Annotated in this window: 197 protein-coding genes and 34 pseudogenes (2 of these 231 only partly in view); 125 read left to right on the top strand and 106 right to left on the bottom strand. The window is 61.9% G+C overall.

What is annotated here, in order from left to right; genetic code table 11:
- Positions 1 to 282, top strand: partial view of an MFS transporter gene (locus tag OKW44_RS06740; RefSeq protein WP_018420881.1) — the final stretch only. It extends 1,041 nt beyond the left edge of the window; only the last 282 of its 1,323 coding nucleotides appear in the window; the start codon falls outside the window, past its left edge; its stop codon occupies positions 280 to 282.
- 25 nt (positions 283 to 307) lie between these two features.
- Here the strand turns inward: OKW44_RS06740 and OKW44_RS06735 are convergent, their stop codons facing one another.
- The 7 genes from OKW44_RS06735 to OKW44_RS06705 all read right to left on the bottom strand — a co-directional run bounded on the left by OKW44_RS06735 (position 308) and on the right by OKW44_RS06705 (position 6,771).
- Complete coding sequence (locus OKW44_RS06735) at positions 308 to 964, bottom strand: amino acid ABC transporter permease (protein WP_026225876.1); 657 nt, start codon at positions 962 to 964, stop codon at positions 308 to 310.
- A gap of 2 nt (positions 965 to 966) precedes the next feature.
- Positions 967 to 1,731 carry an amino acid ABC transporter permease gene (locus OKW44_RS06730; protein ID WP_018420883.1) on the bottom strand — a complete coding sequence of 255 codons (765 nt, stop codon included), beginning with the start codon at positions 1,729 to 1,731 and terminating at the stop codon, positions 967 to 969.
- A 62-nt stretch (positions 1,732 to 1,793) separates the two neighbouring features.
- Positions 1,794 to 2,615, bottom strand: a complete 822-nt coding sequence (locus OKW44_RS06725; protein WP_018420884.1) for a transporter substrate-binding domain-containing protein — start codon at positions 2,613 to 2,615, stop codon at positions 1,794 to 1,796.
- Positions 2,616 to 2,677: 62 nt separating this feature from the next.
- Entirely contained in the window at positions 2,678 to 3,772 is a 1,095-nt protein-coding gene (locus OKW44_RS06720) for an ABC transporter ATP-binding protein (RefSeq protein ID WP_018420885.1), read from the bottom strand.
- A 25-nt stretch (positions 3,773 to 3,797) separates the two neighbouring features.
- On the bottom strand, positions 3,798 to 4,691 hold the full coding sequence (locus tag OKW44_RS06715; RefSeq protein WP_018420886.1) for an ABC transporter permease: 894 nt from the start codon (positions 4,689 to 4,691) through the stop codon (positions 3,798 to 3,800).
- Positions 4,688 to 5,671, bottom strand: a complete 984-nt coding sequence (locus OKW44_RS06710; RefSeq protein ID WP_018420887.1) for an ABC transporter permease — start codon at positions 5,669 to 5,671, stop codon at positions 4,688 to 4,690. Before OKW44_RS06710 ends, OKW44_RS06715 begins: the two co-directional genes overlap by 4 nt.
- A gap of 5 nt (positions 5,672 to 5,676) precedes the next feature.
- The gene (locus OKW44_RS06705; RefSeq protein WP_018420888.1) at positions 5,677 to 6,771 is read right to left on the bottom strand and encodes an ABC transporter substrate-binding protein; all 1,095 of its coding nucleotides are present in this window, start codon (positions 6,769 to 6,771) and stop codon (positions 5,677 to 5,679) included.
- 492 nt (positions 6,772 to 7,263) lie between these two features.
- Between OKW44_RS06705 and OKW44_RS06700 the strand changes: the two genes are divergently transcribed.
- Positions 7,264 to 8,157, top strand: a complete 894-nt coding sequence (locus tag OKW44_RS06700) for a LysR substrate-binding domain-containing protein (RefSeq protein ID WP_018420889.1) — start codon at positions 7,264 to 7,266, stop codon at positions 8,155 to 8,157.
- Positions 8,158 to 8,192: 35 nt separating this feature from the next.
- Here OKW44_RS06700 and OKW44_RS06695 read toward each other — a convergent pair whose 3' ends face one another.
- Together OKW44_RS06695 and OKW44_RS06690 are read right to left on the bottom strand one after the other, a co-directional pair.
- A complete protein-coding gene (locus OKW44_RS06695; protein WP_018420890.1) occupies positions 8,193 to 9,275 on the bottom strand; it encodes a calcium:cation antiporter in 1,083 nt (360 codons plus the stop codon).
- A 318-nt stretch (positions 9,276 to 9,593) separates the two neighbouring features.
- Complete coding sequence (locus OKW44_RS06690; protein ID WP_018420891.1) at positions 9,594 to 9,953, bottom strand: BON domain-containing protein; 360 nt, start codon at positions 9,951 to 9,953, stop codon at positions 9,594 to 9,596.
- A gap of 368 nt (positions 9,954 to 10,321) precedes the next feature.
- Between OKW44_RS06690 and OKW44_RS06685 the strand changes: the two genes are divergently transcribed.
- Positions 10,322 to 10,951 (top strand): DNA-3-methyladenine glycosylase, encoded by a 630-nt coding sequence (locus tag OKW44_RS06685; RefSeq protein ID WP_018420892.1) that lies wholly within the window; start codon positions 10,322 to 10,324, stop codon positions 10,949 to 10,951.
- Positions 10,952 to 11,253: 302 nt separating this feature from the next.
- Positions 11,254 to 11,595: a DUF4148 domain-containing protein gene (locus tag OKW44_RS06680; protein ID WP_018420893.1), complete on the top strand. Its 342-nt coding sequence runs from the start codon at positions 11,254 to 11,256 to the stop codon at positions 11,593 to 11,595.
- Between the two features lie 254 nt (positions 11,596 to 11,849).
- On the opposite strand, the gene OKW44_RS06675 is transcribed toward OKW44_RS06680, so the two are convergent.
- Entirely contained in the window at positions 11,850 to 12,293 is a 444-nt protein-coding gene (locus tag OKW44_RS06675) for a CBS domain-containing protein (protein WP_018420894.1), read from the bottom strand.
- 338 nt (positions 12,294 to 12,631) lie between these two features.
- Between OKW44_RS06675 and ribA the strand changes: the two genes are divergently transcribed.
- From ribA to OKW44_RS06660, 3 genes are all read left to right on the top strand, one after another.
- Positions 12,632 to 13,282 (top strand): GTP cyclohydrolase II, encoded by a 651-nt coding sequence (gene ribA, locus OKW44_RS06670; protein WP_018420895.1) that lies wholly within the window; start codon positions 12,632 to 12,634, stop codon positions 13,280 to 13,282.
- Positions 13,283 to 13,503: 221 nt separating this feature from the next.
- Positions 13,504 to 14,778: a tyrosine-type recombinase/integrase gene (locus OKW44_RS06665; protein ID WP_018420896.1), complete on the top strand. Its 1,275-nt coding sequence runs from the start codon at positions 13,504 to 13,506 to the stop codon at positions 14,776 to 14,778.
- A gap of 553 nt (positions 14,779 to 15,331) precedes the next feature.
- Positions 15,332 to 15,565, top strand: coding sequence for a helix-turn-helix transcriptional regulator (locus OKW44_RS06660; RefSeq protein WP_018420897.1), 234 nt, complete (start codon positions 15,332 to 15,334; stop codon positions 15,563 to 15,565).
- A gap of 759 nt (positions 15,566 to 16,324) precedes the next feature.
- On the opposite strand, the gene OKW44_RS06655 is transcribed toward OKW44_RS06660, so the two are convergent.
- Entirely contained in the window at positions 16,325 to 16,738 is a 414-nt protein-coding gene (locus OKW44_RS06655) for an ArsR/SmtB family transcription factor (RefSeq protein WP_018420898.1), read from the bottom strand.
- Positions 16,739 to 16,740: 2 nt separating this feature from the next.
- Positions 16,741 to 17,385, bottom strand: a complete 645-nt coding sequence (locus OKW44_RS06650; protein ID WP_035470947.1) for a peroxiredoxin — start codon at positions 17,383 to 17,385, stop codon at positions 16,741 to 16,743.
- Between the two features lie 126 nt (positions 17,386 to 17,511).
- Between OKW44_RS06650 and OKW44_RS06645 the strand changes: the two genes are divergently transcribed.
- The 3 genes from OKW44_RS06645 to OKW44_RS06635 all read left to right on the top strand — a co-directional run bounded on the left by OKW44_RS06645 (position 17,512) and on the right by OKW44_RS06635 (position 21,061).
- Complete coding sequence (locus OKW44_RS06645; protein WP_026225878.1) at positions 17,512 to 18,453, top strand: MBL fold metallo-hydrolase; 942 nt, start codon at positions 17,512 to 17,514, stop codon at positions 18,451 to 18,453.
- Between the two features lie 100 nt (positions 18,454 to 18,553).
- Positions 18,554 to 20,221: a bifunctional protein tyrosine phosphatase family protein/NAD(P)/FAD-dependent oxidoreductase gene (locus OKW44_RS06640; protein ID WP_018420901.1), complete on the top strand. Its 1,668-nt coding sequence runs from the start codon at positions 18,554 to 18,556 to the stop codon at positions 20,219 to 20,221.
- A 33-nt stretch (positions 20,222 to 20,254) separates the two neighbouring features.
- Positions 20,255 to 21,061 (top strand): sulfite exporter TauE/SafE family protein, encoded by an 807-nt coding sequence (locus tag OKW44_RS06635; RefSeq protein WP_018420902.1) that lies wholly within the window; start codon positions 20,255 to 20,257, stop codon positions 21,059 to 21,061.
- A 47-nt stretch (positions 21,062 to 21,108) separates the two neighbouring features.
- On the opposite strand, the pseudogene OKW44_RS06630 reads toward OKW44_RS06635, so the two are convergent.
- From OKW44_RS06630 to OKW44_RS06615, 4 genes and pseudogenes are all read right to left on the bottom strand, one after another.
- Positions 21,109 to 21,189 (bottom strand): annotated as a pseudogene (locus OKW44_RS06630) (transcriptional regulator); the annotation flags it as partial.
- A gap of 61 nt (positions 21,190 to 21,250) precedes the next feature.
- Positions 21,251 to 21,970, bottom strand: coding sequence for an IS6 family transposase (locus OKW44_RS06625; RefSeq protein WP_018420903.1), 720 nt, complete (start codon positions 21,968 to 21,970; stop codon positions 21,251 to 21,253).
- A 50-nt stretch (positions 21,971 to 22,020) separates the two neighbouring features.
- The gene (locus tag OKW44_RS06620; protein ID WP_113061934.1) at positions 22,021 to 23,271 is read right to left on the bottom strand and encodes an OpgC domain-containing protein; all 1,251 of its coding nucleotides are present in this window, start codon (positions 23,269 to 23,271) and stop codon (positions 22,021 to 22,023) included.
- A gap of 195 nt (positions 23,272 to 23,466) precedes the next feature.
- Positions 23,467 to 24,090, bottom strand: coding sequence for a heme-binding beta-barrel domain-containing protein (locus OKW44_RS06615; RefSeq protein ID WP_018420905.1), 624 nt, complete (start codon positions 24,088 to 24,090; stop codon positions 23,467 to 23,469).
- 228 nt (positions 24,091 to 24,318) lie between these two features.
- Between OKW44_RS06615 and OKW44_RS06610 the strand changes: the two genes are divergently transcribed.
- Entirely contained in the window at positions 24,319 to 24,543 is a 225-nt protein-coding gene (locus OKW44_RS06610) for a response regulator (protein ID WP_084754107.1), read from the top strand.
- Between the two features lie 259 nt (positions 24,544 to 24,802).
- Here OKW44_RS06610 and OKW44_RS06605 read toward each other — a convergent pair.
- Both OKW44_RS06605 and OKW44_RS06600 read right to left on the bottom strand, forming a co-directional pair.
- Positions 24,803 to 25,821 (bottom strand): annotated as a pseudogene (locus OKW44_RS06605) (IS91 family transposase); the annotation flags it as partial.
- Positions 25,822 to 25,962: 141 nt separating this feature from the next.
- Positions 25,963 to 26,085: pseudogene (locus OKW44_RS06600) on the bottom strand (IS110 family RNA-guided transposase); the annotation flags it as partial.
- A gap of 185 nt (positions 26,086 to 26,270) precedes the next feature.
- On the opposite strand from OKW44_RS06600, the gene OKW44_RS06595 reads away from it, so the two are divergent.
- Both OKW44_RS06595 and OKW44_RS06590 read left to right on the top strand, forming a co-directional pair.
- The gene (locus OKW44_RS06595) at positions 26,271 to 27,530 is read left to right on the top strand and encodes a site-specific integrase (RefSeq protein WP_084754109.1); all 1,260 of its coding nucleotides are present in this window, start codon (positions 26,271 to 26,273) and stop codon (positions 27,528 to 27,530) included.
- Entirely contained in the window at positions 27,527 to 28,402 is an 876-nt protein-coding gene (locus OKW44_RS06590) for a tyrosine-type recombinase/integrase (RefSeq protein ID WP_162633970.1), read from the top strand. Before OKW44_RS06595 ends, OKW44_RS06590 begins: the two co-directional genes overlap by 4 nt.
- On the opposite strand, the gene OKW44_RS06585 is transcribed toward OKW44_RS06590, so the two are convergent.
- The 3 genes from OKW44_RS06585 to OKW44_RS06575 are packed head-to-tail and all read right to left on the bottom strand — an operon-like array spanning position 28,377 to position 31,545.
- Complete coding sequence (locus tag OKW44_RS06585; RefSeq protein ID WP_018420910.1) at positions 28,377 to 29,375, bottom strand: tyrosine-type recombinase/integrase; 999 nt, start codon at positions 29,373 to 29,375, stop codon at positions 28,377 to 28,379. The genes OKW44_RS06590 and OKW44_RS06585 overlap by 26 nt on opposite strands.
- The gene (locus OKW44_RS06580) at positions 29,372 to 30,307 is read right to left on the bottom strand and encodes a tyrosine-type recombinase/integrase (protein WP_018420911.1); all 936 of its coding nucleotides are present in this window, start codon (positions 30,305 to 30,307) and stop codon (positions 29,372 to 29,374) included. The genes OKW44_RS06585 and OKW44_RS06580 overlap by 4 nt, the downstream gene beginning before the upstream one ends.
- Complete coding sequence (locus OKW44_RS06575) at positions 30,304 to 31,545, bottom strand: tyrosine-type recombinase/integrase (RefSeq protein WP_018420912.1); 1,242 nt, start codon at positions 31,543 to 31,545, stop codon at positions 30,304 to 30,306. The genes OKW44_RS06580 and OKW44_RS06575 overlap by 4 nt, the downstream gene beginning before the upstream one ends.
- 245 nt (positions 31,546 to 31,790) lie before the next feature.
- Between OKW44_RS06575 and OKW44_RS06570 the strand changes: the two genes are divergently transcribed.
- Positions 31,791 to 32,756 (top strand): tyrosine-type recombinase/integrase, encoded by a 966-nt coding sequence (locus OKW44_RS06570; RefSeq protein WP_051103794.1) that lies wholly within the window; start codon positions 31,791 to 31,793, stop codon positions 32,754 to 32,756.
- A gap of 90 nt (positions 32,757 to 32,846) precedes the next feature.
- On the opposite strand, the gene OKW44_RS06565 is transcribed toward OKW44_RS06570, so the two are convergent.
- Positions 32,847 to 33,089, bottom strand: a complete 243-nt coding sequence (locus OKW44_RS06565) for a hypothetical protein (protein ID WP_018420915.1) — start codon at positions 33,087 to 33,089, stop codon at positions 32,847 to 32,849.
- A gap of 285 nt (positions 33,090 to 33,374) precedes the next feature.
- On the opposite strand from OKW44_RS06565, the pseudogene OKW44_RS06560 reads away from it, so the two are divergent.
- Positions 33,375 to 34,046, top strand: a pseudogene (locus OKW44_RS06560) (IS6 family transposase); the annotation flags it as partial.
- A 171-nt stretch (positions 34,047 to 34,217) separates the two neighbouring features.
- On the opposite strand, the gene OKW44_RS06555 reads toward OKW44_RS06560, so the two are convergent.
- Positions 34,218 to 35,102, bottom strand: a complete 885-nt coding sequence (locus tag OKW44_RS06555; protein WP_239499118.1) for a sensor histidine kinase — start codon at positions 35,100 to 35,102, stop codon at positions 34,218 to 34,220.
- 30 nt (positions 35,103 to 35,132) lie between these two features.
- On the opposite strand from OKW44_RS06555, the gene OKW44_RS06550 reads away from it, so the two are divergent.
- Together OKW44_RS06550 and OKW44_RS06545 are read left to right on the top strand one after the other, a co-directional pair.
- The gene (locus OKW44_RS06550; protein ID WP_275426083.1) at positions 35,133 to 35,264 is read left to right on the top strand and encodes a hypothetical protein; all 132 of its coding nucleotides are present in this window, start codon (positions 35,133 to 35,135) and stop codon (positions 35,262 to 35,264) included.
- Positions 35,265 to 35,321: 57 nt separating this feature from the next.
- Entirely contained in the window at positions 35,322 to 35,516 is a 195-nt protein-coding gene (locus OKW44_RS06545) for a hypothetical protein (RefSeq protein ID WP_239499119.1), read from the top strand.
- 68 nt (positions 35,517 to 35,584) lie between these two features.
- On the opposite strand, the pseudogene OKW44_RS06540 reads toward OKW44_RS06545, so the two are convergent.
- From OKW44_RS06540 to OKW44_RS06525, 4 genes and pseudogenes are all read right to left on the bottom strand, one after another.
- Positions 35,585 to 35,695, bottom strand: a pseudogene (locus OKW44_RS06540) (winged helix-turn-helix domain-containing protein); the annotation flags it as partial.
- A gap of 61 nt (positions 35,696 to 35,756) precedes the next feature.
- Positions 35,757 to 36,506, bottom strand: a pseudogene (locus tag OKW44_RS06535) (IS6 family transposase).
- Between the two features lie 102 nt (positions 36,507 to 36,608).
- A pseudogene (locus OKW44_RS06530) lies at positions 36,609 to 36,852 on the bottom strand (hypothetical protein).
- 210 nt (positions 36,853 to 37,062) lie between these two features.
- Entirely contained in the window at positions 37,063 to 37,800 is a 738-nt protein-coding gene (locus OKW44_RS06525) for an IS6 family transposase (RefSeq protein WP_018420919.1), read from the bottom strand.
- A gap of 753 nt (positions 37,801 to 38,553) precedes the next feature.
- Here OKW44_RS06525 and OKW44_RS06520 point away from each other — a divergent pair.
- Together OKW44_RS06520 and OKW44_RS06515 are read left to right on the top strand one after the other, a co-directional pair.
- Positions 38,554 to 38,981 (top strand): annotated as a pseudogene (locus tag OKW44_RS06520) (transposase); the annotation flags it as partial.
- A 183-nt stretch (positions 38,982 to 39,164) separates the two neighbouring features.
- A complete protein-coding gene (locus OKW44_RS06515) occupies positions 39,165 to 39,821 on the top strand; it encodes a TetR/AcrR family transcriptional regulator (protein WP_035470951.1) in 657 nt (218 codons plus the stop codon).
- A gap of 100 nt (positions 39,822 to 39,921) precedes the next feature.
- On the opposite strand, the gene OKW44_RS06510 is transcribed toward OKW44_RS06515, so the two are convergent.
- The 12 genes and pseudogenes from OKW44_RS06510 to OKW44_RS06455 form a co-directional block, all read right to left on the bottom strand.
- Positions 39,922 to 40,203, bottom strand: a complete 282-nt coding sequence (locus OKW44_RS06510; RefSeq protein ID WP_162633971.1) for a transposase — start codon at positions 40,201 to 40,203, stop codon at positions 39,922 to 39,924.
- Positions 40,204 to 40,255: 52 nt separating this feature from the next.
- Positions 40,256 to 40,660, bottom strand: a complete 405-nt coding sequence (locus tag OKW44_RS06505; RefSeq protein ID WP_239499120.1) for a hypothetical protein — start codon at positions 40,658 to 40,660, stop codon at positions 40,256 to 40,258.
- A gap of 387 nt (positions 40,661 to 41,047) precedes the next feature.
- Positions 41,048 to 41,275 (bottom strand): annotated as a pseudogene (locus OKW44_RS06500) (IS6 family transposase); the annotation flags it as partial.
- Positions 41,276 to 41,719: 444 nt separating this feature from the next.
- Positions 41,720 to 42,871 (bottom strand): IS110 family RNA-guided transposase, encoded by a 1,152-nt coding sequence (locus OKW44_RS06495; RefSeq protein WP_018420924.1) that lies wholly within the window; start codon positions 42,869 to 42,871, stop codon positions 41,720 to 41,722.
- A gap of 79 nt (positions 42,872 to 42,950) precedes the next feature.
- Positions 42,951 to 43,573: pseudogene (locus OKW44_RS06490) on the bottom strand (IS6 family transposase); the annotation flags it as partial.
- A 372-nt stretch (positions 43,574 to 43,945) separates the two neighbouring features.
- The gene (locus tag OKW44_RS06485) at positions 43,946 to 44,938 is read right to left on the bottom strand and encodes an IS5 family transposase (RefSeq protein WP_280785295.1); all 993 of its coding nucleotides are present in this window, start codon (positions 44,936 to 44,938) and stop codon (positions 43,946 to 43,948) included.
- Positions 44,939 to 45,138: 200 nt separating this feature from the next.
- Positions 45,139 to 45,747 carry a hypothetical protein gene (locus tag OKW44_RS06480; RefSeq protein WP_162633972.1) on the bottom strand — a complete coding sequence of 203 codons (609 nt, stop codon included), beginning with the start codon at positions 45,745 to 45,747 and terminating at the stop codon, positions 45,139 to 45,141.
- Between the two features lie 329 nt (positions 45,748 to 46,076).
- Positions 46,077 to 47,546 carry an NAD-dependent succinate-semialdehyde dehydrogenase gene (locus tag OKW44_RS06475; protein ID WP_018420929.1) on the bottom strand — a complete coding sequence of 490 codons (1,470 nt, stop codon included), beginning with the start codon at positions 47,544 to 47,546 and terminating at the stop codon, positions 46,077 to 46,079.
- Entirely contained in the window at positions 47,543 to 48,580 is a 1,038-nt protein-coding gene (locus tag OKW44_RS06470) for a dihydrodipicolinate synthase family protein (protein ID WP_429409689.1), read from the bottom strand. Before OKW44_RS06470 ends, OKW44_RS06475 begins: the two co-directional genes overlap by 4 nt.
- A 35-nt stretch (positions 48,581 to 48,615) precedes the next feature.
- Positions 48,616 to 49,626, bottom strand: coding sequence for an ornithine cyclodeaminase family protein (locus tag OKW44_RS06465; RefSeq protein WP_026225881.1), 1,011 nt, complete (start codon positions 49,624 to 49,626; stop codon positions 48,616 to 48,618).
- 104 nt (positions 49,627 to 49,730) lie between these two features.
- Entirely contained in the window at positions 49,731 to 50,696 is a 966-nt protein-coding gene (locus tag OKW44_RS06460; protein ID WP_018420932.1) for a LysR substrate-binding domain-containing protein, read from the bottom strand.
- Positions 50,693 to 51,616, bottom strand: coding sequence for a LysR family transcriptional regulator (locus tag OKW44_RS06455; RefSeq protein WP_018420933.1), 924 nt, complete (start codon positions 51,614 to 51,616; stop codon positions 50,693 to 50,695). The genes OKW44_RS06460 and OKW44_RS06455 overlap by 4 nt, the downstream gene beginning before the upstream one ends.
- 344 nt (positions 51,617 to 51,960) lie before the next feature.
- Between OKW44_RS06455 and OKW44_RS06450 the strand changes: the two genes are divergently transcribed.
- The 10 genes and pseudogenes from OKW44_RS06450 to OKW44_RS06405 all read left to right on the top strand — a co-directional run bounded on the left by OKW44_RS06450 (position 51,961) and on the right by OKW44_RS06405 (position 61,275).
- A complete protein-coding gene (locus tag OKW44_RS06450; RefSeq protein ID WP_018420934.1) occupies positions 51,961 to 52,851 on the top strand; it encodes a SphA family protein in 891 nt (296 codons plus the stop codon).
- A 19-nt stretch (positions 52,852 to 52,870) separates the two neighbouring features.
- Positions 52,871 to 54,031, top strand: coding sequence for an alpha/beta hydrolase family protein (locus OKW44_RS06445; protein WP_018420935.1), 1,161 nt, complete (start codon positions 52,871 to 52,873; stop codon positions 54,029 to 54,031).
- Positions 54,032 to 54,058: 27 nt separating this feature from the next.
- The gene (locus OKW44_RS06440; protein WP_018420936.1) at positions 54,059 to 55,012 is read left to right on the top strand and encodes a VOC family protein; all 954 of its coding nucleotides are present in this window, start codon (positions 54,059 to 54,061) and stop codon (positions 55,010 to 55,012) included.
- Between the two features lie 13 nt (positions 55,013 to 55,025).
- Entirely contained in the window at positions 55,026 to 55,430 is a 405-nt protein-coding gene (locus OKW44_RS06435) for a Rieske (2Fe-2S) protein (RefSeq protein ID WP_018420937.1), read from the top strand.
- A gap of 141 nt (positions 55,431 to 55,571) precedes the next feature.
- Positions 55,572 to 56,699 (top strand): FAD-dependent oxidoreductase, encoded by a 1,128-nt coding sequence (locus tag OKW44_RS06430; protein WP_051103795.1) that lies wholly within the window; start codon positions 55,572 to 55,574, stop codon positions 56,697 to 56,699.
- A 34-nt stretch (positions 56,700 to 56,733) separates the two neighbouring features.
- A pseudogene (locus OKW44_RS06425) lies at positions 56,734 to 57,937 on the top strand (MFS transporter).
- The gene (locus OKW44_RS06420; protein ID WP_018420941.1) at positions 57,934 to 58,737 is read left to right on the top strand and encodes a cyclase family protein; all 804 of its coding nucleotides are present in this window, start codon (positions 57,934 to 57,936) and stop codon (positions 58,735 to 58,737) included. The pseudogene OKW44_RS06425 and the gene OKW44_RS06420 overlap by 4 nt, the downstream one beginning before the upstream one ends.
- A complete protein-coding gene (locus OKW44_RS06415; protein ID WP_018420942.1) occupies positions 58,734 to 59,327 on the top strand; it encodes a cupin domain-containing protein in 594 nt (197 codons plus the stop codon). The genes OKW44_RS06420 and OKW44_RS06415 overlap by 4 nt, the downstream gene beginning before the upstream one ends.
- On the top strand, positions 59,324 to 60,328 hold the full coding sequence (locus OKW44_RS06410) for a fumarylacetoacetate hydrolase family protein (protein ID WP_018420943.1): 1,005 nt from the start codon (positions 59,324 to 59,326) through the stop codon (positions 60,326 to 60,328). Before OKW44_RS06415 ends, OKW44_RS06410 begins: the two co-directional genes overlap by 4 nt.
- Positions 60,325 to 61,275 (top strand): NAD-dependent epimerase/dehydratase family protein, encoded by a 951-nt coding sequence (locus OKW44_RS06405; RefSeq protein ID WP_018420944.1) that lies wholly within the window; start codon positions 60,325 to 60,327, stop codon positions 61,273 to 61,275. The genes OKW44_RS06410 and OKW44_RS06405 overlap by 4 nt, the downstream gene beginning before the upstream one ends.
- Before the next feature lie 820 nt (positions 61,276 to 62,095).
- On the opposite strand, the gene OKW44_RS06400 is transcribed toward OKW44_RS06405, so the two are convergent.
- Entirely contained in the window at positions 62,096 to 67,510 is a 5,415-nt protein-coding gene (locus OKW44_RS06400; protein WP_018420946.1) for an AAA family ATPase, read from the bottom strand.
- 263 nt (positions 67,511 to 67,773) lie between these two features.
- Positions 67,774 to 68,530: pseudogene (locus OKW44_RS06395) on the bottom strand (site-specific integrase); the annotation flags it as partial.
- Positions 68,531 to 68,678: 148 nt separating this feature from the next.
- On the opposite strand from OKW44_RS06395, the gene OKW44_RS36975 reads away from it, so the two are divergent.
- Positions 68,679 to 69,221: a reverse transcriptase domain-containing protein gene (locus OKW44_RS36975; protein WP_503129139.1), complete on the top strand. Its 543-nt coding sequence runs from the start codon at positions 68,679 to 68,681 to the stop codon at positions 69,219 to 69,221.
- 430 nt (positions 69,222 to 69,651) lie between these two features.
- Here OKW44_RS36975 and OKW44_RS06385 read toward each other — a convergent pair.
- Positions 69,652 to 69,915: pseudogene (locus OKW44_RS06385) on the bottom strand (DUF4148 domain-containing protein); the annotation flags it as partial.
- Positions 69,916 to 69,993: 78 nt separating this feature from the next.
- Between OKW44_RS06385 and OKW44_RS06380 the strand changes: the two are divergent.
- Positions 69,994 to 70,710: pseudogene (locus OKW44_RS06380) on the top strand (IS6 family transposase).
- A 104-nt stretch (positions 70,711 to 70,814) separates the two neighbouring features.
- Here OKW44_RS06380 and OKW44_RS06375 read toward each other — a convergent pair.
- The 10 genes and pseudogenes from OKW44_RS06375 to OKW44_RS06330 all read right to left on the bottom strand — a co-directional run bounded on the left by OKW44_RS06375 (position 70,815) and on the right by OKW44_RS06330 (position 81,183).
- The gene (locus OKW44_RS06375) at positions 70,815 to 72,644 is read right to left on the bottom strand and encodes an ABC transporter ATP-binding protein/permease (RefSeq protein ID WP_018420949.1); all 1,830 of its coding nucleotides are present in this window, start codon (positions 72,642 to 72,644) and stop codon (positions 70,815 to 70,817) included.
- A gap of 5 nt (positions 72,645 to 72,649) precedes the next feature.
- Entirely contained in the window at positions 72,650 to 73,540 is an 891-nt protein-coding gene (locus OKW44_RS06370) for an extracellular solute-binding protein (protein WP_018420950.1), read from the bottom strand.
- A gap of 360 nt (positions 73,541 to 73,900) precedes the next feature.
- Positions 73,901 to 76,147, bottom strand: a complete 2,247-nt coding sequence (locus OKW44_RS06365) for a xanthine dehydrogenase family protein molybdopterin-binding subunit (RefSeq protein WP_018420952.1) — start codon at positions 76,145 to 76,147, stop codon at positions 73,901 to 73,903.
- Positions 76,148 to 76,618 carry a (2Fe-2S)-binding protein gene (locus tag OKW44_RS06360; protein ID WP_018420953.1) on the bottom strand — a complete coding sequence of 157 codons (471 nt, stop codon included), beginning with the start codon at positions 76,616 to 76,618 and terminating at the stop codon, positions 76,148 to 76,150.
- Positions 76,615 to 77,868 (bottom strand): c-type cytochrome, encoded by a 1,254-nt coding sequence (locus tag OKW44_RS06355; protein WP_429409682.1) that lies wholly within the window; start codon positions 77,866 to 77,868, stop codon positions 76,615 to 76,617. The genes OKW44_RS06360 and OKW44_RS06355 overlap by 4 nt, the downstream gene beginning before the upstream one ends.
- 37 nt (positions 77,869 to 77,905) lie before the next feature.
- Positions 77,906 to 78,289: pseudogene (locus tag OKW44_RS06350) on the bottom strand (glutathione binding-like protein); the annotation flags it as partial.
- Positions 78,205 to 78,645: a heme-binding beta-barrel domain-containing protein gene (locus tag OKW44_RS06345; protein WP_018420956.1), complete on the bottom strand. Its 441-nt coding sequence runs from the start codon at positions 78,643 to 78,645 to the stop codon at positions 78,205 to 78,207. The pseudogene OKW44_RS06350 and the gene OKW44_RS06345, both read right to left, overlap by 85 nt.
- On the bottom strand, positions 78,576 to 78,920 hold the full coding sequence (locus tag OKW44_RS06340) for a hypothetical protein (protein WP_239499121.1): 345 nt from the start codon (positions 78,918 to 78,920) through the stop codon (positions 78,576 to 78,578). Before OKW44_RS06340 ends, OKW44_RS06345 begins: the two co-directional genes overlap by 70 nt.
- A gap of 666 nt (positions 78,921 to 79,586) precedes the next feature.
- Positions 79,587 to 80,657: an SDR family NAD(P)-dependent oxidoreductase gene (locus OKW44_RS06335; RefSeq protein ID WP_085952341.1), complete on the bottom strand. Its 1,071-nt coding sequence runs from the start codon at positions 80,655 to 80,657 to the stop codon at positions 79,587 to 79,589.
- A 205-nt stretch (positions 80,658 to 80,862) separates the two neighbouring features.
- Complete coding sequence (locus tag OKW44_RS06330) at positions 80,863 to 81,183, bottom strand: hypothetical protein (protein WP_026225891.1); 321 nt, start codon at positions 81,181 to 81,183, stop codon at positions 80,863 to 80,865.
- A gap of 292 nt (positions 81,184 to 81,475) precedes the next feature.
- Here OKW44_RS06330 and OKW44_RS06325 point away from each other — a divergent pair, with 292 nt between their 5' ends.
- Positions 81,476 to 81,670, top strand: coding sequence for a transposase (locus OKW44_RS06325; protein WP_162633973.1), 195 nt, complete (start codon positions 81,476 to 81,478; stop codon positions 81,668 to 81,670).
- 81 nt (positions 81,671 to 81,751) lie between these two features.
- Here the strand turns inward: OKW44_RS06325 and OKW44_RS06320 are convergent.
- A pseudogene (locus OKW44_RS06320) lies at positions 81,752 to 81,949 on the bottom strand (IS6 family transposase); the annotation flags it as partial.
- A gap of 39 nt (positions 81,950 to 81,988) precedes the next feature.
- On the opposite strand from OKW44_RS06320, the pseudogene OKW44_RS06315 reads away from it, so the two are divergent.
- A pseudogene (locus tag OKW44_RS06315) lies at positions 81,989 to 82,174 on the top strand (IS6 family transposase); the annotation flags it as partial.
- A 64-nt stretch (positions 82,175 to 82,238) separates the two neighbouring features.
- On the opposite strand, the pseudogene OKW44_RS06310 reads toward OKW44_RS06315, so the two are convergent.
- The 6 genes and pseudogenes from OKW44_RS06310 to OKW44_RS06285 all read right to left on the bottom strand — a co-directional run.
- A pseudogene (locus OKW44_RS06310) lies at positions 82,239 to 82,361 on the bottom strand (IS6 family transposase); the annotation flags it as partial.
- Positions 82,362 to 82,422: 61 nt separating this feature from the next.
- A pseudogene (locus OKW44_RS06305) lies at positions 82,423 to 82,512 on the bottom strand (VIT1/CCC1 transporter family protein); the annotation flags it as partial.
- 49 nt (positions 82,513 to 82,561) lie between these two features.
- Positions 82,562 to 83,131, bottom strand: a pseudogene (locus tag OKW44_RS06300) (cytochrome b); the annotation flags it as partial.
- 531 nt (positions 83,132 to 83,662) lie between these two features.
- Positions 83,663 to 83,849: pseudogene (locus tag OKW44_RS06295) on the bottom strand (IS110 family transposase); the annotation flags it as partial.
- A gap of 71 nt (positions 83,850 to 83,920) precedes the next feature.
- Complete coding sequence (locus OKW44_RS06290; RefSeq protein ID WP_239499122.1) at positions 83,921 to 84,304, bottom strand: hypothetical protein; 384 nt, start codon at positions 84,302 to 84,304, stop codon at positions 83,921 to 83,923.
- A 72-nt stretch (positions 84,305 to 84,376) separates the two neighbouring features.
- Positions 84,377 to 84,733, bottom strand: coding sequence for a DUF4148 domain-containing protein (locus OKW44_RS06285; RefSeq protein WP_084754120.1), 357 nt, complete (start codon positions 84,731 to 84,733; stop codon positions 84,377 to 84,379).
- A 298-nt stretch (positions 84,734 to 85,031) separates the two neighbouring features.
- Between OKW44_RS06285 and OKW44_RS06280 the strand changes: the two are divergent.
- The 3 genes and pseudogenes from OKW44_RS06280 to OKW44_RS06270 all read left to right on the top strand — a co-directional run.
- Positions 85,032 to 85,588: pseudogene (locus OKW44_RS06280) on the top strand (IS6 family transposase).
- 385 nt (positions 85,589 to 85,973) lie between these two features.
- Positions 85,974 to 86,993, top strand: a complete 1,020-nt coding sequence (locus tag OKW44_RS06275; RefSeq protein ID WP_018420966.1) for an IS110 family RNA-guided transposase — start codon at positions 85,974 to 85,976, stop codon at positions 86,991 to 86,993.
- Between the two features lie 292 nt (positions 86,994 to 87,285).
- Positions 87,286 to 87,706 (top strand): annotated as a pseudogene (locus OKW44_RS06270) (IS6 family transposase); the annotation flags it as partial.
- Between the two features lie 95 nt (positions 87,707 to 87,801).
- Here the strand turns inward: OKW44_RS06270 and OKW44_RS06265 are convergent.
- Entirely contained in the window at positions 87,802 to 88,068 is a 267-nt protein-coding gene (locus OKW44_RS06265) for a DUF4148 domain-containing protein (protein ID WP_018420968.1), read from the bottom strand.
- Positions 88,069 to 88,218: 150 nt separating this feature from the next.
- Here OKW44_RS06265 and OKW44_RS06260 point away from each other — a divergent pair, with 150 nt between their 5' ends.
- Positions 88,219 to 88,428, top strand: coding sequence for a hypothetical protein (locus OKW44_RS06260; protein WP_063713719.1), 210 nt, complete (start codon positions 88,219 to 88,221; stop codon positions 88,426 to 88,428).
- 361 nt (positions 88,429 to 88,789) lie between these two features.
- Here the strand turns inward: OKW44_RS06260 and OKW44_RS06255 are convergent, their stop codons facing one another.
- The 5 genes from OKW44_RS06255 to OKW44_RS06235 all read right to left on the bottom strand — a co-directional run bounded on the left by OKW44_RS06255 (position 88,790) and on the right by OKW44_RS06235 (position 94,357).
- On the bottom strand, positions 88,790 to 89,431 hold the full coding sequence (locus tag OKW44_RS06255) for an ANTAR domain-containing response regulator (RefSeq protein WP_018420969.1): 642 nt from the start codon (positions 89,429 to 89,431) through the stop codon (positions 88,790 to 88,792).
- 16 nt (positions 89,432 to 89,447) lie between these two features.
- Positions 89,448 to 90,584 carry a transporter substrate-binding domain-containing protein gene (locus OKW44_RS06250; RefSeq protein ID WP_026225893.1) on the bottom strand — a complete coding sequence of 379 codons (1,137 nt, stop codon included), beginning with the start codon at positions 90,582 to 90,584 and terminating at the stop codon, positions 89,448 to 89,450.
- Between the two features lie 116 nt (positions 90,585 to 90,700).
- Positions 90,701 to 92,434 carry a nitric oxide reductase activation protein NorD gene (locus OKW44_RS06245; protein WP_162633974.1) on the bottom strand — a complete coding sequence of 578 codons (1,734 nt, stop codon included), beginning with the start codon at positions 92,432 to 92,434 and terminating at the stop codon, positions 90,701 to 90,703.
- Positions 92,435 to 92,439: 5 nt separating this feature from the next.
- Entirely contained in the window at positions 92,440 to 93,249 is an 810-nt protein-coding gene (locus tag OKW44_RS06240; RefSeq protein ID WP_026225895.1) for a CbbQ/NirQ/NorQ/GpvN family protein, read from the bottom strand.
- Positions 93,250 to 93,319: 70 nt separating this feature from the next.
- Entirely contained in the window at positions 93,320 to 94,357 is a 1,038-nt protein-coding gene (locus OKW44_RS06235) for an aliphatic amidase (protein ID WP_018420973.1), read from the bottom strand.
- A gap of 668 nt (positions 94,358 to 95,025) precedes the next feature.
- Here OKW44_RS06235 and OKW44_RS06230 point away from each other — a divergent pair.
- From OKW44_RS06230 to OKW44_RS06130, 21 genes and pseudogenes are all read left to right on the top strand, one after another.
- A complete protein-coding gene (locus OKW44_RS06230; protein ID WP_018420974.1) occupies positions 95,026 to 96,354 on the top strand; it encodes a purine-cytosine permease family protein in 1,329 nt (442 codons plus the stop codon).
- Positions 96,355 to 96,435: 81 nt separating this feature from the next.
- Positions 96,436 to 97,452 carry an alpha/beta fold hydrolase gene (locus OKW44_RS06225; RefSeq protein WP_018420975.1) on the top strand — a complete coding sequence of 339 codons (1,017 nt, stop codon included), beginning with the start codon at positions 96,436 to 96,438 and terminating at the stop codon, positions 97,450 to 97,452.
- A 123-nt stretch (positions 97,453 to 97,575) separates the two neighbouring features.
- Positions 97,576 to 98,733, top strand: coding sequence for a porin (locus OKW44_RS06220; RefSeq protein WP_035470954.1), 1,158 nt, complete (start codon positions 97,576 to 97,578; stop codon positions 98,731 to 98,733).
- A 305-nt stretch (positions 98,734 to 99,038) separates the two neighbouring features.
- Positions 99,039 to 99,131: pseudogene (locus OKW44_RS06215) on the top strand (IS6 family transposase); the annotation flags it as partial.
- Positions 99,130 to 99,531 (top strand): response regulator, encoded by a 402-nt coding sequence (locus OKW44_RS06210; RefSeq protein ID WP_348524892.1) that lies wholly within the window; start codon positions 99,130 to 99,132, stop codon positions 99,529 to 99,531. The pseudogene OKW44_RS06215 and the gene OKW44_RS06210, both read left to right, overlap by 2 nt.
- A 1,157-nt stretch (positions 99,532 to 100,688) precedes the next feature.
- A complete protein-coding gene (locus OKW44_RS06205) occupies positions 100,689 to 101,726 on the top strand; it encodes an IS110 family RNA-guided transposase (RefSeq protein WP_018420977.1) in 1,038 nt (345 codons plus the stop codon).
- Positions 101,727 to 102,733: 1,007 nt separating this feature from the next.
- Positions 102,734 to 103,882, top strand: a complete 1,149-nt coding sequence (locus OKW44_RS06200) for a porin (protein WP_026225898.1) — start codon at positions 102,734 to 102,736, stop codon at positions 103,880 to 103,882.
- A gap of 1,400 nt (positions 103,883 to 105,282) precedes the next feature.
- Complete coding sequence (locus OKW44_RS06195; RefSeq protein WP_051103796.1) at positions 105,283 to 105,957, top strand: TetR/AcrR family transcriptional regulator; 675 nt, start codon at positions 105,283 to 105,285, stop codon at positions 105,955 to 105,957.
- 471 nt (positions 105,958 to 106,428) lie between these two features.
- Positions 106,429 to 107,760: an extracellular solute-binding protein gene (locus OKW44_RS06190; protein ID WP_018420980.1), complete on the top strand. Its 1,332-nt coding sequence runs from the start codon at positions 106,429 to 106,431 to the stop codon at positions 107,758 to 107,760.
- Between the two features lie 7 nt (positions 107,761 to 107,767).
- Positions 107,768 to 108,682 (top strand): carbohydrate ABC transporter permease, encoded by a 915-nt coding sequence (locus tag OKW44_RS06185; protein WP_026225899.1) that lies wholly within the window; start codon positions 107,768 to 107,770, stop codon positions 108,680 to 108,682.
- Between the two features lie 2 nt (positions 108,683 to 108,684).
- Complete coding sequence (locus OKW44_RS06180) at positions 108,685 to 109,566, top strand: carbohydrate ABC transporter permease (RefSeq protein ID WP_018420982.1); 882 nt, start codon at positions 108,685 to 108,687, stop codon at positions 109,564 to 109,566.
- A 12-nt stretch (positions 109,567 to 109,578) separates the two neighbouring features.
- Positions 109,579 to 110,673: an ABC transporter ATP-binding protein gene (locus tag OKW44_RS06175; protein WP_018420983.1), complete on the top strand. Its 1,095-nt coding sequence runs from the start codon at positions 109,579 to 109,581 to the stop codon at positions 110,671 to 110,673.
- Positions 110,674 to 110,677: 4 nt separating this feature from the next.
- The gene (locus OKW44_RS06170) at positions 110,678 to 111,550 is read left to right on the top strand and encodes an FAD binding domain-containing protein (protein ID WP_018420984.1); all 873 of its coding nucleotides are present in this window, start codon (positions 110,678 to 110,680) and stop codon (positions 111,548 to 111,550) included.
- Between the two features lie 7 nt (positions 111,551 to 111,557).
- Positions 111,558 to 112,046: a (2Fe-2S)-binding protein gene (locus tag OKW44_RS06165; RefSeq protein WP_018420985.1), complete on the top strand. Its 489-nt coding sequence runs from the start codon at positions 111,558 to 111,560 to the stop codon at positions 112,044 to 112,046.
- On the top strand, positions 112,039 to 114,390 hold the full coding sequence (locus OKW44_RS06160; protein WP_018420986.1) for a xanthine dehydrogenase family protein molybdopterin-binding subunit: 2,352 nt from the start codon (positions 112,039 to 112,041) through the stop codon (positions 114,388 to 114,390). The genes OKW44_RS06165 and OKW44_RS06160 overlap by 8 nt, the downstream gene beginning before the upstream one ends.
- Entirely contained in the window at positions 114,381 to 115,298 is a 918-nt protein-coding gene (locus OKW44_RS06155) for an NAD(P)-dependent oxidoreductase (protein WP_239499130.1), read from the top strand. Before OKW44_RS06160 ends, OKW44_RS06155 begins: the two co-directional genes overlap by 10 nt.
- Positions 115,295 to 115,933, top strand: a complete 639-nt coding sequence (locus tag OKW44_RS06150; protein WP_018420988.1) for an SRPBCC family protein — start codon at positions 115,295 to 115,297, stop codon at positions 115,931 to 115,933. Before OKW44_RS06155 ends, OKW44_RS06150 begins: the two co-directional genes overlap by 4 nt.
- A 99-nt stretch (positions 115,934 to 116,032) precedes the next feature.
- Positions 116,033 to 117,175 carry a porin gene (locus OKW44_RS06145; protein ID WP_026225900.1) on the top strand — a complete coding sequence of 381 codons (1,143 nt, stop codon included), beginning with the start codon at positions 116,033 to 116,035 and terminating at the stop codon, positions 117,173 to 117,175.
- A gap of 95 nt (positions 117,176 to 117,270) precedes the next feature.
- Positions 117,271 to 117,630 carry an NIPSNAP family protein gene (locus OKW44_RS06140; RefSeq protein ID WP_018420990.1) on the top strand — a complete coding sequence of 120 codons (360 nt, stop codon included), beginning with the start codon at positions 117,271 to 117,273 and terminating at the stop codon, positions 117,628 to 117,630.
- Complete coding sequence (locus OKW44_RS06135; protein ID WP_018420991.1) at positions 117,627 to 118,775, top strand: M20 aminoacylase family protein; 1,149 nt, start codon at positions 117,627 to 117,629, stop codon at positions 118,773 to 118,775. Before OKW44_RS06140 ends, OKW44_RS06135 begins: the two co-directional genes overlap by 4 nt.
- Positions 118,776 to 119,513: 738 nt before the next feature.
- Positions 119,514 to 119,921 carry a hypothetical protein gene (locus OKW44_RS06130; protein WP_018420992.1) on the top strand — a complete coding sequence of 136 codons (408 nt, stop codon included), beginning with the start codon at positions 119,514 to 119,516 and terminating at the stop codon, positions 119,919 to 119,921.
- Here the strand turns inward: OKW44_RS06130 and OKW44_RS06125 are convergent, their stop codons facing one another.
- The gene (locus OKW44_RS06125) at positions 119,922 to 120,860 is read right to left on the bottom strand and encodes a LysR substrate-binding domain-containing protein (RefSeq protein WP_026225901.1); all 939 of its coding nucleotides are present in this window, start codon (positions 120,858 to 120,860) and stop codon (positions 119,922 to 119,924) included.
- 95 nt (positions 120,861 to 120,955) lie between these two features.
- On the opposite strand from OKW44_RS06125, the gene dsdA reads away from it, so the two are divergent.
- The 3 genes from dsdA (at position 120,956) to OKW44_RS06110 (ending at position 125,259) form a co-directional block, all read left to right on the top strand.
- Complete coding sequence (dsdA, locus tag OKW44_RS06120) at positions 120,956 to 122,293, top strand: D-serine ammonia-lyase (RefSeq protein ID WP_429409671.1); 1,338 nt, start codon at positions 120,956 to 120,958, stop codon at positions 122,291 to 122,293.
- 83 nt (positions 122,294 to 122,376) lie between these two features.
- Positions 122,377 to 123,699: an MFS transporter gene (locus OKW44_RS06115; RefSeq protein ID WP_018420995.1), complete on the top strand. Its 1,323-nt coding sequence runs from the start codon at positions 122,377 to 122,379 to the stop codon at positions 123,697 to 123,699.
- A gap of 36 nt (positions 123,700 to 123,735) precedes the next feature.
- Positions 123,736 to 125,259: a M81 family metallopeptidase gene (locus tag OKW44_RS06110; RefSeq protein WP_018420996.1), complete on the top strand. Its 1,524-nt coding sequence runs from the start codon at positions 123,736 to 123,738 to the stop codon at positions 125,257 to 125,259.
- 22 nt (positions 125,260 to 125,281) lie between these two features.
- Here OKW44_RS06110 and OKW44_RS06105 read toward each other — a convergent pair.
- Positions 125,282 to 125,490 (bottom strand): annotated as a pseudogene (locus tag OKW44_RS06105) (IS6 family transposase); the annotation flags it as partial.
- Between the two features lie 206 nt (positions 125,491 to 125,696).
- Between OKW44_RS06105 and OKW44_RS06100 the strand changes: the two are divergent.
- Positions 125,697 to 125,828, top strand: a pseudogene (locus OKW44_RS06100) (IS6 family transposase); the annotation flags it as partial.
- A gap of 43 nt (positions 125,829 to 125,871) precedes the next feature.
- Complete coding sequence (locus tag OKW44_RS06095; RefSeq protein WP_204357131.1) at positions 125,872 to 126,036, top strand: hypothetical protein; 165 nt, start codon at positions 125,872 to 125,874, stop codon at positions 126,034 to 126,036.
- A 100-nt stretch (positions 126,037 to 126,136) separates the two neighbouring features.
- Here the strand turns inward: OKW44_RS06095 and OKW44_RS06090 are convergent, their stop codons facing one another.
- Positions 126,137 to 127,144, bottom strand: a complete 1,008-nt coding sequence (locus OKW44_RS06090; protein WP_026225904.1) for an asparaginase — start codon at positions 127,142 to 127,144, stop codon at positions 126,137 to 126,139.
- Positions 127,145 to 127,691: 547 nt separating this feature from the next.
- Between OKW44_RS06090 and OKW44_RS06085 the strand changes: the two genes are divergently transcribed.
- From OKW44_RS06085 to OKW44_RS06030, 12 genes are all read left to right on the top strand, one after another.
- Entirely contained in the window at positions 127,692 to 129,272 is a 1,581-nt protein-coding gene (locus tag OKW44_RS06085) for an ABC transporter substrate-binding protein (RefSeq protein ID WP_018421000.1), read from the top strand.
- A gap of 96 nt (positions 129,273 to 129,368) precedes the next feature.
- Positions 129,369 to 130,310: an ABC transporter permease gene (locus OKW44_RS06080; RefSeq protein ID WP_018421001.1), complete on the top strand. Its 942-nt coding sequence runs from the start codon at positions 129,369 to 129,371 to the stop codon at positions 130,308 to 130,310.
- Positions 130,311 to 130,328: 18 nt separating this feature from the next.
- Entirely contained in the window at positions 130,329 to 131,291 is a 963-nt protein-coding gene (locus OKW44_RS06075) for an ABC transporter permease (protein WP_018421002.1), read from the top strand.
- Positions 131,292 to 131,295: 4 nt separating this feature from the next.
- Positions 131,296 to 132,954: a dipeptide ABC transporter ATP-binding protein gene (locus tag OKW44_RS06070; protein WP_018421003.1), complete on the top strand. Its 1,659-nt coding sequence runs from the start codon at positions 131,296 to 131,298 to the stop codon at positions 132,952 to 132,954.
- Positions 132,955 to 133,195: 241 nt separating this feature from the next.
- Positions 133,196 to 134,209 carry an alpha/beta fold hydrolase gene (locus OKW44_RS06065; protein WP_018421004.1) on the top strand — a complete coding sequence of 338 codons (1,014 nt, stop codon included), beginning with the start codon at positions 133,196 to 133,198 and terminating at the stop codon, positions 134,207 to 134,209.
- An 851-nt stretch (positions 134,210 to 135,060) separates the two neighbouring features.
- A complete protein-coding gene (gene oxlT / locus OKW44_RS06060) occupies positions 135,061 to 136,347 on the top strand; it encodes an oxalate/formate MFS antiporter (protein ID WP_026225905.1) in 1,287 nt (428 codons plus the stop codon).
- Between the two features lie 126 nt (positions 136,348 to 136,473).
- Complete coding sequence (locus OKW44_RS06055) at positions 136,474 to 137,625, top strand: M20 aminoacylase family protein (protein WP_018421006.1); 1,152 nt, start codon at positions 136,474 to 136,476, stop codon at positions 137,623 to 137,625.
- 9 nt (positions 137,626 to 137,634) lie between these two features.
- Positions 137,635 to 138,696 carry a serine hydrolase domain-containing protein gene (locus OKW44_RS06050; protein ID WP_018421007.1) on the top strand — a complete coding sequence of 354 codons (1,062 nt, stop codon included), beginning with the start codon at positions 137,635 to 137,637 and terminating at the stop codon, positions 138,694 to 138,696.
- Between the two features lie 208 nt (positions 138,697 to 138,904).
- Entirely contained in the window at positions 138,905 to 139,390 is a 486-nt protein-coding gene (locus tag OKW44_RS06045) for a MarR family winged helix-turn-helix transcriptional regulator (RefSeq protein ID WP_018421008.1), read from the top strand.
- Positions 139,391 to 140,522: 1,132 nt separating this feature from the next.
- Positions 140,523 to 140,987, top strand: a complete 465-nt coding sequence (locus OKW44_RS06040; protein WP_018421009.1) for a hypothetical protein — start codon at positions 140,523 to 140,525, stop codon at positions 140,985 to 140,987.
- 9 nt (positions 140,988 to 140,996) lie between these two features.
- Entirely contained in the window at positions 140,997 to 141,689 is a 693-nt protein-coding gene (locus OKW44_RS06035) for a nucleotide-binding protein (RefSeq protein WP_018421010.1), read from the top strand.
- Positions 141,682 to 142,455, top strand: coding sequence for a hypothetical protein (locus tag OKW44_RS06030; RefSeq protein ID WP_026225907.1), 774 nt, complete (start codon positions 141,682 to 141,684; stop codon positions 142,453 to 142,455). Before OKW44_RS06035 ends, OKW44_RS06030 begins: the two co-directional genes overlap by 8 nt.
- Here the strand turns inward: OKW44_RS06030 and OKW44_RS06025 are convergent.
- From OKW44_RS06025 to OKW44_RS06010, 4 genes are all read right to left on the bottom strand, one after another.
- A complete protein-coding gene (locus OKW44_RS06025) occupies positions 142,356 to 142,601 on the bottom strand; it encodes a hypothetical protein (RefSeq protein ID WP_084754124.1) in 246 nt (81 codons plus the stop codon). The two genes, OKW44_RS06030 and OKW44_RS06025, sit on opposite strands and share 100 nt — an antisense overlap.
- A gap of 85 nt (positions 142,602 to 142,686) precedes the next feature.
- Complete coding sequence (locus OKW44_RS06020; RefSeq protein WP_429409664.1) at positions 142,687 to 143,034, bottom strand: hypothetical protein; 348 nt, start codon at positions 143,032 to 143,034, stop codon at positions 142,687 to 142,689.
- Between the two features lie 125 nt (positions 143,035 to 143,159).
- Entirely contained in the window at positions 143,160 to 144,614 is a 1,455-nt protein-coding gene (locus OKW44_RS06015; RefSeq protein WP_429409662.1) for a hypothetical protein, read from the bottom strand.
- Positions 144,551 to 144,928: a ParB/Srx family N-terminal domain-containing protein gene (locus OKW44_RS06010; RefSeq protein WP_429409660.1), complete on the bottom strand. Its 378-nt coding sequence runs from the start codon at positions 144,926 to 144,928 to the stop codon at positions 144,551 to 144,553. Before OKW44_RS06010 ends, OKW44_RS06015 begins: the two co-directional genes overlap by 64 nt.
- A 50-nt stretch (positions 144,929 to 144,978) precedes the next feature.
- Between OKW44_RS06010 and OKW44_RS06005 the strand changes: the two genes are divergently transcribed.
- Both OKW44_RS06005 and OKW44_RS06000 read left to right on the top strand, forming a co-directional pair.
- Positions 144,979 to 145,263, top strand: a complete 285-nt coding sequence (locus OKW44_RS06005; RefSeq protein WP_429410824.1) for an FAD binding domain-containing protein — start codon at positions 144,979 to 144,981, stop codon at positions 145,261 to 145,263.
- A 49-nt stretch (positions 145,264 to 145,312) separates the two neighbouring features.
- Positions 145,313 to 147,535 carry a xanthine dehydrogenase family protein molybdopterin-binding subunit gene (locus OKW44_RS06000; protein WP_018421013.1) on the top strand — a complete coding sequence of 741 codons (2,223 nt, stop codon included), beginning with the start codon at positions 145,313 to 145,315 and terminating at the stop codon, positions 147,533 to 147,535.
- 687 nt (positions 147,536 to 148,222) lie between these two features.
- Here the strand turns inward: OKW44_RS06000 and OKW44_RS05995 are convergent.
- Positions 148,223 to 148,549 carry a hypothetical protein gene (locus OKW44_RS05995; protein WP_162633975.1) on the bottom strand — a complete coding sequence of 109 codons (327 nt, stop codon included), beginning with the start codon at positions 148,547 to 148,549 and terminating at the stop codon, positions 148,223 to 148,225.
- Between the two features lie 537 nt (positions 148,550 to 149,086).
- Between OKW44_RS05995 and OKW44_RS05990 the strand changes: the two genes are divergently transcribed.
- Together OKW44_RS05990 and OKW44_RS05985 are read left to right on the top strand one after the other, a co-directional pair.
- The gene (locus OKW44_RS05990; protein WP_018421015.1) at positions 149,087 to 149,575 is read left to right on the top strand and encodes a cache domain-containing protein; all 489 of its coding nucleotides are present in this window, start codon (positions 149,087 to 149,089) and stop codon (positions 149,573 to 149,575) included.
- A gap of 626 nt (positions 149,576 to 150,201) precedes the next feature.
- On the top strand, positions 150,202 to 150,741 hold the full coding sequence (locus OKW44_RS05985; protein ID WP_018421018.1) for a DUF4142 domain-containing protein: 540 nt from the start codon (positions 150,202 to 150,204) through the stop codon (positions 150,739 to 150,741).
- Between the two features lie 257 nt (positions 150,742 to 150,998).
- Here the strand turns inward: OKW44_RS05985 and OKW44_RS05980 are convergent, their stop codons facing one another.
- Both OKW44_RS05980 and OKW44_RS05975 read right to left on the bottom strand, forming a co-directional pair.
- Complete coding sequence (locus tag OKW44_RS05980; RefSeq protein ID WP_026225909.1) at positions 150,999 to 152,429, bottom strand: IS1182 family transposase; 1,431 nt, start codon at positions 152,427 to 152,429, stop codon at positions 150,999 to 151,001.
- A gap of 194 nt (positions 152,430 to 152,623) precedes the next feature.
- Positions 152,624 to 152,905, bottom strand: a pseudogene (locus OKW44_RS05975) (oxidoreductase); the annotation flags it as partial.
- Between the two features lie 442 nt (positions 152,906 to 153,347).
- On the opposite strand from OKW44_RS05975, the gene OKW44_RS05970 reads away from it, so the two are divergent.
- Positions 153,348 to 154,700 (top strand): sigma 54-interacting transcriptional regulator, encoded by a 1,353-nt coding sequence (locus tag OKW44_RS05970; RefSeq protein ID WP_035470999.1) that lies wholly within the window; start codon positions 153,348 to 153,350, stop codon positions 154,698 to 154,700.
- Here the strand turns inward: OKW44_RS05970 and OKW44_RS05965 are convergent.
- The 7 genes from OKW44_RS05965 to OKW44_RS05935 form a co-directional block, all read right to left on the bottom strand.
- The gene (locus OKW44_RS05965) at positions 154,662 to 155,444 is read right to left on the bottom strand and encodes an amidohydrolase family protein (protein WP_018421023.1); all 783 of its coding nucleotides are present in this window, start codon (positions 155,442 to 155,444) and stop codon (positions 154,662 to 154,664) included. The genes OKW44_RS05970 and OKW44_RS05965 overlap by 39 nt on opposite strands.
- Positions 155,441 to 156,217, bottom strand: a complete 777-nt coding sequence (locus tag OKW44_RS05960) for a GIY-YIG nuclease family protein (RefSeq protein ID WP_018421024.1) — start codon at positions 156,215 to 156,217, stop codon at positions 155,441 to 155,443. The genes OKW44_RS05965 and OKW44_RS05960 overlap by 4 nt, the downstream gene beginning before the upstream one ends.
- Positions 156,210 to 157,349, bottom strand: a complete 1,140-nt coding sequence (locus OKW44_RS05955) for an aminotransferase class I/II-fold pyridoxal phosphate-dependent enzyme (protein WP_018421025.1) — start codon at positions 157,347 to 157,349, stop codon at positions 156,210 to 156,212. The genes OKW44_RS05960 and OKW44_RS05955 overlap by 8 nt, the downstream gene beginning before the upstream one ends.
- Before the next feature lie 31 nt (positions 157,350 to 157,380).
- Entirely contained in the window at positions 157,381 to 159,492 is a 2,112-nt protein-coding gene (locus tag OKW44_RS05950) for a hypothetical protein (protein ID WP_051103797.1), read from the bottom strand.
- 20 nt (positions 159,493 to 159,512) lie between these two features.
- The gene (locus tag OKW44_RS05945; RefSeq protein WP_018421026.1) at positions 159,513 to 160,829 is read right to left on the bottom strand and encodes a hypothetical protein; all 1,317 of its coding nucleotides are present in this window, start codon (positions 160,827 to 160,829) and stop codon (positions 159,513 to 159,515) included.
- A gap of 30 nt (positions 160,830 to 160,859) precedes the next feature.
- On the bottom strand, positions 160,860 to 161,867 hold the full coding sequence (locus tag OKW44_RS05940) for a hypothetical protein (RefSeq protein ID WP_018421027.1): 1,008 nt from the start codon (positions 161,865 to 161,867) through the stop codon (positions 160,860 to 160,862).
- A gap of 365 nt (positions 161,868 to 162,232) precedes the next feature.
- On the bottom strand, positions 162,233 to 162,490 hold the full coding sequence (locus tag OKW44_RS05935; protein WP_018421029.1) for a hypothetical protein: 258 nt from the start codon (positions 162,488 to 162,490) through the stop codon (positions 162,233 to 162,235).
- 9 nt (positions 162,491 to 162,499) lie between these two features.
- Here OKW44_RS05935 and OKW44_RS05930 point away from each other — a divergent pair.
- Positions 162,500 to 162,598 (top strand): annotated as a pseudogene (locus OKW44_RS05930) (IS3 family transposase); the annotation flags it as partial.
- A 252-nt stretch (positions 162,599 to 162,850) separates the two neighbouring features.
- Here the strand turns inward: OKW44_RS05930 and OKW44_RS05925 are convergent.
- On the bottom strand, positions 162,851 to 164,509 hold the full coding sequence (locus tag OKW44_RS05925) for a methyl-accepting chemotaxis protein (protein ID WP_018421030.1): 1,659 nt from the start codon (positions 164,507 to 164,509) through the stop codon (positions 162,851 to 162,853).
- 458 nt (positions 164,510 to 164,967) lie between these two features.
- Between OKW44_RS05925 and OKW44_RS05920 the strand changes: the two genes are divergently transcribed.
- The 18 genes and pseudogenes from OKW44_RS05920 to OKW44_RS05835 all read left to right on the top strand — a co-directional run bounded on the left by OKW44_RS05920 (position 164,968) and on the right by OKW44_RS05835 (position 181,775).
- Positions 164,968 to 166,317, top strand: a complete 1,350-nt coding sequence (locus tag OKW44_RS05920) for a GDSL-type esterase/lipase family protein (protein ID WP_026225912.1) — start codon at positions 164,968 to 164,970, stop codon at positions 166,315 to 166,317.
- Positions 166,318 to 167,109: 792 nt separating this feature from the next.
- The gene (locus OKW44_RS05915; RefSeq protein ID WP_018421032.1) at positions 167,110 to 167,805 is read left to right on the top strand and encodes an NADPH-dependent F420 reductase; all 696 of its coding nucleotides are present in this window, start codon (positions 167,110 to 167,112) and stop codon (positions 167,803 to 167,805) included.
- 189 nt (positions 167,806 to 167,994) lie between these two features.
- Positions 167,995 to 168,622 (top strand): annotated as a pseudogene (locus OKW44_RS05910) (tyrosine-type recombinase/integrase).
- A gap of 102 nt (positions 168,623 to 168,724) precedes the next feature.
- Positions 168,725 to 169,297 carry a GNAT family N-acetyltransferase gene (locus OKW44_RS05905; RefSeq protein ID WP_018421033.1) on the top strand — a complete coding sequence of 191 codons (573 nt, stop codon included), beginning with the start codon at positions 168,725 to 168,727 and terminating at the stop codon, positions 169,295 to 169,297.
- Positions 169,298 to 169,397: 100 nt separating this feature from the next.
- Positions 169,398 to 169,907 carry a GNAT family N-acetyltransferase gene (locus tag OKW44_RS05900; RefSeq protein WP_018421034.1) on the top strand — a complete coding sequence of 170 codons (510 nt, stop codon included), beginning with the start codon at positions 169,398 to 169,400 and terminating at the stop codon, positions 169,905 to 169,907.
- A gap of 241 nt (positions 169,908 to 170,148) precedes the next feature.
- Positions 170,149 to 170,658, top strand: coding sequence for a GNAT family N-acetyltransferase (locus OKW44_RS05895; protein WP_018421035.1), 510 nt, complete (start codon positions 170,149 to 170,151; stop codon positions 170,656 to 170,658).
- Positions 170,659 to 170,786: 128 nt separating this feature from the next.
- Positions 170,787 to 171,137 (top strand): VOC family protein, encoded by a 351-nt coding sequence (locus tag OKW44_RS05890; protein ID WP_018421036.1) that lies wholly within the window; start codon positions 170,787 to 170,789, stop codon positions 171,135 to 171,137.
- Positions 171,138 to 171,927: 790 nt separating this feature from the next.
- Positions 171,928 to 173,163 carry an urea ABC transporter substrate-binding protein gene (locus OKW44_RS05885; RefSeq protein WP_018421037.1) on the top strand — a complete coding sequence of 412 codons (1,236 nt, stop codon included), beginning with the start codon at positions 171,928 to 171,930 and terminating at the stop codon, positions 173,161 to 173,163.
- A gap of 68 nt (positions 173,164 to 173,231) precedes the next feature.
- Positions 173,232 to 174,101, top strand: a complete 870-nt coding sequence (locus OKW44_RS05880) for an ABC transporter permease subunit (protein WP_018421038.1) — start codon at positions 173,232 to 173,234, stop codon at positions 174,099 to 174,101.
- Between the two features lie 9 nt (positions 174,102 to 174,110).
- Positions 174,111 to 175,193 (top strand): ABC transporter permease subunit, encoded by a 1,083-nt coding sequence (locus tag OKW44_RS05875; protein ID WP_018421039.1) that lies wholly within the window; start codon positions 174,111 to 174,113, stop codon positions 175,191 to 175,193.
- Positions 175,190 to 175,900, top strand: a complete 711-nt coding sequence (locus OKW44_RS05870; protein ID WP_018421040.1) for an ABC transporter ATP-binding protein — start codon at positions 175,190 to 175,192, stop codon at positions 175,898 to 175,900. Before OKW44_RS05875 ends, OKW44_RS05870 begins: the two co-directional genes overlap by 4 nt.
- Positions 175,897 to 176,604 carry an ABC transporter ATP-binding protein gene (locus OKW44_RS05865; protein ID WP_018421041.1) on the top strand — a complete coding sequence of 236 codons (708 nt, stop codon included), beginning with the start codon at positions 175,897 to 175,899 and terminating at the stop codon, positions 176,602 to 176,604. The genes OKW44_RS05870 and OKW44_RS05865 overlap by 4 nt, the downstream gene beginning before the upstream one ends.
- Before the next feature lie 13 nt (positions 176,605 to 176,617).
- Positions 176,618 to 177,610, top strand: a complete 993-nt coding sequence (locus OKW44_RS05860; RefSeq protein ID WP_429409649.1) for an acetamidase/formamidase family protein — start codon at positions 176,618 to 176,620, stop codon at positions 177,608 to 177,610.
- A gap of 79 nt (positions 177,611 to 177,689) precedes the next feature.
- A complete protein-coding gene (locus OKW44_RS05855; RefSeq protein WP_026225914.1) occupies positions 177,690 to 178,844 on the top strand; it encodes a transporter substrate-binding domain-containing protein in 1,155 nt (384 codons plus the stop codon).
- A 1-nt stretch (position 178,845) separates the two neighbouring features.
- Entirely contained in the window at positions 178,846 to 179,496 is a 651-nt protein-coding gene (locus OKW44_RS05850; RefSeq protein ID WP_018421044.1) for an ANTAR domain-containing response regulator, read from the top strand.
- A 125-nt stretch (positions 179,497 to 179,621) separates the two neighbouring features.
- Positions 179,622 to 179,837, top strand: a pseudogene (locus OKW44_RS05845) (hypothetical protein); the annotation flags it as partial.
- An 89-nt stretch (positions 179,838 to 179,926) separates the two neighbouring features.
- Positions 179,927 to 180,193 carry an SDR family oxidoreductase gene (locus OKW44_RS05840; protein WP_275426088.1) on the top strand — a complete coding sequence of 89 codons (267 nt, stop codon included), beginning with the start codon at positions 179,927 to 179,929 and terminating at the stop codon, positions 180,191 to 180,193.
- Positions 180,194 to 180,230: 37 nt separating this feature from the next.
- A complete protein-coding gene (locus OKW44_RS05835; protein ID WP_018421046.1) occupies positions 180,231 to 181,775 on the top strand; it encodes an amidase in 1,545 nt (514 codons plus the stop codon).
- A 362-nt stretch (positions 181,776 to 182,137) separates the two neighbouring features.
- Here OKW44_RS05835 and OKW44_RS05830 read toward each other — a convergent pair.
- Positions 182,138 to 182,472 (bottom strand): annotated as a pseudogene (locus OKW44_RS05830) (SET domain-containing protein); the annotation flags it as partial.
- 373 nt (positions 182,473 to 182,845) lie between these two features.
- Between OKW44_RS05830 and OKW44_RS05825 the strand changes: the two are divergent.
- Genes OKW44_RS05825 through OKW44_RS05815 form a run of 3 tightly spaced genes read left to right on the top strand, consistent with a single transcriptional unit; the run spans position 182,846 to position 184,210 of the window.
- The gene (locus OKW44_RS05825) at positions 182,846 to 183,112 is read left to right on the top strand and encodes a hypothetical protein (RefSeq protein ID WP_429409646.1); all 267 of its coding nucleotides are present in this window, start codon (positions 182,846 to 182,848) and stop codon (positions 183,110 to 183,112) included.
- 13 nt (positions 183,113 to 183,125) lie between these two features.
- Positions 183,126 to 183,578, top strand: coding sequence for an integrase catalytic domain-containing protein (locus OKW44_RS05820; protein ID WP_429409644.1), 453 nt, complete (start codon positions 183,126 to 183,128; stop codon positions 183,576 to 183,578).
- Positions 183,533 to 184,210, top strand: coding sequence for a hypothetical protein (locus OKW44_RS05815; RefSeq protein WP_429409642.1), 678 nt, complete (start codon positions 183,533 to 183,535; stop codon positions 184,208 to 184,210). The genes OKW44_RS05820 and OKW44_RS05815 overlap by 46 nt, the downstream gene beginning before the upstream one ends.
- A gap of 403 nt (positions 184,211 to 184,613) precedes the next feature.
- On the opposite strand, the gene OKW44_RS05810 is transcribed toward OKW44_RS05815, so the two are convergent.
- A complete protein-coding gene (locus tag OKW44_RS05810) occupies positions 184,614 to 184,892 on the bottom strand; it encodes a DUF1488 family protein (RefSeq protein ID WP_084754144.1) in 279 nt (92 codons plus the stop codon).
- Here OKW44_RS05810 and OKW44_RS05805 point away from each other — a divergent pair.
- The 3 genes from OKW44_RS05805 (at position 184,809) to OKW44_RS05795 (ending at position 186,640) form a co-directional block, all read left to right on the top strand.
- Positions 184,809 to 185,168: a diguanylate cyclase domain-containing protein gene (locus OKW44_RS05805; RefSeq protein ID WP_084754146.1), complete on the top strand. Its 360-nt coding sequence runs from the start codon at positions 184,809 to 184,811 to the stop codon at positions 185,166 to 185,168. The genes OKW44_RS05810 and OKW44_RS05805 overlap by 84 nt on opposite strands.
- A gap of 92 nt (positions 185,169 to 185,260) precedes the next feature.
- Positions 185,261 to 185,584 carry a DUF4148 domain-containing protein gene (locus OKW44_RS05800; protein WP_026225916.1) on the top strand — a complete coding sequence of 108 codons (324 nt, stop codon included), beginning with the start codon at positions 185,261 to 185,263 and terminating at the stop codon, positions 185,582 to 185,584.
- A gap of 174 nt (positions 185,585 to 185,758) precedes the next feature.
- Positions 185,759 to 186,640: a sulfurtransferase gene (locus tag OKW44_RS05795; RefSeq protein WP_162633976.1), complete on the top strand. Its 882-nt coding sequence runs from the start codon at positions 185,759 to 185,761 to the stop codon at positions 186,638 to 186,640.
- A gap of 299 nt (positions 186,641 to 186,939) precedes the next feature.
- Here OKW44_RS05795 and OKW44_RS05790 read toward each other — a convergent pair whose 3' ends face one another.
- Positions 186,940 to 187,212, bottom strand: a complete 273-nt coding sequence (locus OKW44_RS05790) for a hypothetical protein (protein ID WP_084754130.1) — start codon at positions 187,210 to 187,212, stop codon at positions 186,940 to 186,942.
- A gap of 382 nt (positions 187,213 to 187,594) precedes the next feature.
- Between OKW44_RS05790 and OKW44_RS05785 the strand changes: the two genes are divergently transcribed.
- Positions 187,595 to 187,825 (top strand): hypothetical protein, encoded by a 231-nt coding sequence (locus tag OKW44_RS05785; protein ID WP_018421048.1) that lies wholly within the window; start codon positions 187,595 to 187,597, stop codon positions 187,823 to 187,825.
- 777 nt (positions 187,826 to 188,602) lie between these two features.
- Here OKW44_RS05785 and OKW44_RS05780 read toward each other — a convergent pair.
- The 8 genes from OKW44_RS05780 to OKW44_RS05745 all read right to left on the bottom strand — a co-directional run bounded on the left by OKW44_RS05780 (position 188,603) and on the right by OKW44_RS05745 (position 197,157).
- Positions 188,603 to 189,421 (bottom strand): IS3 family transposase, encoded by an 819-nt coding sequence (locus tag OKW44_RS05780; RefSeq protein ID WP_018421050.1) that lies wholly within the window; start codon positions 189,419 to 189,421, stop codon positions 188,603 to 188,605.
- Complete coding sequence (locus OKW44_RS05775; protein ID WP_239499126.1) at positions 189,418 to 189,690, bottom strand: hypothetical protein; 273 nt, start codon at positions 189,688 to 189,690, stop codon at positions 189,418 to 189,420. The genes OKW44_RS05780 and OKW44_RS05775 overlap by 4 nt, the downstream gene beginning before the upstream one ends.
- Before the next feature lie 69 nt (positions 189,691 to 189,759).
- The gene (locus tag OKW44_RS05770) at positions 189,760 to 190,206 is read right to left on the bottom strand and encodes a transposase (protein WP_051103799.1); all 447 of its coding nucleotides are present in this window, start codon (positions 190,204 to 190,206) and stop codon (positions 189,760 to 189,762) included.
- Positions 190,207 to 190,370: 164 nt separating this feature from the next.
- A complete protein-coding gene (locus tag OKW44_RS05765; protein ID WP_280785294.1) occupies positions 190,371 to 193,070 on the bottom strand; it encodes a CoA-binding protein in 2,700 nt (899 codons plus the stop codon).
- Between the two features lie 10 nt (positions 193,071 to 193,080).
- Entirely contained in the window at positions 193,081 to 194,379 is a 1,299-nt protein-coding gene (locus OKW44_RS05760; RefSeq protein WP_280785282.1) for an ATP citrate lyase citrate-binding domain-containing protein, read from the bottom strand.
- 1,448 nt (positions 194,380 to 195,827) lie between these two features.
- The gene (locus OKW44_RS05755) at positions 195,828 to 196,226 is read right to left on the bottom strand and encodes a response regulator (RefSeq protein ID WP_018421055.1); all 399 of its coding nucleotides are present in this window, start codon (positions 196,224 to 196,226) and stop codon (positions 195,828 to 195,830) included.
- Between the two features lie 377 nt (positions 196,227 to 196,603).
- Positions 196,604 to 196,996: a DUF3579 domain-containing protein gene (locus tag OKW44_RS05750; protein ID WP_018421056.1), complete on the bottom strand. Its 393-nt coding sequence runs from the start codon at positions 196,994 to 196,996 to the stop codon at positions 196,604 to 196,606.
- Positions 196,993 to 197,157 carry a hypothetical protein gene (locus OKW44_RS05745; RefSeq protein WP_018421057.1) on the bottom strand — a complete coding sequence of 55 codons (165 nt, stop codon included), beginning with the start codon at positions 197,155 to 197,157 and terminating at the stop codon, positions 196,993 to 196,995. Before OKW44_RS05745 ends, OKW44_RS05750 begins: the two co-directional genes overlap by 4 nt.
- A 286-nt stretch (positions 197,158 to 197,443) precedes the next feature.
- Here OKW44_RS05745 and OKW44_RS05740 point away from each other — a divergent pair, with 286 nt between their 5' ends.
- The 8 genes and pseudogenes from OKW44_RS05740 to OKW44_RS05705 all read left to right on the top strand — a co-directional run bounded on the left by OKW44_RS05740 (position 197,444) and on the right by OKW44_RS05705 (position 205,738).
- Entirely contained in the window at positions 197,444 to 198,457 is a 1,014-nt protein-coding gene (locus tag OKW44_RS05740; RefSeq protein ID WP_018421058.1) for an ABC transporter substrate-binding protein, read from the top strand.
- 93 nt (positions 198,458 to 198,550) lie between these two features.
- Entirely contained in the window at positions 198,551 to 199,348 is a 798-nt protein-coding gene (locus tag OKW44_RS05735; RefSeq protein ID WP_018421059.1) for an ABC transporter ATP-binding protein, read from the top strand.
- A gap of 44 nt (positions 199,349 to 199,392) precedes the next feature.
- Positions 199,393 to 200,235 (top strand): ABC transporter permease, encoded by an 843-nt coding sequence (locus OKW44_RS05730; protein ID WP_018421060.1) that lies wholly within the window; start codon positions 199,393 to 199,395, stop codon positions 200,233 to 200,235.
- A gap of 101 nt (positions 200,236 to 200,336) precedes the next feature.
- Positions 200,337 to 201,707: a sensor histidine kinase gene (locus OKW44_RS05725; RefSeq protein WP_026225918.1), complete on the top strand. Its 1,371-nt coding sequence runs from the start codon at positions 200,337 to 200,339 to the stop codon at positions 201,705 to 201,707.
- A gap of 10 nt (positions 201,708 to 201,717) precedes the next feature.
- On the top strand, positions 201,718 to 202,392 hold the full coding sequence (locus OKW44_RS05720; RefSeq protein ID WP_026225919.1) for a response regulator: 675 nt from the start codon (positions 201,718 to 201,720) through the stop codon (positions 202,390 to 202,392).
- A gap of 193 nt (positions 202,393 to 202,585) precedes the next feature.
- The gene (locus OKW44_RS05715; protein ID WP_018421063.1) at positions 202,586 to 203,713 is read left to right on the top strand and encodes a porin; all 1,128 of its coding nucleotides are present in this window, start codon (positions 202,586 to 202,588) and stop codon (positions 203,711 to 203,713) included.
- A gap of 122 nt (positions 203,714 to 203,835) precedes the next feature.
- Positions 203,836 to 204,954, top strand: a pseudogene (locus OKW44_RS05710) (Tar ligand binding domain-containing protein); the annotation flags it as partial.
- 16 nt (positions 204,955 to 204,970) lie between these two features.
- Positions 204,971 to 205,738 (top strand): methyl-accepting chemotaxis protein, encoded by a 768-nt coding sequence (locus OKW44_RS05705; RefSeq protein ID WP_429409634.1) that lies wholly within the window; start codon positions 204,971 to 204,973, stop codon positions 205,736 to 205,738.
- Between the two features lie 326 nt (positions 205,739 to 206,064).
- Here OKW44_RS05705 and OKW44_RS05700 read toward each other — a convergent pair.
- The 3 genes and pseudogenes from OKW44_RS05700 to OKW44_RS05690 form a co-directional block, all read right to left on the bottom strand.
- Positions 206,065 to 206,289 (bottom strand): annotated as a pseudogene (locus tag OKW44_RS05700) (IS6 family transposase); the annotation flags it as partial.
- A gap of 444 nt (positions 206,290 to 206,733) precedes the next feature.
- On the bottom strand, positions 206,734 to 207,885 hold the full coding sequence (locus OKW44_RS05695; protein WP_018421064.1) for an IS110 family RNA-guided transposase: 1,152 nt from the start codon (positions 207,883 to 207,885) through the stop codon (positions 206,734 to 206,736).
- 43 nt (positions 207,886 to 207,928) lie between these two features.
- Positions 207,929 to 208,480, bottom strand: coding sequence for an IS6 family transposase (locus OKW44_RS05690; RefSeq protein ID WP_018421065.1), 552 nt, complete (start codon positions 208,478 to 208,480; stop codon positions 207,929 to 207,931).
- A gap of 56 nt (positions 208,481 to 208,536) precedes the next feature.
- Here OKW44_RS05690 and OKW44_RS05685 point away from each other — a divergent pair.
- Positions 208,537 to 209,037, top strand: a pseudogene (locus tag OKW44_RS05685) (ATP-binding cassette domain-containing protein); the annotation flags it as partial.
- A gap of 82 nt (positions 209,038 to 209,119) precedes the next feature.
- Positions 209,120 to 209,434 (top strand): L-rhamnose mutarotase, encoded by a 315-nt coding sequence (locus OKW44_RS05680; protein WP_018421067.1) that lies wholly within the window; start codon positions 209,120 to 209,122, stop codon positions 209,432 to 209,434.
- 1,265 nt (positions 209,435 to 210,699) lie between these two features.
- Here the strand turns inward: OKW44_RS05680 and OKW44_RS05675 are convergent.
- A complete protein-coding gene (locus OKW44_RS05675) occupies positions 210,700 to 210,954 on the bottom strand; it encodes a hypothetical protein (protein WP_162633967.1) in 255 nt (84 codons plus the stop codon).
- 5 nt (positions 210,955 to 210,959) lie between these two features.
- Positions 210,960 to 211,865, bottom strand: a complete 906-nt coding sequence (locus tag OKW44_RS05670; protein WP_018421069.1) for an NmrA family NAD(P)-binding protein — start codon at positions 211,863 to 211,865, stop codon at positions 210,960 to 210,962.
- 238 nt (positions 211,866 to 212,103) lie between these two features.
- On the opposite strand from OKW44_RS05670, the gene OKW44_RS05665 reads away from it, so the two are divergent.
- Complete coding sequence (locus tag OKW44_RS05665; protein WP_026225921.1) at positions 212,104 to 213,015, top strand: AraC family transcriptional regulator; 912 nt, start codon at positions 212,104 to 212,106, stop codon at positions 213,013 to 213,015.
- 21 nt (positions 213,016 to 213,036) lie between these two features.
- On the opposite strand, the gene OKW44_RS05660 is transcribed toward OKW44_RS05665, so the two are convergent.
- The 3 genes from OKW44_RS05660 to OKW44_RS05650 form a co-directional block, all read right to left on the bottom strand.
- Positions 213,037 to 213,888: an anti-sigma factor family protein gene (locus OKW44_RS05660; protein ID WP_026225922.1), complete on the bottom strand. Its 852-nt coding sequence runs from the start codon at positions 213,886 to 213,888 to the stop codon at positions 213,037 to 213,039.
- The gene (locus tag OKW44_RS05655) at positions 213,885 to 214,403 is read right to left on the bottom strand and encodes a sigma-70 family RNA polymerase sigma factor (protein WP_018421072.1); all 519 of its coding nucleotides are present in this window, start codon (positions 214,401 to 214,403) and stop codon (positions 213,885 to 213,887) included. The genes OKW44_RS05660 and OKW44_RS05655 overlap by 4 nt, the downstream gene beginning before the upstream one ends.
- Before the next feature lie 158 nt (positions 214,404 to 214,561).
- The gene (locus OKW44_RS05650) at positions 214,562 to 215,287 is read right to left on the bottom strand and encodes an anti-sigma factor family protein (protein ID WP_018421073.1); all 726 of its coding nucleotides are present in this window, start codon (positions 215,285 to 215,287) and stop codon (positions 214,562 to 214,564) included.
- Positions 215,288 to 215,453: 166 nt separating this feature from the next.
- On the opposite strand from OKW44_RS05650, the gene OKW44_RS05645 reads away from it, so the two are divergent.
- The 8 genes from OKW44_RS05645 (at position 215,454) to OKW44_RS05610 (ending at position 227,671) form a co-directional block, all read left to right on the top strand.
- Positions 215,454 to 215,726: a DUF4148 domain-containing protein gene (locus OKW44_RS05645; protein WP_018421074.1), complete on the top strand. Its 273-nt coding sequence runs from the start codon at positions 215,454 to 215,456 to the stop codon at positions 215,724 to 215,726.
- 140 nt (positions 215,727 to 215,866) lie between these two features.
- Positions 215,867 to 216,976 carry a catalase family peroxidase gene (locus OKW44_RS05640; protein WP_026225923.1) on the top strand — a complete coding sequence of 370 codons (1,110 nt, stop codon included), beginning with the start codon at positions 215,867 to 215,869 and terminating at the stop codon, positions 216,974 to 216,976.
- Positions 216,973 to 217,512 (top strand): cytochrome b, encoded by a 540-nt coding sequence (locus OKW44_RS05635; protein ID WP_018421076.1) that lies wholly within the window; start codon positions 216,973 to 216,975, stop codon positions 217,510 to 217,512. Before OKW44_RS05640 ends, OKW44_RS05635 begins: the two co-directional genes overlap by 4 nt.
- Before the next feature lie 199 nt (positions 217,513 to 217,711).
- Entirely contained in the window at positions 217,712 to 221,236 is a 3,525-nt protein-coding gene (locus OKW44_RS05630) for a DEAD/DEAH box helicase (RefSeq protein WP_018421077.1), read from the top strand.
- A 1,036-nt stretch (positions 221,237 to 222,272) separates the two neighbouring features.
- Complete coding sequence (locus OKW44_RS05625) at positions 222,273 to 223,013, top strand: response regulator transcription factor (RefSeq protein WP_018421078.1); 741 nt, start codon at positions 222,273 to 222,275, stop codon at positions 223,011 to 223,013.
- Positions 223,010 to 224,461 (top strand): FecR domain-containing protein, encoded by a 1,452-nt coding sequence (locus OKW44_RS05620; RefSeq protein WP_018421079.1) that lies wholly within the window; start codon positions 223,010 to 223,012, stop codon positions 224,459 to 224,461. Before OKW44_RS05625 ends, OKW44_RS05620 begins: the two co-directional genes overlap by 4 nt.
- Positions 224,462 to 224,527: 66 nt before the next feature.
- Positions 224,528 to 227,014, top strand: coding sequence for a CHASE2 domain-containing protein (locus OKW44_RS05615; RefSeq protein WP_018421080.1), 2,487 nt, complete (start codon positions 224,528 to 224,530; stop codon positions 227,012 to 227,014).
- 42 nt (positions 227,015 to 227,056) lie between these two features.
- The gene (locus OKW44_RS05610; RefSeq protein WP_018421081.1) at positions 227,057 to 227,671 is read left to right on the top strand and encodes a DUF4136 domain-containing protein; all 615 of its coding nucleotides are present in this window, start codon (positions 227,057 to 227,059) and stop codon (positions 227,669 to 227,671) included.
- A gap of 36 nt (positions 227,672 to 227,707) precedes the next feature.
- Here OKW44_RS05610 and bluB read toward each other — a convergent pair whose 3' ends face one another.
- The 4 genes in view from bluB to OKW44_RS05590 are tightly spaced (at most 3 nt apart) and all read right to left on the bottom strand, a layout consistent with a single transcriptional unit that may run on beyond the window.
- Positions 227,708 to 228,367, bottom strand: coding sequence for a 5,6-dimethylbenzimidazole synthase (gene bluB / locus OKW44_RS05605; protein WP_018421082.1), 660 nt, complete (start codon positions 228,365 to 228,367; stop codon positions 227,708 to 227,710).
- On the bottom strand, positions 228,351 to 229,703 hold the full coding sequence (locus tag OKW44_RS05600; protein ID WP_018421083.1) for a cobyrinic acid a,c-diamide synthase CobB: 1,353 nt from the start codon (positions 229,701 to 229,703) through the stop codon (positions 228,351 to 228,353). Before OKW44_RS05600 ends, bluB begins: the two co-directional genes overlap by 17 nt.
- A 3-nt stretch (positions 229,704 to 229,706) precedes the next feature.
- Positions 229,707 to 230,309 carry a cob(I)yrinic acid a,c-diamide adenosyltransferase gene (gene cobO / locus OKW44_RS05595; RefSeq protein ID WP_018421084.1) on the bottom strand — a complete coding sequence of 201 codons (603 nt, stop codon included), beginning with the start codon at positions 230,307 to 230,309 and terminating at the stop codon, positions 229,707 to 229,709.
- Positions 230,306 to 230,686: the 3' portion of a cobalamin biosynthesis protein gene (locus OKW44_RS05590; protein WP_348524891.1), read on the bottom strand. Its footprint extends 54 nt past the window's final position; 381 of the gene's 435 nt are visible here — the last part of the coding sequence; its start codon lies off the right edge, out of view — the gene reads right to left on this strand; the stop codon is at positions 230,306 to 230,308. The genes cobO and OKW44_RS05590 overlap by 4 nt, the downstream gene beginning before the upstream one ends.

Below are 230,686 nucleotides of genomic sequence, written 5' to 3'. Positions count from 1 at the left end.
TACGGAACCTATCAAGCCGTCGACTGGGCACTCGCGCTGCAAGTGTTGCCAGACAATGCGTCCAGCGGCAAGGACATGGGCATCTGGCAAGTGTCGATGGTGCTACCGCAGATCCTCGGCCCTGCCGCGACCGGGTGGATGCTGTCATGGGTCAAGGCGTTTGCCGGTGCCGGACCAGCCTATGTCGTCGCATTCGTCGTCGCAGCGGGGTGGTTCGTGCTCGCGGCGTGGTTCGTCTCGCGCATCAAGATTGCTTCCCGGCAGCACGTATCCGTGACTTGAACTACAGACCGCGAATCGCCTCACCTCACCGATGCTGTCCCACCTTCTGCCGCTTTTCGAGCACGCGAGCATACCAGGTCAGCGGAAAACACATCGCGAAGTAGATCATCGCGACCATGCCGTAGATCGGAAACGGCCGGAACGCGGCATTCGTGATCATCGTGCCGGTCTTCGTCAGTTCGGCGAAGCCGATGATCGACGCGAGCGCGGTGCTCTTGACCACTTGGACGAGAAAACCGACGCTAGGCGCGACCGCGATCTTCAGCGCCTGCGGCCACACGATATAGCGCAACTGCTGGCCGAACGTCATGCCGAGGCTCGCACCGGCGGCCCACTGACCACGCGGCACCGCTTCGACGCAGCCGCGCCAGATGTCGACCAGATACGCGCTCGTATAGAGCGTCAGCGTGACGGTCGCGGCGGCCCACGGCGACACGTCGATGCCGACGAGCGGCAAGCCGAAGAACGCGAGAAAAAGCTGCATCAAGAGCGGCGTGCCCTGAAACACCTCGACGTACAGCACGACGAGGCGGCGCAGCCACGCGATCGGCGACACGCGCATCGCGAGCAGCACTAGCCCGACTATCCCGCCACCGACGAACGCGATCAGCGACAGCAGCACGGTCCAGCGTGCGGCGAGCAGCAGGTTGCGGGCGATGTCCCACAGCGTGAATTCGACCATGATCAGCGCTCCGTCGGCAGGGTGCGCGCGCCGCGCCACATCAGGCGGCTGCGCCAGTCGCGCGGCAAGCCGTCGTTGCCGCTACGGCTGTTGTTACCTCGTGCCGCGCGGCCCGCGAACAGCCCGCGGCCGAAGCGGTTCAACAGCTGCCGCAACACGATCGACATCAGCAGATAGGCCGCCGTGATGATCACGTAGCTCTCGAACGAGCGGAAGTTGCGCGACTGGATGAAGTTCGCCGCATAGGTCAGGTCGGGCACCGAGATCTGCGACACGACGGCCGAGCCGAGCATCACGATCAGCACCTGGCCGAGCAGCGCGGGAAACACGTTGGCGAGCGCCTGCGGCAGCACGACGTAGCGGAACACCTGGCGTCCATGCAGGCCGAGCGCCTGGGCGGCCTGTACCTGGCCGCGCGAAATCGAATCGATGCCGGCGCGCACGATCTCGATTGCGTACGCGCCGAGATTGACGGTCATCGCGAGAATCGCGGCCTGGATCTCGTCGATATGAATGCCGAGGCTCGGCAGGCCGAAAAACACGAAGAACAACTGCACCAGAAACGGCGTGTTGCGGATCAGTTCGACGTAGCTCGCGACCAGCCAGCGCGCCCACTTCGGCCCGGCCGCCGCGACGCTCGCGCCGGCGATCCCCACCAGCCCACCCGCCAGGGTCGACACGGCCGTGAGGCCCAGCGTCACGGCGGCGCCGCGCGCGAGCATCCCCGCATACAGGCCGAAGCCGCTGAAATCGAACGCGTAAGTCATGGCCTCGTGCCCATCGTAGGATCAGATTGCGGCGCGGCCTTCACGGCGCCACGCCACAGGTTTCAAAGATCGGCCGGCAGCGGCGCGCGCAGCCACTTCTGCGAGATCGCGTTCATCGTGCCGTCCTTGCGGGCCTTGGCAATCGTTTCGTCGACCTTCGCCTTCAGGCGCGGCTCGTTCTTGTTCAGACCGACGTGATCGGGCGAGCTGAACAGCGCGAACTTCTGCTCCGGATCGTTCGCCGGATGCCGCGCGAGAATCGTCGCGCCGACGTCGTTGCCGACCACCATCAACTGTACCTGACCAGAAAGAAACGCCGAAATAGCACCGTTCGGATCGTCGAAACGTTTGATGTTCGCCGATGGCGGCGCGATCTTCGTCACGCTCAGGTCTTCGAGCGTGCCGCGCGCGACCGAGATCGACTTGCCGCCGAGGTCAGCGGCGTTTTTCACCGGCAGCGACTTCGGGCCGAACACCGCGAGGTAGTACGGCGCGTAGGGTTGCGAGAAGTCGATCACTTTTTCGCGCTCGGGCGTCTGGCCGACCGACAGCAACATGTCGGCCTTGTGGTCGGCGAGGAAGGCCATGCGGTTGTCGCCGGTGACGGGCACCAGTTCGACCTTCGCGTTGAGCGCCTTGCCGATCAGATTGGCGACGTCGATGTCGTAGCCGACCGGTTTCATGTCCGGACCGATCGAGCCGAACGGCGGATAGTCCTCGAATACGCCGATGCGCACGGTGCCGGACTTCGCGATGTCGTCGAGCGCGTCGGCATGCGCGGCCGACGGCAGTGCGCACAGCGCGCCGAGCGCGGTCATCGCGAGCGTCGCGGCGAGCGTCGCGAACACGCGGCGGGTCGATTGGAGAGCGGGGCGCTGGTTCATGATGTGTTCCTCTGTCGTAATACGGTAGTTATTCAGGCAAAGCCGTGTGATGGGTTCGGGTATCAGGCGGCGCGCGCGGCGATCAGTTTGCACGCGTGCGGCGGCAGCTCGGCGAGCACCGGCATGCCGAGCGCGAGCCCGGGCGTTTCGCGCGGCGTGGTCGCGGCGGTCAGCGTGAAGCCCGCGCAATCGATCGTCGCTTCGAGCGAGGCGCCGACGTCGCGAATGAACGTGACGGTACCGGGCAGCCGGTTCGGGTTCGGTGCTTCTGTGGCCGCCTTCACGCAGATGTCCTCGGGGCGAATCAGCAGGCGGATCGCGTTGCCGGCCGCACCCGGCTGCCGCGCATCGGCGAGCGGCGCGCTCGGGTGCGGCGTCACCGCGATGCGCCGTCCGCCCGGCAGGCTCACGACGCCCGCGCCGTCGTACCGCACCGGCAGAATGTTGCCGAGCCCGATGAAGTCGGCGACGAACTCGCTGACCGGATCGCGGTAGATATCGAGCGGCTTGCCGACCTGCGCGATGCGGCCTTTCTCCATCACGACGATCTCGTCGGCCATCGTCATCGCTTCGCGCTGGTCGTGCGTGACCATGATCGTCGTGATGCCGAGGCGTTGCTGCAGCAGGCGGATTTCGACCTGCATCGCTTCGCGCAGCTTCGCGTCGAGCGCGGACAGCGGTTCGTCGAGCAGCAGCAGTTGCGGCTCCGAAGCGATCGCGCGCGCGATCGCGACGCGTTGGCGTTGCCCGCCCGACAGTTGCGTGACCGGCCGGTTCGCCATGTGCGGCAGCTGGATCAGTTCGAGCAGCTCGGCGACGCGGCGCGTTTGCCGGTCTTTCGCGACCTTGCGCAGCTTCAGCGGATACGCGACGTTCTGCGCGACCGTCATATGCGGAAACAGCGTGAGCGACTGGAACACCATCCCAAAGTCGCGCCGATTGGCCGGCAGTCGCGTGATGTCGCGGCCGGCGAAATGGATGCTGCCCTCGGTCGGCGTTTCGAGGCCTGCGATCATCCGCAGCAGCGTGGTCTTGCCGCAGCCGGACGGGCCGAGAAAGCACACCAGCTTGCCGTCGGGCACGCTCAGGTCGACGTCGTCGACGGCATGCACGGCGCCGAAGCGCCGCGTGACGGCTTGCAAGGTCAGATGGGTCATCGTAAGCTCCAGCAAGGTGACGGGTTCACAGCGCGACGCCTTCGTCGCCGATCAGCTTTTCGAGCAGCCAGATCAGCGCGAAGTCGATCGCGACGATGACCACCGCGAAACAGAACACGGTCGGATCGAGCGACGACACCGTGCGGCTATAGAGCCATACCGGCAGCGTCATCGTGTCGATGCTGTACAGGAAGAACGTCACCGTGAACTCGTTGAACGACACGATGAAGGCGAACAGCATGCCGGCGAGAATGCCGGGGCGCATCAGCGGCAGCACCACGTCGATGAGCGCGCGGCCGGGGCTCGCGCCCATCACGAGCGCGGCTTCCTCGAACTCGGGGCCGATCGACGCGACCGACGCCGCGCAGTTCTTCACCGTGAACGGCAGCGCCAGGATCACATGCGCGATGATCAGCCGGCCGACGCCCAGCTCGACCGGCAGCACGTTGAACACCAGCAGCAGCGACAGGCCGAGCATTACGAGCGGATAGACGAGCGGCAGCGCGACCAGTTGCTCGACCATCGGCTTGCCGCGAAAACGGTAGCGCGACAGCGCGTACGCAGCGGGCACGGAGACCAACGTCGCGATCAGCATCGTCGCTAACGCGACGACGAGGCTCGTGGTCAGCGCGGCGCCCATCGACAGCGTATCGGTCGCGTCCGGTGACACGAAGCTGTGCCACGCCGCGCGGTACCAGTGCAGGCTGTACGCGTGCGGCGGGAATTCGAGCGTGTCGGCCGCGCTGAACGACATCGCGATCATCGTGAGGATCGGCAGCGCGGCGAGAAACAGCACGATGCCCGCGACGAGCGCGGTCGCGCGGCCGAGCTGGCCGGGCATCGTCTGAGGCAGGCGCGGGAAGCGCGGCAAACGAGGTTCGGTGCGCGGCAGGCGCGAGGTCGGCAGCGGCGTGCTCATGCGTGAGGCTCCCCGGTCAGACGTTGGGTGCGGCGCACGAGCCGTTGCGACAGCGCCATCACGGCGAGCGTCGCGATCATCAGCACCACGCCGGAAGCGGAGGCGGCCGGCCAGTTCAAGAGCGGCGCGACCTGATCGTGCACCAGCACCGCGAGCATCGGCACACGCCGGCCGCCGAGCAGCAGCGGCACCGCGAACGCGCTCGCGTTGTACGCGAATACCAGCAGCGCGCCCGATACGAGGCCCGGCATCGCGAGCGGCAGCAGCACGTGACGCAGCGTTTGCCAACGAGTCGCGCCGAGCGTCGCGGCGGCTTCCTCGTACGAGATCGACACCGCGCGCATCGCGCTGGACAGCGGCAGCACGGCGAGCGGAAACGCGGTCTGGATCAGCCCGAGCAGCACGCCATGCTCGCGATACAGCCACATTACCGGACGCTCGACGAGTCCGCTCGCGAGCAGCGCGTGATTGAGCAAACCCGCCGGGCCGAGGATCACGAGCCAGCCATAGCCTTGCAGCAGCAGATTGACGAGCAGCGGCAGCAGCACACCCGCGAGCAGCAGCCGGCGCGCGAGCCGCGATGTCGTGCGCGCCATCGCCAGCGCGACCGGAATCGCGAGCACGACCGCGCACAGCATGCTCTGGAACGCGAGCCGCATCGTCAGCCACAACGACTTCAGGAAGTAGCCATCGAGCAGGTCCGCGTAGTTTTGCAGCGTGAAGCTGCGCCATTCGTTGCCGGACGTGCCGAAGCTCATGCGCAGCACGACCAGCGCGGCCGCGCCGAGTATCGCCAGAAACAGCAGGATCGGCGCAAGTAGCAGCCACGGGCGCGCTTTCGCGAGCGTCGTTGCGCCGGCAGCGGGGTCGGTCACGGCCGTCTCGACGACTGCGGAAGCGGAAGCAGCGCCGCCGGGCGTCGGGCCCGGCGCAGCTTCGTCCGGCATCATCGCGGCACGCCGCGGGAAGCGCGCGAGCATCGTGGTTACGCCGAGAAGATCTCGGTGTAGCGCTTGATCCATGCCGGCTGCACGGCGGCGAGCGCCTTGTCGTCATGCAGCACGGCTTTCTCGGCGATTTGCTGCGGGCTCGGCACGAACGCGCGGCTTTCGGCGGGAATCATCGCTTTCGAGTTGACTGGGCCGTTCAGCACATCGGCCGCCATGCGGCCTTGCACGCCGGCGTCGAGCGAGTGATTGATGAACGCGTGGATCAGGTCGGTGTCGCCCGGATGCGCTTTCGGAATGACCGTGAACATCAGTTGCGTCGCGAAGCCTTCCTTCATGCCGTAGGTCACGCCCATCTTGTATTCGGGCTTGCGGATCTGATCCGGGAAAAACGCGGGCGAGTAGATGCCGCCGATGTCGAGCGAGCCCGTGCGGAACAGATCGGCAACCTGGTTCGGGTTCTCGCCGAGCGTCATCACGTGGTCTTTGAGCTGCGCGAGCTTCTTGAAGCCGGGCTCGATGTTCTGCTGCGAGCCGCCGTTCATCTTCGCGGCGATGATCGCGAGATCGACCGCTTCGGCCCACTCGGGCGGCGGCAGGAAAACGCGGCCGGCGTATTTCGGGTCCCACAGCGCCTCGTACGACGAAGGCGGCGTCTTGACCGTCGCGGTGTTGTAGATGAGGCCGTCGGACCACAGCAGATAGCCGACGCCGAAGCCGTTCGCGCCGGTGCGGTAAGGCGGCGCGACTTCCTTCAGGTTCGGCAGGCGGTCGAGGTCGGGCTTCATCAACAGGCCCGCGTCGGCGAGGCCGGAAGCGCCGACGCCGGCGAGCGTGATCACGTCATAGGTGGGGCGCTCGCCCGCTGCCTTGACTTTGGCGACCATGCCGGAGGTGCCGTCGGCGCGATCGGCGATGACCTTCGCGCCGGTCTTCGCGGTGAAGGTCGCGGCGATGTTGCGCAGCGCGGCCGTGCCGGTATCGTCCGACCACGTCAGGATGCGCAGCGTCTTGCCGCTGAAGTTGTGCTCCTGCGCGCGCAGATTGAGGAACGGCATCGGCAGCGCGGATGCCGCGAGCGCCGTACCGATCGTCTTGATGGCCTGCCTTCTACCCCGTTTGATCTGCTGCATGGCGGTCTCCTCTGTTGAACGCCCATTGCCCATGATTCACCGTGACCGCTGCCGGATATACCGTGCGTGGATGCACTGTAGGTTTGCCAAAATCACGCAACAATCGAAATATGCGCATGGATGGCATGACGTACGCTCATGGCTCGCCGCCAGCGAACGCGGTGGCAAGCGATTTGGCGACGCGCCGGGAAGCTACGGGCGATGGCGTATGCGGGTTAACGTCCATAACTGGCTGAGGAATTCCAGCGTGCGTCGAGGTATGAGGAAAGCTCGGTTCTGGTGCGATTGCTGAAGGCTTTTTTGCACCGCGCCGGTGCGACATTCCTCAGTACGGGCGTTTTTCACGCATGCCATGAGTCGAACGCATGCGGGTTTGCCCGCGCGCCTGCTCGTGCGCGCATAGCCGATCGCGTATGCTGTGGGCTTGACGGGCAGGGCGGCGAGGGGCGCTGCCGCAGCCACGCAATGATTTTTTCTGATCCTGGACATCCGATGCGACGCCTACCGCCGCTCAACGCGCTGCAGATTTTCGAAACCGTCGCGCGCCATCGCAGCTTCACGCGTGCCGCCGATCATCTGTGCCTGACGCAAGGTGCGGTCAGCCGGCAGATCATCGCGCTCGAGGAGTACTACAAGTTTCCGCTGTTCAAGCGGCACGCAAAGGGGCTGACGCTGACCGCCGAGGGCGAAATGCTGCTTCCGGCGGTCAAGGAGAGCTTCGCGCGGATCGAGGAAATGTCGTTGCGCTTGACGAGGCAGCGCACCGATCTCGCGCTGAAGGTGCCGACCTGCGTGATGCGCTTGATGCTGCCGAAGATCATGCGCTTCCAGTCCGACTATCCCGATCTGCACGTGCAGATCACGACCACCTGGCAGCACGACGTCGATTTCCAGAGCGAGCCGTTCGACGCGGCGATCATCTACGGTTCGTCGCCCGGTGCGGACGTGCAGGCGGTGTCGCTGTTCGAGGAGCGTCTGACGCCGGTCTGCACGCCCGAGCTGCTGAAGGACAAGCCGCTCGCGCAGGTGGCCGATCTCGGGCGCCACACGCTGCTGCATCCGACGCGCGATCACCGCGACTGGAAGATGTGGCTCGCGAAAGTCGCGGAAGCCGATTCGGCGGGCGCCGCGACGATCGACGCGGAGCTCGGCCCGAGCTTCGATACGCTCGACATGGCGACCAACGCCGCCGCGCAGGGCTTCGGCGTCGCGATCAGCGACCTCGCGCTTATCGACGAGGACGTCGCTGCCCGGCGCCTCGTGCGGCCGTTCGATACCGTGCTGAAGACCGGCTGGCGCTATTACTTCGTGTATCCGGACTCAGTCGCGCAACAGCAGAAGCTGAATCTGTTCCGCGACTGGATCGCCGAGCATTGGGAAGAGTGAGGTTGCCGTCCGCCCGTGCCGGATAAGGCATCGCGTCAAGGCGCGAACGACAGAAACAGATAAGCCGCGAACAGCGACAGATGCACGGCGCCTTGCAGAATCGTCGTGCGACCGGTACTGAGCGTCAGCGTGGCAACCACCAGCGTGAGCGCGAGCAGCACCATGTCCTTGCCATCGATGCCGAGCACGATGGGCTGACCGATGTACAGGAACACGCCGGCGACGGTGGGAATGGTCAGGCCGATACTCGCCAGTGACGAGCCGAGCGCGAGGTTCAGGCTGGTCTGCAGACGGTCGGCGCGCGCTGCGCGCAGCGCCGCGAGTCCTTCCGGCAACAGCACTAGCGACGCAATCACGATACCGACCACCGCCGGCGGCGCGCCCGCGCTCAGCACCGCTGACTCGACCACCGGCGACAGCACTTTCGCGAGCAGCACGACCGCGACGAGGCTCACGAGCAGCAGCGCGCCGCTGATGGCTGCGAGGCGCGCGCCGGGTGGCTCGGCATGGACGTCTTCGTCGGGCACGCCGGCGAGGAAGTAGTCGCGATGGCGCACCGTCTGCACGAACACGAACACGCAATACAGCACCAGCGACGACACGCCGGCAAACGCGAGCTGCGACGGCGACAGGACAGGGCCGGGGCTGGTGGTCGTGAAATTCGGCATCACGAGCGTCAGGACCGACAGTGACGCGAGCACCGCCAGCGCGGCCGCCGCGCCGCGGCTCTGGAAGTCCTGTTCCAGATGGCGGATGCCGCCTACCAGCAGACACAGCCCGACGAGCCCGTTGCAGACGATCATCACGGCCGCGAATACCGTATCGCGCGCGAGGCCAGCTTTCTCGGGACCGGACGTCAGCATCACCGAGACGATCAGCGCCACCTCGATCACCGTGACGGCGACCGCGAGCACTAGCGTGCCAAACGGCTCGCCGACGCGATGCGCGACCACTTCGGCATGATGCACGGCGGCAAACACGGCCGCGCATAGCGACACGCCGGCCAGTGCGAGCAGCAGCGTATTGCCCGGCATCGCGTAGGCGGCGCCGAGCACGATCCAGCTAACGATCGGCGCGACGAGAGTCCAACGAGGCAAGACGGTCGCGGACGAAGTCATGCGGCCTTCCTTTCGGTGCGTGTGTGAACTTGAAGTAATATCTTAACTAGTGACGTTAAGCTATTAAATTATTGGAGATAACTCGTTACGAGAAGCCGTCGCCACGCGGTCGGGTCGTCATCGCGACGCGCGTCGCGCATTAAAAATATCGCGGTTTCGGTGGTGCGGGGAATCGCCGCGTCGGACGGTGCGATGGCCGCACCGTGAGGAAATGGTGTCGAGCGCTGGATCGGAGGGGAATTGGCGTCGCGGCGGAGCTTTCCGCCGTCGACGCCAGCTTGCTGCTATTAGCGCAACTTCTTCGGCCGTTCGACCGGATTACTGGCCCATCGCGCGGATCGACAGTGCGCTCTTCACCGACGTCACGCCTGCCACGCCTTGAGCGGCGTTCGTCGCGAGTTCGATCTGAGCCTGTTCCGGCACCGAGCCTTCCAGCGTGACGGCGCCGTCGCGTGCGCGCACGGTGATGTTGCCGACGGTCAGGCCCCTCGTACGCGCGAGCGCCGCGCGGACCTTCTTCTGCAGCGCACGATTAGCCGCGCGAGTCTGCTTGGCGGTCGGTGCCGTTGCCGCCGGCGCTGCGGTCGCCGCCGCGTCGCTGCTTTGCGCGTACGCGTTGAGGGAAGCGAGAACGACCAGCGCGCCGCCGATCATCTTGATTGCCGAGAATGCTTTCATTCAACCATCTCCTGTTGTCGTAGAACGTCGATCCCCGGATGGGGTCGATTTTTTTACACCAGCGGGTACAGCGGGATTCATTGCCAATGGAACAGGTACAGCAGTCTGCGAACGCTTTCAGCCGACACGCGGTTTCAGCGACCGCGAAGCGCGCGCCGAAACATGCAAACGGCCGTGTGACCGGCCGGATGATCACAATACAACAATTGGTGCCATGTTGACTTCCATGGCGCAGAAAATGAGGCTTCGGTACAACGAATTTGTCGATCGCAACCGGTCGATGACGTGGGAGTGGGGCGACTGCTCGCTTGTCGCGAGGCCATAGGTTTCAGCACCGATTTCAGCACCGACTCAAGGACACCCAGCGCATGCGAAACGAAGCTCTTCCGATCCGACCGTTGCGCCGCGAGGATCTGCCGATCGATACCGTGGAACTGGCGCGCTTCATGGTCGGCAAATATCTCGTGCACGATCTGCCCGAAGGACGCCTGAGCGGACGCATCGTCGAGACCGAGGCGTATCCGCTCGGCGACTCGACGAGCCATGCGTTTATCGGACGTCGTCTGTACAACGGGTCGATGTTCCTCGCGCGCGGTCATGCTTATGTGCGGCTGACCTACGGCGTGTCTTACATGCTCAACATGTCGTCCGAAGCGGAGGAGGTCGGCGCCGGCATCCTGCTGCGCGCGATCGAACCGCTCGAAGGACTCGCGCTGATGGAAGCGCGCCGTCCCGGCGTGCCGCTGCGCGATCTCGCGCGCGGACCCGGTCGGCTGACGGTGGCGTTCGGCATCGGCCAGGCGTTCGACGGCCGCGATTTGTGTACGGGGCGGGGGCTATGGATCGGCGTGATCGAGACTGGCGACGCACCGATCGGCGTGACGACGCGCATCGGCCTGTCGCGCGAGATGCACCGGCCGTTGCGATTTTTCGAGCCGGGCAGCGCGTTCGTCAGCGGCCCGCGCAAGCTACTGACGATTCCGCATTCGGGCGCATGACGTCGCAGCTACGCGCGTAGATCGATTCGGAGGTTTCGGCCTGCGGGCGGGCGAATTCTTTCTTCGATCAGACGTATTTCGCAAATATCAGACGCAAAGGTGATGATCCGGGCAATTGTTACCCGGAAGATCATGCTAACGGAGGTGGTTATGCGATATTTCCCGACATAGTTGCGAACTGAGCAATTTTCTATCTCGTAATTAAGGGTTTTCCCTTGGCCGTGCGGTGACTAGACTTAATTCATTCGCCGGACAGCAAGGTGTCGGCGATGCAGTTAAAACCACGTTGGAGGGAAGTCATCATGAAATCGCTGATCAAGGCAGTTGCCATTGCAGCCGTTGTCGCCGCGCCGGTCGTATCGTTCGCGCAGTCGAGCCAGCAGCCGGTCACCCGCGCGGAAGTCCGTAGCGAACTGATCCAGCTGGAGCACGCGGGCTATAACCCATCGACTGCGAGCGACCCGAATTATCCGGCCGACGTCCAGGCCGCCGAGCAGCGCGTGCAAGCGCAAAATCCGGCCGTAGCGCAAACCCAGCGGACCGCTGATACCAGCGGTTACGGCGCGCCGATGAGCGGATCGACCCAGGCGGGCGGCATGAAGGAGCCGATGAGCGGCCCGAAGAGCATCTATTTCGGTAACTAAGCAGGCAGCAGAATCTGTGTGCGCGTCGCTTGACCGCGCACACAGCGTTTCATACCCGGTACTGTTTCAAACGAGCGCGCCGCACTCATGCGCGCGTGAGCGTGTCATCCGCGCGCGTTGCGTTCCTCTTTCCAAAGGAACCTCCGCTGCCGCAAGGTAGCTTGGCCCAAGCCCTTCGAGGTTTGGGCCTTTTTTGTGTCTGGTCCCCCGCGGATGATCGATGCGGTGTCGCTCAGCGAAAGCCGTGCTGCCTGTCAGAGCCGTTCGCCGTGAATATAGAACTCGAGTTGCTGAATCGTGAACTGCTGTTCCGCGATGATGTCCTTCACGAGGTCGCCAATCGACACCATGCCGACCAGCCGCTCGTTGTCGATGACAGGCAGGTGACGCATGCGCCGCTCGGTCATCAGCGCCATGCAGTCTTCGGTCGTCTGGTCCGGACGAACGAAGCGCACCGCCTTGCTCATGATGTCGCGCACCGGCGTCGCCTTCGACGACCGGTCCATCAGCACGATCTTGCGCGCGTAGTCGCGCTCCGTAATGATGCCGGCGATGCTGTCGCCGTCCGTCACCACCAGCGCGCCGATGCTTTTCTCGGCCATCAACCGGATCGCCTCGTAGACAGAATCGTCGGCGCCGATCGTATAGACGTCGGAGGGGTTCGGTTTCGTTTTAAGAAGCTGTGCAACGCTTGTCATGGAGCGGCTCCGTTTCGCAGTGCAGCACGCCGAAGTGGCGCACGGTCGTGAGGGACAGGCGATACCAGTATAGGCGCGACGTGCGCCCGCGGTACACCGGGAATACCTCGGGCGTGCCGGACGATGCGCGCTGGATTGGCGCGGTCCGCGCGGGCTTGTTTCGGGTCTCGGGCTCGTGTTTCGCGTGATCCGCGTGTGCCAGGTGTGGCTTGTCGCGGATCAGCGTCCCGTGCCCGCAAAGGGGCATCCACGTGCTGCATGCGGATTAGCGGTAAACTCGCAGTCCACACCTTATCCCCGGCTCGACCGGGTTCATGCCAGCACCATTGTTCAACGCCATGCTCACGTCTCAGGATCCATTGCCCGCAGCGGACGGCGCCGTCACCGGCGAATGCGTCGTGCTCGACGCCACCGCCACGCTGCCCACGCGCTACGGCACGTTCACTTCCTATGTGTTTCGCGTGGTCGACAGCGGCGCCGAACATCTCGCGCTCGTGATGGGCGATGTCGCCAACCAGTCGTCGGTGCTGACGCGCCTGCATTCGGAATGTCTGACGGGCGACGTGCTCGGCTCCTATCGCTGCGACTGCGGCGAGCAGCTCGATCTCGCGCTGCGCTATATCGCGGCGGAGGGTTGCGGCGTACTGCTATATCTGCGCGGCCACGAAGGACGCGGCATCGGTCTGTCGAACAAGATCCGCGCGTATGCGTTGCAGGAGCAGGGGCGCGATACCGTCGAAGCCAACCTCGATCTCGGCCTGCCCGACGATTCACGCGAATACGATTCGGCCGCGGGCATCCTGCGCACGCTGAAGGTCACGTCGGTGCGGCTGATGAGTAACAATCCCGAAAAGTTCGACACGCTGTCGAAGCACGGCATTCCGGTGTGCGAGCGTGTCGCGCTCGCGATTCCGATGCGCGAGGAAAACGAGCGGTATATCCGCACGAAGCAGCTGAAGTTCGGGCATTACTTCGACGAGAACGAATAGCACGAAGCCGGGATGTGTCTGCGGTCTCCCAAGGAGAGCCAAAGCAGTCCGCAAGTGTTTGAAAATAAAACAGAAAGCACTCCTATTGGCGGCGCCAGTCGGCACATCGACGCTTGTCTCCGTATGCCTAAACTTGCAACGTCGGCGTAGGTTTTTTCGGCGTTGCCAAGGAAACCTACGCCGGATATTCTTCCCTCAGAAAAACCTACGCCGAGGGAAGAATGCGCTTCGATGCACGTGCCGCAGCCACACTGCCGAGCGGCGATCACATGACCTTTGATGGATTTCCCGGACTGCGCTTGCAAGCGTCTACGAGCCGGAAATCGTGGACGTATCGCTACAAGTCACCGGTCGATAGCCGCATGCGGCAAGTGAAGCTCGGTGAATGGCCAGCAATGTCGTTTGCCGGAGCCATCGCCGCGTGGGAGAAGAGCCGCATCGAGAGAGACTCGGGCGCCGAGCTCTCCGCACTGCGTCGAATGACGGAAGCAGAGGCTACTCGTCCATCACCGAACAATTACACCGTCGAACAACTGTGCCGCGACTATCTGCGGGGGCATGTAGAAGTCAACCGGAAGACCAAAGGTGCAGTCGAGGCCGCACGTATCTTCAAAGCGATGTTAGGGCCTATCGCGGATAAGCCTGCGGCTACCATCACGCGCGCCGCGGCTTTCGATCTGCTCGAATCATATCGGTCGACTCCAGTGCTCGCAGCTCGCCTTCGCATGGAGCTTGGCGGTGCCTGGCACTACGCGCTCGATGCTGGTCGTCTTCCTGAAAACACCGCTAACTGGTGGAAGGAAGTTCTAAGAGGGCGACTGAAGAGCAAAGGGCGCAAGGTCGAGGGCCAATATACCGGGACACAAAAGAGGGTGCTCTCGGTAGAGGAACTGAGCACATTGATGCGATGGCTGCCGAATTTCAGCTTGACTGTCGCCGATGCATTGACGCTCTACCTGTGGACTGGCACAAGAGGGGGCGAGATTGTCGCTATGGAGAGCACCGAGATCGCCGACGAAAGCGATGGTCTTTGGTGGACGATTCCCAAACAAAAGACAAAGGGGCTTAATAACGAGAAAGCAACGGATCTGCGAGTGCCGCTCGTGGGCCGCGCCGAAGTAATTGTGCGGCGACGGCTCGATCAGGCAAAGGGGACGGTTCTGTTTCCTTCGGCGCGTGGGAAGACGATGGGCCAGACCGTAGTCCAGCACGGCGTCTACTATCATCAGCCGTACTGCAAAATCGCACCGAACCATGATCGCCCGCGACTACCCGTGACGCATTGGTCCGCCCACGATCTTCGACGCACGACCCGCACACTGCTTGCAACACTTGGTTGTCCCAACGAAATCGCCGAGGCCGTCCTCGGTCATGTCAAGCCTGGAATCATCGGTATCTATAACCGGCATACCTACGATAGAGAGCGGCGCGAGTGGCTCACGAAACTGTCGCATCGCTTGGAAGAGATCGCGGCGACATATCCTCCAAGGAAGTAACACGGTCTCTATGCCGGTCTTCGACGCAGGGCAAAATTGCACGCTGGTGGTTAGACGATGTTACGACTCGCGAGTAAATATGCGACGTCGCGGCGGGCGCTTCACCAGCTCGAGTCTTTCCCGCGGCCGCCGTGCACCTCTCGTGGATTCCGATCGAACAATTTCACGAACCGCTATCAACGGGTATGGGCTGGCGATCAGTCTGGAAATGCGGTGAACAGCGCGAGCCTTCGTTCTTCCAACGCAGCCCGACGAAAGTGAAGCGCCGTTGAACATCGAAATAAGAAGGATCAACGCCAGGAAACGAGCGTTAAGCAGTTTTCGACCTGGCGTCGTGTAGCGTATGGTATTTCCCGGTAGTCTCGGGAAGCGCCTCATTTGGCAATTGGGCGGGAAAATGGCATTTCTGTTTCTCCGGTGCGTTTGCTACACCTAACGCCGCGTATTAAGTTTTGAAGTACACCAAGCGCAAAGATGAATCGCCGCACATCGTCAGTTCGGTCCTATTGACGGTAGTCAAGATCCAACGGAAACCGACGAAGGCTAAGCCGCCATGAAAATCTGTCTCTCTCTGAAAGAAGTGGCTCAGGCCCTCTCTCTGTCACCGTCGACCGTACAGCAACTGGTTCGCGAGAAAACGTTTCCAGAGCCACGGTTGCTATCGGGGCGGAGGATAGGGTGGCTCGCACGTGAGGTTCAGTACTGGGCTGACACACGCCCAGTCGCTAAGCTCCTGCCGCCAGAAAATTCAGGTGCTAAGAAGCGGCAGGTTGCTCGAAAATGTTGACGATATGCGTCGTAAATCGTGACACGTCCGGTTGCCGGTTGCCGGCTGCCAAGCCAAGGGCGTGAGCGCAAATTCGTCGTTTGTTTTGTAGATGGCACTCGCCGGGGATGGGACAGATGGGGGTCGCCGATCTGCGCCGAAACGCTGCGCGGGCACGCAGGTCCGCCGACCTTGCGACGGGCAGGAATCACCCATGGCTCGTCGCCTCAGCCTCGCAAGCGCTTTCGAATGCTGCCGGGCGAACCTGAGAGCAGATAAGCATTGAAGCGTCTTTCGGGGGAGCGCAGGGCGGGACTCTCGCAGTTTCTCGCGAAAGCGTTGCATGGCACCCACCCACCCCGTGTCCGATCCGTGTCCAAAAATCGCTAACTTCGCATCGAACCTGAAGGAAAAGCGGTTCTTGGCCGGAACTGAGACGGCGGTGCGAACCAGGCGGTCGTCCTCACGATACTCTTGACGCGATGAACAGCGCCTCATCTGCCGACCAGTGTCGTGCTATCGCAGCATGGTTTGCTCGACCTCGAACTAGCCGAGCGCGTTCCGCTTATCCATAGCCGTCGTACGAGATTTTGGCCGCTGGGCTCAGGAGAGGACTCGAATGTGAAATTCAAGTGTTTGATTTTGAATCAAAAAGATAGTTGATTTATGGCGTATATGCGCACTATACGCAAAAATGTTGGATCCCACCGGGCGCTATTCCGTGCCGGGTGCGCGAAACACTCTCTAAACTAAATCGATTGGTGCGCGCCCGCAGCGTGGCTAGCCGAGTCGAGCAAAACGTGCGACGTCTCCGAGCACCGGTTGCGCTGATTGCGTGGGCGCTTCGCGGGCCGCTGTTGCGGGCCGGCTCGCCGGCAACTGCCCGTCATCGCAGAAAACGGTGCGTAGCATCTCCAGAATGAGTTCGGTTCGCGCATCGGCCACTGAATAAAAGATCGAGCGCGATGCCCGGCGGGTTTTCACGAGTCCGGCCTTGCGCAGTTCAGCCAGCTGCTGCGAAAGCGCCGGCTGCTGAATGTCCAGTTCGCGTTCGAGCTGGCTCACTGAGCGTTCGCCGAGCGCAATCTGAGACAGCAGTTGCAGTCTGCTGGCATTGGCCAGCAGACGGAGCAGTTCGGCGGCTTCGGGAGCCTTCTGTTTGAGTGCTTCCAGTCTCGGCGTGGTGTTTGCCATTGTCATTTCCCTTGCTGACGGAAATACCATGGCGTGCCATCCGTGCTGCTGCCTGACAATGCCTCGTCCAGTGTCGTTGGAGCGGGATAGAGGAGCGGCATGTCGTCATTCCATCCTTCAGGCGTTGACGCGCTGCTGCGATCAGCGGCCTGCAGTGCCTTCACGAGGCGCAGCTGTTCGCCGACCGAGCGCCCGACATTCATCGGATACCACGTCATTGCCCGGACAACCCCCTGCGGATCGATGACGTAGCTTGCGCGCACTGCGGCCGCATCCGGCGATTGCGGATCGAGCATGCCGTATGCGGTCGCAATGACCATCGACGGATCCTCGACGACTGGAAACGTCACCTTGACACTGAACCGCTCATGGATGTCGCGCAGCCATGCCACGTGTGCATACAGGCTGTCGACCGAGATGCCCAACAGCTTGCAGCCAACGGCTTCGAACTGATTTGCGGCCTTCGCAAGGCTGACGAATTCGCTGGTGCATACCGGCGTGAAGTCCGCAGGATGGGCAAAAATCAAAAGCCAAGTGCCACGGTAGTCGCTCAGCGAGCGCTCACCGCACGTGGTGCGGGCATGGAACTCAGGGGCCGGATCGCCGATCCGGAGGGGCCGAGGGAAGGGCAGTGGTGTGTCGGTCATGGGTCGTGGCGTAGGGTTGCCGCAAGTATATCGCCGGCAGCGTGTCTTGGGTGGACGTCGCATTTACAGTTTAATAAGTTATGATAGTGTGTATATGAGTAATCAAACCAAGGGTGAGGATCTGCTATGTCCGATCAATCTGTCGATCCAGCCTGCATCGCTGCCGGTGAAGTGATCAGCGCAGCAGTACACGCGCCAGTAGCCGTTCGCCCGGTTGTACAAGCGTTCTTTGACGAGCAAACGTGCACGATCAGCTACGTGGTCCGGGATCCCGGGAGCAACCTGTGTGCAATCATCGATAGCGTGCTTGCGTTCGATTCAGCCTCGGGAAGGACCTCGCCCCGCGCGATGGATGCGCTGGTTAGTTACATAAAGGACGAAAGGTTAAGTGTGCAATGGCTGCTGGAAACGCACGCGCACGCTGACCATCTGTCAGCTGCGCCCTGGTTGCAGGAGCAGCTCGGCGGCCAGCTCGCGATTGGTCGCGAAATCGTTCGCGTCCAGCAGGTGTTTGGCAGGACATTCAATTCGGGCAGTGACTTTGCGCGGGACGGCAGTCAGTTCGATCGCCTGTTCGACGACGGCGAACGATTCGAGGTGGGAACGTTGCCGGCCATGGCTCTGCATGTACCCGGTCATACACCGGCGTGCCTGGCCTACGTGATCGGAGACGCGGTTTTCCCTGGCGACACGCTGTTCATGCCTGATTTCGGCACCGCCCGATGCGATTTCCCGGGAGGTGACGCGCGGCAGCTCTATCGCGCCATTCGAAGGCTGACGGCTCTGCCGGGGCAGGCGCGGCTGTTCCTCTGTCACGACTACAAGGCGCCCGGCCGCGACTATTACGCGTGGGAAACCACGATCGATGCCGAGCGCACGGGAAACATACATGTGCACGAGGGCATCAGCGAGGGCGAGTTCGTTGCGATGCGCAACAGCCGCGACGCCACGCTGGCGATGCCGAAGCTCCTGTTGCCGTCCGTGCAGGTGAACATGCGTGGAGGTCAGCTGCCCTCGCCCGAGGACAACGGGGTGAGCTACCTGAAGATTCCGGTCAATGCGCTGTAAGGCGCATTGCCGAATCCCGCACCTGCATTCCTTTCTATCGCCGACCAACTGCGGCGGGAGCGGAGTCGCTCCCCATACAGTTCCACCAAGGATCTGCCACATGGACATTCGTTCGCTCGACCCATCGCTCTGCGCATCGCCCCAACTCTCGCCCGAGGACATGGTCGCCGTTGCCGCTGCAGGGTTTCGCTCTGTCATCTGCAATCGCCCCGACGGCGAAGGCGCCGATCAGCCGACTTTCAGCGAGATCGAAGCGGCAGCCCGCGAACTAGGCATCGCAGCACGGTATCTGCCCGTCGAGTCCGGCAAGGTCGGCGATGCTCAGGCTGCGCAGTTCGGCGAACTGATGCAGGCACTGCCGAAGCCGGTGCTCGCCTATTGTCGTACGGGCATGCGTGCCGCGACGCTGTGGGCCCTGTCCGAAGCGCGAGGCTGGACGCTGCCGGACATCATCGACGCCGGCAAGGCAGCGGGCTATGACTTGACTGCATTGACGCGCCGTATCGCCAACGGCGGCAAGGTGCCAGTGGAAGTGGCCGTGGCCAGTCACGACATCGTGATCATCGGCGCAGGCGCTGCCGGCGTGGCCACCGCATCGAGCCTGCTCGCGCGCGACCCGAACCTCGACATCGCCGTCATCGACCCTGCGGAAACCCACTATTACCAGCCGGGCTGGACCATGGTCGGAGCCGGTGTGTTCGATCCCGAGATCACCGCCCGCAAGATGGCCTCGGTGCTCCCGCGCAAAGTGCACTGGCTCAAGGCCGCTGTCGCTGCGTTCGAGCCGGAAAGCAATGCGGTCGTGCTCGAGGGATGCCGGGTGGTGAGCTACAAGCAGCTCATCGTTTGTCCGGGACTGAAGCTGGACTGGCATGCCATCGAGGGGTTGCCGCAAACCCTCGGCCAAAATGGCGTGACGTCCAACTACCGCTATGATCTTGCGCCTTATACGTGGCAGCTGGTCTGCCAGCTCCAGGGCGGTCGCGCGCTGTTCACCCAGCCGCCGATGCCGATCAAATGCGCCGGGGCACCGCAAAAAGCGATGTATCTGTCCTCGGATCACTGGCGACGCTCAGGCCGACTCGGGCAGATAGACGTCCAGTTCTTCAATGCCGGGGCGGTGTTGTTCGGCGTGGCCGACTATGTGCCGGCTCTGATGGAGTACGTCTTGCGTTATGACATCGCACTGAACTTCGGCTTCAATCTGAGTGCGATAGACGGGCCGGCCAAGCGCGCGACATTCAAGCGCACGCTCGAGAACGGCACGGTGGAAACGATTACCCGCGAGTTCGACATGATCCACGTGGTGCCGCCGCAGAAAGCCCCGGACTTCATCCGCGTCAGCTCGCTGGCGGATAAAGCGGGCTGGGTCGATGTCGACCAGGCAACGCTGCGTCACAAGACGTACGCAAACATCTTCGCGCTCGGCGACGTGCCAAACACGCCGAATGCGAAGACGGCCGCCGCCGCGCGCAAGCAGGCCCCTGTCGTCGCCCACAACGTGCTTGCGAGCTTGGGGAAAGCGAAAGGCCAGGCAGTATACGACGGCTACGGATCATGTCCGCTGACCGTCGAACGCGGCAAGATCGTGCTCGCCGAATTTCTCTATGGCGGCAAGGTCGCGCCGTCGCTACCGACTTGGCTGATCGACGGCAAGCGCCCGTCGCGCCTCGCGTGGTTACTGAAGGCGCGCATTTTGCCGCCGCTTTACTGGCAGGGCATGCTCAAGGGGCGCGAGTGGCTCGCGCAGCCTGAGCTTGTTGGCTAACGAAGCCGTGGCTCAGAATCCGGCGCGTTGTCAATGCTGACTTCACTGCTCCTTGGCGCCATCGTAGGCGCCGTACTCGGCCTGACCGGTGCGGGCGGCGGCATCCTGGCGGTTCCAGCGCTGGTGGTCGGCATGGGTTGGCCGATGCAGCAAGCGACGCCGGTGGCCCTGATCGCCGTGGCGGGCAGCGCCGCCATCGGTGCGCTTGAAGCATTCCGGCAGCGGCTCGTCCGTTACCGCGCCGCGCTTTTCATGGCCGCGGCTGGCGTGCCGCTGACTTCACTCGGCGTGAGCCTTGCGCACGCGTTGCCGCCGCGTGTGCTATTGGCACTGTTCGCCACGGTCATGCTGGTGGTGGCGGTACGGATGCTATTGCAAGCCCTGAAGCAGGGGCGGTCGAACCGGCCGGACTCGCCACTTTGCGTCGGCCGCGTCAACCCCGACACAGGGCGGCTCATCTGGTCGTGGACGACATGCGCAGCACTCGCGGCAATCGGTGCACTGACCGGGCTCATGACGGGACTCCTCGGCGTGGGGGGCGGCTTCGTCATCGTCCCGATGCTGCGCAAGCTTACCAACGTGTCCATGCATGGCATTGTGGCCACCTCGCTGATGGTCATCGCGCTGGTCGGCAGCGGCGGTGTGGTGGCGACGGTTCTGCACGGCACGCCGCTGCCGCTCGACCTGACACTGTGGTTCAGCCTGACGACGGCCGCCGGCATGGTGGGCGGGCGCCTGGTTTCGCACCGACTCTCTGCGCGGCATGTGCAGGCGGGTTTCGCGGTTGCGCTGGCCTGCGTCGCGCTTGGCTTGATGGCAAAGGCGGCGCTGGACGTTTGAACGAGTCGTCCCGGCTTCGTTTTGGTCATGCCGGGTAAATCAATTGTTCAACTGTCGAAGGCACCCGCTTCGAGATCTCTCTTGAAAAGCTGCAACCAATCGCTTTCGTCGCCGAGCGGGTATTCCTTCATAAGGTTGTGTCGCGATAAGATTGGCAAGGCAAGAAAGGTCCGCAATGACAAGGAGTCCTTACGCCACCAACGAATAGAACTGATCGGCGGCGGTTCGGGGGACGCCGCCGCTGTCCTTCATCTGGCCTTTCCTGATCATATGCATCGTCTCAATGCCTGACAGGATGATGCGGGCACACCGGAAATCCTTGAAGCCCATCATGGGCCTGGTTCGTCGTTTGATCGCCCGATGATCCTGCTCGACGATGTTGTTCAGATATTTGACCAGCCGGAGCTTGATGGGCGTTTCCCGCTCGGCGTTGATGGCCTGGAGGGCGGCCAGATTCGCCCCGCTTTTATCCATGGTCACGGCCTCGGGCGTCCCGTTCCGATCGATGGCTTTCTCGAAGTAACGGCGCGCGGCAGCTTTGTCGCGATTCGCCCGCAACAGGAAATCCACCGTATTACCGGCCTTGTCCACCGCGCGATACAAGTACTTCCACCGGCCGCCCACCTTGACGTAGGTCTCATCCATCTTCCAGCTCTTGCCGACCGGACGTTTGTGCTTGCGAAAGGCCTTCTCGAACAACGGTACGAGTTTGATCACCCAGCGATGCACGCTCGAATGGTCGACCTCGAAACCCCGTTCGGCCATTATTTCCTCGAGATTTCGCAAGCTCAGCGAGTAGGCCACATACCACCGCACACACAGCAGGATCACGTCCAGCGGATAGTGCAGGCGTTTGAGTACATTCGCTACGCCGGCAGGCAGGGCTTTTCCCGCAGTCGCATTCTTCATATCACGCTTCACTTCAGGAAAATGTCCGCCTGAATTTTATTCCCGCATCCTTAGCGCGACACAACCCGCTGCGATATCGGGCGATTCGCTTTGAGCCTCGCGGTAGCGATGGCGACGGCGAGTACCGCTGCGATCGTCAGCAAGTCGGCCGATAGCGCCGCGGCAACCGCTTGCGTGCGTGTATGGAAGGCGGACGCCGCGACCTGCAGCGCAGTGTCGGCAACAATCGAAATGAGCGTTCCCCAGACAAAACAGGTCAGCCCCTGGCGACCGACCGTGACCACTGGCGGTAGCGCCGCGGCCAGCCGGTCGATCCAACCGAGCCGGCTCAACTGGGCGACCAGCCAGGCTATCGAGACGAAGCTGACGACTCTCAGGGAACTCAGGTGCTGTTTCAAATAGCCGGGTTCCGGCTGGTTGTCAATCAGCAACCTGTAAGCGGCAAAAGCCAGCGCGACGACAAGCGCGATCCAGGTCAGCCGCAGTCCGGCGCGCGAAACCTGGAACACGGCGGACACCGGATGCAGCCGGCATAGCATGCCAAGCACAAACATCAACTGCCACGCGAACGGATCGAATGACCAGCCGATAGGGTCGGCGCTCGGCAGCAGATGCGCAAGCGAAGGTGCGCACAGCCACAACGCCAGGCTCGCCAGCAGCGCGGTGGCCGGCTGGCGGCGAACGACCGGCGCGACCAGCGGCACACACAGCGCGAACCCGATATACATCGGCAGCACCGCAGCCAGATCAGGCTGGCGCCGTAGCGTGGCGATATCGAGTAGCGTTTGGAGCGGCCGGACCAAAAACAGTGGCGCATCGGTGTAGGTCAGTACGGCGGTGTGAATGTGCAACGCGATCATTGCCAGGCCGCACAGCAGCATCAGAGCGGCCGTCAGGAGATAGCCACGATAGATTTCCCAACTGCGTTTTAGAAAGCGGCGCTGAGCCTGCGCTGCGCCACCGCGCGCTGTCATCGCGCAGTAAGCGGCGGCGCTCGCATAGCCGCCGAGAAAGACGAAGACTTCAGCCGCGTCGCAAAATGCATAGGTATGCAGTGTCAGATGCGAGAGAGCGCTGTGCGAGACGTGGTCGAGTGTAATCACGATCAACGCCAGGCCGCGCAGGAAATCGACGCTCGTTGAACGAGTGGAATCTCGACTCACGGTGGTTTTGCCGCAGTAAGGAATGCGGGGCGAAGGAGATTGATATGCACAGTACTGCTTATTTGCGAGGTCGTAAAATGGGTCGGCGGTGGGCAGATGGGTTCGGCGAGCACACTTCATCTGTCCCTTGCCGATCATGTGCGTTACTTCGATGCCGCCCAGGTCACCATTCTTCGTGAGTTGAAGAAAGTTTGCGGACGAGCCAATGTAGTCCGTACAGTCTAAAAAGTCAGCTGCAGGAATATGAAGTTATTTTTATGCAGTTGTCAGTGCAATCGCTCACCGCGCGTTGCCTGGGCAGCGTCGCGGCGAGACGCGGACTTGCGAGATGAACTAGTTTGCCTTGCTGAGGGTGCTAGAGTCAACGTGGGTGAACGACTTGCCGTACACATGTAATTGCGTTTTTTGCGCGTATTTCAATGTATCTCCCGTCATGTCGAACGTGATCGAGAAAACACTTGTCGCATCGTTCTTCAGCATGTACTGAGATTCAGCTACCCCGTGAGATTTTGACGTTAGAGTCATCTTATCGCCGGCTTTTCCTTCCGCCACAACGCAGATCGCCCGGGGAATACAAAATGAGTCATAGACAGTCTGGTTCTTCTTGTCGTAAATCAGATAGCCGCGTTGGTCATGGAACTGTTTGTTGTCCCTTTTTCGGAACACCTGCAGCGTGTAAGCCATTGCCACCAGGTATTGATCGCTGGCATTCGTTGCATCCGCTGCGGGTTCAAAGGTCAACTGTTCGTAATAGGGTTCCACTGCGGGATTGCCTGTGCCTACTTTGGAACCCACTTGACCGGGCGCCACATCGAGGCCGCCGGCAGCAACTGTTCTCCAGGTTCCGGCCAGTTTGGCTAATGGACCGAAGTCCATTCCTTTAAGGACGGTTCCCTGCGCGTATGCGGTGGACATCGTTGACAGGGCGATTGCAAAACAAACGACGTATTTATTCACGATTTGCGTTCCGTTATTCAAAGAAAGTTTTCTTGTCTGACGGCTATTTGACAAGAGAAGCCCAAAAATAGGAGAGCGTCGAACGTGCGCTAGCCGGCCGTTTTACACTACGCTCATCCCACGATGTCCGTAGTATGCCGTGCGAAGCTGTACAGGCGTTTCGCGTCAACGTGAAAAAATTTTAATGTAAGCCCCTTAATGTAAGCCCCTTAATGTAAGCCCCAGCGCATGCGAATCCTGCTGATCGAAGACGATATGCGCGCCAGCCAGTTCCTGGCGCGTGGCCTGAGCGAGAGCGGTCTGATTGTTGACTCGGTGGCCGACGGCGCGACCGGTCTCGCCTATGCGCGGGAGGGCATCTGGCAGAAGGGTTTTTTGGTTAGCGATTGCGGCTACAGACGTATAAGCGAGTCCGTACAGGTCGGACCGCAATCGGAAAACCGTTTGTGCTGAATCGCTCCGCAGGCGGTCGTGCTATGGGCATTGAATCGTCGCTGCGGTCATCCAGCGCGCGCCACACACGTCAGCCGGGCGCCGCGCGACGATGAATCGGAGTCGACGGTCACGCGACGGTGGTGCAAACGTGTTCCTGGCGAGATGACTGACGTAGATTCCGGGTCGTGGGTATACCGCGAAGACCCGCTGACGCAAGCCCGCGTGCGTCGCCACCAGGAATGAATGGAAACGTGATTGGCAGTCGCGCCAGAGCGGATCAGTGATCATGGTGAATGTGTGGCGGTGCACGCGGCAGTGGGCCGGGCAGAAAGGTTTCGATGCCACCATGTGGCCCTTGCCGCAGGCGGGGCAATCGCGTAATGACCGGCCGGTGAGTCGCTGGAAGCGGTCACGATAGTCTTCCGTTACGCTGGATGTTTCTTGCGCGGGGGCGACGCCACCGAGTAGCCGGCGGCAGGTGGCAAGCCTGGCTGCGCGGTGGCAATTGGCCAGCAGGCCGTAACTGCGAATGTGCTTGAAGCCATCGGGCAGCACGTGTAGGAGGAAACAACGGATGAACTCGTCGGCGGTGAGCGTCATGGTCTTATGCGTGGCGCCGTGCTTGTAGTCTTTCCACAGGAAGGTGACGTCGTCGCCGTCGAAGCGCATCAGCCGGTTGTTAGAGATGGCCACGCGATGGGTGTAGCGGCCCAGATAGTCGAGCACGTGCCGGGCGTCGCCGAAGGGAGGCTTTGCATAGACCACCCACTCGGCTCGTACCGCGGGTCCGAGAAAGGCGGCAAACGCCTGAGCGTCGGCAAGCGGTTCAAGCTTGCCGTAGAAATGCAGCGTACCGGTGTCGAAGGCTCGGCGTAGCTGTTCGAGAAACAGACGCCGGAACAGGCGCGAGAGTACCCGCACGGGCAGGAAGAAACCGGGGCGACAGGCGATCCAGTGCTCGCCGTCCGGGGCGATGCCGCCGCCCGGCACCACGCAGTGCACGTGCGGATGATGTAGCAGGTTCTGCCCCTAGGTGTGCAGGAGCGTGATGAAGCCGATTTCGGCACTCAGGTGTTTCGGATCAGCGGCGATCATGCGCAAGGTCTCGGCGCTGGTGCGAAACAGGATGTCGTAAAGCGCTTTCTTATTCTGGTAGGCAAGCGCCGCGATCGGTTCGGGCAGAGTAAAGACCACATGGAAATACTCGACCTCGGGGAGCAGTTCGGCCTGGCGGTGTTCAAGCCATTGCGCGCGGGCAAGCGACTGGCACTTCGGACAGTGCCGGTTACCGCAGGTAACGGAGTGCACTCCGTTACCTGCCTTATGGGAAGTGTTTCCCTATGAGGAGAAGATGTCTCGGAGTGAGCGCGGAGCGGACTCCGCGCCCGTTTAACTCTCCATTAAAGCTTGGCCCTGAGCATGGCGATTACCTTATCGGGCGTCGTGTTCGTCACCTGAGTACTTCAGGCCCTCGTACTGCTTGATCGCCGCAGTATTGGCCAGATGTACGGCAAAACCGTCGGCCATCAGTCCGTCGACAAGCCAATACCAGTTGAACGTTCTATAGAAACATTTCTATAGCACGTATTATGGACGCCCCGGAATTATGCACGGTTTGTCGGTCATGCTGAGGTGCGAGGCCCAATTCCTCTGGGTGCCAGGTAGCGCCTCACCATCGGCCAACCTTGCATAACAGATACTGCTCTTCCCAGATGGCTTCATCGCCATCTCTCAGGAGAGCGATCATGATCACGCCAGTCGTTTCTGAAGTTGTCGTGTGCAATCGCGCACGGTACGGCGCACTTGGACCCGTCGTTGTGAATTTCACCGACTACTTGGGGCGTCATGGATATGCGGGTACTACTAAAGAGAACTATCTGCAATGCGCCTCCCACTTCGGACGGTGGTTGACTGCGCGACGCATCGCTACCAATCACATCGACGAGACGGTGCTGCATCGCTTTCTCACGGAGCACCTTCCCGTCTGCCACTGCAGCAAGCCAAGTCCCCGCACTCCCGCAAACCTTCGCCGCGCGCTGCGTCATCTGCTTCGCATGCTGCGCTCGGAGGGAATCATTCCCTCGGGATCAGCGCCGGTTTCCAATTTCATAAGTAAAGAACTTCGGCTCTTTGACGCCTATCTTCAGGATGTGCAGGGGCTAGCACCAGCAACGCGTCTCTACCGTCTGCGCTACGTCCGTGAATTCCTCATTGCCCGATTCGGCTGGGGGCCGATTGCGCTTGAATGCCTCAAGCCAGATGAGATCTGTCGATTCGTGACTGATCGCGCCGCGGGCTGCCAACCCCGGACAGCAGGAATCATTGGCGACTGTCTGCGGAGTTATTTGCGTTTCCGTCGCATACACGGACAACCTACCGAACCCCTGATTGCCGCAGTCCCAAGAGTCGCTTACTGGCGTCTAGCGGCGTTACCGGATTCTCTTACCGATTCAGAACTGGCGGGGCTTTTGAATTCCTTCGATCATACGTGTCCAACCGGCCGACGTGACTACGCGATCATTCGCTGTCTGGTGGACCTGGGCCTGCGGGCGAGCGAAGTGGCTTTTATCCAGCTCGATGACCTGAATTGGCGAGAAGGGACGCTCCGGATTGCCAAAGCGAAGGCAAAGCGCACAACACTTCTGCCGTTGCCTTTGGAGACGGGGCGCGCGATCGCCGACTATCTGCGCTTCGGGCGCCCGCGAACGGAAAGCCGCGCACTGTTTGTGCGGCACCGCGCTCCGCGCGATGAACCGGTGGGGCCCAGCCTGGTGCGTAATGCCGTACGCTGTGCCTACGCCCGGTGTGGCCTCGCTCAGCGGTGGACCGGAACCCATGTGCTACGCCATTCGGTCGCATCAAGGCTACTCAGGGAAGGGGCAAGTCTCAAAGACATCGCCGATCTACTGCGCCACCGCAACGTCAACACGACGACCATCTATGTCAAAGTCGATCTACCCAGGCTCAACACCGTTGCCTTGCCATGGCCGGGGAGACGCACATGAAGCCCGCCACTACCATGGTGTCCCTGGTCGAGGACTATCTCGAATGCCGCCGGCGACTCGGCTTCGCTTTGGAGAGTGAGGAAAGGCGGCTGCTGTGCTTTGCACGCTTCGCCGATCAAATCGGTCACCGCGGTCCGATCACAGAAGAACTGGCCTTGCGTTGGGCCTGTTCGTCCCGCCGCTCGACAGCCACCACGAGAGCAGGTCGGCTAAGAATCTTGAGCCCGTTCGCCAAGTATCGCCTGCAGTTTGATCCCGCCACCGAAATTGCATCGCCAGGACTCTGTGGACCAGGACATCGACGGTTGACCCCGCATATCTACTCGGAGGAGGAGATCGACGTGTTGCTGGATACTGCGCGACGACTTCCGCCCGCCGGCAGCCTGCGTCCAGTTACCTGTCAAACCGTCTTCGGTCTGCTTGCGGCCACGGGTTTGCGTATCTCGGAGGCGTTGGACTTTCGGCGCTCGGACGTGGACTTGGAACGCGGCCTGCTCACGATCCGTCAGAGCAAGTTTCGGAAAGCCCGCCAGGTTCCTCTACATCCGACCACCACCGAAGCCCTCCGTACCTATGTATGTATTCGGGATAAAAGGCTGCCCGCGTCGACGACCGACGCGTTCTTCGTGTCAGACCGCGGGAGGCCAGTGAACTATCGTCAGATCGCATATGCCTTCGCCCGTCTTCGAGCACAGCTCGGATGGCAGGCCCGAGGAGGTCACCCGCACCCGCGCATCCACGATCTGAGGCATAACTCCGAGACCAAAATTATTCCGAGTGTTACCTCACTAAGCGTGGGATTGCCGGCACTGCGCTGGGAAGAGGCGGTGCCGGTACTCGGAATTATTAGAGGCTCTTCAGGAATTGCATGAGCCGATCATCAGGTCGGTATCGGGATGCCGGGACTTTCCTGTTAGACGTTTTAGCAAGCGCGCGTTCCTTCAATTGCATGTCTGCATGCAGATAAATTGCCGTTGTTTCGGTCGATTCGTGCCCCAACCAGAGTGCGATCACGGTTTGTTCAGCGCCGTGATGAAGCAGATCCATGGCCAGGGTGTGCCTCAATACATGGGGAGTCACGCGCTTATGCACGAGCGATGGACAGTGCTGGCAAGCGATACGGAGATGCTTGTCCAGCATGTATTGCAGGGCATCATGACTTAACGCGGTTCCGCGCGTGGTCGGGAACACAGGCTCAAGAGGCTGTCCTTGTCGCTCACGTAACCAACTGCGCAACACCAGAACGGTGTCTTTACCCAATGGCGTGCAACGGCACCTTCGACCTTTGCCTTCGCATCGTACATGCGCGCCGGTGTCAAGCAAAACATATTCGCAGCGCATCCCGATGAGCTCGGCTGCGCGCAGGCCCGTCTGGACAGCCAACGTCAGAAGCGCGCGATCGCGGCGACCAGACCATGTCGTGAGATCGGGAGCGGCAAGCAACGCATCGACCTCAACCTGAGTCAGATAAGCGATAGGGCTGCGCGTGTAGCGCTTGCTTGGCATGGCCAGGACGCGTTGCGCCACCGCGCTATGCTCCGGTGCGTGCAACGCCACGTAGCGGAAGAAGGAATGGATTGCAGCGAGACGCACGTTGCGACTGCGGGCGCTGTTCTTGCGTTCGTGCTCCAGGTAATCGAGGAACGCGCCCAAAAGCGGCGTGTCGATTTCTGAAACCGTCAGATTGGAAGGCGCCTTGCCGAGGCGTCTTTGCGCGTACTGGAGAAGCAGGCGAAAGGTGTCCCGGTAGCTCGCGACGGTGTAGGAGCTCGCCTGACGCTGCTGCATGAGCCGATCCATGAAGAACGCCTGCAGAAGTGCGGGGAGCGTGCTGATCGTATTCATGATCGCAGTCCTTCTCTGGAGCGTTCCACGTATCGCAGCGCATAGCGGAGCAGCTCGGGCGTCGCAGTCAAATACCAGTACGTGTCGGTGATATGCGCGTGCCCGAGGTAGGCCGAAAGCAACGGCAGGTGACGCTCGACATTGACACCGCGTCGATACCAGTTGAGGAGCGTGCGAGTGGCCAGCCGGTGACGAAGATCGTGCAGACGAGGCCCTCGGGAGTCGTTGTCACCGCGTAAGCCGATCTCATGCGATAGCTTCACAAAGGTCCATCGCACGCACCATTCTGTTAAACGGGTTCCGCGCTCCGAGACAAAGAAGCTCGGCGTTTCGAGACCGCTGCACAAGCGATCCCGCAGGACTGCGTAGCGCTGCAATGCTCGTTGTGTGGAAACGTGGAGCGGTATATAGCGCATCTTGCCAAACTTCGCGCCACGGATCGTCAACACTCCGTTGACCAGATCGACGTCGTTGCGATCGAGATGCAAGGCCTCGTTGACCCGTAGCCCCGTGGCGACGTAGAGGCCGAACAGCGTGAAGAATGTAATAGGCCTCAGACCAGTGACAGACGGAAGGCGGCGGGCAGCAGCAAGCAACCGTTTGATCTCTTCGTCGCGGTAAAGGTATGGAGCTGGACGATGGTACCGGTGAGGAAGCAGGTCTGCCGGCGGCACGGCGTTGCGTGGATCGTTTGCGCTGCAATACTGTGCGAAACGACGCAACATGCCGAGGCGGTTCGCCCACTGGGCAGGTTGCGCGGTGGTCGGCTGCATCGCCCATGCAACTGCGAGCACGGTGGTGATGTATTCTGCACCTTCGCAAGCAGCGAAGTCGACAAAGCGTTGCAGCAGTCGGCCTGACAGGCGCAGCTTGAACCCGAGGGCGCGACGGACTGCGAGGTACTCATCGAGTGCGACCTGTAGCTTGCTCATGACTCACCTCCGGGCCACGGCAGCGCAATATCACGTAGCGCCGCGATGTCAACTTTGGCGTAGATCTGCGTAGTTATCGGCTGTCGGTGACGCAGCAGTTGCCCAATCTCACCCAGCGTCGCGCCGCGGCGAAGCAGATTGGTGGCGAGCGAATGGCGCAACAGGTGAGCCCCTTTGAACTCAGGGTTCAGACCGGCCCGTCTAAGAGCGCGTCGAACAATGCAGCAAATCGCCGCACTGGCAAGACCTTGGTACGGAGCCTTCATGCGAATGAGCACCCGACGCGTCGCACACGCCGGACGGACGTCACAAAGATAGCTCGCCAATGCCGCACCAACATCCGATGGCATTGGCAAGCGTTCCAGTCGCTGACCTTTGCCTCGAACCACGATCTCGCCGCGCTCCCAGTCCAGATCGTCCAATGTCATGGCCAGCACCTCACCACCCCGCAACCCGAGTCGGGCCAGGAGCAGCAAGATCGCATAGTCGCGCTTGCCGGCAGGTGTGCATCGATCGCAGCTGGCGAGCAATCGTTCGACCTGATCGGGAGGCAACGACCTGGGCAGATGTGACAGTCTCCAGCATGCCACCCCGGGTAGCGTACAAGCCAGGTCTGTCTGAATAGCGCCGCGCTGCAGTAGAAATCGCAGGAACGAGCGCAGCGCCGTGACAATTAGCTTGCCGTGGCTGCGACTCACACGCTGGATCTCGCGAAGGATAAAATCGTGGAGATCTTGCGGTCGCAACCGGTCAACATGCGGAACCTTGCACCCAAACCGCCCCTTAAGGAAGCGCCGGATGACGGTCAGATAGTGGCCGGCTGTTGACCGTGACAGACCACGTTCGGTACAGAGAGATTCTTCAAAGGCTCGAATAAGGCAGGCCGACGGGGTTCGATCGACCTGCAGTGCAGGCGGGGCAATGTCGTCACGATTGCGCAGATACGCAAGAAGCTGCTGACCAGTAGTCGCATCGCCTCGTCGCGCCCTGTTCTTGTAGCGGCGTGCCCTCTGGAACTGTCTCAGCAGCCCCTCATTGAGTTCTGCCAAAGGGATCAGCCGCCGTTCGAGCCATCGGTTCAGATCGGCTATTACGTCACACTTTGTACGAACTGTGTTCGGCGCGTACCCCATGCGCGAAAGTTGATCTGCAAAACCCTCAACGTGAGTGGCCAGCGGCCCGGTGCAAAACTGTCTGTCTGGAGAAGTTATTCCATCGTTGCGCGTGAGCATCATCATGATGCCTCCTTGAAGATCCGGAAGGGGTGCCGGATGGAGACGACAGAATAATGCCGAGAAATCAACCGTCGCTTCCGAGGTCAGTCGAGCAACGACGCGTCATGTCGACGACTATCGAAGTCACACTCGGAATAATCGTGGCCTCGGAGTTATGTCGATAAATCCGAATGCGGAATTAGCGACACAGCTTTATCTGCCGCCGTCTTATCGGCTGGTATCAGGAGGGGATCGATGTCGGTAATGCGATGCAGTTCTTTATGGAGCGCCTGATACAGCAGCGTAACGCCAGCCCGCGAACGGTGGCTGCTTACCGCGACACCATGAGGCTGCTTCTCGAATTCACCGAACAGCGATTGCATCGGAAACCTGAACGCCTGGAACTCAGCGATATTGATGCACCACTGGTTCTCGACTTCCTCAATCATCTCGAAGTGGTTCGCCAAAACAGCATCCGCAGCCGCAACCTCCGGCTTGCCGCCATTCGCTCGTTTCTGCACTATGCTGCGTCCCGAGTACCAGAATCGCTTCGCACGATTAAACAGGTGCTCGCGATCCCGATGAAGCGATACGAGCGCCCGCTGGTCCGCTTCCTCTCCCGAGAAGAAATATGCGCCTTGCTCGATGCACCCAACCCCAACACATGGTGCGGCCAGCGCGATCGCGTGATGTTGGCGACTCTCTATAACACCGGCGCTCGGGTATCCGAACTCATCGGCATACGCGTTGGCGACGTCGAACTGGATCGAAGCCCTTCTGTACGTCTTCACGGCAAGGGCCGCAAAGAACGTGTGGTCCCGCTCTGGCGCAGCACCGCAAGCCAGATCCGGCTCTGGCTTCGGCAAATTGGCGCTTCGCCCGGACAGTGGCTCTTTCCAAATCGTTCAGGCGGACCGATTACGCGAACCGGAATAACCGATCGCCTTAACCTCGCCTACCAGGCCGTGGAAACTGATTGCGCGGGACTCAAGGGCCAACGCATCTCACCGCACCTGGTCCGGCACGCGACTGCCATGCACCTGCTTCAGGCTGGAGTTGACCTCACGGTCATTGCGCTGTGGCTGGGTCACGAGAACCCAGCGACCGCGCACATGTACATAGAGGCAGACCTGGCAATGAAGGAAAGAGCCCTCAGTACGCTTCAATTGCCCCACAGCAGGCACCGGCGCTACCGGCCCACCGACCGCGTGCTGCAGTTTCTCGAGGGCTTGTGATTATGCTCGGCCGCGTGAACTGATCCGATCGGTTAGCCCAGCAATGCTCAGGAATTCAAAAGCTCGTGCGGCACGGTCCCGTACTTCGATTCATATCGGCACCCACGCCGCGCGCTCCGTTGTCCTCAGCGACAAACCGAGCATAATTCCGGGGCGTCCATAAAACGTTGATTCCACGACCACTCCCTGCAGTTCACCCCGATGGGGCTCCAGCGCGGCCACTATGAGTTGGAGATCATTGGTCAGCCGCTTGCAGTACAGCACCCGGTCCCGGTCGTCAATGACGGCGACTACGGCGTTGTTCGAGTGCAGACCGATGCCGCTATACTTCATTTCAGCCTCCTGAAAGGGTCAGTTGAGGACTGCATCTCAACTCTAGACCCTGGCCGCCCCTTTTCTGGGGCGGCCAGGAGGCCTTTCAATGATTATCAACTTGTTGAAGGGCGCGCAGGCGAAAGCACTTAACATAAGGATCACTAATTTATGCGGCAATGCGATCCAGCATCGGATTGTCCGTTAGGTACTGTCACGTTGTTGGCAGGTTGACGGAGATCCGGCGACAATCTCTGATATGAAAAACGAGCCGCCCTGCAGCACGACGCACCTGCCACCGACACCATTTCCTATGCCGGCTACCGATTCCCGCCCGACGTGATCGGCTACGCGGTGTGGTTGTACTACCGTTTCCCATTAAGCCTGCGCATGGTCGAAGAACTGCTGGCCGCGCGCGGCATCGATCTGACCTACGAGACGGTGCGGCGCTGGTCGGTGAGGTTTGGCCTGGGCATTGCCCGGCATATTCGCTCTACCGCGTTGGCCCGCGGCGATAAGTGGCACCTCGACGAAGTGGTGGTCACCATCAACGGCGAGAAGCACTGGTTGTGGCGTGCAGTGGACCAGCACGGCACGGTGCTCGATGTGCTGGTGCAAAGCCGGCGCGACAGGTGTGCGGCCAAGCGGCTCATGCGCAACCTGCTCAAGAAACACGGGCGCGCCCCGCGTGTACCGATCACCGACAATCTCAAGAGCTACGCCGCAGGCAACAGGGATTTGGGGCTGAACGTCGAACACCGCCAGCACAAAGGATTGAACAACCGGGCGGAGAACTCGCACCAGCCAACGCGGGTACACGAGAAAGTGATGCGCCGCTTCAAGTCAGTGCGTCAACTGCGACGATTCACTTCGGTCCATGATCAGGTGGGCAACCTGTTCATGCACTACCGATATCACACGAATGCGCAACAGAAGCGAGAGGTACGCACCCAAGCCTTCGAGGCTTGGGAGAGGGTGACGTGCGTCTCGATGCTCGGACGTCTCGCCGCGTGGGTTCATCATCCTCGCGCGCCGCGGTTTCGTTCGGCCGCACATCAACAACGTGACAATACCATCCAGGGCTATATGAAGGGTTGGGCCCGGGAGAGCCTGAAGGAGCGAGGTCGATGACCGGCAGTTACCGATCGATCATCGGCTATCTGCCAGTTGAGCTTGCGCGGGTTTGAACAGACTGATCTCGCAACCGACGTCCGCGTCGTGGAACTCCAGAGTCATGCCGTGCATGCCGGCCACGGCGGCGACAAGGCTGAGCCCCAGGCCGCTGCCGGGCGTCCGACGGCTGGCCTCGCCACGATAGAAGCGGCGCAGGACGGCAGCGCGCTCGGCCCGTGCGATGCCTGGTCCATCGTCCTTGACAGTGACGCCGGTGCCTCTTGTATCTTGCCACAGCGTGATATGCACGGCTCCGCCATCCGGTGCAAACTTGATGGCGTTTCCGACCAGATTCGCAAGCGCCTCGAACAGCAGGTTCGGATCGCCCCGGATCTCCAACGGCCCGGACACGGCGCGCTCCAGTCTAAATACAATCTGCCTGTGTTCGGCAGTCGGTTCGTAGAATTCGAACACGTCGTCGGCGACGGCGGCCAGATCGACCGCGGTGAAGCCGGCGCGGCGCACGCCGCTTTCTATTTCCGAAATCCGCAGCAGTGCGTTGAAAGTGCGTAGCAGGCCGGTAGTTTCCGCGATGGTTTCATCAATTGCCGCGCGATACTCTGCTTCGGTTCTGGCGCGCCGTCGCGCACGTTCGAGTCCACCGAGCATCCGCGTGAGCGGCGTGCGCAGATCGTGCGCAATCGCATCGCACACACCTTTGACCTCGTTCATCAGCCGCTCGATCTCGTCGAGCATCCTGTTCACGACGCCGACCAGACGATCCACGTCGTCGCGTTTCGAATGCACCGGCAAACGCCTGCTGAGATTGCCAGCGACGATTTCCTCGATCGACGCGGTCACCGCATCGAGCCGCCGCATCGCGGAGATGCCAATCAGGGTCGCCCCGATCAGGCCGATCACGAGCGCGATCATGGCGGTGGAGAGCAGCGCATGCAGCAGTTCGTCGTCGAAGTGGTCGAGCTCGAGGGTGTTCCGGCATTGCAAAGCGATGCGGTTATCGGGCACGTGCGCAGCGATGCATCGGCCAGGCGGTTGGCCGGGCAGATTTGCGAGTCGTATTGAAAACGGCTGGTCAAAGACGGGGATCGCCGGCTGACCGCCCGGATAGCCACCGGCAAGGTGTTTGCCGCTGGCTTCGAAAAGGCCGAAGGGGCGCTGACGGCGCGGATCGAACTGGTTTTGATGTTCGAATCGCGCGACCAGTTCATCCGGCGCTTCGCGTTTCAACTCCGCGTGCTCGCGAAGCAGCCAGTCGTCGATGCGTTCCTGTTCGAAGCCGGTGATCTCCCGGTACAGGTGACCGAACAGCAGTAGCGCGATCACGCCGAACAACACCAGAAACAGCATGGCGAGGCGATAGCCGGTGGTGCGGTGCAGTTCAGTCAGGCGCATAGCATATACCCCGAACCGCGCACGGTATCGATCATCGGAGCCGTGCCGTCCGGGTCGAGCTTCTTTCTCAGACGGCTGATGTGCACGTCGATCACGTTGGTCGCTATTGTCAGCTTGTTGAAGGGCGCGCAGGCGAAATCACTCAACATAAGGATCACTAATTTATGCGGCGATGCGATCCAGCATCGGATTGCCCGTTACGGTTTCCCACGCCTTGAACGCATGCTTGCGGGCCTGCCGTTTCTGTTGCGTGTTCGCGCTGTAGCGGCAGTGCATGAACAGGTTGCTTACCTGAGCATGGACCGACGTGAATCGTTGTAGATGGCGCGCCGACTTGAAGCGGCGCATCACCTTCTCGCGCACACGTGTGGGCTGGTGGGAATTCTCCGCCCGGTTTGTTGAGTCCTTTGTGTTGCCGATGGTCGACGTTCACGCCCAGTTCGTTGTTCGCCGCCGCGTAGCTGCGCAGCTGGTCCGTGACGATCACGCGTGGGCAGCCGTGGCGCCTGAGCAGCTTGCGCATCAGCCGTTTGGCCGCCGCCTTGTCGCGGCGGCTCTGCACCAGCACATCGAGCACTGCGCCGTGCTGATCGACAGCCCGCCACAGCCAATGCTTCCTGCCGTGGATCGTCACGACCATCTCATCCAGGTGCCACTTGTCGCCGCGACCCGGGGCTGTCGAACGGATACGCTTCGCGACCGCCAGACCGAACTTCGTCGCCCAGCACCGCACCGTTTCGTACGTAAGCTCGATTCCCCGTGCCGCCAGCATCTCCTCAACCATGCGCAGGCTGAGCGGGAACCAGTAATACAGCCACACCGCGTAGCTGATGATGTCCGGCGGAAATCAATAGCCCTTGAACGAATCGGCGCCTCCGACGACAGCAAAACGGAAACGGAAGCTTTCTTCATGCCCCATTATATTCGTCGACCCCGGCGCCAACTTGACAATACCTGCGGCACTGTGTTTGAAGCGTCATCGAGCATGGGCGTCTCCCTCGGCTTGCTGAACGGTCAGGCCGCTTTGCGGCTTATCCCCGCCAGACGGCGCTGGCCCGGCGGAAACACGTGCCACGTGCCGTCGGCATGGCGAAAAAAAGAAAAGTGAAAACGTCCCGGTCGGCCGGTCGATCTGAATGCACACGCGGCAGGTGCCGCCCGAGCGGGTGCGCTCCAGCAGGCGCACGCGCGCCGCTTGGTCACGCGTCGAGCCAATCAGTTTTTCGACCTGAGAACGCAGCGATCTGTCGCCCGCCATGACTTTCCCCGCGATGCACGATGAATCGATGCTATGGCGATCGGTGTGCGCGACCAATCGGCTTTGGCGGAATGTCATATCAGGAAGCGCTGATTTCGGCCGTCAGGATTTCCTAAACCGCGAGCAGCATGAAGAATGGCATACAAGGGTTTTCACGGCGTTGTCACATTACCGATTACCCGGCGAATTATGGGCAGGTGAGTCAATCACTCAGAAGACTGCAGAGGGATTCTGGGCAGTCTCGGTGAATTCGCGCCATGCGACAAACCGCGCGGCGAGCTGCTTGCAATAAAGCGAAGCGCGAAGCAAATGACGCTTGAGCGCAAAGTGTTGCCGGATTGGCCCGAAGCACGAGAGGAAGACCTGCGTGCGTTCGGATAGCCGGAACCCTCTCATGCGTCGCTCGCGTTCACGCGTCGGCTGATGGCCGTTCTCTGCACGGTTGTTGACGCGGGCAGCCGCCTTGACGAACACATGCTTTACGTTCGCGAGTTCCGGGATTTCGGCCTTTGCCGCGGGGTAACTGCGCAGTTGGTCGGTGACGATTTTCTTCGGCACCTTATGACAGGCCGCCAGTACACGTTTGAAGAAGCGTTTGGCCGCCGCCTTGTCGCGGCGCTTTTGCCGGAGGATGTCGAGTTCGATGCCGTGCCGGTCGACCGCGCGCCACAGCACATAAGGCTCGCCGCGCAATGTCACGAACATCTCGTCAAGATGCCAGGTGCCGCCCGGCTGGCGCCGCGCAGCCTTGACGCGATGCGCGAAGCCGGCACCGAACTTATCGGCCCACCTGCGGATCGATTCATGGCTGACGACCACGCCACGCTCGAACAGCAACTCCTCGGTGTCGCGCAGGCTGAGCTGGAAGCGAAAATACCACCGAACGGCGTGGCTGATGATTGACGCCGGGAACCTGTGACCGTAATAGAGCGATATCGTCTTTTTCATCACGACATCTTAGTCGACCGGCCCCGCGAACGTGACAACGCCCTCATGCCTGTTCGCCGGTTTTCAAATAGGGTTCTCCCGGCCGGCTCATATCGTGCCCGCCCGATACGTTTCGGGCAACAAGGCCGTTTGCAAAGACGCAGTCTGTTCCTGGTATTGCTTTCGACACGACAGCGGCAGCCGACTTGAGGACAGTGAAATGACTACGCCAACAGGCCCACCTGCAAGTAGGCATCCAGTCTCTGTGCGCATCGAAAAAAGATCAAAGCCCGCTCTTGACTCTCGGGGGAAGTCCTTGCAAACAGTATCCGTCGATTTCCGGTCAGTGGCACTAAGAAGAGTACTGATTTAACAAGGCGGGCAGAATCATGTAAATGGTGGCTGACTATAAGGTCTCCGCAGCAGTTTACAACGTCTGTTCTAACCCATTGTACGTGAACAATTCTTCATGCGATTGTTTTGCGGCTGTAATCCATCATACGAAGATTCGCTGTACTGTAGCAACTTACGCGATGGGTCGCGTAGCCGGAGCTATCACCATGAACCAATACTTTTCTACGACTGTGCTCGCCGCTTTGCTGCGTACCAGTTCCACACTGCTGTTTGCTGAAGCAATCGCGAACGCCTCTACTCGGTGACGGGAACGGTCGCACTGTCCGCTGGAGGTGTCTCTGGCCTGTGTTCCGCGGTACGTCGCCTTTCCGCTCAGCTTGCGTTAGTCTTCCGCCTATGTTTAAGCCTACCACTAACAAGATGGAACCCGTTGAGGTTCTGACCCAGCCGGAGCGGCGCCGACGCCGCTCGGTTGAAGAGAAACTGGCGATTGTGCGTGAAACGTTCGAACCCGGAGCCACCGTTTCTGGCGTAGCGCGTCGTCATCAGGTAAATGCGAACCAGGTGTTTGCGTGGCGCAAGCTCTATCGGGACGGCAGCCTGACCGCAGTGAGTGCACGTGAGCAGGTGGTGCCGGCAACGGACTTCGCCGAAGCCATGAAGCGGATTCGTGAACTGCAGCGACTGCTGGGCCAAAAGACAATGGAAGTGGAAATCCTCCGCGAAGCAGCGGAGTGTGGTCGGCCAAAAAATTGCGCGCCCACCATTGCTGCCGGGGGGGTAGGCGACGACCGATGAAGCCGGTCTGTGAAGTCCTAGGTGTGTCGCGCTCGAATCTCGCACGCCGCCGATCAATTCCACGAACTGGGAACATAGGTACTACTTCGCATAGCGATCACTCAGAGTCCAGCGTCACTTAGACCGGACTATGGGTCCGATACTCCTTTTGACCGAACCATTTCGAAACGCGTCCGCTGACATGCGCGCCGATTGGCGGCAACGCAGATGGCGCCTGACCGGTACGCTATGCCATGAAGCGCGAACGCCTGACACACTCGCAGCGCAGAGAAAAGACTCGAGAGTTCCTGTTCGAGGCTGCACGGAGGATGTTCATTGAAAAGGGACTGGCCGCAACAAGCGTGGAGGAAATCGCTGAAGCGGCTGGCTATACGCGCGGCGCGTTCTATTCAAATTTCGGCGGAAAACTCGAACTGCTGATCGAGCTACTGCGCCGCGATGACGATAGGGCGCTAGCGAATCTTCAGCAGATCATGAAGGAGCGTGGCACGCCCGAGGAAATGAAGGAGCGCGCCGTCGCGCACTACAGCCGTTCTTTTCTTGAGAACGATTGCTTTCCGCTGTGGGTCGAGGCCAAATTACTGGCGTTCCGAGACACCGCGCTTCAGCAGCGCATCAATGCCTTCCGGCAAGAAAAGCTCGAACAGATTAGCGCGTACATCCGTAGGATTTCGGAGTGCGATGGCGCCCCGATGGCGCGCCACACCGATGCTCTCGCGCTTGGATTGATGAGCCTGTGCGATGGTGTGCAGCTTTTTAGAATGTGCGATCCGCAATTGATGAGCGACAAGATGGTGCAAACAGTGCTTACCGGATTTTTTTCATGTGGATTGTGGGCATCGCCGCACGAAATACCTTTGGCCGATCATCTGGCGGGCATGCCCGACTGAGTCGAGGGACGTTGGACAGCCACCCCGTGGCGTATTGGATCCGCGGGCGTTGTCAGATTAAAGTGTTCGCGTCGCAGTAGTGCGATGAACGGAGCTTTTCTCAATGAAACTTGCGTCCGGTGTTCGAAAGAAGCCGGCACATCTCCGCAAGGGCGCCGCTCGAACGCCACGTCTCGAACCGGTGCCGGCACGTCGGCGCCGACGGATAGTGGCTCGGGAGCATAGACCAGGATTTGCCGGTCGTCAGTACCCACAGCACGGCATTGGCCACGACGCGAACCTGTGCGCGCGGCCGGCCACGCTGCCGTTGAGGAATGGGGGTGTCCGCCAGGACGGGCGCGATCAGCAGCCACTCTTCGTCACTGATTTCGTTGAAATGCACGCTGTCCTCCACATACCCATTGCATTGCGCGGGCAGGGTATCTTCGCTCGCGCTACCAGCCGCTCATCACCCACGTTGACGGGGACGACGGAGCAAGCAATTCCTCGACACAATCCGATAGCTCGCAGCTTTCCTGAAACGAGGCATCGTTGGAATCGTGCAGATGTTGCCGTCTGAGGTCGCGTAATGCGGTTCCAAGACGCCGGAGAGTCTCGGGATCGCTGTTCATCAGCGGCCAGGCTCTTAATAGATACGTCAGCGGCACGACGCTTCTCGTTTCGCACCACAAATTGAAGAGGTGTAAGCACATTGCATTGATATGCTCGATCGAATCTTCTCTCTGAGACAAATAGGGAACCATGGCAACACTCAGATAAAGGACGATCGACGTGCATTCATCGTATGCGACCAGTTTTCGTGTTGCTGTCAGGAGATCAAGAAAATAAGGGGGATCCATGCTGAATTTCCGGTAAGGGAATCCTTATGGGGTAGTCGCACTCTTCGTAGTATTGTCGACTTGTTGAAGGGCGCGCAGGCGAAAGCACTTAACATAAGGGTCACTAATTTATGCGGCAGTGCGATCCAGCCATGTAGCTGCGGTAGCCGACTACGACGCCGATCATTTCAAGGGTTATGAAGCGCCCCGGGAATCCCGGAGACTGTTTTGCTTGAGTCATGCCGCGATGACAGACCCAGCGAGTTTTGCATAATAAGCGGCTTCCGCCTCGGCAGGTGGAACGTTGCCGATCGGCGCGAGCAGTCGCCGATGATTGAACCAGTCGACCCCATTGGCGTTGTCACGTTACGGTCCCCGTGACGAGATATCGGCACGGACAGTCGTGTCTCAGAACACGGTGGACGGAGCTTGGGCAATGCCAGTGAAGAGACGCCAGGCTTCAAATCGCGCGGCGAGCTGTTTGCGATAGAGCGAGGCGCGTAGCAGATGACGCTTGAGCGCGAAGTGCTGGCGGATCGGACCGAAGCATGACTGGAATGACTGCGTGCGTTCGGGCAAGCAAAACCCTCGCATCCGGCGCTCGCGTTCACGCGTGGGTTGATGGCTTCCATGAGCAGAAAGTTGTCAAGGCCATTTGCGAACTGGCTTACAAAGGATAGGTCAAGTCTCTTTCTCCTCGCTGCAAAGTGGTGACATGCTGGCGTATGGCGGCAAGCGCGGGTGATGGCGCTCGCCGCCATACAAGCCGCATTTTCGCGGCAGTCCGGCGGATTCCCACCGCCCTCAACTTCAACCATGGCTACAGGCCGGTCGACGTCGTTAGCCTGAAGCCGCTTATCGCGCGCGTAAGACAGCAACGTCTCACCAACTTCTATCCGCTGGCGTATGGCCAGCCTCATCCTTTATGCGCGTTACGCCGGAACCTGTTCCGGGAGCATGCCCCATCTGTTTAATCGGTCGCGTTAGCAACCCGCCATCAACACGGGCATGTTCACTTCAAACTCTCTATCGACAGGTATCGTTCCTCCCTTGATTGCGTTGTCGCGATACCTTTCGGGCTCAGACTGACTTCAGTTGTGCGCCTTCGGGTATCACGCCGTCCTTCAAGTAGCGCCACAGCGCGATCGCGAGGCGTCGTGCTACTGCGACGATCGCAATGCGCCGCACGCGGCGATTCGGTCCCGTGCCTTGCGTGCGCTGGTTGAACCACTGCGTCAGTGCACTGCCAGGCTGGTAACGGATCCAGCACCACGCTATCTCAATCAGCAGTGCGCGCACGCGACGGTTGCCCTGCCTGCTGATCCCCTGGTCCACCTGGCTCTCGCCACTGTCGTAGGGTTGTGGAACCAGCCCTACGCAGGCCCCAACTTCGCGCCGGTTATGGAAGTCCCGCCAGAACAGCTCGAGCGCCAGACGCGAGCCACCCACCGGGCCAATGCCATTTAGCTGCGTCAGAAGATCGATCCTTTCGCGTGCGGGTGCGGGCAGGCCAGCGTGTTGCGTTTTCTCGAGTGCCGCGAGTTGCTGCACGGCCAGCGCCAGCCGTTCGCACTCGCGCAGCAGCCGCTCCCGCAGCTCGCGCGGCAGTGGCGCACCGTCGTGACACCGCACCTGGTCACGGGCGAGGCGGGCGGCGAAGGCCTTGTGGTCAACCTCATCCCAGCAGCCGAGCGTGACAAGCAGTTTGCGCATCCGGTCACGATGCTGTAGCACCTCCTTCTGCAGTTCCCCTCGGTCGCGCATCAGATGGCGGGACGCTTCGTCCTGCAGTGACGGCACGTGCACCACGTGCATGCGGTCGCGCTCGCCGCGCAGCCACGCGCGCAGGCTGGCCACCAGCCTGATTACATCAAGCCGGTCAGTCTTGGCACGCCGCTTGTGGCGCTCGACCGGAATGCTCGCTGGATCGACCACATGACACTCAATACCGCGTGCCCGTAGCGCCCGATAGATCCAGAACGCGTCCTGGCCGGCTTCATAACTCACGACAAGGTGCACGCCCGCGGGCAGCGACCACTTCAGCTTCTGTTGTTCGATCACTTCCAGCACGGCCTGTAGGCGCGCGGGGGCTTGCGGTTGCGCTACGGTGTACACTGCCGGCTGCTCCCGCTGCCCGTCGTGCAACGCTACCTTCCACTTCGCCGCGGCGAGTTCGAGTGACACCGCCAGCGCCGGTTCCTCAGTACGCGTGTATCCCTGATCTGTACGCATGATGCTCTCCGGTGAGCAAATCTCGGTACGCCGATTTTAGGCGTTAGCCAGTCGACGACTTGGACGCTTCATAGGATCTGTTTTCAGCGCGGTTGTTCACGCGCGCGCAGGCCTTGACGAAAACGTGCTTCACATTCGCCAGCTCAGGTATCTCTGTTTTCGCGGCCGGGTAGCCGCCCGCTCATACCTGGCCGCCACCAGGTCGTGGAAGTCTTCGTCGTGTGGTGCGCGCAGCGGTTTGAGCGCGAAGTCGTCAACGATCAGCAGGGGCACGGTTTCGGGCACGCCATTCTGATAGATGGCCTTCTCGAAGTACCGTCGGGCCGCTTCCTTGTCCCGCCTGGTTCGCAGCAGGAAGTCAACCGTGTTGCCGGCCTTGTCGACGACGCGGTACAGATCGGTCCATTGCCCCTTGACTTTGATGTAGGTCTCGTCGACACGCCAGCTCTTGCCGACCGGGCGCTTGCAGCGGCGGAACGCGTTTTCAAGCACCGGCAGAAGCTTCATGCCCCACCGGTGAACGGTCGCATGATCGACCGCGATCCCGCGTTCGGCCATCATCTCCTCGAGATTGCGCAAGCTCAGCGGGTAGGCCACGTACCAACGCACGCACACCAACATTATCTCGAGCGGATAGTGCAACGGCTTCAGCACCTTTCTTAATAGCCCATTCACGTTGTCGTCTCTCGTACAAAATCGCATCAAGAAGACGCTCAGCTTGGGCATCCACGGCCTGCATTCGTTGACGTTAGCTGCGGCGTCGCTCGAATTTTCAGGAGACAGCCGGCGAAGTTCATGGACGAACGGGTCACGCGCCGTGAAGGGGTGGAAAGTTGGAGCTTTCCACCCCTTCATTTGCGGTCGCGGCGAGGGCGGTCGCGGTTCGTGTTCGTAGCTTGTCCTAACCGTAATCATAAATACCGAGCTGCACGTCGCGGAGCTAGGGAAGCGCTGATCAATGGACCAACTGCCCAAGTTGCAGACGAGATGCCGTCGAATTTTCCGGATGACGAAGCGAATCGATGCTCAACTCGGTGAATTGGACGCGCAAACGAGGCTCCCTGCTCGCATTTTTTATACGCATGACGGATTGCTCCCATGGACCGATTGCGACAGATTTCGCGCAATCACCAGATTCGCAAGAGCGAACAGGCTGAACAGTTGCGCGGTGTTCTTGGCCAAGCCCTTGTATCGCGTCTTGCGATGGTGAAACAGGTTCTTGACGATATGGAATGGATGCTCAACCCGCGACCGGATCTGCGCCTTGGTTCGCTCGACCGCGATCACCAGGTTCTTCAGCGCCCCGTCCTGCATCGCCTTGATCTTTCCCCGCTTGGCAGCGACGTGCCACTTCACGGTCTTGCCCGCCATTTCCTCGCGCTTGTCTACGCCAATGTAGCCCGCGTCGGCGAACGCCTGCTCTTCATGTCCGTGCAGCAGGGCATGCGCTTGCGATACATCCGACACGTTGGCCGATGTGCCAACCACACTGTGGATCAGGCCCGAATCGGCATCGACGCCAATGTGGGCTTTCATTCCAAAGTGCCATTCGTTTCCCTTCTTCGTCTGATGCATTTCCGGGTCACGACTCTTCCCGGCGTTCTTGGTCGACGGCGGCGCTTCAATGATCGTTGCGTCAACCAGCGTGCCTTCCTTCATCATCAGCCCACGCTCGCACAGCGAGATGCCAATTTCGTCGAACAACTTCCGTGTCAGTTCGTGTTCGATCAGCAGGCGCCGGAATTTCAACAGCGTGGTCGCATCAGGCACGTTCTCAACTGCCAGATCGATGCCGGCGAAGGCTCGCAGCGCGATGCTGTCATACAGCGCGTCTTCCAGTCCTTCGTCCGACAGCCCGTACCACTGTTGCAGGAAGTAGATTCGCAGCATTCGCTCCAGGCCAATCGGCGGGCGGCCTCGCGTGCCCTTCGGATAGTGTGGCTCGATTGCCGGCAGCAAGCGCTGCCACGGAACGACCTTCTCCATCTCGGCGAGGAAGCGTTGGCGCCTCGTCACTCGCTTCTTGCCTGCAATTTCCGCTTCGGCGAAGCCGATCTGCCTCTTCATCATCGTGAGTCTGTTCCGTGAGTTGCCTTCTATAACGTCCTCAGCTACGCCAACGATGACCACCGAGCTGAATAAATCAGCGCTTCCCTAGCAATCAGTCGACGCGTCACGCGGACGTCGCTGCGGGGTCGGCGCACCTTCCAGCCAGCCGCACTGCAGCGCGAAAGTGCTGCCGCCTCACGCGACGGGCCGGAGATTCGTCACGACGCGAACGGCGCTGCCATCCGGACGCCGTCGACGCTCGCGAAACCCCGCGCTGCGAGAGATCGCAAGGACGACTGCTCCGGTTGCCCGACAACAAATTCGATCGGCAGAGGCGGGTCGAAAATGTCCCGCACCTTCGCAACATCCGAGATGTCGGTGTCGGGTTCATGGCTCATGACATTGATACCGAAGACCCTACCGTGATCGTCGAGAACAGGGCCACCGCTGTTGGCCGAGTCAACAAATTGCCGATTATTTATTGGTAACAATGGACAATGCTGTTGATGTTCGTTAATTCTGCTAGCCACGTCCACACCTTGCGCTAGCGGAACAAAGGTCCGCGTTTCCAAGGAGATGCCTGTGCTGGGAACGGCGGGCTGGATACTTTTCCCGGCGATTTCGCATTCAGCGTTGGAAGCATTTGCAACGCTCGCGCGTCTTGATGACGACAGGTTGAGCCGCATACAGACGCCACCGGGCTGGCTCACCGATCGCCGCTGTGCGCCGTACTGCTTCGGATGCTTTTTGCTAAACGACGCAGACGTGGCGGTGATCCGACAGCCGACTCCGCTAGCAAAATTAACGATCTCCAACAACAGGATCAACGACTTTCATTTCACAGTACACCGAGTGTTGCAGATCCAGAGTGACTTTTCTGGTCGGTAAGTGTTGAGTCGCGGCAAGAAGGCTGCAAGCATCCGCGAAATTCAACTTTGAAATTTATAATCGACGCGATAGGGGTGCTTATCGATTCGTGTGTATCGGGCACGTCCGTGGGTTTGCGCGGCGCTTGTATCGTTGTCGTGCGCAGCCGCGGCGTTCGGGGCAATTTCCTCGATGACATATTACGCGTCGTATCCGCCCCTCAACGCCGGTATCAGCAATGAAGGGGAACGCGGAGTAATAATTGCGGAGGCGCGGCGCACGGACGGGATCAATGAACGTGGAGCCCCTCCCAGCAGAGGTACTTGACCTCAAGAAACTCGTCGATGCCAAGATGCGAGCCTTCGCGCCCAAGACCGCTCTGCTTCACACCGCCGAACGGCGCCACCTCGTTGGAGATCAGGCCGCTGTTAATGCCCACCATGCCCGCTTCGATTCGCGACGCAGTGCGCCAGATGCGGGCCGCGTCACGGCTATACAGGTAGGCCGCGAGCCCGTACTCGGTGTCGTTGGCCATGGCGAGCGCCTGATCGTCGGTGTGAAAGCGAAAGAGCGGCGCCACCGGACCGAAGGTCTCGTCGCGCGCAATCAGCATCTCGCGCGTGACGTCCGCGAGCACGGTGGGCTCGAGAAAGAATCCTCCCAGCGCATGACGCTTGCCTCCATGCAGGAGTCTGGCGCCTTTGCTGAGCGCATCGGCGATGTGCTCTTCGACTTTCAACACCGCTGCCTCGTCGATCAAAGGGCCGAGTTGGATGTCGGGGTCGAGGCCATTGCCCACGTGCAGGCGCGCAACGCGCTCGACGACTCGCCTCGCCAGCGCGTCGTAGATATCAGACTGAACCAGCACACGATTGGCGCTGATGCAAGCCTGGCCCGTGTTGCGGAATTTGGCCGCCACCACGCCGTCGGCGGCGGCGTCGAGATCGGCATCGTCGAAAACAATGAAGGGCGCGTTGCCGCCCAGTTCCATCGAGCACTTCTTCACGGTCTGCGCCGCCTGCGCGAGCAGCACGCGGCCGACTTCGGTCGAACCCGTGAACGTCAGTTTGCGCACGACTTGGTTTCCCGTCAGTTCAGCGCTGATCGCGCGCGTATCGTTGCCGGTGATCACACTGAAGGCACCGGGCGGCACGCCGGCGCGCCGCGCCAGTTCGGCGAGCGCCAGCGCGGTCAGCGGCGTCTGGCTCGCGGGCTTGACGACGATCGTGCAGCCCGCGGCAAGCGCTGGACCGGCCTTGCGCGTGATCATGGCGGCCGGAAAATTCCACGGCGTGATGGCAGCGCATACGCCAACCGGTTCGCGCAGCGTGACGATGCGCTGCGTTTCCTTGACGCCCGCGATCACGTCGCCGCGCACGCGCGTCGGCTCCTCGGCGAACCAGCGCAGGAACGAGGCCGCGTAGTCGATTTCGCCGCGCGCTTCGGCGAGAGGCTTGCCTTCCTCGAGTGTGATCAGCGTGGCGAGATCCTCGCGATTCTCGATCATCAATTCATACCAGCGGCGCAGCACTTCTCCACGATGTTTCGCGGTGGCGCGGCGCCATGTGCCGAAGGTCTCGTGTGCGGCGTCGATCGCACGGCGCACTTCGGCCTCGCGGCAACGCGGCAGTTCCACGAGCACCGAGTGGTCGGCTGGATTGCGCACCGCATACCGGCCGTGCGGCGTTTCCTGCACCCATTCGCCGGCAATGAACGCGGCGTCCCGCCACAGCGCTGCATCCTTCAGTTGATGTTTCATCGGTGTGAGTCCTCAGCAGGGGGAAAGCGGCCCGTGATAAACGCGGCATCCAGGTCCGATGTGACGGGCAGACCCGACGCGACGAGACCCTGGCGCAGGGTCTTCATCAGTCGGTCGGGCACACGCATCGCCGGCGCGCGCAACGGGCCGCCGTTGAAGCCGGCCAGCCAGTCCTGGTACTTCCACATCGTGCGGTTCAGCACGCCCGTACCGCCGGCATAGCTCTGCGCCGCCGCGCCGTTCGCGTTGCGCGCCGGGTTGACGCTCCAGTACATCGCCATCGCTTCTTCCCACCGGCCGCTGCGCGCGAGTTCGAAAGCCTTCGGGTAGTAGTCGCCCATCCACGCGGCATTGCTGGTGCCGGAGAACTGGAGTTTCATCAGGCTCATCAATGGAATCGCGTCGCCTTCAATCGGACAGCTGATTACCACTTCGTCGCGGAAGTGGTGATACATCTCGCAGATGCCTGCCGGCAGCGGAAAACCTTGCTCGGACTTGATCGCCGCGATGTTGGGGCAGTCGTCGAGAAGTCGGCGCACCAGATCCACCGGCATGCCGGCCGGATGCACCCGCTCGAAGCCCCACAGCGGGATCGGAAACAGCATCACCGCGAGATCGGTCGCATCGCAGAACGCCTTCGTATAGTCGTAGATTTCCTGCTGGGTCGTCGGCCAGAACTGCGGCGGATAGGACAGCAGCACGATGTCTGCGCCTGCTTTTTCCGCGAGCTTCACCGCTTCAATGTTCTCGGCCAGCGTGCCGAACGCCGCATGAAAAAAGAGGCCGAGCCGGTTGCCGGCCGTCTCGCGTGCCCACGCGGTGAACTGTGCGTTTTCCCCGGGCGTGATCGCGACTTCACTGCACAGCAGCGTGTAGCGGAAGCCCAGTTTGATCGCGACCTCGATGTCGTGACGAATGCCGCGTTCATTGAGCCGCTTCAGGTCGGCGCTGTAGCTTGGAATCGTGACGGCGGAGCAACCCGTCAACTGTTCTTTCGCCCACGCTCGGGCATCGGTCTTCCTGTATGTGGCCATGAGATGGATCCTTCGATTTTCGATTGATAGGAAAGCTATTTGGCGACCGGCATGATGCTCGCCGGCAACGGCGTGCCATAGCCCTTTGCTTTGGCGAGTGCGAACAGCATCTCCGCGATGACGATGTCCTGAAGCGCGGAGCCGACCGACTTGTAGAGCACGATGTCGGCCTCGGAGCGCCGCGGCGTCACGTCGCCCGAGACGAGTGCCGCGAGCGGGACGAGCCTGGCGTCGAGCGCAAGCCCCGCGCGCGTGGCGGCGATGCCGTCGCCGGTATCGTGAGCGACTTCGTCAGGTACGTCGGCGACCGCGCACACGGCGCGCGCGATTGTTTCTTCGTCCACCTCGCGCTGCTCGGGCAACGTCGAGCCGAGCGATACCACGGTGGCGCCCGCTGCCAGCCACGCGCCGCGCAGAACGGGCGACTCGTCGCGGCTGCGCGCGGCGCAGATGACGACGTCGGCTTCGCTTACGGCGCGCTCGGGCGCGTCGGCCGGGACCACATCGATGCTGCCGGCGAAAGACTGCGCAAAGCGCTCACGGCTTGACGGATTGGGACTGAAGACCTGTACGCTGGCGAGCGAGCGCATCGCCGCCAGGCAGTCGAGTGCGCCGTGCGCCTCGAAGCCCGAACCGATCACGCCGACGCGCAGCGGCCTGCGTGGCGCGAGTAGATCGATCGCAAGCACGGCAGTGGCGGCGGTCCGCAACCCCGTCACGCGATTGCCGTCGATGAGCGCGGCAAGCGCCATGGTCTGCTGATCGAACAGCGAGATCAGATAGCTGGCCCGCCGCGCACGCGGGGACGCGGCGATCAGCTTCGCACCCATATGGCCGCCCGCCGGCGAGATCGCCGTCAGACTGCGCAGCCAGATTCCGTCTCCACGGGCCATCGAGCGCGGCGGGACCATCGCGTCGGATGCGCGCTCGCCGTATGCGCTCGCCAGCGCCGCGACAGCCGACGGCCAGTCGGCGAGCGACGCGACATCGGCATCGCTCAGAAAGAGTGTGGGGGACAGGGCGTCGTTCGGCGGTGTATCGGACATGGTGTGCGCTTTGGCGTGAATGGCCAACGCACTATAGGGACCACGTCCGCTTGCGTGTACTGCTCAGTGTCGAAAGCAGTTATGCATTCTGTCGATAACAGCGATCACGCCGTCTGTGCAAATGCGTCGAGGCGTTCGATCAAACGTCGAACGGCGCGCGTGGCGCGCGTATGCGGACGGCGTGGCGTGTCCGCGAGCACGACGAACCGTTCGAGCACGGGACTGACGATTCGCGAAGACGCGACGCGCCGATCGAGTCGCCCCGGCAGCACGGAGGCAATCGCATAGCCTCCGCCGGCTGCGACGATTTCGTACTGCAGGCGCACGGAATCGACTTCGACGGCCACGTGCAGCGTTAGCGCATGCTCGGCAGCGAGACGGTCGAGACGACCTCGCAAGGGATGCGGACGTCCCGGCACGACGAGCGGTATGCCGGAAAGCGCCGTGAGCGGTATATCGCTGCGGGTGGTGACCGCATCTTCGCGGCGGCCCACCAGACTGAGCGGAACTTTGGCAAGCACGCGAGCGTCCTTGATGCTCGCTTCGTCGTCGCGTAGCACCACGGCCATGTCGAGACGGCCTTCGTGAAGCTGCTCTTCGAGTTGGGCACTGGCGCCTTCGACCAGGTGAAGCCTGACGCCCGGCAACTCGTTTTTTGCGGATGCGAACAATGGACCGGCAAGCTGATCGACGGCCGACGGCAGCAATCCCACCAGCACTTCGCCGTTCGGCTGACCTCGCGCACTGCGTATGTCGTCGGCAAGCGCGTCCGCCTCATGAGCGAGATGCGCGACGCGCGGAAGCACGTACTCGCCGAACTCTGTAAGAACGACGCCGCGTCCCGTGCGTCGAAAGAGCCGCTCGCCGCATTGTTGCTCCAGCAGAGCAATGTTTCGGCTAACTAGCGATTGGGGAGTGGCGAGCGCGATGGCGGCCTTGCTGAGACTGCCCAGTTCCGCGACGCGCGCGAACAGGAGCCAGCGCGGGTCAAGAATGGACGGCGCAGCGGAAGCAGCTTGCACCTCGACTTTCCCGCTGGCGGTGCGCTTTGCGTTTGCGGTCGTTTTCATGCCGCAGCGCTCGACGTGCCGTCCATGGTGACGACCGCCTCTTTCAGCAGCGTGCGTACCCAAGCGATGCCCTGGTCCCACGTTCGATGCTTATGCCATTGCACGCATTGCTCCATCTTCGGCATCGTGACCGGCATCGAGCGAATGACGAGCGGCAACGAACGCGCGGCGAGCGTCGCGAGGCGGGTATGCATCGTCGCGATCCGATGCGTGCCGACCACGAGGTGCGCCGGCGACAGAAAACTGAACGTGCTTGCCTCGACGCGCCGTATCATTCCGAGCTGCTGCATGAACCAGTCCTCGAGCGCGATGCCGTCGCCGGGATGGACGACCACGTGACCGGCCGCCATATAGCGTTCCGCTGTCATGTCGACGTTCGCCAGATTGCTTCGATCCCACAGCACGCAGCAGAATGATTCCTCGAAGAGGATTTCCGAAGGATGCTCGGTCGAGCAGAAGTCCTTGGGGATGATCAGCACGTCCGCTTCGCCGCGCTCAAGCACGCGTTGCGGGTTCGACACCTGAGGCCGCAAATCGAAGCTCACGCCGGGCGCCTGCCGATAGGCAAGCTCGAGTACGTGCGGCATCAGCGTCATCATCGTGTAGTCGGATACGAGCAGCCGGAACAGCCGGTTCGACTGCGACGGCACGAACTGTGGCTGAGCGGCGATGGTCGCGTCGACGCGAACCAGAATGTCGCGCACGGCGTCCTTGAGCCCCTCGGCGCGCGACGTGAGCTCCATCTTGCGGCCAACCTGGACCAGCAGCTCATCGTCGAAATATTCGCGCAGCCGCGCCAGCGCGTTGCTCATCGCGGACTGGCTCAGGTGGATTTTTTCGGCCGCCCGGCTGATGCCTTCCTCGGTCAGCAAGGCGTCGAGCGCGACGAGCAGATTCAGATCGAGCTTGTTAAAGCGCATGGGCGTTGTCTCCGTTCATTGTGGTCCGCCATGCCGTATGGATACGCGTCAGCGGCGACCGGCATTAGGGTTTCTCCTGAAAGTATTCAGGCGACCCATAGATCGAATGGATGCAATCCATTTGAGTGCTACGCGAGCGCATCTTAATCTAAAGCCCATCCCGACACGATCGAAAACAACCATGTGAATCGGGAGGTGCTGGCAGCGTCGATGCGCCATATCTGCGCTTCGCCGCATCCAGTCAACGATAAGAGACACGTCCGGCATGCCCATGAGCTGCAGGCGATGAGGAGACGAAGTTGCGTAGAGGATTTGCTGCGGCCGCCGCCGCTTCCGTAGGCTGCATGATGTTTGCCGCGCTCGGATCGAAGAACGCCTGTGCTCTGGAAAGCGGGGTTTCTCCCTATCCGGCAGGCGCGGTGGGCACCAACATCGCGGAGATGCCGCCGATACCCGGATTGTTCGCTCTGGAGCAATTCAGTTACAGCTTTTCGAATGGGCTTTACGGCAACAACGGCGAGAAGCTGCCGGTGCCATTTCATTCGTCGGCGTTTTCGGCGACCACGCGTTTGCTCGCCTCGTATCCGTTCATGGTGCTGGGCGCCCATGTGTATTCGCAACTCGTGTTGCCGGTCGTGTCGCTGCATACGAACATCGCCGGACAGCAAGGCACGCAGAACGGACTGTCCAACGTCACGCTGTCTCCGATCATCATGAGCTGGGGCCTCGCGCGGAATCTGACTTTCACCAGCGGCTTCGACATTGCATTCGAGACGGGTTCGTATAGCCCGTCGAAACCGAGCGTGGCCGTGGGCTATACGTCGCTGCAACCGGTCGTCTCGCTGCGTTACAACGTGCCCAACGGTATCGACCTTGGCGTCGCCAACCGCCTGATGGTCAACCGTGAAAACGGCGCGACAGGCTACCGGTCGGGCACGGCCTACGTCGGCGAATTCGCGGCCGGATGGAACCTCGGCAAATGGAAGCTGGGCCTAGTGGGCGCGTACCTGAACCAGTTCACGGACGACCGGCAGAACGGGTCGGTAATTGTCGGCAACCGGGCAAAGACGCTCGGGCTTGGACCGTCGATCGTCTACGACGCGGGCAAATTCAACATCAACCTCAACTATCAGCAGGGCATTTACGCGGCCAACACCTCGAAGAGCAACGCGGTCTGGCTGAACGTCGCGATTCCGTTGTGGGCGAAGCCGCCGGGACCTGCTACGGGCCACTAATCAACTTTGAAGGACTTGCATGTTTCGTTATTTCTCCACGAATTACGTCTGGAACCTGTCCGTCGATCTCGCGATCGAGGCCGGCGCGCGCATCGGTGAGATAGAGGCAATGTGCGCGCCTTTGCAGGAGGCCGCGAAGCAGCCCGACGCGGAAGGTACCCGCGCGTTCAGGCAAGTATGGTCGGGCATGGCCGACCGCCTGTGCGATCTCGCGAACGAGGATGAAGCGCGCGGCCGGCTGCTGTCGGCCGGGGAAAAGCTCAAGCGCGCCGCTATCTACCTGATCACCTGCGAACGGCTGCAGGCGCACGGCGCCCCGGCACGCGTCGATCTGTACCGGCGTTCGCTAGATACGTTCGCGAAGGGCGTCAAGCTGCTCGGAGAGGACTGCGAGCGCGTAACGATTCCATACGGCAACGGCCAACTGTCCGCCTTGCTGGTCAAGGCGAAGGACGCCGGCGCGCGCAGCCCGTTGCTCGTGCAAGTGAACGGGCTCGACTCCACGAAGGAAATGAAATACCTCGTCGGATTGCCGGCTTGGCTGGCGGCACGCGGTGTGTCGTCGTTGATCGTGGATCAGCCGGGCACCGGCGAAGCGCTGCGCGTTAACGGCCTGCATGCCGTGTACAACTCCGAAGTGTGGGCGAGCCGGATCGTGGACTGGCTGGAGACGCGCGACGACATCGATCACAAGCGCATCGGCATGGAAGGCGTCTCGCTCGGCGGCTATTACTGCCCGCGTGCAGTGGCTTTCGAGCCGCGCTTCGCGTGCGGTGTGGTCTGGGGCGCAAATCACGACTGGCGCGACGTGCAGAAAAAACGCCTGCAGCGCGAAGGCAATTTCCCGGTTCCGCACTACTGGGATCACGTCCGTTGGGTGTGGGGCGCGAACGACGTCGAAGAATTCATGCAGATCGCGGAGAACGTTCATCTCGACGGCGTGCTAGATCGCATCAAGGTGCCGTTTCTCGTGACGCACGGCGAGAAGGATTCGCAGATTCCCGTAGCCTGGGCGCACCGCACTTATGAGCAGCTCGTCAACAGTCCGAAGCGTGAGCTGAAGATATTTACCGACCGCGAAGGCGGCGTTCAACACTCCAGCTTCGACAATTCGATCAACGCAGGCCACTACATCGCCGACTGGGTGGCCGAAACCCTGGGCGGCCGTACCGCTCTCTGACTCATCTTTTAACTTGAACTCGAGCTCATGAATATCATCGGACCCGATACGCTCGTCTTCGGCGCGGACGACGTGGCAAGCTGCAACCGGTACCTTCTCGACTACGGCCTCGTGCCCGTGCGTGCGGGCGAAGCCGGCGGCCGCTTTGAAGCACTGGACGGCACCGCGATCGAAATCAGGCGCGCCGACGATCCGGCTTTGGCGCCCGCGTTTGCCACGGGAAGCATGTTGCGCAAGACGACCTATGGCGTGGCCGACGCCGCAACGTTGCATGCGATCGCGGCCGAACTGCAACGGGACCGTGAAGTACGGCAACTCCCGGACGGCTCGATCGAATCAGTCGACGACATGGGCTTTGCCCTCGGCTTCCAGATCACGGTGAGACGTCCGCTTGCGCTGCCCGCGGAGTCCGTCAACGCACCCGGCGCGCCGGCGCAGCGCGCACCGAACGTGGTCGCGGTAAACGACAACGCCGACCTCACGCCTCGCTCGCTTTCGCACGTCGTCTATTTCGTGCCGGACGCTGAGAAGGCGGAAGCGTTCTATGTCGAACGTCTCGGCTTTCGCTGCTCGGACCGCTTCACCGGCGTCGGGCCATTCCTGCGGCCGGCGGGCACGCTCGATCATCACACGCTGTTCATGATCCAGACGCCGCCGTTCATGAAGGGCTGCGAGCACTTCACTTTCCACATGGGCGGACCGACGGAGGTGCTGCAAGCCGGCACACGCTTTGTCGAGAAGGGCTATCAGTCGTTCTGGGGGCCGGGGCGTCACCGGTTCGGATCGAACTGGTTCTGGTACTTCAACAGCCCGTTGGGTTGCCACGTCGAGTACGACGCGGATATGGACCTTCATGACGATGGCTGGGCTGCGCGAACCGCGCCGATGGGCGCTGACGCTTCGCAGTTGTTCCTGTTCCAGCATCGCGAGAAATGGGCACCAGGCGGACCGCCCGCCGCACCGGCGAAAGCCGCCGGCTAGCACGGGCGTCGTCATGTCGGTTGCGGCGTTGCCAATCCGTCTGATCGCCTTCGATGAACTCGACGACCCCGGCTCGCGAGGCTTCGATCCCGCGGGGCAGGGGCGCGATACGTTGCTGCTCGTTCGCTGCGACGGTGAAGTGTTTGCGTATCTGGATGCGTGTCCGCACTACGGCGGCACACCGATGGCGTGGCGCAAGGACGCGTACCTGAATGGCGACGGCACACGTATCGTCTGCCACGCGCACGGTGCGCAGTTCGATATCGCGACCGGCGAATGCCTCGTGGGACCGTGTCTGGGCCAACGCTTGACGCGGCTCGACACGACAGTGACGGAAGACGGCGACGTGAGCGTTTTCATGCCGCCTGGTTCTGCGTCGCGGGTGGGCAAAGAAGGCGAACCGGAAGGCGAAACATAACGCGCGCATGGCACGCATGGCGCGAGCAAAGAAGTGCGACGGTCAACACCGATTGGCACACCCGACGCACATCATCCGAAAACACAAAAGACGCTCGCTTACGACGTTCGCGGGTGCGAGATGAAACCAGGAGACACCAGCATGACTTCCGTTCGGCATGTCCTCATAGTCGGAGGCGGCTTTTCCGGCATGGCCGCCGCGATTCAATGCGTAAAGCAGGGGCTGAAGGTCGATCTCGTGGAGATCGACCGCGAGTGGCGCGCGTATGGCGCCGGCATTAGCATTGGCGGCCCGACGCTGCGCGCATTGAAGACGATCGGCGTCGTGGATGCGGTGATGGAGCGCGGCTACTGCGGCGACGGCGTCGATCTCTTCACATCGGGCGGCGCGCCGCTGGGACAACTGCCGACGCCTCGCGTAGCCGGTCCCGACATTCCGGGCGGCGGCGCGATCATGCGGCCGGTGCTGGCCGACATTCTTGCGCAGGCGACCCGGGCAGCCGGCGTGCAGGTGCGCCTCGGCTGCACGTTCTCGCACATCGTGCAACGCGACGACGGCGTCGACGTGACGCTGACCGACGGCACGCAGGCCACGTATGACCTCGTGATCGGCGCCGATGGCCTCTACTCGAAAGTGCGGCAAGCAGTATTCCCCGATGCGCCTCAGCCGCGCTACACCGGCCAGGGCATCTGGCGTGCGGTCGTGCCGCGGCGGGCGGAAATCGTCTGCGCGACCATGTGGATGGGACATAAGGTCAAGGCCGGCGTGAATCCCGTTTCGCACGACGAGATGTACGTCTTCGTCACCGAGGATCGTCCGACCAACGAGCGCCTCGACCCGGAGCGCTGGCCTGAGATGCTGCGTGATCTGCTGGCGCCTTTCAGCGCACCGCTCGTGCAGTCGATTCGTGACCAGATCGGGCCGCAGTCGACGGTCATCTACCGGCCGCTGGAACGGCTGCTCGTGCCGCAACCCTGGTTTGCTGGACGCGTGGTGCTCATCGGCGACGCGGTGCACGCCACGACGCCACATATGGCTGCCGGAGCGGGCATCGGCGTCGAGGACGGCATCGTGCTCGCCGAGGAGCTGGGCCGAGGCGCGACGCTCGAAGCGGCTTTGCTCGCCTTCCAGGCGCGCCGTTGGGAACGCTGCCGCATCGTCGTCGAGAACTCGGGCCGGCTTGGCGAGATCGAGATCTGCGGAGGTGACAAGGCGGAACACGCCCAGATCATGCGCGAGACGCTGACGAGCCTCGTTCAACCAATCTGAGCCAACCGATCTGATGCCAAGGAGGGCGAACGAAATGGTAGAGCACATCACAGCGGATGCCGCGCGACAACCGGCCGTGCAGTCCGGCGCGCACGCAGTCACGCGGTACGGCGGAGCCGGCGTGGTGGCGCTGCTCGTCGCGCATTGCGCCGGCATGGTCGATCTCGTCGCGCTGCCGGTCTGGGTCGGCACGCTGATCGGCGACTATCACCTCGATCCACAGCAGGCCGGTTCGCTGGCCACGCTGTTTCTGGTCGGCGCAGTCGCGAGCAGCGTTTTCCTGTCGCCGCGTTTGAACCGCTTGCGGGCGCGCTTCATTGTGCCGGCCGGCTTCGCTATCACGGCCGTTGCATTCGCAGTAGCCGCGGCGATCGATCGCTATGAGTTGATGGCGGGTCTGCATGTCGTGGCCGGGCTTGCTGTCGGCAGCAGTCTGAGCGACGCATGGAACCATTGGCCGCAGCCGGAGCCCCCACAGACTGTTTGCGATTGCCGGGTTGTCGCTGGGATGTTTTGCGATCGCGTTTCTCGGCATCACGCCGGGATTGATTGCGGTCCACGGCGGCAGGGCGCTTTTCGAGGTGTTCGCCGGCGTGATGGCCGTCGCCGCGCTGGTGTCGGCGGCAGCATTTCCGGCGACCCATGCGCGCGATACCGGCGCGACGAAAAGCGAGTCGCGGCTCGAACGCGCGGTCTGGTTCGGCATGATCGGCGTCGCCTGCATGGGACTGACGCAGGCCATGGTGTTCGCCTTCGTGCAGCGCATTGGGCTCGATCGCGGCTTCGGTTTCTCCGCTGTCACGGGTGTTCTCATCGCGCTCGGTCTGGTCAATCTGATCCCCGCGCCGCTCGCGGGCTTTCTCGAATCGCGCTTGCCCGGCGTGCGAGTCGTGCAGTACGGGGCGCTGGCGCAAGCAGTCATCGCGGTGACAGTCACGCAGAGTTCCTCGTTCGCACCGTATGCGGCTTCCGTTTCGGTCTTTGCTGCGGTGATGATTTTCACCCACACCTTTGCGTTCGGCATGCTCGCGCGCCTCGACAGAACCGGCCGTGCGGTAGCGGCGACGCCGGCGATGCTCATGACGGGTGCCGCCATCGGCCCGATTCTTGGCGGCACGCTCGTCAAGCTTTCCGGTTACGGCAGTCTCGGTGTGGCGGCGGTGGCGATTGCCGCAATCGCGATCTTCTGCTTTTCACGGCTTGCTCCTCGTACACGCATTGCGGGAATCTCCGAATGAAGCCGAATCGACGCTTTATCGATCTTTCGATCTACCTTGAAAACGATGTGCTCTCCGATCCGCCGCCGCTCGCGCCGAAGATCACCTACCAGAGGCATGCCGACACGATAGGTGAATTCATGGCCATGCTGCCGGGAACGAAGGTCGAAGACTTTCCCGACGGCGAAGCGGCCGCGGCCGAATGGGTCACGTTGACGACGCATAGCGGCACGCACCTCGACGCGCCCTGGCATTTCCATTCCACGATGGACGCGTGCCTCGGCGACCCGAAGCCTTCGACCACGATCGACCAGGTTCCGCTCGAATGGTGTTTTCAGCCCGGCGTGAAGCTCGACTTCCGTCACTTCCCAGACGGCTATGTCGCGACGGCTGCGGACGTCGAGCGAGAACTTGCGCGGATCGGCCATGAACTGGAACCGCTCGACATCGTCGTCGTGAATACGCGCGCCGGTTCGCGCTATGGACATGGCGATTACGTCAATGCCGGTTGCGGAATGGGCTACGAGGCCACCATGTATCTGCTGGAGCGCGGCGTACGGCTCACCGGCACCGACGCATGGAGCTGGGATGCGCCTTTCTCCTACACCGCGAAGAAGATCGCCGAGACAGGCGACGCCTCGCTGATCTGGGAAGGCCATAAGGCCGGGCGCGACATCGGCTATTGCCATCTCGAGAAGCTGCACAACCTCGAAGCGCTGCCGCCGCATGGCTTCACGATCAGTTGCTTTCCGCACAAGATTCGCGGCGCGTCGGCCGGCTGGACGCGTGCCGTTGCGATATTCGACGAGGTGCCGGCATGATGCCGCCGATTCGCCGGATCGTCACGGGCCACGACTTGCGCGGGCGCGCCATCGTCGCCTCCGATGGTCCATTGCCAAGCGTCGTCGATATCAAGGCCATTCAAGGCACGGTCTTTCACGAAGTCTGGTCGACGGCAGGCAGCCCGGCCTGCGTGGACAACGGGCCGGACCCGACCGCCGGACCCTTGATGCTGCCGCCGCCGGAACAAGGCACGCGTTTTCGCTTTGTCGACATTCCGCCGGATACGCAGGAGTTTCTCGCGCAAGGCGCGTCGCAAATGCAAGCGGCGTTCAGCGAAACGGGCGATGCCAATGTGTCGACGGTGCAGGGCGATTCTCCGCATCCGCTGATGCATCGCACTGAGTCGATCGACTACGGCGTCGTGATCGAGGGCGAAATGACCTTGATTCTTGACGAGGGTGAAGTGGCGCTCGCGCCGGGCAGCGTCGTGATCCAGCGCGGGACCAATCACGCGTGGGCCAACCGCTCGAACCGGGTCTGCCGGATGTTGTTCGTGCTGATCGACGGCACCTATGACAGCGCCATTGCGGCGGCGCTCAACACGTCGATGGAGACCGAAACACGATGAAACTGGCCACTTTGCGCGGTCATCGCGACGGCACGCTGCTCGTCGTCTCGCGCGACCTTCGTCATGCCGTGAAGGCAACGGGAATTGCCGACACGCTGCTCGATGCGATCGAGCACTGGACGGACGTCGCGCCTCGCTTGCAAACGCGTTACGAAGAACTCAATGACGGCCATGCCGCCGATGCTTTTGCGTTCGATCCGGCCGCCTGCTCCGCGCCGTTGCCGCGCAGTCCGCAATGGTGCGACGGTTCCGCGTTTCTCAATCACGGCCGTTTGATGGAGCGTGCATTTAACACGCCGCCGATTCCCGAATTCGATACCGTGCCAGTCATGTACCAGGGCGCGAGCGACGACTTCCTGGGTCCGACCGAAGACGTGCGGCTGCCGGATGAGCGCGACGGCATCGACTTCGAAGGCGAGTTCGGCGTGGTTGTCGACGGCGTGCCGATGGGTGTGTCGGCGACTGACGCAATGAAGCATATTCGTCTCGTCGTGCAGATCAACGACTGGAGCCTGCGCGGGTTTGGACCGCGCGAAATGAAAAGCGGCTTCGGGTTTCTGCAAGCCAAGCCTTCGACCAGCTTCGCGCCCGTCGCGCTCACGCCCGACGAACTGGGTAATCAGTGGCGCGATGGCCGCGTGCATCTGCGCTTGCACGTCGAGTGGAACGGGCAGTGGTTCGGGCACCCGTGCGGAAGCGAGATGAACTTTGGATTTGGCGAACTGATCGCACACGCGGCGCGTACGCGCAAGTTGTCGGCGGGGACGATCATCGGCTCGGGCACGGTATCCAACGTTGACCGCGCGGCGGGGTCAGCATGCATCGCGGAGCGCCGCGTGATCGAGATCGTCGATGAGGGGCAGGCGAGGACGGCCTTCATGCGCTTCGGCGACCGGGTCAACATGACAGCGCGCGACGAAGACGGCGGTGCGCCCTTCGGCACGATCGATCAGCGCGTGGTGCGGGCGGCGATGGCCGGCAAAGGCGAGGCGCAACAATGAGAGTCCTCGTAACGGGGGCCAACGGTTTTGTCGGTCGCGCGCTGGTTCAGCGGCTATTGAGTGAAGGCGTCGCCTGCGCCGGCGACGTGTCGCAACTTCTGCTGGTCGATCAGGCGTTCTACAACGCTCCCGAACACGCTCGGGTCAGCCTTCTCGCCGGCGATTTCGGTGCGCCGCGCACGCTTGATTCGCTGCTGTCGGAACCTGTCGATATCGTCTTTCATCTGGCAAGCGTGCCCGGGGCCCAGGCCGAAGCCGACCACGCTCTCGGCGACCGCGTCAATCTGTGTGCGACGCTCGCGCTGTTCGAGCGGCTCGCGCAACAGGCGCAAGCGCATTCGCGGGTGCCGCGGGTCGTATTCGCGAGCAGTGTGGCCGTGTACGGCGCGCCGCTCCCGCCGCTGATGGACGAACACACTCTGCCCAAGCCGACGACCAGTTACGGCGTGCACAAGCTGGTCGGCGAACAGCTTCTGTCGGACTGGACGCGCCGCGGCAAGCTCGATGGCCGTTCGCTGCGCCTGCCCGGAATTGTCGCGCGGCCGGGTCTGTCGGCGGGGCATGGCTCCGCTTTCATGAGCGCGATCTTTCGCGCGGCGCAACTCGGCCAGCGTTACACGTGTCCGGTTTCGCCGTCGGCGAGCGCATGGTGGATGTCGCGTCCGTGTTGCGTCGACAATCTGTTGCATGCGGCGCGCCTGTCAGCCGACGGACTGCATGCCCAACGTGTGTGGACACCTCCGGTGCTGCACCTTGAAGTGAAGAGGATCGTCGACGCGCTCGCGGTTCGCTTCGGCTCGGCCCGCGTCGACTATTCTCCCGACGACCGGATCGAGCGCCTGTTTGGCCGTCAGCCACCACTGATGGACCGGCGCGCAGTCGAGGCCGGTTTCCAGCACGACGGCACCGTCGATTCCCTGATCGCTCGCGCGCTGAGCGACGATTGAAACGCAACGCTGTGGGCGGACACAAAACGTCGTTTCACGGCGGCCGGTTCTGCCGACACGTTCGCGGTGTCACCGCCGAGTTCCATAAACCTGGGTGAATACACGGAGCTCGCAGCGACGATCGGCAGGTTGGTGCCGCTGCCGCATCGTGCGCATGCCATGGCACCGTGGCGAACTGACTAACACTCGGTCGATTCGGCAGCCCGATTGAGAGAGGGCTTTGCTGCGACGGACGCCACTTGACGCTCCACTTCTGCCTCGTCCTTGAATGTCGCTGGGCTGAGTCGTCGACGGTCGATGACGAGGTCAAAGACGTCAAACTGGTTGTAATAGCCGACGATGTCATGAAACTGTTTTGACTCCGCACACTGTTCAAGTTTGAAGGTCGCGTAGCCGATTCCCTCTTCTTTTTGCAGTGTGTCGCCAATCGCAGCTCCGATCGGGTAGAGGAACTGAGTCGCCGTTGGAAAGCAACGCGTCGAGCGTCGTCTTGTCCATGAACCCTGCGTTCAAGATGCCGAAAGCCTCCCTCGAGCGAATGACTCCCTGCGAGAGGTTCGATTCGCCGCAAGATTGTCGAAATTCGCACTAGAATTCGGCGGACGGGTCGGCCAAATGGCCGGCCATGCCGAGATATGAACCTGTGCGCCCTGTGCAGCAAGGGCGTACCGGGCGAGCGGGTTCGTGTTCTCACCGCAGATCCATTACCCAGTAAGGCTCGAACACCGTTGCTGCGTAGGAGTGCGTTGCATCCAGCGGTTCGATCCGCCCTCCGCAGCCGGACCTTCATGTGTACATCATGTCAGTCGCGTACCCGGTCTCATGGAAAAACAGGAAGGTGCACGGTGATCGCGCAGCCGTTTCCCGGTGAACTGACAACAACGATCCGGCCACCCAGCATCAGGACGCGCTCCTCCATTCCCGCCAGTCCGAACGATCTTTTTCTGGTCGCCAGAGGATCGAATCCTTGACCGTCGTCCCGTACTTCCAGCAGACAGGAATCCGGCGTTCGCTCGAGCGTGATGATCACCTGGCTGGCCGCAGCGTGACGGGCAACATTGGTCAGCGCCTCCTGGACTACGCGAAACAGCACGATGGCGCGGTCCTCGCTCAGTACAAGGTTTTCGTCCCGCACGCGGAGGAGACACACCGTGCGCGGGTTGCGGTTGAATTCTGCAGCGAGCCACTCGAGCGCAGCCCCAATGCCTGCGTCCAGTGCTGCAGGGCGTAGCGACGCGATGACACCCCGGACAACCCGCATGGTGTTGTCCACCAGCGCCGTCAGTGCCTGGGCCTGTTCGGCCAGCGCTGGGAGGTCCTTGCCAAACTGCAGGGCTAACATCGACGCCCTCATGCGAAGCGCGGTAAGGTGCTGTCCCAGTTCGTCGTGCATTTCCCGTGCAATGTGCTTGCGCTCTTCCTCCCGAGCCGTCTCCCGACGGGAGGTGAGCTCTCGCAGCATCTCGTAGGACTCACGCAAGCGGTGCTCTGCTTCCTTGCGTTCCGTCAGATCGAGCACGAACGCGACACCCTCGTTTCCGCCCTCCTCGAACGTGGCGACGCCGATCAGCACGGGCACGCGGCTGCCGTCTTTGCGGAAGTACTCCTTTTCGAAGGGTTCCAGACGCCCAGTCACTTTCTGCTGTGGTATCCATTGACTCAGGTCACGGGCGAGCCATTCCGGTGGCGTGAGGTCCATCCAGCGTAGCCGGCCCGCCATGAGGTCATCGCGGTCGTAACCCACGATGCGCAGAAACGCGTCGTTGGCCTCGAGAATGTGACCCTCGAGATCCCATATGAAAATACCAATGATATTGGCGTCGACCAGGCGCCGGATCTTGGCTTCGCGGTGTTCGAGGCCGCGGTACAAACGGGTATTCTCGAGTGAGGTCGCCGCCTGCGAAGCAAGGAGCCGGAGCACCACAACCCGGGCCGGCGCGAAGACGCGCGTGGTCAGATTGTTTTCGAGGTACAGCGCGCCGATGAGCGTGGCCTGATTGATCAAGGGCAGGCAGAGAACAGAACGCGCCCTCCGCTGGCGGAGGTAGGGGTCCCCCGCAAACGATGGCTCGAGTGCGGCATCGTCAAAAACGAGGCTCTCCCGGGTGCGCAGGACGTGGAAGAGGACTGACTCTGGCAACAACGCGGTGCTCACTGGAACGTCGCACAGTTCCACATGAGTCGAGTCGAGGCGGGTCGTAGCTTCTGCGGCAACGTGCTGTTCACCGCCGCACAGCAAAATTAGCAGCCCACGCTCAGCTCCGGCCTGTTCAATCGCTGTTCGCATCAGCGTTTTAATCAGCTTCTCAAGCACGATCTCGCCCGACACAGCCTGCGATACCTTGATCATGGTGGCGAGGTCGAGGTGTTCGACCGGCGCCGAGATTGTGCTCGTCGGGGTGGGCGCGGACTCTTCCGTCCTAAGGTACGGATACTCCTCGTCTAGTTGCCGGACCTTCCCGTCGGCTCCCCAACGCAGGTAGCCGTAGCGGGCGTCCTGCAAATACACTCGGGCAATTTTCTCAAGACCGTGCGCCGCGTAGAAGCGGGACGCGAGTTCATTGGCAAGCGCCTCATGGTGGACAAAATCGTTTGCCTGCGCCGAGTGGATGGCCTGCTCGTAGAGCCGCATCGCGTCACCATCGCGCCCTTCGAGGCGGGCGATCTCGGCACCGACCAGTGCGGCGCGGTTCTCGAAATTCTCCGGACCATTCTCCGCCCACAGTTGAAGTTGCCTGTGATGCGCGACCACGGCGTCCAGGTGCTGCTGCCGCTCGCCCGCTGCTGCGCAGTCGCACCATGCGGCTCGCGCCAGTGCGCCGTAAAAGTGATATTCCGCCTCCTCAAAGAGTGAGGATGAGGTCCAGAGCAGCCGTTGCGCCTTCGATGCGGCGTCCAAAGCCGTCGCATAGTCGCCGGCGATGTAGCGTGCCTGCACTTTCCGGATCCAGTACCAACATGCAGCGATCGCCAGAACCGGATTGCTGGACAGATGGTATTCGGTGCGAAGTTCATTGAACTGCCCGTCGTCAAAGCAACCGAATTTCGGCGTCAAGCCGCGCAGCGTGCGGATCAGCGAGAGTTGGGTGGTGATGATGTCAATGACTAGGCCGAACCGCGCCTTCTCCGCGAACGCAAGGCTATGTTCGGCTTCGCGTTGCACGTCAGGCAGCGGCTCGCCGGCGAAAAGCAGGTCCGAGTTGAGGCTGCTGCACGTGTATGCCCCATGCGTGAGGTCTCCGATCCGGTTAGCCGCGTCGAACGCGCGGCGCATCAGATCACGGCAAGCCCGCACGTGTTTTGTCCAGAACACGACAAAAAGCGCGAAGCAAAAATAGGTGCTCGCCTCGAAGCGGTTCAGCTCGCGTCGTTCGACCAGTTCGTAGCCGAGCTGGCCGAATCGAAATCCAGCCTGATAGTCGCCAAAACGCGGTCCGGCAATCCTGCTGAGCTGGACATAGGCGAAACACGATGCATCGCAGTTGCCACGCTCAAGGCAGAGACTGACCGCCTTGCAGACCGTCAGCGAAGCCAGGTTCGCATCCGTAAACAAGGCTGGCGGCAAGACCCTAACCAGGACAGTGACGGTCGCGAGGGATGCCGGGTCTTCCATCGGCGGCAAATCGACGAGTTCCCCGATTGTCCGGCCCGCAAGCCGTGACCCGATGCGCTCATATTCGCGTCGTACCTCATCGTCTTGCGGATGGGGTGCCCACTCGATACCGACATGCCGGAGGTAGTCGAGACAAACAGCGACCGCGCGGCCGCTTTGATCGAGGGTCGTGCAGACATCCATGTGCAGGCACGCGACGCTGGCCTTTTCGACCGTTGTCATGGCGCGATTGGACAGCGCCGCCAATCGCGCCTCTGCGACCAATAACTGGCCGGTCAAAAATTCGCATTCGGCCCGGTTCAGCTCCAGCGCAAAGATCAGTTCGCGCCGGCGCGCCCAGCCATCTTCCGCCAACAGCGCCGCACCGGCATTGAGATAGGTGAGTGCCGCGGTGTAGGCGGTAGACCCCTTGGCGCGCTGGCCGGCGAGCAGGTTGAGCTCGGCGAGGTGCTCACGTTCTTGTTCAGTATTCAGCGCGGTGCCGCGGTTGAGCTGACCCACGATCTCGAAGATCGACGCGTCCCGTTTCTCGGCAGGCGTGTGCGTCAGCAGCAGCCTTCCGATTCGAAGATGGACCTCAGCGCGGGACGCTTCCCGGATCAGCGAATAGGCGGCTTCCTGAACCCGGTCGTGAACAAACCGGTAGGATCCGTCCGACCGCTCAACCAATCCCTGACGAAGCGCCTCCCACAGGACCGCGTGGACCTGATCCTCCGAGGTTCCCAGAACGATCGAAAGCATCCCGATCGCGGCAACGTTGCCGAGGCAGGCGAACTGCTGCAACGCCTGCTGCGTGTCGGCCGGCAGGCGGGTCAGCTTGCCGACCATCAGGTCGATGACATTCTCCGTGTAACCCTTGGCATGGATGCGATGGAGATCCCAGCACCAGCACGCCTCCTCATGATCGAAGGTGAGTAAGTCCTCGTCAGCGAGCGCATACAGAAACTGAATCACGAAGAACGGATTGCCGGCGGTCTTCTCCTGCACCAGTCGCGCGAGCGGCGCGGCGCGCTCCGGCTCGCAGTGAAGCGCATCGCCCGTCAACCGTTCGATGTCCTCCTCGGCGAGCGGCGCAAGCGTGATCTCCTCGATCTTGGCGCCGGCGTTCTTGATCGATTCAAGCTTGCGCATCAGCGGATGGCTGGCATCGACCTCATTCTCGCGGTAAGCGCCGATCAACATCAGGTGTTGCACATTCGACTGGGTCAGCAGATCATCCAGAAGGTCGAGCGTCGCTGCGTCGAGCCACTGCAGATCATCGAGAAACAGCGCCAGCGGATGGTCCGGTCGGGCAAAGACGCTCATGAATCGGCGGAACGCGAGCCGGAAACGGCTTTGCGCCTGCTGCGGCTCAAGTTGCGGGACCGGTGGCGGCTCACCGATGATGAGTTTCAGTTCTGGGAGGAGGTCGGTCATGAGCCGTGCATTCGGGTCCAGCGCCTCCAGGAACGCGCCGCGCCAGCTCGCCAGCTCGGCGTCGCTCTTGCCAAGCAGCGGTCGCACGAGACCCTGAAAAGCCTGCACCAGGGTCGAATAGGGAATGTCGCGCTTGTACTGGTCGAACTTGCCGGAGGCGAACAGCCCCCGCGACGGCACCAACACCTTGTGCAGCTCATTGACAACCGAGGATTTGCCGATGCCGGAATAGCCGGAGACGAGCACCAATTCGGGCGCGCCGCCCGTCACCACGCGGTCGAAGGCCGCAAGCAGACTGTCGACCTCGCGTGCCCTCCCATACAACTTCTCCGAGACCAGCAGCCGGTCGGGCGTGTCGTGTTCGGCCAGTTGGAAGTCATCGATGCGGCACTGAGGCTGCGATTCGGCCATGCAGCGCCGAAGATCATGCTCCACACCGGCGGCAGTCTGGTAGCGCTCCTCGGCGGTCTTGGCGAGCAGCTTCATGACGAGCTGGGAGAGGGCAGCGGGGACGGTATCCAACCGCGCGCCGGGCGGCACCGGCTTTCGGGCGATGTGGCAGTGCACCCATTCCATCGGATCAGCGGCCGTAAATGGCAGCTCGCCGGTGAGCATCTGATAGAGCGTAATGCCGAGCGAATAGAGGTCGCTACGCGAATCGATTGAGCGATTCATCCGACCAGTCTGCTCGGGCGCCATATAGGCGAGCGTACCGGCAATGGTGTCAGGCGCCTCGGGTGCCTGTCGCTCACGCAGGAGCCGCGAAGCGATGCCGAAGCCGGTGAGCCGCGCCTGACCGTCCACGCAGTTCGCGAGGATATGGGCGGGCTTGAGGTCCTTATGGACGAGGCCACGCTGGTGCAACTTGCCGAGCGCTGCAGCGATGCCGACCGCGAGGCGCAAAACACTTTCCACCGGCATGGGCGCGCCGAGCAGCCGCGCGAGTGGCTCACCGCCCGGATCCTCAAGCACCAGCAGCATCCGGCCGCCTTCGCGCACCAGCTCCAGCGGACGCACGGCCCACGCGCCGTCGAGTTCGTCCTTCAGCCCGAATTCGTGAGCGAGGCGATCGAGGCTGGCGGGTGGCGGATGCTCGGCGGCGGGCCGCGCAACCAGTACGCTGTGGCCGCCGCCATGGCCCGGATGCCACCCTCGACACAGGATGCGCTCGCCATCCTCCCAAAGAATCTGAAGGCTATTACTCATCGGCACCCATACCGTCAGTGGGGTTCGTCACCGCACTCCGCTTTCACTCTGCTGCCGCTCAAGAAGGGAACACCGCCACTCGGCTGCGGCTAAAAGGGAAGGGCGTGCTTGAAAACACAGGTTACAAGGCCGCATCACGTCAGAGACGTACAGAAACCGATACCCGGTCAGCATACACTTCGGCGGTCTTAACGCCATAGGGAAAGGTCGGGGTATGGTCAGGGAGACTTCGGTCAGCGATCACTGAGACCATCCGAAGCAACTGCGGGCACCAGCCGCTCCTTGTTACCTTTGCCTATCACTTCGAGCCACCAGCGATCCTTGCCGTTTTCGTCGCCCCGACGGAAAAACCGGCCCATCGTATTCGTGCCGACCTCCGTGATACGCAAGCCACCCAGATAGAGCAGGGTGAAAAGCCAGCGCACACGTGCGTCATGTTCACGCTCGCGATCGGTCTGCGTGGACATGCCCTGAATGTAGGTTTTGACTTCGAGCCACAGTTCGGGCGACAGATACCGGACGATGCGCGGCCTGGCCCGGCGTGCGCGCTGGCGCGATAGCGACAGGGGATTGCCGGCCAGATAGCCCGCCTGCACGAGCCACGCAAACATGACGTTGAGGATCACCATGGCCTGTCGCTGGCTCGATTCCGACAGGGCGCCATAGAACGGTCGCCAGCGCGGATCGCTGCGTGGATGCTTGCGTCCGCCGTCAGCGGTCCACCGTGCCACGGGTTGCGGATCGGCGAGAAAGTGCTGATAGACAAGCAGGTCCTCGTGCGTGAGCGAGGAAGAGCGGTTTCGCCATCTGCGGGGTAGACCACAGCAGCAACCGTTCGGCTTCCTTGCGGTAGTTGTCGAACGTCGTCTTCGTCTCGACGAAACGGGCAAGCCACGCGCGGACTGCGTCGAGATCGGTCGCCGCGGCGACCTGGATGTGGCCGGTTGCGCGGTTCGTGCCGTGGCGGCCATCGAGACCGGCGGGCAGTTCGACCGAATCAATTGGATGCAGGGCGGGCACAAGTGCAGCAACATCGTGAAGCGCGTTTTGCGCGCCACCAGCGTGCCGATGGCAGACTTGTCCAACCCTAGAATCAGGTCGTGGATTCTGTATTCCGACATCTGGAGCTTTTTCGACGCCGTTAACCGGCAATGGTTGATCCGTTTTCGTGAAGCATCGGGTGGCAGACCTGCGAGTTATTCGCCTGACCGGTAAATGGCTCGATGCAGGTGTGCTGGACGACGGCAGATTGACTTCCGTACAGGCTGGTACACCCCAGGGTTCGGTGATTTCACCATTGCTCACCAATATCTACCTGCACTACGTATTCGATTTGTGGATAGAACGTTGGCGGCGCCAGAGGGCACGCGGCACAGTCATTGTGTCGCGTTACGCTGACGATACGGTGGTGGGCTTCCAGTACGAGACCGATGGGTCTGCTGATGAAGCACCTGCACTCCCAGAGCGCGTGCTGTGTTTCGTCTACGGCGGCGATTGGGAGTTGTTGCTCGCGCTGGTTGAGGAATTGTCCCCGGCTGGTTGGCGTTTCAAGTCAGGGGACTGCTCGATTTCGCGCGGATGGAAGACTATTGCCGTATACACGGTGGGCGACATCATGCGTTTTCCGACGCGAGGGCCAACCGCTATGCGATGGGAGATGCCGACCCTGCGCGTTACAATTGAATTGATCCCTGATAGCGACAAAGCGTAAGCGGCCACGCGTGCTACTCACACATCCACAGGTATGGATGGGACATCTCGATGCCTGAGCTTCACATTACGACAGCAATGGTTGGGGCCTCGGCACGCTTTGGGTATCCACACGAAAAATCCAAAAAACGCTAGCGCTTCCTTTCCCCTTGAATCGAACGTCCTATTGCCTCCGCATGACACAAGGTAGCCCCGCGGCGCCAAAAACTTCGGCTCTTGTTCGCACGCTAACGCTTATTCGGACCACGAAGCTCCTGCAGATTAGCTAGTCCGAAATTTTACAGATCTGACGCGTACTCCCGCCAGCCGTCCGTATAAAGTCATACTGGCCAGATGTTCGCGATACTTTGCGCCGACCCAAAACGATGAAGCACGGCCTCGCCCCGATGGGAATACGCAAACCGTGCGTGCACCTCCGTCAGAATACGAAGTCAATTGCCAAAGTGAGTATCGCAGGAGTCGACGGTACCGGTGCAGACCGGCTTGACGGCATGTTTCAGCGTCGCCGACGACGCGCTTGAACCGGATTCCGACGTGCCGCCCACCGCACTGGCGACGAGGCTAGCCGCTTGGCTCGCTGCGACCTTGCTTTCGGCGGTCTGAATGTCGGCGCGGTAATTCCAATCGTTACCGCCGACGCTGTACCCGGCACTTTCTAGTCGCACGAGGTCCGCGCTTACCTCGGCACGGGTTACCGGGCCGTTGGTGGTTGTGTCGCGCTAAGGACGCGGGAGTAAAATTCAGGCGGACATTTTCCTGAAGTGAAGCGTGATATGAAGAATGCGACTGCGAGAAAAGCCCTGCCTGCCGGCGTAGCGAATGTACTCAAACGCCTGCACTATCCGCCGGACGTGATCCTGCTGTGTGTGCGGTGATATGTGGCCTACTCGCTGAGCTTGCGAAATCTCGAGGAAATGATGGCCGAACGGGGTTTCGAGGTCGACTATTCGAGCGTGCATCGCTGGGTGATCAAACTCGTACCGTTGTTCGAGAAGGCCTTTCGCAAGCACAAACGTCCGGTCGGCAAGAGCTGGAAGATGGATGAGACCTACGTCAAGGTGGGCGGCCAGTGGAAGTACTTGTATCGCCCGGTGGACAAGGCCGGTAATACGGTGGATTTCCTGTTGCGGGCGAATCGCGACAAAGCTGCCGCGCGCCGTTACTTCGAGAAAGCCATCGATCGGAACGGGACGCCCGAGACCGTGACCATGGATAAAAGCGGGGCGAATCTGGCCGCCCTCCAGGCCATCAACGCCGAGCGGGAAACGCCCATCAAGGTCCGGCAGGTCAAATATCTGAACAACATCGTCGAGCAGGATCATCGGGCGATCAAACGACGAACCAGGCCCATGATGGGCTTCAAGGATTTCCGGTGCGCCCGCATCATCCTGTCAGGCATTGAGACGATGCATATGATCAGGAAAGGCCAGATGAAGGACAGCGGCGTCCCCCGAACCGCCGCCGATCAGTTCTATTCGTTGGTGGCGTAAGGACTCCTTGTCATTGCGGAACTTTCTTGCCTTGCCAATCTTATCGCGACACAATCTTTTTGTCGCTCGCAAAGTCAAAATCAGAACTCGGCTTGGCGTAGAGGCTAGCCGGGCCACGCCGACACACCAGCGGCGGCGAGGAAGAACCGGCATTCTTGTCCCTCGCCGAGTGAGATATCGCCGAGCGCGACATCGATTTTCACGCCGCAAACGTCAAGGTACGCGAATCGCTCGCCGCGGCGCAGCTCAATTGCATTGATGGTCGCCGCATATGGGCCATCCGACGCCAGCACGAAAGCATGCGAGGCAAGCCGCCACATCACCGGTGAAGCAATTGGCAGGTCCGCGCAGTTCGCTTCCACGACCCATCCAGGCGCAAGCTCGATGCGCTGCGGCGCGCGCACCGTGCCACAACCGACGTTCGAGAGACCGAGGAGTTCAGCCACACGCATCGTCACCGGACGCGCTAACACCTCTGCGGTGGTGCCGGCCTGCAATACCCGACCCCGATCGAGGACGAGTATCTCGTCCGCAAGCAGCGCGGCCTCGTCCGGATCATGCGTGACGATTATGGTGACCGCTTCGATCTCCCGTTGCAGCGCCCTTAGCGATTGCTGAAGCCGTCGACGTCGTGGCGTATCGAGCGCGGAGAATGGCTCATCGAACAACAGCAACCTACTATGACGCGTGAGCGCGCGGGCGAGCGCCACGCGCTGCCGCTGGCCGAACGACAGCTGGTTCGGCAAACGGTTGGCGAGCGTAACGATCCCGAGATGGTCGAGCCAATAGCGCGCGGCAGCGGCATCTGCATGAACCGGAAACGCTAGCTGCTGAGCCACCGTCATATGCGGGAAAAGCCCGTAGTCTTGAGGCATGTAGCCGATCTGACGCGCTTCGGGCGGCAAGGCGCCGATGTCCGCCGTGCCGAGCATAACTGAGCAAGCCTCGTTGGATTCCAGACCCGCAATCAGCCGCAGCGCCAGCGATTTGCCTGAACCGGACGGCCCGATGATGGCAAGGCGCCGCGTGGCCGGCGTCCATGCGATGTTGAGCTCGAACGCGCCCAGGCGCCGTTGCAGATGGAAAGAGAGGCGCACAGCCGCGGTCTCGCCGTGCCTAGCCGTCAGGTCCGACTTTGGTTCCAGCACGTCGTCGTCGTTTTCGATCTTCTCGAGCGCGGTCTTTTGCCGAACGCTGCAAATCGACAGTGCCGCGCAGACGATCGCGATGGAGAGCGTCGGCAGCAATAGCGGCATCATCGCCGGCAGCCCCTGGCCGCCGAAGACGACGTACGTATAAACCGGCAACGAGTAGGGATGATAGGCGACCATTACGGTTGCGCCGAATTCGCCGAAGGCGCGCAGCCACGCGAGCGCGAGTCCTGCGCGAATAGCCGGCCATGCAACAGGCAGCATGACGCGCAAAAAGCGACTTCCGGCATGATGGCCGAGCGTCGCGGCGACATCGTCGAGCACGGGGTCGACCGCGGAGAACGCGGACCTTGCGGCAATGATCAGAAACGGCGCGGCGACAAAGACTTCCGCGAGCACGATGCCAGCGAACGAATCCGTCAGTACACCATGGGTCATGCGGCCGGCCCATCCATACGGGCCGAGCAGAAAGAGCAGCAGCACGCCGCTGGTAAGCGGCGGCAGCGCCAGCGGCAATTGCACGACAAACCCGAGCAGCGCGACTTTGCGCGATTTCGAGCGCGCAAGGAAATAGCCGAGCGGCACGCCACCTAGCAGAACCACGAGCGACGTCACGCTGGCGCTCGCCGTCGAGATCCCAACCGCCGACCATGTCGCGCGCCAGTCGACATTTGCCCAATCCGCTGCCCCAAGCTGCGGCACACTCGCGACAAACGGCGCGCACAGGTAGGCGGCCAGCAGCGCAGCCAGCCACAGCAGCGGGCGAGCAGCGACAGGATTCACCGCCCTTACTGCGCGGCGGCGTCGATCACGGCTTGCACCGACGGCGGCACGGCTTGCAGGTTGCCGCTCACCGTCGGTTTGATGACGTCCACGCGATGTTGCTTGAGAAGCGCGCGACCTTGCGCATTCAGCAGGAAGTCGACAAAGCTGCTTGCGCCGTCACGGTTCGGCGCGTCACTGAGAATGGTCAGCGTGTAACTGGCCTTCGCCTGCAATTCGGGCGCCGGACGGATCGCCGGAATCTTCAGGTCGGACGTCTCTGTGGAATAGAAAAAGCCGGCATCGAGCTGTCCGGATTGTAGGCGGCCAACCAGCGTTTCCTCGGGCAAAACCTGTTCGGAATTTTCCGTCGCGCCGAGTGTCTTCTCGACGAGGTCCGGCTGATGATAGAGTTCAGCGGCCCTGGTCACCATTGCGACCGTGAACGCGCCCTTCGGATCGAGCTTTGGATCGGTCCGGCCAATGCGGATGCCCGGTTGCTGTAGCACCTGGTCCCAGCGCCTGCTCTTGAACTGCGGCGCGAATCTGCTTTGCGGGTTGTAGCCGATCATCAATGGCGATTCGGCGAAGTTCACATACCACGTGACGTGATCGCCGTTTGCCGCGCCGGTCAAACTGTCATTCACCTTGGGACTCGCGCTGATGAACACGTCGCCGCGGCGCAGCTTGCCCTTGATTTCGTTGGCGATCTTGTTGGAACCCGCCGCATAGCCGCGGAAGTGCAGCCCTGTGGCCTTCTCGAAAGCAGGGCCGATGCTGCGCTCCATTACATTGACGAGCGAGCCGGCATACAACACGTTGACCGTGTCGCCTTGCGCGAAAACGGGCGAGGCCGTAACGATCCCGGCGATGAGCACAATAGGAGTGACGGTAGAAGCGAGCAGTTTGCGAATCATGCGATGACCGGATGCGTTGTTAATGGCGCTATATTACGACGACGTCGCCGCCTGTTGGGCGACGACATGGTTGAATTTCAATTGAGCGGGAAGCTCCGCACATAGCCGGTGCCGCTGGCGGCGCGATCGATCGCGTACAGCCGACCGCGCGGTCCATCGACGGCGACCCCGCGGGCGTTCGGGAAGTCATTTGCGTGCCGCAAATAGTTCAAGGCGATGCTTCAGGTGGGCTTTACCACGCGCGCTGCCTCAGGTGGCGTGTTCTCGCCCATGTCTGCAGTGAGGTGTCCAACCTTGTGCCTTGCGGCGACAAATCCTCGCATTCCCAACGGTTCTCTTCGACGGCGACGATCTTGGGCCCTATGACTGCAACAACTCGAGCAGCGAACTCGGGGTGAAGGGAACAGACCTGGGGCGAACCCCGATGGCGTCGTAAATGGCGCTAGCTATTGCCGAAGGGATCACTGCACATGTCGGCTCACCGGCCCCCACAGGTGGCTGATCCGGACGATCCAGCAACACCACGTCGATCTCGGAGGGCAATTCCGGAAATTTCAGCAAGCGATAGGTAAGCCAATCAACGCTTGTCACCGCCGAACGTGAGAAGCTAACGTGCTCGAACAGCGTCCTGCTGATCGTCTGGACGACCTCTCCTTCAACCTGGTTGCGCACACCGTCAGGATTGACGATCAAACCGCAGTCGTGAGCGATCGTCACTTTCCCGATCTTCAACACGCCTGTCCTTTGGTTCAGCTCGATCTCGATGACAGACGCGACGTATGCATGATTGGGCTCGTAACGCACGCACGCCATACCTCGCCCACGTGCGATATCCGAGGTGGACCGTGTCGGAAAGAGAGGGCGACGCTGCCAACCTGAACGTGATTCGACCGCGCGCAGAACGGCCTGCGCGCGCGAATCGTCGAAGTGACGGAGCCGAAACTCGAGCGGATCTTCGTTGGCGGCAACTGCCAGTTCATCCATGAACGATTCGTTGGCGTATGTGTGCTGCAGTCTACCTGGACCTCGCAACCACGCGGGCCGCAAGAACGTCGTCGAAGTTCGATTGACCACCACGCTCATGTTGGGTACGTCATATGGCGCGATCACGTTGAACTCCATGCCGCCGGCGTTGTTCGGCTCATCGACCATGGTTGAGGAGCGCACAAGCTCGGCGGCGAGCAACGGCACGTCTGCGTTGCCCGACACACGATAGGGAACCCACGTCGTGTACTTCCACGCCTGAATACGACCGTGACTATCAACCACGCCTGCAACATCACATACCACCGGGGCGCCCTTCGGATCCCAGCCGTGCTCGTCTTGCCGCATCCACTGTACACGGACTGGTTGCCCGACAGCTTTGGACAGTATGGCTGCTTCGGCCGTCGCATCTTCATGACCATTGCGGCCATAACAACCAGCACCTTCGACGTATATCAACCGTATGTCGCTCGTGCCCATCTTCATCATCGCGGCGATCTGATCTCGAGTCATATGTGGCGCCTGCGTCGACGACCAGACTGTCAATTTTCCGTCCCGATAATCTCCAATTGCACAAGACGGTCCGATTGATCCGTGCGTTTGCATCGGCCAGCAATAGGTCGCGTGGACCACCTTATCAGCTTTCGTGATTTCAGCATCAGGCTCCCCACGTTCGAGCAACTTCCCCTGCTCGTGGATGGGAAGCGCTCTGACCGCGTCGAAGAGCTTCGTTTCTTCAGGCAGGCCGGACCACGAAGACCACGTTGCACGTATTGCGCGCGCGCTGCAGATTGCCGACCACTCATCCGTCGCGATCGCAGCCAGCAGATTTCCAATGCGCACCGTAAGGAGAAAGCCTGGCACCTTTTGGGCGTGTTGATCATCGACCGCCGACAGTTGGGCGCCGTACGCGTCCGGATGCAGGATGCGGGCATGAACCATCCCGTTGATACGTACATCATGCATGTAGGTGAACTCTGCGAACACCTTCGATCGAACGTCATCGCGTTTGACCGGCTGACCAACTACCCTGTAGTTCCTGGGTGATTTGAGTGGCGCCTTCGGATCGAGACCGAGTGTTTCGGGTTGCGTGGCGAGTAGCTGATGGTATGCGATCCCCTCCAAGTGATCGGTTCCCCGGAAGGCGAGGCCGTTCTCCAACCGAACCTCTACCTCTGGAATCCGGAACGCTCGTGCCGCCGCTCGACGGATCGCAGCGCCCGCCGTCGCCGCTGCCTGTCGCAGCTGAATCCCGGCGCCTTGAACAGACATCGAACCATTCGTCGGCCCCTGATCGACAGTCATTGCAGTGTCGCCCTGAACGACTCGGACCCGCTCGAGCGGAAACTCCAGTTCTTCGACCACCATCTGCGCCAGTGCGGTGGTGTTGCCTGTACCTAGATTCACCTTTCCGGTATATAGCGTGAGCGTCCCGTCAGCGCCGAGGACGAGAAATGCGTCGACGCGAGCAGGATCCACTGACTTCGTGAGTGCAGCCGGAACGGCGTCCTCGCCCGCAATCTCAGCGAAGGAAAGCCGGGATAGGGAGAAGCCAACGACAAGAGCGGCGCCTTGAAGGAAGAAGTGCCGTCGGGAGATGGAGGTTGGGTCGGAGATACGCATTCATGCACCACTAGCTTTAAGGATGGCGCGGACGATCCGCATGTGCGTTCCGCAGCGGCAGAGATTGGAGGCAAGCGCCTGCTTGACCTGCTCTTCGGTGGGCTTCGGATTGGTATTCAACAGTGAGCGCGCTGCGATCAGCATTCCGTTTATGCAGTATCCGCACTGAACCGCTTGCTCCTCGATGAACGCGGTCTGCAGGGGATCTGGCGATGCTGGATTTCCCATCCCTTCAAGGGTCGTAATCTTCCGGTTCACCGCAGACGAGACTGGCATAACGCATGAGCGTCGGGCGGTGCCGTCAACCAGAACGCCGCAGGCGCCGCACTGACCAAGTCCGCAGCCGAACCGGGGACCTTTCAAGGACAGCTGGTCGCGAAGAACATAGAGCAGCGGTGTCTCGGGCGTAGCTTTCACCTGGACGGTGCGTCCGTTCACGTGCAAAGTTATTTCGATTGTCGGGGCGGTCATTTGTCGTTTCCAGTTTGCCTGCGCACCTTTTCGACATCGCTCGGGCTCACCGCTGGTGCGTGATTACCCCAGCTGTCGCGCATGAAGGTGAGCACATCGGCGACGTCGGTATCGCTGAGCGCACCACGTTGAGCTGGCATGGGATAGGGAGCAGGTTGGCCGTCGATTACCAGTGGCTCAGCACCATTGAGGGTCACGTTAATGAGTGACAGCGGATCCTTTTCCTGCACGTTCGGATTGCCCGCGAGCCGGGCCAGATACGGCGCAGTACCACTGCCATTCGCAAGGTGGCACGCGACGCAAAAATTCCGATAGATTTGCGCGCCATGTGCCTTGGCGGCGGGGCCCGCATCGGTTTGAGTTGCGTCGCGCCTGGCGGTGGCCGCGCCCGGCAGCGATTTCAGATAGATAGCGATCGACTCGAGATCGCTCTCACTCAGCCACTGAGTGCTATGGTTGACGACGGCAGTCATGGGGCCGAACGCGGTCGCGTGCGCGTTTGCACCGGTCTTCAGGAAAGTCTCGATATCCTCGGCAGTCCATTCCCCGATGCCAGTCGTCCGGTCTGCCGTCAGATTTGACGCGAACCAGCCGTCAAGCGAAGCGCCGGACAGGAACGCATGGCTGCTTCCGTCAAGTGCCTGCTCCTCGAACGCCGCACCTCGTGCAGTGTGGCACGCGCCGCAGTGGCCCAGCCCCTGCACCAGATAGGCCCCTCGATTCCATTCGACACTTTTGTCCGGACGCGGCTCAAAGCGATGAGCATCCAGAAACAGAGCGTTCCAGACCCTCATGGGCCACCGCATCGACAGCGGCCAGCGAATGTCAGGAGTATGGTTGGCCTGATGTGCCGGCTTCACGCCATGCATGAAGTACGCATAAAGCGCGTCGACGTCCGCATCGGTGATCTTGCTGTACGACGTATAGGGCATCGCCGGGTAGAGGTTGCGCCCATCCTTTGCAACGCCTTCGCGAAGAGCGCGAGCAAACTCAGCTTCGGTATACTGCCCGATACCAGTCTTTGAATCAGGCGTTATGTTGGTCGAATAGATGCCGCCGATAGGCATATTCATTCTCAGACCGCCCGAGAACGGCATGCCGCCCTTGACTGTATGGCATGCGGCACAGTCGGCTGCGTGAGCGAGATAGCGCCCACGGACGAGAAGAGTCTGATCCGGCTCGGCTTGGGCGGCCTTTGCTGCACCTATGGCGCTCAATAGCGCCAGTATTGCGAGGATTCCTTTTCTCACCTGCATATCCTTTTATCGAGACGCGCAAAGCGAAACTTCATCGCTCGCCGAACATCGCCTTGCGTGCCTCCTCGTCCATCTCAGCCTTGAAGGCGTGACGTGCCTTCAGCGATTCGGCGCGCTGCGCCGCTGGTCGGAGGTTGATTTCGTCGAGCAAACGCTTGACGTTCGGCAGCTTCTCCCACGCTTCGGCGCCGAGTATGAAGGGCACAGCCCATGCCCATCCCCATACGGCCATGTCCACCACGGTGTATTCGTCGCCGAGCATGTAGCGATGCTTCGTCAACTGAGCGTCAACGATGTGCCAGTGACGCCACGCCTCATAGTCGTAACGATTCACCGCGTAGTCCTTAGGCTCGGGCGCAAAGTGTTTGAAATGCACCGCCTGGCCCGAGTATGGGCCAATGCCCGTCGCAACGAACGCTGCGAGCTTGCCTTGCTGAGGGCGCTTGACTCAACGTGCGTGAACGACTTGCCGTAGACATGTAGTTGCGTTTTTTGCAAGTATCTCAATGTATCGCCCGTCAGATCGAACGTGATCGAGAAAACGCTTGTCGCGTCGTTTTTCGCCATGTACTGAGATTCAGCTATGCCTTTGGATTGTGACGTTAAGGTCATCTTATTCCCGGCTTTTCCTTCCGCCACGACACAGACAGCCCTGGGAATACAAAACGAGTCATAGACAATCTGTTTCTTCTTGTCGTAAATCAGATAGCCGCGTTGGTCATGGAACTGTTTGTTGTCCCTTTTACGGAAGACCTGAAGCGTGTAGGCCATTGCCACCGGTATTGATCACTGGCGTTCGTCGCGTCCGCTGCTGGTTCAAAGGTTAACTGCTCGTAATAAGGTTCCATCGCGGGATTGCCTGTGCCTACTTTGGAACCTACTTGACCGGGCGCCACATCCACGCCGCCGGTCGCAATGGTTCTCCAGGTGCCGACCAGCTTGGCTAAGGGACCGAAATCCATTCCTTTAATGACGGTTCCTTGTGCATACGCTGTGGACATAGTCGAGAGGACGATTGCAAGAGAGACAAAGTATTTATTCATCATCTGCGTTACATTATTCGAGGGGAGTTTTCTTATGGCAATTATTTTACATGGGCACGGAGCTGGAATTGTTTTTATGTCTCGCAATTCTATATTTCATCTCCCTGTGCAGACTGTCTTCCTGCGAACCGCGGGTCAAGGAATACGAGTGGTTGGAGTGCGATGATCATTGCGCGTTGGACGTACGGGAGACCGGACCTTTGATCTTTTCCCTTCGCCGCTCGCTCTGTCGTCTGAGACCTCAACCGGTCGCCGATCGACCCGCCCAGGTAGAGAGGGCTGCGGACGGGTCGCCGATATCGGTGCCGGGCGCCAACGGTGGAAGAAACGTCAAACACGTCGGCCGCCTCGACCGAATCGCAAGCGTGGCGGCAACACTGACATCAAGGATCTCTCAGATATAACCCGGATTTTCCTCCGGGTTACATCAAGCGCTCGGGCTTTTAGATGGGCGATCGGCACTTGTCTGAGTCCTACCGTTCCCGACGCTAATTCCTTGAATGTGATCATTGGTCGTAATGCAGCCTGACGCGCTGTCCATTTCGATTGCGTCGCAAAATCTGATCTCGCCATCGTCGTGGTTGATGATTGTGTGGCCTGCTTCGCGGTGCAGCGACTGGCACCGTAAGCTGTGACTGGCGCGCGCCCCTCAACCGAATTGAAACCGTTCTATAGGCTTTTCGCGCTATCGCCGCCCGTCACTTCGATTTCCGAGCCGGTGATCATTGCAGCGGCATCCGAAGCGAGAAATACCGCCGCAGGCGAGACGTCTTCCGGCTGCACCCATCCGACGCCAAGCGGCATCGTTGCCGCGCGGCGGTCCCACGCTTCTTGCGGCGTCAGGAGGCCGTTCGGTTTGTGGTAGCCGGTTTCACCGACGCTTTCCGTCAGTCGCTTTTCATACAGCGTCAAAGCGGTGGCGACAAGCCCTGGTACTACGGCGTTGACTGTGATGTTATAGCGACCGAGTTCGAGTGCCGCCGACTTCATCAGACCAAAGATGCCCCACTTGGACGCCGCATAACTTGCTGCGTCCTTCGTACCGTGCCGTCCCTGCATCGAAGAAATCACGATGATGCGTCCATAGTTGCGGGTCACCATCATTGGTGCAAATGCTCGGATAGTATTTGCGGTACCGTTCAGGTTATTGTCGATGACGTCCGTCCACTCCGTGTCCTGAAGATCCAGAAGTGGCTTCCAGTACTGAATGGCTGCGTTGGCAACGACGATGTCGATCTTTCCGTAACGCTGTTCGATGCGGTTCGCAGCGGCGCGCAAGGCGCCTATGTCTCGGATGTCTGCGCGAATACCTTCGGCGCGGCGCCCATACGCCTCGATCATGCTGACTGTCTCAGCAAGCTCTTGCGGCGTGGCGGCCGCTGCATCAGAGGCGGTGCTGACCGGTCCTGAAATATCGAGCGCAATCACGTCCGCTCCATTTGCTGCGAACTCGACCGCAATGGCGCGACCGATTCCGCGGGCCGCCCCGGTAACGACCGCAACGCGCCCCTGCAGCCTGGAATCGCGGCCAGCGATGATTGGCCCCGCGGTCTTGGCCGCCGGCGGCACTGGCACGGGCAGCCCGTCCATAGTAGGAACGCCGCCGGGCGTTTTCTGGGCATGCGCGACGCCTGACAGCAATATGCCTGCGGCGGCGGCACCACCGCCAACGATCAACTTTCGTCGCGAGCGGTCCGGCTCAGCCTGGTCGACGTCACATTTTCTTTCTTGGGTTACCAATTCGATGCTCCTTTCAGTTCTGGGGTTAATGAGCCCGCCGAGCTTGACGGCAGGCGACGGCGCTGTGATATGCGGAGCCCTGATGCGAATTGCACAGGCCCCGGGGGCGTCGCCCGACTCGCATTCGATAGACGATACTTCGATGTTGCCTAGCCAGAAAGCGCCTCGCCGAGCAGTTCACGCGGGCGTAGGCGGCGCCAACCGGTCAGGAGCTTGCCCGGGCATCCTCGCTACCCTTCGCGGACAATTGCGATGTCGGCCCGCAATCGGCAATGAACTTTGCATGCAGGCGCCTCTCCGCCCGCGTGAGCTCCTCCGGATATTGCAGATCATTCCGGGCCGGTTCATACCCCACCGATTCAAGCTCCGACAATTCCCGAATGAGGTCGCCATGTGCAATCCCGCCTTCGGTCGCTACAAAGGAATACGAGTGACATTCCTTTGCCGACAATTTCTCCTCTGCGCTAGCGGATACGCTAACTATCATCAAGGCGATGACCGAGGCCATCTTGAATCGGCTGTTCATGTGGGCTCCTGTTTTGAGAGATTTGAAGAAATCCCAAGCCGCCACCGACATTTACCACGCGAGACCACCGCGCGACGACGAGAGTGCGTGCCAACACGATATCTAGTCGATCAGCGCCTTTATGCATCCGGAAAGTGAAGGATAGTTAATCAAGACGGACTGCGATTCAGCCGCGTGGCACCGGTTTTCGGGACGGGCCGGCTGCAGGAGCGAGAGACATCACATACGACACGCTATGCAGCACCAGCATCCGACGACAGAACGAAGCCGCGGAGGGCTCGGCGGGAGGTATATGAAAACAATCCGGGCGCTCCTCCTGCCGGAAGTACTCTGCATGGTGGTGCCGAGCATGCTCACGCAGTCCGTTTCGAAGAAAGTAAGAGACTTCGTTCCTTACATCATCTACATCGACGGACTGTGTCTGCTCGTGAAGCCCCGGGAAAGGGGGCGCTTCGTATGGCCGCAGGCGACAGGTGGCATCGGTTAAACGCTTTGAACAATGAGTACTCGAAAGGGCGCTGTCACGTTGCTGACTCCATGACGAGATATCGGCAAGGACAGTCGTGTCTCAGAACACGGTGGACGGAGCTTGGGCAATGCCGGTGAAGAGACGCCAGGCTTCAAATCGCGCGGCGAGCTGTTTGTGATAGAGCGAGGCGCTCAGCAGATGACGCTTGAGCGCGAAGTGCTGGCGGATCGGACCGAAGCACGACAGGAATGACTGCGTGCGTTCGGGCAAGCGAAACCCTCGCATCCGGCGCTCGGGCGTTGTCACGTTCGCGGACTGGTCAGCCAAGTTGAAGTGATGAAAAAGACGAAATCGCTCTACCACGGCCATCGATTCCCGGCGTCGGTCATCAGTCAGGCAGTTCGGTGGTATTTCCGTTTTGAACTCAGCCTGCGCGACATCGAGGAGCTACTGTTCGAGCGCGGCGTGGTTGTCAGCCATGAATCGATCCGGCGGTGGACGGACAAGATTGGCACTGCTTTTATCGATGGTTACGGTTTCGGGCGCGCCATTCTGATCGATGGCCTTCTCGAACTACCGTTGGGCCCTCCTCGGGATTGCGCAAGCTCAGCGGGTAGGCCATGTACCAACGCACGCACACCAACATTATCTCGAGCGGATAGTGCAACCGCTTCAGCACTTTGGCTACCGCCGGACTCAGCGCTTTCATTACCGTTCACATCATTCTGTTAGGTCCCGCAGCAGACCAGCCTCCGCTATTGCAACAGAACCGACGCGACTCCGAATGTCAGGCTTGCCGTCGAAATGATGCCGTCGTTTGCGCCAAGCACCGCAGCGCGCAGCCAGCCAATTGCCTTGATGCGATCCTTTGTGAGCTGGGGGCATTGGCATACACCTTAGCCTTAGAGGGTCTCGAACCTGATCGCGCGACGGCCCTGCCTGGGGCAGCATCCGCTGCAACACGTGGTCCTTCAGAACGAAGTGGTGGAACAACGCTGCGGCGACATGCAGACCGGCCAATGCGAACAGCATCCATGCGAGGATGCCATGCACATCCCCCATCTCGTGGCCGAAGGCCGAGCCCGGTTCGCTCAGTGCAGGATAAGGCACGACGCCCAGCAGGCGGACCGTCCAGCCGCGTGAAGACGCGTTGATCCAGCCGAGCAGCGGCACCAGCACCAGAGCGGCGTAGAGCAGAACATGCGTTATGCGCGAGACGACGCTGAGTAGCGGCGGCAGCTTGTCCGGCGTGGGCCAATGCGTCAATCGCCAGATCACCCGGATTGCCATCACGGCGACGAGCGTCGCGCCCACGCCAAGATGCCAGGCGATCAGATTAACGGGCTGCGTGTCCTTGTGGACATCCGGCATCGTCCAGCCGATCACAAACTGCATAGCGACCAACAGGACGGTTAGCCAGTGCAGCGTGCGCGCGACTGCATCGTATGCCGGATGCGTCGTTCCGTAAGCGTTAGCCATTCCTGCTCCTCAAGTTGTCGCGAATTGATGAATTGACGAGGCGCGTAGCCCGCGGATGTAGCCCGAAAAATCCACTGCAAAATTCCGAGCGATGCTAACCACCTTACCTTAAGGCTACGCTGATTAAGTCCTTTTCGCTCCCCGCAAAGCCTTGTCGCTACGTGGCCATTTGCGAAAATCAGGTACTTATTCAGCGTTGCCTTAAGGAAATCTGACGCTCGGAGGCACGATCCAGATCGTTCGACTCCGCTGCTGTTTCCGCATAGCCGCCAACGTAGCGTTTGCGAGACCGGAAGCCGGGAGGCTGAGGTTTTGCGCTTGCATCACGGAGGCGTTTGCGCCTTGGCAGGCAACGTCACGGGCCAGCTCTTGCCGATCCCCGCATGCATCACCAATCAACCCTCATCGTTCGGAAGCCACATGCGCCTGCTAAATCGGCTGGCTATCTCGATGGTTTTGCCGCTCGCCTCCTTCGCAATCGAACAGCAAGATCACGAGATGCGGGCTTCTGCGCGTGGCCCGCCATGCCGGCAGGCCTCGCAACCGGTTATAGGTCGCGGTCCGTTCTTCCACGAAACATTTTCGCGTCTGATGCATGGAAAAGCGTTGCCTGATGATGTCCGTCCTCCAGCGGCACGAAACGCATACTCGGATGCGTCACTGCTTCGCAGATCGCAGCAGCATCCGCCGCGTCGTTCTTGCCGCGCTTGCCGGACAGGCTATCTTCAGTTATTCGTTCCGCGAGTTCTATAACCCACCATCGAACTGCATCCCCAAGCCAAGCCGAGCCTATCGAGCCGGCGCGGCCCTGCCGGTCATATTTGGCGCGCGTGGGTCGGGGTTCATATACAGGCTCGTGCCGTTTGCCCGCATGTTGTTAAGCGCCGGCCCGGAGCCGATGCCTCTTGTGGCGGCGAGCGAGGTTCCCGCGCCCGGAATTGGGCTGGGGCCGGCCCCGGTGCCCACACTCGTTCCCGGTGCGGCGCCCGCACCGCTCATGCTGCCCCCGGTGTCGCCTGGCTGCTGAGCATAGGCAACGCCCGCCGCACCGAGCATCAGCGCCGCCACGAGCGCCGACATCGACACCCCAATACTGCCGGACACGGTCTTCATAGCCCACTCCATCACATTGTTGAATTGCCCGAGCGTGAGCCCGCGCAGCGAAGCGCTCAAGACGCATGACGTTGTGCGCGCTGCTTTGTTAAATCGAAATGCTTACCCTTGGTACATTGACGCTGACCCGCGTCAACCGGCCGGCTGATGCGCCGCTTGCGCGGGCGCTACACCGGCCGACGTTTGCGGGGCGCTGGGGGAGAGGTGCGCTGCAGTGGGGACACAGTCCGCGCGATACTCGGCTTGCACCTTCTGTTGCGCCTGTTCCAGATCGTCAGGGTAGGTGTTGGCGTCGTCGGGATTGTAACCGGCCGCTTCCAGCTCGTTCAACTCCCGCATCAATTGCTGGTGTGTCACTTCGCCTTTCAACTGTTCGAATGGGTAGTCTTCGCATTGCTGTTGTGTCAGTCCCGGCGAGGCCATCGCCGACGCGCTGCCGATCAGAAGAAGGGCGGTGACAAAGGTTTTCGTTGTAAGCCTCATTTTCATTCCATCCACGAGAAGGTTCGAGTCGTCCCGCGAACAATGTAGCGGGATGGCATTAGACTAGCCGAGGCGACCTACCAGAACGGCGTCGGGAAAATGAAACTGCTTTTATCCTTGTCCCGGTTTTTCGGGTTCTGTTGCAATAGCGGAGGCTGGTCTGCTGCGGGACCTAACAGAATGATGTGAACGGTAATGACAGCGCTGAGTCCGGCGGTAGCCAAAGTGCTGAAGCGGTGGTTGTGTCGCGCTAAGGATGCGGGAGTAAAATTCAGGCGGACATTTTCCTGAAGTGAAGCGTGATATGAAGAATGCGACTGCGAGAAAAGCCCTGCCTGCCGGCGTAGCGAATGTACTCAAACGCCTGCACTATCCGCCGGACGTGATCCTGCTGTGTGTGCGGTGGTATGTGGCTACTCGCTGAGCTTGCGAAATCTCGAGGAAATGATGGCCGAACGGGGTTTCGAGGTCGACCATTCGAGCGTGGATTTCCTGTTGCGGGCGCATCGCGACAAAGCTGTCGCGCGCCGTTACTTCGAGAAAGCCATCGATCGGAACGGGACGCCCGAGACCGTGACCATGGATAAAAGCGGGGCGAATCTGGCCGCCCTCCAGGCCATCAACGCCGAGCGGGAAACGCCCATCAAGCTCCGGCTGGTCAAATATCTGAACAACATCGTCGAGCAGGATCATCGGGCGATCAAACGACGAACCAGGCCCATGATGGGCTTCAAGGATTTCCGGTGTGCCCGCATCATCCTGTCAGGCATTGAGACGATGCATATGATCAGGAAAGGCCAGATGAAGGACAGCGGCGTCCCCCGAACCGCCGCCGATCAGTTCTATTCGTTGGTGGCGTAAGGACTCCTTGTCATTGCGGAACTTTCTTGACTTGCCAATCTTATCGCGACACAACCTTTCGCAACAGGCATCACCAATTTGCGGTGGAAGAAAGCGGCAGGCTCAGGAGGCGGACCCCTGTAATGCGGTACCCAACCCGCGGATATCAGTGTGACCCACCGTCGAGACTTACTGCTACGCCGCCCTCAGGAAATTCACCCGCCTATGGAGTCAAACCGAAAAAACCTATCCCGATTGACACGGAAAATGTAATGAACGCCTCCCACCCGAGTGGCATGGAAGCCACGAAAAACGTCGATTCTCGCGAGGTAACAGGGGCCATCGGGTATCCCCCGTCCGGAGGATCATGAGGGCCATAGGCCAACCAACCGGAGGAGGATTCAAAATGAAACTCACGCCAGTGGGAGTCGACATTGCCAAGAACGTATTCCAGATTCATTACGTGAATGCGGAAACTGGCGAGATCGTGAACAGGCAGATCAAGCGAGCCAGGTTTCTGGAGTACTTTGCGAACCTGGCCCCCTGCCTGATCGGCATGGAAGCCTGCGGCGGGTCGCAGCACTGGGCGCGGCGGCTGCTCGAAATGGGGCATCAGGTGAAGCTGATGCCGGCAAAATTCGTCAAGGCCTTCAACATCGGCAACAAGAACGACCCGGCTGATGCGCGCGCAATCTGGCTGGCGGTGCAGCAACCCGGCAAAGCGGTGGCGGTGAAGACCGAAGCGCAGCAGGCCGTGCTGGCGCTCCACCGCATGCGGCAGCAACTGGTGAAGTTCCGCACAATGCAAATCAACAGCCTGCGAGGTTTGCTGGCCGAGTACGGTGAGGTGATGGGTAAAGGCCGGTCCAGGTTGGATAAGGCAATAGCAGGCGTACTTGAGAAGTTGACCGAGCGGTTGCCCACGGTACTCATTGAAACGCTACGCGAGCAGTGGAATGGGCTGGAAATGCTGGACCGGCAGATTGCCGAGATAGAGCGACGCCTTCAGGAGTGGATGAAACAGGACAAAGCATGCAAGAGCATCGCCGCGGTACCCGGCGTAGGTCTGCTGACGGCGACGGCAGCAGTTGCGACGATGGGTGATCCCAAGTCGTTCAGATCGGGGCGCGAGTTTGCCGCCTGGCTCGGTTTGGTACCCCGACAAACGGGTTCCGGCGGCAAGGTGCTCTTGCTGGGGATCAGCAAACGGGGAGATACGTATCTGCGCACCCTCTTGATTCACGGCGCCCGCAGTGTGCTGTACAACGCGAAGGATCCCGGGACATGGGTTGAGCGCATCGGAAAGCGGCGACCACCAAACGTGGTACTCGTAGCCCTGGCTAACAAGATGGCTCGGACAATCTGGGCGATCCTTGCCCATGATCGGCCGTACGAGAAGGGTTTCATAAGCGCGAAACCCGCATGAACTATGTACCCTGCGCAGAACGTATTTACCATCTGGTAAGGACCCACATCTCGAAGAGGTTGCGTCGGCGATTGAGTGCGATGACGAATCAGGTCGGACCGTGACTCGCTAAACCTGCATATGACAGGGGGCTCCGAGCTCTTACGGAAAATGAGGTGCGAGTCAGCGGATTTCATCGGGGCCCGCAGCCACTATCAGGCTGCAACAAGGCCGGATATAAAGCTGCAGCCCAACCTAAGTTACGTCAAAGCGCACAAATGCCTCGCAAACGGGAGGCGTTCATATAAAGTCATATCAGTATCTCTACCGCGCCGTCGACAAGGCCGGCCACGGTTGACTTCCTGCTGCGAGCCAAGCGGGACAAGGAAGCGGCCCGACGGTACTTCGAGAAGGCCATCGATTAGAATGGCGCGCCCGAAACCGTAACCATCGATAAAAGCGGTGCCAATCTGGCCGGGCTGCACGCCGTGAACGCCGAGCGTGAGACGCCCATCAAGATCCGCCAGGCCAAGTAACTCAACAATATCGTGGAACAAGACCATCGGGCGATCAAGCGACGTACCCGACCCATGTTGGGATTCAAGGATTTCCGTTGTGCCCACATCTTGCTGAGCGGCATTGAACTCATGCATATGATCGCCAAGGGGCAGATGAAAAACGCAGGCAAACTCAAGCCATCGGCCGCCCGGCAATTCTGCTCGCTGGCGATGTAACATCTTTTATCAAGAGTAACTCCGGCAAGAAAAGGCGCGGCCTGCCGGCTGATGAAAAGCCGTTCGGCCGCGCCTCGTCCCACCGCATTACCGGTCTATCCACCAGCATAGATCGTCGAGTTCAGGCTGGCGATTTGCCCGTCCTTCTCGGCATGCACCAATTCCTGATAGACCTGTGCGCGGGTCTTAGCCGTATTCGACGCAGATTGCGTCGTTCCATTCGCCGATACACGAGCCGTATTCAACGCAGATTGCGTCGTTCCATTTGCCGATACACGGACGGGCGCGTCGGATTGAGCGAACGAAACGACCGGAGCGACCAGTGCAGCGACAACGACAACGGCCTGGATGAGCGACTTCATGATGACTTACCTCGAAATTGTGTCTTATCTTGCTTCGAACACCCTTGTTCGAAGCCTGTGACTACAGTCTAGGTAAGCACGCACTTAAGATTAAGTGGGAAGGCAGGAACTGACTGTTGTTAAAAGACGGGGAACTACTGGAGATTTGCCATGGCCGCTAAACGATTCAAGAGCGACGCTTTCGAAGCGATCCATAGCGCTGCGTCCGTTCTTCGCCGCTCGAGACTGATCGACAAGACGACGATGCGCGAGTACGACGAACTCTGCCTCGAGGAGCCTCCGCACTTTGAGGCCAAGGACGTCATGCTAATTCGCAAAAGCAGCCAAAGGTCAGCCAGCCGGTCTTCGCGCTCTATCTGACACAACCCGCTTTCGCTCGTCTGTCATTACGGGGTTTAAGCAACAGTTCACAGATGTTGCGCATGCGGAAATTGCCTGGCACCTCACACCGCACGGCGGCTGGCAGTGTCGATCCATTCCTGGTCACCGAGGTGAACCGTCAATCGAGAGGCACGTTGTCTTCAGAGCTTCACACCCGACCGTTACCAGTCACGCATGCCCGGATAGGCTACTGCTGGTCGCACAGCAGGTCACAGTCCTCGCAGTCAATGTTCCGACGCCGGGCGTGACAAGGCAAGAAAGAGCTTTACCGCCGACTACATGCCGCATAACGCGCGGCTGACGGCGACACGTGTCGCACCAACAACGTGACAATACCCTGTCACCAGCCAAACGACAGGATGTCGTTCGCGTTGATGATCGCCGACGCGATCTCTTCGACCGTCATGCGTTTGGCCATCGCCTGCTCTCGGATGATCCGGTAGGCCTCGGTCTTGTCCACGCCCCGCTGCCGGCAAAGGATATCCTGTGCGTCGGCGATCTTGCGAGCACCGCCAAGCTTTTCCTCGAGCCGCAGGACGCGCCTCTTCAGCTTTTTCGTGTGCGCGCCGATTTCGCGCCCAACGACGAGCGCGCTCAACAAGCCGAACGAACGGATCGGCGAAGCGACGACTGCCTTCGCGCCGATACGCAATACCGCCTCGATTACGGTCGGATTCTCGTAATTGATGACGGCAATCGACGGCGGAGCGTCTTCGGCCGCGCACCAGTCGTAGGCGAGATTGAGCATGTCGGGGAAAAGAGCGACGAAGACCACATCGCTGCCTTCCGGCGGCGCCGGCAACGGCGGCCAGAAAGCCTGCACCTGGCAGCCTATGCGTTGAAGTTGCTGCGTCAGCTGTGCGCCGTCGTGATCGTTCGGGTGGAAAACGCAGACGCGCAGCGAGCGAAGATCCCTGAGGAGATGAGAAACAGGCCTGACCCGCTCGGGCTCGCCCAGAGAACGCTTGACTTCGTCGCTCATGCCATGCTCTCCAACATCATCGGGCTGACCAGTCGCCAAGTGCGTGCGCAACGAGGTAGGGGTCGGGCCGCACCGCTGCCCCCGCTTCCTGCTCGATGGTGAATTCCCCCCTTCGATCGACTCGGCCGATGCGTGGATGCAGCCACGTATGATGCGTCGAAGCATCGACGCGCACCCGTCCCTGTGGCGCGTCGAATTCGCTGCCGAGCAATTTGGGCATCAACGCTTCGATGTCGGCGCTGCCGGCCGCACGCATCGCGCGAGCCATCAGATGAACCTGAAAGTACGCTGCCTCCCAACTGGCGTTAGGAATCACCTCGGGCCCGAATGCTTGCGCGAATTTCTCCACGCACGCGTAATTGGCATCCGACCCGATCGAGCGGAAATAAGGTGCGGCCGTAATATGGCCACAGGCAATTTCCGCTCCCATCTGCGCGACCTCGACTTCGGACGTAGTCAGGCTCGCGATTGGCATGGTTGTCGGATCGAAACCTGCGCGTGCGTAGGCGCGATAGAAGTGCTGGGTCGCGCTGCCGACCACCGTCGAAAATATGAAATCCGGACGCGTCTTGCCGATGTCTTCGATGACATCGGCGAAATCGTCCTCGGTCGCACCAAGACGAACGTAGCGCTCACCTAATTTCGCGCCACCGGGCCGCTGCATGACAAGGTCGGACATAATGCGATTCGACTCGTACGGGTAGATGTAATTCGATCCGACCATATACACACGCGGGCCGAACTGCGACGTCATGAAGTTGGCCAGTTGCACGCTGTTCTGGTTCGGCGCAGCGCCGGTATAGATGAGGTTCTCCGAAAATTCGAAACCCTCGTAGAGCGTCGCGTAGAAGAGCAGGCGGTTCCAGCGTTCGACGATCGGCAATACGGCCTTGCGTGTGCTCGACATGTAGCAGCCGAAGATCACCGGCACGTCATCTTCGAGAATGAGCCTCTCGGCAAGCGCCCGGTACCTCACAGGATCGGACTGCGGGTCGTAGCGGATCGGCACCACTTCGCGTCCGTCGATGCCACCCGCGTCGTTGATCTCGCGTATCGCGAACAGAGTTGCATAGAGTTGCGACGATTCAATTGCCGACGTGACGCCGGTTTCGGAATACAACACGCCCACTTTGATTGGCTCTGTCTGTGTCACAGTCGTATGCGCCCTTGTTCGGTATATCGGAGTCGGGCGAAGGTGAAGGCCAAGGCTCCATCCTACTTCGCCAAAAAAACAGGGAACGCGGCCAGCCCTCGTGCCGCGCGGTCCGGCTATCCCACCAGCTTTTCAAGCAGCCGGCCGATCTGAACGGGCAGATTCGTCGCGCGTTCCATGACCATGTAGCGCTCCCGTCCAAAGATCGTCCGCACATAGCGGCGGGCATCGCGATCGAGCGCAAAACAGAAGATCAGGATGCCGCGCGACGACAGCCCGGCAACCGCGTGACGGGCATCTTCGACCAGATGCGACGAGTCGTGAACGTCGATGTCGGACGGTTCGCCGTCCGAGACGAGAATCAGCACTTTGGCGTCGGTCGTCTCACTGTCGAGGCACGTCGCGGCGTGCCGTATCGCGGCGCCCATGCGGGTCGAGAACTCGCCGCGCTGTGCCTGAAGCCTGTGCCGCTCCACTGTGCCGAAAGGCTCATCGAAGTCCTTGATGCGGGTATAGCGTACCTCGTGCCGGCCATTCGATGCAAAGCCGTGCAGTGCAAGTCGGTTCGGCGTCGGACCGAGCGCCGTAGCGATCCTCGTCGCCGCCTCTTTCTCGATGTCGAGCATGGACGGCTCGCCAGCCCTGGCACGATCGTTGGTCGACTCGGAAAGATCGAGCAACAGGAGCACCGACATGCTCGGACGCCTGCGGTGCTTGCGTTGAAACACCCGCTCGTCGCCGGGAACGCATGCGCGCCGCCTGATCTCAGCGTCGATCAGCGCGCTCAGATCGAGGTCATCGCCGTCGAACTGCCTGCGCAGTCGTTGCGCGGGTTCCTGCCACCAGGGCGGCGGTGCCCGCCGCGATGACGCGCTGCGCACCGCATGACCGGAGGCTTGTGCCGGCGCACGGTCGAACACGCTCGTCCATTCGGCGAATTCGGCGCCCACGCGCGCGTGCCATTCGGGGTATCGATGGCAGCGTACCTCTTCGGCTTCCAACGATGCGTGGTCGTTCTTCGCGGCTTCGTCGTTCGACTGGTGCTGCAACGCAAACTCGCCGGCGACGTTCGTTTGCACCGGCTCGGGCTTCGCTGGCGCGGACTGTTCGTCTGAACGCCAGAGATAGGCGTTGTCGTCCCGGTAGGCCGGCTCGACGTAGTACGTCGACAAATCGAACCGCACACGCATCTGCGCGAGATCGACGGCCAGTATGCTGGCGACTTCGTCATACGCACCCGCATCGTCGGGACGCCCGGCAAGTTCCTCGACGAGATCGCGACCTTTCCTGATCCAGTGATTCGGGTCGTCATAGCCGGGGTCATGCAACGTGCGCGCCAGGCGGGCGGCAAGCGAGGAGAAGCTCATCAAACCCGCGTCAGCGCGGATCGTATGAAAGCCGCCCCACAGCCGGTGCAACCCGGGGTACTCGCGCATCAGCAACCGCTCGACGCGCGCGTCTTCGATCAACGATGCGACAGCGATCCACAGTGCGCCGCGTTTGCCGACCGGCGACGCAGGCCGCGAATAGCGCAGGTGTGCGAGCGCGTGGGCGACCGAAGCCTGATACAGACGTGTCGCGGCAAAGCGATCGGCCGACAGCGTTGCCGGTGGCACCTTGATCACCCCGGCGCCGATCGACGCGCGAACCGGCAATGCCGCTTCCTCCGGCACAGCGAGCACTTCGATCTTCAAGCCGCTTGCCACGTCACTGATATCGCCGGCATGCCCGAAGCCCGTCGCATAGTGCCCGAGCATGCGCTGCACGGGCTCGAACAACGCGACATGGCGCTCCCGCAGTCCCGCCGCGGCACCCTGCGCTTCGTCGCCGTCCTTCAGAACGTCCGGCATCGTCATCACGGTCCAAACTGCGCGGTCACGAATCCGTCGAGCGCAGTGCGCAATTCGTCGTCGTCGGTAATCGGACGCGTCATCGCGAGCTCGCAGGCCGCGCGTGCCGCGATACCGCCGCGTATCAGAGCCCCTGCATGGACGAGCATGCGCGTCGAGATGCCTTCGGCGAGGCCCCGCAAGCGCAGCAGGCGCGACTGCCCGGCGATCCGCACCAGTTTCGCCGCGGTATGGCGATCCACCTTGCCTTCGTGGGCGACGATGTCGGTTTCGACCGCTTCATCGGAGTAGTGAAATTCGATCGCACCGAAGCGTTGCCGTGTCGACGGCTTCATGTCTTTGCCGAAGCCCTGATAACCGGGGTTATACGACACGACGAGCTGGAAGTCCGGATGGGCGCGCACGAGTTCGCCGCGCTTGTCCAGCGGCAGGATGCGCCGGTCGTCGGTGAGCGGGTGAATGACGACGAGCGTGTCCGAGCGCGCTTCGACCACCTCGTCGAGATAGCAGATCGCGCCATGCCGGGCGGCGATCGTCAGCGGTCCGTCGTGCCACGACGTGCCGCTGCCGTTCAACAGATAGCGCCCGGTCAGGTCCGACGCGCTCATGTCCTCGTTGCACGCAACAGTGACGAGCGGCTTGTCCAGGCGCCACGCCATATGCTCGACGAAGCGCGTCTTGCCGCAACCGGTCGGACCCTTGAGGATCATCGGCATGCGCTGCGAATAGGCGGCGTCAAAGAGTTCGGTTTCCTGCCCGACGGGGCGGTAGTACGGTTCATGTTCGATTCGGTACTGAGCGAGCATTTCGTGCATCGGCATCGTCCTCGTGAGTTTGCGCGCCGCGCTTAAGCCGGTGCGCGGCTGCGACGGCGCGCGATGGGTGTTACCGGTGCGCAGGCTCACTGTGCGGAATGCCCTCGATCGGGCATTCCGGCGTGCCGGGCAGCGAGCGCGTGAGCGCCTCGACCTGTCGGCGCGCGCCCTCCGGATCGTTGACCCATTTGCCGTAGAACTCGAACGGGCAGGCGGCCACGCCATGCATGTCCTCGCCGGAATTGATCTTGCCCGTGTAGCCGCGATGCAGCAGCTTATAAAGGTGGTTCTGCGATTGCATGTTCCTGCGGGCGTCACGTAGCAAGCTCGTCGACAATTCTGCGTACTGGATGCCCATTTCCTCGGTCCCGCATTCGCCGAGTGAGCGTCCGTCGAAACCAACGATCGCCGAATGGCCGAAGTACGAGTACACGCCGTCGAAGCCGGTCGCATTCGCCACCGCCACATAGACGTTGTTCATCCACGCCATCGTCTTCGCCACCATCACCTGCTGCTCCTTGGCCGGATACATGTAGCCCTGGCAGCGCACGATCAGTTCAGCGCCGCGCATCGCGCAATCGCGCCAGATCTCCGGATAGTTGCCGTCGTCGCAAATGATGAGGCTGATCTTCATGCCCTTCGGCCCTTCCGACACGTACGTGCAGTCGCCCGGATACCAGCCTTCGATCGGCGTCCACGGCATGATCTTGCGGTACTTCTGCACGATTTCGCCCTGGTTGTTCATCAGTATCAGCGTGTTGTACGGCGCCTTCTTCGGATGTTCCTCGTGCTGCTCGCCCGTCAGCGAGAAGACGCCCCACACGTTGGCTTTCCGGCACGCCGCGCTGAAGATTTCCGTCTCCGCGCCGGGCACGGTCGATGCTGTTTCATACATTTCCTTCGCGTCGTACATGATGCCGTGCGTCGAATATTCGGGGAAGATGACAAGGTCCATCCCTGGCAGCCCCTGCTTCATTCCGACTACCATGTCCGCGATCTTGCGCGCGTTGTCGAGCACTTCCGCCTTGGTATGCAGCCGGGGCATCTTGTAGTTGACGACGGCTACGCCGACGCAGTCGTTGCTGCTGGAAATATCACCATGTCGCATTGCTTCTCTCCTGTTTCGATGTGAAACGCACGAATAAAAAAAGCCCGAACGGACGCGAAGGTCCGGTCGGGCTCTATTGCCTTTGCGATTCGCCGGCGATGTTGGCGGCGAGTGCGAAACCGTAAATGTACGGGCCAATGCTAGATGGCGCTCACACGCTTGTCAAGCCTATGTGCGAGGAGTTCTACCAAGGCTCTCTAGGCCGACCGCATGTGCGAATAGACGGCACTGTTGACCGACGTCACGTATCCGCTGGAAGCGAGCGCCCACCGCTCCCCATGGCATCGATTTGCGCGACGGCGCATGGCATGCCGGCGCATCGTTCAGAATGCCGAGCGCCGGATTCGCTTAACGCATTCGTCCGAAAGCCTCATGCTGACCGTCCATGCGCATGATGTATAGAACGTTTCTCATTCACACGCACGTTTCGTAACGTGCGTGAATGCCAGGACACGTTGCCGCCTTTTTGATTCTCAAAGCGCTTGACAGATTATTTTGTTCACAAGAACCTAGCAACGTCATTCCGATCCGCGATGCGTCAATAGCGACGATATAGCGGCGGGGCAATAGAGCCCTCCAGACAGCCCGAAAAGGCATCTGGGGGGCTTTTTTTTTGTCAAGGCCCGGGCTCGCCTGATGGCAGCTCAGCTTCACTTGGAAAGAACGTCATGTCACCTCCACAATCCGCAGGCGCCGGCAGCGAAGCGGCGCTTGACCACGTACTCGGCGATGAGTACGAACACACACCGGTCCCGAATGTGGCGCGACGCAGCGTCATGTCGCTCGCGACCGTGTGGATCAGTTTTCCGATGATCATTACGAGTGCAATGACGGGCTCCATTCTCGTCGCAGGGATGGGTTTTAGCCGTGCGCTCACCGCGATGGCGATTGGCAACCTATTGATGTTCGCTTACGTTGGCTTGCTCGGTGGCCTGGGAGCGAAGCACGGTCTCAACTTCGCGCTGCTGGCGAGCCGCGTGTTTGGACGCAAAGGCTACGCTTTGGCCTCGGGCCTGCTTTCGAGTCTGCTGCTTGGCTGGTACGCGGTACAGACCGGCATTACCGGCAATCTCATTCACTCGTCTTCTGGCACAAGCTATCTTGTCATGACGTTCATCGCGGGTCTGCTTTATCTCGCGGTGACGTTCGTCGGAATCCGCGGGCTGCACTGGCTCGGCATGGTTTCGGTGCCGCTCTTTCTTATCCTGGGGACGTGGGTGGCGGTCGATGCCGGCGGACACGCGGGATGGGGCACCGTGTTCAACTACAGCGGCACTAACCCGACATCGTCGATGGCATTCGGTGTCGGGTTGACGATCGTGATCAGTCTGTTCGTCGATGCGGGCACCGTCTCGGCGGACTTCAATCGCTGGGCGAAGAACGGTCGTGATTCGTGGATTGCCACGTTCACCGCTTTTCCGTTTGCCAACTGCTACGCGATGCTGATGGGCGGCATCATGACCGCGGCCATCGCCTTGCCGGCTCCGCAACCGTTCGGCATGGACAACATGTTCGGCTACATGCTGAACCAACACCAGACATGGCTGAGCACGGTTGCGGTCATATTCCTCTTCTGCAGCCTGGGCTCGGTTTGCGCTCACTGTCTATATAACTCCGCCGTCGGCTGGTCGCGGATCGTCGGCGTCAAGATGCGCACGGCCGCGGTCATACTTGCCGCGATCGGCATTGCCGTAGCCGCAACCAATGTTTGGGCGCTCTTCATTCCCTGGCTCTCTCTGCTGGGCATTATTGTTCCGCCGATCGGCGCCATCGTATTGGTTGACCAGTACCTCACGCGCCCGGGCGCGGGCATAGACTCCCAGTGGCGCGCTCAGGCTTTCGCCGCTTGGGCGATTGGATCAGTGGCGGCGTATGTTGTCGAAAAACGCTTTCCCGAATTTTCCACTGCCGTGTCGGCATTCGTCATCAGCGCCATTGCCTACGGATTGATCGCGCAATTCTCGAAGACAGCAGGCATCGCTGCCGATAGCGCCTGACGATCAACGTCCCGACACCGTTTACACCGGCGCGTGCCCGCGCGTCCATATCAATGTATCTTCACTGAGGATTGCTTCATCGTGTCCGATTACAACATCTTTTCTCTCGGCGACATCGTGCTGCAAAGCGGCATGCGGATTCCCGACGCCAAGCTGGCCTACAAGACCTACGGAACTCTGAACGCCGCGAAAGACAACGTGATTGTCTACCCGACGTGGTATTCGGGCCAACACTATGAAAACGAATGGCTGATCGGCGAGGACAAGGCGCTGGATCCGACCAGGTACTTCATCATCGTGCCGAACATGTTCTGCAACGGTCTCTCGTCGTCGCCGAGCAATACGCCTGCTCCGTACGGCAAAGCGCGCTTCCCGAATGTGACCGCGTACGACAATGTGCGCATGCAATGGCGGCTCGTCACGGAGCTGTTCGGTATCGAGAAGATCGCTCTTGTTACGGGCTGGTCGATGGGCGCATTGCAGACATTCCACTGGGGCGCAATGTATCCGGAGATGGTCGAGCGAATCCTGCCGTTCCAAGGCTCTTCGAAGTGCTCGCGTCACAACTTCGTGTTCCTGGAGGGAGTCAAGGCGGCGCTCACCGTCGATGCCGCTTTCAGTGACGGCTGGTACGACGCTCAGCCCGACAAGGGCTTGCGTGCGGCCGCGCGCGTTTATGCGGGATGGGGATTGTCGCAAACGTTCTACCGGGAAAAGCTCGATCTCGAGAAGCTTGGCTACTCCTCTCTTGAAGACTTTCTGGTCGGTTTCTGGGAGGGTTGGCTGCTGTCGAAGGACGCCAACAATCTGCTCGGCATGCTGTGGACCTGGCAGTACGGCGACATCAGCAATAACGAAATGTATCAAGGCGACTTCGTGAAGGCGCTTTCGTCGATTCGTGCCAAGGCGATTGTCATGCCTTGCAAGACCGACCTTTACTTCCCGCCGGAAGACAGCGAATTTGAAGTCAGGCACATGCCGAATGCGGAGCTCCGCGTGGTCGATTCGATCTGGGGGCACTTTGCCGGCGGCCCTGGTACGAGCCCCGTCGACATCGAAGTGCTCGACAAGGCACTACGTGAACTGCTCGAACGCTGAAGCCCAACGCTGAGAACGCCGTGCCACTAGAAGCGCGGTGGAATAGCGGGGCGAACAAACTGAAAATCGCCAGACGACAGCGATCTCAGTTATATCGGATTACTACCTATTTAAGCAACAATCATGTTTATCAAAAGAAAACATCTCGCAGCGGCAGCGGTTGCGGGTGCACTTGTATCGGCCGCCCATGCGCAGAGTAGCGTGACGCTGTACGGCGTGCTGGACGAAAGCGTTCAGTTCACCAACAGCGGAAAAAGCCCGGGCGGCAAAGCCGGCCCGGTGTGGGCACTGGGCAATTCGGCCAACAACACGACGGTTTGGGGTATCAAGGGCAGCGAGGATCTTGGCGGCGGCATGCATGCCATCTTCGATCTCGAAAGCGGATTCAACCTCGGCAACGGCGCTAGCACCAATAGTGCCGACATGTTTTCACGGCAGTCATGGGTTGGCATCAAGGATGATCGCTGGGGCACATTGACACTCGGCAAGCAGTACAGCCCGGTCACGAATTATTTGTGTCCCGTATCGGCCTACTGCACGTTTGGCGGCAACACGTCGGCACACGTCTACGACAACGACACAGTCGGCGGAAGCTATACGGTCAGCAACTCGGTGACATACGAAAGTCCGGTTATTGCCGGTTGGCATTTCGGCAGCATGTACGCCTTTTCCAATGCGGCCGGCCAGTTTCAAAACAACCGTCTTGTGAGCGCCGGCACCGCGTATGACTACGGTCCATTCCACTTCGCGGCGGCTTATATGGACGCAGACAATCTGGTGAGCGCAAACAACACTTTGGGTGCCGTAAATGCGGGAATGGGGTACACCATCGCAGCCGGCGACCAGACCATCTGGGGCGGCGGCGCACGCGCCGACATCGGAGCCGGAACGGTCGGTTTGCTATATACACATTCCACTTACCTCTCACTCGCAAGCGGCAATTCGCTCGATGTCCGCGCCGGCGATGACCTCCGCTTCGATAACTACAGCGTTTACGGCAAATACCCGCTCACGCACGCGCTGAGCGTTGGCGCCGGCTACACGTTCACGACTGAGCACCTTTCCGGCGCGACGAGCGCAACCCTGCACAATCAGCAGGTCACGATGGAGGTCGACTACGGCTTGAGCAGGCGGACGCTGCTGTACACCGAGGCAGCCTATCAACACGTCTCCGGGGGTAATGGCCTAAGCCTTTCCTACGCGGAAATAGCGGACACAGGCATTCAATCAGGCACCAATAGCCAGACGCAGGTTAGTGTGGGTATTCGCCACAACTTCTGAGCCACACCATTTTCCGGTATTACCACGTTGTTGGCCGGTTCATGGAAACGCGGCGACAATTGGGTCGTCGGAGCAATCCGTGGGTGATTTTGAGACCGTTGGTGGTGTCCTGAAGAATCCGGTTCCAAAATGTCGCTGGTCGTCTGTATGGCTGGAAGCGGGAGAGTGCCGCTTCCGGTCATACAGGTCGCGTATTTTGCTTGTGTGGCGTCAAGTGTTCGCCGTGCTGGACGGCGTCGCACACTTGGCACTGGCCTTGTCAACTCGCCGGTAGCGAGATGAAAGAGCGGCAGAGGTGGTCCATCCTCAATCTCGGGCGTGAGACACCGATCGAAATTCGACAGGCGAAGTACCTGAACGTTGTCGAACAAGACCAACGGGCAATCAAACGCAGAAGTGCGCGATCCCAAGCCGCATCAGGCTCTTCCCAAACTGCCGATCGGCGGCTATGCCGGTCCGACGCGCCGCGTACTAGTGGTGGACAACGAGCGGGTAGACCGCGAGCTACAAGTCAGGTTGCTCGGTCCGCTGGGCTTCGATGTCCAGGAAGCCGCCTCCGGGATCGAGGCGCTGCGGGCCGTCTCTTCGTTCGTGCCCGATCTGATCCTGCTCGATATCGGCATGCCGCTGCTGGATGGTTGGGAAACCGCGCGGTTGCTTCGCGCGAATTTGATGAGCAATGCGCCCATTATCGTGGTCTCAGCCAATGCATTCGACAAGGGGGGGGAAACGCCGCAGGCATTCGCAACGAGGATTTTCTCGTCAAGCCTGTCAATGTTGTCGAACTGCTGGAATTGATCCGAGAGCGCTTGAATCTGCAGTGGGTCCCGGCAACGCCCGCTGTTGTGGCGCACGTACCAACGGAGAAACTGCTTGATATTGTGGTGATAGCGCTTGATGGTCGCGTCGCTTAAACCTCGCTCATTCCTTGCCCAACTGCAGTACTCGTCCAGCTGCGACTGGAATGGAATCGGCTCGAGGGGCGGAGGAAAGTAGCCGAGATAGCGAAGCCAGGCCCGGGCGGTCTGCACGAATCGTTCGCGCGTGAAGTCTGTGTTGAGGCCGCGACCGCAGGCGCGCTCTCGATCGTTCCAGGGGTGCGCCACCGTCCGCACCTGTTCAATCGTCACCCGCAGGTCCGGATAGACGCTAAGCTTGCGCGCTACCCAGAGCAGATCATCCGCCTTGAGCAGGAGAGTGGAGCGGGAGTCGCCCCGTTGCGCACAGTAGGTCAGGTATCGCCGACGCTCGTCGGGATATGGTGCGCTCGCGTGACGAGCGACGGCCGATGGACGCTCAAAGAGTTGTTCGAACATGGCTGGACCTCCAAGAAATTGCCGAGGTCTTACCAAGAACATCCATTATTTATGTGGCGTCAAGTTCTCCGCAGCCCTTGCTATCCGGCCTCCTGCGAATTCAACACAACATTTCCTGGGTTTCATCTTTATCTGCGGCAGGTCTCGTCGCGGGGCTTTCCAGTTGCAGCGGAAGACCCGAGGGGATCGCATGCGGGCGAGACTCAGGCAGATCAAGGAGGCGCTACGGACGCGCATGCACGAACCGATTCCAGTGCAAGGGCAATGGCTCAGGCAGGTAGTTCGCGGATACTTTGCGTATCACGCGGTGCCTACCAACTCGCGGGCACTCGGCGCATTTCGACATCATGTTACCGCTCTATGGCGGCGCACGCTCCGGCGGCGCAGTCAGAAGGACGCCATGACGTGGGAGCGAATGAGACGAATCGCCAATGCCTGGCTTCCGCCCCCTCGGATCCTTCATCCGTGGCCTGACCGGCGCTTCGCCGTCCAACACCCGAGGTAGGAGCCCGGTGCCCGAATTGGGCACGCCGGGATCTATTGGTATGGACGCCCCCACCCACAAACCAATGGCCCTAACGTGCCATAGTGGAGTGGAAGGATTGCTGAAACCACTTTAACCAAGAGGAGCGTCCGGCAATGAAGATTACGACCGTTGGTATCGACTTGGCGAAAAATGTATTTCAAGTGCACGGTGTTGACGAGCACGGCAAGACCGTCCTGAGGAAGCAACTCAAGCGCGACCAGGTCGTCGCCTTTTTTGCCAACATCACGCAGTGTCTGATCGGTATGGAAGCCTGCGGAAGCGCTCACCATTGGGCTCGCAAGCTGCGCGACCTAGGCCACGATGTGAGGCTAATGGCAACACAATTCGTCAAACCCTACGTGAAAACGAACAAAAACGATGTGACTGATGCTGAAGCCATCTGCGAAGCGGTTGGCCGACCAAACATGCGTTTCGTGCCGATCAAGAACATCGAGCAACAGGCCGTGCTGGCGTTGCATCGCGTCCGTCAAGGATTTGTAAAGGCGCGGACGGCGCAAGCCAACCAGATCCGTGGACTGCTGGCGGAATTCGGGCTTGTAATTCCGCAGGGCATCGCCCACATCGCCAAGCGCGTACTGGAGCTTATTGAGGATGCGAGCAATGAGTTGCCGGGTTCGTTCCGTCTGCTTGTGCAGCGCCTACTGGAGCAATTGAAGGAGCTTGATCGTCAGGTCCATGAGATCGAGAATCAAATTATCATCTGGCATCGCACGAACGATGTCAGCCGCAAGCTGGCCAGGGTTCCCGGCATAGGGCCGATCACGGCCAGTGCGATGGTGGCTTCTATTGGCGACGCCAAGAGTTTCAAAAATGGCCGACAGGTAAGTGCCTGGATCGGGTTAGTGCCCAAGCAAAACTCCACTGACGGCAAGACGGTGCTATTGGGGATGAGTAAGCGAGGGGATTCATATCTTCGAACGCTACTGATCCAGGGCGCACGCTCGGTGATCTACGCGGCGCAGCGAAAGGAGACTCCCGACGACGGCTGGCTGAGTCGGCTGCTTAAGCGGCGTAACGCCAATGTGGCGGCCGTTGCCCGGGCTAACAAGAACGCCCGAATTATCTGGGCGTTGCTGTCCAGTGACCGCGAGTTCCGCTCTGACTACGCGACGGTTATCGCAGTCGCGTAGTCAGAGCGGCTTGAAAAATCCACCGTAACCCCGTAGCGGACCAGCTCTATCGATTGCTCAGGTGATCATGAATTGATGGCAAAACTGGTAAGACCGTGGCCAAGAAAATCTGACCCGCACAGCGTGCCTCGAGCACACGGATCTATTGAGAACCTGGCCAGCGGATTCCATCAGGGACAGCGGCAACGCCGCACCGAAAGTCCGGATGTATGAGTGCAATCTCTACCTTTGAGCCGTCACAGATTGAAAGCTTGGCAAACCGGGGGCGTCCATGTATGTGCGGGGGGTGCTCAGTAATGGGCATCCCTACCGCAATCCTAGACCCGCTACTGCCCCTCAATTGGTTTCCTAAAATGTCCCAACGTCGCGCCATACCGGTCGTTCACCCACGATCCGCGCCACTCGCGAGATAAACGAAGGTCGTTGTGTCGCATTCGCGTATTTCAGGGTGCTGTCGAACGACGATTCTGCGAGTCTCCGATGAGCCAAATGCCGATTTACCCGAGGCTCGCTTTGACAGCAGGATGCATGCCCTCAGGTTTTCTGTGAAGAGGCCTTTTAGGGGTCTCTGCGTCGACGTCGCGCGGGCTACCCACGGGCTTTCAACACGAATGGTGGATAACCGATCCGATCACGTACGCGGTGCATAGGCGGGGCTATTGACGCATCGATGACCTCTCGTGGCACATCGAAGACGCAAGAAATGCGGGGCCGGCCAGCCCTCTGTGCAACAACGCTTACACGTTGGCCGAGAGAATGCCTAGTCAACGCGATGCTATGGCGTTGCTTGAATGCAACGTAAACACCCGGTCAAGAATCGGGAGTCGGCATTACTGCGCTTAGCACCCGTGGTACCACGCCTGAATCGTTGCAAATTTGTGGCAGATTATCGCAGTAATGTGAAATAGAACCTTGCGCCGCCCCAGGCGCGAGATCTTTCATCTGCGCTCTTATACTCGCGGCGGTGTCTTTTCCATTCCTACACGCTGGAGCTGTTAATGAAGTCTCTGAAAAAGATCCCCGTCGCTGTCGCCATCTCCGCAGCACTTGCCGCATCGGCCGCCCACGCACAGAGTTCGGTCACGCTTTATGGCCTGATTGACGCCGGCCTGATGTATACCAACAACGTCAAGGGGCAGGGCGCCCTGATTCAGGCAACGAGTGGCAACATCAATGGTAGCCGGTTCGGCCTGCGCGGCGCAGAGGATCTCGGTGGTGGCCTGAAGGCGATTTTCGTGCTCGAGAATGGTTTCAACGTGCAAAACGGCAAGCTCGGCCAGGACAGCCGAATGTTTGGTCGTCAGGCCTATGTTGGCCTGAGCAGCAGCCAGTTCGGCACGGTGACAGTGGGTCGTCAATACGACTCGCTGGTCGACTTCGTGGCTCCTCTGTCCGGTACGGCTGGTACGTTCGGCGACACGGGTTTTGCTCACCCGTTCGACAACGACAACCTGAACCATTCGTTGCGCTTCAGCAATGCCGTCAAGTACATGAGCAACAACTATGCGGGGCTGAAGTTCGGCGGCATGTACGCGTTTTCGAACAGCACAAGTTTCGCCGTTAACCGTGCTTACAGCGCCGGTGCAAGCTATAGCCACGGTCCGTTGAATGTCGCCGCGGGCTACCTGCAGATCAACGGCTCGTCCGCCGGCACTGACAACACCGCACCTGGTGCCGTGGACCTCAAGGAATCGACCGCGAACGGCACTGGCGGCTTCGCGCTCGGGTCGAACGTCCAGCGCACGTTCGGCGCAGGCCTGAACTACTCCTTCGGTCCGGCGGTGGTCGGCTTCGTCTATACGAACAGCCATTTCCAGGGCACCAATTCGTTTGGCCTGAACAATGGCTCGATGCGTTTCGATAACTACGAACTGAACGCGAAATATGCACTGACACGGGCCGTCAGCCTCGGTATTACCGACACCTACACCGACGCTCACCTGAACGGCACGACGACGTACGGCGCTGATCCGAAGTGGAATCAGGTCAACGCCCAGGCGGTGTACTCGCTGACAAAGCGCACCGATGTCTACGCGGAAGCAATGTACCAGCACGCGATCGGCAACCAGTTCGTCGCATTCATCAACACCTCAGGCGGTGCATCCTCGACCGCCAATCAGGTGGTGGCGACGGTGGGGATGCGCACGCGTTTCTAAGGAGCCCTCAAGCGGAACCGGTTGCGCCAGCGAATTAACCTCTGCACAGATTCATCTTGGGCCCCGCTCGATTCAGAATGGATGCCTCCAGATATGTCGGGACTGTCGTCCCGGGTCCAGACGAAAAGGTGTTTATGGTCCAGTAAAGGCGAAGCGAGAGGCCGCTGATATTTGCGCCCACGCGACTTTCTCCGAGGAAATATTTTGGCCCGTCCGTTTGGACGGGCTTTTTTTGAGCGGGGTCCGCGACTATGCGAGGGGTCCTCGATGTCGTCCACTTCTCAGATATAGGATAAGGCAGACGATGTTTAGCGAAGCCGGCGCGGCATACATGGATGGTGGGAGGCGCAGCACGAAATCCGCTTCTGCTTCGCTGTAAATTCTTCGAGCTAAACCGCTCCGCTGGCGCGGACGATTATGGGCATTGAATCAGACGGTGGCGATGACGCTGGCGCGGTCTCGACGGGTGGGGGTTATGCGAGCGGATGGCCCCGATGACCGGGCGCGAGGCAAGGCGTTGCCAGCCGCCGCAGCATCCCGCCAACCGTCGTCAGAGGGTGGGCTCGGTGTTGGGGGAGCACTGGCATGGCTGAAAGCGTAGGGACTATTGTTCCGGCGAAAGATGTCAACGGCTAGGCGGGCCATTGACATCGGAGCCGCCGCGCGCAGCGCTTTGAGAATGAAGCCGGCTTGGCCGACGAATTACCGGCTGTCGTCGCTTCGCCGAAGGGCGACTCGTCCAATCCGGTCATTCGAGCTTCCCGCGATTCGACTGTTTCTGCACGGCTGGTTTCGGAGAAATCGAATAGGCGCGATTGACCCTGATGACGCCAGTATTGGCTTGTTTACGAGCCCGCCGGCCTCTTGGTCGATGTAGGTCATCCAACCTCGATAATCACGTCCCTCGCGAGCACCTGTTGAGAAGCATCGATTACTTCCTGGACTCAACCGGCGTACCTTTCCTGCGAAAGGAACGCTTGTAACGATGCGGACCTTTACAAACAATGAGTTCGGTTCGCCATCTCTTCGGAGCGTCTGTGCTTCGGCTTAAATCTATCGCGTTCCTACGCGGCTCCTGCCGCTTTCACGCAGCGATTTCGTTTGAACAGAATCGCTGCCTGTCTCGTTGGCTCCACAGGTTCGGGCCGACTCAGTGATAATTGACGGCCACATGCCGGCACGCCCGCCACCGCCGCGCGCGAATCGCCACGTCGCCCGGGCGCAGAAACTCGATGTGCATCGAAACCAGGCGGCGCTGAGCTAAACCGTTGCAAAAACACTCGTCGTCGTGCGACGATTTGCTCGCATGGAAATGTGCGCGAGCAGAACATGGGACAGTCATGAAATCGACAACCGAACATCCTGCGAAACCGGGGATAAAGACCGAGGAGAGCCAGACAATGTCAAACCAGGCCGCCCCTGCGCGGCCTCCAGCAAAACGGCCATCCAGGAAGGCGCCACAACGGCTGCCCCGCGCGGCGCGGCAGGCACAGGTGCTCGCGAAAGCGGCCGAATATTTTTCAGAGCACGGCCTGAACGCCCAGACGCGCGCGATCGCGCAGGCCTGCGGGGTCTCGCAGCGGCTGCTCTACAGCCTTTTCCCGAGCAAAGCCGCGCTGATCGAAGAGGTTTACAACCGCGAAGTCGCTGGCCTGTTCAAAGCGATGTGGTTCGTCCAGTTGAAGAATCGCAGCGTGCCGCTGGAGATGCGCCTCGTCACTTTCTACCGCGAATACTACGAGTCGCTGCTGACGCGCCGCTGGCTGCGACTGTTCCTTTACTCGTCGTTGGCGGGGCTGCGTATGGCGCCGACCTACACCAACGCGGTGGTCACGCACGCGCTGGAGATCGTTGTCACCGAGGCCGCGCATGACGCGGGACGCGGCGTGCCGACGAACATCGACGAACGGACCGAGATCGGCTGGATGCTGCACGGCGCGGTGTCGCACCTGGCAATCCGCCGCCGCGTCTATGCAAACGACAATACGACACCAGCCGAACAGGTGATCGCGATGAACGTGCGGGCGTTTCTTGCCAGCATTCCAGCGCTGCTGCCAGCGCGGCAGGCCGCCTGACGCAGCCGCCGCACGCCATCAAAGCGGCGCGACGCACAACCTCCAGACCGCGCACCGTGCTGCGCCGACGTCGCTCCTCCCGCTGATCCTGACACCCGGGCGGCGCTGCAGCCGCTGCAACGCCGCCCGCTCACTCCACCTGATATCGCAACGCGAAATCTTCCGTCGCGCGCCGGCAGCGAGACGGCCATGACGCCCGAAGTGTCAGACTCAGCCACCTTTTGTCGTCAGGTGATGTCGTATGGATCATCAGAATGATGGAAGGGTCCCGGCTAGAAGTTGGCATAAGTCTCTGTAAATTAACAATAAAATGAATTGACCTGTCGAATTCTCAGTCATGTCAGATGATGTATAAAAATTTAAGTCTTCAATTGACGATTTATTTTGACGTGAATATTGTTCGTTCCGAAGCGGTCAGGGAAATTTGATCATCACCACAAGGTGTGCCGCAGCGGCGGCCGGGAGCGAATCATGAGCGAAGTGATGAAGTTCGGCAGTGGTCGTCGTCGTTTTCTGCAGATCTCCGCGGGCGCGGGGCTGGCTGCGGCCGGCATGCTCGGCGGACTCCCGCGCGCCCGCGCCGCGGACGTCGTCAATCTGTACACCTGGTCGGCGGGAGTCGATACGGTCAAGCGCGAAGTTGCGGCGTTTGAGAAGGAAACCGGGCTTGCGGTCAAATACAACAACCTGCCGTTCGCGCAGTATCGCGAGGCGATGATCACCAAGTTCGTCGGTCAGGCGCCGGTCGATGCGCTGTGGGTCTCCGACGGCTGGCTGCCTGAGTGGGCCGACGCAGGCTGGCTCGCGCCAATCGACGCATATCCGCAACTGCTGAAGTACAACAGCGACGTGCAGGACTTCTGCACGCAGTCGACGCGGTACAAGGGTCATCAGTACGGGATGACCTATTACACCGACTACATGGCGTTCCTCTATGACGCGAGCATGCTGGCGAAAGCCGGCATCGCCGCGCCGCCCGCGAGCTGGGACGAACTCGTCGACCAGTCGCTGAAGATCAAGAAGGCCGGCCTGTCGAACTACCCGCTGATGATGTCGATGGCGCGCGAGAGCTGGCTGATCGAGTTCATGTCGTCGCTGGTGTTTTCGCACGGCGGGCGCTTCGTCGACGACAGCGGCCGCGTCATGATGGACGATCCGAAGCACGGCGCGATCAGCGCGTTGCAATGGATCGTCGACGCGGTCAACAAACACCACATCCTATCGCCGGCCTGCGTTGAACTCGGCGAGCTGAACGGCTTCAAGGCCGTCGCCTCCGGCAACCACGCGTTCGCGCTGCTGCCGCGCTACCGGATCCAGGCGCTGAACGATCCACGCCAGTCGCACGTCGCCGGCAACATCAGGCAGGCGCTGATGCCCGCCGGTCCGAACGGTTCGCACGCAACAGTTGCCTGGATGCGCATGCACGCGATGAGCGCGGCCGCCGGCGCAAACAAGGCGCGTGCGGCGAACGCGGTACGCCTGATCGAAGCCTTCGGCGGGAAGTTCGACGGTCAGTACGCGTTCCAGAAGGCGATGTTCCTCGATACAGGCACCGCGTTCGGCGTGAAGCCGCTGTTCAGCGATCCGCAGGTGCGCGCCGCATATGAGAAGTACGGCGACTTCGCGATGTTCCAGAAACAGCAGGACCTCGCGCGCAAGAAGGACGTGATTACGCGCTGGTTCGGCGAGTGGGACGAAGTCAACAGCAGCGCGTGGCAGGCCGCGATCCTTGGCCAGTCGAGCGCCGCCGACGCGTTGAAGAAATCGGCCAGCAAATGGGCCGAGCTCAGCAAACAGGCCTGAGGTCGCGATGAGTGCACCTGCTCTAACCCGCCGCTGGCTCGTGCGGCACCCGGTGTCGGCTACCGACCAGCGCAGCGCGATGCTGCTGTTGCTGCCGATGTTCGTCGTACTGCTCGCGGTCGCCGTGTTCCCGGTGCTGTATTCGCTGTGGACGAGCCTGTTCGACATCCATCTGACGCGCATGGACGCGCCGTTCGTCGGACTCGGCAACTACATCGCGATTTTCCGCGACCCGGACTTCTGGGCCGCGGTCGGGCGTACGGTGTGGTTCACGGTGGTGTCGGTGCTCGCGATCATGGTGATCGCCACGCTTATCGCGCTGCTGCTCAACCGGGAGTTTCGCGGCCGCCGCATCCTCTCGGCCGCGCTGCTGATTCCGTGGGCGATTCCGTCCGTGGTCGACGGCCTGATGTGGAAGTGGATCTACGACTCCGGCTACGGCGCGCTGAACGGCCTGCTGTTGCAGCTCGGCGTGATCGGCCATTACATGGTCTGGCTCGGCGACACGCACAAGACATTGCTGCTGATCGCCAACGCGTTCGTCTGGAAGGAAGTGCCGCTCGCGACGATCCTGCTGCTCGTCACGCTCAAGTCGGTTTCGCCGGACCTCTACGCGGCCGCCCGTGTTGACGGTGCCACAGCGCTGCGCCGCTTCGTGCATGTGACGCTGCCGTCGATGCGGCCAGGTTTCATGCTCGTGATGATCTACGAGGCGATGACGGCGGTCCGTCACTTCGATCTGTTCTTCATCCTGACCGAAGGCGGTCCGGCCGACGCGTCCCACGTGCTGTCGTGGCACATCTACGTCGAGACGTTCCGCAAGCTGTCGTTCGGCAGCGGCGCGGCGGTCGCCTACGTGCTGGCGCTTGCCACCTTCGCGATGTCCTACACGATCATCCGTCTGCTCGGCAGGAGGCTCTAGGCATGTCATCCGCTCCGTTTATCAAGCGCATCGCACTGTTCGCCGCCGCGGCGCTGATGCTGGTCTACGTGCTTGCGCCGGTCGCATGGCTCGTGTCATCTTCGCTGCAGCGCGAGGCCGACATCACCTCGATTCCGCCGCACTGGATTCCGCACCCGGCGACGCTCGCGAGCTTCCGCGCGATCGTCCAGGCCGGCACCGGCACGCTGCCGGCCGATGCGTCGTTCGTGCCGTCGAGCGCACAGTATCTGCTGCCGGCGCTGCGCAACAGCCTTGTCGTCGCGTGCGCGGTGGTGGTGCTAAATCTCGTGGTCAGCTTGCCGGCCGCCTACGCGATGGCAAAGATCCGCTACGTCGGGCGCGACCTGTCGGTGTACTTCATGCTTGCCACACGAGTCATTCCCGACATCGCATTGATCGTGCCGTTCTTCCTGTTCGTGCGCAAGCTCGGGCTGCTCGACAACGTCGGCGCGCTGATCATTACCTATCTCGCACTGACGGTTCCGTTCAGCGTGTTCATGCTGCTTAGCTATTTCGAGGGTCTGCCCGACGAGCTCGACAAGGCCGCGCGGGTCGACGGCTGCTCGCGGATCCAGGCGCTCATCAAGGTGTTTTTGCCGCTCGCGTTGCCGTCGCTCGTCGCGGTGATCCTATTCACCTTCCTGACGAGCTGGAACGAGTTCCTTTTCGCACTCATGTTCACGCAAACCGCCGCGTCGCAGACGGTGCCGATCATTGTCGCGTCGTTCACGTCGGATTTCACCACCAGCTTTTCGTTCATCAACGCGGCCGGCGTCGTCGCGATCGTTCCGCCCGTCATCATCGCCGTGGTGTTCGAGCGCTACATCGTCTCCGGCCTGACCGCCGGCGCGGTCAAGGGATAAGGGGATCGAAACATGGCCCAAATCGAGTTTCAACAAGTGGCGAAACGCTATGCCAACGGGCATGTAGCGCTGCACAACCTGAACCTGCGAATCCGGGACAAGGAGTTCCTGGTGCTGCTCGGGCCGTCCGGCTGCGGCAAGTCGACGACGCTCAACATGATCGCCGGCCTCGAAGAGGTTACCGAAGGCAGCCTGCGTTTTGACGACACCGAGGTGAACGACATGCCTGCCCACAAGCGCGATGTCGCGATGGTGTTCCAGAGCTATGCGCTTTATCCCCACAAGAACGTCTATGAGAACATCGCGTTCGGGCTGCGCATGCGCAAATATCCGCAGCACGAGATCGACTCGCGGGTACGGGCAGCGGCCCGTTCGCTCGAGATCGAGCACCTGCTCGAGCGGCGGCCCGGCCAGTTGTCCGGCGGGCAGCGTCAGCGCATCGCGCTGGGCCGCGCGATGGTGCGCCAGCCGTCGGTGTTCCTGATGGACGAACCGCTCTCCAACCTCGACGCGGCGCTGCGCGTGTCGATGCGCGCCAGCATCAAGGCGCTGCATCAGTCGATGCAGACCACCTTCGTCTACGTGACACACGACCAGGCCGAGGCGCTGACGCTTGCCGACCGGATCGTCGTGATGTGCCAGGGCGTTGTGCAGCAGATCGGCACACCGGATGACATCTACGAACGGCCGGCGAACAGGTTCGTTGCCAACTTCCTCGGCAGCCCGCCAATCAACTTCCTCGACGGTGTCCTCGAAGACGCGGGCGCTGGGCTGTGCTTTCGGCGCGGCGGTCTGTCGCTCGCACTTGACGAAGCCACGCGCCGGCGACTCGCCGCACGCGCGGGCCAGGCGATCACGCTCGGCATTCGCGCGGAGGATATCGACGAGCACGCGCACGACGGGGACTGTCGGATCACCGGCGAGATCACGTCGCTGCTACCGGTCGGTTCCGATCAGTTCATCGGCCTGTGCAGCGACGATCATCAGATGTTCTTCCGCGTAGGCAAGGAACGCTCGTTCGCGGTCGGCGAGCGCATGTCGATCTCCGTTAACCGGCGTCGCCTGCATCTGTTCGATCAGGCAAGCGGCATCAATCTCGCGGTGTGAGTCCATGAAACCATCCGCCTTTTCATATCACCGGCCCCACTCGCTCGACGACGCGCTCGCGCTGCTCGCCGAGCACGGTTTCGATGCGAAGGTGATCGCCGGCGGCCAGTCGCTCGGGCCGATGATGAACATGCGCTTCGCGCAGCCCGCGCATCTGGTCGACCTCAATGCGCTGCCGCAGCTTGCCGGCATCGAGCGCACCGGCAGCACCCTCAGGATCGGCGCGCTCACGCGCCACCACGAGCTCGCGACCAGCCCGCTGGTACGCGACGCATGCCCGCTGCTCGCGCTGGCGGCCGCAACGGTCGGGCACTACGCAATCCGTCAACGTGGCACGCTCGGCGGCAGCCTTGCGAACGCGGACCCGGCCGCACAGCTGCCGCTGATCGCGCGCACGCTGGACGCGCGCGTCGAGGTGGCCGGTCCGGGCAGGACGCGGGAAATCACGGCCGCGGATTTCCTGCTTGCGGCGATGACGACCGCGCTCGAAGCGGACGAGATCGTCACCGCCGTGCGCTTTCCGTGCGCGCGGCCCGACGAGGGCCACGGCTTCGAGATTTTCAGCCGTCGCCACGGCGACTTTGCGATTGCCGCATGCGCGGTTAGTGCCATCGTCGATGCGGGACGCTTCACGCATTTGCGGATCGGCGTGGGCGGCGTTGGCGACGTGCCAGTGTCGCTCGATGACGTCGCGGCGAATTTCATCGGCGCAACTGCCGACGACGCGACGATTGCGTTCGTTGCCGAACGCGTGGCCGCCGCGATCGATCCACACGACCAACCGGGGATCAGCGCTGCGTATCGGCGCGAGCTGGTCCATGCGCTGTGCGCGCGCGCGCTCGCGCGCGCCAGCAGGTACACCTTGCAGGACATCTGAACGATTTATGGAAAAGACGGCGATTCATCTCCAGGTCAACGGTGCGTTGTACGACGTGCGCTGCGAGCCTCGCAAGCTTCTGTCGGACGTGCTGCGCGAAGACTGCCGGCTGACCGGCACGCATGTCGGTTGCGAACACGGCGTGTGCGGAGCATGCACCGTGCATGTCGACGGCCGGTCCGTGCGCGCGTGCCTGACCTATGCGGTGCAGGTCGACGACGTGCCCATTACGACGATCGAATCGATTGCGGCTGGCGGGCAGTTATCGGTGCTGCAGCAGGCACTGCACGAATGCCACGGGCTGCAATGCGGCTTCTGCACGCCGGGCATCGTGATGACGTTCGAGGCGTATTTGCGCGAGAACGCGAAGCCTACTGAAGCGCAGGTGCGCGACGTGCTCTCCGGCAATCTGTGCCGCTGCACCGGCTACCAGAACATCGTGCGCGCGGTCATGCTGGCGGCCGAACGCCTGCGCGCGGAGGCCGTCGATGTCTGAGGCAGACTTTCGCTACCTGAACCGGCCGGTGCCTCGCACCGAGGACTACCGGCTGCTGACTGGCCACGGGCGCTATCTCGACGACATCGAGATTCCGGGCGCGCTGCACGTCTGTTTCGTGCGCTCGCCCCATGCGCACGCGCGCATTGTGTCGATCGACGCGAGCGCGGCGCTCGCGATGCCCGGCGTCGTCACGGTCGTGACCGGCCGCGATCTTGCGCAGTGGACCCGGCCGCTCCGCGTCGCGCCCCCGATCGAAGGACTGCTGCCGGTCGAGATCGAGACGATGCCAGTCGAGATCGTCCGATTCCAGGGCGATCCGGTCGCGTGTGTCGTCGCGGCGGACCGCTACATCGCCGAGGATGCGGCCGAACAGGTGCTGGTAAAGTTCGACACGCTGGCCGCCGTGACCGACATGTGGCAGGCGCTTGAGGCCGACGCGGTGCAGATCGATCCGATGGTGCCCGGCAACCTGGTCTCGCACCAGACGTTCACGCACGGCGATCCCGCCGGGGTTGAGGCCACCGCCTATCGCATCGTCGAAGCGAGCTTCGGCCAGCAACGGCAGACCCATGTGCCGATCGAGACGCGCGGCTGCGCGGCGGTGTGGGATCTGGGCCGCAAGCATCTGACCTTCCATATCGGCACGCAGGTACCACATCCGCTGCGCACGCAACTCGCGGCGCGTCTGGCGCTCGACGAGTCGCAGGTCACGGTGATCTCTCAGGACGTTGGCGGCTCGTTCGGTCAGAAGATCGCACTGTATCGCGAGGAGCTGACGGTCGCGGCGCTTGCGCGCCACCTCGGACGACCGGTGCGCTGGCGCGAGGACCGGCTCGAAAACCTGACGGCCGCCGGGAATTCGCGCGAGGATTTCTGCCGCACGCGCGCGGCAGTAGATCAGCACGGCACACTGCTTTCGCTCACGCTCGAGATGCGCGAGGACTTCGGCGCCTACTGCTTCTTTCCGGCGAACTACCTGGCGCGCGTCGTCGCAATGATCCTGAGCGGGCCGTACCGGCTCGACCATTACGCGTTCGACGTGAAGATCGTGCTCAGCCACAAATGCGGGAACGCGCCGATGCGCGCCCCGATGTCGATCACGAGCTGGGTGATGGAAGGCACGATCGACGCGATCGCGCGCGAACTCGAACTCGATCCGGTCGAGGTCCGCCGCCGTAATCTGATTGCTCCGCAGGAACTGCCGTACCGGACGCCGACCGGCGAAACGCTTGCCGATATCACGCCAACGGAAACCTTCGAGGCGGTCCTGCGGGCGGTCGACTACGCCGGGTTTCGCACGCGCCAGCGCGATGCGCGCGCACGCGGGCGCTATCTCGGCCTTGGGCTGTGCAACGTCGTCGAGCCGACCACCTACGGCTCGCGCTTCTACAAGGCTGCCGGAATTCCCGGTTCGGGCCACGAGGCGAGCTGGATACGGATTGAGCCGAGCGGCATCGTTAACGCGTCAGTCGGACTCGGACCGAGCGGCCAGGGCTACGAGAGCGCGATGGCAAATGCGGTCGCCGAAGGGCTCGGCGTCGAGCCGTCGAAAGTGCGCATCCACATGGGTCATACCGACATCGCGCCATACGGGATGGGCAGCCGCGGCGCGCGTAGCGGCACTGCCGGCGGAGGCGCGCTGTTTCTGTGCGCGCAGGACGCCCGGCGCAAGGTGCTCGCCATTGCCAGCACGCGACTTGACGTGCCCGCCGCGGCGCTGCGCCTCGCCGATGGCCGCATCGAGCAACGCGAAGGCGATGCCTGGCACGGCACCGCGCTCACGCTGACCGACATCGCGCGGCAGGCGTACATGGACCCGACGTCGCTGCCGCCGGGACTCTCGCCTGGCCTCGAGTTTCATCTGACCTACGACCCGCCCGCCATGACGTACTCCAATTCCGCGCACGCGTGCGAAGTCGAGCTTGACGTGGCGACTGGCGCGCTGCACATCGCGCGCTATGTGATCGCCGAGGATTGCGGAACATTGCTGAACCCGACAGTCGTCGAGGGCCAGCAGCACGGCGCGATTGCGATGGGCCTTTCGGGCGCGTTGTTTGAGGAGGTGATCTACGACGAGACCGGTCAGAACACCACCGGCTCGCTTGCCGAGTACCTGATCGCGACGGCAACCGAACTGCCTGAGATCGAGATCATCCCGATGCATACGCCAAGCCGCTCGACTGCGGCAGGTATCAAGGGCATGGCCGAGGGCGGCGTGATGGGCGCGCTCGGCGCGGTTACGAATGCGCTGAATGACGCGCTCGCGCCGTTCGGTGTGGTCGTCGAACGGCATCCGCTGACGCCAATGTTCGTACGCGACCTGTTGCGCGAATCGCTTTGACTGGACGAACTGACATGAATCAGGTTTCAACCCAACCCGCGGTGGGCTTCATCGGCCTTGGCATTATGGGCGGCGCGATGGCCGCCCGGCTCGCCGCAGCCGGCTATCCACTGCATGTGTATAACCGCTCGCGCGCGAAGGCGGAGCCATTGCTGGCGGCAGGCGCGCACTGGCACGACACGCCGGCCTCGCTCGCCGCCGCTGCCGAGATCGTTGTGACAATCGTCGGAATGCCGGCCGACGTGCGCGCGCTGTACCTTGGCGAGGCCGGGCTGATCGCGCATGCACGGCCCGGCGCGGTGCTGATCGACATGACCACGTCGAGTCCCGCGCTGGCGCGCGAGATGGCCGGCCACGCGACTGCGCGCGGCATCGACATGCTCGATGCGCCGGTGTCCGGCGGTGACGTCGGCGCTCGCGAGGGACGGCTGTCGATCATGATCGGCGGCCATGCACCCGTGCTCGCGCGCGTCGAGCCGATGCTGCGCTGCCTTGGCGCGAATATCGTGATGCAGGGTGGCCCGGGCGCCGGCCAGCACGCGAAGCTGTGCAACCAGATCGTGATTGCGTCGACCATGCTCGGCGTTTGCGAAGGGCTTGCGTATGCCCAGAGCGCTGGCCTCGATCCACATACGGTTCTCAGCGCGATCGGCGGCGGTGCGGCGGGCGGATTCCTGCTGAATAACCTCGGTCCACGCATCGTGCGCGGTGACTTCGCGCCGGGCTTCTTCGTCGAGCATTTCATCAAGGACATGCGCATCGCATCGGAGGAAGCGCGCGACATGGGCCGCGCGTTGCCGGCTCTTGAACTCGCGCGCCGCCTGTATGGACAACTCGCCGACGCCGGCCACGCGAGCTCGGGCACCCAGGCGCTCTTCAAAGTCTATGACGAGGAGGGCGCGCAATGAAGTTTGCTGACAGTTGCTCGCTGCCCGCATCCCCGGAAGCGGTGTGGGCTGCGCTGAACGACCCGGAGGTGCTGAAGGCGACGCTGCCGGGCTGCAAGGCGCTCGTGATGCGCGACGAGTGTCATTTCGAAGCGACGGTGCAAGTTCGTGTCGGCCCCGCTGCGGCGACGTTTCGCGGCGAGGTCGAACTCGCCGATCTCGAGCCACCGCGTGCATACACGATCATCGGCCAGGGCAATGCGGGTCCCGCGGGTTTCGCGAAGCTGACCGCGCGGGTGAAACTCGAAGGCCTGGGCGACACGACACTGCTCAGCTACGAGGCCGACGTCGAGATTGGCGGCAAGTTGATGAGCGTGGGCTCCCGGCTGATCCAGTCGGCTGCGGCGAAGAACCTCGAGTCGTTCTTCAGCGCCTTCAGCGCGCATATCGAACATAGCGTTGCACCGGCGGTGGAGCAAGCGCCGGTGGCGGACGAAGTTGCTCCCGGCGCCGCGCCGTCCGCTAACCCGCCCACGCGCGAGCGGGCGCCCAGCCCCGTGCCGCCCATCGGGCTGGGCTGGGCGCCATGGTTGGTCGCTACGGCAGCCGGTTTCGCGGGTCTCTTGATCGGTTTTCTGGTCGGGCATTCGATCTAGCTGGGGCCGGAAGTTTAAGTCTCATCGTGGATTCAGTCCCGGGTTTCGCAGTCGTTGATCCGTTTGGTGGGCTCCATTTACTTTTTGAAGAGGGCATTGATGAATAGGAAATTGGTAGTCCTTATTGGTTTGGCGGCCGTCTCGGATGCCGCCTTCGCACAAAGCAGTGTCACCCTGTATGGCGTCGCGGACGACAGCATTACGTACACCAGCAACCAGGCGGGCCACGCGGCTTACCAAACGTTCAGCGGTGGGCTCGGCGGCAGCAAATTCGGCTTCCTCGGCAACGAAGACCTGGGCGGCGGACTGAAGGCCGTGTTCCGCCTCGAGAGCGGGTTCGACATGAACAGTGGCAAGCTCGGGTACAACGGCCGCCTGTTCGGCCGTCAGTCGTACATGGGCCTGTCGGGCGACAACTCCGGTACGCTGACGCTCGGCCGCCAGTACGACTTCATGGTAACCAACCTGCAGGGACTCAGCTCCGCGCAACTGTTCGGCGGCTCACTCACGACGCATGCGGGCGATGTCGATGGGATCTGGGGCTCATATCCGGTCAGCAATGCGATCAAGTACGTGAGTCCGGTCTACCGCGGTCTGTCGGCCGGTGCGCTGTACAGTTTCGGCGGCGTGCCGGGCGCGGTGGGAACATCGCAACAGTACGGTTTCGGCGCGAGCTATGCGAACGGGCCGCTGAAGGTTGCCGCTGCGTTTTTGCAGGTGAACAACCCGGCGGTCGCGCGCTTCGACGGCGGGGCCGCGGCGACGCCCGGCGGTCCGTTCACGAACCCGGTCACGAACCCGATCTACAGCGGCTATGCGACCGCGCATTCGATGCGCACGTTGGGCGCGGCGGCGAACTACACGCTCGGCGCCACGACCTTGGGCGCGACCTACACGAACACTGCGTTCAATGATGCGGTCGCAACCGCCAGCACCACGTTCAGTGGTTCAGCGACACTCGCATCGTACGAGGCGTTCGTTGCGCATTACTTCACGCCGGCGGTCATGGCGGGCCTTACGTACGACTACACGTCGGCGCCGCACGCCCACTACAACCAGCTTGCGGCGGGTGCCCAGTATCAGTTCTCGAAGCGCACGTTCACGTATCTGGTGGTCGCGTGGCAACGCGCGAGTGGCGTCGATTCGACCGGCCATGCGGCAGTCGCGGATCTCACTTACCTGACGCCTTCGGCGACCGCGAACCAGGTCGCGGTGCGCATCGGCATCCGCCACAGCTTCTGAGTGTGGCATAGCGGCGCCATCTGTGACGGCACGGGTTCCGCTCCGGGTTGGCGCCGGTTGCGGCCGCGCCGCCCACTTTCGTTCGAGGATAAATCATGTTGGTCGAAATGCGTACCTACCAGATCACGGCGGGCAAGGTTGGCGAGTTCCTGGCGATCTACGAGCGCGAAGGGCTCGGCATCATCACCCAGTATGCGCAGCTGCAGGGCTGCTGGACCAAGGATTCGGGCACGCTGAACTCGGTCGTGTTCTGCTGGGCTTACGACGATTACGCGCACCGCGCCGCGCAGCGCGCGAGGTTGGCCGCGGATCCGCAGTGGCAGGCCTTCACGCCGCGTATCCTGCCTTTCCTGGTGCATCAGGAGTCGGTGTTTCTCGCGCCGACCTCGTTCTGCCCGGAGACATCAACGTGCGCGGGGTCAAAAACCGTTGACTTGCCAGTGAGGCAAAAATGATCGATGCCGAACTGATCGCCAGGATGATGTCGTGGCGCCGCCAACTGCACGAACACCCCGAGACCGCTTTCGAGGAAGTGTCGACCTCGGAACTCGTGGCGTCGGTACTACTCGATCTGGGCTACCAGGTCCACCAGGGGCTTGGCAAGACCGGCGTGGTCGGCACGCTGCGACGCGGCAACGGGCCTGCGCTCGGCCTGCGCGCGGATATGGACGCGCTGCCGATGGGTGAGTTCAATCAGTTCGAGCACTGCTCGCGCAACCCGGGCAAGATGCACGCATGCGGGCACGACGGCCATACGGCGATGTTGCTCGGTGCGGCGGCGCTGCTCGCCCGCGACGACGGCTGGTGCGGCACCTTGAACCTGATTTTCCAGCCGGCCGAGGAAGTCGCCGGTGGCGGCCGCGCAATGATCGAGGACGGCCTGTTCGAGCGCTTCCCGTGCGACGCGGTGTTCGGCCTGCACAATTGGCCGGGGTTGCCGCTTGGTCAGTTCGCGATCAACGATGGCGCGATGATGGCATCGTTTGACACGTTCGAGATCCGCGTCGACGGCAAAGGTTCGCACGCGGCAATGCCGGAGGAAGGGATTGACACGCTGGTGTGTGCAAGCCACATCGTGGTCGCGTTGCAGACGATCGTTAGCCGACGCTTATCGCCGAAGGAAGCGGCGGTCGTCAGCGTCACACAGATTCACGGCGGCGAGGCGTGGAACGTGCTGCCGGATCAGGCGGTGATACGCGGCACGGTGCGCTGTTTCTCCAACGAGATGCAGGCGCGCATCCGCGCGCTGCTCGGTGAGATCAGTACGACGACCGCCCGCGCGCACGGCGCGAAGGCGAGCTTCGAGTACTACGACGGCTATCCGGCGACGATCAACGCGGCACACGCGACCGGCATCGCGCTCGCGGCAGCGCGCGCAACGGTGGGTGCCGATGCGGTGACGTTGGGGTGCAAGCCGTCGATGGCGTCCGAGGACTTCGCGTTCATGGCACGCGTGAAGCCGGGCGCGTATATCTGGATGGGTGTCGACGGTGCAAATCCGAGCGCGCCGCTGCATAACCCGCATTACGACTTTAACGACGAAGCTCTGGCGATTGGGGCCTGTTATTGGGTGAACGTGGTGAAGGGGTTTAAGGGCTGATGTTCACCCACATTTTGCGTCTCGCTGCGAGTCGGGCAGCGACCATGTCGCGATACCGCGACAGGAGCTGCGACCTATGGCAAAACGCTGGTGGGCCGCCGGAGTGACGTGGCTGACTCATGACCCGGCGGCGTACCGCGTCGGGTCTTTCCCGTTCACCTCGAGGTATCAAGGAGCCGCGTCGCACATACCTGCTCGAACAGGCCGCTCACATTGGTCAATTGAAGCTGCAAAAACACTGCGATGTGCCTGCCGCTTGCGAAGGATCACTTGATTTCTGTTCAATAATGAGCCGCCGTTTTGGTGAAGTATGTCCATCTGTTCGGGGTCGGTCCAAGGCTTTGCTCGAAGGCCGTCATTCGCCAAGCGAAACTGGGATCGAGGCCGGATGACCGCATAGACCGAGCATTTGCCGGCTGTCATATTCACATCGATGACGCTTGTGCCTCGAAAACAGCCGTTCGTGCCGCACGGCATTGAACGGCCGAGTCACGCCCTGAGGTGGTCCGTCAAGTGTTTTTGAACGGGAGCCTGTTCTTCCGAAGCCCTCCCGGTTTGACCTGCACGTTGCTGGCCGGGCGAGTTGCCCACCGCCGGCCAGCGTCATGGTCGTAGCACGCGACCCGCTGGCCGGCCGTGGACAACTCGCGACATCACGTCAAATCGAAGCCACCGGGACCCGGAACGAACTTCGCCAACCGCTTACCCTCCCGGCACGCATTTGCTCCGGAGGGTGGCTTGAAGAGGAAGTTCGAGATGTACCAATATCGACAGGTTCTGGTGCGAATGCGCCAGGGTGACTCCGACCGGGATATCGACCGGTCGAAGATCATGGGCCGTAAGAAGCTGGCAGCCGCGCGGGAGATCGCAACCGAGCGCGGGTGGCATTCTCCGGACAACGCTCTGCCGGATGACGCGCAGCTCGCTACAGCGTTTAGTCGCAAGGAGTTCCTGCCGGCGAGCTGTATCTTGTCGGCCGAACCGTGGCGCGAACAGATTGCCCATTGGCACGACGCGGGCGTCCATTGCACCTTGCTCTGCATCTTGACGTCTAACCGTAGTTTCGGCGCATACGCCCATGCGCGGGCATCCAAATTTCCGGGGCCACCTCTTCGGCCGACGGCAGCACGCTTCGGATTATGTTAGTCACAGCAGCAGCTTGGCTCGTGCGTCGCTAAAGCGGTTGCATTCATCCATCAGCCAGTTCGAAAATGCGGCCACCCGCGCATCGTCCTCCCGCTCGGTGAGCAGCATGTAGCGGGCCGGCGCAGGTACGAGGCGGCTAAAGATGTTGATGAGGCGGCCGTGCTCGAGCTCTTCGTAGACGAGCGCAGTGCGCGCCACGGCGACGCCTTGATGACTCAAGGCCGCGCTAATCGCCAGGCTCGCCAGATTGAATTGTGGCCCCGCCACCGCTCCGAGCCATTCGGGCCGAGCGGTCTCCAACCAGGTGCGCCATTCGATGAACTCAGGCGCTCCATCCCATGGCGAGAAGTCATGCAATAGTTCGATTCCCTTGAGCGATCGGCCCGCGGCAAACCCATGGTGCTCCGCCAAATATTGCGGTGTTGCCACCGGCAGCAGATATTCGTCGAGTATCGGTATCGCGCGGATCGTTTCGTATTGCCCGGGATCATAGCGAATCGCTACGTCGATGTCATCGGCCAACATGGCCTGTCGATCCAGCGTTTGAAATTCAGCCTTCACGCGCACCGGTATGTCCGCGTGCAGGCGATGAAACTCGACCAGACGCGGCATCAACCACTGTAAGGCAAATGAGGGCGTGCAATTGATCTGTAAGGGCGCATTGGATCGCCCAAGTTGATTGATCGTTGTCTCGATGCTGAGAAACGCGTTTCTCGTGCATTCGAACAACGTCGCACCTTTCTGCGTCAGGGCAAGCGAGCGGTGCTGGCGCGTGAACAGTGGGTAACCCAGCCGGTCTTCGAGATGTCGAATGTGCTGACTCACCGCCCCCTGCGTCAAGCTCAGCTCAGCCGCCGCCTTGGTAAAACTGAGCAGGCGAGCTGCCACTTCGAAGCAGCGCAAGCCGCCCAGCAGTGAGGAATCGAGGGGCATATGTATTAGCGAGACTAATGCGTCGAATAGAAATTATAGCTTTTTTGGCCGGCGCCCATGCCCTATATTCGCCGCATCCAAAGCAAGCATAGGTACCCGGCGTGATTCCCACCGTTACTGCAATTGCCCCCGATTTATTAGCCAGACTACAGAACCGTACTCCTCTACTGTGGCTCAATGCCGCATTAGGAAATGCGTTGCCTGAAGATTTACCGGGTGCCGCCGATATCGACGAGGCAGATGCCCGCTTAGAACGTTGCGCGGGCCTGATGGCGCATCTCTTTCCCGAATTGCAAAGTAGCGCGGGCCTGATCGAATCGCCGCTGATGCGTGTCGAACGACTCCAGCAGGTGATGGGAAACGCTACTGAGCCTGACGCTGCGTGGTTTATCAAAAGCGATCATGCCCTGCCCATCGCCGGGTCGGTCAAAGCGCGTGGAGGCTTTCACGAAGTATTGGCGTTCGCGGAAAAGCTGGCGCTCGAACACAGCGTGCTCGCCCATGATGGCGACCGGCGAGCACTCGCGGGCGCCGCAGCCCGCGAGTTGTTCGCTCAATACACCGTGAGCGTCGGCAGCACCGGCAATCTGGGCATGAGCATCGGCGTCATGGCTGCCGCCTTGGGATTTCGATCGGTGGTGCATATGTCGACGGAAGCCAAGAGCTGGAAGAAGGATCGTTTGAGAAATTGTGGCGTTCAGGTGGTCGAGCACACGGGCGACTACGCGCAAGCGGTGGCGGCCGGGCGAGCGCAATCGCTCGCTGACCCCAAAGGCTATTTCGTCGACGACGAGAATTCCCTGATGCTGTTCCTGGGCTATGCAGTCGCCGCGAGGCGGCTGGCGAGCCAACTGGCGGCATTGAATCGTCCCGTAGATGCTACGCATCCTTTGTTTGTCTACATTCCGTGCGGTGTCGGTGGCGCGCCCGGTGGCATCACCTTCGGCCTCAAAGCACTTTTTTTTGAACACGTACACTGCTTTTTCGCCGAACCCGTGGCGTCGCCGTGCATGTTGGTGCAATTGGCGGCGGGCGAGTCCGGGCCCACGTCGGTCTATGACATTGGTCTGGACAATCGCACCGAAGCGGATGGCCTCGCCGTCGGCCAGGCGTCGCATCTGGTGAGTTCGCTGATGCGCTCTCAGCTCTCGGGCGTGTTTACCGTCACGGACGCGCAACTGTATGTGCATCTCCATCGCGTGGCGCAAACCGAAGGCGTGCTGCTCGAGCCATCGGCCGCCGCCGGATTCGACGGACCGGGATGGCTGACGCGCAGCGACCAAGGCCAAGCCTATCTTCGCCAGCACGGGCTGGAGCGTCACATGGCTAGTGCCACTCATATCGTCTGGACAACAGGCGGTTCGCTGGTGCCGCGCGAAGAGCACGAGCAATTTCAAGCGAGAGGCCAGGTGCTTGCGGCGCGGGATGAACTCGCCTGAGACCCCTGCAGGGCATCGCCGCCAACCGTCCATAACAGCATCCAGCGTTAGCCCGAGATGCACTGCCAAGGAAACTCAGTTCCATGATTGAAACCTCAATCGACAGGTCGACTATTGTCGACGAGGCCGTCCACACGAGCTCCTTTCAGGAGGCGACTTACCGCAAGGTCGCGCTCAGGTTCATTCCCTTCCTGATGTTGTGCTATGTGGTCGCCTTTCTGGATCGCATCAATATCGGCATTGCCAAGCTGAATATGCTGACTGATCTACGGTTCAGCGAGACGGCCTACGGTCTTGGCGCAGGGCTCTTTTTCCTTGGGTATCTGATTTTCGAAGTGCCGAGCAATCTGCTCATGCATCGTATTGGCGCGAAACTCTGGATCGCGCGGATCATGATCACCTGGGGTCTGCTTTCGGGACTGATGGCTTTCGTGACCACCCAGTGGCAGTTCTATACCGTCCGTCTGCTGTTGGGCGTGGCCGAGGCCGGTTTTTACCCCAGCGTGATTCTGTACCTGACTTATTGGTTTCCCAACCATCGCCGCGCCAAGATGACGGCTTGCTTTCAAGCGGGCATTCCGATTGCCGGCTTGATTGGAAATCCGCTTTCCGGTTGGCTAATGGATACGTTTCATCATGTCGCTGGCCACTCGGGATGGCAATGGATGTTTGGTCTCGAGGCACTGCCGACGATTCCTTTGGCCATCGGCGCGCTGCTCATTCTCGACAATTCGGTCAGCTCCGCGCGTTGGCTCAGTCCGCAGGAAAAGCAGTTGATCGTCCATGAACTCGGGAAGGACGAGAAAACGCGCGAGCACATGCCGCTGCTCAAAGTTTTCACCGACGGACGCATCTGGAAAATTATCCTGACAGGTTTCCCGGCGATGATGGGCCTCTATGTCCTGGGCTTTTATCTGCCCACGCTCATCAAGGCATCGGGCGTGACCACGAGCACTACGGTCGGTTTTCTCAGCGCTATTCCCTACCTGGTAGCCGTGGTCGCTATGGTGACCTTCGGGCGCAGCTCCGATCGCATGCGCGAGCGCCGCTGGCATTTGGCCATCGTGTTGCTGCTGGGCGCCGCAGGCCTCACGGCCAGTGTCTGGACAAGCCACAGCGTGGTGCTTACGGTGATCACCATGTCAGTCGCCGCGGCCGGCATCATCAGCTATTCGCCGATCATGTGGTCGGTGCCGACGGCCTTTCTCGGCGGCGCCGCTGCGGCGGCCAGCATCGGCGTGATCAACTCCGCCATCAATATCGGCGGATTCGTGAGCCCCTACCTGATCGGCTGGGTCAAGGACGAATTCCACACGACCGACCCGGCCATCTATATCGTCGCCGGCTGCTTGACGTTCGGGGCATTGATGGCGCTGAGCTTCGATCGCAAGTTGGTCAGTCGCTGAGTGCGCGCTCCCCAAAACATATCCCCGGAGAAGATTATGTCGACGACCGACAAACCGATGCGTTTCGCCATGGGTGGCATCATCCACGAAACCAATACCTACGCCGCAGAGGTCGCGGGCCAGACGCCCTTGACCTCGTTCGAGCAATACTATGGCGACGAAATTCCAGGCATTTTTGCCGGCTCCAATCATCAAGTCGGCGGTTATATCGAAGCCGCCCAAAAGCACGGCGCTGGCCTGATTCATACGTTCCTCGGGCAGGCCACGCCGTCGGGTACTATCGAAGCCAACGCTTACGCTCACATGAAGCAGGCGATTCTCGCGGGCATCGAGCAAGCGTTACCGGTTGATGGCGTGTTGCTTGCCTTGCATGGCGCGGGAGTCGCCGATGGCATCGAGGACATCGAGGGCGATTTGGCCGCTGCCGTGCGCGCCTTGGTCGGCCCGCATGTACCGATCGCGGTAGCCTACGACCTTCACGGCAACATGACCGAGCAAATGCAGCGTGCCGTCGATATTTCGCTGCCCTGCATTCTGTATCCGCACACCGATTTTTATGACCGTGGTGTCGAGTGCGTCGACCTCATGGTCAAGATGATTAAGGGCGAAGTGAAGCCGGCCACGCATGTCTGTACGTTGCCGATGCTGCCTTATATCGTCACCACTAACGAGGGCTTCGTGCCGGCCAGAGTCAACGCACTGTGTGCGCAGCTCGAAGCGCTGCCAGGCGTGATCGATTGCTCATGGTTTCATGGCTTCCCCTATGCGGATATCGCATCGCCGTGCCCGGCGGTGATTTGCACGACCAACGGGGACCCGGCGCTGGCGGTGCGCTGCGCAGAACAGGTCGCCCAATGGATCTGGGATCATCGCGAAGATTTTCGTCCGCAATTCCCGTCGCCGGAAGAGGGCGTAGCGCGCGCCCTCGCGGCAAGCGCTGGTCCTGTCGTGATCAACGAGTATGCCGATAACCCCGGCGGAGGCACGCCAGGCGATGGCACCTATCTGTTGCGCGCCTTGCTCGATGCGGCGCCGGCTCCCGACACGGTCTGTTTTGCTTCGATCAATGATGCAGAGGTCGTCCGGCAAGCGATCGCCGTTGGCGTTGGCGGGACACTGCGCGCTTCGCTGGGAGGAAAGCTAGGCAGATTCCAGGGAGCGCCGATCGAAGCGGAGGCTTATGTGAAGGCGATTACCGATGGCCGTTTCGTCAACCGCCCAGGCTCGATGTTCGAAGGCGTCCGCTTCGACCTGGGTGCCATGTGCCGCCTGGTCATCAATGGTGTGGACATCATTGTCGCGTCGCGCGCTGAGCAGATATACGACATGGAGCCATTTGCGTTGCACGGCATTGATGCAGGTAGGAGAAAGATCATAGCCCTGAAAGGCGCAAATCACTTCCGGGCTGGATTTCAAGGGCTCGTGCAGCAAATCATCACGGTGGATAGCGTGGGGCTAAGTACCGCGAATATCACCTCGTTCCCGCGCGACCATCTGAGGTCGACGCTGTGGCCGTTGCATGAGGGCGTTGTCGGGGCGCTTTACAAGGCTGCAAGTTGAAACATCATCGGGTGGTCTGCCGCGTGGCGCCGGGCGTGCGGCGCGAAGCCTGGACGCGATGGGGAAAGGCCGCCCGAATTTGTCGCACCAGCGCCGAACCGTTTCATAGTTGACGATCACGCCGCGCTCAAACTACCAATCTTCAATGTCGCGCAGACTTCACTGAAGCCGGAAATTCCAGCGTGCTGCGCAGCTGATGATGGAGGCCGGAAAACGGTTTGAGGGTGTCAATAATCGCCGTGATGGAGCCGAAGCGAGATCGGCGTATTGGCGCCATCCGATGATCGGCATTATGCCGCCGCCCACGCCGTAGCTCTGAGGCGATAGGTGCCGGGCGCCAGTTCCATGATCATAAGAGATGGTCGGCACTCTTGGTTGAAATGCCCTAATTTCGGTGTCCTCCTGTAGAGCCTTACATCCTGTCTCTAGAACACAATCCGATCCGCCAGCACTTCGCGCTCAAGCGTCATCTGCTGAGCGCCTCGCTCTATCGCAAACAGCTCGCCGCGCGATTTGAAGCCTGGCGTCTCTTCACTGGCATTGCCCAAGCTCCGTCCACCGTGTTCTGAGACACGACTGTCCGTGCCGATATCTCGTCACGGGGACAGTAACGTGACAACGCCGTCTGGCCGCCTCAAGCAGTTGTTGCCCGATTGGTCGTTGCCGCCGGCAGATATCTATGCCGTGTATCCCGAGCGGCTCAATCTGACGGCGAAGGTGACGGCGTTCATCGAGTTTCTCGAAGGCTTTCTCGGGAAGGGGCCGGGAGCGGGCTGAAATCGCGAGAAAGCCGGTGATTTCTCGCTCACCTGCGATTTGCACCGCAACCCGGAACGCGTTGCTCGAGCCGGCTGGCAATGAACATTGTGCCGGGCGTCTAGTCGGCATTGTCGACGCGCTTCCAGAATTCGAACGCAGTGGCGCATACGTTGCGCGGCGCGCCCGTGGCGAGCAGCAGCCAGAGAAGCAGGCGCGCCTTGCGTGGCCCGAGCCACCCTGAAAACAAAGCGCCACGGCGGGCCAGGTCGATTTCCGAGCCGGAAAATCCATAGGTGCGCACGGCCGTCGATCCCGATCCCGTGCGGCTGGAGATGACGATCGGCAGCTGCGGCGCCAGCGCCTCGATGCGCTGTGCTTCGTCATCCGAAACATGGCCTGCACCGTAGGCCGCGATGACGATCCCGTGATACCCCGCGTGGACGACCGCGTCGAGCATCTGACCCGTCTCGCCCAGACATGTCTCGACGAGTGCCACTCGAACCGACAGGTCGGGCTTTGCGAAGCGCGGGGAATAACGCGTTGACGGTGGACGGAAATACTGCGGCATATCTTCAAGCACCATGCCGGCTGGCCCCACGACCGGCGACTCGAAGGTTTCGACGGACATCGAGTTCGCTTTGCGCACCCAGCGCGCCTCATGGATCGTGTTGTTCATGACTACGGCTACACCGCGCCCGCGACTGGCGCCGTGCGCGGCGCAGGCCACCGCGGCAAGAAGATTGGCGGGCCCGTCCGCGCCTGCGGCCAGCGGCGTGCGCATCGCGCCTGTGACCACCAGCGGCTGAGGATGCGTCCACAGAAGATCGAGCAGGAAGGCAGTTTCCTCAAGCGTGTCGGTCCCTTGGGTCAGCACGATCCCGGCGGCGCCGGCAGCCACCATGCGCTCTGCCCACGCCAGACTGTCCAGCACATGCGCAAGGGTCAGCGAAGGGCTGGGCAATTGCAAAAGCGTCTTGGCGTGAATCTGCGCGATATCAGCCAGACCGGGGACCGCAGTCACCAGTTGTTGCGCGGAAAGACGTGGCAACGCGCCAGCGTCGGCGTTGTCGGCGGTCATGCATATTGTGCCGCCTAATGCCCCGACTGCGATCCTCGGATAGTTCATCGAAGCGTTCCTTTCGAGTGTGGAAAATATCTGCAAAAACCGTACTTTAAATGGCGTCCAAAAACCCGGTAACGATGAGTAATGCCGCTCTCGCGCCCGGAATCGGTGCGACGACGAGCTTGTACTCCGTGATGCACCTTCCTCGCGCGCACTTGCACAACTCCCGCGCACTGCAGCGCGCTCTTGCCGGTGGGGCAATCGCTCGACTTGCCCCCACGTACTGGATTTACCGAAGGATGGCACGCTTCGTGCCTATAATAGTGTGAATTTCAATTGTTGCAAGTTGCAATTAATGTAGCACGGTGGATCGGAGATCAGCCTGTTGCAGGCGCATATCCGAAATTGAAGCATCTGAAGTTCCGTCTGGATGCACTCGACGCGTGGGCGTGGAGTGCGGCGTCTGGACAGCGATGTGACGCGCCGTACCACCGTCTCAACACGCTTACTGAACACGTCGAAGGAGGGGGGCGAGTGAACTCGGCCGCTAATAACGACGCAAGCACGGCCCGAATTCATTTTGTGTCATTTCTTCCTATTGGAGTGAAGCATGTTGAAGCGACTGTTTACTCAATGCGTGGCTGGGGCGCTGATTGCGAGCGCTGCGACGATGGTGTGTGCGCAGGATGAATCCAAGGTGTTACGGATCGTGCCGCAAGCCGATCTGAAGATCCTCGATCCGATCTGGACCACGGCATTCATCACGCGCGATCATGGCTACATGATCTACGACACACTGTTCGGCGTGGATGCCAAGGGCGTAGTACAACCGGAGATGGTGGACACGTATACGACCTCGCCGGACGGCAAGACCTGGACGTTCACGCTGCGCAAAGGGCTCGCGTTCAGCGACGGCAAGCCGGTCACCTCGGCTGACGTTATTGCGTCGATCACGCGCTGGGGCAAGCGCGACGTGTTCGGTCAGAGAATGTTCACGGCCTTGCAGTCGTTCGATGCGGTCGACGCCAAGACTTTCCGCATGACCTTCAAGCAAGCCTTCCCGATGGTCCTGGACGCGCTCGGCAAGCCGTCGGGCAGCGCCGCGTTCATCATGCCGAAGCGGGTCGCCGATACGCCCGCGGACCAGCAGATCTCTGACTACACTGGCTCGGGCCCCTACATCTTCAAACAGGACGAGTATCGCCCGGGCGCGAAGATCGTGTACATCAAGAACCCGAACTATGTGCCGCGACCGGAACCGGCTTCCGGTACCGCGGGCGGCAAGCATGTCTATGTCGACCGGGTCGAATGGATCGTGCTCAAGGACGCGCAGACGCAGGCCAATGCGATTGCAAACGGTGAAGTGGACATGATCGAATGGATGCCCGCCGAGCAGTACGCCGCGTTCAAGAGCAATCCCAAACTGGAGCTGGTGAAGCCGACGCCCGCCGGGCTCTTCGACTTGCACCTGAATCATCTCGTGGCGCCGTTCAACAACCCGAAGATTGCTCAGGCGGCAATCATGGCGATCAACCAGGAAGCGTTGATGCGCGCCCAACTGGTGAACAAGGATCTGTACCGGACGTGTTCGTCGATTTACCCATGCGATTCGCCGTTGGCCTCGACCGAGACCGCCTATTTCACTGGCAAGCCCCAGTTCGCGGCGGCCCGCAATCTGCTGAAGGAAGCAGGCTATGACGGCAAGCCGGTGGTGCTGATGTATCCGTCGGACTACGCAGTACTGAATAAGTTTCCGCCAGTCATGGCGCAACTGTTGAAGCAGGCCGGGTTCAGTGTCGACCTTCAGGCAATGGACTGGTCGACGCTTGTGACGCGCCGAACTAGCAAGGCGGCGGCCGACAAGGGTGGCTGGAACCTGTTCATTACCGGCTGGGCACCCGGCGACACGATGAATCCGTTGTTCTTCACGCCGCTGACGGGCAATGGCGAGAAGGGCTGGTTCGGCTGGGCGACTGACGACAAGATCGAGCAGCTCAAGAACGAATACCTTGCCAGCACCGATCCTGCGCAGCGAAAGAAGATCGCTACGGCGATCCAACTGGAAACGTATCAGAGCGGGATCCTGGCGCCGTTGGGCGACTTTGATTTCTATTCGGTGATCCGTAAGGGCGTGGTAAGCGGCGTGGTCCCGGCTCCGGTCAACGTGTTCTGGAACATTCGCAAGAGCTAACCGGTGTCGGCGGCTGGCTGTTAGGCGGCCGGCCGCCGTCTCGCAGAGCAAACGCGAGCCCGTTCATCTGTCAACCGGCTTTGGAGCGTAACCGACATGGCTTTCTTTCTTTTCCGGCGCATATTGTCGACGGCGCCAGTGCTGGTCGTTGTCGCCCTTATCGTATTCATGATTCTGCGACTGACGCCGGGCGATCCGGCTGCGGCGCTCGTCGGTGACAACGGCACTAGCGCCGACATCGCGCGGATCCACGCGAGCCTCGGGCTCGACCGGCCGCTGCCGGTGCAGTTCGTCAAATGGACCGGGCAGTTGCTGCAGGGCAACCTCGGCGACTCGTACTACATGAAACAGCCGGTAACCCGGTTGATTGCGCAACGCATCGCACCGACCGTCTCGCTGTCCGCCCTGACGCTGGTGATGACGCTCCTGCTCGCGGTGCCGCTCGGCGTAATCGCGGCCTCGCGGCACGGAGGCTGGCTGGACCGGATGCTGATGGGCCTGTCGGTGATGGGATTCTCGGTGCCGTCGTTCGTGGTCGGCTATATCCTCATATGGGCGGTCGCCTTGCATGCGAAGCTGCTGCCGGTGCAGGGATACGCGCCACTGAGCGCGGGCATTGGTCCGTGGCTCACGCACCTGATCCTGCCCGCCATTACGCTGTCCATCGTCTACCTTGCGCTGATTGCCCGCGTGACGCGCGCCGCGGTCGCCGAGGCGCTGACCGAAGACTACATCCGCACGGCCCGCGCCAAAGGTATCTCCGAAGCACGCGTGTTGATTCGCCATGCGCTGGCCAATGCCGCGGTACCGATCATCACGGTGATCGGCATCGGCGTTGGCTTGCTGATCGGCGGCGTGGTGGTCACTGAAACCGTCTACGCGATCCCCGGGCTCGGGCAATTGACGGTCGACGCGGTACTGGCGCGCGACTTCCCCCTGGTGCAAGGCATCACGTTGTTCTTTTCCTTTGTTTACGTGCTTATCAACCTGCTGGTCGACATGAGCTATCTGTTGCTCGACCCGCGTATCCGCTATTGAGCGAAAGGACGATTGGACATGAGCGACGATCACGATCCGATGACCCTTGCCGCGCCGGGCTCCATGCTTGCCAACCTGGAGGTGGCGCCGGCCGTACGCTCCCGCACACCGTTGTGGCGCCGAGTGCCGCGGAACTGGTCGGTGCGCCTGGGATGCGGCGCACTGTTGCTTCTGCTCCTCGTAGCCGTCGCCGCACCGTGGCTTGGCACGATCGACCCGACCGCGATGGATCCCGCGAGCGCCAATCTCGCGCCGGGCGTGACGGCCGAATTCACTGATCTGTCAGGTGCGACGTTCCAGCACTTCTTCCTGATGGGCACCGACAGTCTCGGCCGGGATACCTGGAGCCGGGTGGTATACGGTGCGCGCGTGTCCCTGTCGGTCGGTATCACGGTGGCGCTACTGGCGCTCACCTTCGGCGCGCTGGTCGGCGTGGCGGCGGGGTATTTTCGCCATTTCGACGACGTCATCATGCGCGCCATGGACAGCTTGATGGCGATTCCCAGCATCCTGTTCGCGATTACGCTGATGGCGCTCTGGCGACCGACGCTGGTCACCGTGATTGTCGCGATCACGATTCCCGAAATTCCGCGTGTCGCGCGGTTGGTCCGCTCGATCGTGCTGACCATTCGCGAGGAACCCTACATCGAGGCGGCCATTTCGTTGGCCACGCCGACCGTCAAGATTCTGTGGCGTCATATTTTGCCGAATGCAATCGCACCGCTGATCGTGCAAGGAACCTACGTGTGCGCGTCGGCGATTCTGGTGGAAGCGATCCTGTCGTTTCTCGGCGTCGGCCTGCCGCCGGATATTCCGACGTGGGGCAACGTCATGGCCGACGGCCGCATGCAGTTCAACCAGTATCCTCAGACCGTGCTGTTCCCTGGTGTTTTTCTGGCACTGACGGTGCTGGCGGTCAATATCCTGGGCGACGGATTGCGTGACACGCTCGATCCAAAATGCAACCAACGGGGGAGTTGACGCGATGCGCGATTTCGACTTCAAAACGGCAGCACCCTCCACCGCCGGGCCGGCCACAACCGTCCTTGCCGTGAATGACCTCACCATTTCTCTGCCGGCCGGTGCCGACCGCCCCCACGCGATCCGCCACGTCTCGCTCGACGTGCGGCAGGGTGAGATTGTCTGCCTGCTGGGCGAGTCGGGCTCGGGCAAATCGGTGATCGCACAGGCAGTGATGGGCTTGCTGCCGGCGTCGCTCAAGGCGCTGGACGGCAGCATCGAACTGCTCGGCGAGGACGTGCTGACAGCAAGCCCGGATCGCATCCGCCAATTGCGCGGCGAAAAGATGGCGATGGTTTTCCAGGAGCCGATGACGGCCCTCAATCCGATCATGACGTGCGGCGCGCAGGTCGACGAGATGCTGGCACAGCATAGCCGCGCCAGCGTCGGCGAGAGGCGCCGGCGCATCCTCCAGATCTTCGCCCACGTCAGGCTGCCGGAACCGGAGCGTATCTACGCGTCTTATCCGCATCAGTTGTCGGGTGGACAGCGCCAGCGCATCGTGATCGCAATGGCGCTGATCCTGAAGCCGTCGCTGCTGATCTGCGACGAGCCCACCACGGCGCTCGACGTTACGACTCAGGCCGAGATCCTCAAGCTGATTCGTGAATTGCAGACGGAGAGCGGAACCGCCGTGCTGTTCATCACGCACGATTTCGGCGTTGTCGCCGAGATTGCTGATCGTGTCGTGGTGTTGCGGTTGGGCGACACGGTCGAGCAGGGCTCCAAGTTGCAGGTATTGCAGCAGCCGTGCGAGCCCTATACCCGCATGTTGCTGGCAGCGGTCCCCGCGCTGGTGCCGCGCACGCGCCCCCCGGTGGAGAAAGCCTATCCGCTGCTCGACGCTCGCGGGATCGGGAAGACGTATGTGACGGGCTCCTGGCCGGGCCGCAAGCGTAAAGTGCAAGCGGCCAGTGATGTCTCGCTGATGGTACATGCGGGCGAAACGGTCGGAATCGTGGGCGAGTCCGGTTCGGGAAAGTCGACGGTCGCGCGCTGCATTGCGCGACTGATCGAGCCGACTGCCGGCGATATCTTCGCCGACGGCCGATCGGTGGCCAAAGCGCGCGGCCGCGCGCTCTATCCGTTCCGACGCGGTGTACAGGTCGTGTTCCAGGATCCATACCGATCGCTGGATCCACGCCAGACAGTGGGTGCCTCGATCGTCGAAGGGCCGTTGAATTTCGGCGTGCCATACGCTCAGGCGTGGCAACGTGCTGAAGAATTGATGACGCTGGTACGGCTCAGACCCGATGCGCTGAACCGGTACCCTAGTGAATTCTCCGGGGGCCAGCGGCAACGCATTTCGATCGCGCGGGCGCTGGCATGCGAGCCACAAGTGTTGATTGCCGACGAGGCGGTGTCCGCACTCGACGTCTCGGTCCAGGCGCAGATTCTCGACCTGCTGGATGACATTCAGCAGCGGCTGCGGATCGGCATTCTGTTCATTACGCACGATCTGCGGGTGGCCAGCCAGATCTGCGATCGGGTCATCGTGATGCGGCGCGGCGAGATTGTCGAGGAAGGAGCGATCCAGGACGTGTTCCTCGCGCCGCGCCACGAATATACGCAGGCCTTGCTGGCGGCGGCGCCAGGGCGCGGCTTTGCGTTCGGCGCCGCTTGACGCGGGCCTTTTGACCACAGTGATTTCCTGAGTTTCCGGTCAGCGGCGCCGCTGGCACTCATGCTATCCACTACCTGCTGTGGGACGCGTTCGCTGCTGAGCTGCTGAACTGCCGGCGAAGATCGCTCCCGCGTGCGTGACGCGTGTGTGGCCGAGCTTCATGCCGCCGCGGCGCATCGAGACGTCTATCTGATTTTACTATTACCATTCGCCACATTTCACCAAGAGGGACCCCCTACCAATGGAAGACTATTTTGTATTCAATGCCGGAAACGTGGTGTTGCAATCCGGTATCACCTTCAGAGATGCCAAGCTCGCCTATCAAACCTACGGAAAGCTGAACGCAGAAAAATCGAATGTCATTCTGTATATGACATCGTTTTCCGCGCATCACTATGACATCGAGTGGATGGTCGGTCCGGGCAAGGCGCTAGACACTAACAGGTACTTCGTCGTTATTCCGAATCTGTTCGGCAATGGACTGTCGTCCTCGCCCAGCAACGCAACCGAGCCCTTCAACGGAAGCCGTTGGCCGAATTTTACGATTGCCGATAACGTCGCGATTCAACACCAACTCCTGACGCAAGAACTCGGCATCGAAGTTTTGCAAATGGCATGCGGGTGGTCGATGGGTGGGTTGCAGGCGTATCAATGGGCATCAATGTATCCGGAGATGGTCAGGCGACTGGTCGTGCTGTGCGGCGCGGCAAAGGCCTCGCCGCACAATCAGGTTTTCATCGAGGGCGTGCGCGCGACCCTGACGACGGATCCGGCCTTTCAGAACGGAACCTTCGTTGAGCGGCCCGAACGCGGTCTGCGGGCCATGGGTCGCAACTACGCCGCCATGGCGATGTCGCAGACGTTTTATCGTAACGAGGTGTGGCGGCAGGCCGGCTTCTCCTCGCTCGAAGACTATCTCGTGATGTCGTGGGAAGCGAATTTCCTGAAGCGCGACGGCAACAATCTGCTGGCTCATCTATGGACTTGGCAGCATGCGAACGTCGCCGCTAATTCCACATACAACGGCGATTTTCACGCGGCGCTTAAAGCAATTACGGCAAAGGCGTTGATCATGCCGAGCACGACCGATCTATATTTTCAGGTTGAAGACAACCGTCTCGAGGTCGAGCAAATGCGAAACGCCACGCTCCATCCCATTTCGTCGATATGGGGCCATCGCGCCGGGCTGCCGACAGCCAATGTAGACGATGCCGCGTTTATTTCTGCTGCGATCACCGGGCTTCTTGAGGACTGACGCGCTGGACGTGCAGTGGCTGCGTCTCGTGCTTCTCTTGCGGTCCTTCATCGGCACTGCAAGCCATCACGCCGATGCGGTCGAGCAACATTGAGGAAGTCGCTGATGCGGATGGGCGTGCGACTGCAACGTACCGGTCGGGACGTCACAGGCGTCCCCTGCATGACTATCATCCGGGCCACCGAGCCCTGGTCCGAGGGCGCACGTCTCTCTCCCGATGTATTCAAAGCGGGCCTTTGCACGGGCATGGTCTGCTGCCTGACGCAGCAACCTACGCGGCCATCGGACGGGTGACGCAACAAAGGCAACTCACGCGAACCGGCGACGTTTACTGTCGTCGGCGAGCGTCGAGAACGACGTCATGCGCATGGCGCTCACCTCAGTCGGTATTTCAGCAGACCTCCTCATCACATTCAAATCGCTCGCTGGGATCGTCCCAGCCGTACCGGCTCGACGAATGCCAATGTTGCGCCCGGAATCGGTGCAGGGGTGATCGTGCGTCGCGTAGTGCACCTTTCTCGCGCGCACCGCGCGCGGTTTTTGCGCATAGCCGTGTGTGCATCGCGATATGAAAAACACCTTACTTGTCCATGAACACGGGGTTTCTCGCATCGTGGCACACTTCGTGCAAGTCGAAGTCACATGTGAATGGCAATTATTGGAAAGTGCAACTATATCGGCGTGATGCATACACAGTAGCAGATCGTCAAAGGTGCCATTTTCAAGGCTGGGTCATCCGAACTTACGCTCCGATGCACTGAGCGCGTTGTCCAGGAGCGTCGTTTTCAGGCCTCCAGACAAGCGCACTGCCTGAGTCATTTCGTGTCACTTACTCGTACGGAGTTTGAAGCATGAGCACCCAGGATTTTGGCGCCCGCAGCCGCGCGCCACTTGCACTCTCACTACAGAGCCGCTGGTGGCAATTACTGTGCGGCCTCGTATGTGCGATGGTCGCGTCCAATCCCCAATACATCTGGACTTTGCTGACGCGCCCGCTGACAGCGCAACTCGGCGTGTCACTGCCGAGTCTGCAGGTCACCTTCTCCATTCTCATTGTCTGCCAGACTTTTCTGTCGCCGCTCGAAGGCTATTTAATCGAGCGCTTTGGGCCGCGCTGGCTGCTGGCCGCCGGCGGCGCGATCACGGGGCTTAGCTGGGTACTGACGAGCCGCGCCGAGTCTTTGCTGTCCGTCTATCTCTGCTATGGCGTCCTCGGGGGGATTGGCGTAGGTATTGTCGTGGTCGGCACGATCGGGCTGATGGCGCGCTGGTTCCCCGACCGTCGCGGTTTTGCGATTGGCGTAGTGATGGCGGGCTTCGGCATGGGCGCAATGCTCACGACATTTCCGATCACCAATAGCATCGCCAAATACGGCTATCAGCATACGCTGGTCGTCTTTGGCGGGATTCTCGGCGTGGTCGGCATACTTGCCGCGCTCGGCATGCGGCTGCCGCCGCCCGGCTATATGGCGGACTGGCGGCCGCAGAAAGCCGCCGCCGCCGCACCCGACACGCGGCCCGGCAGCATGCTGCGCACGCCGTTGTTCTGGCTGATGTTCGTGATGATGTCGATGATGGCAACCTCCGGCCTGATGGTGACCTCACAAATGGCAGTCTTCACGCGAGACTTCGGCATGTCGGGAGTCACCGTGTTTGGCCTCGCGGCGTTGCCGCTTGCGTTGACCATTGATCGCGTGGCGAACGGCGTGACGCGGCCTATGTTCGGATGGATCTCCGACCTGATCGGGCGCGAGCATACGATGCTGATCGCCTTCGGGATGGAAGCGATAGCGATGACCTTGTGGCTCACGTCACGGCACGACCCGTTGTTGTTCGTGCTGCTGTCAGGCGTCGTCTTTCTCGGCTGGGGCGAGATCTTTTCGCTTTTCCCTTCGACGCTGACGGACACCTTTGGCGGCAAGCATGCAATCGTCAACTACGCGTGCCTGTCTTATGCGCAAGGCGTCGGCTCGATTCTGGGCGGGCCGGTGGCCGCGTTACTCCACGAGCATACGGGCGGTTGGGACGCGGTGTTCGGCACGGCTATCGCGTTGGATAGTTGTACCGCTGTGCTTGCGATCGCCGCACTCAGGCCGATGCGCCGCGCGTGGTTTGCCCGCGCCTCCAGTCGCTCGTAATGCAGCCGGCCACGGCCGGCTTGCCAGCAATCTCGCCCATTCGAATCTGCGCGGATGCTGTACCGCTTCGTCGATTCTCTGCTTTTTTTGTCTCCTCAATTTTCCACTGAAAGGGATTGAATTCCAATGGATTGCGACCTGATCGACATGATGATGAAGTGGCGGCACGCACTGCACTCATGTCCGGAAACTGCGTTCGAGGAGGTCGCAACCGCCGATCTCGTCGCGGGCGTATTGCGACAGTATGGCTTCGAGGTACATGGCGGCATTGGACGAACCGGTGTGGTGGGCAGCATGACCCGCAGCGCGGGACCGGCCATCGGCTTGCGCGCCGACATGGATGCGCTGCCGATCGTTGAAGCCAATAGCTTCGCGCATCGGTCGCAACATGAAGGCAAGATGCATGCGTGTGGCCATGACGGCCATACAGCAATGCTGCTCGGCGCCGCTGTCGCGCTGAGCCGCGACCCCAGTTGGCGCGGCACGGTACATGTGATTTTTCAGCCGGCAGAAGAAGGGCCGGCGGGCGGCGGCAGGATGATGGTCGAAGACGGACTCTTCGAGCGCTTTGCGTGCGACGCCGTGTTTGGTTTGCACAACTGGCCCGGCATCCCGCGCGGACATTTTGCGATCAACGACGGTCCGATGATGGCATCGTTCGACACGTTCGAGATTGTTGTCGACGGCAAGGGTTCGCATGCCGCGATGCCGGAGGAGGGGAGCGACGTGCTGGTGTGTGCCAGCCAGATCGTCACCGCGTTGCAGACAATCATAAGCCGGCGGATTTCGCCGAAAGAATCAGGCGTCGTGAGCGTCACGCAAATTCATGGCGGAGAAGCGTGGAACGTGCTGCCTGACCGTGCGGTCATTCGCGGCACCGTGCGCTGTTTCTCGAGCGACGTGCAGGAACGAATCCACGCGTCGATCGACGAAATCTCCACGGGTATTGCGCGCGCACTGGGTACAAACGCGACGCTCGACTATCGCTACGCGTATCCGGCCACCATCAACACTGCCGCTCAAGCCGATCTTGCAGCTGCGGCCGCCGGCGCAACAGTCGGCGTTGCCAGCGTGCAGCGAGGTTGTGTGCCCTCGATGGCCTCGGAAGATTTTGCGTTCATGCTGCATGCAAAACCCGGTGCGTACATCTGGATGGGCGTTGACGAGGCGACTCCGGCAGCACCGCTCCATAATCCGCACTACGATTTCAACGATGCCGCGCTTGCGATCGGCGCGACTTATTGGGTGAACCTCGTCAAGCTGTTTTGTGCCCGGTAAAGGACCCTCATGCAACCTGCCAATCTCCAGCATGCTGTGCAAGTCGCGATCGATCATGAAACGCCGTGGGACCGCGAGGTCGATGGCGTATGGGGCGTACATCCGGACGACCCGCCACCCTGGAACCGGCTGCTCGGACCGGTGCATGGGCGTGGCCCGGTGTCTGGCGTCATCGCTCGCGCCGGCCGCCCGCTCACTGCGTGGGGCGAACCGGATCGTGCCGACCTGACCTTTAGCATCGCCAAGACATATCTCGCGCTGCTGGCCGGCGTTGCGCACGATCGCGGCCTGATGCCCGATGTCGACGAGCCGGTGCACGTGCGCGTGCCGGAGATCGGCTTTGATGACGAACACAACGCAAGCGTGACCTGGGCGCATCTGCTGCAGCAGACGAGCGAATGGCAAGGCGTGTGTTTCGGCTTGCCCGACGAGGCCGACCACTACCGGTACGTCAGATTCGGCAAGGAGCCCGATGGAAAGAAAGGGCAGCGGCGGCCGTTACGGGCTCCCGGCACCTACTGGGAATACAACGACGTACGCATCAACCAGTTTTCGCTGGCGCTGCTGCATCTGTTTCGCCGCCCGTTGCCGGAAGTGTTTCGCGAAGCGATCATGCGGCCACTCGACGCGAGCGAGAACTGGCAATGGGTCGGATACGACAATGCCTGGGTGGAGGTGGGCGGGCAGCGCGTGCAGTCGGTTCCAGGCGGCACGCATTGGGGTGGCGGCCTGTCGATCAGCGCCCAGGACCAGATCAAGGTGGCTCAGCTGTTGCTGGGTCAGGGCAGCGTCAATGGGCAGCGGATCCTTTCCAGCGAGTGGCTGCAGCGCATGCGCACACCGTGTGCGATCGCGCCGTTCTATGGCTACCTTGTCTGGCTCAACCACGAGCGTAGCGTCTTTCCGAGCGTGCCGGAGTCCAGCTACTTTGCAATCGGCGCGGGCGGTTCGTTCACCTGGATCGAACCTGAACGCGAGCTTGCGGTGGTGGTGCGCTGGATCGACCCGGCGCATGCGGACGAATTTTTCGGTTTGGTGCTCAAGGCCGTTGACGAGGGGGCGACGGGTTAATCAGCGTCCATTCACTTGCCGCACCGGGATCGTGCGCGCTTGCCCCATTCGTGCGCATTGCGGTACTCTCGTGCCGTTTGGCAAGCCTCCGGCTTGTCTGCACGCATGGGGGGGGGGTTCCGCACGATGGTATGTTTCGTGCGCAACACACGTAAATTTAAAAGTTGCGGTGTGCAACTGAATCAAAGTAGCTGAATGGGAGAACAGCATGTCGAAGGCGCCGTATCCAAGACTGGAACATTTGAACTTCCGCCTCGATGTACTGAGCAAGTTGGCCAAGGACGTGGCGTCTGGCCTTTACGAAGCCGAATGTGACGTAACCCTTCGCGACCTGCGCGTGCTGCGTTTCGTCGATATGCAGCCGGGCATCTCTCTCGGCCCGCTGATCGAGCTGACATACCTTGAAAAGACGCTGGTTTCGAAGCTGGTCACCACGCTGGCTAATCGTGGCTTGTTGACGCGCTCTACCGGTACGACGGATGCACGTATCATCAACCTGAACCTGACCAGGAAAGGCAAGGCAATTGTCCGCAAGTGCGATCGGATCGGCCAGGTCTTCGACGAGCAGCTCATGTCCGTTCTGTCACCGGAGGAAAAGCGAGTGCTTTTTGACTGCATCAACAAGCTGACGGAACACGTTGAGGAGGGCGGGGAATGGACGCTCCCGCCGGCACGACGCAAACGCACAGCCTGAACGCGGCGACGATGGCCGGGATTTTGCAATTTGTACGGCAAATCAGCGAGATCAATACCCGCTTTGTTCTACGTCGGGAAAAGCGTCCATCGGAGTAAGTCCGAATGAAATGTGTCAATCGGTCTACCAGACTTCCAAGCCCGTCCGTGAGGCGTTGAACTTATGGAAGAGGCTGGTACCAGAGTTCCCGCAGTCTCGTCGTGGCATTGGCCTCGATGCCTGATTTTGTCAATCTCGAAATCGGAGCCCGTGAGGAGTGGCTGACTGATCAGCGATTACTGCGGCGTGCCGCGGCGCCGCAGCAGCGCGCGGCGCGTCAATGTTAACGGACGGTCCCGGAGCTACGGCGTAGTCCACTTGACATAAAAGAAATGAGCAAAATTTTGACATGTAGAGGCTAAGTTGTAATGTCCGTTTTTAGCCAAGTTCAAATGTCCGTTTTTATCTCCCGGCCAAGCGCTTTCAGCGAGGTTGGCCGGGAATTTCCGTAAGGTGGCCAGATGCGTCCGCGGGATGCACCCCATGAATCCGCTGTTCTTCCTTTGGTCGACCGCACACCGTATCTCATCGTGCGGGATGTCGATTGAACGAGTCTGCATACTGGGCAGGCGGATTTCTGCGTAGTGATCCGGTCCACTGCCGCTACCTGAATGTCAGATGTCTGCGAGGGCCGCGGCTGGAGTCGGTAATCGCACGCGCTGAATCGGCAACGTCGATTCAGCTTCGGGCGGCTGTTGATCTCCTAAAATCTCGCCGGTCTTTCCCAAAGATATGCAGGCAGGGCTATCGGGAGTTCGTAGAGTAAGGGATATAGTCTGCGAGACTATCGTGTCTCTATCGGCTCGCAGTTCCATTGTGTGAATCCTGATGGCCAGAACGATTCAGCCCGTTGCCTGTGATCGTTCTGCGCCTGCGCCGTCGTGAAGTTTGCCCGGAATCCCTTCGCTACGTCTTTCCGGACATCAGCGCGGTCCGTTGCTCGTGCCAGACGTGTCCAAAATATTTCCTTTATTCCAACGCGATCCGTCTGATTCCATGACGTTCCGATAGCGAAAATCCGGCCAAAAACAGGTGTTGACGAGGTCTTCCCGAGTGAACAAGATGGGATAAAGAGAGCACGACGGAGCGAGCCATGCCAGTTGCGAAAAGCTATACCCGGGCGCAATGGGATGAGCTTGTCCGCACTCTGGAATCACTGCCGGTCAAGCCAGAGGCCGAGCAGCGCGTCTCTATTACCGATGCGATGAAAGAGATGCGTCTGGTAATCGGTGCGGTGAGGAAGAAGGGATATACGCTGGAAGAAATCGTTGAACATGCACGGAAGAAGGGCGTTGATTTTAGCGTTGGCTCTGTCAAGTACGCGTTATACCCATCGAAGAAAGACAAACCAGCTCAACGGTCTGCAAAGGAATCGGCACGAGACAATGCCGCGCCATCGCCTCGTACGAAGAAGGTAAGCAAGGACGATGTACCGCGCGCGGAGGCTGTCAGAGAAAATCAAAAGCAGGATGCGGGAGAGATTGTCAGTAGGCCGGGAAGCATGGTGATGCGTGACGCGTTCTCATTCGAGATCAGGCCTGACACCGAGAACCTTTAGAGGATTCAAATGGACATGACGACTTACCCCATCTATCTCGTTGGTGGCAGCAAGGGCGGCGTAGGCAAGAGTTTTGTTGCGCTCGCGCTGGCCGATTATCTGCTACGGCGGGATATTCATGCGGCGCTTGTGGAAACGGATACCTCCAACCCAGACGTGATGAAAGCAGTCCAGGATGATATGCGCTGCATTGCCGATAACCTGGACGATGCAGACGGCTGGATCGGCCTTGTCAATTTCTGCGACGAGCAACGAGACGCAGCGATCGTTGTCAACACGGCGGCGCGGAGCCAGACGGGTGTTGAGCAGTTCGGGGCGACACTGGCCGGCGCGCTTGGCGAGCTTCGGCGCCGGCTTGTTGTCCTGTGGGTGATCAACCGGCAACGCGACAGCCTTGAATTGCTGAGCGCTTTCAACGAGACGTTCCCGGACGCGGTGATGAACGTCGTACGCAATGGCTACTTCGGTCCGGCGGACAAGTTCACGCTGTATCAGGGGTCGCAGCTTCGCCGTTCCATCGAATCGCGCGGTCACTCACTGGATTTTCCTGATCTTGCGGATCGGGTCGCGGACGAGCTTCGCAGTCAGCGCATGTCGATTCGCAAGGCAGCGGAGACGATGCATATCGGTGAACGGGTCGAGCTATTGCGTTGGCGTTCGTTGTGCGATGCCATGTTCGCCAAGGTAACGGTCGATGGATAGCAGGCAGGGCAGGCCGGTGGACGAGCTCGCCTGTCTGTTTCTCGACGTCACGGGCGAATTGCCCGACGATGCCAGTGTGCTGCGAATGCGTCGGGTATCGAGTGCGCTCAACCTCCGCGACAACGATGCGCTGTGGTCTGTGCTGGTCATGCTCGAGCACTACGGGCGACTCTACGAGGCCATGCCGGAGCGCATCCGGCAGGCAGGCGCGGGCAGTCTGGAGGTCGTGCGGACGGAGGCGCGGGCAGCGACGGATGCGTTGATGACGCAGCATCGTGACGCGCTCGCGCGCTGCAAGACCACGATTGAACTGGCCGGGCAGATGATCGATGAACATGAGGCGCGCTACCGGGCCGCGCTTGCCGCGCTGAACGATGAGGCGCTGGCTACACTCACGCAGCGGGCGGCGAATCACATTGCCCGCGTTGCCGGTAACCGGCTCGTGGGGGCGACGGCTGTCGCCGTACGTGACCAACAGAAACGGATCGATACGACGCTCACGTCATTCGAGCGCGTCGCCCTGCGGCGGCTCGTGCGGGCGTGCTATGGGCTGGTCGTCGGCGGACTGATTGTGATGCTGCTGGCCGCGGGCGCAGGCGGGCTGGCCGGATGGTGGACTGGCGTCCATTGGGTGCGGGCAGACGGCTCGCCGTCTGCCCGCACGGGTTATACCCCGTCGGTGTCACCCTCCATGAATTCAGCGGCGTGGCGGAGCATGTCTGCAGCCGCGTCGTTTTTGTCGAAGGCGATCATCGGTGCCCGGTAGCCTTCATCTTCGGCGCGGGCAAGGGTCATGTCGTAGCGCTTGCCTTCGTTGTATTGCAGATCGGTGGCTTCAACGAAAGTCAGGGAGAGGTCGGGCGAGCCTTCGGCATTGATGGTGAGCACGGCCATGCGGATGCGGTTGGTCATGATGTGTTCCACCGGTTCAAGTCTGGCAAGCGGCGCATTCTGGCTTGTCGCCTGCCTCGTCCCGTTGCCGGGGCGAAAGGTGGGATCACGCTACGAGGGGGCCGGATTGCGCGCTGTTCATGCTGTCCGAAATCGGGTACGGCCGCGACGTCAGCGGGCTACTGGCGACAGGGGCGGCTTCTGCGTCGGCGGGCGTATCGTTGACGTGTTCCGTGCCGTTACCGGCATCCGGCTCAGCATCGACGTCTTCGTCTTCCGGTGTGTCGGCCGCGCCGTTGCCGGTATCGCCCGCATCGGCGCCGTCTTCATCCTCGTCGTCACGGTTTTCCCGTGACGGCGTGGCCGGGGCTTCGCGATCGGTGAGTATTTCCGGGAGCCCTGCCACCTTTGCGAGCCGAAGCTCGGCGGCGGCTACCGCGTCGGTCTTCTTCATCTTGTTGAGGTCGGTGGCGGCTTTCGGTGACACGGCAGCGGAGACAACGTCCGCGATGCGTGCGTTGTTGACGTGATCACAATACGTCGCACGTGTCGGCGTCCAGTACCGGGTCATGTCGAGGTTCAGCGCATCCGCAAGCGTGTTGATCCATGCGGTCTTTCCTCGCCCGCGATGCCGTCGAGCAGGGTGCCGGTGCAGAATGCAAGCAGGTCGAGCAGCGTCGTGACGGGGTCCTGTTCGATCAGCCACGGCAGCAGGTCCGCACGTCTGGCAGGCAGTTCATCGATCCAGCGCGTCCGCTGCGTCTCGATGGCGTTCCACGCGGGGCTGGCGGGCAGGTCGTCGGCCGCGCGCAGCAGACTGTCGTGGTTGCTCTCGCCGGACAGTGTGAGATAGCTGCGCGCAGACGTGTGCCCGAAGTGCTCGGGCAGTGCCTTCGGGGTCAGGTAGTGCAGCAGGGCGACCAGCGCCATGGCGGGCCGGGCGACCCGTTCCGCGTGGACGGCAGCGGTACGGTGCGCCGTGAGCCGCTGGCAGAGCTTCGCGCTGTGGACGGGTTTGATCTTCGGAGCATTGGTGGACGGCGCGTCCGGGCCTTCGGCTGCGGCGATGCCGGTGACGCTTGCCCCTGCCGCGTCCAGTGCCGCGCTGTTCTCGCGCCGCACGAGGCCGCGCTCGATGACGAACTCACCCTGCGACCCGACAATCACGAATGCGCCCGTCTCGGCCATCTGATGCGTGTCCCATGCGAGCGCTCGGTTTTCGAGTGCGATGAGCATCGCATTGACACGCTCAATTTCGTCGTTGAGCCGGTCGGCTTCCTCATAGGCGCTTTCGTCGTCCTCCGCCAGTGCTTCGATTTTTTCGGCGAGTTCATCCTGCTGCGCGGTGAGGGCGTCCATTTCGCGCTGCTCGTCCTCGGTGTATGGGCGCTGCACCGGGCGCAACCTGCCGTGGCGGTTCAGTTCGACAAAATCGCATTCGATGCGCGTTTCCGTCCAGCCCCATCCCTCGGCCCGCGCTTCGGCGGCAGCAGCGTCGAGCTTCTGCGCGACGAGCTTCTGCAGCAGTTCGGCGTCGGCGATGTAGCCCGAGTTTTCGTCGTCGCTGAACAGATCGCGGCGAATGTAGCCGCCCGCTGCTTCATAGGCGGCGAGGCCGACGAATCGGACGAGGCGGCTGCGGCTCGCATCGATTTCGGCACGCGTGATCGCCTGTCGCAGGTGGTTCGGCTGGCGCTGCCGATCGTTCGCGTCGGACCAGATGTGTTCCTGCGTTTCGTGGTCGTCTGCGAGGGCGAGTGCGGCAAGCTGTTCGAGCGTGATCGCGTCCTCGCGCAGCTTGGCGAGCAGCTTGGGCGATACGTTGGCGAGCTTCATGCGCCGCTTGACCGTGAGCGGCGAGGCGGAGAAAAGCGCCGCGATGTAATCGACGCTACGCCCTTCCTCGGCCAGCATCCGGTATGTGCGCAGCACGTCGAACGGGTCGAGTGCTTCGCGTTCGCTGTTCTCGATCAGCGAAATGGCGAGGGCTTCGCCTTCGCTGACGATTCGCACCGGCACCGGATAGTCGGCCACGATATGCTTCTATTCGAACAGCAGGTCTCGAGCGCGGCTTCCCGGCGCTGGCCCGCGCAGACGCCATACCGGCGCTGCTTGCCATGCGATCGCTTCATGTCGTGGACGACGAGGTTTTGCAGCAGGCCCCTCGCCCGGATATTGGCGGCGAGCGCCGGGATCCCCGACAGCGGTTTCGTGCGGGCGTTGAGCGGTGAGGGCCGCAGGCTGGAATACGGCACGGTGACGAGCGGCTGTTCGTCGCCGAAGTTGGTTTCGAGCGGCGAGACGGCTTCGTCGGTGTTCGCCTTGACGGTTTCGACTTGAGCTTGCATAACTGACTCCAGAAAAATAAAAAGGAAGGTTCCGGGTCGGGTGCTGTCCGATTCCGCCAGGATACCAGTTCGCGCTCGCGTCGAGCGCGGTCGTGCTGGCGATGGAAGGCGGCACGATCCGCGAAGTGCGCATCGCGCTCGGCGGCGTGAGCACGAAGCCGTGGCGCGCGGAGAACGCCGAGGCGATGCTGCGGGGCAAGCCCGTATCGGCCGCATTGATCCGCGACGCCGCGGCGGCCGCGATGGAAGACGCCCGATCGTATGGCCAGAACGGCTTCAAGATCGTGCTGGGCCAGCGGGCGGTCGCACGCAATCTGTCCACGCTCGCGGCCTGACGGACGGGCCCTCCTCTTCACACGTTTCCCACTAACACGGGAGGTCTCGATGACCGGACTCGCCATGCATGCTATCGGCGCATCGCTGCGCCGTGTCGATGGCCGCGTCAAGCTGACGGGCGCTGCGCCGTACACCGCCGATCGCGATCTGCCGGGGATGGTGCACGCATATGGGGTGTTCAGCACCGTCGCCAGCGGCCGCATCATCGAAATTGACACCACCGACGCGCGCCGCACGCCGGGTCTCATCGACGTTCTTCATCACGGCCATTGCCCGCGCCTGTACCGGGTGCCGAAAGCCGCAATTTCCGCGACGACGATCCTGACCGCCGCGATCACCGACGAGCATCGGTTGCCGTTCGAAGACGACACGGTTCATTACGCGGGCCAGTTAGTCGCGCTGGTGGTAGCCGACACATACGAGCACGCGCGCGAGGCGGCAATCCGCGTGAATGTCACGTACGAGAGCGGTCGTGCGATCGCGAATCTGGAACAGGGACTCGCCGCCGGCGGCGCGTGCGACGGAGGACTCGGCCATGCGCGCGGCACGCCCGAGGCCGCATTCGATGCGTCCGCGCCCAAGGTCGATGCGCTTTACCATACTCCGGTCGAAACCCATAACCCGATCGAACTGAGTGCGACGGTCGCGTGGTGGGAAGACGGCGATCTGGGGGTGTACGAGGCGTCGCAGGGCGTCGTCGTTCACCGCAATACGCTCGCGCAGATTTTCGGACTCACGCCGGAGCGCGTGACGGTGGAGGCGCCGTTCATCGGCTCGGGATTCGGGTGCAAGCTGTTCCTGTGGCCGCACTCGGTTGCGGCCTGCGCCGCATCGCTGATGGTCGGGAGGCCGGTGAAGCTCGTCGTGCCGCGTGGGCAGATGTTCACGGCCACCGGGCAGCGACCGGAGACGAGGCAGCGGCTGAGGCTCTCGGCTGATGCGGGCGGCAAGCTCACGTCGATACGGCACGATTCGATCAACACGACCTCGTTCGTCGAGCAATACGTCGAGAATTGTGGCGGCATGACGCCGAGCCTCTATTCGTGTCCAAATGTGCGCGTGACCCACCACACGACCGAAGTGCATCGCGGTGCGCCGACGTCGATGCGCGCGCCCGGCGCGGCGCCCGGACTGTTCGCACTCGAATCCGCCATTGACGAACTGGCGGCCGAATGCGGCGTCGACCCGCTTCGGTTCCGGCTCGACAACATCTCGACGCGCGACGAAGCCGCGAATCTGCCGTGGTCAAGCAATCACCTGCGCGAAGCGATCGAGCAGGGTGCGCTCAAATTCGGATGGACGAAGCGCGATCCGCGCGTCGGCTCGATGGTCGTCGGCAACGAGATCGCAGGCTACGGGATGGCCGTTTGCTGCTGGGACGCATGGCGCACACCGGCCGAGGCGCGTGTGCAGCTCAAGAGCGACGGCACGGCGTCGGTCACCTGCGCCATCCAGGACATCGGCACCGGCACCTATACCATCGCCGCGCAGACCGTCAGCACGTTGACGGGACTGCCCGTGGAGAGGATCGAGGTCAGACTCGGCGATTCGTCGTACCCCGCCGCGCCGGTGTCGGGCGGATCGTGGGCCACTGCGAGCGTCCTGCCTGCGATCGCGGAAGCGACCCGCCACGCGATCGGGCAGTTGCGCGCGTTCGCCACGCAGGACGGCGCACCGTTCGCCAGCGTGGACCCAGAGACGCTTCGGATGGACGACGGACGGCTGACCGACGGCAGCCGTTTCGTCGACTATGCAGACGTGCTGAACGCGCAGCGGCTCGCGAGCGCCGACGGGCACGCGCGAACGGGCGGCGCGCCGCAGGGCGAGGTGTCGTTCATGTCGTTCGGCGCGCACTTCGTCGAGGTGCGCTGGGATCCAGGGATCTCGCATCTGCGCGTCGCGCGGGTGCTCAGCGCAATCGACGTCGGGCGCGTGATCAATCCGCTGACTGCGCGCAATCAGGTCGAAGGCGCGATCGTGATGGGGATCGGCATGGCGTTGTTCGAAGCCACCGAGTACGACGGGCGCAACGGAATGCCGGGCAACAACAACTACGCGGAATATGCGGTGCCGGTGCACGCGGATCAGCCCGAAATCGACGTGATGCTGCTCGATTATCCCGACCTCGCGTTCAACGAGTTTGGCGCGCGTGGCATCGGCGAGATCGGCATTACCGGGTTCCCCGCAGCCATCGCGAACGCGGTCTATCATGCGACCGGCAAGCGTATCCGAGATCTGCCGATCACGAAGGAAAAGCTGATGGAGCTTTAGCGCGGGCGGCGGTGTCCGGTTCTGGCGGCTGCACGTCGTCGGCACCTGGCACTGCCGCGTCGCGACGCAGCCCCCGATCCAGCCACAGCAGACTGCTCAGTCGCGGCCCGCCATCTCCGGCGCTATCGATGCGTGGCCCAAACAAGCCACGAGTCGAGGCGGACGACTGAAGACGCTCGGACAGTCGCGAGCAAACGACGCGGCTAGCTGCGGCGTTGACCGTTTCGCCTCGATAGCAGCGATTGGAAAGAGACGCGCCGAACGACCGACAGGGTCGACTTGAGCCGGTCGCCTTCGCCGGCATCGTCCGTGCGACAGCCCGGCCTGACTGGGTCCAGGTTACACAGTCGCAGGGACATGGCTACAAAGATTCTCTTCTTATCTCAATGGCTGTATTTCGGCCGCCAAATCGCCTTATGCAAATCAAGCCGCTGCAATGGATCTGACAGCGCGAGTTGAGGATTTTATTTCCAGTCCGAACGAAATAAAAACGTCAATTCGCCTCAGTCCGAATTAAAGGTGTCACTTCGCATCGCGCGGCTTGAAATATGTCGCAATGCACTGATTTGTCATGAAATTCCTTTTGCAACAAGGCCGCTTGTCAAAAAGCTGAAGGAAGTCTTCCCAGAAAATTGCATGGGCTCGTAACCGATGCACCTGGGAAAGTACAACCACATTGAAGATCGCCTATTCAGACTGCGTAGTTGGCGCTGCACCGTCCGGCACCTCATTTCCCTTCGCGCGCATGCATTCCAGGTACGCGAGATAGTATCTTTGCTGCACATTCAGTTGTGCCCGTGACACGTTGGCATCGCTCTGGGCGCGGGTGTCCACGCCGCGCGCCAGCTGTTCTCTCGCATACTGTTTGCACTGCGCATCGTCCTGCAGAAAGACGGTGAATGGCTTGTCGCGCCCCGGCTTCACAGCTACCGCCGGCCCAATTGGCTGCGACACGCATCCGGTGACAACCCCGGAAATCGTTACCGCAATCTGGACTCGGCAGAGAATACTCACGGCGTCCGTCCTTATCCGAAGCTCAAAAAGCATCTGTAGCCCAGTACACGCAATAGTGATAGCAGAACCATCACCATTGCAAGTCCCCTGGCTGCCATATCCGGGGCCCAGCCAGCCGATATTGACCCATCACCGCGTGCGGGCTCTTTCCGGCCCCGTTTCCGCCATTCGCGACCGTCCGCTGTCGGGTCGACATTATGGGTAGTCCAGCATGTCAAGTCGCCCACGCACTGCGGGAAAACGAGTCTGACCAGGCTGCGCTTCACGTACTAGTCTCCTTGCATACGGAGCGGGTGCCTCACACTCACTAGCGGCTCTTGCGCGATCTTCGCCGAGCCTATGATGAAGCGGCACCGGGTCCGCTCAACGAACGTCGTTCGATACGGCTGACTGGACAAAGCCGCTCAACTCTGGAAATCGGGCGTAGATGCGCGGTCACGCGCAGAGGCTATCCAGGATCTAGCGTGCCCATTTTCAGGGCGGAAAGAGCGATCGGCGTGCGGAACAGCACCGCATTCAGCGGTTGGAGATAGCGCTATGAACAGGAAAACTCTCTTTACCGGCGTTTTGCTGCTGGCTGGATTGTTCTGCTCCGCGTCGTCTGTTTTTTCTCAGTCATCTCCGCCGACGTCCGAAACGGCAAAACGGACCGAAGCGCTGGTCGACAAAGCTGCGGCGTTGATTGACAGGAAAGGCAAGGAGGCGTTCTCCGAGTTCAGAGTGAAAGGCAGCGAATGGTTCCACGGGGATACCTATGTGTTCGTTTACGATCTGAAGGCAAATGTCCTGTTGAATCCGGCGATCCCATCACGCGAGGGGACCAACGTCAGCGGCCAGAAAGATCCCAACGGCAAGCCGTTTCACGACGCTATGATTGAGACGGCCGAAACGAAGGGATCGGGCTGGGTCGACTACATATTCGTGCGGCCCGGGCAAACTCAGCCGTCGCATAAATGGACCTATGTGAAGGCTGTGAAGATCAACGGAGTTCCGGGCCTGGTGGCTTCGGGCTTCTATTCGGAGTAGGTTCTGGCTAGCATCAGTCGACCACACCACGGAGGCGGACGAACCCGTTTTGGCCGGTGGCCGCCTCAAGCAAATCCCCCATGAGCAGCCAGCAACCCTTCCCCGCGAGAGTCGAACCACTGAAGTATGGCGGCGTCGAGCAACGAACGGACGTAGCTGCCGATCCATGCCAAGTAGGCGCGATGCACATCGCGTTTTACGTCGACGATCTCGACGCGGTGCTCCAGTGCATCGCGCCTACTGGATGGCATCGGCAGGGGTGCTGCAACTCATTCCGGCGGGACCGCGAGCGGGGACTAAGGTGTTCTACGCCGTGGGGCCGGACGGCTCGGCGATCGAGTTCATGCAGCCGGGAAGTTGAATGCCTCGCTGCCTGGCGCGGCGGTCCGTATCGGCATGGGAGTGACGACAAGCCGGTAACTGTCACGCGTTAGCCTGGCGCTTGCGGTCGGGGCCATCAAGAACTCTGCTGCTGGCACCTCAACTCGATGAATTCGGCCGGAATGCGTGATCTCGACGGGTATCGTCACGCGCATGTAGCCATCGAGGAAGCGTAGCAACTACTGTGTTGTAGACGCGCTCAGTGAACGGTGCGTTAAGGACCGGAACGCGAATTGAGGAGAGCAATGAACGTTAAACGTACCGCTGGAGCGCTGTTGCTGCTCCGCGCATCGACAATTTGCGCATTTGGCCAGGAGGCGGGTCTGACCGATGCACAAATCGTCGGCATCATCCTTGTTGCGAATCAGGCGGAAATCGCGGCCGGCCAAACAGCCTTGCGCAGAACGCAGTCGAGAAGCGTACGATTCTTCGCGAGTCGGATGGTTGACGAGCATGGACAGGTCAACCAGGAAACCGCTGGATTGATGCAGAGACTCGCGGCGACTCCACAACGAAGTGGGATTAGCGATGCGCTCGCGCAGCAGAGCTACGACGACCTTGCGAGGCTCAATGCAGTCGATGCTCACGAGTTCGACCAGGCGTACCTTGATCGCGAGGTGATCTTCCTGCAGCAACTGGTCAATTTGGTAAACACCTTCATTCGGTCCACGGCGAACGCGGAATTGAAGACACTGCTCGTCCGGTCTCGCCCGTCTTTTATTTTCCATCTCGACCAAGCTCACCGATTGCAGTTGGCGCTGGAACGCCCGAGGTTTGTACGATGATCTGCGCGACGGGATCGGCGTGAGGACGATCCGATCTGGAGCCGGCGTCCGACGTTCTCGCTCGCTTAATAAATTTCCGCAAGGGTCGCCCGCGTGGGATATGTACGACCGTAGCCGGCCCAGAGCGTGTCAAAACGCGTAGACACCGGAAATTAACGAAACCTGGCTTGCCGCAGGTCGCGACTTTTCGATTGCGGCGGCCGGACGTCAAATCAAAGTCGAAAGTATCGCGACCGCGCAGCACCTCCCGGCGGGCGTCACGCCCGCATCGCCGTCATCACCGCTTCTGAACCGAGTAGCTTGATCACTCGCTTCATGTTGTACGCCAGCACGTGCAAGCTCATTTCCGTGCTCACACGTTCGAGGGTCCGCGTCAGGAAATGAGTGGCGCCCATCCATGCCTTGATCGTCCCGAACGGATGCTCGACAGTCTGTCGCCGGATGCGCATCATCTCAGGGGCGTGATCAAGTCGCGCCTGCATCTCGTCAAGAACAGCTTCGTGTTCCCAGCGCGCCACGCGACGTTGAGGGCCTGGCGTACAGTCCCCTTTTAGCGAACATTGCTGGCAGTTTGAACTCCAGTACTTGCTGATCTTCAGACCGCGCTCAACAGTTGAAAATCGCCAGATGAGCCGATCGCCTGCCGGGCACCGATATTCGTTCGTTTGTGCGTCGTAAATGAAGTCATCCTTGCCGAAGCGACCATTAGCTGTTGCGCTCGATGTCACCGACTTCGGAATGAACACGCTTATTCCGGCCTCATGGCATGCAAGTATCTCCTCGCTCTTGTAGTAGCCCCGATCCGCAACTGCAGTGAGCTTGTCGACGGCCATCTCCGTGCGGGCAAGCTTCGCCATCGACGTCAACTGATCACGATCGAGGCCATCATTGGTAACGACATGCGCGACAATCAAATGGTGCTTCGTGTCAACCGCAGTCTGGACGTTGTAGCCGACGACCCCCGTTCCTCGTGTCTTCATCGAACGGGCATCCGGGTCCGTGAGCGATACCTGTTTGTCGGGTGCTGCGTTGAGTTGGACCTCGATCTCCTTGAGGCCTCGCATCTGTTCCTTCAAGGCCGCAATCTTGTCCTGCAATCGCTCTGTCCGGACCTTTGCGATGGCAGGCTCCTGACGATCCGCTGTGTCCATCGCATCGAGATAGCGGGCGATACTTGACTCGATGTCGCGCATGCGTCGTTCAAGCTTCGCGCTCGTGAAGTTACGGTCGCGGTGGTTCACCGCCTTGAACTTGCTGCCGTCAATCGCAACGATCGCTTCGGCGAAGAGGTCCAGACGCTGGCACAGCACGACGAACTGACGGCAGACGCTACGGATCGCTTTGCCGTTGTCCTTGCGGAACCGCGCGATGGTCTTGAAGTCCGGTGCCAGGCGGCCCGTGAGCCACATGAGTTCGACGTTGCGCTGGGCCTCGCGTTCAAGGCGACGGCTCGATTGGATCCGGTTCAGGTAACCATAGATATAGATCTTGAGCATCACCTCGGGGTGATACGACGGCCGACCTGTCAACGCTGGTTCGACGCCTTCAAACCCAAGCTTATGAAGATCAAGCTCATCTACAAAGACATCAACTACGCGCACGGGATTTGTGTCCGTCACGTAGTCATCGAGCGCTTCAGGGAGGAGAAAGCTTTGCGTACGATTGTCGCCTTGAACGAACCGTTTCATCCTGCTTATCCCTCGCTGTCGGATGGCAAATTTTAGCGCTCCAAAAACCGTTTTGACACAATCTGGGCCAAAAGCAGCCATTCAGTGGCACGTGAATCTGGACATTCGAGAGGCCGCTTTACGCACCGAGTGCGCCGGTGGCTCCAATGCATCACTCTCGGGAAGCGCGGCGCACCGGCGCTCACCACTCTCCGCTACGCGGTCGTCTTCGAATCCGGCGCGTAGTCCTTATACCCTCGTCGGTCACCGCCATAAAAGGTCGAACGGTCATAAGGAGTGAGCGGTCTGCCATTGCGCAGGCGGTGGGCCAGATCCGGGTTGGAAATGAACATGCGGCCGAAGGCGACCAGATCCCCATGTCCATCTGCAATGATCTGTTCCGCACTGTCGCCAGTGAAGCCGCCGGCCGCGATGATTGTCCCCCGATAGATCTGCGGGACGTCCTCCGATGTCATGTCGCTCTCGCGCGTCGACTCCGCATTTCGCGGACTCGCTGATCGTCGCGCGCGCGAATCTCACCGGCGTGCGTCCTACGCCGATCGCGCGCGCAGTTGTACCTGGACCAGGCGGTGCTGACCTAGCGGGCCGCCTGCGGTCGGGCACAAGTCCGCGTGTTGATGGAGCGTATACATACTTGCGCTCCGAAGCGAGCCGCGAACGACCGGTCCCAACCGGCGTTGCATTGTGCGCTGGCGCGCACGGCAGATCGATTGGCGCGGCAAGCGGTTCGTAATCTCACTAACATGTGTGTACGCGGAAAGCGTTATGTCCGACGATTCCGCTTCTCATCCGCTCGACCGCATCCGAGGTCCGACATGCGCAACTCCATCCGCCGCGAACGCTTGTGCGCATCGTTCGCATAGAAGGAACGCAAACGCCGCCGACCACCGGATACCGGTGCGGCCGGCGCTCGCCGCCATGCGAATCGTTCTGCATCAGGAAGAAGGCGACGCGCTTGAACGTGCGCTGCGCGAGCGCGGGCTGTCGGAAGACATCGAAGTCGGCGCGTCCGGAGAGGGCTCGCATGTCGTGGTGGTGATCGCGGGCGGCAATCGCGTCGCGCAAGCCGCGGCGCGCTGGCTCAGGCGGCATCCGCTGCCGCAGGCGTTCATCGTCGGCTGCACGCCCGACACGCGCTGCGACTGCCAGCCCGAGGCGTGGTGGCCGGCGGCGGTGAGCGACATGATCGTCGCCGACGACTACGGCATGCTGCTCGACGAAATCGCGTTGCGGGTCGCGCGCGTCGCCGAGATCGAATCGATTCTCGACGCCGACTGGCGGCGCGAGCGCGCGGTCGGCGAATCGCCGGCATGGCGTAAGACCTTGCGCGCGGTCGCCGAGATCGGCCGCTTCGGCGACGGCGCCTGTCTGCTGCTCGGCGAAAGCGGTTGCGGCAAGGAAGTGCTGGCGCGCCTCGTACACGATCTCGATGCACGGCGGCGGCGCGGTCCCTTCGTGGTGGTCGATTGCACGGCGCTGAGCCCCGAGCTGTCCGGCAGCGAGCTCTTTGGTCATGCGAAGGGCGCGTTCACGCACGCGCTCGCCGCGCGCGACGGCGCCGTCGCGATGGCCGACGGCGGCACGCTGTTTCTCGACGAGATCGGCGAACTGGAATCGGGCGTGCAGGCGCGTCTGCTGCGCGTGATCCAGGAGTGCAGCTACAAGCGCGTGGGCGAAGACACGTGGCGCAAGTCGGATTTCCGTCTCACCTGCGCGACCAATCGCGATCTGGAAGGCGACGTCTTCGCGGGGCGCTTCCGCAACGATCTGTTCTTCCGCATTTCACGCTGGACGGTGCGCGCGCCGAGCCTCGACGAGCGGCGCGAAGATATTCCGCTGCTGGTGCGGCATTTCCTCGCCGAGCACGGCGAGGCCGCGCCCACGGTGATGCCCGAAGTGATGCAGCAGCTGGTGGCGGCCAACTATCAGGGCAACGTGCGCGAACTGCGCAACGTGGTGATGCGGCTGGCCGACCGGCAGCGCGGCTTTCGCGTGCTGAGCACCGGCTGTCTCGACGAGTCCTTCGTGAGCCGCGCCGTTGCCGACGCACCGGTGGTGCACGGCTGGGAACAGGCGTTCGCGCTCGCGGTGGAAGGCGCGCTCAGCGCGGGGCTCGGCTTGAAGGGGATCGGCCAGATCGCGGAATCGATCGCCGTCGAGCTGGCCGAACGGCGCACCGGCTCAACCAGCCGCGCCGCTGAACTGCTGCGCATCACCCCGCGCGCGCTGCAACTACGGCGTCAGATCCGGCCGTCCGAAGCGAGCGGTTGACGGCGCGGCGGCGCGCCGCGGCGGACCGAGCAGCCGCAGGGCGTTGCCGCCTGCCATCGCGGCGAAGGCGGCCGGCGCGGGATGCAGCGCGCGCAGCTTGGCCAGCTCCAGCCCCGGATGTAGCCACGGTCCGTCCGTGCCGAACAGCAGCTTGGACGGCCCGGCGCGCCGAAACGCTTCCTCGAGCAGGTCGAAGCGCCGCACACCGGCCGTATCCGAGAATAAATTCGGATACCTAACTATCAGGTCGACCACGCGGCGCTGCGCGGCCCAATCGTCGGCGAAACTGCCGAGATGCGCGAACACGAAGGCGACGTCGGGATGGGTCTGCGCCAGCAGTTCGAGTGCGCCGACATCGCCGGCCGGATCGTAGAGCACAGGCAAACGGAAGCGCCGCGCGGCGTCGCAAACGTGCCGGTTGATGCGAGCGTCGTGCCGGTGCACCTTGATGCCGCGCAAACCGAGCGTCAGCACGGCCTCTTCGATCAACGTGTGGATGCGTGGGCGGTCGCGCTCCGCATGGACCATCGCGAAGCCGATCCAGCGGTGCGGATCGCCGCGCACCAGCGCGGCGACGTCGCGATTGCCTTGCGCATAGTCGGACTGGAACACCGGCAGCAGCACCGAGCGCGCGATGCCGGCGCGCGTCGCGCGCGCGGCATAACGGGCGAGCGGCGCGCCGGTGTCCCACGGGCCGGTCATGCCGTCGCCCTGGCCCGCGTGCACGTGGAAGTCGACGATCATGGCGTCAGCTCGAAGGTATCGCCCGGCACGCGCAGCGCGCGGTTGCGCACCAGGTACGGCGACTGCAGCGACGGCGGCAGCACGCGGCGGATGTCGAGTCCCGCTTTGTCGACCCGCATGGGCAGCCGCAGATCCGTGTTGGTCAAGCCGTCGCGCAGCGCCCGCACCACCACGTGCTCGACGGCGAGGACGCTGCCCGGCGGCACGGTGGCCGTCCACACATGCAGCCCCGTATCGCCGTGCTGCTGCGCGATCAGCCGACGCGTACGCAGACGCGCCGCGAGCGGCTCGCCTTTGCCGACATACACGGGCTGTGCGCCACGCATCAGGATGTAGACGCCGAATCCGCGCGCGTAGCGTTCGGCCGATTCGAGGGTCTCGTAGTGGCGCCAGTTCAGCACCAGGTTGGCGGACTTCAGCATCGACTCGAACTCGAATTCGCCGGGCCCCTGTTCATAGACGTGCGCGTAACGGCGCGCGGCGAGCCGCACGGGCGGTTCCACCCGCATCGCCACGAGCTGCATGGCCCCCGCCTGCTGGCGCGCCAGAAAGCACGCGCGGCAGCAGGCGCTCGCGCTCTCGAATCTGGCGATGCGGGTCGCGCCGTCGGCGGCGACGCGCCGCGCGCGCGCCATCAGTTGCCGGACGTCCTGCGCGATGCTGCGCGAAGGGGTTCCGATGCTATGCCGCCGCGCTTCGGCGACCAGCCGCACGAGCCGGCGCATGCGCCACGGCGAGAGTTCCAGCGTGTGACCATCGGCGGTTCTAAACATGGTCGATCTCCTTGAAGAGCCGGGCGCCTGCCGCGCTGCGCGCGGCACCCGGCAGGCGCGGCGCGAGGCCAGCCATCGCCGCGAGCAGCGCGTCGATGTCGGCGGCTTCGTGGTCGGCGCGCACGATCACGGCGAGCACGTAGCGGTTCGCGCGCTGGCGCAGCAGCGCGGTGCGCATCCCGCATTCGCTGAGCCCGGCGTGCAGCGCGAGCGTGCGGGCGCGGTTCGCGAGGCGCAGCCGCTGCAACGGATGCACGCTGTCCGGAGCGCACAGATCGGGCAGCACCGACGCCGCCAGCGCCCGCACGCCGCGCCGCAGCCGCTGCAGCCGATCGAGCAGGCGCCGCCGCAAGCGCGCGCCCGAGCGCTGGTTGATCTCGAGCGCGCCGAGCGCGGCCAGCAGCGACGCCTGGTTCGGCGGACTGCAATGGACCTGGGTGGGGCCGTCGCGGGCGATCTGTTCGATCAGCGGCGCGGGTCCGCACAGGGTGGCGAGCGGCGCGCCGAACGCCTTGGCCCAGGACGCGAGCAGCAGCACGGACTCGCTCGCGGGTGCGCTCAGCCCGAGGTGGCGCAGCACGCCGCCGCCGCCGTGGCCCCACGGGCTGCGCGGACCGGGCCGCATACCGAGCAGGCCGAGCACCTGGCTCTGGTCGATCAGCACGAGGCCCGCATGCCGCCGCGCTTCGCTCACGTAACGGCCGATCGGGGCCAGCGCGCCGTCGCCCACGGTGGCGTCGGTGACGATCGCGGGCGGCCGGCTGTGCGGCGCTTCAGCGAGCCGACGCGCGAGACTGCCGGCGTCGCCGTGGCCGAACCACGCCACGCTTGCGCCGTTGCCCGCCATGCGCTCGGCGGCCCAGCGCATCACTGGATACAGCGCGTCGTCGGCGAACAGCGCGTGGCTACGCCCGAGCCGTTCGAAGGCGTCGATCGCCAGGTGCAGCGTCGAGGTGCCCACCAGGCCCGCCTGCGCCCCTTGCAGCGCGGCGGCCTGCGCCGCCAGCGGACGCATCAGCGGGCTCGCGGCCAGCGCCGCCGGATGCCCGGTGGTGAGCGCCGCGTAGTCGCCGGCCTCGCGGGCCGGATGACGCAAGCCGAGGTACAGGCCGGAGGCGAAGTCGATCATCATCGGGCGCTCCTCGCGCGAGGCTCGCGGCCGCTCACGCCGCGAGCGTCTTGCGCTCGCGCTGCCGCCGCAGCAGATGCACGCCCGGCAACTGCACGTCGACCGGCTCCAGGCTCACGTCCACGCCGGTCACCGCGCGGTACGAATGGATGTACGCCTGGATCTCGGGCCGGAAGAAGGTGGCCCAGTTCGATGCATTGACCGGATCGTTGATGGAATTCCAGTCGCCCCAGCGGATCGACGAGACGATCTGCTCGCCCATCGTCGCGAGCTGCCAGAACTGGAACGTGTTGGTGTCGCCCCAGCCCTGCAGCTTGCGCATGCTTTCCACCGAATGCATCCACGGTTCCGGGTACGCGACCATCGCGCGGCGCGGCAGATACTCGCGGAACTCGGTACGCGCGAGCAGCCACTGCTGCATCAGCATTTCGATGCGCGAGGTCGTCGGCATGTCGAGGAACTGGTTGTGCGCGCCTTCCGAGAGAATCAGGTGGACCTCGCGCAGCGCGTTCAGGATCGGAAAGCCGTCGGGCACGACGGTGGTGTCGTCGGCCTGGCGGAAGAACGGCACGCACAGGTTCAGCAGCGTGTGGAAAGCTTCGAGGAAGCGGCTGCGGTTGTCGGCGGTGCGCATCTTCGGCACGGCGCGGCCGAACAGCTGCAGTCCGTATTGGTGCGCGTATTCGGCCGCGCGCCGCTCGATCGGCAGGCGATGCGGTTCGTCCTGCACCCAGCCCCAGATCAGGTTGTTCAGCGGCCGCAGCGCGTCCAGTTCGAGTTGCGCGAGCGGATCGCGCGGGCCGCTGGAGATGTTCTGGAAGCGCCGCGAGACCGCGTTCATGGTCTGCACGAGTTGCAACTCTTCCATCCAGTAGCTCCAGATCAGCTCGACGAGCGGCGGCCGCAATAGCTTGGCGGAGAAGTCGTTGTTCCAGCGCGAAAGCCACAGACAGGTGTCGCCGCACTGATCGGGCTGGCCGCGCAGAAACTGCGCCTGCGTCTCGACCACCTCGGCCGCGCCGGTGCCTTGCAACTGATTCACCACCCGCTCCAGATACGGCACGGTCGCATCCGTGCTGGCGCCGGTCTCGTCGAAATACTTGTCGACCAGACTCGGGAGGTCCGCCGTGATGTCGAGGCCGAGCCGTTCGTTGGCGATGCCGATCGCGCGCGCATCGGCGGCGAGCAGCCTCGTGACGGCGATCGCGTCGGGTTCGGTCGGCACGATCGCGCCCCACGTGACGACGAACGCCTCGGTCGCGACCTTCAGCGCGCGATACGCGTCGGTATCGGTGAACGGCAGGAAGCGGCGCCGGCTCAGCTTCGCGGCTTCGGGGTAGAGCGGCTGCGGCTCGTTCGCCGACGCCGGGAAGAACAGCAGGTCGAGATTGCGCCGGTAGTTGTCCCACGAAAGCATCTGCGAATTGCGCTTGACGAGAATCCACAGCGCGATGTCGGCGGTCAACGGACGCGTCGTGCGGCGCAGCGTGACGGGCGCGGGCTGGCCGAACGCCTTGCTGACGTCGAGCACGGCGGAGCGATCGGCGATCTCGTCCGGCACGTCGGGCAGATTGCCGGCGACCGGATTGGCGCCGCGCCCCAGCACCGGCACCGGCGGCGCGGCCGGGTTGTCCAGCCGCATCATTTGCGGCACCGTGTCCGCCGCGGCGGCGGGCAGTGGATCGGCAGCCGGCGGCGCGAGCGCGACGGGGTCGGCTGCCGGCACCGGGAGCGCCGGCGCGGGCGCCGTGGCCGGTGCGGTGAACGAGCCGGTCAGCGTGACGTGCTTGCCGGTGATCAGCTGCGCGACGATGCGCTGCTGCTCCTTGACCGGCGTGTCTGGCGTCACGAAGGCGGCGATCGTGTCTTCGAGGATGACGAACAGATCGCCTGCATCGCGCTCGGCGCGCGCTTTTTCCTTCAGCACGATCGTGATCGAGCCGCCGATGCTCGCGCCGGGCGCGGCAGTCTGCGGACGGTGCGGCGTGTAGTCGTCGTTGCGCACGAGCAGGCCGAGGCCGTCCTTTTCGGTGGCGTGCAGCGTGTCGGGCGGCATCTGCACGGTGAAGCTGTGCGGGCCGGCCTCCTCGGCGTGCATCGGGTCCGCTTTGAGGCGCAGCACGTCCTGGAAAGTCTTGGTGGTCATCGTGTCTCTCCTTCAGAGAATCATGCGTAAGCGGCGAGGGGCCGCTCGTGCGGTTTGCGCTGGTTGAGCACCACGCTCAGCTGCGCGCTGCCGGCGCGCCACGGCAAATAGCCGGCGAGCGCCCAGCGCTGCAACAGCTCGGCGATCACGCGCAGCTCCGTTTGCGCGGGCAGCAGGCCGCTATAGCGCGCCTGGCCGAGCACGGCGAACGACAGCGTCGGATAGTCGGCGAGCAGTTGCTGGGGGCTTGCCTTGACGTGCTGCCAGCGCGCCAGCAACGCATCGGGATGGCGGTCGGGCAGACTGAGCGCCGCGCCGATGGTCCGGCCGTGCAGCGCGGGCGGCCGCAGCGCGAGCAGCATCGCGACGAAGGGCGGCATCGCGCGGGACAGCGCATCGAACGACGCGCGCTGCGCGGGGTTCATTTGCGAGCGCGGGTAGAGGCGTTCCCAGACCGCTTCGAGCGCGGACCATTGCGGATGCGGATAGAGCGCGCGGCCCATCGCGATGGACAGCTTCACGCGAATCCACGGCGCTGGATGCGGATCGTCGAGATCGATGCGCATGACGAACGCGCGCGGCAAGCTCACCACGCTCATCAGCCCGCACGTCGCCGCGATGCCGACCCGCGACACCGCCCACAGGTCCGCCACGATCTCGCCGATCCAGCGGTCCCACGCGCGCCACAGCGTGGGCCCGCGCGCGAAACGCGACGGCGATTCGCGCTTGTAGGTATCGGCCAGTTCGAGCAGCGCCGAAGCCTGATGTCCGACCTCGTGAAACAGCGAGGCCGCGATGCCGGTGCCGACCATCCGCTCGCGGGGCATGCGAATCACCGCCACCGGATTGGCGCCGCCGCCGGGCAGCCGCGTGCGCGCGCGCCGGATCGCGCCGCCGTGGCCGCGCTCGACGTAGCAGATCACGGCCGGCGGTTCGAGCGGCACGCCCGGCTGGCGCAAGCCGTCCTGCGCCGCCACGTCGAGCCCAGCGAGCCAGATGCCGGTGCCGTGCTGGCTGCGCTGCGTGAGCACCTCGGCGAAGATCTCGAAGTGGGTGAGCGCCGCCTGGAATTGCAGCTTCAGCAGCGCATAGCGGCGCTGCGCGTGCGCGACGTTCGACGCGCTGACCGCGAGGCCGCGCAACTCCCGCAGGAATTGCGCGATGCGCTTGCGCAGCTGCCGCCGGGCCGCCTGCATGTGCCGCTCGATGGCCGACATCGCCGCGTCGCTGACGTTCGCCGCGGGGACCATCGGCATCTGTAGCGCGTAGGGAAGCTGCGCATCGAGGCGCGCGCGGATCCCGAGCACCTCCTGTTCGAGCAGACGCAGCGCTTGCATGCACGAGTTCATCGCGGCGGCCCCGGTTGGTTAGTAAGACGAGCGATTTGGGGCGAGATAAAGAATGATCGCCCGGCCGTTGCGGGAACGCCGCCAGGTGCCGTGATGCGCGATCCCGGTGGCTACGCTCGTGCCGCACGAGGGGCAGGTGGCGGCGCTCGTCGTGGCCGCGCTTGCGGGGGCGAGCGCGGCCGTCGTGCCCATCGTCCCGTTCATGCCGGGCGCGCCGTCGTAGAGCGGTTCCGTGCCGTAGCTCGTGCCGTAGCCGGCGCCGTAACGGGTCGGCAAGCCGGTGCGCGCGGGCGGCCCGAAGATCGGCATCGGGCTGGGCGTCCCCGTTCGACCGGCGGCCGCCGGGCCAACGCCGGTGTTGCGCGAGATTGCGCGCATCGCGGGCAGCAAGCCGGGTGCGACCTGACGCGCCGCGCGCAGAAACGCGATGCGGGCCGCGCGGGCGGGCGGCACGTTGGGCGGCATCGATACGAGATGGTGGGTCGCATGCCGGCCGATACGCACGAGCCTGCGCGCCACTTCGAATTCGCGGTCCTCGTTGCTCAGGCCTTCGAGTTCGAGCCCGAGCGCGCTGCCCGCCATGCTCGCGAGCTTGCCGCCGATCACGCCGCCCGCGCCGGGCACGACGAAGTTGCCGAGTGCGCTGCCGACGATCGGCAGCGCGGACTTCGCGGCCGAGCGCAGGATCCCGCCGAGCGCCTTGCCCGCCGACGACTTGGCGAAATTCGTCGCGGCCCTGCCGATCGATTTCACGAGGCCGCCGAGAAACTGCTCCATCTCCTGTTCGTTGCTGACGGCGAGCAGTTCGGCGGCAAGCTCCATCTCCTGCATTTCGCCGGAGACTTCCGATTCGAACTCGTTTTCGAATTCGTTCTCGCCAAGCTCGAATTCGCTTTCCAGTTCGCCCGCGAACTCGCTTTCAAATTCCTGCGTTAGTTCGCCCGACGATCCCGCGACCAGCTCCTGCTCAAACTCGTTGTATCCGGGACCCCAGGCGGTGGGCCGAGAACTTCCGATATCGTGCATTTTTCGCTCCTTTCTGCTGGGTTGGCGAGACGCGAAGACTCGCATGCACGATCGATTGCGAGGACCGTGCCACCTGCATGGACCGGTGGGATTCGTTGACTGGGCGGGGCCGCCGCGATGCGGGCGGCGGCGCGGGCGCGAAGCGCGCTTCGTTTCGAGGGCGCCGCGGCAGGTTGCAGGCGAAGCTTGCTTCGCGTGCATGGCGGCGGCGGTGACGATGACGACGTTCTACGCGCAGCGTAAAGCCGGCGACGTGCCCGCGACGCTCAACGGCCTCCGATTGCGCCGTTGGCGAAGCTGACCCAGATCACCTGCTCGAAGACATGGTCGAGCGCCTTCGTGTACTGCTGCGCATCGATGTCGAACTAGCTCAGGTCGGCGTGAATGCGCTGCGCGGTGCGGTCGAGATCGTCGTCCGCCAGCCAGGAAAGGGCGCCTTGTTCGGGTATCACATGATCCGCCGCCGTGCGCACGAGTTCCGCTGCCTGAGCGGAACCGCTGTCCTCCAGCCTCGTGGCGACCTCGTGCAAGACGGTGCCCAAGCCCTGTTCGCCGCTGCGATACGCTGCCGACTTGGCGACCGTGCGCCACTTTTCGAGCTGGGCAAGATAAATGTTCAGCAACGCGCACTACAGGGCCGCTGTGGTTATCGGCGCATCACTGCGACGATCAGGCAGTCAGGCCAGATCGTGAACCACAAGGCGGTGCAACGCCTGATGAGGCACCTAAGGCAACGCTTATGTGGACGCCTCCCGGATTGCAAGCGGTTTTATCACATTGGCTGGTAGGTAAGGTCGCACGCTTATGTCCGGCCTGTTTGCGCAGGTCGTGATGCCTGCTGGCCTCTATGGAATGCGCTGGCGGGGTCCTCATCTGATCATCGAACACAAAGGTTCATATGCCTTATCGGGTTATCCCTGCCCCGGTCCAACCTGTTAGCCAATGTGGGTCTATCGCTTGCGCACCTCGATGAAGGAAGTAGGTTAATTCACTGGTTGTGACATCAGTTCGTCAGTCCGGCCGCTTGAATGGGTTGATATCTGTCGGTGTGCGCCAGGACGGCCCAGATAGTTCTGGCTAGCGTCAGCGTCGCCCACCTGAAACGCCGCGGCCGCGCGCTGAAGACTCATCGCCTGCTCCTTCAGCGACTGTGCTGCGGCCGCCGCCTGCTCGACGAGCGCCGCGTTCTGCTGCGTCATGCTGTCCATCTGCGTGACCGCGAGATTCATCTGGTCGATGCCGGCGCTCTGTTCCGCCGCGGCCGCGGCGATTTCCTGCACGACACCGGTCACACGCATGATCGCGTCGCGCGCTTCGTCAATCGTCGAGCCGGTGTTTTCGACCAGCGCTGCACCACTGCCGACGCTGCCCACCGCATGACTGATCAGCTCGCGAATTTCCTTCGCCGCGGCCGCGCTACGCTGCGCGAGGCTGCGCACCTCGCTCGCGACGACTGCGAAGCCGCGGCCTTGCTCGCCCGCGCGTGCTGCCTCAACCGCAGCATTCAGCGCGAGAATGTTGGTCTGAAATGCGATGCCCTCGATCGTCGCGATGATCTCGACCATGCGACCCGATTCGTTCGAGATCCCCTTCATCGCCGCGACGGCCTGCGTGACCATGTCGCCGCCGCGGTTCGCGATTTTCGCGGCGCAGGCCGCAAGCTCGCTGGCAGTGCGCGCGTTGTCTGCAGTCTGGCGGACCATCGCCGTCATCTGCTCCATGCTCGACGCAGTTTCCTGCAACGACGCAGCCTGGCTCTCGGTGCGCGACGACAGGTCCGCGTTGCCGTTCGCGATCTCGTTCGCGCCGCACGCGACGTTGTCGGACGCATCCTTGATCTGGCAGATGGTACCCGTCAGCGCGTCGCGCATCCGCTGCATTACGTGTAGGAGGCTTGACGTGTCGCCGTTGCGCGTGCGGATCGCCACCGTCAGGTCGCCCGATGCGATCGCGTCCGCCACGTTCGCCGCATAGGCCGGATCGCCGCCGACCGTGCGCGCGATGCTGCGGTTCGTCACCGCGACGAGCGTCACGAGGACCGCGGACACGGCCACGAAGATCGCGCCGATCAGCCACAACGACGCCATGAACGCAGAGTCGATGTCGTCAACATAGGCGCCGGTTGCGATGATCCAATCCCACGGCGCATACCGCACCACGTAGCCGATCTTGCCGACCGCCTGTGTCGAAGCTGCGCCAGGATGCGGGAACACGTAGTCGACGAAGCCGCCGTCCGGCGCCTGTGCGGTCGACGCGAACGTCACGTAATGGTGACGGCCGTCGGCATCGGCGCTGTCCGCGAGATCCCTGCCTTCGAGTGCCGGCTTGATCGGATGCATCACCATCTGCGGCTTCGAATTGATCACGAGGAAGTAGCCGTCTTCGCCGTAGCGGACGCCGCGCAGGCGTTCGAGTGCCTGCTTGCGGGCATCCGCCTCCAGCAACGCGCCGCTTTGCGCCAGCGCCGCATACTCCGTCACGATGCTGAGTCCAACGTGCGCGATGTTCGTGAGGTCGTGCTTACGTTCTTCGATGCGCGTCTCGCGCGACTGCCACGCCGCCGATACGGAGACGGCGAGCAACGCGACGAGGCTGATGATCAACGGCAGCCAAAGCTTCTGCGTAAAACTGAGCTTGTGCATCCTGAGTCCTCGTGCAGACGAAAGGAAACCGCCCTGCCGTGGGAAGTGGCATGTGTATGGGCTGCTCCGGGCGGCGCCAGCGGAAATGTCCGGCGGCCACCCAAGAGTTTCCTGCTCGAGTTATCGGCGGATCCGAGCAAAAGTTTCATCCTGTGAAACCCTCGGTTACCACCTTGCCTAGGCGCATCGGAGAGCCCTTGTGCGCCGACTCCACGGAGCGTCATCAGGCACCAGCCGGCCATCTTCTGCCGTTCGACCTTTCTCTCAAACCGACATTAGAACGTCGGCTCCGCCCCGGACAATGGACGTCGGCAAGCTGATCGTAGCTGGCGCGTTTATCGGTGTGATTGTCCGACGCAAGGAGACTCGTGGGTATAAAAAGTGCACGTTTCGTCGAAGCGTTTGTTCAAGCATAGGTTGACGTTCCTGCGGTCCTCCTGACCGCTTGAGAGGCACCCATGGACCGATTGCAAGGTTTGGCCGATAGCACTAGCGCGTGGCCTCGGCGCGCGCTGATCGCGCTTTTGGCGGCGGTCTGTCTTTCCTGTGGTGGTGGAGGTGGAGGTGGTGGTGGTGGTGGTGGCGGCGCGGGCGGAGCCGGCGCGAGTGGGGGAGCGGGCTCCGGCGGAACATCGGCGAGTGGTTCTGGCGGAACATCGGGGAGTAGTTCCGGAGGAATGTCTAATGGCACGGCATCGATCGCGTGGATCGGTACCTGGGCTGTCGCACCATGGGTCACTAATGCACCGGGGTTTAACAACGAGACTGTGCGCCAGATCGTGCACACCAGCATTGGCGGTTCTGCCGTGCGTGTGCAGTTGTCGAACCTTTATGGGAGCGAGGCAGTCGTGATCGGCAACGTTTATGTTGCCCTGCGTGACAGCGGTCCCATTACGGTCGCCAGCAGCACGAGAACGGTGACGTTCGGAGGCCAACAAAGCGTGACTCTGCCCGCAGGTGCGTCAATCGCAAGCGACCCTGTTCCCTTCGACGTGCCGTCACTCGCGGATATTGCCGTCAGCCTGTATCTGCCCGGCGGAACGCCACCGCATTCGACTGGCCACGACGGCTCGCTACAGGACGTCTACGTCGCGCCGGGCAACGTCGGTGCCGATCCGAGCTTCACCGGCTTCACCCCTAACCCTGCCGGTCAGGCATACTATTTTTTGACGAACGTCGATGTCCAAAACGCCAAGGCAACGGGCGCGGTGGTGGCATTTGGCGCGTCGATCACTGACGGGTCTGCATCCAGCAGCAACGCTAATCGCCGCTGGCCGAACGAGCTTGCCGTGCGCCTGTTCGACGCCGGCATGGCGGTCGGTGTACTGAACGAGGGAATCAGTGGCAATAACTTTTTCACCGATGGCTGGGGCGAAGCGGGCCTCAATCGCTTCATTCGCGACGCGTTGGCCCAGCCGGGAGTGAAGTGGACTATCGTCTCCGACGATGCCGTCAACAACCTCAACACCGAGACACCAGCCAGCGCGCAGGATCTGATCGCCGCGTTTCAAACGTTGATCGCCCGCGCGCATGTGGTCGACGTCAAGGTTATCTGCTCTACGCTGACGCCGTTTCGCGGCACGCCGTTCTGGACACCCGCGATCGAAGCTACACGGGAAGCGATCAACGCGTTTGTGCTGAGCCCGTCGAGCGGCTGCGATGCCGTGCTGGACCAGGCTCGCGCCGTGAGCAATCCCGCTGACCCAACCTCCTTCCTGCCGGCTTTTAACAGTGGTGACAACCTGCATCCGAACGACGCTGGCATGCAGGCGATCGCCGACGCATTGGACCTTGATAGCCTCAAGTGATGACGTCATCTTGGGTTTCTGAACCTGCGTGCGCATTCCTCAGCCAACGACGCTGGTGGTCCGATACCTTTATGGCAGGACACCGTCGCGCCATTCAAACGATGTCTGCGGGGAAATCGAGGCCGTTCACAACCGTTGGCTTGTTAAAGGACAGTTAGCAGCGGTTAGCGAACACACGCCCACGCCGTGGGTCGCATAGAGCAACCGCCGCCGTTAACCGACTTGCTCTCCTGTCGAGACACAACAACGCGTGCCAGTGACGAGGTTTAGTGCAGCAACGGCGAGCCTGCCTACGAGAATCGCCATCAAGTTGGACAAGCCAATTAGAGACACGGACAAGTACCAGCCAGTCAATATGAACGACCGAATGGCCGTTTGGGCGTTGGAAGCTGCCGGTGGAGCCGTGGTTGGTCGAACGGCAGAGATGGGTCGGCACGAGCCTGTCGCGTCACGCAGTACCCGGTTAGGAAAACTCACTACACGGGCCGCGCTGGCCCACTTCACCGCGCGACTGGTTCAGTCGATCCGCCCGAGGCCTGGAGTTCCTGAGTCCGTATCCAACCCACAACCTGAAGCGTTTTGGCGATTACAAGCTGCGCATGAGCAGGCCGCAGGAAGGCTGGACCCGCGATGCGCTGTTGGCCCAAGGCCGCCCATACTGCGGGACGGAACGGCCCAGTATCTCAGCCCGGATGATGCTAGGCTATGGCGAGTCCGCGGGGATGGTCAACTCGCATGGGCATGGCCGTTGTGCGCGTCCCGCTTCAGTCAACGGAAAGAACAGGAGGGTGTATGAAAATTGGCATCATTGGCGCGGGGAATATAGGGAGGGTGCTGGCGCTGCGCTGGGTCGAACAAGGGCACGAGGTGCTTATCGGCAACTCGCGCGGGCCGGATACGCTCGCCGATGTCGCCCGCGAAACTGGCGCGAAACCAGCCGAACTCGCGGATGTGGTCCGCGGTGCAGCAGTGATCGTGGTCACGATTCCCGAAAAGAAGGTGCTCGATCTGCCTGCCGGCCTGTTCGACGACGTGCCGGAAACCACGGTTGTAATCGATACTGGCAATTATTATCCACGCGAGCGCGATGGCCGCATCGACGGGATCGAGTCCGGAATGACGGAAAGCGCGTGGGTCGCGCAGCAGATCGGCCGGCCAGTAATCAAGGTGTTCAACAGCATCTACGCGGATCATTTGCGCAATCTCGGCAAGCCGGAAGGCGCACCCGGGCGGATTGCGCTGCCAGTCTCGGGCGATAGCGCCGACGCCAAGGCGACAGTGATGCAGCTCGTCAACGAAGTGGGTTTCGATGCCGTCGATAATGGCGGTATCGACGACTCCTGGCGTCACCAGCCCGGCACGCCAGTCTATACGACGGACTTCGACACTGAAGGCCTGAAGGCCGGCTTGCGGAAGGCGGATCGAGCTCGTACTTCGCAGTGGACGGCCACGGACAAGAGCCCCGGCAGCTTCGATCAGCCTGCTTGAAGCCAGGCGACGACAGACTTGTCGAAGTCCGTTGCCGCGTGCTGGAAAGACGCGGCCAGTACGAGAGGTCCGTTGTGTGCTCGAGAGCGGACCTTTGGCCAACACGGTCGCAATAGCGGCTATGGGTCGGCTATCGCCCACCGCCGCTTGACGCAAACTGGGTCTCCCTTCCCTTGAAAGGAGATCGTGATGGAAGCGACAACCAACAACAGCGTCGCGCGTGTGCCATGGAACAAAGACAAGCTGACCGGGCAGAAGCCGCCCGCTGAAGCTCAGGGAAATCTGGGCCATCCGGATCAGGCTGCAGCTCGGGGCGAAAACCCGTGATCTTGCGATGTTTAATCTGGCGATCGACAGCAAGCTGAGGGCATGCGACCTGACTAAACTACGAGTGCGCGACATCTGCCTCGGCTCCCGCGTTGCGCCCCGGGCGACTGTGATGCAGCAGAAGACGCAACGACCCGTGCAGTTCGAAATCACTGAGCAAACCAGGGAGAGTGTGGAAGTCTGGATAAAGGCCGCAGGGCTCTCACCTTCTGACTTCCTGTTTCCAGGCCGGATTCACGAATCGCCCCATCTATCAACGCGTCAGTACGCGCGACTCGTGCATCGCTGGGTACGCTCGATCGGTCTCGACGACACGGCATACGGCACGCATACGATGCGCCGGACGAAGGCATCATTGATATATCGCCGGACGAAAAACCTCCGTGCCGTACAGTTGCTGCTCGGACATACGAAGCTGGAGAGTACCGTTCGATATCTAGGCATCGAAGTCGACGATGCGCTTGAGATGGCCGAACAGACCGAGGTCTGAGCGGCAGGCGGCCGGCCTGCGATCGTTCGCTGTCCGGCCACTTTGAGACACTCGACGCCGCCGCTTAAACTGTTGTCAATCATTCCTCCCGAGGCGAAGAAAATGACAACTGAGATCGAACTCTTGAGGCCTACGACCGCGTTGCTGGCAAGCTACGTTTCGGCCCTTGAGGCGGGATGGTCACCTGACAATGTTCGTAAGGAGGTCGCTGCGCGCGAACAGTTGAATGCTATCGAGCTGAACGCAGAGGCATTCGTCGACGGGCTGGATGATCCGACCGCATCAGGCGGCCCGATTCCTTTGCCCGATGGCTCGACCGTTGCCCGTCTTCCAAGCATCATCCGATGGATTTGGGACGGCGATGTTAGCGGTGCGATCGGATTTCGTTGGCAGGCTGGATCTGCCGAATTGCCGCCGTATGTGCTCGGACATATCGGCTTCTCAGTCGTGCCGTGGAAGCGAGGCAACGGCTACGCCAAGCAGGCGCTCAATTTGATGCTTGGCGAAGCGAGGCTGCAAGGCTTGCCCTACGTGGAACTAACGGTTGATCCTGAAAATATAGCCTCACAGCGGGTGATCGCAGCATGCAGTGGTGTCCTGATTGACCGGTTCAAAAAGACCGCCGCCTATGGATTCGCGGAAACTCTTCGTTATCGCATTGAGCTAGACGACTGAGAAACCTGTCGGACCCTGTTCGGCCAACTCCGGAGATTGATCCATCTCTGTTGGATCGGCGACAATTCAAGCCCTGCACACGCCTATACGATGGAGCATCATGAGTGGCATTCAGCTAAGCCGAGTGATCCGTGCCGACGCCGCCGATTTGATCGCCGCAAAATCAGCAAGTCAGGACTATCATCTGCCTTGGGTCACATCCTTTACCGATCAATCGGGCTTCGATAACTGGTTTTCAGGTTGTCTCACCGGGTCGAACGTCGGCCTCATTGCGCGTGAAGTGGCATCGATTCAAATTATCGGTGTGGTGAACATTAACGAAATAGTAATGGGCGCTTTTCGCAGCGCCTATCTCGGGTATTACGGAATGTCGAACTTCGCCCGGGCAGGGTTGATGACGGACGCGGTACGGGCAGCTGTGATCTATGCTTTCAGCGAACTTGGATTGCATCGGGTGGAGGCAAATATTCAACCAGGGAATATCGCGTCGATCGCACTTGTGCGGCGGTTGGGTTTTAAACAGGAAGGTTTTTCTCCTCGCTATCTCCGCATAAATGGCGAATGGCGCGACCACGAGCGATGGGCGTTGCTGGCCGATATGCCCGGTTAGACACAGCCGCCACTCAAAAAAATAATGTGCTCACGCAGAAATTTTTTTTGTGCCAATATTGACAGCATGGAACTTCGTAACGTCCCGAGCAAGGCCCACCACCATCATCACGGTCGCTATCCGCTGCGCCGTGGGTCGTTACGTCCATAGCAAGGAATTCGACCTCACGGTCCATTCCATGTGCAAACGACCAAGGCGCTTAAGGCGCCTTTTTTTATTTCCCCACCATCAAGAGCTGAAGATGACCGACTCGATAAGCTATCGCCGCGCAACCGTGGACGACATTTTGAAAATTTGCGAGTTGGGTCAAATCTTGAACGCGATCCACCATCAGGCACGTCCTGACGTCTATGCAAACGCCACTGAAGAGTTCGCTCGAGACAAGCCGCACTGGCTATCTAGCCTTCAGGGAGAAGATCGAGCCATGTTTCTCGCCGAGCATGGCAGCACGGCGGTCGGCTTTATCACCGTTCAGGTGATGCAGCCGACAAGTCCACTGTTGCAACCGTTGACCGTTGGCCGCATTGGCTCAGTCGCTGTTTTGGAACGACTGCGGGGACGCGGCGTCGGGAGCACGCTGATGAAACTTGCTGAAGAGTGGGCACGAAAAAACGGTGCCAACGACATGAGGCTGACCGTTTGGGCGTTTAATGAACAGGCGGTCGATTTGTATCAGGAACTTGGCTACGAGCTTCGTGCGTTCGAGATGGGAAAGCAACTGCCTATTGCTGGGGATAGGCCAGTCGCATGAGGCGATGCTCGGCCACGAACGGTCAGTCTATATTCGTGCATAGATCGTGGACAATTAATTGTTCACGTGAAACTTTTGAAACCTCTTTTATCTGTTGCGTCTTTCCGAAAACGTTCTTGGAGCATTCAATGCGGATTAGAACCACCTATTTGAAAGTGTCGGACATGGAACGCAGTTCTGCTTTCTGGGAAAACCTGTTGGAACGCGCGCCGAACCGCAGGTCGGATAAGTGGACCGAATTCTCGCTCGGTGAAGTCCGCTTCGGGTTGCTGCTAAATGATTTTGGCGATGAGTTCGTCGGGAGCGGATGCGTTCCTGTGTTCGAATTTGACGTATCCGCCTTGCATATATTTCTGGATCGCGCCAAGGCTTTCGGGGCAACAGTCGCTCTCGACGGGCTAAACAATGAAGCCATGAAGAGCATTGTGTTGGTTAGCCCTGATGGCCACGAGTTCGAACTTTGCGCATGTCACGACTAATCGGTTGTTCTACCCCGAAAATCTAGGCCCGCGTTGCCCGTCGCGAGTGTCCGTTCCTCAGGGCGTCAACGGGCTGTTGTGGGTCGGCTCATGCCTTTTGCATAGCTCGCACGCCCGAGTCGATCGTCGCGCTCGTTCGTCGGGCGCTGGTCGGCCACTTTGAGACGTTCACGTCGTTTTCCTGGTCGACTGCTTGCAAGCCTGCTACGGCCAGTTGCCGTGAGCAAATGGTTGTTGCACGGGCTTCGTTTCCGACAAGTCAAAGGCGCGGACAGGGCCGCCCGCATGGGGTCCTACGGCGCGCGCATGGCTCGTGCCGATCCGTAAGCAATGGTCGCCTGATTTCGGATCGACCCACTCAGCGCCAATGCTACGAGCAACACGCGATGTTGCGATCGCGCGTCAGATAGTTGAACGGAAACCATCAACCGATGTGGAGCGGTCCGAAGGAGTAAGCAGCGGATCCCAGCCTTTCGCGGAGAGAGGATTACTGCGGGCGATTCGCCGGGCTCTCCTGATTCGACGCGAGACGATGGTCGCCGAGGGTGGATTCACGAGCGGCGTGGAGGAGGCGAACTCCGCATCCAATGCTCCCGTCGATTTTTGACCACTGTTGACAAGTAAAAATACAGCGACTTAGACTTGGGCCATACCTTGAGGCCCGACAAAGACGTCCGCCCGAGGACCCGGCACAGAAGCCCCCTGGCGAACCAATGGTTCGCCAGGGGGTTTTTTTTCTCCGAGTTTCCCCTGTTGTTCTAGCGCTCACTTCTACTTCTGGAGAACCCGCATGTTGCTGAAGCCGTCGGGCTGGATGCGTCTCGCCCTCACCGCAGGACTTGCACTGACCTCGCTCGCCGCGAGCGCCGCCGATCCCGTGAAAATCGGCTTGCTGGAGGATGCTTCGGGAAATTTCGCGCTGGCAACGATTCCGAAGATCCACGCCACCCAGCTCGCGGTCGATGAGATCAACGCGAAGGGGGGCATCCTCGGACGCCCGGTGACGCTGATCGCCTACGATACGCAGTCGGACAACACCAAGTTTCAGGAACTCGCGCGGCATCTCGTCCAGACCGACAAGCCCGACGTGATTTTCGGCGCGTTCTCCAGCGCCTCGCGCGAAGCTATCCGGCCGATCATGGACCGCGCGCATCAGCTCTACTGGTATGACAATCAGTATGAAGGCGGCGTCTGCGATACGAACACCTTCGTGACCGGCGCGGTGCCCGAGCAGCAGTTCTCGACGCTGATTCCGTGGATGATGCAGAAATACGGCAAGAAGGTGTACACCATCGCCGCCGACTATAACTTCGGGCAGATCTCGGCGGAGTGGGTGCGCAACATCGTGAAGGAGAACGGCGGCACGATGGCGGGTGAGGAGTTCATTCCGCTTTCCGTATCGCAGTTCGGCCAGACGATCCAGAACATCCAGAAGGCGAAGCCTGACTTCGTGGTCACGCTGCTGGTCGGCGCGAATCAGGCGTCGTATTACGAGCAACAGGCATCGGCGCATCTGAACCTGCCGATGGCGAGTTCGGTCAACGTCGGTCAGGCGTATGAGCACAAGCGCTTCAAACCGCCTGCGCTCAAGGACATGTACGTTACGGCAAACTACGTCGAAGAAGTCGATTCGCCCGCGAGCAACGACTTCAAGAAGCGCTTCCATGCCAAGTTCCCCAACGAGCCGTATATCAATCAGGAAGCGGCGAACGCCTACGACGCCATCTATCTCTACAAGGCCGCGGCGGAAAAGGCCAAGTCGACGAATCAGGATGCGGTGCGCAAGGCGCTGGAAAGCGGCGACATCTGCACGACAGGTGAGCAAGGAAAGGTCTGTATCGATCCGAAGAGCCACCACGCGAGCCACACCATCTATCTCGTGCACGTGAAGGAGGACCACTCCGTCGAGATTCCGAAGGTCTGGGACGACGTGCAGCCGTATTGGCTCGGCAAGGTCGGTTGCGATCTGCCGAACAAGCCGGACCATCGTCAGTACACGCCGTCGAATCTGCCCAAGAAGTCCTGATCCGAAGCCGGCGCGCGTTCGATACACACGGCACGCGCGCGCGCCGGCCTCCTGAACGTGGAGCGCGCATGGCCACCTTATCGGTTCTCTATTCGCTCGTTTATCAGTTCGGCGACAACTTCGCCTATCTGGTGCTCGCGGCGCTCGGGCTCGCGGTGATCTTCGGCATGATGGGCGTCATCAATCTCGCGCATGGCGAGTTCATCATGTGCGGGGCGTATGTCACCATCATCGCGGCCAAACGCGGCGTGCCGCTGCCGCTCGCGATGCTGCTCGGCGCGATCGCGGCGGCGCTCGCAGGCGTGATCGTCGAAAGACTCGTGATTCGTCATCTTTACGACCGCGTGTTCGATTCTGTCGTGGCGACATGGGCGATCAGCCTCATCGTGCAGCAGACGATGCTGCTCGTCGCCGGACCGTCCATCGAAGGCATCGGCACGCCGTTCGGGTCGTTCTCGCTCGGCGATTATTCGTTCTCGACTTATCGCGCCGTGCTGCCACTCATCGCGCTGGCGATCCTTTTCGGCCTCTACCTTATGTTCTTCAAGACGAACTACGGCGTCTGTGCGCGCGCGACGATCCAGAACCCGAATATTGCGCAATGCCTCGGGCTGCGCACGGACCGGCTCTATACGTTGACCTTCGCGCTCGGCGCGGGGCTGGCAGGTCTCACAGGCGGGCTCTACGCACCGACCATGACGGCGGTCCCGACGATGGGCAGCAACTTTATCGTGCAGGCGTTCGTTTCGGTGGTCGTCGGCGGTGCGAACGTGATTGCGGGAACGACGCCGGCCGCTGGCGTGCTCGCCATCATCCAGACGGCGCTCACGGCATCTTACGGCCAGTTGTTCGGGCAGATCGGGCTGCTCGTGACGGTCATCGTCGTGATTCGGCTGATGCCGCAGGGCCTCGGTAATCTCTTCACCCGCTTGCGCTAGGAGGCAGACGTGAAGCAAGCGAAAATGCCTTCAAAGACGTCTCACACCAGCGCCTCGACACGCGCGCTGCGTGCGATGCCCTGGCTCGTGGCGCTGTGCCTGCCGCTCATCGTCGATGCGAACACCAGTGGCAACCTCGCGTACTGCCTGCTGTGGGCATTCAGCGCGGTCGGCCTCGCGGCGATGTGGGGCTACGGCGGCATCCTGTCGTTCGGACAGACCGCGTTCTTCGGACTGTCGGGCTATAGCTACGGCATCTTCACTCTGAATTACGGCGACATGTGGTTCGAGTCCTGGCTCGGTCTCGGCGTGGGCCTGGTGGTGAGCGTCGTGGTCGCCACGCTGATCGGCTATATGATTTTCTACGGCCGCATCAAGGGCGTGTTCATCGGCATCGTCACGCTCTCGGTGACGCTTGTGCTCGAAACGTTCATGTCGCAGACGGCGGGACCGCAATGGGCGATCGGTGAAGCGCGGCTGAACGGCTACAACGGCATGGGCGGCATGGCGCCGCTCACGATTCCTTGGCGGGACGGACCCCTCACGCTGGAAAACGTGAGCTTCTATTATCTCGTGGTGATCCTGTTGATCGTGGTCTATGTCGTGATGCGCAGGCTGCTCGATGGCACCTTCGGCCTCACGCTCATCGCGATCCGCGAGAACCCGCAACGCGCCGAGATGCTCGGCGTCGACATCCGTCGTCATCAGCTACTCGTGTTCGTGCTGGGTTGCACGCTGGGCGGATTGTCTGGGGCGCTTTACACGATCTGGGGTTCATATATCACCCCCTCGACGATGGGCCTCACCGCGGCCGCGATGCCGGTCATTTGGGTCGCGACCTCGGGCAGGAAGAGCATCGGCGGAACCATTCTCGGCACCGCGCTGCTCGTCTGGCTCTCGCAGAATCTCGCGGTGTACGGCAGCCAGTACGCGTTGATCCTGCTCGGTGCGATCCTGCTGATCGTCGTGCTGGGCGCGCCCGAAGGCTTGCTGCCATTCGTTACGCGGCAGCTGAAACGTCTCTCCAGCCGCACGGGCGACGGCGCGCGCCCCGTTGGCGCAGGTCTCAAACGAGAGGAGGGCAAGTCATGACCACGCTCCTGGAAACGCGCGGACTCACAAAGCATTTCGGCGGCGCCCACGTTATCAACGGCATCGACTTCAGCATCGACGCGGGTGAGATTCGCTGCGTGATCGGGCCGAACGGCGCGGGCAAGAGCACGTTCTTCAAGCTCATCACGGGCGAGCATCGCCCCTCGGAAGGCAGTGTGATGTTTCTCGGCCAGGACATGAGCCATGTGCTGCCTCACGAGCGCATCCGCATGGGCATGAGCATCAAGTTCCAGATTCCCGGCGTGTTTCCGGACCTGAGCGTGCGCCAGCATCTGCAACTGTCGCTGCATCGCGCGAAAGACGACCGCCCCGATAGCCTCGGCGAACTGCTACAGCGCTTCATGCTGGAGAGCGAGGACGGCGTGCTCGCGCGCAATCTGTCGCACGGCAAGAAGCAATGGCTCGAGATCGCGATGGCCGTCTCCCTGCGACCCAAACTGCTGTTTCTCGATGAACCCGTGGCCGGCATGTCGGTCGAGGAAACGCACGCGACGGGTGAGCTCATCAAGCGTCTGTCAGCGGACGGTCTCACGATGATGGTCGTCGAGCACGACATGACGTTCGTCAAGCAGATCGCCTCGCGCGTGACGGTGCTGCACGGGGGGAGTGTTCTCGCGGACGGCCCGCTCGACGAAATCCTCGCCCGCGACGATGTCGCCGAGGTCTACTTGGGAAAGAAGAAATGAGCGCGTTGCTCGAAGTGTCAGGCGTAGAAGCGGGATACGGTGGCGGCCGCGTGCTGAACGGGGTATCGATCGGTATCGAGCGCGGCGAGGTGCTGGCGCTGATCGGCCGTAACGGAGTCGGCAAGACGACGCTGATGCGCGCGCTCATCGGACTGATCAGGCTCGATGCTGGTGAAATCAAACTCGACGGCGCTGCGATCGGCCACGAAAAACCGTACGTTCGCGCGCAGAAAGGCATGGGATACGTGCCGCAGGGCCGCGAGATTTTCGGCGCGCTGACGGTCGCCGAGAACCTTCAGGTCGGCGCACAGGCGAATCGCGCGCAGGCCGCGCAAATGAAAGAGAAAGTCGTCGGCTACTTTCCCATCCTGAAGAAGCGCTACACGCAGAAAGCGGGAACCATGAGCGGCGGCGAACAGCAGCAACTCGCGATTGCGCGCGCGCTCATCAGCGCGCCCAAGGTGCTCCTGCTCGATGAACCGTCGGAAGGCATTCAGCCGTCGATCGTCGATCTGATCGGCGAGACGTTGCAGCAGATCGCGCGCGAGACGGGCATCGGCGTGGTGCTCGTCGAGCAGGACATGGGCATGGTCGAACGGATCGCGACACGCTGCTGCGTGATGGACAAGGGCCGTATCGTCGATGTATTGAGCCCTGCACAACTCGGGGACGAGCAATTGATTCGCCAGTACTTGGCACTGTGACGGAGAGCGGAACATGAAATGGCTTGAAGAATCGATCATGATGAAGCGCGGTGTCGGCGCGGATCGGGAACCGGTGGAGCACCATCTCACCGAAGAGATGCAGCAGACGTATCACTACACCATCGGGCCGTATTCGCAGCCGGTGCTGCACGTCAAACCCGGCGATCGCGTGGTGGTGGAAACGCGCGATGCGTTCGAGGGCAAGATCAAGGAGGAAACCGACAAGCCGTCACAGGTGCTGCAAGTGCCGTTTCTCAATCCGCAGAACGGACCGATCATGATCGAGGGTGCAGAAAAGGGCGACGTGGTGGCGGTGTACATCGAGAAGATGGCGCCGCGCGGCGAGGATCCGCACGGCTTCTGTTGCATGATACCGAACTTCGGCGCATTGACGGGCACCGACTACACTGCATTGCTCAACGAGCCGTTGCCGGAAGTCGTACGCAAGATCAAGATCGACGAAGATGGGGAGAACGTGTACTGGAGCAAGCGCAATACGCTGCCGTACAAGCCACATATCGGCACGCTGAGCCTATCGCCCGAAATCGATTCGATCAATTCCCTCACGCCCGACAATCACGGCGGCAACATGGATGTGCCGGACATGGGGCCGGGCAGCATAACCTATTTGCCGGTCCGCTCGCCGGGCGGGCGCCTGTTTATCGGCGATGCGCATGCCTGTCAGGGCGACGGCGAAGTGTGCGGCACGGCCGTGGAGTATCAGAGCACGACGACCGTGCGCCTCGATCTGATCAAGAACTGGCAGATCGCCTGGCCGCGGCTGGAGAATGAGGACGCGCTCATGAGCATCGGCAGCGCACGCCCGCTGGAGGACGCGACGCGGATCGCCTATCGCGAACTCGTGTTGTGGATGGCGGCCGAGTACGGCTTCGACAAGTGGGACGCGTACATGATGCTGAGCCAGGTCGGCAAGGTTCGCCTCGGCAATTTCGTCGACCCAAAATATACAGTTGGCGCGATGGTCGCCAAGCACTACCTCAAGTAGAACATAGTCAGACGAATCGAAGCACCGAAGACCTCAGCGCGGGGCGCCGCTCCGCGCGCATTAAAGAGCGTGTCACGAAATGGCTTTGTCCGATCCAATCCGAGTGGGCTTGCTGTGCTCGACGAGCGGTTCGACCGCGTTGCTCGAGCAGTCTCAATGGCGCGGAGCGTGCCTCGCCGTCGAGGAGATCAATGCGCGCGGCGGTATCGGCGGACGCGAACTCGTCGCCCTTCATTACGATCCCGGCTCCGACCCGGCCTCGTTTCGCGAGCTGGCCGAGCGGTTGATCGTGAAGGACGGCGTCAACACGATCTTCGGCGGCTATACGTCGACCAGCCGCAAGGCGATGCTGCCTGTCGTCGAAAAGCACAACCGGCTGCTGATCTACTCGCAGATGTACGAGGGCTTCGAGTACTCCGACAACATCATCTATAGCGGCGCGTCGCCCAATCAGAACGGCGTGCAACTCGCGGACTTCATGACGGAGACCTTCGGCGCGCGGGTCTACTTCGTCGGGTCGAGCTACGTCTATCCGTACGAGTGCAATCGTACGATGCAGGAACTGCTGCTCCAGCATCCCGAAGGCGCGATTCTCGGCGAGCGCTATCTGCCGCTGGACGCGCCGCGCGATCAGTTCGCGCAGGTCATCGCGGACATCAGGCGCAAGTCGCCGGACTGGATTTTCTGCACGGTGATCGGCGATACCGTGCCTTATCTCTACGATGCCTACGCGCACGCGGACTTCGATCCGGCCAGAATGCCCATCGGCAGTCTCAATACCTCCGAGACTGAGATTCGTGCGATGGAGCGCGGCATCGCGGCGGGCCACATCACGGCCGCGCCTTATTTCCAAAGCATTGACACGGAAGAAAACCATCGCGCGGTCGCGCATCATCAGGCGCTTTATGAGGCCGACACGCCGACCGACATGAACTGGGAGGCTGCGTATTATCAGATGCACATGTTCGCGGAAGCATTCACCCGCGCAGGCTCGGACGAACTCGCGACAATCATGCCGCATTTGCTCGGTTCGGAATTCACCGCGCCGCAAGGCCGCGTGCGCATCGATCCCGTGAATCATCATATGGCGCTTTATCCGCGCATCGGCCGCGCAAACGCGGACGGCCAGTTCACCATCCTGCGCGAGTCGAAGTTCGCTGTCGGCCCCGATCCGTACATGACGCGCCAGACGCTCGGGGACTGGGTCACGAAGTTGAGCACGCGGGACTATTGACGTGAGCGCGCGTGCGGACAGAGGCCAGCGGAGCCTCACCAGTTCGATCCTCGAGCGCAATGCGCGCGTGGTCGTTTTCCATCCGGACGACGACGACGGGCAAACGCTCGCCAACCATCTGCGGCGCATGGGCTTTTATGTCGAGCAATGCTGGCCGCCGATAGACACCTTGCCCGAGCGCGTCGATCTGGTGTTTCGCGCGCTCTTGCCCGAGGAGCGTACGCCGAGCGGCGAGTGGTCGGGACCCGATGCGCCGCCCGTCATCTGCGTGGTGGCCCATGAGAATCCGACGTTCATCGATCAGGCCATCAAACTCGGAGCGGACGGCATCATCACGACGCCGATCCGCGCATCGGGGTTACTTTCGACCGTGGTAATGGCCCTGTATCACGCGAAGCGTGCGCGTCAGCATGCACAGCGTATCGCCAAGCTCGAACAGAAGCTGCTCGACAGCCGGCATCTGCAGGAAGCTAAAAACATTCTAATGATCATGCATCGCGTGAGTGAGCGTGATGCGTACGACATACTGCGCGCTCAGGCGATGGAAAAGCGCGTGACCATCGACGATATTTGCCATTCCGTCATTCAAGCGGGCGAAGTGTTGCAGATCACGCGCGGCATGACATCCGGGGAAGGGCGCGAGAAAGAGTGAGCGCACAGGCTACGTTTTCTGATCGACACGCACAGGAGCGACGAAAATGGACCTGCAACTTAAAGGTCTGAAGGCGATCGTGACCGGCGGCACGAAGGGCGCACGCGCGTCGGGTGCGGCCGTCGATGTGCCGGACGGCGATGCGCTCAAGGCTTGGGTCGGGGGGCGTCGGTGCGGAGTGGGACGGGATCGATATCGCCGTGGCCAATGTGAGCGCGCTCACGATCGGCCACGACATCCAGTCGTGGCGCAAGGAGTTCGAGACGGATCTGCTCGGCATGGTCAATCTCGTCGATGCCGCCATGCCGTTTCGCGAGGTGAGCCGGGCCGCTTCGATCGTCGCGATATGGAGCGTGTCGGGACGCGAGATCGATTTTGCCGCGGGTCCGTACGGGTCTTCAAGGCCGCGCTCGTTCGCTACATGTAGGGGCTGGCGAATCAGCTCGCATCGAAGGGCATCCGCGCGAATACGGTATCGCCCGGCAATGTGTATTTCGAAGGCGGCGTGTGGGACTGGATCGAGTATTACGACGCGGCGCTGTTCGAGCGTGCGCTTGCGTTGAAGCCGAGCGGACGCATGGGCCGGCCGCAGGAAATCGCCAACGCAGTGGCGTTCATCGCGAGTCCGGCGGCGAGCTTCATAAGTGGGGCGAACTTCGTCGTCGATGGCGCGCTCACGTGTGGCATCCAGCTTTGAGCGCTTTGAGGTACCGATAACTCAACAGGAGCATCGAATGGAACAAGGCAGTGCGATGGACATCGATCTGGATGCGCTCACGGTCGAAGCCGTGCAGGCGGGTTTTCGAGCTGGGACATTTACGGCTGAGCAACTGGCGCGCGCCTGCTTCGACAGGATCGAGCGCGACAACGCAAAATTCAACGCGCTGATCTTTCTGAACTCAGACGCGATCGGCGATGCGCGGAAGATCGACGAACGGCGCGCAGCCGGTGAGGCGCTCGGGCCGCTCGCGGGCGTGCCGGTGGTCATCAAGGATCCGATGGATATGGTCGGCTTTCCGACCACGGCGGGATGGGCGAAGCTTTACAGCAAGAAGGGCGGCGTCGACCTGATGCCCGAGCGCGATGCGCCGGTCGTCGCGCGCATGCGGCGCGCGGGCGCGGTCCTGCTCGGCAAGACCAACGTGCCCATCCTGAGCCACACCGGATCGCATGCGAACGATAGCTGGGCTGGGCCGACCATCAACGTGCCGATGCCCGACCGCGTGCCGGGAGGCAGCAGCGCGGGAACGGCGTCGGCGGTTGCATCGGGCATGGCGGTGCTCGGACTCGCCGAAGAAACGGGCGGCTCGATCCAGAACCCAGCCTCGGCGCAGGGCCTCGTCGGCATCAAGCCGACTATCGGACTGGTGCCGAATGCGGGCGTCGTGCCGCTGTCGGGTAATCGCGATGTAGTGGGCCCGATTGCCCGCAACGTGCGCGATGCGGCGCTCTGCCTCGACGTGCTCGCAGGCTATTCGAGCGAGGACCCGAAGACGCTCGCGAGCGTCGGCCGGCAGCCGGAAGGCGGTTATACGTCGGCGCTGTCACCGGATGCGTTGAACGGCAAGCGTATCGGTTTATATGGCCCGGGATGGCGCGCGCAGCCGCTCTCCGATGAAGCAGCCGTGCTGTATGCGCGCGTCAAGCAAGAGCTGGCCGGTCTCGGCGCGGTCCTGGTCGACGATCCGTTCGAAGGCTCTGGTTTCGCCGATCTGAGAAAGCCGACGCCGCCACTGGAACACTTCGATGCGCGTGGACTCGAATCCATTCCGTACGATCTCGAGAAATATCTGCAGCGGCTCGGCAAGCATGCGCCGCTCAAAACGTTCGCGGAATTCGCCGAAGCGACTAAAGACGACAATGTGTTCGGGCCCGATGGCGTACTGCGCTATTTGCCTAGCCTCGCCGACTTCCGGGCTGCGTTGGCCGATCCTTCGTTGCCGCCGGAGATGCCGGAGTTCGTCGACCTGAAGGCGCGTTATATGAGTATCTTCGATACGGTGATGAGCACGCACCGACTCGATGCGCTCGTCTTTCCACAGATGCGATGCGAGCTTCCTCCGCTTCACGGCAAGGACATCATTCAGGAGACGACGGTCGGCGAAATCAATATCGCGGGATTGCCTGGCATTGCTGTGCCAGCGGGCTATTACAAGTCGGGGTCTCCGTTCGGGCTGATCTTCGTCGGTCGGCAGTGGGACGAGGCGGCGCTGCTCGGATATGCCTACGCATACGAGATTGGCGCGGGTCGCCAGAAGGCGGCGCCGATGCTCGATTGATTCGGGTGCCGGCCCGAGAGTTCTGCAGGGAACGTTAGGATCCTGAGAATCGACCTTGACGTTCTTCGCTCGCTCAGTCTTGAGTCCATCGGCAGGTTACCTGAAGCAATTGGACTGCCGCTATGCAAGGTGCGGCCGCCGCAGGGCTCCTAATCACCGCCCGTCGGCTATGGCCGATGACTTGTCGTACGGCTGCCAAGGTGAGCGACCGCTGGGCCCCGGAAGCTATCGTTGATTTTGGGGCATGCTGAAGGCTGGTTCAGCGTCGACATCGTCTGCGCTGACGGTCTGATCGCGCATCGCTCATTGAGTTAAAAGCATGGCGAGCATTCTCGGGTGCCCTGAGACGTTCGTCGGTCAGTTCACGGCGAAGTCGCTGTCTCGCCGAGCATCGATTGACGGCATGCAGAGCCGCCGCAATGACAGGCGTACATTTTCCGAAATTCCTCGGTGACATCGCCATCGACGACGAGGCCGTAGTCAATGAAAAGTTCGTCACCGGGCTTGATGGCAGTGACCGCATGAATAAAAACCCGATCACCGGCCTCGACTGCCTCGCAGTTGGGTGTGCATGCATGGTTCAGGAAGCGGAGCGGGCGCTGTTGCCGCCGCGGCTGCCATCAATTACACGGCCGTCGGACAGACCAAAAATAAAGGTATGCCCGTTTTCGGATTGCTGGCGGCTGGCGGCGCGGCGGCGTCAATTACCCCACCCCGAATCGGAAGGAGCGACAACTATGCCGAGCTGAGCAGCGACAACTAACCCCGCCGACCGGCGCATTGACTCAACATTTTTGCTACCAAGCGGTACCTGTTGCCTCATGTAATTTGTTACCCGTCAGAATGCTGGCGGGGACGACTTATGACGAGGCGGCTCAGCATGACAACACGACGGGAATTGACTGAGGCGGTTGGCGAGCGGTATCGACGTTCTGACCGGACGGAGAAACGCCGGATCCTGGACGAATTCATTCAATTGACGGGCTATCACCGCAAGCATGCGATCCGGGTGCTGTGTCGGGATCCGCAGCCGCAAAGGGCGAAGCCAGGGCCGCAGCGATGGCGACGAAGTGCGTGCGGCGCTGATCACGCTGTGGGAGGCTGCCGACAGGATCTGCGGCAAGCGGTTGAAGGCGCTCATCCCGACGCTGATCGACTCGATGACACGGCATGGTCACCTGTCGCTATCGAAGGACGCGCGCCAACGGCTTAAGCAGATCAGCGCCGCTACCATTGACCGGCTGCTGCGCGACGTGCGCGAACAGGCCTTCTCCGGCCAGCGCCGGCGCAATCGGCAATGCAATTCGCCGTGCGGTGCCGATCCGCACGTTCTCTGACTGGAACGATCCGTTGCCCGGCTATCTCGAGGTCGATTTCGTCGAGCATTGTGGTGGCACCAAGATCGACGGCGACTTCGTGCACAGATTCGTGATGACAGATATCGCGACCGGCTGGACCGAATGCCTGACCATGCCGTATCGCAGCGGGGCGTTCGTTCTCGAGCACATCGAGCGTGTTAGCCGTGCGTTGCCGTTTCCGCTACGTGGTCTGGATTGCGATAACGATACTGCCTTCATGAACGCGGCCATGCTTGACTTCTGCAAGGCAACGGGTATCGAACTGACGCGCTCACGTGCCTACAAGAAAAACGATCAGGCGTGGGTCGAGCAAAAGAATGGCGCCATTGTGCGTCGCCTCGTTGGCTATGGCAGGCTACGCGGCCTCGAAGCCACGGCAACCTTGCATCCCTCTACGAGGTGTCGCGGCTGTACATCAACTTCTTCCAGCCGTCATTCGAGCTGAAATCGAAGACCCGTCACGGCGCGAGGGTGACGAAGCGCTATGAGGCGCCCTTGACGCCGCTCGAGCGCGTGCTGCGCTCTGCTTCGGTGTCGGAGGCAACCAAACGCAGACTGCGTGCCCAGTTCAGAGCGCTCGACCCACTGGATCTCTTACGTCGAATGCGCGACGCCCAGCAGCGTGTCGCCGAATGCAGTGCTTCCGGAGCGGCGCCGCCGGAGACAAGAACATCCGGTCAAGTTCCACTCGCGGATTTCCTGGCGAGTCTTGGAACGGCGTGGCAGGCCGGAGAGGTCCGGCCGACGCATCGTCGAAAAGCGCGCGTCCCCCATGACTGGCGTACCCGGGAAGATCCGTTCGAGCATACTTGGCCGAAGATACAGCAGTGGCTCGAAGCGGAGCCCGACATTACCGCGCAAAAGCTCCATGAGCGTCTCACTTCGATGGCTCCCAACATGTATTCCGACGCGCAGTTGCGCACCTTGCAGCGCCGCGTGAAGGTATGGCGATCGAATCGCGCCAGAGAACTGGTGACGCGGATACTCGGCGATGCCGACGCGATGACGGCTGGCGCCGCTACGCAGCGCCAGCCGTCATCGCAAAACATTCGGACAGTGACAATTACCCGGGAGTAACATCATCCCGTGAGGCAACACGACCGGCCAAGATAGTTGTCGCCCACGGGCGGCCATCGTAATTGACAATCTACAGGATGGGAGCATATCGCTGCAGCCGCCCCCATTCAATGCGTGCCGTCGTCCAGTACACAACTAACAGTCAATTGCCCGCGCCTGTATCCCAAACTTCGCCACGACCGCATCTCCAGGGCGACCGGTGGTTCAGTTTTATGCATGAGGCAGGGCAAATCCGGTCTGGATCGCGATGATGTCTCGTCCCAAGCCTCGCGAGCGGCGTGAGCGGCGTGAGCTCCAACATGCGTGAGGGTGATCTCGCGGCGAGTAGTCAGACGGTGAGCTCATGGATGAACAGACAAACGCTCATCCGCGGTTGCCGCCGCCACAGGCGAAATCTGGTGCCTCAAGGGCGCGCGAAATCCGTCAGCGTCAGCTCGAGACGTGTCGCGGGATGGGCGAGAAGCTTCCGTTCTGCTATCGCACGAATGCGCCCATACCCGTCGCGAAAGGTTTTGAGGATGCGGGCGTCGATCGCACCTGGTTCGAGCCAGAAATACGCTTCGGGCGCCGCGATCGTGATCACGCATTCAATCGTGCTGTGCTGCCGAACCAGACCAAAGGCGACGCCGAGGCGACCGGCGAGCAAGTGCGGTTCGAGTTCAACGGTTCCAGCGGGTTCCATAGGCGGCAATCGCTTCGCGCAGCGACGCGTCAGAATGATGTGCTGGGGCGCGTCGGCGGCGACGAGTTGGTCCTGCTGGCACCTGATTGCGGCGACGACGGAAAACTACGGGAACTGGCGGGACGCCTCGTATCGTGCGTTCGCGCTGTCGGTAAGAACGAGTTCGGCGGGCGCTTCCCGATTGGCGTCAGCATCGGCATCGCGACGTACCCTGCTTCGTGCCATAGGTGCAGGTCGAAAATTTGTGTGAAGACGTCGCGCGCAGCGAATGCATAAATTACTAAATTAACTTTCATCTGCGCGCTATCAATACGACAGCGTGGCCCGCGTAGGCTGCATTCATCAATTTCCTCGACGGAGAATCCATCGTGAAAACTTCTCACCGTGCCGCTATCGCTAGCCTGTTGGCCGCTGCACTCGTCGTCCCGGTCGTTTCGTATGCACAGACCGATGGTCCCAAGACTCGCGCGCAGGTGCAGGCCGAACTGGTCCAGCTCGAAAACGCTGGTTACCATCTGGACGGCGGCGACGCCGCGACTTATCCGGCGAAACTGCAGGCCGCCGAAGCCAAGGTCGATGCGCAAGAACAGCCAGCCGCCACGAGTTACGGCGGTACGTCGAACGGAGCGTCGCAGGCTGGCGGCAGCCGCGTTTCAACTGCCGACTGGAACGCGATGTACAACCACCCGTGATGCCCGAATCCACCTAAGGTGCAGTCACGCAGTTGCTGATTTGCTGCGTGCGGGCTGCAGCAGAAAGACAGACTTTCTGCTTCGGGTTTGCGTCGTCACGACAGGCGTTTTCGGACAAAGCAATTTTCCTCTTCCGTAATGGGCGCTTCCGCCCATCGCGCTACTGGCGCGTTCGTGGCTGACCTTACTGATGTGCTGGTCGGATTGCTGCTGGGCCTTATGGAACCGCTTGTTTCTGTTGCCTGGTTGCGAAAAAACCTGACGCGACCGGACCTGATCATCCTGGAAGCAGGACTGCCAACGGCCGTATCAGCCGGCGCAGCACCGCCGACTGAGGACGAGGGAATGCCCGGTTCTATATACGTTGATCTCAATAAGTATTTCGCAGACGAGGATCAAGTTTTACCTCATATGCTGGCGGCACCCTGCAAGTTTTCGGAGGATGCGCGGGCGTTAGGCGTGAACCGCGACGATACGATTGTCGTATTCGATAAATTTGGCATTTACGCAAGCCCGCGGCTGCGGCTGGCATTCAAGGCTATGGGTCACGACAAAGTCGCGGTGCTTGATGGCGGCTTGCCGGCTTGGCGAGCGACCAGTCCCGCCGGCTACCCTCGTGCATCTGACGCGTACCGACAGCCGGGAAATTTCGTCGCAAACTTTCGATCACAAGTGTTTTGCGACGCAGAATTTGTTTGCGAAGCGATGCAATCCCCCGACTATGCGATTGTTGATGCGAGGTCTTCGGGACGATTCAAAGGAACGGCTCCTGAGCCACGAGCGGGCTTGCGTGGCGGACATATTCCTGGCGCAGTAAATATGCCCTTCGACTCGGTACTCGATCAAGGAGTTATGCGTTCTGCGGACGAATTGCGAACTATCTTCGATGGGCTTTCTTTGGCATCAAAGCGACTCGTTTTTAGCTGTGGTTCCGGAGTGACGGCGTGTGTTCCCGCTCTAGCGGCAGAGGTGATTGGAGTAACTGATATCAGGGTTTATGACGGGTCTTGGTCTGAATGGGGTGCCCGACGTGACCTGCCAATAAGCGTCGACTGATGTGGCCCAGTCCCGCTTACATCCCAGGGGAAGCGGAAGGCTCATCGGTGAACTTCAGAGTCGACTCGAGCAGAGGTAGCCATCACGCCGGCCGAACGTCCGTATAAGAGAAATGTGAGAGGCTGTTTTGGGTCGACGGCTGCCCGATCGCGATCAACGGCGGACCACACGGCCTGATCTATGTCGGTGACCGCACTTGCTTAGCAGGGAGCGTAACGTCGTCCGTGGGCTCAAATAGCATGGTAGCGTTTGGTTGCTGCTGCGGAAGGAACCATTGAGGTGCGGGGAATGTCGTCGTTCTATTGGCCCACACCCTGATGTGCTGCCGCTATGGCAGCATCACGCTCTTTTTTGGCTGCTGCCTTTTTCTCATCGAAAACTTTTTGTGCAGCGACTACGTGCTTGTTATAGACACGATTGGCTGCGGCCACCTGTTGGTGCATCCTCACGATTTCGTCGGGATGCTCTGCAGCCGCCGGCGCACTGGTTGCGGAATTGTCTTGAGCCCAAACGGACGCGTTTGAAAGCACTGCAACGAAAATCGCCGAAGCGGTAACCACAAGAAATTTCATGATGAGCTCCCGGGGATATTGCGGATATTCGCCGTCCAAACGTCGACGGATTTTTCACCCTACACGGCCAGGCGGATGAAACCAATGGGACCAAAGTCCGATAGCGGCCCCGGAACTCCGTACTCCCACCGCGCTGGACCCCGGCCCCATTTGAAACCATATGCGCAGCGAGCGGCCGACAACGCTCACGTCAAAGGCGAGTGCGCAGCCCTTTTCGCGGGATGGTCCTTGCACGACTGTGCAAACGCTTAGTTTCGGAAAATTGAGGCGGGACTTGTCAGCCGGCGGACTGGCAGCGGGCTAACCTGCCATTAGCGACGTTCAGAAGCCACAGACGTGGAATATCGGTGGCGGTGAAAGATGACGCAAAGGAGAAAAATCGGTGCCGGCAAGAACGATTAGCAAGGGCAAACACACCTACCGTATTGAACCGATCGGACTGGCTGAAGGAGGGTATACATTTGAGATCGTCCATATTGACCATACTGGAGACGCGATCAAAGAAGTGCGGCACGAACCGGGAATCGCTTACGCGACAGAAGAGGCCGCCATGGACAATGCACTTCATGTGGCGGCAGAAATGGCTGAACAGCAGGACGACGGAACTCCGTAAGTTGTCGAGCCTGGCGGCGGGACGCCCGCCCGCCGCCCCACGGATGGAATTCAGGAATGCTTCCCCTCACCCTTGAATTGACCGGGCCGTGCCGCTCATTGAATACGATGTTCGGCTCGCCCGTATGCGTGGCCGCTCCACATCCCGTAACGGACGACCAGCGTGCGAGCTGCTATGGCCGACTGGGGTCGGCTACGGAAGTTCGACGCGGCGGTGCGGCCGACGATCACCGGAGGCCGCTCGATTTCCGGGATCGGCCAGGAAGCGTCATTCACCTGAGAGCTCACGCGAACATTCGAACCGCTGGTCCACTCCGGTAGCGGAGCTTGGCCGATCAATTGGGCCCGTTGCGTCACCGACCGGACCGGTATGAGGCAGTCACGTCGGTCGCGCAATCCTCTTCAACGCACCGGTAGAGCTTCGCCGAAATCTATCGGCTCGTTCAGCGATACAATGGAGCGGAGTGCAATGTAGGCCACTCCAATTGCTGCGAATGGCGGAACGGTCGTTAAGGGCTTGATCAGTTGTCTCGAAGTGTTTTGCTGGCATGGGATGCCGGTCTCGTAGAAGACGAACAACACGGCACAACAGACAGAAGTGTGCCATGTGCGTTCGGTACGCTGCGTGCCAGTTTGCAATCGGACGAACAAGTGGCGAGGTCGTTTGACAATGCCTGCACTCTGGACGCATTGGTCACGCTGCGCATCATGGGCGTGAGAGGTAGTCTCACCCGTTCGGACAGTCTTCTGAGGTTTTTAAGTGGAACGTCCGGGGCAGTCATGCTGCCAATTCGATCGCAGGCAGCATCGCGAAGTATGCCTCATCCGGCGTGCGGTCTTCCAGACTCGAATGAGGTCGTCTCTGGTTGTACAGATTGACGTAATCGCCGATTGAGCGCCGGGCATGGCTGACCGATTCATAGGCTTTCAGATACACCTCTTCATATTTCACGCTTCGCCACACGCGCTCGACGAACACGTTGTCTCGCAGGCACCTTTGCCGTTCATGGACAAGCGGATGCCCCGGCTGAGCACGGCGTCGGTGAACGCTGTCGCGGTGAACTGGGCTGCCCTGGTCGGTATTGACGATCTCAGGTTGCCCGTACTTCGCGAACGCTTCTTCCAACGCCTCGACAGCGTGCATCGCCTCCATCGTGATCGCTACGCGGTGGGCCAGCACCTTGCGGCTGGCCCAGTCCACCACGGCGATCAGATACACGAAGCCGCGCGAACTCGTATCCAGTGCCCAGACCTGGTTTGCCCGATTGATCGTCATGCTCCGTAGCAGATACGGCCAGATCTTGTGCTGCGCATTGCGTCGGCTCGTGTTCGGCTTGCAATACAGCGCCTCGATACCCATGCGCTTCATCAGCGTGCGCACGTGCCGACGGCCGATCTCGTGTGCCTCGCGACGCAGCAGTCGTGCCAGCATCCGCGCCCCGGCAAATGGAAACTCCATGTGCAGTTCGTCGATTCGGCGCATCAGCAACTGGTCCGCTTCGCTCACCGGCTGCGCCCGGTAATACACGCTCGATCTCGCGATGCCGACGAGTCGCGCCTGCTGCGAGACAGGCAATGCGTGCGTACGATCGATCATCGCTTTGCGCTCAGCAATCCCGCCTTGTTGAGCGCGCCGCTTAAAAAATCGTTCTCCAGGGTGAGTTGGCCGATCTTCGCATGTAGCTCCTTCAAATCGACCTGCGGCTCGCTCGACGCCGTGCCTCCTGCGCCGAACACGTCGGCAGCGCGTTCCTGCAACTGCCGCTTCCATTCTGTGATCTGGTTCGGGTGGGCTCTGTTCGGAAGGGTCCGAATTTCCATGCTTTGGACGCAACTATCCATTTTTGAAAGAAACGGGTCGAACAAAGGAATTCCACCGATTAAGGATGTTGGCGATGATCGCGCCCTCGCGCTCCTGCGACTCAATTTTTCGTGTCAGCAAGGTCGAGCCGATGCAACGCTTGATCCGGGAGATCTGCGCTTCAACCAGCGAGCGCTTCCCATAGCCGTATTTCTTGTGAATGCGTAAATGCCTTTTTCCCTGATGTAGCTAACGATCTTGTCGTGCCATCGCGTCTGCTCTTCGCCGTGGACCACCGCGTGAGAAGGCGGTGGAATAATGGGGAGCACGCCGGATCGGGACAGCTCCTCGGCCCGCTCGATGCTATAGTAGGCGCCGTCCGCGATCAAGCAGTCAACCGGGAGATCAGCGGGCAGAACGCGCTCCATCCCTTCGCTATCCGAAACGTCTGTGCCGGTGATGGCGATTGCGTGAACGTTCATGTCAACGTCGATCGACAGGTGCATCTTGCGCCGCGGCGTTTTCGCTGCCTTTTTGCCGTACTTCTGCTTGTACCATTCACTGGCCCGGCCGAAACTCATCCCCGTGCTCGCGCCGCTTCGGCGGATTGTTGTTGGCTGGAATATTCGCCCGAAAGCCGCGAAACTATAAGTGCAACGTTCGGAACGATTGATGTTCTCTGGTTATCAATCGACGCGGGGAAGCCTGCCTGAGCGGCTTGCCCCGCAGCCGGCGCGGAATCCGATCACGCCACGAAGCGGCACTGGGACGCGGGCGTGCGCGTGTCCATATTGCGTCCGCGGTTGAGATGATCGTCGATTTCCGCCGCGCAGCCGAGCATGCGCGGATAAAGGAAGATCGTGAACGCGGCGGTCTCCAGATCGGTCTCGCTGAATTCACCGCGTCGCAGCGGCTGCCACAGCATCTTCAGCAGCAATGCGGCGATCACCGCATCGACATTGACGCAATAGACGTTGCGCGAGACACCTGCGTCGAACAACGCCTGCACCAGCTCGCGGTAGTACGCATGGAACACGTTGTATTCACCGCGCTTCCCGCACAGTTCCGCGATGAACACTTCGCGCGGGTCGTGGTTGACCGGTCTGTCCTTGAACACCGGATGATTCACGCCCGGAAGCTTCGCGATGTCGAGGCTGCCCGCATGCTTCTGTCGGGCCTTGTACTGCGCATAGCGCTCGACCGAGCGCTCGGCGAGCGAGCGCAGGTCCACGCCGTGGCCGGGCTTCGACGGATCGTCCAGCGCGGTTTCCCTGAAAGCATCCATCAGGAACGCGATGCCCTCGTACCCGTTCCCGCCGTGCGTGTAGCCGGTATGGGTGAGAAAGCCGACCAGCGCCTTGTTGAGCTGCACGCGCTCGGGGCTTTCCGGACCGTCGGCGGATACCGCGCCCTTCGCGCCCTGCGCGGAGATCGCGCCCGGACCGTTGGTGAGCAGCAGGCCGACGAGCGTTTTGAAGGCGAACAGGTCGTCCGGACCCGGCTTCCGGTTGAGCAGCGCGGCGAAGCCGATTTCGGTGAGACTGCGCTCGTTCAGCAATTCGTCGGTGGAGAAGCCGCAGAAACCGTCCGGGCCATGCCGCGACGCATCGGCCGATGCACCGATCAGCGTCCCGAACAGCATGCTCCACCAGGGCAGGCTTTCGGCGGTCACGCGCGAGATGCGCTTGCGCATGAGCGGGCCCCACGCCAGCGTCGTCGTGATCGCGGCCAGCACCGCGTCGCCGGTCGGGTGAGCGGGCTGCGACGTCAGCCAGCGGACGAACGCCGATTTCGCGCCGCGCGCGGCGAGTCCCGCGAGCATTGCTTCGGCGAGCGGATCGCGAGAGTCGGTGAAGAACTGTTCACAGCCGCTTGCGTCGATGCGTGCGACGTCGAAGGTTTCGTTCAGCGCGTCGGCAAGACCGGCGGCCGCAAACCGATCGATCAGCCACCTGGTGACGTCCCGCGCCGCGCGCTGACGTTTCGGCCCGACGATCGACGCCGCAGCCGCGAGAATTGCATTCGGGGCGTTGTCCGCTTCGCGTGCGGCTTGCGCCGCCGCGAGTTCCGGCCTGCCGTGCAGATTGACGAATGCGGCGATCGCCACATCGATGAGTTTTTCGTCATTCTCGCCGCCGAACTCGTGCAGCAGGGCAAGGCCGACGTTCGCTTCGAGCGAATGCGTCGCCGCCTCCAGCATCGACGCGCCGTGCAGGCTGCTCACCTGCGTCTTCGCATCCATCTGCGATGCGCCCGATGCGTCCTTGAGCGTCTGGCGCGGAGCGATCACGCCGATCTGCCGATTGACCTGACGGACCTGCTCGTTATACGGCGCAACAGCTTCCACGACCGGAATCGCGAGGCCGTCCGGCAGCGCGATGCCCTGATCGGAGCCAAACCACGGCTTGAGTGCGAGACTGCCCTCCGACTCGAAATCGGGCATCGTCGCGTTGGCGCGCATCACGGCGCTCAGCGCGGCCGGGATGTGCGCAATGTTCGTCACCACGGCACCCTTCGTCGAGCAGCATGGATCATCCGGCGTGAAGAGGCGCTCGACGCCGAACTTCTGCATGAACCAGCGTTCCTTGGCCTGCGCATCGTCGTTGCCGCCGGCCATCGCGCCGGCGTGGCCGACTGCCCGCGTGAGGCGGCTCTTCCACCGTCCCACGACGCACGCGACGACTGGCTTCGTGAAGACCGCATCGGCCTCGTAGTAGCCACCCGGTTCGCAGTAAAGCACCGCAGCCTTGCTGCGCGCATCGTTGGCGAGTGCGAACGCGAATTCCGGCGCGGCATAGTGGATGTAGACGTCCTTGCCGCTCGAGATGACCGTCGACGTGCCCCAGCCACCCATGCGCAGGTATTGCGCAATCGTCGTGCTGAAGCCACCGGAGTTGGAGAAGATCGCGATCGAGCCCCTGCGCAACGAATCGTCAGGATTGTCGCCGCCGAGCGCTCCGCCGATCCTCACGCGATTCCACGAATCGGCGACGCCGAGGCCGTTCGCGCCGAAGATGTCGATGCCCGCCTGCTGGCCCATCGCGCGGATTTCGCGGGCGTCGTGGACCGCGATCTTCTCGGTGATGATGAAAATCTTCCGCAGCTCGGGATTCACGCGAATCAGCTCAGCGACGCCGTCGCGGGCCGCGGACGGCGGCAGGTAAACGACGCCGCAGTTGAACCGGTGTCCCGCCTGCAGCCCCTCACGGACGTTGTTGTACACGGGGATATCGCCGGCCGGCGTCGCGAGCACTTGCCCGCCCTTGCCCGGCGCGGTGCCGAATACGACGTTACCGCCCGAGAATGCGTGACTCACGGGCGTCACGTCCGACGATTCACCGCCCAGGATGTTGAGCACGCACACGCGATCCTCGCGCGTGGCGATCTGTGCGAGTGAGTTGACGCCAACGAAGTACCTGAACGTATTGCTGCCTTGCTTGTACATGTCGATCTCCTCAGGCATGAGCCGTTCCGGTTTGCCTCGGTGACGCGCCAATCCTTGCTGCGATCTCGGTGCGGCCGCCGGCGCGCATCCAGGCGTCCGCCTGGCGTGCGTACTGGATCACTTCGCTGATGTCAGAGTCGAAGCCGAACAGCCGGTAGGGCAGGCCCAGCGAGTCGCAGGTGTCCCTCAACGCCGACATGCCGCGCACGAGGTTCGGGCCTCCCCGGCCCAGCACGACATAAAGCGGTGTCGCTCCGTGCCCGCTGAAGTGCTCGCGCAGGGCGTCGGCCATGGCGCGCAGCGTCTCGTAGATGTCCGTGTTATTGGACTTGCCGCCGATGATGAAGAGCACATTCGCCTGTTCGAGCCAGTGCCTGAAACAGATGCGCGCCACTTCCTTCATCTTCGCGTAAGGCGGATTGCCGCCGAAATCCGACGAGATGATCGCGGCGTCGCCCAGCATTTCAGTGACGAGCGAGTTGGCGCCGCCGCCGAAGGTCGGGGCGAGGATCGTTCCCTTCTCGTTGATGACGTACACATCGCTCTGGCCCTGGTGGGTGCGAAGCTGGTTGATCTCCTGCTCAAAATCCGAGTAATCGGCGGCGAACAGATGAGGCGGCAGGCCAAGACGCGCCCAGCGCGGATCGTCGCGATCGAAGCCGCACTTGAAGTCGCAGGCGACGGGTGTGAGTCGTCCGTTCTTGTCCTCGCGCATGCGGATCGGGTTCAACTCGAGCGTCGTCATGCCGAAGTCGTGAAAGAGTTCCCAGAGTTTCGGCAACTGCTGCACGAGCGGCGAAATGATCTCCTTCGGCGCGCCGATCTCGCTCAGTGCATTCGCTACGACGAACGCCTTCAGCCCGGTCAGCGCATCGAATGGCACCATCGCCACCTGCTTCGGGTCGACCTCTTCGATGTCCATGCCGCCCATGTGCGAGAGCGTCATGGTCGGTGCGCGAAAACGGGTGGAATCCGTGATCGAGAAGTAGACTTCGTGCGTGGCCGGCACACCGGCTTCGAAGGTGACGCCATTCGCCTTCGCCTTGATGTGGCCGACGGCATGCCCGGCGAAGTAGAGCCGCTCCTTTTCCGCGAGCGCGGTCTTCAGGTCGGTCGCACGGCCAAGCAAACCTGCCTTGCCCTTCTTGCCGACTCCGCCCTTGAAGACGGGCTTGATGAAGATCTGGCGATGACGGTCGATCAGCGCCTTGACTTCCTCCTCGCTGGCGCCCGGGCCGAGGATCTCACTGGCCGGGAATCCGACGAATTGCAGCAGGCGCGCGCCGTGCAACATACCGGTGATTTGCATCGAAATGTCTCCTGAAATTCATTGCGATATAAAAAGGAAAACGGCTCTTGTGGCCCCGGTATTGGCACACCGCCGGCCGAGCCATTGATCGGGCGCCGTATGCGCAGAGCAGATGCGCGGTCGTTGGCGCACGCTCTATGCGGCGCTCGGGTGCGCTCTATGAAATCCGATGCGTGAAGACCGACCGGATCGCGAACTGCACTGCCCGTGGGCGTTCACGTGTTCAATTGGTGCGTGGTAGCGGATCACCCTGTCATGCGCGGCGCGACGTTGTGCCCGAACGGAACGGTCTTTGCCAGCACGACAGTCTCGCCCTCGATGTAGTGCGAAGTGTCAGCTTCGATCGGTGCGGGAGCGATCAGGCGGTTGCACTCTAGTGAGTTAAAAATCCAATACATAACCAAGGGTTGTTGCTTGCCTTTCGCCAACAGGTACCGCTATCAGGCTGCAAGCCGTAAAACGCTCATTGCCGGACGTTCCACCGCAGGCGGAAATACACACCATGTACCGTCATCGTGGAGGAAGAAATAAATTGCCAACGCGCATGCCGGCAGCAATGCCTCGACGTATAGATAGCATAGCGTCGCCGACTCGAGGGTATGCGACCGAACCGGCTTACCCGAACCGGCGTCTCCGGAGTCGGTCCAACCCATTTTTCGATCAGCAAACGCAAAGAAGACCTGTCCACCGAATCCATCGCCGTCTCCTTCAACCTCTGTCTCGTTGATGTAGACATCTAGTAGAACTACAAACAGTAGGCCGTGAGGACATCACTTTTTTGCACGGCTCGTAGGGTGTCGTTGCGACACTGTATCGATCGCGACCATGGAGAGAGGTTTGTATGCGAATTTCTACCTCATGACACTCGCGATAGCAGAAATTAGGCGCGCATCGGTTGTGGCAGCGCTCTGCCGCCCTTCCGTATCGACGCTACGATCTTAGTGTGCTGAATCCTTCTGTTAGCTTTCACAAAGGCAGGTTTTCTTTAAGGTCTATCCCTACGTAGCTCGGGCGCTATCAATCTGTACTCGCCGCTTTGGGGCAACATGATCGTCGATCGCGATTACCATACGGGCGCAAGGAAGATTGAGGCGGAGGCTTCGAATCCCGCCAGTTGACTCTCATGTGATCGCCTTCGGACATTCGCCGATAGGCGGCGACTGACTCTCGTGCGTCGCCTACGGAAGTTCGCCGTGCGACCGGGGCCGGCCAGGTGCGCTCATTTGACATCGACGCAGAACCAGCGTCCGGCCGCGGGTGGCGCAACGCGCCGGCCAACCGGTCCGATGGCTTTTGCAGACTTTTCCCTAAAGTTGCATGTGAACCAGGTCGTTATACGTGACGAGCTGGCACTTCTTTCATTGACCGTGTCGTGGGAAGGCGAATCGGAAGGAATCCAGGCAAAATCGGATCAACGTCTACGGGGGATATCCAATGTTTGCCAGCACCTACAACAGCCTGCTCGTCCTGTTCTCGCTGCTTGTCGCGATTCTGGCCTCGTATACCGCGCCGATCAGGATCTCGTGATCGGTGTCCTTCGCTACATAGCCGGTTGCGCCCGCCCGCAGCGCGCGCGAGACGGCCGGTGCTTCGTTTTGCTCGCTCATGATCAGGATGGCGAGTGCCGGCCATTCGACTCGCACACGGCGGATCAGCTCGATACCGTTAATATCGGGCATCGACATGTCAAGCAGCAGAAGATCCAAATGGCGCGTGCGCAACACCTCGAGTATCGCGGTGCCTTGCGTCGCCTCCCCAGACACAATGATATCCGTGGTTTTTTCGATGAAGTGGCTGAGGCCAGCCCGTACGACTGGACGGTCGTCGGCAATCAGAACATGAATCACGACAACGTACCGAAAGTCCGGAAGGCGATTGTTCGAGGGCCGGCAGTCGACGCTGACCGTACTTCTTCACACGTGACCAGGACCTCCCGTAACCGATGCTGCTGGACTTGGCTCGTGGCCGCCCCTCAGGTCTTTGCTGCTCCGGCCCTCCACGGTCGCCGCCGCTTTTCCCAGATCTGTTGAGTCATCACTGCTCAGCCATACCTGTCCGTCGCACCGCGCGCAGATGGCCAGCTCTCCCGCATGCGACGCGTCCGCCCGCCATACGGTGGCGCGGTGCCCACACGCCACGCACGCATATGTGTAACGCATTTCAGTGAGTATTTCCATCAACGGTCTCCCAGCCATCGCGCCCCGCACTTAACCCTTGAGCGCCGTTAGAAACCAGTCGAAATCGCCGACGCGTTCACCTCGTCCGTTGCTCTCTTTACTGAAGCCTCCGGCTCACTGTTCGGAACGCGCCCTGTTCGTTCATTGAGAACACGGCAGATGTCGACTGCCAGGTCGTTGTCCCTGGCGAACCGCATGACAAAATCAAATGCGTCGGGACAGACGCGCCGCAATTCGTGCGCGATGCGCAGGCATTTAAGATCCTGTTCCCCAACCGGCATCGCAAGTCGCGTGCAGGCGAGATGAATGCCGGGGCCGCGCTCGCCAACGAACAGCGTGATGACCCCGGTCAGGCGTTCGGCCCAGTCGCCCGGCGGGAACAGCTTGCGTTGCGACGTCACGCCGCGGATCAGGTAACAGTCAATACCATCGTCAGTCATGTTGCTGGAATCGCCGGCGTGTGCGCCGTCAGGTAGCGGGCGGGCTGTCTGTGTTCGGGCAGTTTGTCCGACGCTGCGTTCGACGTGAGAATGCCGGTCTGGAAGCTCATTTTTCGGATTGCACCGGTCGTCAGGGCTGTTTTCAGGAAGGGCTCTTCCATGTCAATGATGCGATTTTAAGAGGGTGAAACCTTCTCTCGGCTTTCACCTGCGATCACTTCTGATTGGGTTTCCATGACTGGAATCAGTCTTTCCTGGATCAGGCGGAGAAAGATCGACGCAGACCGTAACGGGGCCGTGTTTTCGCATCCGGCGACGGCGGTCTCATGGAAATCCCCTAATTGAAAGGCTTTGTCGTGAAAGCCGAGAGAAGGGTTCATGCGCCCATAATCGCGCCATCGATGCATACAGGCAGCACTTCGCGGCCGACAATAACGGAGACTATCGATGCAACCGAACCTCAGTGCGTTTCGCCATATCGCTCTCGCTTCCGGCCTGCTGTTCAGCCTTGCCTCGCAACAAGCGACGGCTGCCGACAGCGGGAAGATCACGATCATGGTTGGCGGCATCACGAAATTGATCTATCTGCCGGCGCGCCTGACTGAACAACTTGGCTACTTCAAGGACGAGGGGCTTGACGTTGAACTGCTGTCGCAGCCAGCCGGTGTCGATGCAGAGAACGAACTGCTGGCCGGTGCCGTCCAGGGTGTCGTGGGCTTCTACGACCACACGATCGATCTGCAGACGAAGGGCAAGGAAGTCAAAGCGATTGTCGTCTTTGGTCAGGTGCCAGGCGAAGTCGAAATGGTGTCGACCAAAGCTGCCGATGCGGTCAAATCGATGGCCGACGTCAAGGGCAAGACGCTCGGCGTGACGGGCCTGGGTTCGTCGACCAGCTTCCTCACGCAATACCTCGCCGGACAGCACGGTATCCAGTCGACGGAATACACGATGCTACCGGTGGGTGCTGATGCCAGCTTCATTGCTGCGATCAAACAAAGCCGTATCGACGCTGGCATGACCACTGAGCCCACGGTGTCGGCATTGCTGAAATCGGGCGAGGCGAAGGTGCTCGTCGACATGCGCTCGGTCGAGGGCACGAAGGCGGCACTGGGCGGCACCTATCCTGCGTCAAGTCTCTACGTGCAGGCCGCATGGGCCGATTCGCACAAGGCGGAAGCGGCCAAGCTCGCGCATGCCTTCGTTCGCACGATGCAATTCATCCACTCGCATAGCGCGGAAGATATCGCGGCGAAGATGCCCGACGACTATCAGAAAGACAAGCCGCTTTACGTGAGCGCCCTGAAGGCGTCATTGCCGATGTACACCGTCGACGGCAGGATGCCGGCTGATGGTCCGGCGACCGTGCTCAAGGTGCTCTCGGCGTTCAATCCGTCGGTCAAAGGCAAGCATATCGAGTTGGGCAAAACCTACACCAACGAGTTTGTCAGCTCGAAATAGGTCGCTGGCGCGCTCAGAGCGCTAGTGCAACCGGCTCCGTTGCGCTCGCGGTGCCGCCCTTGTGGCTTCGCTTATTCCCATGGATGGTACTGAATGAACCACGTTGTTTCCAAGGACGCGCCGGTCATCGAGTTTCGCTCGGTGTCATGTCGCTTCATCAGTCCCGATGGCAAGGCGACAGTCGCGTTGCGCAACTTCAGCATGTCCGTAGCCAAAAGCGAGTTCGTCGCGGTGGTGGGACCGACCGGATGTGGCAAATCAACGACGCTCAGCATGATCACCGGACTGCTCAAGCCGACCACCGGCGAAGTGCGTGTGATGGGCGCACCGGTTGATGGCATCGATCCGCGCATCGGCTTTGTATTTCAGGCCGACGCGGTGTTCCCTTGGCGTTCGGTGCTCGATAACGTCGCAGCTGGCCCGCTGTATCGCGGCCGCTCGAAGTCCGCCGCGCACGACGAGGCGAACGAATGGCTGCGCCGCGTCGGGCTCGAAAAGTTCGGCAAGCACTATCCGCATCAACTGTCGGGCGGCATGCGCAAGCGCGTCGCGCTCGCGCAGACTTTCATCAACAAGCCGGAAATCCTGCTGATGGATGAGCCGTTCTCCGCGCTCGATATGCAGACCCGCACGCTGATGCAGGATGAGCTGCTGCAGTTGTGGTCGGCCAATGCGGGCTCGGTGGTATTCGTCACGCACGATCTCGAAGAAGCAATTGCGCTGGCCGACCGGGTGTTCGTGCTGAGCGCGCGGCCCGCGACGCTGAAAAAAGTCTACGAGATCGATCTGCCGAGGCCGCGCGTGACGTCGGAGGTTCGCTACGATCCGCGCTTTATCGAGATTTCGCGCGATATCTGGTGCGACCTGCGTGAAGAAGTGCAGATCGCATGACTCAACCCCAGATCCGGAAAACACTCATGGCAACCTCTGAATACATGGCGGAAGCAGGCATCGACGCTACGTCGCTGGCCGCGGTTGAGCGAATTGCACAGCGACGGCTGCGACAACGGAATGCGCTGATCATCGGCTTGCGTATCCTGGTATTGGTGGTTGTGCTCGGCGGATGGGAGATCGGCGGGCGGACCAAATGGATCGATCCATTCTTCTTCTCGATGCCGTCGCTGATCTTCCAGCAGATCGTGGACTGGTTCGTAAACGGCACGTCACAAGGCCCGCTGCTGGTGCAGGTCTGGGTCACGCTTGAGGAAACATTCCTTGGGTTTCTGATCGGTTCGGTTGGCGGCATTGTCTGCGGCGTTGTGCTGGGCCGCAACAAGCTGCTCTCCGATGTGTTCAGCCTCTACATCCAGATCGCGAATTCAATTCCCCGCGTTGTGCTCGGCTCAGTGTTCGTGATCGCGCTGGGCCTTGGGATGGCATCGAAAGTGGCGCTGGCCGTCGTGATGGTCTTTTTCGTCGTGTTCGGCAACGCCTTCCAGGGCGTACGGGAAGCTGACCGCTACATGATTGCGAATGCGCAGATCCTGGGCGCATCCAGGCGTCAGCTGACCACCTCAGTCGTGATTCCTTCCGCACTGTCGTGGATTCTCGCCAGCCTGCATGTGAGCTTCGGCTTCGCCCTCGTTGGCGCGGTGGTTGGCGAGTTTCTCGGCTCCAAACAGGGCATTGGCCTGCTGATCTCGACCGCGCAGGGTGCATTCAACGCCAGTGGGGTTTTTGCAGCGATGATCGTGCTCGCGGTGGTCGCGCTTACTGCGGACTATCTGCTTACCACGCTGGAAAAGCGCCTGCTGAAATGGAGACCTGCTGCGTTCTGAGCGTCAGGAGGCGCAAGGTTGCGCTTGCGATCAGCCAGGGGAAGGAAACGGCCAGTGCTGATCGCAGTCGCAGCACGCGCGGAACATGCCGGGAGTCCACGATGATGCATAGCCTGCGTGCACGCCTGCTCGGGTGGCTGCTGGTGCCGGTCGGCATGTTTGTACTCGTCACCGGCCTGATGTCATATGACGCGGCTCGCGAAACTGCCGGCCTTCTGCAGGACAACGCATTGCTCGCCTCTGCGCGCATCATCGGCGAGGAAGTTAATTGGGAAAATGGCGTGCTGATTGCCAGGATTCCGCCCGCAGCGCTCGAGATGTTTGAGTCGCCCTACCAGGATCAGGTGTTCTACAGGATAGTCAAGGGCCGGGCGGGCCTGCTCGGCGGCAATCCCAACCTGGCCCTACCTGCGCATGCAACGCCGCGCCCCGTGTTTTACGACACGGCGCTTGATGGTCAGCCCATTCGCGCGGTCGCCTATGAGCGGGAACTATACGACTCCGGCGCAACCGAGCCGGTCACAGTTATTGTGGCCAAGACGCAGGCATCGTACCGGGCCATGCTGCAGACCCTGTGGCGTCCCCAGTTAGTCCGGCAGGGGCTGATGCTGGCGCTTGTGGTAGCACTTGCCCTGCTCGGGCTGACCCTTGAGTTGCGACCGCTTATCAGACTGAAGGAGGACGTGGCCGACCGCGACGCGTTGCAACTCGAGCCTATCCGGATCGAGCGCCTGCCTTCGGAGTTGCGCCCTGTCGTCGACGCGATCAATCAGTGTATCGCGCGCCTGAAACTGCATGCGACCACACAGCGAAAATTCATTGCGGACGCCGCGCACCAGTTGCGTACTCCCCTTGCGCTGCTGGGGGCGCAGATCCAGTGCGCCCGCCCGTGCGGGCATTGCGGACCGCTGCTGACAGATGCGCTGGCGGGTATACGTCGCACCAGTGGGAAGATGACCGAGATGACCAATCAACTCCTGCTGCTGGCCCAGGCCGAGTCGTCATCGCCTGATCGCACACCCGTCAGGGTCGACCTGGCCGCTGTCGTGTCGTGCGTACTGGAAGAACTCGTGGTGGCCGCACAGCGGCGCCAGATCGATCTCGGCGCCGAGCTTACCGGACCGGCGTACGTGTCCGGTAGCGTGACCCTGTTGACGGCACTCGTGACGAATCTGGTCGATAACGCCATCCGCTACACGCAGGAGGGCGGAAGGGTTACTGCAACGTGCCGGGAGGAGGGCGATGCAGTTTTACTGCAGGTTATCGATAACGGTCCCGGCATTCCGGCCGAGGCGCGCGCCCACGTGTTCGAACGTTTCTACCGCGGGGCGACTGACGGCGAGGGAACGGGTCTGGGCCTGTCGATCGTGCGCGAAATCGCGCACTCGCATGGCGGAACGGTCGCATTGAAACCGGACGTCGAGCATGTCGGCCTCGTGGTCAGGGTCCGCTTGCCGAGATGGCATGATTGAGGGCAACGCGATGAAGCTACTACTGGTGGAAGACAACATTGAGCTTGCGCACTGGATTGTCAATCTGTTGCGCCAGGAGAACTTCGCGGTCGACTGTGTCCCTGACGGTGAACACGCGGATGGGGTGCTAACGACGCAACGCTATGACGTAGTGCTGCTTGATCTTCGGTTGCCGCGAATGGACGGCAGGGAGGTACTGGCACGACTACGCCGCCGCGGCGACACCGTGCCGGTGTTGATGCTGACGGCGCATGGTTCGACCGAGGACAAGGTTGATTGTTTCAGTGCGGGCGCCGACGACTATGTTGTCAAGCCGTTCGACGCACGCGAGCTGGTCGCCCGTATCAAGGCGCTGATCCGCCGGCAATCAGGTGGCATGTCTTCGTGCCTCACCTGTGGCGATCTCCAATACATATCCGATACGCGGGAGTTCCTTCACCATGACGCACCCCTAGCGTTGCGGCGTCGCGAGCACACTGTCCTCGAAACGCTGATGTTGCGACAGGGCAAAACGGTCTCGAAGACCATCCTGATGGAGAGTGTGTTCAGTCTGGACGACGAGCCGAGTGCGGACGCCATCGACATCTATATTCACCGCTTGCGCAAACATCTCGCGAGGTCCAGCGCGCAGATCATGACGTTGCGGGGCCTAGGTTACATCCTGCGGCAAAAGGATCCCGGATAATGGGCATAGGGCGTCATGACGTATATCAGTGAATATACTTAGTTGTACGAATGACACGGGAAAGGGGCGTGAAGGATTGGGGTAACTAGGATTGCGTCCATCGCATACCAGATTCACATACCCAGAACGGACGGGCTGCAGCGGCCGCGAGCAGAAAACCAGATTTTCAACGCAGCAATCAGAGGAGACGATCTTGAAGAAAAAATACTTGACCTTGGCTATCGCGGCCAGTGCGCTCGGCGCGACCGCGGCCCACGCGCAGTCGAGCGTGCAGCTTTATGGCCTGATGGACCTGAGCGTGCCGACCTACCAGACGCATGCCGACGCGAACGGCAATCACGTCATCGGCATGGGTATCGGCGGCGAACCGTGGTTCAGCGGCAGTCGCTGGGGCATGAAGGGTGCGGAGGACATCGGTGGCGGCTCGAAGATCATTTTCCGGCTCGAGAGTGAATTCGTCGTCGCGAACGGGCAGATGGAAGATCCGGGCCAGATCTTCGATCGTGACGCGTGGGTCGGCATCCAGAACGACACGTTCGGCAAGTTTACGGCAGGGTTCCAGAACACGATCGCGCGTGACGCGTCGGCGATCTACGGTGATCCGTATGGTTCGGCCCAACTGACCACCGAAGAGGGCGGCTGGACCAATGTAAACAACTTCAAGCAGATGATTTACTATGCGGCCAGTGCGACGGGCACCCGTTACACCAATGGTCTGGCGTGGAAGAAGCTGTTCAGCAACGGCATCTTTGCCAGTGCCGGCTACGCATTCGGTAACAGCACGAGCTTCGGCACCAACTCCAACTACCAGGCAGCGCTTGGCTACAACGGCGGCCCGTTCAACGTGTCGGGCTTCTATAGCCACGTGAATCGCGTCGGTTTCACGAACCAGTCGTATTCGGTCGGCGGCAACTATACGTTCGGCATCCTGCGTGCCAACGCCGGTTACTTCCGTTACCTGGGCAATCAGGGCGCGCTCGGCCAGCGCCAGGATAACGCATGGACGGTATCGCTCAAGCTGTCGCCAAAGGGACCGTTCGACTACCAACTCGGTTACCAGCAGATGCGCGTGCACAATGCCGCGTACAACAGCGACGGCGACATCCCGAACGCGAACCTCGGTGCTTTCGATCCGACGTCGGGTCTCCACAACGGCTACAAGGAAACGCTGTACTGGTCGGCTTTCTATCACCTGTCGAAGCGTACCGAAGTATATCTGGCCGGCGACTACATGAGACTTCACGGCGGCTATACGGTCGGAACCACATTTGGTGCGACCAACCAGCTTGAACTCACGACGGGTGTTCGCACCCGCTTCTGATCCTGGGAGCCACTCCGCCTGGCTGATTTATCGACGAAAAGTGCTCCTATTGGCGGCGACGGATAAATCCGTTCGCCGCTTTTTTCTGTACCGCGGGTCGAGGACGACTACCATGTTCAGAAATGTTCAGAAATGCCACCATCCGCACCGCCCTGACAGTCACGATCGCCGGCTATACGGCGGCATTGGTGTTCGTGATCGCCACATCTGTCGCTGGTCTTAAGACGGCCAACGCGGCGCTCGAAAAGATGTACACCGAAGAGACGATCGCCTTGCGTCACCTCGCCGCGAGCGGCGAAGCAATTTTGCAGGTGCGCGTCGATCTCGGCGCCTACGAAACGTTCGTCGCGCAGGGAAAACCCACCGACGCGGTGCTCGCCGGCGTACACGCCGGGCTGGCGGACAGTGATCGTGAACTGGCGGCGTATCTCACGCAGCCGCCGTCGGACGACGTGGAGAAGGGCCTGGCTGACGCACTGCGCGCCAGACGTGAGCAGTTGATGAAACAGGTGCTGGCCCCAGAAGTCGCGGCGATCGACCAGAGCGATTTCATTACGTTCCGGACCACGGAGCCTCAGGCCCCTGATGCGGTGTTCAGCGACTATAACAGTGCCCAGCTTGCGCTGGAGAATGTCCAGATGCAGCAGCAGAAGGCACGCTTCAATCTGGCCCAGGCGCATTTTCATCTGCTGTGCTGGGTGTCTGGGGCCATAGGAGTTGTCGCGCTCGCGCTCGGCCTCTTCGCGCGCTTCATGGTGACAGCGTCGATCGTACGGCCGATCAACGCGGCGATCCGGCACTTCGAGCGGATCGCTGCCGGCGACCTCACAGGGCAGATCGCCACGCTGCGCGTCAACGAAATGGGCCGGCTGATGGGGGCGCTTGCCCGCATGCAGGAGGGGCTCATTGCTGCCGTCAGCCAGGTTCGCCACGGAACCGCGGCGATCGCGCACGGCGTGCGTGAGATCGCGAGCGGCAATGCCGACCTGTCGACGCGCACCGAACAGCAGGCGGCGACGCTGGAGGAGACCGCATCGAGCATGGAAGCGTTGACCTCGACGGTCAGGCAAAATGCCGACAACGCACGGCAGGCCAGTGCACTCGCCGAAAACGCGTCGGAGATCGCGGCGCGCGGCGGCGACGTTGTCGAGCAGATCATCGACGTGATCGCAGAGATGTCGTCGGGATCGAACAGGATCGTCGACATTATTGGCGCAATCGAGGGTATCGCATTCCAGACCAACATACTCGCGCTGAATGCCGCCGTCGAAGCTGTGCGTGCTGGCGACGAAGGGCGTGGAATTCGCGGTGGTGGCAGGCGAAGTACGTTCACTGGCACAACGCTCGGCGGCAGCGGCGAAAGAGATCAGGGAGCTGACCAGTGGGTCGGTCGCAAAGGTTCAGAATGGAGCCGAACTCGCGACCCGCGCTGGCGCCACGATGACGGAAATCGTCGGCGCTGCGCGCAATGTAACCCGTATCGTGAGCGAAATCAGCGTGGCTTCGGAAGAACAGTCGCGCGGCATCGAGCAGTTCAACCGCGCGGTCACGCAGATGGACAACGCGACCCAGCAGAATGCCGCGCTGGTTGAGCAGGCCGCGGTTGCGGCGGCGTCGCTCGAAGACCAGGCGGGCGCCCTTGACGATGCGGTGCCGTGTTCCGACTGCATGAATCTCGCCAGCCGCATGGCGACGAACCCCGCTGGCAGGACTGGACGCCGTCAGAACTATCGACCGCCCAGGCATGAGCCATCGAACCCTTTGGGCCCATGCGATCGTCAAAGCCATCGCAGCGCAACCCTTGTCCCAATTGCCGGTCCAATTAGTAAAGCAGCATGGTGTGTCAGGAGGCGCGAGATGGATGCTCGAACGACTTTGGGCCGGCTTGGGGCCGGTTTGCTCGCATCCATGCTCCTGGCCAGCTTTGCGGGATGCGACGCGTTCACCGGACCGCCCGCACCGGAATGGCCGGGCCCCCACGCGCCGTATCCTTTCCCCAACGACGTTCCGCATCGGACCGAATGACGTGGCATGGGCGCGGTAAATTCGCGCGTTCAGTGTCCGTCGCGGACCTGCCATAACCGACGTCGGCCGGAGCAGGCTTTGCAGATCTGCGAAAAAACTGCTGCTGTCCTGCCTCGTGCACCGTCACCGCCCTGACGTATTTTGACGCTCCTTTCGTCAAGTGCTCCCCATTTGTATCGGTAGTCTCCGGCATACCTGATTGACTCGCAGGGCGGTTTCAAGAGTGAAGCGCAACAGCGGGTTTAATGTTTAGAGCCTTGAGTTTGACTGGCTTTGTCAACTTGACGAGCATAGGCTATGTTTTTGGCTAAACGTAGGTATCCTGATCAGATAGCATGCTCGATTTCAGCATCCACGGCCCAACCATGCCAGACGGCGAGGCGTTTCTTGAGTATGGCGCGATGACATGCTGCGTTCATCTGATGTCTGGGCAAGGCGAAGTGCTGCCGGAACGGGCCAAAGCATGAGAGAAACGCCTGGGTGCGACGTGCATCGCGAAAGCCGCACATGTGCCGTTCGCGCCTGCGGGTCGGCTGATGGCTTCTATGAGCAGAAAGTTGTCAAGGCCATTTGCGAACTGGCTTACAAAGGATAGGTCAAGTCTCTTTCTCCTCGCTGCAAAGTGGTGACATGCTGGCGTATGGCGGCAAGCGCGGGTGATGGCGCTCGCCGCCATACAAGCCGCATTTTCGCGGCAGTCCGGCGGATTCCCACCGCCCTCAACTTCAACCATGGCTACAGGCCGGTCGACGTCGTTAGCCTGAAGCCGCTTATCGCGCGCGTAAGACAGCAACGTCTCACCAACTTCTATCCGCTGGCGTATGGCCAGCCTCATCCTTTATGCGCGTTACGCCGGAACCTGTTCCGGGAGCATGCCCCATCTGTTTAATCGGTCGCGTTAGCAACCCGCCATCAACACGGGCATGTTCACTTCAAACTCTCTATCGACAGGTATCGTTCCTCCCTTGATTGCGTTGTCGCGATACCTTTCGGGCTCAGACTGACTTCAGTTGTGCGCCTTCGGGTATCACGCCGTCCTTCAAGTAGCGCCACAGCGCGATCGCGAGGCGTCGTGCTACTGCGACGATCGCAATGCGCCGCACGCGGCGATTCGGTCCCGTGCCTTGCGTGCGCTGGTTGAACCACTGCGTCAGTGCACTGCCAGGCTGGTAACGGATCCAGCACCACGCTATCTCAATCAGCAGTGCGCGCACGCGACGGTTGCCCTGCCTGCTGATCCCCTGGTCCACCTGGCTCTCGCCACTGTCGTAGGGTTGTGGAACCAGCCCTACGCAGGCCCCAACTTCGCGCCGGTTATGGAAGTCCCGCCAGAACAGCTCGAGCGCCAGACGCGAGCCACCCACCGGGCCAATGCCATTTAGCTGCGTCAGAAGATCGATCCTTTCGCGTGCGGGTGCGGGCAGGCCAGCGTGTTGCGTTTTCTCGAGTGCCGCGAGTTGCTGCACGGCCAGCGCCAGCCGTTCGCACTCGCGCAGCAGCCGCTCCCGCAGCTCGCGCGGCAGTGGCGCACCGTCGTGACACCGCACCTGGTCACGGGCGAGGCGGGCGGCGAAGGCCTTGTGGTCAACCTCATCCCAGCAGCCGAGCGTGACAAGCAGTTTGCGCATCCGGTCACGATGCTGTAGCACCTCCTTCTGCAGTTCCCCTCGGTCGCGCATCAGATGGCGGGACGCTTCGTCCTGCAGTGACGGCACGTGCACCACGTGCATGCGGTCGCGCTCGCCGCGCAGCCACGCGCGCAGGCTGGCCACCAGCCTGATTGCATCAAGCCGGTCAGTCTTGGCACGCCGCTTGTGGCGCTCGACCGGAATGCTCGCTGGATCGACCACATGACACTCAATACCGCGTGCCCGTAGCGCCCGATAGATCCAGAACGCGTCCTGGCCGGCTTCATAACTCACGACAAGGTGCACGCCCGCGGGCAGCGACCACTTCAGCTTCTGTTGTTCGATCACTTCCAGCACGGCCTGTAGGCGCGCGGGGGCTTGCGGTTGCGCTACGGTGTACACTGCCGGCTGCTCCCGCTGCCCGTCGTGCAACGCTACCTTCCACTTCGCCGCGGCGAGTTCGAGTGACACCGCCAGCGCCGGTTCCTCAGTACGCGTGTATCCCTGATCTGTACGCATGATGCTCTCCGGTGAGCAAATCTCGGTACGCCGATTTTAGGCGTTAGCCAGTCGACGACTTGGACGCTTCATAGGATCTGTTCTCGGCGCGATTGTTCACGCGTGCAGCCGCTTTGACGAATACGTGCTTCACCTGAGCGAGTTCGGGAATATCAGCCTTTGCTGCCGGGTAACTGCGCAACTGGTCCGTAACAATCCTGCGCGGCACCGGGTTCGAACGCAGCACCCGCAGGAAAAAGCGCTTTGCCGCAGCCTTGTCGCGCCGCTTTTGCACCAGCACATCCAGTTCGGCGCCATGCTCGTCGACCGCGCGCCACAACAGATACGGCTCCCCCCGCAGCGTCACAAACATTTCGTCGAGGTGCCACGTACTGCCCGGCTCGCGCCGCACCGCCCTGGCGCGCCGAGAAAATCCAGCGCCGAATTTGTCGCACCAGCAACGGATCGTTTCGTATGTGACTACGACAACACGCTCGAGCAACAACTCCTCGATGTCGCGCAGGCTCAGGCTGAACGGAAATACCAGCGAACAGCACAGCTGATGGACGACAGCGGGGAACCGATGACCGTGATAAAGCGATTTCGTCTTTTTCATTGCTTCATTTTACCGCGGCAGGTCCTCTAACCTGACAGCGCCATCAGGACCTCGCGCTTGCTGACAATCTCGATGTCGATAGCAACATCTTTCTGGGACGTGAGCCGGTGAACCGTCGTTTCGGCGTGAGTACCATCGACCGCCCGCGCATGGCTGGCGTCGCGCGCGAGGTGCTGGACCAGCTCGACATCGTCATTCCGGAGAAGAAGATCCACGGTCCGGTCAAGATGCTCTCTGGCGGACAGCGTCAGGCCATCGCAATTGGACGTGCGATTTACTGGAACGCGCGGGTGCTGATCATGGACGAACCCACAGCCGCACTGGGCGTGCCCGAACAGCGAAAGGTGATGGAGCTGATCCTTGGGCTGAAGAAAAAAGGCGTCTCGGTCATTCTGATCTCGCACAATCTGCTCGACATTTTTAGTGTGTCGGATCGCATCTTCGTCCTTCGACGCGGTGAGGCGGTAGGAGAAAAACGGGTGAGTGAGACAGATGGTGAATCGGTGGTCAAGATGATGGTTGGCGATGAGTATGCCGCTACGAAGGCTGCAGCCTAAGCACGACGAAAATGCGCACCCGACAGACCGCCTCTCAGGTACGCGAGCAAAACACGGGGAACACTCAATGCAACGAATGGGAATGGTCATCCACATCAAGTCCGAGAAGATCGACGAATACAAAGCGCTGCACGCGGCTCCGTGGCCTGCGATTGTCGAGCGGCTCCAGCGCTCCAATATCACCAATTACTCGATATTTCTTAATGAGCCGGAAAATCTTCTTTTCGGATACTGGGAATACGGCGGGACAGACTTCGAGGCGGATATGGCTGCGATTGCAGCCGATACCGAGACTCAACGGTGGTGGAAACTGACAGACCCATGCCAGATCCCCTTTGAGTCGCGAGAAAAAGGGGAGCACTGGGCAATGATGGAAAACGTGTTTCACATTGACTAGGTCGCCCCGGGCTGCGGAGTCACGTAGGCACGATACAAGATTTGTCCATCCGATTTACCTGAACGGGTACGTGGCTTCAGCGTCCAGCTACAGTCACGCAAACCTCTGCGTAATCACTATTGTCCACCTACCTGTTCGCTATCGGCGACCGTAGAAAAAGTCGAAAGCTGCCTTATCGAACGTCTCTTTCCGGTGTTATATCGGTCTGTCGCCGCGTGCCGTCCAGTGGCTCTTGTGGGTCGAGAGTACGCGTTCGCTTTCCGCGGGACGAGTCATTCCCGACCACCGACCTGTGAATGACGGGAAAGTACCCCATACCCGTCTGACCGGCACCGATGCTCGAATGACGGCTCAGGCCGAACTCCAGTCTCCCTGTGCGAGTAGACGAATGGTCGTTGTACCTTGAAAGCCGACGTGGAGCGCGCCGGGACGATGGCCCGCCATGGAGGCGAACTCCGACTCAGCCCGACGCGTGCTAGCGCGTCCTGATCGGCTCTGAGAATCGCGCGGGCTCCCCGATGCGGGGTTTCGCGATACGCACAATTGCCCTTGACATGAGTTTGATCGCGCCTGCTGAAGATTGAGACACTTGCCAGTCGTGGTTGCGCAGCATCTTCCGGTCGAGCGGCCGCTGCGCTCGCCGGGGTTGCAGCACGGTTTGCATCGTTTCCGGCCGGTAACATGGCCGCAGTTGGAATCATGGCTTCTTCAAGCTTTGCCAGGATCGCGCTGGAAAGTGCCTGACGGTATCGAAGACGGTATTCCTGAAGAAGTCGGCATTCGGATGCCCTGTGTTCGCGATGTTTGAACGAAAGTGCGCGTGGATTCTCTGTTGCGGTCTGTCCAGAGCTGAAAACTGCCGACTGGATTTTTCGGTATGGCTGACGGTATCGTCATTCCCGACCGGCCGGAGAAGCCGTACACACAAGGGTCCCCGTCACCGATGACGATCGAGTGGGTGTTGGAGTGGGACCGAACGCGCTTACGCAGTGATTGTTTGTCCGGTCCTGCAGCGGCGAGTCCCCCTTTCTTTCCTCTGTTGCCGAAACGCGACATTAATTTGCAAAGTTTTACGGTTTGATCCGGCGTAGGGTTTGGCGTAGGTCGGTCGCCGGAGGCCCGCCCGCCGAGGCCTCTTTAATACTTCGACGAGAATGAGTAAACCGGCTCGATAAGCGGGTTGGTGGCAGCTTGCGGCGCGGTGCTTGCCACCAGGCCGGCACCTTCAGCGCCGCTTGACCCGCCCGCGGCTTATGACTCAGAAGCTAGAACACGCCGAAATCGTCATTGCTGTCGGGAATCGCGGCGAGCAGGTTCGCAAGCGCGCGCCACCCCATGAAGCTCGATAGCGTTATCGCTACGCGCAGCCAGCGCTCGGCGCGTGAGCTCGGGTGCGTTGGCGGTGTTGACGCTACATCGATGCGCGACGCAACGGGCAGGTCTGCATGCTGTCTCTCCAGTGTCGAACGCCTTCGACGCTGTTCGTGCCGCGCCACGCCGTCCGTTTGCCGGACATCCACGCGGATCACCGCGCCGTCGCTGCCGCACCGGCCACGCGCGATAGCAGCGCCCCCAATCCCTGTCGCAACGTCGTGGCACCGAAGCGTCGCTCGCTGATATTCGCCTCGACGTCGATGCGTCCAGCGTTGTGCGCGTCGTACAGATCGACGATCAGTTGGGCGTGCCGCTCGCCGAGCCCGGCGCCGCGCAGCACGGCACTCCATTCGTCGCGCGGCACCCGGTCGGCGATAACCGGCCGCCCGGACAGTTCCGCCAAGGTACGCGCGACATCGAGCGCGCTTACCCGCTCTTTCCCTTCGATACTGACCACCCGTGGCGTCGCGCGCGAAGGCCCTTCGTCGAGCAGCAACTGCGCGGCAAGCTCGCCGACGTCCTGCGCCGCGACGGTCGGAAACAGCTTGTCGAGCGGATCATGCAGACTCGGCAGCGCGCCCCGGCCGAGCGCGACCGGCAGCACGCGCGCCCAATTCTGCATGTGCTCGGCGGCGCGCAGCAAGATCAGCGGCGACGCGACGGTGCGCAACTGCGTTTCGAGGTAGTGGAACAGCGTCGTGATGCCGGTGCCATCCGCGTGCTCGGCGCCGTAGTCGGACAGCGCGAGGAGCCGCGCTGGCGCGCTGATGCGCAAAGCCGCGACGCCCGCGTCGATGATGCGCCGCATGGCGGCCGCGGGATCGTCATGCGCTCGCGGCACCGGACAGAGCCATTGCACTGCCTGCGCGCCGTCGATCGCGCGCGCGACGAGCTGTGGATCGTTCAGGTCGGCGATCGCGATCTCGCAGCCGATTGCCGCGAGCGCTTCGGCTTGCGTTGCGTCGCGCACCACCGCGCGTACCTGGTGGCCCGCGCGACGCAAGGCGGTTGCGCTCGCGTGTCCCACGTGACCGGTCGCTCCGAAAATGACGAACACGTTGTGCTCCTTTTGAGGATCGCTATGACGTGATGGTAGGGACGCGGTACTCGCGAGGCGCTCAGATCTGGATGACTTTGCGCAGATATGGATGATTTTTTACGCCGATGCCGCGCAGGTCGCGCGAATCGCGTTGGCTGTTCGCGAGCTACGAGATTCCGTCACGCCGGCGAACCTGCCAAAAACGCCGCACAATGCAGACATCTCGCCGTCGTTCAGCTCACTCAGGAGACCAGCGATGAATGCCGTCACCCCGATTCCCGCGCCTGCGCCGCACAGCGGCTCGCGCATTGCCGTGCGCACGAGCAGGGCGCTTGGCTGGCAAGGCTTCGGTGCGGATCTGGTCAACGTGTCGGCCGGTTTGCATCGGATGCCCGCGTTTCGCCATCATCGCGTGGGCGTGCACGTTGGTGCGCCGGTGACCGCGCGCTGTGTGTGCGATGCGCGCCGCCACACGCGGATTCAGGCGCACGGCGACGCCGACGTGATCCCCGCGGGGCTCGAAGGTCAGTGGAACGATGACGCCGCCTGCACGATTTTCAGCGTCTGGTTTGCAGAGGACTTCGCGCGACGGACCGTCGAGCAACTCGCGTTGAACTCGGCCGATGCGCAGCTGCGTCCGCGCTTCCAGATGCGCGATCCGCGCTTTCAGCATCTCGCCTGGGCGCTGCGCGCGGAGCTCGAAGCGGACGATGCGTCCGATCCGCTCTACGCCGAAAGTCTGTGTACGGCGATGCTGGTGCGTCTGATCGGTGTCGAACCCATGCCGGGCAACCGGCGGCGTACGCTCGCGCCGCGCACGGCCGCACGGGTGATCGAGTTTATCGACGCGCATCTCGATCAGCGTCTGACGCTCGACGAACTCGCCGCGCAGGCGCAACTGAGCGTGCCGCATTTCAAGGCGCTGTTTCGCGACACGCTCGGTGTGCCCGTGCATCAGTACGTGGTGCAGCGCAGGGTCGAGCGCGCGCGAACGCTGCTGCTGCAAGGACGCCTCAGCGCAAGCCAGATCGCGCTCGAAACGGGCTTTGCGCATCAGAGCCATATGGCGCACTGGATGTCGCGTTTGCTCGGTGCAACGCCGCGTGAGCTGCGCGGCGCCGCGCGCGATGACGCGGCCATGTCGAGGCAGGAGAAGACACGACGTTGATGCGCGAACCGCGCGGCGCGTTCAACCGGGCGCGGCCCCCGTCAACTGCGCATAGACATCATGCGCGAGCTGCAGCAGCTCCTTGCGATCGATCCCACCCGACACCGCATAGCCAAAATCGCCGTCGACCCAATAGAACACGTTGACGGGCCCCGCCTGATACAGCTTGAACGCGGTCGTATTCGCGTTCTCGCGACGATGCGAGATGCACAGCGTGACGCGCTCGCCGTTCGGTCCGCGATACATGAACTGGGCCGTCGGACCGTCGTCGCCGGGCAGCAGGCGGCCGCCCGACAGCATGAATCCGCTCCTGGACAGCATCGGCGGATGGACCTCGGTGCCGAGCCGGTTCGCGAGCCATTGCACGAAGTCCTGCTCGCGATCGGCGCTCATGTCGCTCGGCCGGTCGATCGCCGGCATGTAGACGACGTGCGCGAGCGCCGCCTGGCGCGCGAAGCCCTCGGCGCTGTCCGCGCTGACCGGACGATTTCCGGCTTGCGTTTCGGTCCCTTGGCCGGTTCGATCGATCGCAACCGGTGGAATCAGATCGTTCCTGTGCATGCCGATGCCCACGCCGAGCACGAGCGCCGCGGCCATGCCCGCGAACTGCGCGGCAAAACGCGGCCAGTTCGCGGCCGCTCGCGCGCGGCGCGGCGCACCGGTCTGCAGGCGCTTCGGCACGAGCTCGCTGAGCACGCGGTCGTAGCGCTCGTGAAGCAGACCATTGAGCGAAAAGTAATCGCTGACGCGCGCGGCCAGCTCCGGATTCTGTTCGAGCGCGCGCTCCACCTCGTCACGCCGCTCGCCGGACAGCGTGCCGTCCACGTACGCGTGCAAGTCTTCTTCGCCGATCGGCATTTGCGGCTCGCTCATCGCACCACCTGTAATTTCGCACCGGGCTGGGCGCCCGCCATCAAAGCCCGCAGCCGTTCGCGTCCGCGCGAGAGCCGCGACATCACCGTGCCGATCGGAACGTTCAGCGCGAGCGCGACATCGGCATAGCTCATCTCCTCGAGACCGACCAGCAGCACCACCTCGCGCTGTTCGACCGGCAGCCGCTGCAACGCGTAGTCGAGGTCGCGCATTTCGAGCGAACGCGTCTGGCCCGACGGCACCGCGAGCTCGCTTTCGGCGATGCTGTCGTCGTCGACCGCGACGTGGACCGCGCGCGCCGACGCCTTGCGCGCCTGATTCGCGAACACGTTGTGCATGATCGTGAACAGCCACGCGCGCAGATCGGTGCCCGGCTGGAACAGACGGGTGCGGCCGAGCGCGCGCTCGAGCGTGTCCTGCACGAGGTCGTCGGCGAGCTCCCGATTATTGATCAGCGCTCGCGCATAGCGCCGCAGACGCGGTACGTGCTCGATCAGCTCGTCACGGACATCCATGGTTGATCCCGGTCAAGGGGCGTAGGGGTGGCATCGGCTTTACTCGCGTCGGTATCGATACGCGCCGGTCCGGTCGCGCAGGCTTCCGTCGCACGATGCGTTCGAACTGCAAACACCTGTCAGCGCATTTTATTCCGCGAGGGCCGCGCGCACCGGCGTCAGCGCGCGCTCATCACGTCGGCGGCGCGCATCAGGCCGTGGGTGCGCGCATTGCCCGCGACGACGAAACGCTGCCGCCGCGCGGTCCACGTCAACAGCCGCAGCTCGCCGATGCGGCGCGCGGCCCACTGCGGCTCTTCCTGCGCAAACGGCGCCGCGGCCGACAGCACGACCACCGGTTGCTGGTCGCCGTTCAGATAGACGAGTTCGTCCGCGCGCTGCAATGGCCCGAGCCGCAGCACGCGTTGCTCGACGAGGCGCAGGCCGATCGCGCCGAGATCCGGCGCGGCTGGATCGACGCGCGTCGGCGATGCCGAGGAAAAGGATCGTGCGCTGGCTTCGGCGAGCGCCATCACGGCGGCATTGTCGAGCGCTCGTGCCGACACCTGAGTCGCCATGAGCCAGCCGCTGATGGCGCTCAGCATCAGCGCGAGCGCGACGAGCGCGACAAGCGTTCGGCGTGCGCGACCACCCGGTTGCGGACGCATGCGCAGCGGGCGCGATCCGCCGAGGCGCCCAGGCGCGGGCTCCTCAGCGGTCTGAAACGTGGCCTGGATCTGTGCGTTCAAGCGGTCGTAAAAGGCGACACGCCGTGCTTCCGCCGGATGCTTGCCGAGATAGTCGCGCAGCGACGCGGCGCGCTCGGGCGTCAGCGTGCCGTCCGCATAGGCCTGGATGTCGTCTTCGGAGGGCGGAGCGCTGGAGGGGCGGTGAGTCGAGGTCATGATGATGCGCGGTCTTGATTGCTGCTATCGGACGGCTAACACGGCGGCAGGGACATTTATTCCCCGCGCCGGCGATGTTTTTTTCACGCCGCGAATACAGGAATAAACGCTGCCCATCCGTGGTTCTCCCTGGTGCGAACCCGCACAACTCTCCAAGGAGTCGATCATGAAAAAGCTTTCGTTCGTTGCTATGTCGTTCGTCGTTCTCGCCGCTTCGTCGAGCGCGTTTGCGCAGGGCAAGACACGTGCTCAGGTGTACCAGGAACTGATCGAGGCGCAGCAGAACGGTCTCGACTACATCACCGACGCGTCGTATCCCGATGTCAGTCCCGTGTTTGCACGTCAGGTCGAGCAGCGCAAGCAGGCGCTCGCCGCGCAAGCGGCGCTCGCCGCGAGCCACGTCGCGAACTCGGGAGCGCCGGCCGTTGGCACCCATTGAAGCAAGATCGGCCACTGGCGCGCGAATGGGTTTGAATGTGCGCGCCGGGGCCGGATGGAATAGACCGTAGCGAGGCGTGTTCGCCCGTACGTTGGTCGATTCGTCGATCGAATCATCGATCCATCCGGCAAGGAGTTTCCGTGACACCGCCCTTCGTACCCAAACCCAACCCCGCCGGCTCCGACCCGAGGCCGATCTGCGTGCCTTGCCGGCTCGCCGCGATCGGCGCGGTCGTGCTCGCGCTCGCGGGCGGCTTCGCCTATACCGCGGGGTGGCTCACGCCCGCGCGTCTGACCGCCCCGCGCATCATCGATACGTTCGAGGCGGTCGCGGGCCCGCATCCCGGCTATCGACGCAATCACGCCAAGGGCCTGTGCGTCGACGGCTATTTCGACAGCAACGGCAATGGCGCGGCGCTGTCGCACGCGGCAGTGTTCGCGCCGGGCCGCACGCCGGTGTCGGGTCGCTTCGCGGTGCCCGGCGGCAATCCGTCCGCGCCCGATACGAGCTCGCCGGTGCGCAGTCTCGCGCTGCAGTTCCGGCTTCGCGATGGCGAACAATGGCGTACCGGCATGAACTCGACGCCGGTGTTCGCGGTGCATACGCCTGCGCAGTTTTATCAGCAATTGCTGGCCACGAAGCCCGACCCTGCGACCGGCAAACCGGACCCCGCGAAGCTGAAGGCGTTCTACGCGGCCAATCCCGAGACGCAGCCGTTCCAGCGCTGGGTCAAGTCGCACGCGCCGTCGTCGAGCCTCGCGAACGCCGCGTACTACGGCATCGACGCGTTTCTGTTTACCGATGCTCACGGCACGACGCGCGCCGTGCGCTGGGCCGTCGTGCCCGACACGCCTTACGCGCCGATCACCGCGATGCAGCAGGCCGAAAAGAACTTCCTCGCCGCCGATCTCGACGAGCGTCTGCAACACGGACCGTTGCGCTGGCATCTGCTGTTGACCGTCGCGCAACCGGGCGACCCGACCAGCGACGCGACGCTGCAGTGGCCCGACGACCGCCAGCGCGTCGACGCCGGGACGCTCGTGATCGAACGCACGACGTCGCAGGAAGACGGCGCCTGCCGCGACATCAACTTCGATCCGACGATCGTGCCCGCCGGCATCGCGCCATCGGACGATCCGTTGCTTGCCGCGCGCTCGGCGGCCTACGCACAGTCGTTCCAACGCCGCACGCGCGCGGAGGCGCTGCATCCCGAGATCCATCGAACCCAGCCAAACGGAGAGCGTTCATGACGCGCACCCGCACTCACTTCAGTCCGCTCGCGCGGCTGCTGCACTGGACGATGGCGCCGCTGATCGTCGCGATGCTGTTTATCGGCGTGGGCATGGTGGCGACGGTATCGCGTGCCCATGATGCGTTGGTCGCGCTGCATCGGCCGCTCGGCATCGCGTTGCTGCTGCTCGTGCTGGTGCGGCTCGCGGTGCGCGTGATGCGCGGCAGTCCGCCATTGCCCGCGCGCATGTCGAAACCGCAACGAATCGCGGCGCATGCGTCGCACGTCGTGCTGTACGGGCTGATGCTCGCGATGCCGCTGATCGGCTGGGCGATGCTATCGGCGGCCGGCTATCCGGTCACGCTGTTGGGTCCGCTGCATCTGCCGCCGATCGCACCGCATGACGTCGCGCTGTTCGCGCTGCTGCGCGCGCTGCATACGTGGCTCGCGTTGGCGTTGTTCGCGACGGTGCTGCTGCATCTGGCTGCGGCGTTGTTGCATGGGCTGATCCTGCGCGACGGAGTGTGGGGCAGCATGGCCCGCGGCGAACGCTAATATGGGTCGAACCGCGACTTGACCGGGTTGTTCCCGAACTGTCCAGATCGCCCCCGCCCTGGCGATTTTCGTCCAACGCGTAAAATGGCCGGTTATCACTGGCAAATCGCAGCTGGACAGAATCGGCCGGGCGTCGCGCGGCGCCCCGTCATGGTCCATACGCGCTTGCCTTCGCCGGTTTGAACAGGAATGCACGCGGATGTCATCAGTTTTCTTCGATCGGGAAAGGATTGCGGAATGGCTCGGTGAGCGCACCGTCGCCAAGGCGCGCTCGGTGGGCGCGGTCAGCAACGTCAAATGGCAGGGAGACACGCTGTCGGGCGACGTGCAGGGCTCGCAGCCGCAGCCGTACCTGACGCGGGTTCGCTTTCGTACCGATGGCGGGTCGCCGTCGGCCGAAGGCAAATGCACGTGCCCGGTCGGCCGCAATTGCAAGCACGTCGCGGCGCTGCTGCTCGCGGAACTCGACTACCACGACGAGATGGATCACATCACGCAGGTCGAGGACGACAGTGACCCGGCGACGTCGGAGGCGTTCATCGCGCGGCGGATTACGGTGCCGGGCGCGCCGCCGGCGCCATCACCGTCTCCATCTTCATCTTCATCTCAAGGTGTGCGACCCGAACTGGTCAGCTGGCTCGAGCGTTTTCGCGCGCGCGCCCGCGCGGCCGACGCCGCCGCCGAAAAAGAAGCCGCCCGGAAGGTCGACGCCACGCGCAAGGAAACGCTCGTCTATCGGCTCAACTGGTCGCGTTTTCATATGCGCCACGAAGTCGTGCTGCATCGCGCGCGTTGCGACGCGCACGGCGTGATCGTCGAAGTCGGCGACAGTTGGGGCGACGTCGAAGGCGCGCTGCTCAGGCAGCCGCGCTTCGTGTCCGACGAAGACCTGTCGATCCTCCGCGGCTTATGGCTCGGTCGCTCGCGCGAGGACCTGGGCCAGTTCGTACTGCGAGGCACGAGTGGCGCGGAAACGCTGCGCAAGCTGATCGCGACCGGGCGCCTGTTCTTCGACTTCGGGATCGCGCCGGGCGAGGCCGGACCGACGCCGCTCGCGCGCGCCGCCGACCGTCTCGGGCGCATCGAATGGGAGCCGCTCGCCGATGAGCGCCTGCGTCCGGTACTGCGCACCGAACCGCGCGCGAGCATGGTGCTGCCGACCGAACCGGTCTGGTACGTGGACGGCGTCGCCAACGAGGCGGGCATCGTGCCACTGTCGCTGCCGTTCCAGCAACTGCCCGACTACCTCGCGATGCCGCCGATCTCGCTCGCCGAGGCGCCGCTCGTCGCGTCGGTGCTGCGCGAGATCGCGCCCGAGCTGCCGCTGCCGCCGACCCACGACGCGCCCGCGATTCGCGCGATCGACGTCGAACCGGTGCCGGTGCTGACGCTGAACAGCCATGCGCTGCCGGGCGCGGGGAAGGGCATCAAAACGGCGAAAACCGCGAAGGCCGCGAAGGCCGCGAAGGCCGCGGAGCGCCAGTCCGCCGCGGTAGAACTGGCCGCCGCGAGCTTCGACTACGACGGTGTCAGTATCAACGCCGACAGCAGCGTGACGCTGGTGCCGCTGCCGGGCGGCGACGTGATTCACATCCGCCGGCGCTACGACGCCGAGAAAAAGCGTCTGCTGGAATTGCGCAAGACCGGTCTGCAAAAGGTGCCGACGCGCAACCTGCATGCATCGCGTCTGTTGCCCGACACGATGCTCGGTCTGCCCGACACCGACGCGTGGTCCGAGTTCGTCAACGACGCGGTGCCGGAACTGGTCGCGAAGGGCTGGCGCGTGGCGATGGCGCCCGAGTTCCGCTACAACGTGATCGAGATCGACGCGATCGACGGCACCGCGCAGCAGGCCGGCGACGGCTGGTTCGATCTGGAGATGGGCATCCGCGTCGGCGAGCGCAACGTGCGGCTCGAGCCGCTGCTGGCCGATCTTTTCCGGCGCGACCGGCGCTGGCTCTCTGGCGCGCTGGAGAGTATTCGAGACGACGAGCCGATCGAGCTGAAGACCGAGGAGAACAAGCGCCTGCGGTTGCGCGCCGATCGTCTGAAGCCGGTGGTGCGCGTGCTGGTCGATCTGTTCGATTCGCTCGGCGGCGCGCTTGCCGAAGGCGCGCCGCTGCGCGTGCCCGCGGTCGATGCGGGTCGCCTCGATGCGCTGCACGACACCGGCCGCTGGCAGTTCAGCGGCGACGATTCGATCCGCGAGCTCGCACGCCGTCTGCAAGCCGGTCCGGGTCTGCGCGAAGTGCCGGTGCCGCGCGGTCTGAAGGCCGAGCTGCGCGCTTACCAGCACCAGGGCCTGAACTGGATGCAATTCCTGCGCGAACAGGATCTGGCAGGCGTGCTTGCCGACGACATGGGCCTCGGCAAAACCGTGCAGACGCTCGCGCATGTTCTCGCCGAGAAGGAAGCGGGGCGGCTCAAGCATCCCGCGCTGATCGTCGTGCCGACCACGCTCGTGCACAACTGGCGCGAGGAAGCGCGCCGCTTCGCACCTGAGCTGAAAGTGCTGGTGCTGAACGGGCCGCAGAGAAAGGAGCGTTTCGAGCAGATCGGCGAATACGAGCTGATCCTGACCACTTATGCGCTGTTGTGGCGCGATCAGAAGGTGCTCGCCGAGCACGACTATCATCTGCTGATTCTCGATGAGGCGCAGTACGTGAAGAACGCGACCACCAAAGCCGCCCAGGCGATTCGCGGCTTGCGGGCGCGGCATCGGCTGTGTCTGACGGGCACGCCGCTCGAGAATCATCTCGGCGAGCTGTGGTCGCAGTTCGATTTTCTGCTGCCGGGCTTTCTCGGTAGCCAGAAGGACTTCACGCGACGCTGGCGCAATCCGATCGAAAAGAACGGCGACGACGTGCGCCGTGCGTTGCTCGCGCGCCGCATCCGGCCGTTCATGCTGCGCCGTCGCAAGGACGAGGTCGCGAAGGAGCTGCCGCCGAAGACGACGATCGTGTGTCCGGTCGATCTGGAAGGCGCGCAGCGCGACCTTTACGAAACCGTGCGCACGGCGATGCAGCAGAAGGTGCGCGCGGCGGTCAGCGCACAGGGGCTCGCGCGCAGCCACATCATCGTGCTCGATGCGTTGCTGAAGCTGCGCCAGGTGTGCTGCGATCCACGGCTCGTGCGCACCGCCAGCGGTATCGCGGACGGCGCTGCCACGGGGGGCGGCGAGCGCGCGATGCGCTCGGCCAAGCTCGATCTGTTGCTGTCGATGCTGCCCGAGCTGATCGAGGAGGGACGCCGCGTGCTGCTGTTCTCGCAGTTCACCGGCATGCTCGCGCTGATCGCCGAGGCGCTCGACGAAGCCGCGATCCCGTACGTCATGCTGACGGGCGACACGACCGATCGCGTGAGCCCGGTCGAGCGGTTCCAGCAGGGCGAGGTGCCGCTGTTCCTGATCAGCCTGAAGGCCGGCGGCGTGGGGCTGAACCTGACCGCCGCCGACACGGTGATCCACTACGACCCGTGGTGGAACCCGGCCGCCGAGAACCAGGCGACCGACCGCGCGCATCGGCTGGGACAGGACAAGCCGGTATTCGTGTACAAGTTGATCGCGGCCGGCAGCATCGAGGAAAAGATCGTCGCGTTGCAGGAGCACAAGGCCGGGCTCGCCGACAGCATTCTCACGGAAGATGCGGCCGGCGCCGCGAAGTTTTCGGACGACGACCTCGACGCGCTGTTCGCGCCGATGCCGGACATCGAAGGCGCGCGTTGACCGCGCGAGCAAGCGACCGAACGAGGCAACGCAGACGGGCCACGCAGGCACGCAGGGGGAAATCTGACGCGCCGCAGCAACGCCAATGGGGGCCATGCTGTAACCAAACATCTGTGTATGTAAATTACCGTCGATTGGGGCTTCAACTCATACCAATTTCGAACTCGCGCTGTGTAAGACTTCCGCGTCGCGCGCGCTGGTACGGCGCGTAATAACTACTTCGCCAACGGTTACAAAGGAAGTTCTTTCATCTTGAGCAGAGCTTTTCTCCGGGCTAAATTGACGTTACTCGTGCGGTTAGACCCCGGCGAGCGTGTGTAGTGTTTTGTGAGCGGCGTTGCTTCGACAGGGGCAGCGCCGCATTTTTTTTGCCGGCGGCCTTAACACTGCGCATCACCCGCTGACGATCCGTCTCGCGGCGCGTCATCGCTCGGCCAACAATGTAAAGCAGTATCGAATGCCTTATCCAAAACGAGGGGCTTTGAGTCGCTCCAGACCAAGGCGATTACCTCGAATGACAACTCGCCCGAGACGAAATCTAACAATGTTTAAACGATTTCTTTTGAGATTATTCTTATACTGAACACGCAATTGTTAAATAAGAGTACCTGAAGGGAATCTTAAGGCCGATAAAGGGGCGTGGACAAAAAGCCGCTCCAGCAAGGATTTGCCGTCCGCAGTGTCACTTCCTCCTTGGCGCCGGCCAGTGCTGGCAGACCCCAGAAACCTGAAAAGCGCGTCAGCCGTTTTCGATTAGGGTTTTTCGCGACGGATTGCCGGTGCCGGCAAGCGGGAAGAAAGAGGGTTTTCGATTATCATGATCTGCCCTGCATAATCGCTATGGAAATTAGATTCATGCGCTGATTTCAGTTTCATGAAAGCAGCGTCATGGCGGGGTACGGTGAGGGACCATTAATCAGAAAGTAGCAGCCGGAATTTTTTGGGTAGCCGGATCGGCGGTGCTGCGCCGTCATCCCGGTCGTCAGCCGGTATACCGGCCGTCAGCCATGAAGGCGCTGTTGCGTTGTGGGGTGTTATGAGAATTGCAGTCCTCGATGATGATTCGGCTCAGGCCGACCTTGTGTGTCAAACGCTGTCCGCCGCTGGACACGTCTGTCACGCGTATGGCGCAGGGCGCGAACTCGTGCGCCAGTTGCGTCGTCAGACGTTCGATCTGCTCGTGCTCGACTGGAACGTTCCCGACATGTCCGGCGAAGAAGTGCTTCGCTGGGTGCGCGAAAGCCTGTCCGAGCGCCTGCCGGTGCTGTTCATGACGAGCCGCAGCCGCGAAACCGACATCACTTCGATTCTGAATACAGGTGCGGACGACTATCTCGTCAAGCCCGTGTCGGGCGCCGTGCTGCTCGCGCGGGTCGGCTCGCTGCTGCGGCGCGCGTATTACCTGAAGCCGCCGGCAACCAGGGAAGTGTTCGGCGACTTCGAGTTCGACCTGAGCGTCAAGCACGTCGTGGTCCGCGGCACCCCGGTATCCGTCACGCAGAAAGAGTTCGAACTCGCGCTGCTGCTGTTCCAGCATATGAGCCGGCCGTTGTCGCGCGCACACATTCTCGACGTGATCTGGAAGCAGGCCACGGACATCCCGTCGCGCACGATGGACACTCATGTGTCGATGTTGCGCAGCAAGCTCGGTCTGCGCCCCGAGCACGGTTATCGGCTCACGCCGATCTACGGCTATGGCTACCGCCTCGAGCGGATCGAAACCGACACCCCACCGGCTGCCGACGACGAACCCACAGAAGAAGCGGGGAAAGCGTGACGGTCTGCGTGGATGGGGCGGCATCGGGCAGCGCCGCCATGCCCGGCCGCCGCGCCGCCGCGTGGCTTGCCGCGGCCTGTCTGATTGCAACGGGCGCGACCGGCTGGAGCGCGCTCGCGCACGCGCAGCCCGCGCGCGGCAAGGCCGGAGCGAAGGCGGCGCCGGTCTACGCTTCGTACACGACACGCGAGGGCGACACGCTGTATGACATCGCCGCCCGCTACATGGCGGATCCGACCGACTGGGCGCTGTTGAGCAGCCTCAATCACGTGCCCGCGCCGCGCCGCATGGCGGCCGGCATCGTGCTGCGTTTGCCGTCCCAAAGGCTGCGCCAGGATCCGGACACGGCTCGCGTGGTCGCGACCAGCGGTCTGGTCGAGTGCGCGTTCGACTCGAGCCCCTATCTGCCGCTGAAAACCGGTAAAACGCTTGCCGAAGGCGATCGCTTGCGCACCGGCGCGAACGGGTTCGCGACGCTCGAGCTGCCCGACGGCTCATACGTGACGGTCGCGCAGAACGGCGAACTCAATATCGAGAGACTGCGGCACGTCACGCTGACCGGCGTGGCCGATCGCATCTTTCAGCTGCGCGCCGGCGAGGTCGAGAGCCAGGTCACGCATGCCACGCGACGCAACGATCGCTTCCAGATCCGTTCGCCTTCGGTGGTCGCCGGGGTGCGCGGCACGCGTTTCCGCGTCGATTACGACCGCGACACGCAAACCACCGCGGTGGCGGTGCTAGACGGCGCGGTCGGCGTCGATCCGGCCACCCAGCATGGCCAGAGCGCCGCGCCGGCGCCAGGCAGGCCGTTGCCGGCGTCCGAGCAGCTGGTCAACGCAAGCTTCGGCAACGTCACGCACTCGGGCGGCGCGGTCGGCAGCCCGGTTCAGCTGTTGCCAGCACCCGCGCTCGCGCGGCCGGCGCGCGTGCAGGACGGCAAGAGCGTCGCGTTCGACGTTAACCCGGCCGAGCACGCGGTCGGCTATCGGCTGCAGATTTCGCACGACGCCGATCAACTGGACCTGGTGCGAGACCTGCGCGTGAGCGCGCCGCATGCCGACTTCGGCGATCTGCCCGACGGCACGTACTTCGTGCGCGTCGCGTCGACCGATAGCAACGGTCTCGACGGCCTGCCGAACGTGTACGCGTTCGAGCGCCGCCAGCTGGGGCTGGACGTTTCGGCCGCGCAGCGCGCGGGTAGCCGCGACTACGAGTTCCGCTGGTTCGTCAGCCACAGCAACGTGCCGACCCGTTTCCGCTTCCTGCTCGCGAACACGGCCGAACTGAGTCATCCGGTAATCGATCGCCCCGATCTGCCGGGCGGCGAACTCGTGATCAGCGATCTGCCTCCGGGCATCTACTACTGGACGATCGTCGCCGAGCAGTTCGACAACGGCCGCTTCTACGAAAAGAGCAGTCCGGTCCACTCCTTTACGCTTGCGCGCTGACCCTGATAGATTCTCGGGGCCGGCCTGCTGGCCGGTCCGTCCTCCCGTTCCCGACTACATCGTCCCTTGCCCGCCACTTCTACGCGACTGAGCCTCGATCCGCGCGCCCGTCTCGGCCGGCGCGCCGGCCGGCGCTTTCTGATCGAGTGGGTCAGCGTTGGCTGTCTCGGCTTCGTGGTGATCTTGCTGACGTCGTTCGGGCGCGTCGGCGCCGGCATCGATCAGCTGGTGTACGACGAGTTTCTGAAGCTGCGCGAGCAGCCGCTGATGTCCGACCTCGTCGTCGTCGAGATCGACAACGCGAGCATCGACGCGCTCGGCCGCTGGCCGTGGCCGCGCAGCGTGCATGCGCGGCTGCTCGAACAGATCGCCGCGGCCAAACCCGCCGCGGTGATCTACGACGTGCTGTTCACGGAGCCCAACGCCGACGACGCCCAGCTCGCCCACGCAATCGCGCTGAGCCCGACCTATCTGCCCGTGCTGCTGACGCCGCCCGACGCGAGCGGCAAGCGCACCGTCGATGAACCCGTCGCGCCGCTCGCGCAGGCTGCGGCCGGGCTCGGTCACATCAATTTCGAAGTGGACAGCGACGGCATCGTGCGCAGCGTCGCGCGCTTCCAGGACGACGAGCGCTCGCGCTGGCCGCAACTCACGGTGCTCGTCGCCGACGCGGTCGAACACGGCAAGCTGCATCTGCGCGGCGGCCTGCCGCCGCGCCCCGCGAACGAGCCCGCGCGCGGCAGCGACGACGGCGGCGAAGAGCGCTTCCTGATTCCGTTCGGCCCGAACGCCGCGAACTACCCGAAGCTCAGTTTCGCCGACGTGCTTGCCGGCAAGGTGCCGACCGATCAGTTGCGCGGGCGCATCGTCGTGATCGGCGTGACGGCGTCGGGTCTGTACGACCGCTTCGCGACACCGGTATCGGGCGAGCTCGGTCCGCTGCCCGGTGTCTACATCCACGCGAACGTGCTCGACACGCTGCTGAGCGGCCGCGAGATCCAGCCGGTCGCGCTGTGGGTCGTGTTCGCGGCGGCGCTCGGGCCGCTCGCCGCGCTGCTCGCCGGCTTCCTCGTGCTGTCGCCGCGCCGCTCGTTGTTGCTGACCGGCGCGCTGGTGCTGCTCGCCGCGACCGGCAGCGCGCTGCTGCTGTACGGCGGCAGGCTGTGGATCTCGCCGGTGCCGGCGATCCTCGGCGTCGTGATCGTCTATCCGATCTGGAACTGGCGACGCCTCGAAATGACGATGGCGTATCTGCGCGGCGAACTGCAGCGTCTCGCCGACGAGCCGCATCTGTTGCCCGAGACGCCGAAGCGCCGCCGCGAGTTCGGCGGCGACGTGCTCGCGCAGCACATGGCGCTGATGGCTCAGGCCGCGCAACGGGTGCAGGACATGAAGCGCTTCGTGTGGGACAGCCTCGATAGCGTGCCGGAGCCGATTCTCGTCAGCGACGTGGCCGGCGTCGTGCTGATCGCGAATCACGCGGCGAAAGCGCATTTCGCTCGGCTAGGCGCGCCGATGCCCGAGGGCCAGCCGATGCAGAGCGTGCTCGGCGGTCTCACGCTCGTGAAGACGATCGACACCGGCGCGGCCACGGACAACGAGCGCAATCTGTCCGCGCACGCGCACTGGCCGGCGCTCCTCGATCCGACGCGCGGCGAGTTCGCGGCGCTGATGGCGCAGGGCGTCGAGGTGCGCGACGCGAACGAGCGCGACCATCTGCTGCGCTATGCGACCTGCACGGACGCGCAGGGCGAGGCGACCGGCTGGATCGCCGGTCTCGTCGACGTGTCGGCGCTGCATGCAGCCGAGCGTCAGCGCGAAGACGCGCTGCGGCTGCTGTCGCACGACATGCGCTCGCCGCAGGCGTCGATCGTTGCGCTGGTCGAGATCGAGCGCGCGCGGACCGAGCCTGCGCTCGCGCGCAGTGTGCTGGAGCGCATCGAACGCTACGCGCAACGCGCGCTTACGCTCGCCGACGACTTCGTGCAACTGGCGCGCGCCGAATCGCAGGCCTATGTGCTCGAGCCGCTGAGTCTGACCGAACTCGTCATCGATGCGAGCGACGAGGTCTGGCCGCAGGCGCATGCGAAGCGCATCGCGCTGCATACGGAATCCGGCGACGACGCCGACGACGATCCCTGGATCTGCGCCGACCGCTCGCTGATGACACGCGCGCTCGTCAATATCCTGAACAATGCGGTCAAGTACAGTCCGCCCGACACGCGCATCGTATGCAGCTTCGCTGGCCAGCCGGCGGCAAAGCGCGCGGGCAGCGAGGCGCCGCGCGTGTCGTGCACGATCCGCGACCAGGGCTATGGCATTCCTGAGGAGCAGCAAGCGGGATTGTTCGAGCGCTTTCGCCGTTTTCACGAGGCGGAGCGGCCGGAAGTGGGCGGGGCGGGACTCGGCATGGCGTTCGTCAAAACCGTCGTCACGCGCCACGGTGGCAGCGTCGAAGTCGTCAGCGCGCCCGGCGAGGGGACGGCATTCACGATCTGGCTGCCCGCGCTCGACGACGCGCCCCTCGACGAATCGATCGCACCGCGCGCCTGATGCGCCTTTGATGTATTCGATGTACTAGAGAGAAAACAAAAAATGGCAAAGATCGCTCACCTCTGTGCCGCGCTGGCCGCGGCGAGCCTCACCGCTTGCGCGGGCCTGAGCGCCGACGTGCACACCGTCTCCGCTAACGACGCCGACCGCGCCGTTGCGCTGCAAGGCGAGCAGACCTATTCGCTCGCGCGCACGCAGCCGCAGGACGACAGCGCCGACCATCCGCAAGTCGAAAAGCTGTTGCGCGACGAGCTGGCGAAACACGGGTTCGTCGATACGGCGGGCAAGCCCGCGCATTATCTGCTGTCGATGGCGTATAGCACGCGGCCGGCGTCGATCGGCATCGGCGGTGAGGATTGCGCGCCCGCCGATTGCGGCGCGGGCGGCGACGGTCCAGGCGCGCTGCTGTTTGGGCGCAAGTATCAGCACGCGCTGACGCTGCGCTTTTTCGACTATGCGAGCGGCACCGAGCGCTACAAGGTCGGCGCGGTGTTCATGGATCGCGATGCGGACCCGCTGAATGCACTGCCGTTGCTCGTGAAAACCGCGCTCGCGAAGCTGCCGTTCGATGCGCCGGCCGACTGGCGTGTGAAGCTCAGCATCGACAAGACGAGCGGTGTGCCGAACGTCGACTCGATGGAGCCGCTGCAGCGTTAAAACGCAGCCTCGGGTCGCCGGGGCCGCGAGTATCAGTTATTCCTGCGTCGGCTCGTCTCGCGGCCAGCGGTTTTCGAACACGCAATCGGCGAGCGGCAGACGGCTCGCCCAGCGCTCCGTTTCGAGCATCGGCTCGCTATAGAACGCAGCGACGTGGCCGAGGCACAGTATCGCGACCGGCCGCGCGCCTTCCGGCATCGCCAGTAGCTGGTGCACCGCGTCGACATCGAACAGCGACACCCAACCAAGCCCGAGTCCTTCCGCGCGCGCGGCGAGCCACATGTTCTGGATCGCGCACGCGACCGACGCGAGATCCATCTCCGGCAGCGTGCGGCGGCCGAAGACGTGTCGCTCGCGCCCGTCCATCAACGCGATCACCAGCAGCTCCGCGCATTCGCGCATGCCTTCCACCTTCAGCTTCATGAACTCGTCGCGGCGCTTGCCGAGCGCGTCGGCGGTGGCGAGCCGTTCGCGCTCGACGATGTCGCGCAAGCCCGTGCGCAGCGCCGCGTCAGTGATGCGCACGATGCGCCACGGCTGCATGTAGCCGACGCTCGGTGCGTGATGCGCCGCGTCGAGCAGACGCCGCAGCACCGCCGGATCGACCGGATCGGGCAGGAAGTGGCGCATGTCGCGGCGTTCGTAAATCGCGCGATAGACCGCATCGCGCTCGGAGTCGTCAAAAGGCTTCGCCATGAAAGAGGGCGGCCGTGAAAGCCGGGTTGGAGGGCCAGTAAGCGTGCATATAGGTTGCCACAATCGGGCCCACGCGGAACACCGCTTCGCCGGGCGTGTCGCTGTGCGCGCGCGTGGCGAAGCGCTGCGGCGCGAGCGGCGTCGCGAGCTTCGAGTAGTGGAACGTGTGGCCGGTCAGCGTGCCGTGGACGCCATCGATCTGCTGCATGCCGAGCGACGTGAAGCGCGTTTGCATCGTCGCGTGACCGGGCAGCAGGCCCAGCATCGGCGTGCTGGTGCCTTGCGCGTCGGTCAGCGTGTCGAGCAGATAGAGCATGCCGCCGCATTCGGCGACCACCGGGTTGTCCGCCTCGACGTGCGCGCGGATCGATGCCGCGCTGGTCAAGTTGCCCGCGAGCGTCGCCAGATGCAGCTCGGGATACCCGCCCGGCAGATAAAGCGCGTGCGTGCCGGCGGGCAACGCTTCGTCGGCAAGCGGCGAGAAATAGCTGAGCCGCGCGCCGAGCGCTTCGAGCAGCGCGACGTTGGCCGGATAGATGAACGAGAACGCGGCGTCGCGCGCGATGGCGATGTGCTTGCCTTCGAGCAGACGCGGCAGCACTTGGGGCGAGGGCACGCCGAAATCGACCGGCGGCGGCAGTTCGGCGAGCGCGGTCGACGCGAGCGTATCCGCCGCGCGTTCGAGGCGCGCTTCGAGATCGTCGATTTCATCGGCCTGGTGTAGGCCGAGGTGGCGGTCGGGCAGCGTGATCTCGTCGCTCGCGGCGAGGTGGCCGCACCAGCGCAACCCGGGCGGCAGTGCTTCCTGCAACATCTGCGCATGCCGGGCGGAGCCGACGCGATTCGCGAGCACGCCATGAAACGGCAGTTGCGGCCTGAAGCGCGCAAGGCCGAACGCGAGCGCGCCGAAGGTCTGCGCCATCGCCTGCGCGGAAATCACCGCGAGCACCGGCACGCCGAACGTGGCCGCCAGATCGGCGCTGCTCGGCGTGCCGTCGAACAGGCCCATCACGCCTTCGATCAGGATCAGATCGGCTTCTTGCGCCGCCCGCGCGAGCAGGTTGCGGCATGCGCTTTCGCCGACCATCCACAGATCGAGCGACAGCACCGGGGCGCCGCTCGCGCGCGCGAGAATCATCGGGTCGAGAAAATCCGGTCCGGTCTTGAACACGCGCACGCGACGTCCGAGCCGCCGGTGATAGCGCGCGAGACCGGCTGTGATCGTGGTTTTGCCTTGTCCCGACGCGGGCGCGCTGATGAACAGCGCGGGGCACGCCCCGAAGGAAGTCCCCTTGGGGGGCGCCCCGGACGAAGCCCCGTTGTAGGACGCCGACATCGCTCAGAACTCCACGCCGCGCTGCGCCTTCACACCTTGCTCGCGATACGGATGCTTGATCGCGCGCATTTCGGTGACGAGGTCGGCGGCTTCGATCAGCGCGTCCGGCGCATGACGTCCGGTCACGACGACGTGCAACATCGGCGCACGCGCGTTGATCACCGCGAGTACTTCGTCGAGCGGCAGGTATTCGTACTTCAGCACGGTGTTCAGCTCGTCGAGGATCACCATCTGGTAGTCGCCGCTTTCGATCATCCGCCGCGCTTCGTTCCAGCCCTTGCGCGCGGTCGCCATGTCCGCCTCGCGGTTCTGGGTGTTCCACGTGTAGCCGTCGCCCATCGTGACGAAATCGCATTGCGCGATCGCGCCGAGGAAATCGCGCTCCGACGTATGCAGCGCGCCCTTGATGAACTGCACGACGCCGAGCCGCATGCCGTGGCCGAGCACCCGCACGGCCATGCCGAACGCGGCCGTGCTCTTGCCCTTGCCGGTGCCGGTGTTGACGATCAGCAGGCCTTTTTCGACGGTCGCGCTGGCCTGCTTCTTTTCGTGGCCTTCGCGGCGGCGTTCGGTCATGCGTTGATGCGATTCCGGATCGGTTTTCATCGAGGGTCCTGGTCTTGAGAGGCGGGATGGGATGGGGGCGCGTCGCCAAGGGCAGCGTTGTTCGCCGCTGCGATCGCCACCGTGATGCCGGCGTGCGTGGTCTTGCGTACGATTAGACGCGCGTTTCGCGCGGTTGTGGTGGAGTCCGGCGCCGTTGCCGCCAGCAGCGCGCACGGCTCGCACACACCATCGACGCCGAGATGCGCGTGTGCCGCCGCAGACGGCGACGCGACCGGTACGGCGGCGATCTGCTCGCGGCTGAACAGTTGCAGCGGCAGCTGATGGCGCGAGCAGAATTCGAGCAGGCCTGCTTCGTTGGCTTTGGTGTCGATCGTCGCGATGGCGTGGATCTGCTCGAAGGCATTCGATCCGAGCGC

The organism is Paraburkholderia lebeckiae (assembly GCF_050436325.1).
GTDB classification, from domain to species: domain Bacteria; phylum Pseudomonadota; class Gammaproteobacteria; order Burkholderiales; family Burkholderiaceae; genus Paraburkholderia; species Paraburkholderia tuberum.
This window is presented reverse-complemented; position numbering and strand designations above follow the sequence as displayed.

Excerpts from the sequence above, each read along its gene's own strand:
- OKW44_RS06725 (WP_018420884.1), bottom strand. The coding sequence starts at position 2,615 with ATGAACCAGCGCCCCGCTCTCCAATCGACCCGCCGCGTGTTCGCGACG.
- OKW44_RS06260 (WP_063713719.1), top strand. The coding sequence starts at position 88,219 with ATGGCCGCTAAACGATTCAAGAGCGACGCTTTCGAAGCGATCCATAGC.
- OKW44_RS06495 (WP_018420924.1), bottom strand. The coding sequence starts at position 42,871 with ATGCGTACAGATCAGGGATACACGCGTACTGAGGAACCGGCGCTGGCG.
- OKW44_RS05980 (WP_026225909.1), bottom strand. The coding sequence starts at position 152,429 with ATGAAACGGTTCGTTCAAGGCGACAATCGTACGCAAAGCTTTCTCCTC.
- OKW44_RS06610 (WP_084754107.1), top strand. The coding sequence starts at position 24,319 with ATGCGAATCCTGCTGATCGAAGACGATATGCGCGCCAGCCAGTTCCTG.
- OKW44_RS05960 (WP_018421024.1), bottom strand. The coding sequence starts at position 156,217 with ATGTTTAGAACCGCCGATGGTCACACGCTGGAACTCTCGCCGTGGCGC.
- OKW44_RS05920 (WP_026225912.1), top strand. The coding sequence starts at position 164,968 with ATGGACCGATTGCAAGGTTTGGCCGATAGCACTAGCGCGTGGCCTCGG.
- OKW44_RS06735 (WP_026225876.1), bottom strand. The coding sequence starts at position 964 with ATGGTCGAATTCACGCTGTGGGACATCGCCCGCAACCTGCTGCTCGCC.
- OKW44_RS06625 (WP_018420903.1), bottom strand. The coding sequence starts at position 21,970 with ATGAAGAATGCGACTGCGGGAAAAGCCCTGCCTGCCGGCGTAGCGAAT.
- OKW44_RS06035 (WP_018421010.1), top strand. The coding sequence starts at position 140,997 with ATGGACATGACGACTTACCCCATCTATCTCGTTGGTGGCAGCAAGGGC.
- OKW44_RS06550 (WP_275426083.1), top strand. The coding sequence starts at position 35,133 with ATGCAGCAGTTCGTCGTCGAAGTGGTCGAGCTCGAGGGTGTTCCGGCA.
- OKW44_RS06430 (WP_051103795.1), top strand. The coding sequence starts at position 55,572 with ATGACTTCCGTTCGGCATGTCCTCATAGTCGGAGGCGGCTTTTCCGGC.
- OKW44_RS06585 (WP_018420910.1), bottom strand. The coding sequence starts at position 29,375 with ATGAATACGATCAGCACGCTCCCCGCACTTCTGCAGGCGTTCTTCATG.
- OKW44_RS06090 (WP_026225904.1), bottom strand. The coding sequence starts at position 127,144 with ATGAACTATCCGAGGATCGCAGTCGGGGCATTAGGCGGCACAATATGC.
- OKW44_RS06330 (WP_026225891.1), bottom strand. The coding sequence starts at position 81,183 with ATGAACAGCCGATTCAAGATGGCCTCGGTCATCGCCTTGATGATAGTT.
- OKW44_RS05900 (WP_018421034.1), top strand. The coding sequence starts at position 169,398 with ATGAGTGGCATTCAGCTAAGCCGAGTGATCCGTGCCGACGCCGCCGAT.
- OKW44_RS06575 (WP_018420912.1), bottom strand. The coding sequence starts at position 31,545 with ATGATGATGCTCACGCGCAACGATGGAATAACTTCTCCAGACAGACAG.
- OKW44_RS06720 (WP_018420885.1), bottom strand. The coding sequence starts at position 3,772 with ATGACCCATCTGACCTTGCAAGCCGTCACGCGGCGCTTCGGCGCCGTG.
- OKW44_RS05720 (WP_026225919.1), top strand. The coding sequence starts at position 201,718 with ATGAAGCTACTACTGGTGGAAGACAACATTGAGCTTGCGCACTGGATT.
- OKW44_RS06110 (WP_018420996.1), top strand. The coding sequence starts at position 123,736 with ATGTCGACGACCGACAAACCGATGCGTTTCGCCATGGGTGGCATCATC.
- OKW44_RS05925 (WP_018421030.1), bottom strand. The coding sequence starts at position 164,509 with ATGCACAAGCTCAGTTTTACGCAGAAGCTTTGGCTGCCGTTGATCATC.
- OKW44_RS05880 (WP_018421038.1), top strand. The coding sequence starts at position 173,232 with ATGGCCACCTTATCGGTTCTCTATTCGCTCGTTTATCAGTTCGGCGAC.
- OKW44_RS06050 (WP_018421007.1), top strand. The coding sequence starts at position 137,635 with ATGCAACCTGCCAATCTCCAGCATGCTGTGCAAGTCGCGATCGATCAT.
- OKW44_RS05660 (WP_026225922.1), bottom strand. The coding sequence starts at position 213,888 with ATGAGCGAGCCGCAAATGCCGATCGGCGAAGAAGACTTGCACGCGTAC.
- OKW44_RS05865 (WP_018421041.1), top strand. The coding sequence starts at position 175,897 with ATGAGCGCGTTGCTCGAAGTGTCAGGCGTAGAAGCGGGATACGGTGGC.
- OKW44_RS05760 (WP_280785282.1), bottom strand. The coding sequence starts at position 194,379 with ATGCAAATCACCGGTATGTTGCACGGCGCGCGCCTGCTGCAATTCGTC.
- OKW44_RS06230 (WP_018420974.1), top strand. The coding sequence starts at position 95,026 with ATGTCACCTCCACAATCCGCAGGCGCCGGCAGCGAAGCGGCGCTTGAC.
- OKW44_RS06410 (WP_018420943.1), top strand. The coding sequence starts at position 59,324 with ATGAAACTGGCCACTTTGCGCGGTCATCGCGACGGCACGCTGCTCGTC.
- OKW44_RS06195 (WP_051103796.1), top strand. The coding sequence starts at position 105,283 with ATGTCAAACCAGGCCGCCCCTGCGCGGCCTCCAGCAAAACGGCCATCC.
- OKW44_RS05750 (WP_018421056.1), bottom strand. The coding sequence starts at position 196,996 with ATGACTGACGATGGTATTGACTGTTACCTGATCCGCGGCGTGACGTCG.
- OKW44_RS05885 (WP_018421037.1), top strand. The coding sequence starts at position 171,928 with ATGTTGCTGAAGCCGTCGGGCTGGATGCGTCTCGCCCTCACCGCAGGA.
- OKW44_RS06465 (WP_026225881.1), bottom strand. The coding sequence starts at position 49,626 with ATGTCCGATACACCGCCGAACGACGCCCTGTCCCCCACACTCTTTCTG.
- OKW44_RS06285 (WP_084754120.1), bottom strand. The coding sequence starts at position 84,733 with ATGAAAATGAGGCTTACAACGAAAACCTTTGTCACCGCCCTTCTTCTG.
- OKW44_RS06455 (WP_018420933.1), bottom strand. The coding sequence starts at position 51,616 with ATGCGCTTTAACAAGCTCGATCTGAATCTGCTCGTCGCGCTCGACGCC.
- OKW44_RS06340 (WP_239499121.1), bottom strand. The coding sequence starts at position 78,920 with ATGATGAATAAATACTTTGTCTCTCTTGCAATCGTCCTCTCGACTATG.
- OKW44_RS06045 (WP_018421008.1), top strand. The coding sequence starts at position 138,905 with ATGTCGAAGGCGCCGTATCCAAGACTGGAACATTTGAACTTCCGCCTC.
- OKW44_RS05765 (WP_280785294.1), bottom strand. The coding sequence starts at position 193,070 with ATGTACAAGCAAGGCAGCAATACGTTCAGGTACTTCGTTGGCGTCAAC.
- OKW44_RS06275 (WP_018420966.1), top strand. The coding sequence starts at position 85,974 with ATGAAACTCACGCCAGTGGGAGTCGACATTGCCAAGAACGTATTCCAG.
- OKW44_RS06265 (WP_018420968.1), bottom strand. The coding sequence starts at position 88,068 with ATGAAGTCGCTCATCCAGGCCGTTGTCGTTGTCGCTGCACTGGTCGCT.
- OKW44_RS05725 (WP_026225918.1), top strand. The coding sequence starts at position 200,337 with ATGATGCATAGCCTGCGTGCACGCCTGCTCGGGTGGCTGCTGGTGCCG.
- OKW44_RS05990 (WP_018421015.1), top strand. The coding sequence starts at position 149,087 with ATGAACAGGAAAACTCTCTTTACCGGCGTTTTGCTGCTGGCTGGATTG.
- OKW44_RS05945 (WP_018421026.1), bottom strand. The coding sequence starts at position 160,829 with ATGCAAGCGCTGCGTCTGCTCGAACAGGAGGTGCTCGGGATCCGCGCG.
- OKW44_RS06590 (WP_162633970.1), top strand. The coding sequence starts at position 27,527 with ATGAAGCCCGCCACTACCATGGTGTCCCTGGTCGAGGACTATCTCGAA.
- cobO (WP_018421084.1), bottom strand. The coding sequence starts at position 230,309 with ATGAAAACCGATCCGGAATCGCATCAACGCATGACCGAACGCCGCCGC.
- OKW44_RS06665 (WP_018420896.1), top strand. The coding sequence starts at position 13,504 with ATGCGCTTCGATGCACGTGCCGCAGCCACACTGCCGAGCGGCGATCAC.
- OKW44_RS06145 (WP_026225900.1), top strand. The coding sequence starts at position 116,033 with ATGAATAGGAAATTGGTAGTCCTTATTGGTTTGGCGGCCGTCTCGGAT.
- OKW44_RS05680 (WP_018421067.1), top strand. The coding sequence starts at position 209,120 with ATGGTCATCCACATCAAGTCCGAGAAGATCGACGAATACAAAGCGCTG.
- OKW44_RS05835 (WP_018421046.1), top strand. The coding sequence starts at position 180,231 with ATGGAACAAGGCAGTGCGATGGACATCGATCTGGATGCGCTCACGGTC.
- OKW44_RS06730 (WP_018420883.1), bottom strand. The coding sequence starts at position 1,731 with ATGACTTACGCGTTCGATTTCAGCGGCTTCGGCCTGTATGCGGGGATG.
- OKW44_RS05655 (WP_018421072.1), bottom strand. The coding sequence starts at position 214,403 with ATGGATGTCCGTGACGAGCTGATCGAGCACGTACCGCGTCTGCGGCGC.
- OKW44_RS05645 (WP_018421074.1), top strand. The coding sequence starts at position 215,454 with ATGAAAAAGCTTTCGTTCGTTGCTATGTCGTTCGTCGTTCTCGCCGCT.
- OKW44_RS05950 (WP_051103797.1), bottom strand. The coding sequence starts at position 159,492 with ATGACCACCAAGACTTTCCAGGACGTGCTGCGCCTCAAAGCGGACCCG.
- OKW44_RS05940 (WP_018421027.1), bottom strand. The coding sequence starts at position 161,867 with ATGCACGATATCGGAAGTTCTCGGCCCACCGCCTGGGGTCCCGGATAC.
- OKW44_RS05860 (WP_429409649.1), top strand. The coding sequence starts at position 176,618 with ATGAAATGGCTTGAAGAATCGATCATGATGAAGCGCGGTGTCGGCGCG.
- OKW44_RS05600 (WP_018421083.1), bottom strand. The coding sequence starts at position 229,703 with ATGTCGGCGTCCTACAACGGGGCTTCGTCCGGGGCGCCCCCCAAGGGG.
- OKW44_RS05730 (WP_018421060.1), top strand. The coding sequence starts at position 199,393 with ATGGCGGAAGCAGGCATCGACGCTACGTCGCTGGCCGCGGTTGAGCGA.
- OKW44_RS05745 (WP_018421057.1), bottom strand. The coding sequence starts at position 197,157 with ATGGAAGAGCCCTTCCTGAAAACAGCCCTGACGACCGGTGCAATCCGA.
- OKW44_RS06140 (WP_018420990.1), top strand. The coding sequence starts at position 117,271 with ATGTTGGTCGAAATGCGTACCTACCAGATCACGGCGGGCAAGGTTGGC.
- OKW44_RS06190 (WP_018420980.1), top strand. The coding sequence starts at position 106,429 with ATGAGCGAAGTGATGAAGTTCGGCAGTGGTCGTCGTCGTTTTCTGCAG.
- ribA (WP_018420895.1), top strand. The coding sequence starts at position 12,632 with ATGCTCACGTCTCAGGATCCATTGCCCGCAGCGGACGGCGCCGTCACC.
- OKW44_RS06255 (WP_018420969.1), bottom strand. The coding sequence starts at position 89,431 with ATGAGCGACGAAGTCAAGCGTTCTCTGGGCGAGCCCGAGCGGGTCAGG.
- OKW44_RS06235 (WP_018420973.1), bottom strand. The coding sequence starts at position 94,357 with ATGCGACATGGTGATATTTCCAGCAGCAACGACTGCGTCGGCGTAGCC.
- OKW44_RS06635 (WP_018420902.1), top strand. The coding sequence starts at position 20,255 with ATGCTGACTTCACTGCTCCTTGGCGCCATCGTAGGCGCCGTACTCGGC.
- OKW44_RS05915 (WP_018421032.1), top strand. The coding sequence starts at position 167,110 with ATGAAAATTGGCATCATTGGCGCGGGGAATATAGGGAGGGTGCTGGCG.
- OKW44_RS06070 (WP_018421003.1), top strand. The coding sequence starts at position 131,296 with ATGCGCGATTTCGACTTCAAAACGGCAGCACCCTCCACCGCCGGGCCG.
- OKW44_RS06660 (WP_018420897.1), top strand. The coding sequence starts at position 15,332 with ATGAAAATCTGTCTCTCTCTGAAAGAAGTGGCTCAGGCCCTCTCTCTG.
- OKW44_RS06475 (WP_018420929.1), bottom strand. The coding sequence starts at position 47,546 with ATGAAACATCAACTGAAGGATGCAGCGCTGTGGCGGGACGCCGCGTTC.
- OKW44_RS05690 (WP_018421065.1), bottom strand. The coding sequence starts at position 208,480 with ATGAAAAAGACGAAATCGCTTTATCACGGTCATCGGTTCCCCGCTGTC.
- OKW44_RS06450 (WP_018420934.1), top strand. The coding sequence starts at position 51,961 with ATGATGTTTGCCGCGCTCGGATCGAAGAACGCCTGTGCTCTGGAAAGC.
- OKW44_RS05780 (WP_018421050.1), bottom strand. The coding sequence starts at position 189,421 with ATGATCGATCGTACGCACGCATTGCCTGTCTCGCAGCAGGCGCGACTC.
- OKW44_RS06365 (WP_018420952.1), bottom strand. The coding sequence starts at position 76,147 with ATGCGTATCTCCGACCCAACCTCCATCTCCCGACGGCACTTCTTCCTT.
- OKW44_RS06175 (WP_018420983.1), top strand. The coding sequence starts at position 109,579 with ATGGCCCAAATCGAGTTTCAACAAGTGGCGAAACGCTATGCCAACGGG.
- OKW44_RS06645 (WP_026225878.1), top strand. The coding sequence starts at position 17,512 with ATGTCCGATCAATCTGTCGATCCAGCCTGCATCGCTGCCGGTGAAGTG.
- OKW44_RS06185 (WP_026225899.1), top strand. The coding sequence starts at position 107,768 with ATGAGTGCACCTGCTCTAACCCGCCGCTGGCTCGTGCGGCACCCGGTG.
- OKW44_RS06675 (WP_018420894.1), bottom strand. The coding sequence starts at position 12,293 with ATGACAAGCGTTGCACAGCTTCTTAAAACGAAACCGAACCCCTCCGAC.
- OKW44_RS05905 (WP_018421033.1), top strand. The coding sequence starts at position 168,725 with ATGACAACTGAGATCGAACTCTTGAGGCCTACGACCGCGTTGCTGGCA.
- OKW44_RS06205 (WP_018420977.1), top strand. The coding sequence starts at position 100,689 with ATGAAGATTACGACCGTTGGTATCGACTTGGCGAAAAATGTATTTCAA.
- OKW44_RS05790 (WP_084754130.1), bottom strand. The coding sequence starts at position 187,212 with ATGAAATTTCTTGTGGTTACCGCTTCGGCGATTTTCGTTGCAGTGCTT.
- OKW44_RS06470 (WP_429409689.1), bottom strand. The coding sequence starts at position 48,580 with ATGGCCACATACAGGAAGACCGATGCCCGAGCGTGGGCGAAAGAACAG.
- OKW44_RS06685 (WP_018420892.1), top strand. The coding sequence starts at position 10,322 with ATGCGAAACGAAGCTCTTCCGATCCGACCGTTGCGCCGCGAGGATCTG.
- oxlT (WP_026225905.1), top strand. The coding sequence starts at position 135,061 with ATGAGCACCCAGGATTTTGGCGCCCGCAGCCGCGCGCCACTTGCACTC.
- OKW44_RS06650 (WP_035470947.1), bottom strand. The coding sequence starts at position 17,385 with ATGACCGACACACCACTGCCCTTCCCTCGGCCCCTCCGGATCGGCGAT.
- OKW44_RS06030 (WP_026225907.1), top strand. The coding sequence starts at position 141,682 with ATGGATAGCAGGCAGGGCAGGCCGGTGGACGAGCTCGCCTGTCTGTTT.
- OKW44_RS05890 (WP_018421036.1), top strand. The coding sequence starts at position 170,787 with ATGCGGATTAGAACCACCTATTTGAAAGTGTCGGACATGGAACGCAGT.
- OKW44_RS06570 (WP_051103794.1), top strand. The coding sequence starts at position 31,791 with ATGCAGTTCTTTATGGAGCGCCTGATACAGCAGCGTAACGCCAGCCCG.
- OKW44_RS06325 (WP_162633973.1), top strand. The coding sequence starts at position 81,476 with ATGAAAACAATCCGGGCGCTCCTCCTGCCGGAAGTACTCTGCATGGTG.
- OKW44_RS06180 (WP_018420982.1), top strand. The coding sequence starts at position 108,685 with ATGTCATCCGCTCCGTTTATCAAGCGCATCGCACTGTTCGCCGCCGCG.
- OKW44_RS06695 (WP_018420890.1), bottom strand. The coding sequence starts at position 9,275 with ATGACTTCGTCCGCGACCGTCTTGCCTCGTTGGACTCTCGTCGCGCCG.
- OKW44_RS06690 (WP_018420891.1), bottom strand. The coding sequence starts at position 9,953 with ATGAAAGCATTCTCGGCAATCAAGATGATCGGCGGCGCGCTGGTCGTT.
- OKW44_RS06010 (WP_429409660.1), bottom strand. The coding sequence starts at position 144,928 with ATGCAAGCTCAAGTCGAAACCGTCAAGGCGAACACCGACGAAGCCGTC.
- OKW44_RS06245 (WP_162633974.1), bottom strand. The coding sequence starts at position 92,434 with ATGCCGGACGTTCTGAAGGACGGCGACGAAGCGCAGGGTGCCGCGGCG.
- OKW44_RS06525 (WP_018420919.1), bottom strand. The coding sequence starts at position 37,800 with ATGAAAAAGACGATATCGCTCTATTACGGTCACAGGTTCCCGGCGTCA.
- OKW44_RS06170 (WP_018420984.1), top strand. The coding sequence starts at position 110,678 with ATGAAACCATCCGCCTTTTCATATCACCGGCCCCACTCGCTCGACGAC.
- OKW44_RS06080 (WP_018421001.1), top strand. The coding sequence starts at position 129,369 with ATGGCTTTCTTTCTTTTCCGGCGCATATTGTCGACGGCGCCAGTGCTG.
- OKW44_RS06085 (WP_018421000.1), top strand. The coding sequence starts at position 127,692 with ATGTTGAAGCGACTGTTTACTCAATGCGTGGCTGGGGCGCTGATTGCG.
- OKW44_RS06150 (WP_018420988.1), top strand. The coding sequence starts at position 115,295 with ATGAAGTTTGCTGACAGTTGCTCGCTGCCCGCATCCCCGGAAGCGGTG.
- OKW44_RS06345 (WP_018420956.1), bottom strand. The coding sequence starts at position 78,645 with ATGGCCTACACGCTTCAGGTCTTCCGTAAAAGGGACAACAAACAGTTC.
- OKW44_RS06710 (WP_018420887.1), bottom strand. The coding sequence starts at position 5,671 with ATGCTCGCGCGCTTCCCGCGGCGTGCCGCGATGATGCCGGACGAAGCT.
- OKW44_RS05625 (WP_018421078.1), top strand. The coding sequence starts at position 222,273 with ATGAGAATTGCAGTCCTCGATGATGATTCGGCTCAGGCCGACCTTGTG.
- OKW44_RS06065 (WP_018421004.1), top strand. The coding sequence starts at position 133,196 with ATGGAAGACTATTTTGTATTCAATGCCGGAAACGTGGTGTTGCAATCC.
- OKW44_RS06075 (WP_018421002.1), top strand. The coding sequence starts at position 130,329 with ATGAGCGACGATCACGATCCGATGACCCTTGCCGCGCCGGGCTCCATG.
- OKW44_RS05695 (WP_018421064.1), bottom strand. The coding sequence starts at position 207,885 with ATGCGTACAGATCAGGGATACACGCGTACTGAGGAACCGGCGCTGGCG.
- OKW44_RS06505 (WP_239499120.1), bottom strand. The coding sequence starts at position 40,660 with ATGGATCCCCCTTATTTTCTTGATCTCCTGACAGCAACACGAAAACTG.
- OKW44_RS06485 (WP_280785295.1), bottom strand. The coding sequence starts at position 44,938 with ATGAAGAGGCAGATCGGCTTCGCCGAAGCGGAAATTGCAGGCAAGAAG.
- bluB (WP_018421082.1), bottom strand. The coding sequence starts at position 228,367 with ATGGCGAAGCCTTTTGACGACTCCGAGCGCGATGCGGTCTATCGCGCG.
- OKW44_RS06025 (WP_084754124.1), bottom strand. The coding sequence starts at position 142,601 with ATGACCAACCGCATCCGCATGGCCGTGCTCACCATCAATGCCGAAGGC.
- OKW44_RS06405 (WP_018420944.1), top strand. The coding sequence starts at position 60,325 with ATGAGAGTCCTCGTAACGGGGGCCAACGGTTTTGTCGGTCGCGCGCTG.
- OKW44_RS06640 (WP_018420901.1), top strand. The coding sequence starts at position 18,554 with ATGGACATTCGTTCGCTCGACCCATCGCTCTGCGCATCGCCCCAACTC.
- OKW44_RS05895 (WP_018421035.1), top strand. The coding sequence starts at position 170,149 with ATGACCGACTCGATAAGCTATCGCCGCGCAACCGTGGACGACATTTTG.
- OKW44_RS06655 (WP_018420898.1), bottom strand. The coding sequence starts at position 16,738 with ATGGCAAACACCACGCCGAGACTGGAAGCACTCAAACAGAAGGCTCCC.
- OKW44_RS06445 (WP_018420935.1), top strand. The coding sequence starts at position 52,871 with ATGTTTCGTTATTTCTCCACGAATTACGTCTGGAACCTGTCCGTCGAT.
- OKW44_RS06135 (WP_018420991.1), top strand. The coding sequence starts at position 117,627 with ATGATCGATGCCGAACTGATCGCCAGGATGATGTCGTGGCGCCGCCAA.
- OKW44_RS05855 (WP_026225914.1), top strand. The coding sequence starts at position 177,690 with ATGGCTTTGTCCGATCCAATCCGAGTGGGCTTGCTGTGCTCGACGAGC.
- OKW44_RS05610 (WP_018421081.1), top strand. The coding sequence starts at position 227,057 with ATGGCAAAGATCGCTCACCTCTGTGCCGCGCTGGCCGCGGCGAGCCTC.
- OKW44_RS05665 (WP_026225921.1), top strand. The coding sequence starts at position 212,104 with ATGAATGCCGTCACCCCGATTCCCGCGCCTGCGCCGCACAGCGGCTCG.
- OKW44_RS06705 (WP_018420888.1), bottom strand. The coding sequence starts at position 6,771 with ATGCAGCAGATCAAACGGGGTAGAAGGCAGGCCATCAAGACGATCGGT.
- OKW44_RS06565 (WP_018420915.1), bottom strand. The coding sequence starts at position 33,089 with ATGAAGTATAGCGGCATCGGTCTGCACTCGAACAACGCCGTAGTCGCC.
- OKW44_RS05630 (WP_018421077.1), top strand. The coding sequence starts at position 217,712 with ATGTCATCAGTTTTCTTCGATCGGGAAAGGATTGCGGAATGGCTCGGT.
- OKW44_RS06435 (WP_018420937.1), top strand. The coding sequence starts at position 55,026 with ATGTCGGTTGCGGCGTTGCCAATCCGTCTGATCGCCTTCGATGAACTC.
- OKW44_RS06620 (WP_113061934.1), bottom strand. The coding sequence starts at position 23,271 with ATGATCGGCAAGGGACAGATGAAGTGTGCTCGCCGAACCCATCTGCCC.
- OKW44_RS05985 (WP_018421018.1), top strand. The coding sequence starts at position 150,202 with ATGAACGTTAAACGTACCGCTGGAGCGCTGTTGCTGCTCCGCGCATCG.
- OKW44_RS05870 (WP_018421040.1), top strand. The coding sequence starts at position 175,190 with ATGACCACGCTCCTGGAAACGCGCGGACTCACAAAGCATTTCGGCGGC.
- OKW44_RS06020 (WP_429409664.1), bottom strand. The coding sequence starts at position 143,034 with ATGAAGAAGACCGACGCGGTAGCCGCCGCCGAGCTTCGGCTCGCAAAG.
- OKW44_RS05650 (WP_018421073.1), bottom strand. The coding sequence starts at position 215,287 with ATGACCTCGACTCACCGCCCCTCCAGCGCTCCGCCCTCCGAAGACGAC.
- OKW44_RS06370 (WP_018420950.1), bottom strand. The coding sequence starts at position 73,540 with ATGATTCGCAAACTGCTCGCTTCTACCGTCACTCCTATTGTGCTCATC.
- OKW44_RS06420 (WP_018420941.1), top strand. The coding sequence starts at position 57,934 with ATGAAGCCGAATCGACGCTTTATCGATCTTTCGATCTACCTTGAAAAC.
- OKW44_RS06360 (WP_018420953.1), bottom strand. The coding sequence starts at position 76,618 with ATGACCGCCCCGACAATCGAAATAACTTTGCACGTGAACGGACGCACC.
- OKW44_RS05770 (WP_051103799.1), bottom strand. The coding sequence starts at position 190,206 with ATGAGTTTCGGCCGGGCCAGTGAATGGTACAAGCAGAAGTACGGCAAA.
- OKW44_RS06400 (WP_018420946.1), bottom strand. The coding sequence starts at position 67,510 with ATGAGTAATAGCCTTCAGATTCTTTGGGAGGATGGCGAGCGCATCCTG.
- OKW44_RS06000 (WP_018421013.1), top strand. The coding sequence starts at position 145,313 with ATGACCGGACTCGCCATGCATGCTATCGGCGCATCGCTGCGCCGTGTC.
- OKW44_RS05970 (WP_035470999.1), top strand. The coding sequence starts at position 153,348 with ATGCGAATCGTTCTGCATCAGGAAGAAGGCGACGCGCTTGAACGTGCG.
- OKW44_RS06580 (WP_018420911.1), bottom strand. The coding sequence starts at position 30,307 with ATGAGCAAGCTACAGGTCGCACTCGATGAGTACCTCGCAGTCCGTCGC.
- OKW44_RS06220 (WP_035470954.1), top strand. The coding sequence starts at position 97,576 with ATGTTTATCAAAAGAAAACATCTCGCAGCGGCAGCGGTTGCGGGTGCA.
- OKW44_RS06680 (WP_018420893.1), top strand. The coding sequence starts at position 11,254 with ATGAAATCGCTGATCAAGGCAGTTGCCATTGCAGCCGTTGTCGCCGCG.
- OKW44_RS06415 (WP_018420942.1), top strand. The coding sequence starts at position 58,734 with ATGATGCCGCCGATTCGCCGGATCGTCACGGGCCACGACTTGCGCGGG.
- OKW44_RS05955 (WP_018421025.1), bottom strand. The coding sequence starts at position 157,349 with ATGATGATCGACTTCGCCTCCGGCCTGTACCTCGGCTTGCGTCATCCG.
- OKW44_RS06715 (WP_018420886.1), bottom strand. The coding sequence starts at position 4,691 with ATGAGCACGCCGCTGCCGACCTCGCGCCTGCCGCGCACCGAACCTCGT.
- OKW44_RS06515 (WP_035470951.1), top strand. The coding sequence starts at position 39,165 with ATGAAGCGCGAACGCCTGACACACTCGCAGCGCAGAGAAAAGACTCGA.
- OKW44_RS05810 (WP_084754144.1), bottom strand. The coding sequence starts at position 184,892 with ATGGAACCCGCTGGAACCGTTGAACTCGAACCGCACTTGCTCGCCGGT.
- OKW44_RS06040 (WP_018421009.1), top strand. The coding sequence starts at position 140,523 with ATGCCAGTTGCGAAAAGCTATACCCGGGCGCAATGGGATGAGCTTGTC.
- OKW44_RS05735 (WP_018421059.1), top strand. The coding sequence starts at position 198,551 with ATGAACCACGTTGTTTCCAAGGACGCGCCGGTCATCGAGTTTCGCTCG.
- OKW44_RS06160 (WP_018420986.1), top strand. The coding sequence starts at position 112,039 with ATGTCTGAGGCAGACTTTCGCTACCTGAACCGGCCGGTGCCTCGCACC.
- OKW44_RS05965 (WP_018421023.1), bottom strand. The coding sequence starts at position 155,444 with ATGATCGTCGACTTCCACGTGCACGCGGGCCAGGGCGACGGCATGACC.
- OKW44_RS06115 (WP_018420995.1), top strand. The coding sequence starts at position 122,377 with ATGATTGAAACCTCAATCGACAGGTCGACTATTGTCGACGAGGCCGTC.
- OKW44_RS05705 (WP_429409634.1), top strand. The coding sequence starts at position 204,971 with ATGCCGCCGTCGAAGCTGTGCGTGCTGGCGACGAAGGGCGTGGAATTC.
- OKW44_RS05740 (WP_018421058.1), top strand. The coding sequence starts at position 197,444 with ATGCAACCGAACCTCAGTGCGTTTCGCCATATCGCTCTCGCTTCCGGC.
- OKW44_RS06165 (WP_018420985.1), top strand. The coding sequence starts at position 111,558 with ATGGAAAAGACGGCGATTCATCTCCAGGTCAACGGTGCGTTGTACGAC.
- OKW44_RS05635 (WP_018421076.1), top strand. The coding sequence starts at position 216,973 with ATGACGCGCACCCGCACTCACTTCAGTCCGCTCGCGCGGCTGCTGCAC.
- OKW44_RS06240 (WP_026225895.1), bottom strand. The coding sequence starts at position 93,249 with ATGCACGAAATGCTCGCTCAGTACCGAATCGAACATGAACCGTACTAC.
- OKW44_RS06440 (WP_018420936.1), top strand. The coding sequence starts at position 54,059 with ATGAATATCATCGGACCCGATACGCTCGTCTTCGGCGCGGACGACGTG.
- OKW44_RS06055 (WP_018421006.1), top strand. The coding sequence starts at position 136,474 with ATGGATTGCGACCTGATCGACATGATGATGAAGTGGCGGCACGCACTG.
- OKW44_RS06460 (WP_018420932.1), bottom strand. The coding sequence starts at position 50,696 with ATGAAAACGACCGCAAACGCAAAGCGCACCGCCAGCGGGAAAGTCGAG.
- OKW44_RS06595 (WP_084754109.1), top strand. The coding sequence starts at position 26,271 with ATGATCACGCCAGTCGTTTCTGAAGTTGTCGTGTGCAATCGCGCACGG.
- OKW44_RS06700 (WP_018420889.1), top strand. The coding sequence starts at position 7,264 with ATGCGACGCCTACCGCCGCTCAACGCGCTGCAGATTTTCGAAACCGTC.